This is a genomic window from Thermonema rossianum DSM 10300 (genome assembly GCF_000426825.1).
GTDB lineage: Bacteria > Bacteroidota > Bacteroidia > Cytophagales > Thermonemataceae > Thermonema > Thermonema rossianum.
This window is the reverse complement of the sequence record NZ_AUGC01000004.1, coordinates 115,343-312,718: the sequence shown is the minus strand read 5'-3', so window position 1 is coordinate 312,718 and position 197,376 is coordinate 115,343. Positions and strand designations below refer to the sequence as shown.

172 protein-coding genes and 2 tRNA genes (2 of these 174 only partly in view) are annotated in these 197,376 nt (G+C 49.0%); 77 read left to right on the top strand and 97 right to left on the bottom strand.

The window, feature by feature from the left end; genetic code table 11:
* The 3 genes from K384_RS03630 to K384_RS13805 all read right to left on the bottom strand — a co-directional run.
* A partial coding sequence (locus K384_RS03630) for a choice-of-anchor J domain-containing protein (protein WP_038029419.1) occupies positions 1-512 on the bottom strand: 512 nt, incomplete at its 3' end.
* A 20-nt stretch (positions 513-532) separates the two neighbouring features.
* Positions 533-955: a T9SS type A sorting domain-containing protein gene (locus tag K384_RS03625; RefSeq protein ID WP_038029418.1), complete on the bottom strand. Its 423-nt coding sequence runs from the start codon at positions 953-955 to the stop codon at positions 533-535.
* Positions 952-2,310: an endonuclease gene (locus K384_RS13805; protein WP_051633092.1), complete on the bottom strand. Its 1,359-nt coding sequence runs from the start codon at positions 2,308-2,310 to the stop codon at positions 952-954. The genes K384_RS03625 and K384_RS13805 overlap by 4 nt, the downstream gene beginning before the upstream one ends.
* Before the next feature lie 214 nt (positions 2,311-2,524).
* Between K384_RS13805 and K384_RS03615 the strand changes: the two genes are divergently transcribed.
* Positions 2,525-5,830 (top strand): TonB-dependent receptor, encoded by a 3,306-nt coding sequence (locus K384_RS03615; RefSeq protein WP_038029417.1) that lies wholly within the window; start codon positions 2,525-2,527, stop codon positions 5,828-5,830.
* A gap of 147 nt (positions 5,831-5,977) precedes the next feature.
* Here the strand turns inward: K384_RS03615 and K384_RS03610 are convergent, their stop codons facing one another.
* The 9 genes from K384_RS03610 to rsfS form a co-directional block, all read right to left on the bottom strand.
* Positions 5,978-6,850, bottom strand: coding sequence for a nucleoside phosphorylase (locus K384_RS03610; protein WP_038029415.1), 873 nt, complete (start codon positions 6,848-6,850; stop codon positions 5,978-5,980).
* Positions 6,851-6,914: 64 nt separating this feature from the next.
* Positions 6,915-8,045 carry an aminotransferase class I/II-fold pyridoxal phosphate-dependent enzyme gene (locus K384_RS03605; RefSeq protein WP_038029414.1) on the bottom strand — a complete coding sequence of 377 codons (1,131 nt, stop codon included), beginning with the start codon at positions 8,043-8,045 and terminating at the stop codon, positions 6,915-6,917.
* Entirely contained in the window at positions 8,032-8,607 is a 576-nt protein-coding gene (locus tag K384_RS03600) for a sugar transferase (protein WP_038029412.1), read from the bottom strand. The genes K384_RS03605 and K384_RS03600 overlap by 14 nt, the downstream gene beginning before the upstream one ends.
* A gap of 7 nt (positions 8,608-8,614) precedes the next feature.
* Positions 8,615-9,013: a T9SS type A sorting domain-containing protein gene (locus K384_RS03595; RefSeq protein WP_038029410.1), complete on the bottom strand. Its 399-nt coding sequence runs from the start codon at positions 9,011-9,013 to the stop codon at positions 8,615-8,617.
* 55 nt (positions 9,014-9,068) lie between these two features.
* Positions 9,069-9,881: a hypothetical protein gene (locus K384_RS03590; protein ID WP_038029408.1), complete on the bottom strand. Its 813-nt coding sequence runs from the start codon at positions 9,879-9,881 to the stop codon at positions 9,069-9,071.
* A complete protein-coding gene (locus tag K384_RS03585) occupies positions 9,859-10,644 on the bottom strand; it encodes a UDP-2,3-diacylglucosamine diphosphatase (RefSeq protein WP_051633091.1) in 786 nt (261 codons plus the stop codon). Before K384_RS03585 ends, K384_RS03590 begins: the two co-directional genes overlap by 23 nt.
* Positions 10,641-11,273 carry a LutC/YkgG family protein gene (locus K384_RS03580; RefSeq protein WP_038029406.1) on the bottom strand — a complete coding sequence of 211 codons (633 nt, stop codon included), beginning with the start codon at positions 11,271-11,273 and terminating at the stop codon, positions 10,641-10,643. The genes K384_RS03585 and K384_RS03580 overlap by 4 nt, the downstream gene beginning before the upstream one ends.
* Positions 11,274-11,285: 12 nt before the next feature.
* Positions 11,286-13,355 carry an ATP-dependent zinc metalloprotease FtsH gene (ftsH, locus tag K384_RS03575; RefSeq protein WP_038029403.1) on the bottom strand — a complete coding sequence of 690 codons (2,070 nt, stop codon included), beginning with the start codon at positions 13,353-13,355 and terminating at the stop codon, positions 11,286-11,288.
* Between the two features lie 68 nt (positions 13,356-13,423).
* The gene (gene rsfS, locus K384_RS03570; protein ID WP_051633090.1) at positions 13,424-13,795 is read right to left on the bottom strand and encodes a ribosome silencing factor; all 372 of its coding nucleotides are present in this window, start codon (positions 13,793-13,795) and stop codon (positions 13,424-13,426) included.
* Between the two features lie 98 nt (positions 13,796-13,893).
* On the opposite strand from rsfS, the gene K384_RS03565 reads away from it, so the two are divergent.
* The 4 genes from K384_RS03565 to K384_RS13255 all read left to right on the top strand — a co-directional run bounded on the left by K384_RS03565 (position 13,894) and on the right by K384_RS13255 (position 18,797).
* Positions 13,894-14,619 (top strand): biotin--[acetyl-CoA-carboxylase] ligase, encoded by a 726-nt coding sequence (locus tag K384_RS03565; protein WP_051633089.1) that lies wholly within the window; start codon positions 13,894-13,896, stop codon positions 14,617-14,619.
* A 71-nt stretch (positions 14,620-14,690) separates the two neighbouring features.
* A complete protein-coding gene (locus K384_RS03560; RefSeq protein WP_038029399.1) occupies positions 14,691-16,955 on the top strand; it encodes an OmpA family protein in 2,265 nt (754 codons plus the stop codon).
* A gap of 114 nt (positions 16,956-17,069) precedes the next feature.
* Positions 17,070-17,882, top strand: coding sequence for a crotonase/enoyl-CoA hydratase family protein (locus tag K384_RS03555; protein WP_038029397.1), 813 nt, complete (start codon positions 17,070-17,072; stop codon positions 17,880-17,882).
* A 204-nt stretch (positions 17,883-18,086) separates the two neighbouring features.
* Complete coding sequence (locus tag K384_RS13255) at positions 18,087-18,797, top strand: DUF92 domain-containing protein (protein WP_051633088.1); 711 nt, start codon at positions 18,087-18,089, stop codon at positions 18,795-18,797.
* On the opposite strand, the gene K384_RS03545 is transcribed toward K384_RS13255, so the two are convergent.
* Positions 18,747-19,550: an MBL fold metallo-hydrolase gene (locus tag K384_RS03545; protein WP_051633094.1), complete on the bottom strand. Its 804-nt coding sequence runs from the start codon at positions 19,548-19,550 to the stop codon at positions 18,747-18,749. The genes K384_RS13255 and K384_RS03545 overlap by 51 nt on opposite strands.
* Positions 19,551-19,645: 95 nt before the next feature.
* Between K384_RS03545 and K384_RS03540 the strand changes: the two genes are divergently transcribed.
* The 4 genes from K384_RS03540 to K384_RS03525 are packed head-to-tail and all read left to right on the top strand — an operon-like array spanning position 19,646 to position 25,178.
* Positions 19,646-21,385, top strand: a complete 1,740-nt coding sequence (locus tag K384_RS03540; RefSeq protein WP_038029395.1) for a DUF1800 domain-containing protein — start codon at positions 19,646-19,648, stop codon at positions 21,383-21,385.
* An 18-nt stretch (positions 21,386-21,403) separates the two neighbouring features.
* Positions 21,404-23,128 (top strand): DUF1501 domain-containing protein, encoded by a 1,725-nt coding sequence (locus K384_RS03535; protein ID WP_038029530.1) that lies wholly within the window; start codon positions 21,404-21,406, stop codon positions 23,126-23,128.
* A 12-nt stretch (positions 23,129-23,140) separates the two neighbouring features.
* The gene (locus tag K384_RS03530) at positions 23,141-23,971 is read left to right on the top strand and encodes a porin family protein (protein WP_084147104.1); all 831 of its coding nucleotides are present in this window, start codon (positions 23,141-23,143) and stop codon (positions 23,969-23,971) included.
* A 25-nt stretch (positions 23,972-23,996) separates the two neighbouring features.
* Complete coding sequence (locus tag K384_RS03525) at positions 23,997-25,178, top strand: hypothetical protein (RefSeq protein ID WP_038029392.1); 1,182 nt, start codon at positions 23,997-23,999, stop codon at positions 25,176-25,178.
* Positions 25,179-25,272: 94 nt separating this feature from the next.
* Here K384_RS03525 and K384_RS03520 read toward each other — a convergent pair whose 3' ends face one another.
* Complete coding sequence (locus K384_RS03520) at positions 25,273-26,688, bottom strand: SDR family oxidoreductase (protein ID WP_038029391.1); 1,416 nt, start codon at positions 26,686-26,688, stop codon at positions 25,273-25,275.
* Between the two features lie 9 nt (positions 26,689-26,697).
* Positions 26,698-27,396: an SDR family NAD(P)-dependent oxidoreductase gene (locus K384_RS03515; RefSeq protein ID WP_038029390.1), complete on the bottom strand. Its 699-nt coding sequence runs from the start codon at positions 27,394-27,396 to the stop codon at positions 26,698-26,700.
* Positions 27,397-27,620: 224 nt separating this feature from the next.
* On the opposite strand from K384_RS03515, the gene K384_RS03505 reads away from it, so the two are divergent.
* The gene (locus K384_RS03505; protein ID WP_038029527.1) at positions 27,621-28,058 is read left to right on the top strand and encodes a BLUF domain-containing protein; all 438 of its coding nucleotides are present in this window, start codon (positions 27,621-27,623) and stop codon (positions 28,056-28,058) included.
* On the opposite strand, the gene K384_RS03500 is transcribed toward K384_RS03505, so the two are convergent.
* From K384_RS03500 to K384_RS03445, 13 genes are all read right to left on the bottom strand, one after another.
* Complete coding sequence (locus K384_RS03500) at positions 28,055-28,780, bottom strand: DUF429 domain-containing protein (RefSeq protein ID WP_071837428.1); 726 nt, start codon at positions 28,778-28,780, stop codon at positions 28,055-28,057. The two genes, K384_RS03505 and K384_RS03500, sit on opposite strands and share 4 nt — an antisense overlap.
* Entirely contained in the window at positions 28,773-30,089 is a 1,317-nt protein-coding gene (locus K384_RS03495) for a DASH family cryptochrome (protein WP_038029386.1), read from the bottom strand. Before K384_RS03495 ends, K384_RS03500 begins: the two co-directional genes overlap by 8 nt.
* Positions 30,035-30,199, bottom strand: a complete 165-nt coding sequence (locus K384_RS13555; RefSeq protein ID WP_071837427.1) for a DUF2256 domain-containing protein — start codon at positions 30,197-30,199, stop codon at positions 30,035-30,037. The genes K384_RS03495 and K384_RS13555 overlap by 55 nt, the downstream gene beginning before the upstream one ends.
* Positions 30,200-30,578: 379 nt before the next feature.
* Entirely contained in the window at positions 30,579-31,934 is a 1,356-nt protein-coding gene (locus tag K384_RS03490) for a hypothetical protein (RefSeq protein ID WP_038029384.1), read from the bottom strand.
* Between the two features lie 141 nt (positions 31,935-32,075).
* On the bottom strand, positions 32,076-33,281 hold the full coding sequence (gene trpB, locus K384_RS03485) for a tryptophan synthase subunit beta (RefSeq protein WP_038029382.1): 1,206 nt from the start codon (positions 33,279-33,281) through the stop codon (positions 32,076-32,078).
* On the bottom strand, positions 33,278-33,928 hold the full coding sequence (locus K384_RS03480) for a phosphoribosylanthranilate isomerase (protein ID WP_038029380.1): 651 nt from the start codon (positions 33,926-33,928) through the stop codon (positions 33,278-33,280). The genes trpB and K384_RS03480 overlap by 4 nt, the downstream gene beginning before the upstream one ends.
* A complete protein-coding gene (trpC, locus tag K384_RS03475) occupies positions 33,925-34,740 on the bottom strand; it encodes an indole-3-glycerol phosphate synthase TrpC (protein ID WP_051633086.1) in 816 nt (271 codons plus the stop codon). The genes K384_RS03480 and trpC overlap by 4 nt, the downstream gene beginning before the upstream one ends.
* The gene (gene trpD / locus K384_RS03470; RefSeq protein ID WP_038029378.1) at positions 34,737-35,756 is read right to left on the bottom strand and encodes an anthranilate phosphoribosyltransferase; all 1,020 of its coding nucleotides are present in this window, start codon (positions 35,754-35,756) and stop codon (positions 34,737-34,739) included. Before trpD ends, trpC begins: the two co-directional genes overlap by 4 nt.
* 65 nt (positions 35,757-35,821) lie before the next feature.
* Entirely contained in the window at positions 35,822-36,445 is a 624-nt protein-coding gene (locus K384_RS03465) for an anthranilate synthase component II (protein WP_051633085.1), read from the bottom strand.
* Positions 36,446-36,451: 6 nt separating this feature from the next.
* Positions 36,452-37,894, bottom strand: coding sequence for an anthranilate synthase component I family protein (locus tag K384_RS03460; protein ID WP_038029377.1), 1,443 nt, complete (start codon positions 37,892-37,894; stop codon positions 36,452-36,454).
* Positions 37,895-38,246: 352 nt separating this feature from the next.
* Entirely contained in the window at positions 38,247-39,206 is a 960-nt protein-coding gene (locus tag K384_RS03455; RefSeq protein ID WP_038029375.1) for a GNAT family N-acetyltransferase, read from the bottom strand.
* A complete protein-coding gene (locus tag K384_RS03450) occupies positions 39,196-39,786 on the bottom strand; it encodes a phosphatase PAP2 family protein (protein WP_038029373.1) in 591 nt (196 codons plus the stop codon). The genes K384_RS03455 and K384_RS03450 overlap by 11 nt, the downstream gene beginning before the upstream one ends.
* Entirely contained in the window at positions 39,787-40,146 is a 360-nt protein-coding gene (locus tag K384_RS03445; protein WP_038029371.1) for a YraN family protein, read from the bottom strand.
* Positions 40,147-40,192: 46 nt separating this feature from the next.
* On the opposite strand from K384_RS03445, the gene K384_RS03440 reads away from it, so the two are divergent.
* The 9 genes from K384_RS03440 (at position 40,193) to K384_RS03400 (ending at position 45,892) form a co-directional block, all read left to right on the top strand.
* A complete protein-coding gene (locus K384_RS03440) occupies positions 40,193-41,215 on the top strand; it encodes a bifunctional phosphoglucose/phosphomannose isomerase (protein WP_038029368.1) in 1,023 nt (340 codons plus the stop codon).
* Complete coding sequence (gene lipB / locus K384_RS03435; protein ID WP_038029365.1) at positions 41,196-41,933, top strand: lipoyl(octanoyl) transferase LipB; 738 nt, start codon at positions 41,196-41,198, stop codon at positions 41,931-41,933. The genes K384_RS03440 and lipB overlap by 20 nt, the downstream gene beginning before the upstream one ends.
* Before the next feature lie 54 nt (positions 41,934-41,987).
* Entirely contained in the window at positions 41,988-42,392 is a 405-nt protein-coding gene (locus K384_RS03430) for a hypothetical protein (protein WP_038029364.1), read from the top strand.
* 139 nt (positions 42,393-42,531) lie between these two features.
* The gene (locus K384_RS03425; RefSeq protein ID WP_051633083.1) at positions 42,532-43,446 is read left to right on the top strand and encodes a hypothetical protein; all 915 of its coding nucleotides are present in this window, start codon (positions 42,532-42,534) and stop codon (positions 43,444-43,446) included.
* Positions 43,447-43,563: 117 nt separating this feature from the next.
* The gene (gene rpsF / locus K384_RS03420; protein WP_038029363.1) at positions 43,564-43,932 is read left to right on the top strand and encodes a 30S ribosomal protein S6; all 369 of its coding nucleotides are present in this window, start codon (positions 43,564-43,566) and stop codon (positions 43,930-43,932) included.
* A 3-nt stretch (positions 43,933-43,935) separates the two neighbouring features.
* Positions 43,936-44,193, top strand: coding sequence for a 30S ribosomal protein S18 (gene rpsR, locus K384_RS03415; RefSeq protein WP_038029361.1), 258 nt, complete (start codon positions 43,936-43,938; stop codon positions 44,191-44,193).
* Positions 44,194-44,210: 17 nt separating this feature from the next.
* On the top strand, positions 44,211-44,654 hold the full coding sequence (rplI, locus tag K384_RS03410) for a 50S ribosomal protein L9 (RefSeq protein WP_038029360.1): 444 nt from the start codon (positions 44,211-44,213) through the stop codon (positions 44,652-44,654).
* A 167-nt stretch (positions 44,655-44,821) separates the two neighbouring features.
* Positions 44,822-45,370: an EF-hand domain-containing protein gene (locus K384_RS03405; RefSeq protein WP_038029359.1), complete on the top strand. Its 549-nt coding sequence runs from the start codon at positions 44,822-44,824 to the stop codon at positions 45,368-45,370.
* 102 nt (positions 45,371-45,472) lie between these two features.
* Positions 45,473-45,892: a hypothetical protein gene (locus K384_RS03400; RefSeq protein ID WP_157630038.1), complete on the top strand. Its 420-nt coding sequence runs from the start codon at positions 45,473-45,475 to the stop codon at positions 45,890-45,892.
* Here the strand turns inward: K384_RS03400 and K384_RS03395 are convergent.
* Genes K384_RS03395 through tilS form a run of 4 tightly spaced genes read right to left on the bottom strand, consistent with a single transcriptional unit; the run spans position 45,828 to position 49,925 of the window.
* Complete coding sequence (locus K384_RS03395; RefSeq protein WP_051633082.1) at positions 45,828-46,475, bottom strand: 5-formyltetrahydrofolate cyclo-ligase; 648 nt, start codon at positions 46,473-46,475, stop codon at positions 45,828-45,830. The two genes, K384_RS03400 and K384_RS03395, sit on opposite strands and share 65 nt — an antisense overlap.
* Before the next feature lie 4 nt (positions 46,476-46,479).
* Positions 46,480-48,108: a bacillithiol biosynthesis cysteine-adding enzyme BshC gene (gene bshC, locus K384_RS03390; RefSeq protein ID WP_084147099.1), complete on the bottom strand. Its 1,629-nt coding sequence runs from the start codon at positions 48,106-48,108 to the stop codon at positions 46,480-46,482.
* A complete protein-coding gene (locus tag K384_RS03385; protein WP_051633081.1) occupies positions 48,086-48,655 on the bottom strand; it encodes a Crp/Fnr family transcriptional regulator in 570 nt (189 codons plus the stop codon). Before K384_RS03385 ends, bshC begins: the two co-directional genes overlap by 23 nt.
* Positions 48,656-48,662: 7 nt before the next feature.
* The gene (gene tilS, locus K384_RS03380; protein WP_169737606.1) at positions 48,663-49,925 is read right to left on the bottom strand and encodes a tRNA lysidine(34) synthetase TilS; all 1,263 of its coding nucleotides are present in this window, start codon (positions 49,923-49,925) and stop codon (positions 48,663-48,665) included.
* Positions 49,926-50,035: 110 nt separating this feature from the next.
* Here tilS and K384_RS03375 point away from each other — a divergent pair, with 110 nt between their 5' ends.
* Complete coding sequence (locus K384_RS03375) at positions 50,036-50,473, top strand: acyl-CoA thioesterase (protein ID WP_038029351.1); 438 nt, start codon at positions 50,036-50,038, stop codon at positions 50,471-50,473.
* Between the two features lie 416 nt (positions 50,474-50,889).
* Here the strand turns inward: K384_RS03375 and K384_RS03370 are convergent, their stop codons facing one another.
* A complete protein-coding gene (locus K384_RS03370) occupies positions 50,890-53,598 on the bottom strand; it encodes a T9SS-dependent choice-of-anchor J family protein (protein ID WP_038029350.1) in 2,709 nt (902 codons plus the stop codon).
* A gap of 198 nt (positions 53,599-53,796) precedes the next feature.
* Here K384_RS03370 and K384_RS03365 point away from each other — a divergent pair, with 198 nt between their 5' ends.
* The 6 genes from K384_RS03365 (at position 53,797) to K384_RS03340 (ending at position 62,512) form a co-directional block, all read left to right on the top strand.
* A complete protein-coding gene (locus K384_RS03365; RefSeq protein WP_038029348.1) occupies positions 53,797-54,786 on the top strand; it encodes an isopenicillin N synthase family dioxygenase in 990 nt (329 codons plus the stop codon).
* Between the two features lie 85 nt (positions 54,787-54,871).
* Complete coding sequence (chrA, locus tag K384_RS03360) at positions 54,872-56,074, top strand: chromate efflux transporter (RefSeq protein WP_038029347.1); 1,203 nt, start codon at positions 54,872-54,874, stop codon at positions 56,072-56,074.
* A gap of 73 nt (positions 56,075-56,147) precedes the next feature.
* Positions 56,148-57,359, top strand: coding sequence for an acyl-CoA dehydrogenase family protein (locus tag K384_RS03355; protein WP_051633080.1), 1,212 nt, complete (start codon positions 56,148-56,150; stop codon positions 57,357-57,359).
* Positions 57,360-57,476: 117 nt separating this feature from the next.
* Positions 57,477-59,072, top strand: a complete 1,596-nt coding sequence (locus tag K384_RS03350; protein ID WP_084147098.1) for a glycoside hydrolase family 10 protein — start codon at positions 57,477-57,479, stop codon at positions 59,070-59,072.
* Between the two features lie 116 nt (positions 59,073-59,188).
* Positions 59,189-62,050 carry a CHAT domain-containing tetratricopeptide repeat protein gene (locus K384_RS03345; protein ID WP_038029345.1) on the top strand — a complete coding sequence of 954 codons (2,862 nt, stop codon included), beginning with the start codon at positions 59,189-59,191 and terminating at the stop codon, positions 62,048-62,050.
* 72 nt (positions 62,051-62,122) lie between these two features.
* A complete protein-coding gene (locus tag K384_RS03340) occupies positions 62,123-62,512 on the top strand; it encodes a hypothetical protein (RefSeq protein WP_157630037.1) in 390 nt (129 codons plus the stop codon).
* Positions 62,513-62,525: 13 nt separating this feature from the next.
* Here K384_RS03340 and K384_RS03335 read toward each other — a convergent pair whose 3' ends face one another.
* Both K384_RS03335 and porX read right to left on the bottom strand, forming a co-directional pair.
* Entirely contained in the window at positions 62,526-63,287 is a 762-nt protein-coding gene (locus K384_RS03335; RefSeq protein ID WP_038029512.1) for a lysophospholipid acyltransferase family protein, read from the bottom strand.
* A 144-nt stretch (positions 63,288-63,431) separates the two neighbouring features.
* Complete coding sequence (porX, locus tag K384_RS03330) at positions 63,432-65,000, bottom strand: T9SS response regulator signal transducer PorX (protein ID WP_038029340.1); 1,569 nt, start codon at positions 64,998-65,000, stop codon at positions 63,432-63,434.
* 60 nt (positions 65,001-65,060) lie between these two features.
* Here porX and K384_RS03325 point away from each other — a divergent pair, with 60 nt between their 5' ends.
* The 5 genes from K384_RS03325 to K384_RS03305 all read left to right on the top strand — a co-directional run bounded on the left by K384_RS03325 (position 65,061) and on the right by K384_RS03305 (position 70,214).
* Positions 65,061-66,287, top strand: coding sequence for an HD domain-containing protein (locus K384_RS03325; protein ID WP_038029338.1), 1,227 nt, complete (start codon positions 65,061-65,063; stop codon positions 66,285-66,287).
* Positions 66,288-66,302: 15 nt separating this feature from the next.
* Positions 66,303-67,319 carry a UDP-3-O-(3-hydroxymyristoyl)glucosamine N-acyltransferase gene (gene lpxD / locus K384_RS03320; RefSeq protein WP_038029335.1) on the top strand — a complete coding sequence of 339 codons (1,017 nt, stop codon included), beginning with the start codon at positions 66,303-66,305 and terminating at the stop codon, positions 67,317-67,319.
* 62 nt (positions 67,320-67,381) lie between these two features.
* Positions 67,382-68,785, top strand: a complete 1,404-nt coding sequence (locus tag K384_RS03315) for a bifunctional UDP-3-O-[3-hydroxymyristoyl] N-acetylglucosamine deacetylase/3-hydroxyacyl-ACP dehydratase (protein ID WP_038029510.1) — start codon at positions 67,382-67,384, stop codon at positions 68,783-68,785.
* Complete coding sequence (gene lpxA / locus K384_RS03310; RefSeq protein WP_038029332.1) at positions 68,785-69,588, top strand: acyl-ACP--UDP-N-acetylglucosamine O-acyltransferase; 804 nt, start codon at positions 68,785-68,787, stop codon at positions 69,586-69,588. Before K384_RS03315 ends, lpxA begins: the two co-directional genes overlap by 1 nt.
* 8 nt (positions 69,589-69,596) lie before the next feature.
* On the top strand, positions 69,597-70,214 hold the full coding sequence (locus K384_RS03305; RefSeq protein WP_038029330.1) for an ABC transporter ATP-binding protein: 618 nt from the start codon (positions 69,597-69,599) through the stop codon (positions 70,212-70,214).
* 7 nt (positions 70,215-70,221) lie between these two features.
* On the opposite strand, the gene K384_RS03300 is transcribed toward K384_RS03305, so the two are convergent.
* Positions 70,222-71,382, bottom strand: coding sequence for a homogentisate 1,2-dioxygenase (locus K384_RS03300; protein WP_038029327.1), 1,161 nt, complete (start codon positions 71,380-71,382; stop codon positions 70,222-70,224).
* 188 nt (positions 71,383-71,570) lie between these two features.
* Between K384_RS03300 and pyrF the strand changes: the two genes are divergently transcribed.
* On the top strand, positions 71,571-72,380 hold the full coding sequence (pyrF, locus tag K384_RS03295) for an orotidine-5'-phosphate decarboxylase (RefSeq protein ID WP_038029325.1): 810 nt from the start codon (positions 71,571-71,573) through the stop codon (positions 72,378-72,380).
* Positions 72,381-72,403: 23 nt separating this feature from the next.
* Positions 72,404-73,111, top strand: a complete 708-nt coding sequence (locus K384_RS03290; RefSeq protein WP_169737605.1) for a DUF2927 domain-containing protein — start codon at positions 72,404-72,406, stop codon at positions 73,109-73,111.
* Between the two features lie 38 nt (positions 73,112-73,149).
* Here the strand turns inward: K384_RS03290 and rnc are convergent, their stop codons facing one another.
* Genes rnc through K384_RS03275 form a run of 3 tightly spaced genes read right to left on the bottom strand, consistent with a single transcriptional unit; the run spans position 73,150 to position 75,406 of the window.
* The gene (gene rnc, locus K384_RS03285; protein ID WP_038029324.1) at positions 73,150-73,890 is read right to left on the bottom strand and encodes a ribonuclease III; all 741 of its coding nucleotides are present in this window, start codon (positions 73,888-73,890) and stop codon (positions 73,150-73,152) included.
* Entirely contained in the window at positions 73,891-75,144 is a 1,254-nt protein-coding gene (gene fabF, locus K384_RS03280) for a beta-ketoacyl-ACP synthase II (protein ID WP_038029321.1), read from the bottom strand.
* 22 nt (positions 75,145-75,166) lie between these two features.
* Positions 75,167-75,406 carry an acyl carrier protein gene (locus K384_RS03275; RefSeq protein WP_038029320.1) on the bottom strand — a complete coding sequence of 80 codons (240 nt, stop codon included), beginning with the start codon at positions 75,404-75,406 and terminating at the stop codon, positions 75,167-75,169.
* Positions 75,407-75,615: 209 nt separating this feature from the next.
* On the opposite strand from K384_RS03275, the gene K384_RS03270 reads away from it, so the two are divergent.
* Positions 75,616-77,148 carry a GH3 auxin-responsive promoter family protein gene (locus K384_RS03270; RefSeq protein WP_038029508.1) on the top strand — a complete coding sequence of 511 codons (1,533 nt, stop codon included), beginning with the start codon at positions 75,616-75,618 and terminating at the stop codon, positions 77,146-77,148.
* Here K384_RS03270 and K384_RS03265 read toward each other — a convergent pair.
* The 5 genes from K384_RS03265 to K384_RS03245 form a co-directional block, all read right to left on the bottom strand.
* Positions 77,140-77,457: a hypothetical protein gene (locus tag K384_RS03265; RefSeq protein WP_157630035.1), complete on the bottom strand. Its 318-nt coding sequence runs from the start codon at positions 77,455-77,457 to the stop codon at positions 77,140-77,142. The two genes, K384_RS03270 and K384_RS03265, sit on opposite strands and share 9 nt — an antisense overlap.
* Before the next feature lie 7 nt (positions 77,458-77,464).
* The gene (locus K384_RS03260) at positions 77,465-78,325 is read right to left on the bottom strand and encodes a universal stress protein (protein WP_038029318.1); all 861 of its coding nucleotides are present in this window, start codon (positions 78,323-78,325) and stop codon (positions 77,465-77,467) included.
* A 48-nt stretch (positions 78,326-78,373) separates the two neighbouring features.
* The gene (locus K384_RS03255; protein WP_038029317.1) at positions 78,374-79,186 is read right to left on the bottom strand and encodes a universal stress protein; all 813 of its coding nucleotides are present in this window, start codon (positions 79,184-79,186) and stop codon (positions 78,374-78,376) included.
* A 59-nt stretch (positions 79,187-79,245) separates the two neighbouring features.
* Positions 79,246-79,623: a hypothetical protein gene (locus K384_RS03250; protein ID WP_038029316.1), complete on the bottom strand. Its 378-nt coding sequence runs from the start codon at positions 79,621-79,623 to the stop codon at positions 79,246-79,248.
* A 116-nt stretch (positions 79,624-79,739) separates the two neighbouring features.
* Positions 79,740-80,219 (bottom strand): SixA phosphatase family protein, encoded by a 480-nt coding sequence (locus tag K384_RS03245; RefSeq protein WP_038029315.1) that lies wholly within the window; start codon positions 80,217-80,219, stop codon positions 79,740-79,742.
* A 211-nt stretch (positions 80,220-80,430) separates the two neighbouring features.
* On the opposite strand from K384_RS03245, the gene topA reads away from it, so the two are divergent.
* The 4 genes from topA (at position 80,431) to lptB (ending at position 86,555) form a co-directional block, all read left to right on the top strand.
* Positions 80,431-82,782: a type I DNA topoisomerase gene (topA, locus tag K384_RS03240; RefSeq protein WP_038029314.1), complete on the top strand. Its 2,352-nt coding sequence runs from the start codon at positions 80,431-80,433 to the stop codon at positions 82,780-82,782.
* Positions 82,782-84,479, top strand: coding sequence for a 2-succinyl-5-enolpyruvyl-6-hydroxy-3-cyclohexene-1-carboxylic-acid synthase (gene menD / locus K384_RS03235; RefSeq protein ID WP_051633077.1), 1,698 nt, complete (start codon positions 82,782-82,784; stop codon positions 84,477-84,479). The genes topA and menD overlap by 1 nt, the downstream gene beginning before the upstream one ends.
* Positions 84,440-85,744 (top strand): type IX secretion system plug protein, encoded by a 1,305-nt coding sequence (locus tag K384_RS03230; RefSeq protein WP_038029311.1) that lies wholly within the window; start codon positions 84,440-84,442, stop codon positions 85,742-85,744. The genes menD and K384_RS03230 overlap by 40 nt, the downstream gene beginning before the upstream one ends.
* A 64-nt stretch (positions 85,745-85,808) precedes the next feature.
* The gene (gene lptB, locus K384_RS03225) at positions 85,809-86,555 is read left to right on the top strand and encodes an LPS export ABC transporter ATP-binding protein (protein ID WP_038029309.1); all 747 of its coding nucleotides are present in this window, start codon (positions 85,809-85,811) and stop codon (positions 86,553-86,555) included.
* Between the two features lie 79 nt (positions 86,556-86,634).
* Here lptB and K384_RS03220 read toward each other — a convergent pair whose 3' ends face one another.
* The 4 genes from K384_RS03220 to K384_RS03205 all read right to left on the bottom strand — a co-directional run bounded on the left by K384_RS03220 (position 86,635) and on the right by K384_RS03205 (position 94,482).
* A complete protein-coding gene (locus K384_RS03220) occupies positions 86,635-89,145 on the bottom strand; it encodes a WG repeat-containing protein (RefSeq protein WP_038029307.1) in 2,511 nt (836 codons plus the stop codon).
* A gap of 121 nt (positions 89,146-89,266) precedes the next feature.
* Entirely contained in the window at positions 89,267-91,285 is a 2,019-nt protein-coding gene (locus K384_RS03215; RefSeq protein ID WP_038029305.1) for a urocanate hydratase, read from the bottom strand.
* A gap of 117 nt (positions 91,286-91,402) precedes the next feature.
* Complete coding sequence (locus K384_RS03210) at positions 91,403-92,950, bottom strand: hydroxymethylglutaryl-CoA reductase (protein ID WP_038029303.1); 1,548 nt, start codon at positions 92,948-92,950, stop codon at positions 91,403-91,405.
* A 128-nt stretch (positions 92,951-93,078) separates the two neighbouring features.
* On the bottom strand, positions 93,079-94,482 hold the full coding sequence (locus K384_RS03205; RefSeq protein WP_038029300.1) for an MBL fold metallo-hydrolase RNA specificity domain-containing protein: 1,404 nt from the start codon (positions 94,480-94,482) through the stop codon (positions 93,079-93,081).
* Positions 94,483-94,546: 64 nt separating this feature from the next.
* Between K384_RS03205 and K384_RS03200 the strand changes: the two genes are divergently transcribed.
* Together K384_RS03200 and K384_RS03195 are read left to right on the top strand one after the other, a co-directional pair.
* Positions 94,547-95,680, top strand: coding sequence for an NAD(P)/FAD-dependent oxidoreductase (locus K384_RS03200; protein ID WP_071837435.1), 1,134 nt, complete (start codon positions 94,547-94,549; stop codon positions 95,678-95,680).
* A complete protein-coding gene (locus tag K384_RS03195; protein WP_038029297.1) occupies positions 95,677-96,345 on the top strand; it encodes a GNAT family N-acetyltransferase in 669 nt (222 codons plus the stop codon). Before K384_RS03200 ends, K384_RS03195 begins: the two co-directional genes overlap by 4 nt.
* Before the next feature lie 21 nt (positions 96,346-96,366).
* Here K384_RS03195 and K384_RS03190 read toward each other — a convergent pair whose 3' ends face one another.
* From K384_RS03190 to K384_RS03180, 3 genes are all read right to left on the bottom strand, one after another.
* The gene (locus tag K384_RS03190) at positions 96,367-96,822 is read right to left on the bottom strand and encodes a YbjN domain-containing protein (RefSeq protein WP_038029294.1); all 456 of its coding nucleotides are present in this window, start codon (positions 96,820-96,822) and stop codon (positions 96,367-96,369) included.
* Positions 96,823-97,038: 216 nt separating this feature from the next.
* A complete protein-coding gene (locus K384_RS03185) occupies positions 97,039-98,019 on the bottom strand; it encodes a DUF6976 family protein (protein WP_038029292.1) in 981 nt (326 codons plus the stop codon).
* A 4-nt stretch (positions 98,020-98,023) separates the two neighbouring features.
* On the bottom strand, positions 98,024-98,212 hold the full coding sequence (locus K384_RS03180; protein WP_038029290.1) for a hypothetical protein: 189 nt from the start codon (positions 98,210-98,212) through the stop codon (positions 98,024-98,026).
* Between the two features lie 231 nt (positions 98,213-98,443).
* Here K384_RS03180 and K384_RS03175 point away from each other — a divergent pair, with 231 nt between their 5' ends.
* Complete coding sequence (locus tag K384_RS03175) at positions 98,444-99,142, top strand: PepSY domain-containing protein (RefSeq protein ID WP_051633075.1); 699 nt, start codon at positions 98,444-98,446, stop codon at positions 99,140-99,142.
* Positions 99,143-99,390: 248 nt separating this feature from the next.
* Here the strand turns inward: K384_RS03175 and K384_RS03170 are convergent, their stop codons facing one another.
* From K384_RS03170 to K384_RS03155, 4 genes are all read right to left on the bottom strand, one after another.
* Complete coding sequence (locus tag K384_RS03170) at positions 99,391-99,699, bottom strand: antibiotic biosynthesis monooxygenase family protein (protein ID WP_038029288.1); 309 nt, start codon at positions 99,697-99,699, stop codon at positions 99,391-99,393.
* Between the two features lie 16 nt (positions 99,700-99,715).
* A complete protein-coding gene (locus K384_RS03165; protein ID WP_038029501.1) occupies positions 99,716-100,084 on the bottom strand; it encodes a DMT family protein in 369 nt (122 codons plus the stop codon).
* Between the two features lie 91 nt (positions 100,085-100,175).
* Positions 100,176-103,001, bottom strand: a complete 2,826-nt coding sequence (locus tag K384_RS03160) for a TonB-dependent receptor (RefSeq protein ID WP_038029287.1) — start codon at positions 102,999-103,001, stop codon at positions 100,176-100,178.
* Positions 103,002-103,101: 100 nt separating this feature from the next.
* Positions 103,102-104,544 (bottom strand): hypothetical protein, encoded by a 1,443-nt coding sequence (locus tag K384_RS03155; protein WP_051633074.1) that lies wholly within the window; start codon positions 104,542-104,544, stop codon positions 103,102-103,104.
* 213 nt (positions 104,545-104,757) lie between these two features.
* Between K384_RS03155 and K384_RS03150 the strand changes: the two genes are divergently transcribed.
* Positions 104,758-105,474 (top strand): hypothetical protein, encoded by a 717-nt coding sequence (locus tag K384_RS03150; protein ID WP_157630034.1) that lies wholly within the window; start codon positions 104,758-104,760, stop codon positions 105,472-105,474.
* A gap of 147 nt (positions 105,475-105,621) precedes the next feature.
* On the opposite strand, the gene K384_RS13250 is transcribed toward K384_RS03150, so the two are convergent.
* Positions 105,622-106,068, bottom strand: coding sequence for a hypothetical protein (locus K384_RS13250; protein ID WP_051633073.1), 447 nt, complete (start codon positions 106,066-106,068; stop codon positions 105,622-105,624).
* 117 nt (positions 106,069-106,185) lie between these two features.
* On the opposite strand from K384_RS13250, the gene K384_RS03140 reads away from it, so the two are divergent.
* The 8 genes from K384_RS03140 to K384_RS13715 all read left to right on the top strand — a co-directional run bounded on the left by K384_RS03140 (position 106,186) and on the right by K384_RS13715 (position 114,230).
* On the top strand, positions 106,186-108,045 hold the full coding sequence (locus tag K384_RS03140) for a M1 family metallopeptidase (RefSeq protein ID WP_038029282.1): 1,860 nt from the start codon (positions 106,186-106,188) through the stop codon (positions 108,043-108,045).
* Between the two features lie 102 nt (positions 108,046-108,147).
* Positions 108,148-108,993, top strand: a complete 846-nt coding sequence (locus K384_RS03135) for a transketolase (protein WP_038029280.1) — start codon at positions 108,148-108,150, stop codon at positions 108,991-108,993.
* Between the two features lie 188 nt (positions 108,994-109,181).
* The gene (locus K384_RS03130; protein WP_038029277.1) at positions 109,182-110,024 is read left to right on the top strand and encodes an alpha/beta hydrolase; all 843 of its coding nucleotides are present in this window, start codon (positions 109,182-109,184) and stop codon (positions 110,022-110,024) included.
* A 3-nt stretch (positions 110,025-110,027) separates the two neighbouring features.
* Positions 110,028-111,176, top strand: a complete 1,149-nt coding sequence (locus K384_RS03125) for a glycosyltransferase (protein WP_084147095.1) — start codon at positions 110,028-110,030, stop codon at positions 111,174-111,176.
* Positions 111,173-111,424, top strand: a complete 252-nt coding sequence (locus K384_RS03120; protein ID WP_038029272.1) for a hypothetical protein — start codon at positions 111,173-111,175, stop codon at positions 111,422-111,424. Before K384_RS03125 ends, K384_RS03120 begins: the two co-directional genes overlap by 4 nt.
* 8 nt (positions 111,425-111,432) lie before the next feature.
* Positions 111,433-112,767: an ABC transporter permease gene (locus K384_RS03115; RefSeq protein ID WP_084147109.1), complete on the top strand. Its 1,335-nt coding sequence runs from the start codon at positions 111,433-111,435 to the stop codon at positions 112,765-112,767.
* 8 nt (positions 112,768-112,775) lie between these two features.
* Positions 112,776-113,972 carry a GAF domain-containing SpoIIE family protein phosphatase gene (locus K384_RS03110; RefSeq protein ID WP_051633072.1) on the top strand — a complete coding sequence of 399 codons (1,197 nt, stop codon included), beginning with the start codon at positions 112,776-112,778 and terminating at the stop codon, positions 113,970-113,972.
* An 81-nt stretch (positions 113,973-114,053) separates the two neighbouring features.
* Positions 114,054-114,230, top strand: a complete 177-nt coding sequence (locus tag K384_RS13715; protein WP_157630033.1) for a hypothetical protein — start codon at positions 114,054-114,056, stop codon at positions 114,228-114,230.
* 102 nt (positions 114,231-114,332) lie between these two features.
* Here K384_RS13715 and gcvP read toward each other — a convergent pair whose 3' ends face one another.
* Both gcvP and K384_RS03100 read right to left on the bottom strand, forming a co-directional pair.
* The gene (gene gcvP / locus K384_RS03105; protein WP_038029267.1) at positions 114,333-117,218 is read right to left on the bottom strand and encodes an aminomethyl-transferring glycine dehydrogenase; all 2,886 of its coding nucleotides are present in this window, start codon (positions 117,216-117,218) and stop codon (positions 114,333-114,335) included.
* A 144-nt stretch (positions 117,219-117,362) separates the two neighbouring features.
* Positions 117,363-118,037: a hypothetical protein gene (locus tag K384_RS03100; RefSeq protein WP_038029265.1), complete on the bottom strand. Its 675-nt coding sequence runs from the start codon at positions 118,035-118,037 to the stop codon at positions 117,363-117,365.
* A 155-nt stretch (positions 118,038-118,192) separates the two neighbouring features.
* Between K384_RS03100 and uvrA the strand changes: the two genes are divergently transcribed.
* Together uvrA and K384_RS03090 are read left to right on the top strand one after the other, a co-directional pair.
* Positions 118,193-121,006, top strand: coding sequence for an excinuclease ABC subunit UvrA (gene uvrA, locus K384_RS03095; protein ID WP_038029262.1), 2,814 nt, complete (start codon positions 118,193-118,195; stop codon positions 121,004-121,006).
* Positions 121,003-122,064, top strand: coding sequence for a type III polyketide synthase (locus K384_RS03090; RefSeq protein WP_038029260.1), 1,062 nt, complete (start codon positions 121,003-121,005; stop codon positions 122,062-122,064). Before uvrA ends, K384_RS03090 begins: the two co-directional genes overlap by 4 nt.
* 210 nt (positions 122,065-122,274) lie before the next feature.
* On the opposite strand, the gene K384_RS03085 is transcribed toward K384_RS03090, so the two are convergent.
* The gene (locus K384_RS03085; RefSeq protein ID WP_038029258.1) at positions 122,275-123,159 is read right to left on the bottom strand and encodes a cell division protein FtsX; all 885 of its coding nucleotides are present in this window, start codon (positions 123,157-123,159) and stop codon (positions 122,275-122,277) included.
* A gap of 198 nt (positions 123,160-123,357) precedes the next feature.
* On the opposite strand from K384_RS03085, the gene K384_RS03075 reads away from it, so the two are divergent.
* From K384_RS03075 to K384_RS03060, 4 genes are all read left to right on the top strand, one after another.
* A tRNA-Asp gene (locus tag K384_RS03075) sits at positions 123,358-123,431 on the top strand.
* A gap of 119 nt (positions 123,432-123,550) precedes the next feature.
* On the top strand, positions 123,551-124,486 hold the full coding sequence (locus K384_RS03070; protein WP_038029256.1) for a hypothetical protein: 936 nt from the start codon (positions 123,551-123,553) through the stop codon (positions 124,484-124,486).
* A gap of 175 nt (positions 124,487-124,661) precedes the next feature.
* Positions 124,662-125,030 (top strand): DoxX family protein, encoded by a 369-nt coding sequence (locus tag K384_RS03065; protein WP_038029253.1) that lies wholly within the window; start codon positions 124,662-124,664, stop codon positions 125,028-125,030.
* A gap of 143 nt (positions 125,031-125,173) precedes the next feature.
* A tRNA-Asp gene (locus tag K384_RS03060) sits at positions 125,174-125,250 on the top strand.
* Between the two features lie 47 nt (positions 125,251-125,297).
* Here K384_RS03060 and K384_RS03055 read toward each other — a convergent pair.
* The 4 genes from K384_RS03055 to K384_RS03040 all read right to left on the bottom strand — a co-directional run bounded on the left by K384_RS03055 (position 125,298) and on the right by K384_RS03040 (position 130,145).
* Positions 125,298-125,744: a DUF2214 family protein gene (locus K384_RS03055; protein ID WP_038029252.1), complete on the bottom strand. Its 447-nt coding sequence runs from the start codon at positions 125,742-125,744 to the stop codon at positions 125,298-125,300.
* Between the two features lie 342 nt (positions 125,745-126,086).
* On the bottom strand, positions 126,087-128,516 hold the full coding sequence (locus tag K384_RS03050; RefSeq protein ID WP_038029249.1) for a hypothetical protein: 2,430 nt from the start codon (positions 128,514-128,516) through the stop codon (positions 126,087-126,089).
* A 46-nt stretch (positions 128,517-128,562) separates the two neighbouring features.
* On the bottom strand, positions 128,563-129,321 hold the full coding sequence (locus K384_RS03045; protein WP_038029246.1) for an SDR family NAD(P)-dependent oxidoreductase: 759 nt from the start codon (positions 129,319-129,321) through the stop codon (positions 128,563-128,565).
* Positions 129,322-129,371: 50 nt separating this feature from the next.
* Positions 129,372-130,145 carry a hypothetical protein gene (locus tag K384_RS03040; RefSeq protein WP_157630032.1) on the bottom strand — a complete coding sequence of 258 codons (774 nt, stop codon included), beginning with the start codon at positions 130,143-130,145 and terminating at the stop codon, positions 129,372-129,374.
* Positions 130,146-130,194: 49 nt separating this feature from the next.
* Here K384_RS03040 and murI point away from each other — a divergent pair, with 49 nt between their 5' ends.
* Positions 130,195-131,004 (top strand): glutamate racemase, encoded by an 810-nt coding sequence (murI, locus tag K384_RS03035; protein ID WP_038029243.1) that lies wholly within the window; start codon positions 130,195-130,197, stop codon positions 131,002-131,004.
* A gap of 71 nt (positions 131,005-131,075) precedes the next feature.
* On the opposite strand, the gene K384_RS03030 is transcribed toward murI, so the two are convergent.
* From K384_RS03030 to K384_RS03020, 3 genes are all read right to left on the bottom strand, one after another.
* Positions 131,076-131,888, bottom strand: coding sequence for a hypothetical protein (locus K384_RS03030; protein ID WP_071837433.1), 813 nt, complete (start codon positions 131,886-131,888; stop codon positions 131,076-131,078).
* A 36-nt stretch (positions 131,889-131,924) separates the two neighbouring features.
* Positions 131,925-133,922 carry a hypothetical protein gene (locus tag K384_RS13245; RefSeq protein ID WP_051633069.1) on the bottom strand — a complete coding sequence of 666 codons (1,998 nt, stop codon included), beginning with the start codon at positions 133,920-133,922 and terminating at the stop codon, positions 131,925-131,927.
* Between the two features lie 65 nt (positions 133,923-133,987).
* Positions 133,988-137,392: a PD-(D/E)XK nuclease family protein gene (locus tag K384_RS03020; RefSeq protein ID WP_038029240.1), complete on the bottom strand. Its 3,405-nt coding sequence runs from the start codon at positions 137,390-137,392 to the stop codon at positions 133,988-133,990.
* 92 nt (positions 137,393-137,484) lie between these two features.
* Between K384_RS03020 and K384_RS03015 the strand changes: the two genes are divergently transcribed.
* The 3 genes from K384_RS03015 (at position 137,485) to K384_RS03005 (ending at position 142,526) form a co-directional block, all read left to right on the top strand.
* The gene (locus K384_RS03015; RefSeq protein ID WP_038029239.1) at positions 137,485-138,546 is read left to right on the top strand and encodes an NAD(P)/FAD-dependent oxidoreductase; all 1,062 of its coding nucleotides are present in this window, start codon (positions 137,485-137,487) and stop codon (positions 138,544-138,546) included.
* Entirely contained in the window at positions 138,543-141,794 is a 3,252-nt protein-coding gene (locus K384_RS03010) for a hypothetical protein (RefSeq protein WP_038029238.1), read from the top strand. The genes K384_RS03015 and K384_RS03010 overlap by 4 nt, the downstream gene beginning before the upstream one ends.
* A gap of 162 nt (positions 141,795-141,956) precedes the next feature.
* Complete coding sequence (locus tag K384_RS03005; protein ID WP_038029236.1) at positions 141,957-142,526, top strand: hypothetical protein; 570 nt, start codon at positions 141,957-141,959, stop codon at positions 142,524-142,526.
* Here the strand turns inward: K384_RS03005 and yidD are convergent.
* The 4 genes from yidD to K384_RS02985 form a co-directional block, all read right to left on the bottom strand.
* Positions 142,523-142,762 (bottom strand): membrane protein insertion efficiency factor YidD, encoded by a 240-nt coding sequence (gene yidD / locus K384_RS03000; RefSeq protein ID WP_038029235.1) that lies wholly within the window; start codon positions 142,760-142,762, stop codon positions 142,523-142,525. The genes K384_RS03005 and yidD overlap by 4 nt on opposite strands.
* Before the next feature lie 230 nt (positions 142,763-142,992).
* A complete protein-coding gene (locus K384_RS02995) occupies positions 142,993-143,631 on the bottom strand; it encodes an HmuY family protein (RefSeq protein ID WP_051633068.1) in 639 nt (212 codons plus the stop codon).
* Positions 143,632-143,680: 49 nt separating this feature from the next.
* Positions 143,681-144,169, bottom strand: coding sequence for a DoxX family membrane protein (locus K384_RS02990; protein WP_051633067.1), 489 nt, complete (start codon positions 144,167-144,169; stop codon positions 143,681-143,683).
* A gap of 6 nt (positions 144,170-144,175) precedes the next feature.
* The gene (locus K384_RS02985) at positions 144,176-146,254 is read right to left on the bottom strand and encodes a TonB-dependent receptor plug domain-containing protein (protein ID WP_038029234.1); all 2,079 of its coding nucleotides are present in this window, start codon (positions 146,252-146,254) and stop codon (positions 144,176-144,178) included.
* A gap of 158 nt (positions 146,255-146,412) precedes the next feature.
* Between K384_RS02985 and K384_RS02980 the strand changes: the two genes are divergently transcribed.
* Positions 146,413-147,330 carry a DUF6607 family protein gene (locus K384_RS02980; protein ID WP_051633066.1) on the top strand — a complete coding sequence of 306 codons (918 nt, stop codon included), beginning with the start codon at positions 146,413-146,415 and terminating at the stop codon, positions 147,328-147,330.
* 111 nt (positions 147,331-147,441) lie between these two features.
* On the opposite strand, the gene K384_RS02975 is transcribed toward K384_RS02980, so the two are convergent.
* Positions 147,442-148,578 (bottom strand): hypothetical protein, encoded by a 1,137-nt coding sequence (locus K384_RS02975; RefSeq protein ID WP_038029232.1) that lies wholly within the window; start codon positions 148,576-148,578, stop codon positions 147,442-147,444.
* A gap of 49 nt (positions 148,579-148,627) precedes the next feature.
* Here K384_RS02975 and K384_RS02970 point away from each other — a divergent pair, with 49 nt between their 5' ends.
* The 3 genes from K384_RS02970 (at position 148,628) to K384_RS02960 (ending at position 150,050) form a co-directional block, all read left to right on the top strand.
* Positions 148,628-148,957: a 2Fe-2S iron-sulfur cluster-binding protein gene (locus K384_RS02970; protein WP_038029231.1), complete on the top strand. Its 330-nt coding sequence runs from the start codon at positions 148,628-148,630 to the stop codon at positions 148,955-148,957.
* A gap of 123 nt (positions 148,958-149,080) precedes the next feature.
* Positions 149,081-149,614: a SiaB family protein kinase gene (locus K384_RS02965; RefSeq protein WP_157630031.1), complete on the top strand. Its 534-nt coding sequence runs from the start codon at positions 149,081-149,083 to the stop codon at positions 149,612-149,614.
* A gap of 43 nt (positions 149,615-149,657) precedes the next feature.
* On the top strand, positions 149,658-150,050 hold the full coding sequence (locus tag K384_RS02960; RefSeq protein WP_038029228.1) for a DUF1987 domain-containing protein: 393 nt from the start codon (positions 149,658-149,660) through the stop codon (positions 150,048-150,050).
* Here K384_RS02960 and K384_RS02955 read toward each other — a convergent pair.
* Genes K384_RS02955 through tsaD form a run of 3 tightly spaced genes read right to left on the bottom strand, consistent with a single transcriptional unit; the run spans position 150,040 to position 152,930 of the window.
* Positions 150,040-150,906 (bottom strand): MBL fold metallo-hydrolase, encoded by an 867-nt coding sequence (locus K384_RS02955; protein WP_084147094.1) that lies wholly within the window; start codon positions 150,904-150,906, stop codon positions 150,040-150,042. The genes K384_RS02960 and K384_RS02955 overlap by 11 nt on opposite strands.
* 23 nt (positions 150,907-150,929) lie before the next feature.
* Complete coding sequence (locus K384_RS02950) at positions 150,930-151,892, bottom strand: AAA family ATPase (RefSeq protein WP_038029225.1); 963 nt, start codon at positions 151,890-151,892, stop codon at positions 150,930-150,932.
* Between the two features lie 30 nt (positions 151,893-151,922).
* Entirely contained in the window at positions 151,923-152,930 is a 1,008-nt protein-coding gene (gene tsaD / locus K384_RS02945) for a tRNA (adenosine(37)-N6)-threonylcarbamoyltransferase complex transferase subunit TsaD (RefSeq protein ID WP_038029223.1), read from the bottom strand.
* A 5-nt stretch (positions 152,931-152,935) separates the two neighbouring features.
* Between tsaD and K384_RS02940 the strand changes: the two genes are divergently transcribed.
* Entirely contained in the window at positions 152,936-157,585 is a 4,650-nt protein-coding gene (locus tag K384_RS02940; protein ID WP_038029221.1) for a translocation/assembly module TamB domain-containing protein, read from the top strand.
* Between the two features lie 135 nt (positions 157,586-157,720).
* On the opposite strand, the gene fahA is transcribed toward K384_RS02940, so the two are convergent.
* On the bottom strand, positions 157,721-158,995 hold the full coding sequence (fahA, locus tag K384_RS02935; RefSeq protein ID WP_038029219.1) for a fumarylacetoacetase: 1,275 nt from the start codon (positions 158,993-158,995) through the stop codon (positions 157,721-157,723).
* Between the two features lie 146 nt (positions 158,996-159,141).
* Here fahA and K384_RS02930 point away from each other — a divergent pair, with 146 nt between their 5' ends.
* Both K384_RS02930 and K384_RS02925 read left to right on the top strand, forming a co-directional pair.
* Positions 159,142-160,287 (top strand): FtsW/RodA/SpoVE family cell cycle protein, encoded by a 1,146-nt coding sequence (locus tag K384_RS02930; protein WP_051633064.1) that lies wholly within the window; start codon positions 159,142-159,144, stop codon positions 160,285-160,287.
* A gap of 35 nt (positions 160,288-160,322) precedes the next feature.
* Positions 160,323-160,979: a YceI family protein gene (locus tag K384_RS02925; protein WP_051633063.1), complete on the top strand. Its 657-nt coding sequence runs from the start codon at positions 160,323-160,325 to the stop codon at positions 160,977-160,979.
* 94 nt (positions 160,980-161,073) lie between these two features.
* Here the strand turns inward: K384_RS02925 and K384_RS02920 are convergent, their stop codons facing one another.
* Both K384_RS02920 and K384_RS02915 read right to left on the bottom strand, forming a co-directional pair.
* Positions 161,074-161,835 (bottom strand): 5'-nucleotidase C-terminal domain-containing protein, encoded by a 762-nt coding sequence (locus K384_RS02920; protein ID WP_051633062.1) that lies wholly within the window; start codon positions 161,833-161,835, stop codon positions 161,074-161,076.
* Positions 161,836-161,912: 77 nt separating this feature from the next.
* Complete coding sequence (locus K384_RS02915; RefSeq protein ID WP_038029216.1) at positions 161,913-162,362, bottom strand: SpoIIAA family protein; 450 nt, start codon at positions 162,360-162,362, stop codon at positions 161,913-161,915.
* 153 nt (positions 162,363-162,515) lie between these two features.
* Between K384_RS02915 and K384_RS02910 the strand changes: the two genes are divergently transcribed.
* The gene (locus K384_RS02910) at positions 162,516-162,854 is read left to right on the top strand and encodes a hypothetical protein (protein WP_038029214.1); all 339 of its coding nucleotides are present in this window, start codon (positions 162,516-162,518) and stop codon (positions 162,852-162,854) included.
* Between the two features lie 9 nt (positions 162,855-162,863).
* Here K384_RS02910 and K384_RS02905 read toward each other — a convergent pair whose 3' ends face one another.
* The 5 genes from K384_RS02905 to K384_RS02885 all read right to left on the bottom strand — a co-directional run bounded on the left by K384_RS02905 (position 162,864) and on the right by K384_RS02885 (position 171,011).
* On the bottom strand, positions 162,864-164,534 hold the full coding sequence (locus K384_RS02905) for an amidohydrolase (protein WP_038029212.1): 1,671 nt from the start codon (positions 164,532-164,534) through the stop codon (positions 162,864-162,866).
* A gap of 140 nt (positions 164,535-164,674) precedes the next feature.
* Entirely contained in the window at positions 164,675-166,108 is a 1,434-nt protein-coding gene (locus K384_RS02900) for an MATE family efflux transporter (protein ID WP_051633061.1), read from the bottom strand.
* Positions 166,105-166,608 carry a hypothetical protein gene (locus K384_RS02895; RefSeq protein WP_038029210.1) on the bottom strand — a complete coding sequence of 168 codons (504 nt, stop codon included), beginning with the start codon at positions 166,606-166,608 and terminating at the stop codon, positions 166,105-166,107. The genes K384_RS02900 and K384_RS02895 overlap by 4 nt, the downstream gene beginning before the upstream one ends.
* A 15-nt stretch (positions 166,609-166,623) precedes the next feature.
* A complete protein-coding gene (locus tag K384_RS02890) occupies positions 166,624-168,825 on the bottom strand; it encodes a reprolysin-like metallopeptidase (protein ID WP_051633060.1) in 2,202 nt (733 codons plus the stop codon).
* Positions 168,826-168,881: 56 nt separating this feature from the next.
* Positions 168,882-171,011 (bottom strand): OmpA family protein, encoded by a 2,130-nt coding sequence (locus K384_RS02885; RefSeq protein WP_051633059.1) that lies wholly within the window; start codon positions 171,009-171,011, stop codon positions 168,882-168,884.
* Between the two features lie 89 nt (positions 171,012-171,100).
* Here K384_RS02885 and aat point away from each other — a divergent pair, with 89 nt between their 5' ends.
* Together aat and K384_RS02875 are read left to right on the top strand one after the other, a co-directional pair.
* A complete protein-coding gene (aat, locus tag K384_RS02880) occupies positions 171,101-171,802 on the top strand; it encodes a leucyl/phenylalanyl-tRNA--protein transferase (RefSeq protein WP_038029208.1) in 702 nt (233 codons plus the stop codon).
* 91 nt (positions 171,803-171,893) lie between these two features.
* Positions 171,894-173,270: a PD40 domain-containing protein gene (locus K384_RS02875; RefSeq protein WP_084147093.1), complete on the top strand. Its 1,377-nt coding sequence runs from the start codon at positions 171,894-171,896 to the stop codon at positions 173,268-173,270.
* Here the strand turns inward: K384_RS02875 and K384_RS02870 are convergent.
* The 12 genes from K384_RS02870 to K384_RS02815 all read right to left on the bottom strand — a co-directional run bounded on the left by K384_RS02870 (position 173,263) and on the right by K384_RS02815 (position 186,194).
* Entirely contained in the window at positions 173,263-176,184 is a 2,922-nt protein-coding gene (locus tag K384_RS02870) for a DEAD/DEAH box helicase (RefSeq protein WP_038029204.1), read from the bottom strand. The two genes, K384_RS02875 and K384_RS02870, sit on opposite strands and share 8 nt — an antisense overlap.
* 125 nt (positions 176,185-176,309) lie before the next feature.
* Positions 176,310-177,203, bottom strand: a complete 894-nt coding sequence (locus tag K384_RS02865; protein WP_051633058.1) for a glycosyltransferase family 2 protein — start codon at positions 177,201-177,203, stop codon at positions 176,310-176,312.
* 7 nt (positions 177,204-177,210) lie between these two features.
* Complete coding sequence (locus K384_RS02860; RefSeq protein ID WP_084147092.1) at positions 177,211-177,921, bottom strand: class I SAM-dependent methyltransferase; 711 nt, start codon at positions 177,919-177,921, stop codon at positions 177,211-177,213.
* The gene (locus tag K384_RS02855; protein WP_051633057.1) at positions 177,918-178,805 is read right to left on the bottom strand and encodes a hypothetical protein; all 888 of its coding nucleotides are present in this window, start codon (positions 178,803-178,805) and stop codon (positions 177,918-177,920) included. The genes K384_RS02860 and K384_RS02855 overlap by 4 nt, the downstream gene beginning before the upstream one ends.
* The gene (locus K384_RS02850; RefSeq protein ID WP_038029203.1) at positions 178,802-179,803 is read right to left on the bottom strand and encodes a hypothetical protein; all 1,002 of its coding nucleotides are present in this window, start codon (positions 179,801-179,803) and stop codon (positions 178,802-178,804) included. The genes K384_RS02855 and K384_RS02850 overlap by 4 nt, the downstream gene beginning before the upstream one ends.
* A 15-nt stretch (positions 179,804-179,818) precedes the next feature.
* Positions 179,819-180,724 (bottom strand): FkbM family methyltransferase, encoded by a 906-nt coding sequence (locus tag K384_RS02845; protein ID WP_038029201.1) that lies wholly within the window; start codon positions 180,722-180,724, stop codon positions 179,819-179,821.
* Positions 180,721-181,626, bottom strand: a complete 906-nt coding sequence (locus K384_RS02840; protein ID WP_038029199.1) for a glycosyltransferase family 8 protein — start codon at positions 181,624-181,626, stop codon at positions 180,721-180,723. Before K384_RS02840 ends, K384_RS02845 begins: the two co-directional genes overlap by 4 nt.
* Position 181,627: 1 nt before the next feature.
* Positions 181,628-182,515 carry a glycosyltransferase family 2 protein gene (locus K384_RS13240; protein WP_051633056.1) on the bottom strand — a complete coding sequence of 296 codons (888 nt, stop codon included), beginning with the start codon at positions 182,513-182,515 and terminating at the stop codon, positions 181,628-181,630.
* Positions 182,512-183,789 (bottom strand): glycosyltransferase, encoded by a 1,278-nt coding sequence (locus tag K384_RS02830; protein ID WP_038029198.1) that lies wholly within the window; start codon positions 183,787-183,789, stop codon positions 182,512-182,514. The genes K384_RS13240 and K384_RS02830 overlap by 4 nt, the downstream gene beginning before the upstream one ends.
* A 2-nt stretch (positions 183,790-183,791) precedes the next feature.
* Positions 183,792-184,649 (bottom strand): class I SAM-dependent methyltransferase, encoded by an 858-nt coding sequence (locus tag K384_RS02825; RefSeq protein ID WP_038029196.1) that lies wholly within the window; start codon positions 184,647-184,649, stop codon positions 183,792-183,794.
* Between the two features lie 50 nt (positions 184,650-184,699).
* On the bottom strand, positions 184,700-185,464 hold the full coding sequence (locus K384_RS02820; RefSeq protein WP_051633055.1) for a TylF/MycF/NovP-related O-methyltransferase: 765 nt from the start codon (positions 185,462-185,464) through the stop codon (positions 184,700-184,702).
* 37 nt (positions 185,465-185,501) lie between these two features.
* A complete protein-coding gene (locus K384_RS02815; RefSeq protein ID WP_038029192.1) occupies positions 185,502-186,194 on the bottom strand; it encodes a hypothetical protein in 693 nt (230 codons plus the stop codon).
* A gap of 77 nt (positions 186,195-186,271) precedes the next feature.
* Between K384_RS02815 and K384_RS02810 the strand changes: the two genes are divergently transcribed.
* The 4 genes from K384_RS02810 to hpf all read left to right on the top strand — a co-directional run bounded on the left by K384_RS02810 (position 186,272) and on the right by hpf (position 188,357).
* Positions 186,272-186,745, top strand: coding sequence for a DUF4293 domain-containing protein (locus tag K384_RS02810; RefSeq protein ID WP_038029190.1), 474 nt, complete (start codon positions 186,272-186,274; stop codon positions 186,743-186,745).
* Between the two features lie 105 nt (positions 186,746-186,850).
* Positions 186,851-187,048: a 30S ribosomal protein S21 gene (gene rpsU / locus K384_RS02805; protein ID WP_038029188.1), complete on the top strand. Its 198-nt coding sequence runs from the start codon at positions 186,851-186,853 to the stop codon at positions 187,046-187,048.
* Positions 187,049-187,127: 79 nt separating this feature from the next.
* Positions 187,128-188,012 carry a site-specific tyrosine recombinase/integron integrase gene (xerA, locus tag K384_RS02800; RefSeq protein WP_316928911.1) on the top strand — a complete coding sequence of 295 codons (885 nt, stop codon included), beginning with the start codon at positions 187,128-187,130 and terminating at the stop codon, positions 188,010-188,012.
* 42 nt (positions 188,013-188,054) lie between these two features.
* Positions 188,055-188,357 carry a ribosome hibernation-promoting factor, HPF/YfiA family gene (gene hpf, locus K384_RS02795; protein ID WP_038029186.1) on the top strand — a complete coding sequence of 101 codons (303 nt, stop codon included), beginning with the start codon at positions 188,055-188,057 and terminating at the stop codon, positions 188,355-188,357.
* A 63-nt stretch (positions 188,358-188,420) separates the two neighbouring features.
* Here the strand turns inward: hpf and K384_RS02790 are convergent, their stop codons facing one another.
* The 3 genes from K384_RS02790 to K384_RS02780 form a co-directional block, all read right to left on the bottom strand.
* Complete coding sequence (locus K384_RS02790) at positions 188,421-189,884, bottom strand: UDP-N-acetylmuramoyl-L-alanyl-D-glutamate--2,6-diaminopimelate ligase (protein WP_038029184.1); 1,464 nt, start codon at positions 189,882-189,884, stop codon at positions 188,421-188,423.
* Between the two features lie 109 nt (positions 189,885-189,993).
* Positions 189,994-192,957, bottom strand: coding sequence for a T9SS-dependent M36 family metallopeptidase (locus tag K384_RS02785; protein ID WP_051633054.1), 2,964 nt, complete (start codon positions 192,955-192,957; stop codon positions 189,994-189,996).
* Positions 192,958-193,028: 71 nt separating this feature from the next.
* On the bottom strand, positions 193,029-195,377 hold the full coding sequence (locus tag K384_RS02780) for an ADOP family protein (RefSeq protein ID WP_038029182.1): 2,349 nt from the start codon (positions 195,375-195,377) through the stop codon (positions 193,029-193,031).
* 107 nt (positions 195,378-195,484) lie between these two features.
* On the opposite strand from K384_RS02780, the gene K384_RS02775 reads away from it, so the two are divergent.
* Positions 195,485-196,771 (top strand): M16 family metallopeptidase, encoded by a 1,287-nt coding sequence (locus K384_RS02775; RefSeq protein WP_038029180.1) that lies wholly within the window; start codon positions 195,485-195,487, stop codon positions 196,769-196,771.
* Positions 196,758-197,376 carry the 5' portion of a class I SAM-dependent methyltransferase gene (locus tag K384_RS02770; protein ID WP_038029178.1) on the top strand. It continues 5 nt past the right edge of the window, so the window shows 619 of its 624 coding nt (coding positions 1-619); its start codon is at positions 196,758-196,760; its stop codon lies off the right edge, out of view. Before K384_RS02775 ends, K384_RS02770 begins: the two co-directional genes overlap by 14 nt.
* Positions 197,332-197,376, top strand: partial view of a transglycosylase SLT domain-containing protein gene (locus tag K384_RS02765; protein ID WP_169737603.1) — the start only. Its footprint extends 1,266 nt past the window's final position; the window shows 45 of its 1,311 coding nt (coding positions 1-45); the start codon lies at positions 197,332-197,334; its stop codon lies off the right edge, out of view. Before K384_RS02770 ends, K384_RS02765 begins: the two co-directional genes overlap by 50 nt.

Below are 197,376 nucleotides of genomic sequence, written 5' to 3'. Positions count from 1 at the left end.
GTCCAGCGAGCTGAGCCTCCCGAAGTAGAAGAGGTATATACAAAGGCAATAACTGTGTTGCTGCCGGCGTAGGCGCTTATGTCAATGGGTGTTTGGGTTTTCCAAGTATCAGATTCGTCAGATGTAAGCGTTACCAAGTCTGTCCAGGTCGCCAACGAAGGATCCCCTCCACTATAATTTGTAGATACCTTCACTACTAAATCGGGTCCGGGAAACTTCGTTCTGTAAGCAAATGAAAGTGTAGATGTATTAGCGGTAGTCAAAGCAGGTGAAATCAGCCAGTCTTCATTGTCTTGGGGGCCTCCCGAGAAACCACTCATCTGAGCAGCATCCCCGGTTTGTCCAAAGGGGGTACACTGCCACGTCTGTGCACCCAATACATCATACACCGTGAAGGTGTTCAAGGCAGAGCAGTTATCAAAACTCTCGGTAAAGTTTTGCGCATGGCTTTGCCCTCCCCACAGCAGGGCAAGGAGCAGTAGCCAAAGTGAGTGTAAAAGTTGTCGTTTCATAAGAACATTTTTTTGGTGAATTACTCAACAAAGATTTTTTGTGTATAGAAGCGGCTCTCGTGCATATAGCGTATAAAATACAAGCCTTTGGCACGGTTCAGGGCATGCGGGCGGCTGCCATGATGCTGCCAGCTTTCGACTATCTGCCCGCGGGCATCGATCAGCTGCAGGTCTGCGCCTTCGGGCAGCCCTTCTACATAAAGGTAGCGCCCGGCCGGGTTGGGATAAAAGCGCACCCCGGCAGCCCCGGTAGTGGTTCCTGTAATGTATTCGCTGTTTTCAATAATGGTAAGCGTCGAAGCGGTCTGCGTGCCGGCCTGCAAGGCAGCGGGCAGCTGCGCCAGGCGGAAAGTGACAGTTTCGCCGTCGTCGGGCAGGTTGTCTTTTTTCAGCCGCACGGTAAGGCTATAGGTCTGCACCCCTGCGGGCAGGGTCAGCGTCAAGCTGTTGCCATCGGCAGCGGGCAGCGTTTCGTAGTCTTCGCCATAAACAGCACTGCCCTCAATGCTAAGCGTAACGGAACGGGGCTCGGTAAGGGGCGGCTCAGGCTTAGCAGCAAAGGATAGTCAAAACCTTCCTTAAAGCTGTCGGCGGTTTTGGCAAACTGAAGCGCGGGGCGTGCCGTCACGTCTTTGAGCGTAAGGGTGAAGGTAGCCGGCTGGCTCAGGTTCAGTCCATTGGTAGGGTTGGTCAGGGTCAAGACGATGGTCTCATCGCCTTCGGTAATGGCATCGTCAAGCAGGGTAATGGTCAGCGTTTGGCTTGTTTGGTTGCCCGAGAAAGTGAGTTGTGTGGTGCTGAGGGTATAATCGATGCCAAGGGTGGCGGTGCCTGCGGTCTGAATGTCCACGCTGCAGCTGTTTGCCAGGTCGTTGTTGAGCAAGACATCCACGGTGTAGGTAGCCGGCGTGCCGCTCCCTTCGTAGGCAATGGCTGCCGCTTCTGCCCAATACACACGCGTGGGCTGGGTAAGCCCCCATACGGCTGACACCCATTCGGGGTGGTCTATGTAGGGGTTGCGGTTGCCTTGTATGGCATACACGGCATTGTTGCGGTCTATTTCTTTCTGCGAAACGGGGTCTTGCACATGCCAGCTGTACAGCAGGTTCAATACCCAGTCTTCAAATACTTTGTCGGAAGAACCATCCAAAACGGCATCGCCTTCACTTGAGTAATGCTCCCATGAGGCTATAACATCTTGATAGCGGGTAGCCATATAAAAATAGGTGCGGGCAAAGTCGCCTTTGTATTCATCGATGGGTTCGAACACAGTGCCCGAATAGCCGGGATAGCTGCACGGACCACGTTTAGAGCCATTGGTGGATACTTTTTCCGGATTGGCTACTTCACCAAAGGGGTAATTCCATCGCATACCATTCACATAGCCATCGGTGGGGTACAGATGAAAGAGGTCGGAGTACATGGGTGAGGCTTCGCTGAACCAGCTTTTGGGGAAAGAGTGCTCGCGGTTGTAGCAGTCGCCTTCATTGGAATAATTGCCGCATTGGTTGCTGCCGCCGAAGCTGTATTCATAGGCAGGCGTGCCGCCGGGTACGTCGGAGTACATATCCCACACTTTGCCATTGGGCTTTTTGTCGGTGCTTTGAAAGTGGCCCCACAACGAGCCGTAGCTCTGTACGTTGTGGTTTTTAATGATGTTGTGCAGGGCGGTTTTCAAATCGTAGCCCGTTTTTCCTTCTGCCGTACTATAGTAGTTGGCAGGTTGTGCCACAGAAACGATGCCTGCCCACAAGCAAGCTGCGATGACAAGAAATAAAGAACGATAAAAATGCTTCATAAAGTAATGCGCATGTAATAAAACCATCAGAAAAGGGCTACAAATATAAGGACATTCCCGCAAAAGGGAAACGATTGCCCATATTATCTTTGTGTTAAGCGTTTCTTTAACAGTTTTTTAATACAAAGCAGCTTGGCATTACGGCAAGTATATTGTAGCTTTGCAAGCTATTTGGTAGATTCGTTCAATTGCCATAACTAAAAATCAAATACTTATGAAAGTAACGTTTACTTACTTATGCACGCTGTGCCTCTTGCTTCTGGCAGGCATTGCAGCACAAGCACAGGTAACCACTGCTTCGATGAGCGGGGTGGTGGTCGATGACCAACAACAACCACTTCCGGGCGCCATGGTGTTAGCCGTGCACCTGCCCACCGGCGCCGAATACGGAGCCGTCACCGAAGAAAACGGTGCCTTTCGCTTGGTAAACCTGCCGGCAGGGGGTCCCTACCGCGTGGAGGTAAGTTTTATCGGCTACCGGACACAACGCCTCGAAGATATTTATTTGAAGCTGGGGCAAGACCTGAAGGTGAACATTAAGCTGGTGCCCGAAGACATGCAGCTGGAAGCCGTGGAAATCACTGCCGAACGCGATCTGGTATTCGATGCTTCCCGCACCGGCGCTTCTACCAACATCACCCGCGAGCAGGTGGAGAACATGCCTACGCTTTCGCGTGGTTTGCAGGACTTTGTGCGTCTGACGCCCCAGTTTGCACCCCAAGACAACGGCGGGCTTTCGTTTGCCGGGCAAAACAACCGATACAACAACGTGATGATTGACGGTGCGGTAAACAACGACGTCTTTGGTTTGAACGCCCAAGGCACGCCCGGCGGGCGCACCGGCTCACAACCCATCAGCCTGGATGCCATCCAAGAAATTCAGGTGTTGATTGCACCTTTCGACGTACGCCAAGGCAATTTCGTAGGGGGCGGCGTGAATGCCATCACCCGCAGCGGCAGCAACAAAGTGGAAGGCTCTGCCTATTTCTACGGGCAAAACAGTGACATGGTAGGACGCAAAGTAGGCGACAATGAAGTAGATGTTACCAAGTTTACCTACAACCAAATGGGCTTCCGTGTAGGTGGTCCGGTCATCAAAAACAAACTGTTTTTCTTCGTAAACGGCGAGATAGGACGCCGCACCCAGCCCTACAGCTACGACTTGGGCAGCTACGTAAATAATGACCCCACCCAATTGCAGCAACTCACCGACGAGCTGAACCAGCTGCGCCAGTTGGTAATCAATAAGTTTGGTTATGACCCCGGCGACCCTGCCCAGCCTTACGACAACATTCAAAACAACAACAAAGCGTTTATCCGCTTCGATTATATTCTCAACAAAAAACACCGCCTGACGCTGCGCCATAACTTCATCCATGCCTATTCGCAAGAGATTTTCCGCAGCAGCAGCAACTTCTCTTTCCCCAATTCGGGCTATGACATCACCAACTACACCAACACCACCGTATTGGAATTGCAAAGCCGCTTCAACAACCGCATGAGCAATGAGTTCCGCGTAGGATACAACAACATTTACGACGTACGCGACAACAAAGCACGTCCGTTCCCCCAATTGCGTGTACCCAACAGCAGCATCGGCACGGTCATCATAGGCACCGACCGATTCGCCGGCTTGAACAGCCTCAAGCAAGACCTCATTGAAATCACCGACAATTTCACCTATGTGCGTGGCAAGCACACCTTCCTTGCCGGTACCAAAACAGAGATTTATTTCTTTGATAACAAGTTCATTCCTTCATTTACCGGCGAGTGGAGCTTCAACAGCGTATTTGCCCCCACCGACCCGCAGGCTCCCGACTACAGCCTCGAGTCGGGCATCCCTACCGGCTATGTAAAAGAATACTCGCGTACCGGCGACCCCAAACAAGGCGCCAAGTGGGGGGCTATCAACCCGGCTATTTACATTCAAGACACCTATGAACCCACTGCCAACCTGCGCCTGACGCTGGGCTTGCGTGCCGACATTCCTTTCATGGTCAACGACATAGACTACAACCCCACCTTTGAGGAAGTATTCGGATTCCCCAATAACGAAAAACCCAAAACAAGGGTGTTGTGGTCACCGCGCTTCGGCGTGAACTGGGACGTAGCCGGCAAAGGCAAAACCCAAGTGCGCGGTGGTGTGGGTATATTCACCGGGCGTCCGCCGTTTGTGTGGTTGTCGAACCAATACAGCAACACAGGCGTTACTTTCGGTGCCATACAGCTGGCACAAGCCGACTTGAACGCCATCTTCGAAGGCTTGAGCCCGCAAGAACGCGATGCCATCATTTCCGACCCCAACTATTTGCCACCCAATGCCGGCGGCACCCAAGGCACTTCACTCATCAACATCAGCAACCCCGATTTGCGCCTGCCGCAAGTGGCACGCTTCAATGCCGCCGTTGACCAAGAGCTGCCTTATGGCATTGTGGCTACGGCCGAATTCATCTACTCCAAAACGCTGAACGACCTGTATGTGCGCAATCTGAACTTGGCAGGCAAGCAAGGCGTACTCAACAATGAAGGGCGTCCGGTTTACGGCATCCCCGGACAAGGTCCCGTATTGGTGGCGCCCAATCAATTCACCGGCGTGTATTCGCTCGAAAACACCGATGGCGGCTATCAGTACAGCCTCACCGGTCAGCTGCAGAAAAACGGCAAGAACTACTTCGCCAACGTGGCTTATACCTACTCTATTGCCAAAACCATCGCCAGTGGGGGCGCTTCGCGTGCGCAATCGAACTTCTCCAACACCCCCATTTCGGGCGACCCCAACAACCCCACCTTGGGCTTTAGCGACTACAACCTGAAACACCGCTTGATTGCTGCCGGCGGCTATACCTTCAACTACAGCAAGCATGCCTCTACCCAAATCGCCCTGTTCTATTCGGCACAATCGGGACGCCCCTACTCTTTCACCGTAGGCAACGGCGGCTTGCAAGACATCAACGCCGACGGTGTCATTGGCAACGAGCTGATTTACATACCGCGCAATGCCAACGAAATAGAATTTACCGACTACACCACCACCGTTACCGATGCCAACGGGCAGGAAGTAAGCTATACGGTCACCGCAGCCGAGCAATGGGAAGCATTCAATGCGTTCATAGAAAATGAACCTTCATTGAAGAACCGTCGTGGTCAGTTTGCCGAGCGCAACAGCGCCGATGCCCCGTGGAACCACAGCTTGGATGTGCGCATCACCCAAAACCTGAACACCGAGGCATGGGGCATCAACCACCGCCTGCAGCTGACGCTTGACATCTTCAACGTATTCAATCTGTTGAACCCGGCATGGGGACAAATACGCTTCGGGCGTGGCAATGTGTTGCTTGCCGATTCGTATAACACCACCACCGGCAACGTGCGCTACCGCTTCAACCAAAGCCGCGCCGTACCCGTGGAATACGACGACCAAGGCAATGTAACCAAAGTGCGTTTAGAATTTGACAAATACGGCACTTCGAGCTTCAGCTCGCTGTGGCGTATGCAGGTAGGGGTTCGCTACACCTTCTAACTCCCCTCTCTGCCAAAAATATCAAGCGGCTGTTCCGTAAAGGACAGCCGCTTTTCTTTTTTGAGTTGTCTCGATAAACAGAGTACCGGCAGGCAGGAAATTGCCCTCAACAAAAAGGCTTTCAGCCTTGCCGCTGCCGGGCAAAATTTAGCTCGCCAGCTTGTCGAGCGTATAAACAATCAGCTCCTCCACCACTTCTTTGGGCTTTTCTGCGAATATGCCGTTTGTACGGTCTGCTAAGATGGCATTGAGTGAAATCATGTCGTGCCCCAACAGTTGCGCCATGGCATAATAGCCGGCTGTTTCCATTTCGAGGTTGGTCAGGCGCAAGCCTTCATATTCAAAAGATTGCAGGCGCTGCACCCAGTTTTTCAAGCGCGCCGGCGCACGCAGTTCCCGCCCTTGGGGCGCATAAAAACCGGGACAGGTAAGCGTAACGCCCTGTGTCAAACCGGAAAAAAGTTCAAGTAAAGCGGGCGAAGCAGGAGCGGCATAAGGCTCAAAAGGCAGTGCCAAGTGTTGCTGCAACTGCTGCATGGCTGCTTTTAGCTGTTGTTCTTTTGGGGTGTCGTAGTCGTAAAAACACATGAGCGTATCGATACCCACGCCCACTGCCGATGCCAGCAAACTGCCCACCGGCACCCCGGCTTGTATGCTTCCCGAAGTACCCACACGCACAATGCGCAGGCGCTGCGGGTTTGACTTAGGCAGCCGTTTCTCCAAATCTATATTTGCCAGGGCATCCAGTTCAGTCATCAGAATCTCGACATTGTCGGTGCCCATGCCCGAAGAAATCACGGTCATGCGAACGCCCCGGTAGCTGCCTGTATGTGTCACAAATTCGCGCTTGTGTAAGCGGTACTCTATTTTTTCAAAGTGGCGGGAAATCATGGGCACCCGCTCGGGGTCGCCTACCACAATCACGGTATCGGCCAGTTGCTCAGGGCGCAGCCCCAAGTGATAAATGCTTCCATCGGGATTGACTATCAGCTCTGAAGCCGGATAAGTTGAAATATTCATGTGCTTTTTGCTGCCAAGATACGCAAGAAAAGAAGTTCATTCAATGAGCAAAAGCAGGCAGCAGCTATAAAGCTTGTTGAATCAGCTCTGCTATGCGCGCTTGTTGGGCTTCGGTCAAGGCATGCCCCGAAGGCAGGCACAAGCCATGGGCATAGAGGCGGGTGGCGGTGTCATCTTCTGTAAAAAACAGACATTGACGGGCAAGGGGCTGCCGGTGTAAGGGATTCCAGAGGCGACGGCACTCCACCCCCGCTTCCCGGAGACGACGCATGGCTGCTTCCCGCATGGCGGGCTTGGCAAACAGCAGGCAGTTGAGCCAATAAGTAGGCTGCACTTGGGGCAACACCGGCTGCCAGACAATATGCTCTTTTTGCTCGCTTTCCTTCAACAGACGGCGGTAATGCCCGGCAATTTCGCGCTTGCGTTCAATAAAATGCGGCAAATACTCCATTTGGGCACACCCCACCGCTGCCAACAGGTTGCTCATACGGTAATTGTAGCCCACTTCTTCGTGGCACCAGTCGCCGTTTGTTGCCTGTTTGGCCTGTGTAGCCCAATAAAGCACTTTTTTTGCCACTTCTTCATCTGCCGACAAAAAAGCGCCGCCGCCCGAAGTAGTAATGATTTTATTGCCGTTGAAAGAAAGGGCTGCCGTGACACCGAAAGTGCCCGCCGGCTGTTGTCCCCATCTTACGCCCAAAGCTTCGGCGGCGTCTTCTACCAGCGGCACCCCATAGGCTTGTGCCAGGTTGCACAAAGCATCTACCGGCGCCATGGCGCCATAAAGGTGTACCGGCAACAGTGCCCCTATGCGCCGGCCCTGCTTTTTTAAGCTTACGATAGCCCGCTCGGTAGCCTGCACGCTCATATGCCAATGGGTGGCGTCGCTATCGACCAATACGGGCTCTGCCCCCAAATAGCGAACAGCATTGTAGGTGGCCACGAAAGTGAAAGCAGGCAGAATAACCACATCACCGGCGCGCACCCCTGCCGCCTTCAACGCCAAATGTAAGGCAGCCGTGCCGGTGTTGAGCGCCACTGCTGCCACGCCGTGATAAGCACGCAAGAGTGCCTCAAAGCGGTTAAGAAAAGGACCGGCAGGCGCCATCCATCCGCTGTCTATGGCTTCTTGCACATAGCGCTTGGTATTGGGGGCAGGGAACGGAGGCGACAAATAAATTTCATATGTGCTCATGACGGTTCATCCATTGGCGCAACACAAAGAAGGGCGTCCGCCATAAAATATACAAATCGAAGCAGAAGCTTTGGCGCTGCACATACTCTATGTCGTAGTGCATCTTTTCATTCCAAGCCAGGGCTTTGCCGCCTTGTATTTGCGCCCAGCCCGTAATGCCGGGCTTGACAGCATGGCGCTGCCTTTCGGCGGGGCTGTAACGAGGCAAATACTCGGGCAACAGGGGACGTGGTCCTACAAAAGACATGTCGCCCCGCAAAATATTCCACAGCTGCGGCAGCTCATCCAAGCCGCTGTCACGCAAAAGGCGCCCTACGGCCGTTGCCCTGTTTTCATCGTGGGGGTCTTCACCCGCTCGTGCGGGGCGCATGGTTTTGAATTTGAGAAGATAAAAAGGGCGCTCATTCCTGCCTATCCGCAATTGGCAAAAGAAAGGGTTGCCCCGCCAATAGACGGTCAGGCACAACGTAAGCAAAAAAAATAAGGGCATCAGCAGAATTGCCAATGCCAAAGCTGCGGTGTAGTCAAAGAAAGGTTTGACCCAACGAGCATAAAGCCCCATAGGCGCGTTACTTCAAAAACACACGCTTCGTCGTGCTGTATTTGGTATTGCCCACCTCGACAATATACACATCGGAACGCGCATGCGACATGTCAAACTCTTTGACGTAATTGCCTTTTTTGGTTACGCGCTCTTGATACACCAAGTTGCCAATCACATCATACACGCGCAAAAACACACCGTCCGTGTCGTTATAAAAACGCACGATAAAACGGCGGTTGCCGATGGCCTGTACTTCGAAGTCTATAGGGTTGAATATGTCGATGGCTTCTTCCGGGCTTTCTTCCACCCATATGTTGGTTAAAGTCGGAGGTAAATGCTCGATGTGCTTGCGCACAATGGCTCCCCCCTGTGCTACGCCGGCCAAGCCAATCACCAATAAAAGATATGTAGAAAATTTTCCCATAAGCGACGTTTACCTCCTTTTCTATTTTTATAGTATATCAAATTTCTTGCCACATTTATTTTTTAAACTGCCAAAATTGCAAGTGCGTTCCATTCCATGATAAGAACGCAGGGTAAAGGCACAATATTTTTCCAATCCTGCCTTTTTCATTTTCATGGAAGCGCACGTCGAAGACCGCCTGCCGGTCGGGCAGCCGCCACCCCCGCAAACGACTCCCCTCTTGCAAACAATATCCTTCCTGCCACAAGAGCACGCGGTCTATTGATTCACGAAAATAAATTTTGTCTATATAATTTCCAAGTAAATCAAAGAATAAGACATATGTTTTTTCGTCGGTAAGCAAGAGATAATTTTGCACAAAACGCATGTGTGTCACCGCCGGAAACTCTTCTTGGGCACGATACAGCTCTTGCGGCTCCGGGGCGCTCATATCCCATGCCAAAAGCCGGCGGCTTTGGCTATCCCACAGGCGCACGCTTCCGTCGGGTGCCCAAGCCAAAGCAGTGATGTTGCCAAAGGTAAAAGGAATTTGTAATTGGCGCGTAAGGCGCAAAAAACGGTCGATAAAAAACAACTGTTGGGTATCGAGCGAAAAGAGCAAGGTTTGCACGCCTCCCCTGCTGTGCACCTCATTCAAGGCAAGACGCACCGGCAGGCTCTGTTCATCCAAGCGCTGCCCCTGCAGGTCATACAGGTATAAGTTGGCCCGTTCGTCAACCAGAAGCAACTGCCCCGGGCGTGTTTCCCCCCATGCACTCAAAGAAACAAAAGGCAGTTTGCCGGTGCGCACCAAGGTATCTTGCGCAGCTGCCCGGCAGGCAAGCAGGCAACAAAGCCAAAGCAAGTTATAAAACCGGCGCGGGCTCATAGGTTTGTAAACTTAAAGTATCGCCATCGAAAACCGCAAAGGTGTAATCGCTCAACCATTCGCCTGTGTTTACATAACGCGCTCCTTGGTTGCCTACCGGCAGGTCGAGGGGCAAGTGGCGGTGCCCAAAAAGGTAATAGTCGTGGTGTGTATGCTGCTCTATGGATTGCGCATATTGCCACAACCACTCATCTTCTCCCAGAAAGCGCTTGTCTTCGGCTGCATGCCGTGCCCGGCTACGCGAAGAGAAATAGTAAGCCAGCGCAATGCCCGTGTCCGGGTGTATTTGGCGGAAAAGCCAACGCCCCCAACGGCTTTCGAATATTTTTTTCAGCTTTTTGTAGGTTTTATCGCCGGGTCCCAAGCCGTCGCCATGGGCAATATAGAAACGTTTGCCGGCTATTTGCAACGAAAGGGGGCGGCGGCGGATATGCATTCCCAATTCCAGGCGAAAATAATCATCTACCCACATATCGTGATTGCCGGGAAAAAACCAAAGCTCTACGCCGCTGTCACTCAGCTCGGCCAGTTTGCCCAACAAACGGACAAAGCCTTTGGGCACTGCCCGCCGATACTCGAACCAGAAATCGAAAAGGTCGCCAAGCAAAAAAAGGTAGTGTGCTTCGGGTGCCACTACTTCATCGAGCCATTGCACGATGCACTGCTCCCGTTTCCGGCTTTCGGCGTAGGAAGGGGCTCCCAAATGAAAGTCAGAAACAAAAAAAGCTTTTTTCCCGGGCTCGAGCATCAGTTGCGTATTCATACAGGACTTTCAATCAAGAAGACATACAAAGCCATGGGACCATGCGCCCCCAGCACCAAGGTTTTTTCTATGTCGGCCGTGCGACTGGGGCCGGTAATCAAAGAAAGCATGGAAGGCAGCTGCTGATTGTAACGGTTGCGCATGAGTGCAAAGGCATCTTTCAAATCATACACCAGCTGCGAGGTAAAAGCCACCACTATGTGCACCTCGGGGAACACAGAGAGTGCCCGCCCGCCTGCTTGCCGGGAAGACACCAGCACGCTGCCGGTGCGGGCCACCAAAGCCTCGCAGGTAGTGATACCCACTTTGGCATCCATGAGGGCACGGCGCCCACTACTGAAGGGCAAGTCTGCCACCTTCAATACTTCCTGCAGGTGTATGTCTTCCACACACACTTCCCCCGCAAAGTATTTTTCCAATAAGGGGCTTAACTCCCTGATAAACTCTTTTTCATCGATACAAAAGCTGAACTTAGCCCCTGCTTTTACCAAATTTTGTGCAAACAGCACCGCCAAGTCGTTTTCTTCATTGGGATGATAAACAGACGCAGAGAAGTCTGGTTTGCGTGTGGACTTCTCTGCGGGCTGTTTTAAAGCTTGGCGTATCTTCGCTAAGATTTTGTCTCGCATGCCATGCTTCGCTTATGAAGATGATTCATCTTTTTTGTCTATGGATGAAGAGCTGTGCTCTGTGGTCGCTATATCTTCTTTTTGGTTGCCGTTGAGGGCATCTTGTTGCGCCTCAGGCGTAGCACTCTCTTCTTTTTCCTTGCCTTGTTCCAGATAGCTTTGATAAGTCGTCGGTTTATTGAAAGGACGCTTGCCTATCAGCTCTTCCAGGTCGGTCTGGAACAATATCTCGCGCTTGAGCAACTCCTTGGCTACCGTTTCCAGTTCTTTTCTCCGCTCTTGCAGCAAGTTTTTCACCCGCTCGTAAGCTTCTCTTACTATTTTTTGCACCTCTTGGTCTATGAGTTGTGCCGTGGCCTCCGAATAGGGCTTGGTAGCCATAATTTCGGATGGCTTCGAGTCGTAATAAGAGATGTGTCCCAAGGTGGGGTTCATCCCGTAGATGGTCACCATGCCATAAGCCATCTTGGTCACGCGCTCCAAGTCGCTCAGGGCGCCGGTCGATATCTTACCAAAGACTATTTCTTCGGCGGCACGCCCCCCCAAAGCCATACACATTTCATCCAACAGTTGGTCTGTTTGGTAGAGGTATTGTTCTTTGGGCAGGTACTGCGCATATCCCAAGGCAGCCACTCCACGTGGCACAATGCTCACTTTCACCAAAGGATCGGCATGTTCCAGGAACCAGCCGGCTATGGCGTGCCCTGCTTCGTGATAAGCCACGATTTGTTTTTCTTCGGGCGAAATAATTTTGTTTTTCTTCTCCAAGCCGCCGATCACGCGGTCGATGGCGTCTTGGAAGTCTTGCATGTCGATGCGGTCTTTGTTTTTGCGCGCGGCTATCAAAGCAGCCTCGTTACATACGTTGGCAATTTCAGCACCGGCAAAACCGGGGGTTTGGGCTGCCAACTTTTTGGGGTCCACGTCTTCTGCCAGGCGCAAAGGACGCAAGTGTACTTTAAAAATGGCTTCACGCCCCACGATGTCGGGTTTGTCGATGGCTATTTGACGGTCAAAGCGGCCGGGACGCAGCAAAGCCGGGTCCAAAATATCGGGACGGTTGGTAGCCGCCAAAATAATTACCCCCGAGTTGGTGGTGAAGCCGTCCATTTCTACCAACAAAGAGTTGAGTGTGTTTTCGCGCTCGTCGTTGGCACCGGGCATGGATGTACGGCTGCGCGAGCGTCCGATGGCGTCAATTTCATCTATAAATATGATACAGGGTGCTTTTTCTTTTGCTTGCTTGAACAGGTCGCGCACACGGGCAGCCCCTACCCCTACGAACATCTCTACGAAGTCAGATCCGGACAGCGAGAAGAAAGGTACGCCTGCTTCGCCGGCAACCGCTTTTGCCAAAAGGGTTTTTCCTGTGCCGGGAGGGCCTACCAGCAAGGCGCCTTTGGGTATCTTACCGCCCAAGCGGGTGAATTTGGCAGGGTTTTTCAAAAACTCTACTATTTCTTTTACCTCTTCTTTGGCTTCATCGAGCCCTGCCACGTCGTCGAAAGTAACGTTCACGCGGTTATCGGCATCGAAGAGTGCGGCACGCGAGCGCCCGATGTTGAAGATTTGTCCGCCGCCGCCTACGCCACCCGACATGCGGCGCATCAGGAACCAGAAGCCAAAAATCATCAGGAAGAGGAACAGCCAGTTGAGCAGCGTGCTCACCCAGTCGGAACGCTCTTCCACGCGGTAGTCGATGCGCTTATCCGGGGGGAGCTCATTTTGCAACTGCTCATAGCGCTCAAGGAAGTTGTCGATGGAAGCCACGCGTAAGCGTATGTGCGGGCCACCATAAGACAAAGCCGAGCGTTGCTTAAGCAATTTGGCATACTTGCCGCTTTCAATGGCTTCCTTGCTCAATGTAGCCTCTACTACTTTTTCGTTCGATATCACCACTACTTCCACGAGGTCGCCCTCGCGAAGCATTTGTTCAAATTTGGAATAGGTTACTTCTACGGTAGCCGGTCCTTGCGACAGATAGGTAATGAGTAAAATGCCAAGGATGAAGGACATGACCCACCAGAACTGCATGCCTCCATTCGGACGACCGGGTTTGTTTTTTCTTTGATTGTCTTGCATCGATTTTCAATTGTTTACTTAAAAAACCACTTATAAACGGAAATGGTTGTAAAATCCGTGGTAAAAGCTTAGTCTTCTACAAAAGTAGTGGGTGCATCGGCCCATAGCTCTTCGAGGGCATAATACTCACGGGTCTGACGTTGGAAGAGATGCACAACCACATCTACATAGTCCATCAGTACCCATAATTTACGCTCCCGCCCCTCAATGTGCCAAGGGCTTTGTCCGGCTTCTTGTGCTACTGTTTTTTCTACCGAATCCATCAGCGCCTGCAGGTGCGTGTCGGAAGAGCCTGTGGCAATCACAAAAAAATCGGCTACTGCTTGCGCAATGCCCCGGAGGTCTAAAATCACAATGTCCTCGCCTTTTTTGTCCTGAAGTGCTTTTACTACGAGTTGAGAGAGTGTTTGAGAATTTACATCCACAGGTTTTATGCTCATGCGCCTTTCCTATTTATAATACTTCTTTACTTTTGTAAACACAAAAGTATAAAAAAGCATTTCACAAACCTAATGCCATAAAGCCTGCATACGCCCATATGTCATACATCTACCTGCCAGAATGTCGTTCTACCAACAGCGAAGCCCTGCGACTCATTGAACAGCAGGAAGCTAAAGAAGGGACTTACATTTACACCGATTGTCAGACCGCCGGGCGGGGACAGATGAACACGCATTGGGAGGCTGCCCCCGGCTTAAACATTACGGCCTCTTTGATATTACACCCCTCTTTTTTGCCCCCTGCCCGCCAGTTTATGTTGAGCATAGTGGCTGCCCTGGGAGTATATGACTTTGCAGCCCTTTATCTGCCTGCCGAAACGCTTGCCATCAAATGGGCAAATGACCTGCTGTATCGAGAGCGCAAGCTAAGTGGCATTTTGGTGCAATGCGTGTTGCAACAGGGTATTAAGGCGGCCGTGGTTGGTGTGGGTTTCAATGTAAACCAGGCACACTTTGAAACGCCCCGCGCCGTGTCTTTGCATCAAATCACGGGGCGCTTTTACCGGCTGGAAGACCTGCACTCACAACTACGCCGGTGCTTGCTCAACCGCTACGAGCAATTGCAGAATGGCGAAAGCGAACAGCTCGTGCAGTCTTATCTGCGGCGTTTATGGCGCTTGCACCAACCGGCGCCCTACCGCGACAAACAAGGCATTTTCGAGGGGGTTATCCGGGGCATTGACCCTTACGGCAGACTGATTGTAGAGCACAAAGAAAAGGCTCAATCCCGCTTATATGACATCAAAGAGATAGAGTTTTTATAACAGCGGCATATTTCATTTTTTTATTAGATTTGTTAAAAGCGGTTTTATTTTTATTTAAAAGCACCCATTCTATGAGCCGACTCACCCCTATACTCAGCCTTCTGCTGCTTTGCTTCTTTGGTTTTCAGGCATTGGCACAATACGAAGAAGGCGATCGCTTGCTTTCGCAAGGCCTCACGGATGATGCGCTGAAAAGCTACTTCCGGCAGTACAGAGGCAACAATAAAAATGATGTACAACTCCTGCTGCGTATAGGTAAGGCTTTTTTGATGCAACACGAAGGCGAGAAACAACAAAAAGCCCTTGAATACCTTGAACAAGCCCACCGCCTTGACCCACAAGAAGCCACTGTAGCTTACTACTATGCCGAAGCCCTGATGAAGCACCGGCGCTTCGACGAGGCTGCCGAAGTAGCCCAAAAAGCCATTGCTCATGCCCGGGAAGCACGCCTGCGTGAGCAGCTGGAAAAAAGACGGCAAGGGGCGCTGTTGGCAAAAAAGTATTACGAAACACCCCTGGAGCTCTTCATAGAAAATGCGGGCAAGCCCATCAACTCGAAAGAGAATGACCTGGCACCTGTGGTAGCCACCGATGACAACCGCCTCATTTACAGCCGGCAGGTTTTCAATAACCGCCTGCGTATATGGGAAGAGCAAGTATGGATGGCCGTCAAAGAAGATTACGTCTGGAAGCAGTCCATGCCGCTTGCGTTTCCCGGCATCAGTGGCAGCGCAGGCACGGCAGCCCTCTCCCCCGATGGGCAGTACCTTTATCTTTACATCTATGACCCGGAACGCAAAGGCGAGTTGTATGAATGCCGCTTCGATGGCACTGCCTTCACCGCACCTGTTCCCCTGCCCGAGCCCATCAACTCGCCCTATGAAGAAAGCAGCATGAGCATCACTGCCGACGGCAATTGGCTTTTCTTTTCCAGCGACCGCCCCAATGGCTACGGTGGAAAAGACATTTACGTATGCTACAAAAAGCCGGATGGCAGCTGGAGCGAGCCTGAAAACTTGGGTCCCAACATCAATACCCCTTTCGATGAGGAAGCCCCCTTCATACACCCCGACAAACGCAACTTGTATTTTACCAGCAACGGGCATCCTACCCTGGGCGGAAGAGACATTTTCCGTGCCGAACGTTCGGGCAATGTGTGGGGCAATGTGCAAAACATGGGCTATCCGGTCAACACACCTTTTGATGATGGTTATTTTGTATTGTCTGCCGACGGCAAAAAAGGCTACTTTTCATCTAACCGCCCGGGCGGCATCGGGCAAAGCGACCTGTATGTAGTAGGCATTCCGGATGAAAGCACACAGGTGATTCCCCTGACCATGATACGCGGGCGTATTCTGGCAGGCGACCCGCCCCGTCCGGTGAAGGCACAAATCAAAGTCATAGACAAAGAGAAGAATGAGTATCTGCCTTGGGTTTACAACCCCAACCCCAGCACGGGCTACTATCTGATGGTGTTTCCTCCGGGGAAAGATTATGACATGGTCATTGAAGCAGAGGGTTACTTGCCCTATCTGGTCAATATAAGCGTGCCCAACCAAAAATATTTTTACGAGTTATATCAAGAGATACGCCTCTCGAAGAAAGTAGTAGATGACAAGGAGGTAGCCGAGCAAATCTCTATTACCAACGTATTTGAAGACGTTCCGGAAGAAAAACAAAACCCCGACGAATTTGGCGAACAGAAACTGGACCTCTACGACCTGATGGAAGACGTCATTGCGTCGGAAGACAGCGTAGCCATGAACTATTTGTTGTCCATTATGTACGAAGATGCGCCTTTGATGGAGCCGGTAAGCGATGAAAAGCTTGCCAAACAGCCTGTGGAAGTAGTCTTTTTTTATGAAGACGCCAAAGGGCAAATGCAAGAACTAAAGGTGGGCGATGAGACCATTAAGACGCTGCCGCGCATACGCACCGATGCCGCTTCGCTTGAAGAGGACTATTCCGGCAACCAAGGCAAGGTAGAGTTGAAAAAGAAATATGTGGCTTACTTCCCGGTGGGAGAAGCCCAGCTGGATAACCGGGCTAAAGCCGAGTTGCTCAAATTTATTGATTATGCCAAGAAACACCCTGAAGTAGGCGTATGGATAGAAGGCTATGCCTCGCCGGAAGGCGAAGCCGAAAAGAACCAAGCTTTGTCGGAAGAGCGCGCCAAAGCCGTTTATGACTTCTTTGTAGAGTTTGGAGTGGAGCCTGCACGCATCCGCTACAAGGGCATGGGCAGCCAAAGCAAAGACGATACAGTGGCCCACCGCCTCATGCGCCGTGCCGATGTGATACTGGTGCCTCTGAACGAACTAAAAAGCTATGAGTAAAGAAGCAGCTTGCCACGCTTTGGTATCGCCCCCATTCTCTTAGTTTTTTTATTTTCCGGGCTTGTTATCATTGCAACTAAAAGAGAAAATAACCCACAGATAAACCATCCAATTATGCAAAAAGCTGTAAACCTGCTTATTGAAGACCATATCGGCCATATTATCATCCAACGCGCCGACAAAGCCAATGCTTTTGATTTGGCTACCTGGCACGCCCTGCGCGATGCCTTTCACGAAGCCGACCGGTCGCCGGAAGTGCGTTGCGTGTTGCTACGTGCCGAAGGCAAGCATTTTTCTGCGGGCATAGACTTGAGTCTGCTCATGCAAATCAAACAAGAAATTGATGGCATTGACTGCCCGGGGCGGGCACGAGAGCGCCTGCTGGCTTTCATCAAAGAACTACAGAGCTGTATCCAAGCCATTGAAGACTGCCGCAAGCCGGTCATAGCCCTTGTACAAGGAGGCTGCATCGGTGGCGGCGTCGATATCATCACAGCCTGCGACATACGCCTGTGCAGCGCACAAGCTTACTTTTCGGTCAAAGAGGTGGATTTGGGCATTGTGGCCGACTTGGGTACTCTCCAGCGCCTGCGCCACCTGGTAGGTGAAGGCATTGCCCGCGAATGGGCATTCACTGCACGCAACATCACCGCGCAAGAAGCCTATGAACACAAGCTGGTCAACCGCGTGGAGCCAGATGCCGAACACCTGCTGCAAGCCGGCATGGAGATGGCCCGCACCATTGCCGCCAAGTCGCCCTTGGCTGTGCGTGGCACCAAACAAGTAATGAATTACAGCCGTGACCACAGCGTAGCCGAAGGTTTGGAGTATGTGGCACTGTGGAATGCCGCCCAACTGATTTCCAAAGACATAGAAGCAGCTATGATGGCTGCCTTCCAAAAACAAACGCCCTCTTTCCAAGACTAATTTCAAGTTTCAAGAATTAAAAGAGTCAGTAACCGGAGCCTTACCCTTTTGGGTAGGGCTTCTTGCTTGTATAGAATGCCTGCCGCAATCAAAGCACGCTTATTATCTCTTCTAAGTCTAAGGAGGGCGCACGGCTTTGTCTGCTTCAGTTGTATTCCCCCTATTCGCGTTTTATATTGCCACACTCACCAAAGCGCACAGTGTATGCACGAATGGGCAATTTACTTATTGCTGGCAGCAGCTGCCATGGCAGCTTATATGCTGAAAAAACTAAGCATTGCCGGCAGCATAGCCGGATGGCTTACGGCATCCATGCTGCTTTATAGTAATGGCCGGGTTGCACTTGGTTGTATGGCGCTGTTCTTTGTGGCAGGCACGGCAGCCACCACCCTGCACGACAAGCACAAGAGCGGACGACAGCCACACGCCACCCGTAGCATAGCCAATGTATTGAGCAACACCACCGGTGTATGGGTGGCAAGCCTGCTCAGGCTGCTTCTGCCCGAAAACCATTTTTCGCCGGAAATGGGACTTTTAGCCGTGGCCGTATCGCAAGCAACTGCCTTGAGCGACACACTGTCGTCTGAACTCGGACAGCTCTACGGAAAGCAATGCTATTCTATTCTTGGCTTTCGAAGAGTAATACCGGGCGAAGACGGCGGCATCAGTCGTGCCGGCCTGCTTGCCGGCTTAGGCGGCAGTTTGTTGATGGCTGTTTACATGTCTTTCTTCATTTCACAGTACCGGCTGCTTTTGTTGCTTGTAGCAGTCAGCTGGGCGGGCAACCTGCTGGACTCACTGCTGGGTGCTACCTGGCAAAAACAAGGGCTGCTCAATAACCACGGCGTGAACGCTCTCAGCAATTTATTGACTACTTTGGCTTTCCTCTTCATGCTCCGGCTCATAGGCTACTGACACACACAAACCATCATAAGCCAAGCGCACGTGCCCGGGTAATTCTGCCTCAACCTCGCGATGCAAGCCCAACTGGTGGCTGATGTGGGTCAGATATGCCCGGCGTGGCTGCAGCTCCTCTATCAATGCCAATGCCTCCTCCAGCGTGAAATGCGAAATGTGTTCTTTCCGGCGCAGTGCATTCAGCACCAGCACATCCAAACCGCGCAGTTTTTCTTTTTCTTCCGGTGCTATGTAGTTGGCATCGGTGATATAAGCGAAGTTACCAATGCGGTAGCCCAATACCGGCAGCTTATAATGCATGACTTCAACGGGTATAATCCTTACACCTTCGATGAAGAAAGGGGCGTGGTCAATGGGGTGTACTTTTAGCTGCGGCACCCCCGGGTATTTATGCTCTGCAAAAGCATAGGCAAACTCTCTTTTCAACTGCTCAATCACATGAGGACGCGCATACAGAGGCATATCTTTTCCCTGTTTGAAATTGAAAGGGCGCACGTCGTCTAAGCCGGCCGTATGGTCTTTGTGCTCGTGAGTAAACAAAACGGCATCCAGATGACGCACGTTGGCGCGCAACATCTGTTGTCTGAAATCCGGTCCGGTATCTATGACCAAGCTCAGACCGCCTACTTGCAGGTGCACCGACGAACGTAATCTTTTATCCCGGAAATCCAACGAACGACACACCGCACAATCGCACCCAATGACCGGGACCCCTTGGGAAGTGCCCGTGCCCAGAAATGTTACTTTTATTTCCATAGCTATATATAATCTTACATGTTTTAAGTGAGGTTCATTAAACATGTGGTCGATAATAACGTATTTTTTTAAAAAAACGATTGTTCACTATGCCTTATTTGGACCCTATTACAGGAAATTTAGGCGAACGGCGGGCACGCCATTTGTTACGTCGCCTGACCTATGGCGCCAATCAAGCTCAAATTGATGCTTTTGCCGGCATGACTGCCCCCGCCGCGCTCAATCAGCTGTTTAATTTTGCGGTACCCCCACCCCCGCTTGACGAAAGCGGCACCTCTTGGGTCAATCAGCCCCCACAAAATGACGAAGACGAAGACCGTCAGCGCCATCTGATAAAATTATGGTGGTTGGGGCGCATGTATGAAGAAGACACCGCCTTGGAACGCCTTACTTTTTTCTTACATACGGTACTTACCACCAAAGACGAAACCGTGCGCAGCAGCCGGGCCATTTATTACCAGCTGCAGTTGTTCCGCACTTACCTTTATAATGACTTCAACAACGTCAACCCCAACTTTAACCGCTACACGCAGCTCATCAAAAAAATATGCATAGACAATGCCATGCTCGTGTTTTTGGACGGGCGGCTGAATGAAAAAGGCAATCCGAATGAAAACTTTGCCCGGGAGTTGCTCGAGCTGTTCACCATAGGCAAAGGCGACACCATAGCCCCGGGCAACTATACCAATTACACCGAGGACGACATACGCGCAGCTGCCAAAGCCCTGACCGGATGGACCAATGACGACACTTTTTCCAACATAGACCCCGATACCGGCTTACCCATTGGCATGGTCAAAGAATACAACGGCGTTGCCATACGACACGACAACAACATCAAGACCTTCAGCAGTGCCTTGGCAAGCCCCACTTACCCTGCCCCACAGATAGTGCCCAATCCGGCACTGCTTACTGCCGGCGGTGAGCCTACTGCCGCCAGTGCCTACGACGAAATCAGTCAGCTCATAGATATCATCTACGCCAAGGAAGAAGCCGCCCGCTACCTGTGCCGCAAGATTTACCGCTATTTTGTTTATCATGAAATCACTCCCGACATAGAAAGCAACATCATAGCCCCATTGGCACAAGACCTCATGAGCAACGGCTACCGTCTGCGCCCCGTGCTGGAACGTCTTTTCAGCAGTCAACACTTCTTTGAAGAGATGGCAGGCGTTGAAGACGATAAATTTGGTGCCATTATCAAGTCCCCCTTGGAAATCAGCATAGGTACCTTGCGGGCACTGCGCTATCCGGGCTTTCAACTCACACCGATGAGCGCTGACCCTGCCGCGCATTACATGCAAATGGAAGCCATATGGGCAGCGGTGAAACGCATGGGGCTCGATTTCCTGGAACCCTATGACGTGGCAGGCTATGACCCTTACCATCAGGCACCCGGCTATCACCGCAACTGGATAACAACCAACAACCTGGCACAGCGCTATGCTTTCATTCAAAAACTGCTGGATGAAAACAACGGCTGGGGCTTTTGGTTCGACAGCCTTGCGTGGGCAAATGACCCGGCCGCCGGCATCACCGATGCCATGGCTACCACCCCCACCAATGTGGATGGCATGGACCTTGCCCTCGACTTGGTGCGCCACGTGGTGCATCGTTTTCTGCCTTTAACCGACACCGCCACGGAGTTCACCCCGGAGCGCATTCACTATTTCGGCGTGTTCCACCTGGGCGGGCTCTCTTTTGCCAACTGGGTGTTCAATTGGAACAACCGCAACAGCGGCAATCCCGACATCAGCAGCGATACGCGTGCCCGCTTAAATAACCTGTTGAATGCCGTCTTGCAGTCGCCGGAGTATCAATTACACTAAAACAGCAAAGCCATGAAAATGAAAAGAAGAACATTTTTAAAACAAATGACCCGTGGGGTAGCGCTGCCTATAGTTATCAATGGCATTCCCTTTCGCCAATTGATGGGCTTGCCACGCCTGCAGCGTTGGGCACGCATGAGCACCAACGACAAGGTGCTTGTCATTGTGCAGCTGCATGGTGGAAACGACGGCCTCAATACGGTCATCCCTGTCAATCAATATAGCGACTACTACAACCTGCGCCCCAACCTGGCCATTCCGGATACCGGCTCGCGCCGTTTCATCACCTTGGACCCGCTGCTACCCGATGAGCAACAGGCCGGCCTGCACCCCGATATGGTGGGACTCAAGGCTTTATATGACGAAGGCAAGCTCAGCATCATTCAGAATGTGGGGTACGAGCATATGAACGGCTCGCACTTCAAAGGGCGCGACATATGGTTTGGCGGTGTAGGCTACGACGACCCCATCTCTTCGGGATGGATAGGGCGCTACTTGGAGCTGGAATATGAGCAGGACGGCGCCGCCTATCCGGAAGATTTTCCCAACAGCAGCATGCCTGACCCGCTGGGCTTGGAGTTTGGCAGCGATGTATCTCTGGGCTTTCATACCGAAGACACCATACCCGCCGCCATTGCCATTCCCAATCCTGCCGGCTTTTTCGATTTGGTCAATAACCTGGAAGGTTATTACGAAGAAATCAACGTGGACCCGCGCGGTATCCCGCCCACTACCTTGCAAAACTCGCCTTATGGCAAAGAGCTGGCATGGATTTTAGGTATAGAAGACTCTACCGACGACTATGCCCAACGCCTGCAGGAACTCTATCAAATAGGCAATGCCTTTCAGTCGGGCGTGGTGTACCCTACTACCTACCCTCTGCAAGCACCTGCCGGCAAGCTGCATAACCCACTTTCTTTGCAACTGCAAATCATTGCCAAACTACTGCACGGGGGCTGCAAAACCAAAGTCTTTTTGGTGCGTATCGGGGGGTTCGACACCCACGTGCAGCAGGTAGAGAGCTACAACAATACTTTGGGGGCTCATGCTGCTCTGCTCTATCACGTGGCCTCGGCAATGAAAGCGTTTCAAGACGACCTGCGGGCGCGTGGCTTGGAAGACCGCGTGCTGTCGGTCACCATTTCGGAGTTTGGACGCCGTGCCCGGTCCAACGGCAGCTATGGCAGCGATCACGGCACCGTAGCGCCCATGTTTGTATTTGGCAAGCAGGTAAACCCCGGCATGATAGGCAAGAATCCCGACTTGAGCAAGGTGCCTCAGAAGGGCGGTAACCTTTCCGATGACAAAGAAGACATCGTGGATTACCGTTTGGTCTTTAGCACCATTCTGCAAGACTGGTTCGAAGTAAGCAGCGATAAAATCCCGCTTATCTTCCCTTCGCTGATAGACGACGGTTACCAAGCCACGGACAAGCTGCCGCTCATAGGCAGCCGCGTGACTTCTTTGGACAACTTCCTGAAGGTGCGTTACCGTCTGGAAAGCTGCTACCCCAACCCGGCCACTGACCACACCACCATTTCCTTTTACATCAACTCGCCGCAACATGTAGAGCTCTCTATAGTGAGCCTGCAAGGTGAGCGGCTGCGCACGCTGGTACATCAGCCCATGGCTGCCGGCACCCACCATTACACCGTAGATTTGAGCGGCTGGAGCCCCGGCACTTATCTGTGCCGCCTGCGTACACCTTTCTGGACCGACACCAAAAAAATCATCAAACTGTAAAGCAGATATTCTATGAGATACTTTTTATTGCTATTTATGTCTTGCGTGCCCTTGTATTTACCGGCACAAGGCGACCCGTTTTTTAACTCGCAATGGTGGATGGGCATCAAAGGGGGCGTAAACCTGAGCCGCTTTGAAGTGCTCGAAAGCCACGGCGTATATACTTTACTCACACCCGACTTGCAGGTAAACTATGAAAAGAACTATGAATCATTTGAACGCTATGGCTCTCAAATAGGGCTTCCTGTCATGTTCAATCACAAAAGTGGACTTTCGGTAGCCATAGAGCCCACTCTCATTATCATGAATATGGGATACAAAACGCAATATGCATGGCAGGAAAGCGGGCAGGAGCTTTTGTTGGACTACACCCACCGGGTCAACTTCCGGTATCTGGAAACCTCTTTATTGATTCGCTACATGCCCATCGCCACACGCCTGCGTCCCTATGTGATGGCGGGTGCTTACTATGGCATGCTGTTGCAAGCAGATAAATATGCTGAAGTAAACAGCTACGATGCCGCTTCCGGAGCGGTCAATAGCGTGCAAAACAATGCCCCCGTCATCGGAGCGAAGGATTTGTTTATTCGTTCAAACTGGGGCTTCACCGGGGGGCTGGGAGTCAGTTTCGATGCCGGCAATGTGCGCCTGGCATTACAGGCTTTGTATAAGTACGGCATGAACAACATTACCAACGTGCGTAACCGCTATGCCGACAACCGCCTAATTGGGCAGGGTGAAGCCTTCGATGACCTGCGCACCGAAAATATCGAGATTTCTTTTTCCTGCCTCTTCCCCATGAAGTTTTTAGAAACGGGCAGCTACCGTCGTGTGAAGTATTAAACATTTCAAAAACATTTTTTTCGCTATGATACGAATCAAACTATGGCTTTTGCTGTGCGCCGGCCTGTGTGGGCTCACTGCTTGTGACATTCAAGACAACCGCATAGAACCGGGTGAGCGCTTCAGCCGCATTTATGATACCGGTGAGTATGAACGTGCATACTATGCCGTGGACGTGGCGCCTACTGCCGACAGTGGTTTTATTGTGCTGGGCGCCGCCGAAGTCGATTTTAGTGATTTTTATGGCTTGTATTTGTTAAAGATAGACAAGGAAGGGTTTCCCGAATGGCAATATCTGGCAAGCAGCGATTATGTGCATCCTCTGGGCTTTTTGAGCGACGGTGCCAATAATCTACAGGTAGTTTGTATGGATGCAACGGGGCTTTATCCGCTTGTGCTGACCGTAGCCCCCGAACCTGCACTCGTTGCTGCTTATCCTTCGGTAGAATATCCTTTGGCTTTTAGCCGCCTCAACGATGGGCGTCTGGCATTTCTTGCTTATGACCGTGTAGGGCGAAACAGCGTGGTGGCATTCAGCGACGACACCCGGCAAACCTTCCCTATTTACGAAGATGTGGAAGCCCTCATCTTTCAGCACATCAGCCGGCGCGGTCAGCAATTCCCCTTCTTTATTGGGCAAACACCCACAGGGCAAATCTTCTTCAACGGTTTCAATAACTACACCCTTGCACTCACTTTTTTGGACGCAGGTGGCTCACAAACGGGGGTTGTCAATGGCACACGTTATGAAGCAGGCATGAGCGCCTGTGTCGCACTCCCGCAAAGCAACCGCTTTTCGATAGCCCGCTTCAGCGAAGACGGCCGCACCTACTTTGCTCCCTCGGTCAGCATAGATCCCAATGCCGTGAGCAGCAGCAGTAACCTAAAAGGGTATCTTATCCAGGAATTAAGCCCCAAGGCGGGGGTGCGTTTACTTCATACCGAAGCAGGTGGCTTGCCGGTGGTTTTATATTTAAGCAGCACACAAAACGGACAAATCGCTTTGTATGCATATGACGCGGAGGGAGGGCAGTTGTTGGGCACCCGCTATTTTGGGCACGGCAATCGTTTTGAAGCCGGAGCCATGTGCCGCACCCCGGACGGCGGCTTGCTTATTACGGGGCGTGTATGGATGGCGGGGCGCTTTGCGCGCTTGTGTGTATTCAAATTGAACGAAGAAGACATACGCCAACTGCTTCAACCTTAATCACTTAAAGCGCAACCGGCGCCGCGTGCCGAAGCAAACGAAAAGGGAGCAGCCTGCGCTGCCCCTTTTTTTAATACCGTCCGGATAAGACACACTACTGTGTCAAACGATGAATCAAACCTCGAAAAACAATTTCATGCATGGGCAGCACAGCGTACCAATACAAGCGTCCCCACAACCCCTTGGGACGAAAAGTAGCCACTTGCCACAAATAACCATCTTTTATACGAAACTCCAGCCAAGCTTCACCGGGCAGCTTCATTTCAGCAAAAAGCAACAACCGTCCTTCCTCTTTGTTGGCATAAAGCACACGCCAAAAATCCACACTGTCGCCTGCTTCGATGTGGTCCCGGTGTGTGCGCCCACGGCGTAGCCCCACACCGCCTACGGCTTGGTCGAGCAAACCACGCAGCCGCCACAGCCACTGAGCATAATACCACCCTTTATCCCCTCCTATCTGCCATATACGCTCGATGGTTCGTTGCCGGTCGCGTATCTTTTTCTTTCGAACGTCTTTGAAGCAGCCGTAAGTAGGCACCTCTATAAAGTCCGATATTTTGATAGGGCGCTTGCTACTACTCATGGCATCGTGCCAACTCGATGCCACTTCGTTGTTTTGTATTTTATCCAATGCGCGCCGGATTGCTTCTTCATAAGAAATGGCTCTGAAAGGCACATGCGCCTTGATGCGCTCATCGCGGCAAACCACCTCGACACTCATGCTGTCAACCAGGGCACGTGCCAAACGGTAAGGCACCGAAGTAACAAAGTGCAACCAGTAAGAAGACAAGCGAGGGGTCATCACGGGCACGGTAAAAATCAAACGCTTCAACCCACGCACGCGCGCATAGCCCAAAAGCATCTCCTTGTAAGAAAGCACATCGGGTCCGCCAATATCGAACGATTGCCCGTAACAGGCTTCATTGCCCAGCACCCCCGTCAGTATTTCCAACACATTGGCAATGGCTATGGGTTGGCAGCGTGTCTTCACCCACTTGGGCGCCACCATCAGCGGCAGCTTTTCTACCAGGTCACGAATAATTTCAAAGGAAGCGCTGCCTGAACCGATAATGATGCCTGCCCGCAAGGTAGTAAGGGCAAAAGTCCCTTGCCGCAGCGTTTGTTCTACGCGCAGGCGCGAACTCAAATGCTCCGACAAGTCTTCATCATTGACAATGCCACTGAGATAAATCACCTGCCGGGCTGCCGTGCCACTCAAGGCTTCCACAAAATTCTGTGCCGACTGTTGTTCCACGTCCGCATAATCGTGGTGCGAAGCCATTGAGTGCACCAGATAATAAGCCGCCTCTATGTCTTTTGGAATGGCTTTGAGAGAATCGACATTTAATAAATCGGCCTCTATCACCTCCAAATAAGGGCGCAAAGAGGCAGCCGGGTGAAAGCGGGCCCGGTCACGCACCAGACAAACCACCTGATGCCCCAGCCCCACCAGCAAAGGCAACAGACGCTGTCCTATGTAGCCGGTGGCTCCTGTCAATAAAATTTTCATGTGTTCCCCCTATATCTTTAACGATGACATGCCACCATCGATATGAAACACCTGCCCGGTGATCCAGGAAGCCGCATCGGACAATAAGAAGGCAGCTGCCTGTGCTATTTCTTCAGCATTGCCCAAGCGTTTGAGCGGATGGCGTTGGGCATTGGCTTTCTTCTTTTCTTCGTTGGAAAGCAGCGCAGCCGCCAGGGGCGTATCGGTCAATGAAGGGGCAATGGCATTGACCCGCACCGTAGGTGCCCATTCGGCAGCCAGAGCGCGTGTCAGCCCTTCGATGGCTCCCTTCGAAGCAGCCACTACGGCATGAAAAGGAAAGCCCGTTTGAACGGCCACGGTAGAAAACAGCACCACCGCTGCACTTTCCGCTTTTTTCAAAGCCGCCTGAGCTGCCCGCAGCGCCTTGACAGCACCTACTACTTGCAGCTGATAATCGTTTATAAAATCTTGGGGAGTAAAGCGCTGAAAAGGCTTCAGAGCAATACTGCCCGGACAATAAACTACTGCATGCAGGGTATCGGGCAAAAAACCGTCAGGAAATGCTTCGTTTACGGCATCCCAGCGTACCCATTGCGTGTTTGCTTGGGTGCTTGGTTCGTGGCGGTGGTAAGTAGCCCATAGGGCGTGCCCTTCATCGGTGAGCACAGACGCCAAAGCTTTTCCTATGCCACTTGAAGCACCAATGATTAAAATGTTTTTTCTCATAAAAATGACATTAAGGCTTTTGTTGGTTGAATATACAACTGCCCGGCATCTGCTTTTGTTTGCCCGAATGACGATGATTTTCAGTCAGCAAGCAAATCTTAAAAAAGGACTTGTGCAATGCAAATGTTTAAACAAAGTGCCAAAAATATTGAGCATAAAGCGCCGGTCTTTCAAACAAAAAAAGATTAAAGGAGTTTTGATATTGTAACCAAAAAAAAATGACCATGCTAACACAACTTATCTATGTAAGCAAGCGGAGCCTGAATTGCACCGAGAAAGATATTGAACAGATATTGGTTGCCAGTCAACGCAACAACCACGCATTAGATGTAACCGGCGTGCTGCTGTATTCGAAAGACCGCTTTCTGCAGGTATTGGAAGGTGATTTTTTAACAGTAAAAAAACTGTATGACAAGATAAAAAAGGACCCACGACACTACGAAGCCTTCCTCATAGGCTTGCGTCCCATAGAAAAACGTGAGTTTCCCAACTGGAGCATGGCAGGTAAGACCATGAACCTGCAAGGGGTAGAGTTCAAGAACTACCTGAGTCCCGAAGAAGAAACCCAGTTTCAAAAAGTGCTGAATGCACAAAGCACCGATGCCTCGCAAGCCAGCCGTTTGATTCAGACCTTCTTTATGCAAAGAGAGGCTGTCAGCTAAAAAACCAGGCGAAAACGCAAGCCGTCTTTATCGCAGGGTGGCTCTTGGGTGATGCTGCGTGCGTTGCCCATAGCCGCCCTCAATGCTAAAATGGAAGCATCGGTTAAATCGTCTTTTTTGTAGAGCTTTTTGGGCACCCGCTGCATAAAATCTTCTATTGCAGCTTCTGCTGCCGGACATAGCTGCTGAAGCACTTCCACGCGCTGTACATAGCCCAAATGGCTACTTTTGGGTGCCATGGGCATTTCTTTATGCCAAAAAGACTGAAAGATTAGTTCCGGATGTGATTCTCTGAATCGTGTCTTCAAAGCGGGATAGCTCAGCAACAAATCATGCACTTCTTGAATTTTGTTGCGTAAGTTCCAGGCTTGTTTGCTCAATCCTTTGTCGTACAGCTTCTTCTGTATGCGGTTGGCTTCTTCGTAAGTATCTTTTCTCAGCGCTTCATAAGAAGGCGGCACAAATACGGAAGCCTTACGCCAGCGGAGCTGCTGCCGCATGTGGTGGTCTATATAGCGCTCAATGCCTTCGCCACTCAACCCAATGGGGATATCAATCCATACACTTTGTGCGGCATACCAGCTTTCCAGTGCCTGTTCCAACTGTTTCACGAACGCTAAACTAAGCCTGCCGGTAGCGGGGACATAAAAGGCGGCAATCCATCCTCCGCGACAACCATCTATACCTGCGTAAAGCGTTCTGTCGTCTCGTAACTTATGCATAGAAAAGCCCTCCTTGCAGCCATAGTCTTTGGAAGTCGCCCTGCGGGTCGTAGCGTTGTGCTTGGGTGTCGGGATTAAACAAACGGTCGCGCGGGTCATTGCCTACTCCCGCCACATATTGCCAATTGCCGTAGTTGCTGTGCACGTCGTAGTCGATAAGCTGCGACTCAAACCAGGCGGCACCCATACGCCAATCGATATGCCAGTGCTTGGCAAGAAAAGACGCTACATTTTGACGCCCGCGGTTGCTCATCCAGCCGGTATGCAACAGCTCCCGCATGTTGGCATCGATAAAAGGATGCCCCGTCTTTCCTTGCCGCCAGCGCTCAAAGCGTTCCATATCCTGCGCCCAGGTGTAGTTGCGTTGTTTAAATCCTTTTCTGTGAAAAAGCAAATGACGGTACTTCATTGCCATATATTTGAAGTATTCGCGCCACAAAAGCTCAAAAAATAGCCAGTAGGTGGAATCGTTGGCTTGCACCTCTGCTTCATACCGCTTGATTTCGGCATACAGCAAGCGCACCGACAAAGAACCGTTCGCAAGAAAAGGCGAGAGCTTCGAGCTGTAGTTCAAGCCAATCAGCCCGTTGCGTGTCTGCTTATATCGCGCAATACCATGTTGCTCCCACAAATAATTTTGCATGCGCTTCAAAGCATGGGTTTCACCCCCCGGAAGGGAAAAAGCTGCCTGCGGATGAATCTTCACATGGCAAGCATTCAACCAGTGGGGCAACTCCCTGCTCAGCGATAAAGCCGGCACAGTTGCTTGTGGCCGGGGCAAAGGCAATGGCGGCATCACTTGTGCTTTCTGTTCTACGGTTTTACGAAACCGGGTGAACACATCGGGTATGGCAGAAAACAAAGGATTGATTTGCGCCGGCATATAAAGCAATTGGTCATAAAAGCCCTGCCACCTTGCCTGTGGGCAAGCAGTGCGCGCCGCCTTGACAATATCTTCTTCTTCCTGCGTCCATTCATTTTGAAAAAATACAGCTTCAAAAGGATATTGCGCTTGGATATGCCGGAAAGCTTTATCGGCACTGCCTTCGTAAAAATACAAGGGCACACGCAAGGCTTCCATCAAGCGCTGTTTCAGGTCCATCAGGCTTTCTTTTAAGAAATGCGCACGGAACTGCCCCGTTTTTGGGAAGCCCCAGCGGTCTTCCTGCCAGTCTTTTGGGTGAAAAACATAAAGCCCTATTACCTCTTCACTCTCTTTCAGAGCATGGTAAAGGGCTTGGTTGTCGTGCACTCTCAGGTTGTTCCAGAACCAAACGACGGCTTTTTTGTATTTTTTTGTCTTCTGCATCTTTCACTGCAATATTTTACTTCTGCCCAACAGTTTGCCCACTTTTTACGCCAGCTGAAAGGGCGCCCACAGACTGTGCAGACTTTTTTGGGCAGGTGAGTTTTGCGCATGTGGTCTGTTTTGAAGGAAAAACTACATACTCAACAGCATTGTTTGCTAAAAAAGAAAGAAACCCTATATCCTCTCCATAGTAGTTTGGGGATAGACCAGCGCGCCCACTTCGGGAGCGGCTTCAATAACTACACACTTGCCCTTGCCTTTCTCAATGGCAGCGTGGGCAAATGGGGGTTGTCAACGGCACACGTTATGAAGCAGACATGAGCGCCTGTGTGTATTCAAATTGAACGAAGAAGGCATACGCCAACTGCGTTAACCCTAATTACTTAAAACGCAGCCGAAGCCTCGTGCCGAAACAAACGAAAAGGGAGCAGCCTGCGCTGCCCCCTTTTTTTGATACCGTCCGGATAAGACACCTTATTTCTTCTCTCTTTATCTTTTTCGAGCATAGAAGAACCCCTCGCCATCCTCGCTAATTGCCATCCAGTGGAATTCATTCCATCTTATGGAAAGAAATTCTACCGGCACAATCTCTTCGCCTTGTAGCGAATAAACACCCTTTTTACCATTTATGCTCACGATGACCCCTTCATTTAACACCTCTACCGAATCGAACTTAGCGGGCCAATAGCGCTTTTGGTTAAAAGAATACAATTTTAAGTACCCGTTTTGATTGATACGCAACAAATCCTCTGTCAAGAGCGAAATGTCCCATGACGGTTCCACCGGAAGCGCATCCTGCGGGTGAGTGAAGATGCGCACCCACCGTTGTCCTTGATTCCATGTAAATAGAAACATCTTATCCACCGATACAGAATCGGCGATAATACGCGATACTGCTTCTTCTTTTTTCAGCGAATAGAGTTCGTAAGTTTTTTGCCCGGTTTTCAGCACCAATGTATCGCCTTTTATATCTATACACTCGCCGTGGGGCACACGCAGCAACAACTTGTCAAGCAACACCTCTTTTACAATCAATACACTATCCTGTTGTTCTGTCATATAGACACAATCATCGATAGGCCATAATTTTTTCTGTTCCTCACCGGCTTGTTTCTTCACTACCCACCTTTCTTGCTTTAAATCAAAAATGCCCGCCCCTTCATCCCTCCAACTCACGAGCACATAACGCAACGGCTTCCGGCTTTCTCCCTCACGCCCGGGCTCCCGGAAAAAACGATTGATATATACTGAAGGCAGCGTATCTATTTGAGTAAAAAAACGCTTCTCTTTCACAGAAAACAGACAATGCCCATCTTCCATTTTCACCAATACGATAAAATCACCATTCCAAGAGGGAGGCGGTGATGCCTTCCAGCGTGGCACTTGCCCCATGGTATCAGGAAAGCGAATGTCGGAACACCAAAAAAACAACTCACGGTCCAGCTCTTCTATGCTTAAAGGGGAATAATAGTCCAAAAGCTTATGGTCTTTGCTCTTGATATCTGTATTAAGCAGCACATCCCCTATTATCTTATAGCTGGAGTGCGGTTGCTTCCAGCTGAGATAGCACAATCTCCAAATGGTACTATCAGCTGACAAGGGGTTGGCAATGAGTATTCCACACTTAGAGAGCCGCCATACCTTGGGACCTATTCTGTGCACAATTTCCTTACGATTATTCTCACAATCAACTATCCGTAAATAATGACGTTGCTGCCAAGGCCAGGGAATGCCCGATGACTCGCTTGTAAGATAAGACACCGCCGCCACAAGCCACGCTACCAGCAGCAACCTTTGCATGCCTGCAATAACCAAAGGGCTGACCTTTCTCTTTTTTGGCGACATAATGAGGTTTTTAAATTTCTACCCAAAATAAACTTACATAGAACAACAAGCAAAAGCAAAGCAAAAAGTATGCACAAAGAAAAAATCCGGCCGGCCGCACCTTGTGCGCTGCCGGCCGGTGTATTCAATAAGTGTCCACACTCAAGAACGCCTGCCAAAGTAATCGATATAAGTCGCCAAGTCTTTGTCGCCCCGCCCCGAGAGGCTCACGACCATCACCTCATCGTTTTCGAAGCTCATCTTTTTGAGGGCAGCCAAGGCATGCGCCGACTCTATGGCTGGAATGATACCTTCCGTCTGGCTGAGCTCCAGGGCAGCTTCCATCGCTTCGTCGTCTGTGACAGCAAGGAAACGGGCGCGCCCCGTATCGTGCAGGTGCGCATGCAAAGGACCAATCCCGGGGTAATCCAAGCCCGCCGAGATGGAATAAGGCTCTACCACTTGCCCGTCGGGGGTTTGCATCAGCAGTGTTTTGCAGCCATGTAAGATACCTATGCGCCCGCGGGCGATGGTTGCCGCCGTCTTGCCGGTATCGATGCCCTTGCCTGCCGCCTCCACTGCCACCAGTTGCACTTGCGGCTCGTCGAGGAAGTGAAAGAAAGCACCGGCTGCATTGCTTCCGCCCCCTACGCACGCCACAACGTAATCGGGGCACGCCCGCCCCTCTTTCTCTTTCAGCTGCTTGCGTATTTCCTCACTGATGATGGCTTGCAGGCGCGCCACCATATCGGGATAGGGATGCGGACCTACCACCGAACCAATAATATAATGGGTATCGGCAGGGTTGTTTATCCAATCGCGAATAGCCTCGTTGGTGGCATCCTTCAAGGTGCGGCTGCCACTCAATGCCGGACGCACCTCCGCGCCCAACATGCGCATGCGCTCTACATTGGGCTTTTGGCGTTCCATATCCACCGCGCCCATATATACCACACACTGCATGCCCATCAAAGCACAAACCGTGGCAGTAGCCACTCCGTGCTGCCCGGCACCGGTCTCGGCAATGATGCGCTTTTTGCCCAAACGCTGTGCCAATAAGATTTGCCCCACCGTGTTGTTGATTTTGTGCGCTCCGGTATGGTTCAGGTCCTCACGCTTCAAATAAATCTTGGCACCATAGCGCTCCGACAGGCGACGGGCAAAATACAAAGGTGTGGGGCGTCCCACATAATCGCGCAGCAAAGCCCGCCATTCTTCCTGAAAGTCTGCCTGTTCAATGATTTTTAAATAATTTTTCTGCAACTCCTCTACGTTCGGATACAGCAACTCCGGAATGTAAGCCCCCCCGAAGCGCCCGTAAAAGCCTCGCTCATCAACGGCGTAGGGGCTTTTTGTTTGTGTTGTCATATTTTTTCACTTTTAAACTCAAAGTATTTTAACAATTCTTGTACTTTTTGTAAATCTTTATTGGCCGGTGCTATTTCAAGCCGGCTGTTAAAATCCAAACCTGCCACAGGCAAATAATCATGATTTTCTAAAAAAGACAGCAGAGCGGCTACATTGTGCAATCCTAAGCCACCGCTCAACCAGATAGGGGTACTAAGCTCATAAGAAGCGAGCAGCTGCCAACGAAACGCTTGCCCGTTGCCCCCACGCTTTGCGCCGGCTGTGTCGAAAAGAAAAGCATCTACATGGGGGGCATAGGCTTTCAGCAGCTGCACCGATGGCAGGGCATCGCCCACGGAAAACACTTTCCAAACCTGTACCGGCAAGTGCTCGCGCACAGCCGCACAATCATTGGGGGTTTCGTCGCCATGCAACTGCACAACCGTCAGGGCATCGCGCCGCACATAGTAACTTATCTGTTCAAGCGTGGCATTGACCATCACGCCTACCTTCTTTGCCCTGACAAGGGCAGGCATAACAAAATCTTCGCCCACGAAGCGTGCCGAAGCGGGATAGTAAATAAAGCCCATGTAAGGCACGCCCAAGCGCTCACACTCTAAGATTTGCGCTGTTTGGCGCATGCCGCATATTTTCAAGGCTATATTCATAAAGCATTCACCTCCTTTATCCGGCATCGTGTAGCTTCTATCAAGCGGCGGCAGCTTTCGCCCGGTTCCGGGCTTGTCATAAAGGTTTCGCCTATCAGGAAACCACGATAACCATGCTGCATCAAAGCCACCAGGTCATCGGCTGTGCGCAAGCCACTTTCCGAAATCCGCACGGTGTCTTCGGGAATGTATGCTGCCAGCTGTTTCGAATGTTCAAGGCTCACTTCAAAAGTCTTCAAGTTGCGGTTGTTGACACCTATCATATCTACAGGTGCTTCCATGGCTTTGTCCAGGTCTTCGATACTGTGTATTTCACACAACACCTCCAACCCCAAATCATGTGCCCGTTGGGTTAAAAAGCGGATTTCTTTGGCACTCAGAATGTGCGCAATCAGCAGTACCACATCGGCACCGTAAGCTTTGGCTTCATAGAGCTGATACTCATCTATGACGAAGTCCTTGCGCAAAACAGGCAAAGCAGTAGCACTTCTGCCCACCTGCAAATCGAGCAGGTCGCCATCAAAGAAAGGCTTGTCGGTCAAAATAGAGATGCCGGCAGCTCCCGCACGCTCGTAATCAAAGGCTATTTCTTGCGGCTTGGCATGGGCTCGCAAAGCCCCTTTTGAAGGCGAACTTCTTTTAAACTCGGCAATAATGCCAAAAGGCGCCGACAACAGTTTCTTTTTCAACGAGAGAGTGGCTCTCCCAAAAAGAGGCTTACGGCTAAGCTGCTCTATTGTCTGCGTTTTACGGCGTGCCTGCACTTCGGCACGTTTATTCATTACAATCAAATCCAAGATGGTCGAGGTCATAGCTGAACGGTTTTAGGATTGCTTTTACTTAAAGACTGAATGATTTGAAGGCGGCGCAAAGCTTCTCCGCTTTTGAGGGCTTCGGTGGCTGCTTCGCGGCATGCGTCGAGCGAGGCATACAAACCTGCCACATGAAGCGCTACCGCAGCATTGGCAATGACAGCCGCCTCTTGCGCTTGGCTGCCCTGCCCTTGCAAAACTTTCAAAAACAAAGCGGCGGCTTCATCTATGGTCTGTCCCCCGTGCAGCTCTTCGGCTCGCAAACGTGGCAAGCCCAGCTCTTCGGGTTCCATGATACTTTCAGCCTCGTGGGTCATGATTTTAAAGGCAGAAGTCAAAGACACCTCGTCATAGCCCGCAAGACTGTGCACGATAGCAAATCGCTTGTCGCTACGCTGATACAGGTAGGCATACAGTCGCAGCAGCTCCATGCTGAACACGCCTACCATCTGCTTGGCGGGGAAGGCGGGGTTTACCATCGGTCCCAGCATGTTGAAAAAGGTTTTCACGCCCAGTTCGCGCCTTACGGGCGCCACATTCTTCATAGCCGGGTGAAACAAGGGGGCATGCAAAAAGCAGATGCCGGCTTCTTCTATCTGGCGGCGCAGCTGAGCCTCGTCGTTGGTAAACTGAACGCCCAAAGCCTCCAGCACGTTCGAAGAGCCGCACACCGACGACACGCCATAGTTGCCGTGCTTGGCTACGGGCTGCCCGGCTGCTGCCACCACCAACGATGCCAAGGTGGATATGTTAAAAGTGTTTTTGCCGTCACCACCTGTGCCGCACAGGTCTATGACATCGTATGCCGACAAATCGACCGGCACGCACAGCTCCAACATGGCATCCCGGAAGCCTTCCAGCTCTTCTACCGTAATGCTGCGCATCATGTAAATGGTCATGAAAGCAGCCACCTGTGCCGGTTGGTATTGTCCCCGCGCTATATTTTTCAGTATTTCTTTGGCTTCCGCTTTGGTAAGGGTCTTATAATCGAGCAAATAAGAAATTACTTCTTTCATATTTTTCACAGATTGGTCAAAAGGATATTCAATTCAAGGTCATAGCCGGTTACACAACTGCGGCTTTAAGCCATCAGTTTGCTTGTATTTTCATTCATAGCTTGTGTAGGTGAAGGATTGAGAGACAACCAGTTTTGCAGCATTTGTTTTCCGTATTCCGTAAGCACAGATTCAGGATGGAATTGCACGCCCCGCACATCATAGAAACGGTGTCGCACCGCCATGATGCGCCCTTGCCCGTCTTCGGCAATTACCTCAAGGGTTTCATGGGGAAAGCCCTTGTGGTCAATAATCCAAGAGTGATAGTGGGCTGCTTGAAAAGAAGGAGGCAGGCCTTCAAACAGACGGTCTGCCACCAAAGGGCGCATAGGCGACGCAACGCCATGCAACACTTCGGCCAGGTTCGACAAGCACGCGCCGAAGGCTTCGCCAATGGCTTGATGCCCCAGACAAACGCCCAAAATGGACTTATGCGGGGCATAACGCCGGATGAGTGCCGGCATGATGCCTGCTTCGGAAGGCAAGCCCGGACCCGGCGACAACAATATTTTGTCGTAGGCTTCTACGGCATCCAATGAAATTTCATCATTGCGAAACACCTCCACGGCTTCTTCCAAGCCCAACTCATAGAGCAGATGCACCAGGTTGTAGGTGAAAGAATCATAATTGTCCAATACAAGGATTTTCATAGCTGTTTATTTTTTAAAAATATCTTCTGCATACTGAATGGCCTGTTTCAAGGCAGCCAGCTTGTTATTTACTTCCTGCAATTCATTTTCTACCGATGACTTCGCCACAATGCCTGCTCCCGCTTGTGAATAAAGGCGATAGTTTTTGCTTAGAAATGAGCGAATCATGATGGCTTGATTGAAGTCACCATTGAAGCCCAAATAGCCGATGCAGCCACCGTAATATCCCCGGGCACCTTTTTCATAAGTATCGATCAGCTCCATTGCCCGGTATTTGGGGGCACCACTCAAGGTGCCGGCCGGGAAGGTGTCGGCCACCAGCTGCAAAGAAGGCACGCCGGGTTTCAAACGGGCACTTACCTTCGACACCAGATGAATGACATGTGAATAGTATTGTATTTCCTTGAACACCTCCACTTTCACGCCGGTGCCGTGCCGGCTCAGGTCGTTGCGTGCCAAATCTACCAACATTACATGCTCGGCATTTTCTTTAGGGTCGGCAAACAAGCGCTTGGCCTGCTCATAGTCGGCTTGGTCGTTGCCCGTACGGCGAAAAGTGCCGGCTATCGGGTAAATGGTTGCCTGCCCGTCTTTAATTACTATCTGTGCCTCCGGCGAAGAGCCAAACAGCTTGAAAGAACCGTAATCAAAGAAAAAGAGATAGGGCGAAGGGTTGATGGAACGTAAGGTGCGGTACACATTGAACTCATCGCCCCGGAAAGGCTGCTCGAAACGGCGCGAAAGTACCAGCTGAAACACGTCGCCTTTTTGGCAGTGGTCTTTGGCTGCCTGTATGGCTGCCCGGAATTCGTCATCTGTGAAGTTCGAAGTCTCCTGTCCTACTGTATAAAAAGGATAATGCGGCACGTTACGGTTTTCGATAATATCCAAGAACCGCTCCAGGTCACTTTCTTCGCCCTCCGGGCAGTGCTCAAGCACATACATTTCATCTTTAAAGTGATTGATCACAATCATAAAGCGAAAGCTCTGATACAACATCAAGGGAATACGCCGCTCTTCTTCCAGCACCTGCCCGAAGCGAATGTTTTCAAAAAACTGAACCGCATCGTAAGCCATGTAACCAAACAGCCCGTCGGTCACAAAGGGCAGGTTTTGACTTTCAACTTCAAAGCTATTTAAAAAATCTAACAAAGACTGCAACACTTGCTCACGCTGCTCCACGGGCTGTTGATGGGTGCTGCCATCAGGATAGGTGGTTTGTATTTCGTAATTGTGTACGGCAAAGCGGGCAATAGGTGCCACGCATATGTAGGAATAAGAGTTTTCGCCGCCGTGATAGTCCGAACTTTCCAACAACAGGGTGTTTACAAACTTATCGCGCAACTTCATGTATAAATTCACCGGGGTGTGGGTGTCTGCCAAGCGGCGATGCACGCGTGTGCGCAGGCGATATTTTTTCTTCGTATTGGGGGGTGAAAGATGTATCATGATTTTTGTTTTTTGGTTTCCGGAAGTGAACAAACAAAAACGGCTCGCTGCTGTGAGCAACGAGCCGTTTTTTATACGCTAAACTATTATCATTTATGCGTCAGCTGTTCCATAAACATAGCACGTCGTTGCCCACAGCTTTTTTATTGCTGTGCCACCACCAACGTGCTACGATATGAACCAACTGCTTTTGCATACTAACTTTCAGCGTAAAGGTTTTAATGTAAAAGTGCCGTAGTAGAGTTGTTTAATTGTTACCGAAACAATATTTTTTCTCTTGACTTGATGCAATGCTAAGAAATAAATTTCTTACATGCAAAGAAATGTGCGTATTTTTTTACAAAATTAGCATTTACAAACTGATTATCAAGGTATTTTTGCATCCACGCTTTGCGGACAACCTTTCTTTAAACGCGCTCAACCCCTGATTCACAATACCTTTTACCGAAGAGATGCCCAAATCCAAAAAAGAGATTCCTTCTTGCCGGGCGTATTCATATATGGCATTCAAGAGCGGCACCATAGGGCTAAAAACATAATATTGAGGATGGCAAACGGGCAAAAAGTAATAAATCACTTGCGGATGCACCCGCAAAGCAAGCGTAGCCGCCAGCAGCCGGTCGTCTGTGTCGCGCAACTCAAACAATTGCATTGCTTCTTTTGCTATAGCTGCCGAACGAATCAAACGCTCATAAGTGATACTCAAAGGGATATTACGTGCTTGCCTGTTCAGCTCCAATAAAGAATAGAACTCATTCCACCGGGTAATATCAAGCGCGCTTGCCGGATACCTGCGAAGGTGCCAGTGATAACGCCGGGGCATGTTCAAATAGCGGCGCTGCCCGCGGCTCATCAGTGCCCGTAATGGCCGGTCTTCCACGCGTAAGTAATGGCAAAGGTCTTCTACTATCTGCACGCGCCTGCTTAGCGCCTGCCATGCCCCGGCGGGGGGCGTGTGCAAGGGGTAAAAGTCCGGGGGACAAGCCACCTGCCAAACCGCTGCTCCTTGCCCTTCCAAAAAGGTCAAGGTTCGTTGTAACAGCTGCTGCCAGTCCGCAAGAGAGAGCCGGGCGCTTCCCTCCCATCCGCCAAAGGTCAAAAAGCGGGGACTAAAAAAACATTTCCGGGGACCTTCATATAAATATACGAGGGCATGCAGCCTGTTTCCGTCATGCGCCATGCCTGCAAACACTTCGCCCCCGGTGTAGGCAAGCGGGTATTCTTCTTTGCAAAAAAGTGAGGGCGAAAAAGCGATGGGCATGGCACGCAACAGGTGGCAAGCTTCATTTATCCTCACAAATTCAACTTGCATGGCCCGCATCCTTTTTCTTCAAAAACACGAAAAGAAGATAATACACGACAAAGGCAGCCAGACCTCCGACCAAGCCCCCCACGACCACATCGCTCAAATAATGCTTTCCCAGGTACACGCGGCTAAAAGCAACTACCGATGCCCACAACCACAGGCCATGCACCCATTTGCTTTGTTTTCGCCATAGCAAAACAAAGAAGGCAGCGACTCCGAAGGTATTGGCCGCATGCGAAGAGGCAAAGCCGAAACGCCCGCCACAACCATCGGGAAGCAGCAGATAGGGCTGCAGAAGCGGGTTGTGACAAGGGCGCAAGCGCTCAAAAAACGGCTTCATCACAGCCGAAGTCAGTTGATCGGCCAAGAGCACCACCAAGGCTACTGCCACCAGATGCCAAAGCAATTGTGCCGTGGCACGGTGCTGCTTCCATAGCCCCCAAAGCAACAGAGCATAGAGCGGCAACCATGTCCATGTTTCAGATACGGCGGTCATCACTCCGTCTGCCCAGGGGCGATGGTGCCGGTGCACCCAGAGGATGAAATCATAATCCCACTGTTCTATTGGCTGTAAAAAGGTGTTCATTTACGAAAAAGCGTCTTCAAAGTGTTCAATCAAATGCTGCCCCGAAGATACAAGCTTTATGGCAATAATATCGAAGCGTATGTTTCCATGCCACGCCCGTTCGAAGATATAGGCTTCTGCCGCTTCCATGATGCGCCCTGCCTGTGCTTCACTCACAAACTGCTCAGGGAAGCCAAAAGCCAGATGGCGCCGGCTTTTCACTTCCACAAACACCAGCAATTCGTCTTTTCGCGCAATCAGGTCTATTTCAAAACGCCCGTGGCGCCAGTTGCGTGCTTCTATATGATATCCTTTTTGTTGCAGGAAGTGTACAGCCAACTCTTCGCCTTTGTCCCCCTTCTGACGGCTTGTTTTTTTCATTTTTCCCGTATATTTGGCACAAGTTGAATTTAAAAATTATATAGCAATGGCTACGAACTCTATGAAAGAATTGATTGAAGGCTTTTCCTCCCAGTTGCAGAAAGCTTTGGAGATAGCCCGAACGGCACGCTTTTCATTTAAGGCGGAATCTATCCGGCAAATAGTGGTTACAGGGCTGGGGGGCTCGGGTATCGGCGGTAACTTACTGCAGTTCTTCGCACAGGACATGCTTCCTGTGCCTGTGGTGGTCAATAAAACTTACAGCCTGCCGGCGTTTGTCGGCCCTCATACCTTGGTAATTGCCAGCTCTTTCTCAGGGAATACAGAAGAAACTTTGTATGCTTTGCAAGAGGCTATTGAGCGCAAGGCACAAGTGCTTTGCATCACTTCGGGTGGTCAATTGCTGGAAATAGCCAAAGCCAAGGGCTTTGATTACATACAAATACCACAGGAAGCGCCCTGCCCGCGTGCCTTTTTGGGGTATTCTTTGGTGCAGCTCATGGCAGTGCTTAAACACTTTGTGCCGGCTTTCGACCTCGAGCATGAAGTGCTTCATGTATGCCAGCAGCTGGAAAACTACCGCACGCAAATACAAGCAGAAGCTCACCGGTTGGCTAAGCTCTTTCATAAGCGCTTGCCCGTTGTGTATGCCGACGAACGCTGGTACCCCGCCATCCTGCGACTGCAACAGCAAATCAACGAAAATGCCAAGCAATTATGCCATGTCAACGTATTTCCGGAAATGAACCACAACGAACTGGTGGGCTGGGGACTGGACAAAGCCCACTACCAGAACATAGCCGTGCTCTTGCTGCGCAGCAACCTTGACCATCCGCGTGTCAAGATTCGCATGGATATATGCAAGCCCATTTTTGCAGAGAAAGCAGCACAAGTGTATGAGCTGAGCACACACGGGCAAAGCTACTTCGAACAGATGCTGTATGTTATACACCTCTTCGACTGGGCATCTTTCTATCTGGCCGGTTTGAACGGCGTGGATGCCTTCCCTGTTGATATAATCAATCACTTGAAAAGCAGTTTGGCCAACTATGAAAACCAAGCAAAATAGAGAAGTAGAGTTTCGTCATTTGGGTAATATAGACTATCAGGAAGCCTGGGATTATCAAAGCCGCCTCTTCGACGGCATCGTGGAACAGAAGCGGGCCAACTACGCCTTGCCTGCCGAAGAGCAGCGGCTCTGCCCCAACTATTTGCTTTTTTGCTCACACCCTCATGTCTTTACGCTGGGCAAAACGGGTAGCCTCCAACATTTGCTACTCAACGAGCAGCAAATGCGGGAAAAAGGCATCAGTTTTTATAAAATAAACCGGGGGGGCGATATCACCTACCATGGCCCCGGACAGATTGTAGGCTACCCCATCCTTGACCTTGATAACTTTTTCACGGACATAGGGCGCTATATCCGCAGCATCGAGGAAGTGATCATACGCACCCTTGCCGAATATGGCTTGGACGCCGGGCGTATCGAAGGGCTCACGGGCGTATGGCTGGGCTATAAGCCCGGCGAGGTGCCGCGTAAAATATGTGCCATTGGGGTGCGCACCAGCCGGTGGGTGACCATGCACGGCTTTGCTTTCAACATCAATACCGACCTGCAGTACTTCAACTACATTGTGCCCTGCGGCATCAGCGACAAAGCAGTTACCTCTCTTGCCAAAGAGTTGGGGCATGAGGTAAACATTCAGGAGGTGGAAGAAAAGCTCAAGCGCCATTTCGAAGCAGTCTTCGAATGCCGGCTGTTCGAAAAGCACACTGCCACACGCTAAGCATAGAAAACTTTTGTACCGGTTCAGCCTGTTTTCTATAAAAAAGAAGTATCTATGAAAAAAGACATTGAATTCCCGAATGTTGAAGGAGTAAAGGTTGCCATTGTAAAAAAAGAGAACATTGCCTCACAAGACGAGTGGTATGTGTATATACTGAACACCAACCCCTACCCTATTCACACCATATTGATTACTGCCAAAGGATATGGCGAAATAGACGGAGAAAAAAGAAAAACCTCTACCTTACGCTATCATATAGAAGAGCTGCCGCCTGAAAGTTATGCCATGATAGAGCCCATTCATCCGGATGTTTTCTCTCTTTATAGCGAATACTGGGTAAGCTACTACGTTGACAAGCAAATATTTGACAAGAAGTATATTTTTCCGCCCGACTCCATTCAGGATGCACACCTTACGCTTATCAAACCGCTGAATATGCCGGGCATTTTACACGAATAACCAAAAAAGCACACTACTTATCTTGCCTTCCCGGTATTTTTTTGTATCATTTTTGTTGGCATTACGTATAACCTTTGTGTTTTTGACCTAAGCAACAATTAAACGCTTTCAATTAAAAAAAAAAATCAATTGCCGTACTATGGAACAGAATAACAAATCACAAGAGAAACGCCAAGCGTGGCTCATCGGCATTATAGTTGTGCTTACCCTCACCAACTTAATTTTGCTCTATTTGTTCATTCAGCGCAATCAGGAGGTAAACCAGCAAGCTGTTGCCATCGAAGAATACCAGGAAGAGATAGACCAAACCTCTGCCAAGCTCGATTCCATCTCGCAAGAGCTCGACAAACGCATAGAAGAAGCCCGCGCCCTGAATCAAGATTACGAAGCCCTGCTGAAAGTAAAAGAGCAGCTGGAGCGCGACAAAGAGCAGCTTAAAAATGCCAATGCACGCATGCTGCGCGAATATGAAGAAAAGATAAAAGCCTACGAAGAGCTGCTCATTGCCAAAGACAAAGAGCTGGAAAAATGGCGCGAAATAGCCAATGAACTCAATGAAGAGGTAGTAGAAACGAAAAAAGAAAAAATGAAGCTGGTGGACTCCATCAGCAGTGTGCAAAAAGAAAAGCAGAAACTTGAACAAACCCTTGCACAGGCTGCCATACTGAAAGCTGAAGGCATTCGCATCCTGGCAGTCAACTCACGTGGGCGCGAACGCGAAGACGATGCTTACCGGGCACGCCAAATCGACAAAATAAAGATAGCATTCAACCTGGCAGAAAACAAAGCTGCCAAAGCCGGACCCCGCCAAATCTATTTGCGACTGATAGAGCCTTCCGGGGCGGTGCTGGTAGGACCCGACGGGGGGCGCTTCCAAGATGCGCAAGGCCAAAACTTGAACTACACCACCATGAAGCAGGTGATGTATGACCAAAGCAGTCAAGAAGTAAGCATCATTTACGACAAAGGGGGCGAGTACCGCGAGGGCACCCACGTTATTGAACTCTACTGCGAAGGACATTTGATTGGGCGCGGCTCTTTCGTAGTGAAATAAGTCCGTTGCTTTCTGTAAACTTATAAAGAGGGGCAAAAGCTCCTCTTTTTTATTTGTTTTAATAAAACAGAAAGCTTAAATTTGCACCTTGTTAAAACCAAAAAGGATTTTCAATCTATGGAATTCAAAAATCAGTACGAAACGGTATTCATTTTAACTCCCGTCTTGTCTGAAGATCAGATGAGGGATGCCGTTGACAAGTTCAGAAAAATCCTGACTGAAAACGGTGCGGAGTTAGTGCATGAAGAGAATTGGGGGCTGCGCAAGCTGGCTTATCCCATTCAGAAGAAAAAAACAGGCTTTTATCAGCTGTTCGAGTTCAAAGCAGGTCCTGAAATTGTCAATATTCTGGAAACAGAATATCGCCGCGATGAGCGTGTAATGCGTTATCTGACCGTAAAACTTGACAAATACGGTGTAGAATACAACGAAAAACGCAGAAAAGGCGAACTGAAACGAGTAGAAGAACCCCAAAACGAAGAATAAGCCATGACACTTATAAACGAACCTATTCATCAGGAGAAACGCAAGAAGGTAAAGAAGTACTGCCGTTTCCGCAAGTACGGCATCAAGTATGTAGACTACAAAGACCCTGACTTCTTGCTGAAGTTTGTGAACGAACAAGGTAAAATTTTACCTCGTCGCCTCACCGGCAACAGCCTTAAATATCAGAAGAAAGTGGCACAAGCCATCAAGCGTGCCCGTCACTTGGCTCTGTTGCCGTTTGTAGCAGATAACTTGAAATAAAAAAACCGTAAAGCGTCATGGAAATTATTTTAAAAGAAGATATTGCCGGATTGGGCTATAAAAACGACGTGGTGAAGGTAAAAGATGGTTATGCCCGCAATTACCTTATTCCCAAAGGATATGCTGTCATTGCCAACAAATCGAACCTTCGCCAACTGGAAGAAGAGCTGAAACAAGCTGCTCACAAAGCTGAAAAAATCAAAGCCGATGCCCAAGCTATAGCCGACAAAATCGGCAACTTGGTGCTTGAAATCAAGGCTAAGGCAGGCGAAAATGGTCGTATCTTTGGTTCTGTAACCACCGGCCATATAGCCGAAGCGCTCAAAGAAAAAGGATTTGACATCGACCGCAAGAAAATCTTAATTGTAGGCGAAGCCAAAACTTTGGGCGAATACAAAGCCATCATCGACCTGCACAGAGAAATAAAACACGAAATCACCTTCAAGGTAGTAGCCGAATAAAAAAAGCATAGTGGCTGCTGTTTGAAAAGAGGAGGCTATCTGTTGTCAGATAGCCTCCTTCGTTTTATTGCTTTATATGCCACAATAAAAAGAAAAAACAGCAAAGGTAGTTGCATAGTTTTTGCCCATTCCCTATTTTACTCATATGTCCCACCAACATAAAAACTATGTTAAGCGCATTTCAAAGACAAAAAATAGAGCACCTGTTCCGCTTTTACGACCAAGACAAAAGCGGATTTATTGAAGCAAAAGACATCGACACAATTGCCAACCGCTTTGCCGAAGAGTTCAGGTGGCGTATTGGTGAAGAACAAGACAAAAAGTTTCGCTCGCTGTTTCGTCAAGTATGGCGCAAACTGGTGCTTCGTTTCGACGAAAACGCCGATGAAAAGGTAAGCCCCGAAGAATTTTTGCAAGCCTACACGCAAAACCTGAGCAGCGAAGAAGCGTATCAAAAAAACGTTTTTCCTTTCATAGAAAAGCTTTTCCCTATACTTGACGGTGACAAAGACAACGCATGGACTCAAAAAGAGTTTCGCCGCTTCTACCGCTGCTTCGGGCAAAGCAACGAAGAGGCCGATGCTGCTTTCGAAGCCATGGACTTAAACGGTGACGGTCTCTTGCAGCAAGAGGAGGTATTTACTCACTTCCGTGCGTTTCACCTGAGTGAGTCAGCCGAAGACATAGGTAATCACTTCTTTGGAAAACTAAGCTAAACTGCTTCTGCTTACACACCGTCCAAAGAGATAAACATAGCTTAAGCAGGCATGTTTATCTCTTTTTTCTTATCATTGTATCATAACGGAACGTATTTTTTTATGATTATAGACGCCAATCAGTCTGCCGTAAAACACAGATACGACGAAGTCATCGGTGCCGTTATCATCGAAATCAAGGAACGGGCCAATAGTCCGGAACTCAAAAAAGCCATACGCACCATAGTTACTTTGTATCTGCCCAACGACCCTTTCCGGTGGCTGGTTGATGTGCGTTATGCCCAAAACTTACCCAATGATTTTTTTTACTGGCTGCCCGACTGGTGGCAAGAAGAGCTTCCCGAGATGCTTCCCCACCGGCATTATGTTGCCTATGTGCTTAATCCGAAAGTATTTAGCGACGCCGGTTTGCAAAGAGTCAATGCCAAGCTGGAACAAAGCCAAGGCACCAAGATAGCTAAGGAACGTTACTTTGCTTCTTTATTAAGTGCCCGTGCATGGCTTTTTCAGCAAGAAATCTAAAGTCGTATGTCCGCGCGGGCGTAACCACCAAATGCAAAGGCATATCGTGCTCCTCCAAGTCGGCGATGGCTTTTAGCGGTGGCAGTAAAGAAACACCGACACGCAAAGCATGAGGCAAGTGGCGCAAAAAGGCATCGTAATAGCCTTTGCCATACCCTACCCGCCCCCCACGCAAATCAAAAGCCAAGAGGGGGACAAGTACAACATCTATGTTTTCAAAGTCGGAAGGCGCAAGCGCAGGCGCTGAATCCGGAGGTTCCGGCACCCCCCAACTGCTCAGCTGCAATTGTGCGTGAGGCAACAAGCGGTAATGCTCCAAACGCCCCCCCTTCACTTTAGGCACTGCTATTTGCACATTGGGAAACGTCTGCTCCAAAAAGTGCAAGAGCGGCCGCATGTCGGGCTCACGTTGCCGTTCAATAGGCAGGAAGGTATGCAGATAGCGCACTACCTGCCAATGGATAAGCGCTTGCAAGTGCTCAATCAAGGCTGCATTGAGGCGCCGGTACTCTGCTTCAGGCAATGCTTGCCGCTGCTGTTTTGCCCATGCCCGCGCTTCTTGCTTCGAAAGTACTTCATTCATCCTGTCAACTGTTTTCTTTGAGAAGCAATACATCAGTCCGGAAAGGAATGAGCTTTTGCAATAACTGCTTCCAATACTCATTTTCCTGGTGGTAAATGAAAAAAGTAAACAAGGAATCATGGCGCTCCTGTGGTACACCACCGGGAAACAAACGTTCATGCACCGACTGTATTTGGCGCACGGCCGTTTCTTCACGTTGCTTCACTGCTTTATAAAAGCGTTTCTCCAAGTCGTCTATTTGTTTCAAAGCTTGTACTTCATATGCCTTTACTTTTTTGTGAAGCGAGGCATCAACTGCATCAATTTCCGGCAACAACAAAGCATGCGCTTCCGTTATTTTGGCTCTGGCGCTGTCGAACACATCTGTTTCATGGACATGTGCTGCCAGCCATTCTTTTATCAGGGCATCTACCGTCCGGAAGAAATCCTGCGGCTGCAGAGCATTCTTTTCTATTTTACGCCAATCAGAGGGCGTAAGTACAAACAAAGAGTGCCGCAACCCCACCACAGGCATTTGTATGTGGGCATCCACTTGGCGCCAATAAGAAAACACCTTGCGTAATTGAAGCCAATAGGCAAGCTCGCCGGGACCACCTATATAAACTGCATTCGGTAATATGGCCTGCTGATAAACCGGCCGCAGCATCACATTCGGGCTCCATGCTTCAGGCTCTTGTGTCACGGACTTCCGCAGCGCTTCGAGCGACCAAGCATATTGCCCCCCTACCGTTTGCCAACGTCCATCGCCGGTGCGTTTTACCCGCAAGCGCTCCCGGCCGGTCATATAAAACAAATTGATGTCGCGCACATGGGCTTGTATGGTTCCCCCTAAGCGCTCAATCAGCTCGTTTTGCCGGGCAACAGCCTCCTTGGTAGGCGCCTGCGTGAGCTCCTGCCAGACAATATCTTTCCATAACGACTTCAAGTCCCGATCGTCGCCATCCACAACAACTACGCCCAAATCGCCAAATAAGCGGTGTATGAGGCGGCGCGTAGCCGTTGCCCAACCGTCTCCTGCCCGGTACACCTGCGCCCAGCTTTGCAACTCTTGGGGCAGTTGCTCTATAAAATGTCCCATATCGGGCAGTATATAGCGCCCTACCGCACCGCTGTAGTCAGTTTGCCATTCGTAACGCTTTGCGTGAAAATAAAAATGATTGACTTCATCCCAATCGTGGTCCTCGCTGGCCATCCAAAAAACCGGCACAAACTCATATTGCGGCAAAGTAGCGGTCAAGAATTCAGCCATTCGCACCACTGATAAAATTTTATATGCCACAAACAAAGGACCACCCATCAAGCCCAGTTGGTGCCCGGTAGTGACAGTGAAAGTATTCGCTTGGCTTAATTTTTCTATATTTTGCTTCACCTTAGTGGGCAGCGGCATGGTGCCATACTGCCGCTCTATAGCCTGGCGAAGGATTTGCCGTCGTTGGTCGGAAAAATGACTATTTTCTATAAACGCCTTTACGCCTTCGATGGAATATTCATGCTCATAGAGGGGCCGCAAAGCGGCATCTTTTTCAATATATCGCAACACCCAGTCGCTATATAAAGCAGACTGCCTTGCGGGCAAGTATTGACAATCATAAAGTTGTGTCTCTTCTTGACTAATATCCATAATCTTCGTCATCTTTTTGCGTTCTTTTCTGAAATGAATACATATAGGCTTTTCCTAAATCGAAAAAGCCAAACACATTGCGGTAGGCTTTGAATATATGGGCCGTGTTATCGGCATACATGGAAGCGAGCGCCTCCATCAGCTTGGCTTTGATAGCGGTTTCTTTTTTAAACACATCCATAATATTCACCTGGGGCAGCACCAATATATCAGCCTGTTCCGACGACACAATGGCATTATAAAGGCGGCGCTTTCCCGGTAAGAAAGCCTCACTGCCCAGCGTAACGCCCTCTTCTGCATAAGCCAATACTTCAAAAGTATCCTGTATGTCTATATTTAACTCTACACGCCCTTCTCTGATGAGGTACACGGCTTGTGCGGGGTCTTCCCGGAAAAAAATCACTTCATTTTTTTTAAAACTACGGGGGTAGAAATAAGGATAAAACTCCGCCAACTCGTGCTCATCCAAGCAGGCGAACAACTGCGAGCGGCTTAAAAAACGAAACATGGCACGCTGTGCAGGCGAATAAGTCTTTTTGAAGGGGTTGCGGAGCTTCATAGTATCTTTATGCTTTGGGTGTCCAGCTTAAAAATAATACATTTTGTGTAGATGGCTTCAAGGCAAAACGCTCATCGAGACGCTGCCCTACCAACCAGACGATGCGTCCTTGGGCATCTTCTATCACATACTGACGTTCTTTTTCAAAAAGCGAAAGTTTTTTATTTATCAAAAAGTCGCTTACTTTTTGTTTTTTTCCCTTCATTCCCAAAGGGCAAAAGCGGTCGCCCGGCTGCCATAAACGCAGCTTTAAAGGGAAGGATAAAGCATCCATATCTACATGGGCAGTATGTGGGTCATGAGGAATGGTTGCGGGCAGCGCCGGCAAAGGCTCCCATCTTAGCACCCCAAAGGCAGTCGTGATGCTGCCGCGTAGCGCTTCGATAAGCAAGCCGTCAGCATGCACCTGCGCCTTGCGGGGACGTATGAGCACTTCCTTGCGGTTAAGCAACAGTTCATGCGTGGGCGTGTGAAAGACCGCCCCGCTCTGTCCCTCATTGCAAACGGAAAGCAGTTGCTCCACCAGGTCGAAAGAAACGCCATAAGACGCCAGCAATGCCTGCCACAAAGTCACTTTTCGTGGTACCTCTTCATAGCAGAAGCGAATGGTTCCATCGTCTTTTTCATAAATTGCCTGCCGGCGCCACCGGACTACATAGGCCTCCCACACTTCTTCTATTTCCTGAATGCGGCAGGTAGTTGCCCATACAGCCTCTTCCACTTTGGGATTCAGCTTCCGCAGGTGCGGCACCACATGATGACGTATATAATTACGCCGGTACTTGTCTGTAGCATTGGAGCTGTCTTCCCGCCAAGTGAGTCTCCGGCGTTTGGCATAATCGATGATTTGCGCCCGCCCGGCAAACAGCAGCGGCCGCACCAAAGGTGCTTGCTTGGGCAGAATACCGTGCACGGCTGCAATCCCTCCTCCGCGGCTTAAACGAAACAAAACGGTCTCCAGCACGTCACCGGCATGGTGGGCAGTAGCTATGTAATCATAGCCCTCTTCTTTTAACAGCTTTTCAAACCAGGCATAGCGCAGCTCGCGTGCCCATAGTTGTATGTTTCCCTCCGCCGCCTCGTTTGCTTCATACAAGAAAAAAGGCACTGCCAGCTGCTCTGCCCAGCGGGCTACCCAAGCTGCATCTTGGTCCGATTCTTCGCCACGCAGCCGGTAGTTTACATGCGCGATGGCAAAGGTAAAGCCTGCTTCTGCAAACAGATGACTCATCACAACCGAATCCACGCCCCCGCTCACGGCAAGCAGCATTTTATCCTTTGGTGTGAAGAGTTTATTTTTGTCGATGAAGCGCAAAAAATTGTCAAGCAGCATAGCGCAATAAAAAGGATACGGTTTTTTTAACACCAAAGGTAAAAAATATGTTCACTCACGATACAAAGTTGCGGGTTCGTTATGCTGAAACAGACCGGATGGGCTACGCCTACTATGGCAATTATCTTGAATATTACGAAGTAGCACGTGTGGAAACGCTGCGTGCCTTGGGCTACCGGTATCGCCATTTGGAAGAAGAAGAGGGCATTATGATGCCGGTATTGGAAGCACATGTGCGCTACCGCAAGCCTGCTTTTTACGATGAAATGCTGACCATACGTACACACATCAAAGAAATGCCGGCGAGCCGTTTCCGTTTCGATTACGAGGTATTCAACGAGCAGGGCGAACTGATTAATGAAGGCTATACGGTGTTGGTCTTTGCCAAAAAAGAAAATGGGCGTCCGGTACGTTGCCCCTCTGTACTGCAAGAGTTACTCCTGCCCTATTTTCAAAACCAAGTCGGTATAGAAAATAAAAGATAACGGGCGTATGAACTAAAAACAGAGAAAACTTTATCCTTGCAAGCTTTTCTTCTCTGTCATTAAGCTTTTTTGTCATTTTGAATGTCTCTTTATGTCATTTCGAGCGCAAGCAAGAAATCGCTTTGTTTCTTGCAGCTTGCTTTGATGAAATCTCTCACTCGCTTTACTCGTTCGATATGACAAGCTACGTGAGGTTCGAAAATGACATGCTACCTTCCCCCCTCGACAACTGAAAGAACAGAGAAACAGAATCGATATAATTTGGGAAAGAAAGCTATCTTTGAGTAACAATCCCAAAATAACAGCCGGTATTGATGTTATTTTTACCCGGCATCTATGAGTAGCACTCTCAAGGTAACCACACAAGCAAAAAAGGGGCTTAAGCCCCTTTTTTGCCTTTTTAAATAACCGGGAATTTATTCTATCACTACCCGCTGCGGAATAACACCCTCACTGCTTTCCAGCTGAATCCAATACAAGCCGCTGCCATAGGCAGACAGGTCGATACTCATCTTTTTGGCTTTCACCGGAATGGAAGTAAGCGTTTTGCCACTTACATCCAGCACACGCACGCGGTACACGTCGGCTTTGAGCATGGTCATATCCAGCATAAAAGCTCCTTGCGACGGGTTCGGGTAGAGCTTCACCTCTGCCGAAAGAGGCGACTCCAGAGCGGTTACTTCGGCTATGGTGGTAAAGCTTTTTTTCACCGGAGACGCTTGCAGAACATTGGCATCACTTTCGGCTACAAAATAAACATCGTAGGTAGTGCCGGGGCTCAATCCGCTCACGCTCATCACGGCATCCTGGTTGGCAGTCATGGCTACGGAAGCTGCTTTCAGGGCTGCACTTCCTCCGGCCCCTTGTCCGGCTTTCACTTCTGCCGCCGAAGGTGCAGTTGCTCCCGCTTCCAAAACCACCAAATAAGCAGTACCTGACTTGTCGGCTTTTACCACGCCATCAAATGCTTCATAAGTCACATTGGTAATGACGGGATAGCCATTGGCAAAGGCGGGCGGTTGTGGTGCCAGCGTGGTAAAGTCCACTTTCACCGGAGACGCTTGCAAAGTACCACTGCTGCTCTCTGCCACCACATACACATCATAGGCAGTGCTGTTGCTAAGACCGCTGAAGGCGATGCTCCCTTCTACATTTTGCGTTAAGGAAGTGTTGCTTCCTGCTGCTACAGGCGCAGCTCCCCCGGCTGCTTTTCCGGACTTCACTTCTGCCGCCGTCGGGGCAGTGGCACCATCGGGCACTACCACGGCAAAGGCTTTGCCGTCACGATCTATTTTAACCAACAAAGTAGCTGCTTCATCGCCAATTGTTCCCATTTTGGGATAGCCGGTTGCCCAGTTGGGGGTGTCAGGCGCCTGGGTGGTTACATCCAGCTTGGTAGGAGCACTTTGCAGCCCACCGCCGGTAGCCTGTATGACCACATACACATCATAAGCTGTGGAGTTGCTCAATCCGGTAATGTCTATGAACGCCTCCGTATTGGCAGTAATCGAGACATTTCCTGAAGCTGCGGGTGCTCCGCCCCCGCTTGCTTGTCCATTTATCACTTCTTGTGAAGTAGGCGCTGCTGCTCCGTCAGGCACTACCACGGCATAGGCAGTACCATCGGTATCGGCTTTCACATTGATACGGAAGAAGGTCTTGCTAATATTGGAGATGTTCGGATAGCCGGCTGCAAACTGTGGTTCAGGCAGTGCCCGCACTACGATATCGTCGATGGTAAAGTTAGAACCGGCTCCTACTCCTGTATGCCGGATGGCTATATAAATATTTTGTCCGGCATAAGCTGCCAAGTCAACGGAAAATTTTTGAAACTTGCCGGTACCGGTGATATCTGTCGAATCAAGCAAGGGAGCAGAGCTAAAGTCTGCCACCGTATTGCCCGTAGTGGAAACGTACACTCTAATATCATTATCTGAATTGCCTGTACCTACGGGCATTCCCCAGAACAGCAGCTCAGCACCCGTAGAAGGAATAGTGATTTGAGGTGTAATGAGCCAGTTATCACTTGCTGCCGACCCGCTTTCTGTTACCCCTACAATAGTAATTGTGTCACGCCAGTTGATACTACTACCTTCTATTCCATTAATCTTATAATTGCCACGATAAACTTCCCAGGGGGTATTGTCTGTGTCAGCAGTATCGTTGTCTATATTACCCCAATCTTTAATACTTAATGCCCCGGTTTGGCTGTAATATGCCTCGAAGTTTTCACGCAACACAAAAGCTTGCCCGTTGTTATATACATCGGTCAATACCCGGATAATATCTGTTCTATCTACTTCGGTGCCACTGCCATTATAAGCAATCACGCGATAATAATACTCAGTAGCTTCCTGCAGGTTGTTGTCGGTATAGTTGCCGGCAGCCGTGGCATTGTGCACCTCTGTCGAGTCGCTGCCCAGCAGGTCATCCGAGGGGTCGTCGGGGGTGCCGCCGTCATTTATGGAAGTGGCACGGTACACTTTGTAAGTAGCCGCTCCGGCGGCATCGTTCCATGCGATGTCCACGCTGTTGTGGGTGATGTTGGAGGCAGATATTTTGAAAGGAATGGTTACACGAAAATATACCCCCACATTATGAGAAGTGTTGAATTCATCCAACTCATTGGTCCATACAATGTAATAGGTGTTGCCGGCTTGTGCCGTAAATTTCAAATAAGCACGGTTAGGTGGACCTGACTCATAAGCAGTGTTAGCCTCCCCATTTGGATTTTGTATAAAATTACCGGTCGCCGGTGTGTTTTCGTAAACGTAAAATATATTATACTCCTGATTATCAGTACTCACAGGAGTCGAGCCGTCTTTCTCTTTGTCTGATATTTCTACTTCTACCGTAGATGAAGGAGTAAACTTAAACCAGCGCCCACAGTCAGCTCCTCCGGAGTAAGCATAGCCGGTTGCATTATTATCCGGGGGAGCTTGGCAGCCGGCACCTGAAAAATCTCCGGAGAAATACACGCCGGGTCCTGTAATTTCCACCGCACTACTTTGATCAAACCCTCCTTGTGCCCAGGCACCTGTGGCAGCGGCAAATAACCAGAAGACACTCCACAACAATGGAGGCAAAGTGTGTTTCTTTACATTTAAAGCGGTTGTTCGTTTCATAACTTCACTGTTTTGGTTTAGTTGTCAGTAGATACTTATCTCTTACCAAAAAGTAAGCAAATTTTATGCTGAAATCAAAAGATTCTTTGGCTGGAAAGTGTAATATTTTCCGGGAGAATTTTCCATGATTAAGGTCCTTTGCCAGCTTGCCTGTCTTTTTGTAAATTGCCATGCTATTCATCCATAAACCCAAAACCTATGGCACATAAAGCTGAAATACTTTATGATTCTATTCCTGTGGTGGACTTGGCAGATTTCACCTCAGGTGATGCCGCCCGAAAAGCCAAGTTTGTAGAAGAGCTGGGCAAGGCTTTTCAAAATATCGGATTCGTGGCGGTGAAAAATCATGGCTTTACTGCCGACCGTCGCGAGCGCCTTTACGAAGCCGTAAAACGCTTCTTTGCCCTGCCTGACGAAGTGAAAATGAAGTACCACAAACCGGAATTGGCCGGGCAACGTGGTTACACCCCTCGCAACCAAGAGCACGCCAAAGACCACCCCGTGCCGGACTTAAAAGAGTTTTATCAAATCGGGCAAGAAGACATCCGGCCGGAAGACAACCTCCCGGCCGAGGACTACCCGCCCAACATATGGCCCGAAGAGCTGCCGGAATTCAAAGAAGAGACCTTGCATGCCTTCCGTACGCTCGAGAAAGCCGGGCGCCAACTGCTGCGTGCCATTGCCCTTTACTTGGGCTTGGAAGAAGACTACTTCGAAGACAAAGTGGAAAAGGGCAACAGTATTTTGCGTACCATTCACTACTACCCCATTGAAAACCCGGATGCCCTGCCCCCCGACTCGGTGCGTGCAGCCGCTCATGGCGATATCAACCTGATTACCCTGTTGATGGGCGCCAGTGCCGAAGGCTTGGAGGTGCTCCGCCACGATGGCAAGTGGATTCCTGCCATTCCCAAAGAAGACGAAGTAGTGATAAACGTAGGCGACATGCTTTCGCGCCTGACCAATAACAAATTGAAATCGACCATTCACCGGGTGGTGAACCCGCCGCGTGAAAAGATGCATGAACCCCGCTATTCGATACCTTTCTTCTTGCATCCGCGCTCCGAAATGAGTCTCGCTTGCTTGGAGAGCTGCATTGATGAGCAAAACCCCAAGCAATATCCTGACATCACCGCCGGTGAGTTTTTGCGTCAGCGTCTGATTGAAATCGGCCTGCTGAAGAAATAGTGTTCATCTTGCGCGGGGGCGTTTTCTCGTACAGAAGCGCCTCCCGCTTTTTTTGCTACTTGCTTAGTTTGCCCGTTCAAGAGTCATGCGCCACCTACGCTACTTCATCTTTTTACGCGACACCCTATGGATAGCCCTTACCTCCTTCGGAGGCCCACAAGCGCATATCTCACTTTTTTTCACCCAGTTTGTTGACAAACGCCGCTATATCAGCGAAGAAGAGCTCATAGAGCTGAACGCCTTGTGTCAAATACTGCCCGGCCCTACTTCCACGCAAACCATTACGGCCATTGGCTACCGCATTGGGGGCCTGCCTCTGGCACTGCTTACGCTTTTTGTATGGACAGTGCCCACCGTGTCTATGATGATAGCAGCAGCACTTTTGCTCAATCGTCTGCAAGAACAAAATATTTCCCTGAGTTTTACCCGTTTTATTCAGCCCATGGCTGTGGGCTTCATAGCTCATGCCGCTTTGCGCATCAGCAAGAAAATTATCAAAACCAAAACGGCTCTTTTTTTGATGGTGGCTTCGGCAGCCATCTCTACTTGGGCATACCAGCCGTGGGTCTTTCCGCTCATCATCCTTGCCGGAGGGGTGGTTACGGCTTTCAAATTCGAAAAACAACCCAAAGAAGCGCATCGCCCGCTGCGTATCCGCTGGCGTTACTTTACGCTCTATGCCGGGCTTTTTGCAGGCTTGGCACTGGCTGCCGACATTAGCAACTCTTTCAGCCTGCGCATATTGACCAACTTTTATCGCTTGGGCTCGCTCATTTTTGGTGGTGGGCAGGTGCTGGTGCCTATGATGTACGGTGAGTTTGTAAAATTCAAACATTTGCTTAACGGCAATGAATTTCTTACGGGCTATGCCATTGCCCAAGCCATGCCCGGGCCTACCTTCTCTTTCGCCTCGTATGTGGGGGCGCTGGCTATGCGCAGCTACGGACCTACGGGCAGTATCTGGGGCGGAATCTTGGCGGCAACAGGTGTTTTTCTGCCCGGCACCTTTCTTATCTTTTTTGTCATACAGTTTTGGGATGAATTGAAAAAATACCGTCCCGTGCGGGCTTCGCTCGAGGGCATCAATGCCACCAGTGCCGGATTGGTGATTGCAGCGGCCATTCTGCTCTTCTTCCCCCTTATAGAAAGCCCGAACCTGCGCCTTTTTTGGAATATATTCTTTGTGGCAGGCACTTTTCTGCTCTTGCAATACACTCGCATTCCCGCCCCGCTGATTGTGGTGCTGGGGCTTATTTTGGGCTTCATCATCAAGAGTTCGGGCGTGTAAGATGCCCGCTTTTTTGTACCTTTGCCCAAACATAGCCCTATCCCTTTCAGTTTGAATCATAAACACAAAAATTATGGCACAAGAAACCATGCAATTTCAAAAAAAGGTAAAAGCGGACCTCTTCGAGTCGCCGGACTTTTACAACATAGACGACCTGCTCACCGAAGAGCATAAAATGATACGCCAGGCGGTGCGTGACTTCGTAAAGCGGGAAATCTCGCCTTATATCGAAGATTGGTATGAAAAGGCGCATTTCCCCTATGAAATCGTGCGCAAATTTGGCGAGCTGGGGGTGTTTGGTCCCACCATTCCGCAGGAATACGGCGGCGGCGGGCTTGACTACATCGCCTATGGTTTGATGATGCAGGAAATCGAACGCGGCGACTCAGGTATGCGCTCCACTGCCTCGGTGCAAGGCTCATTGGTAATGTACCCTATTTATAAGTTTGGTTCAGAAGAGCAACGCCGAAAATACTTGCCCAAGCTGGCATCGGGTGAGTGGCTCGGTTGCTTTGGCTTGACAGAACCCGACTTCGGCTCGAACCCCAGTGGCATGAAGTCACACTTCAAAGACATGGGCGATTATTATCTGCTCAATGGTTCAAAGATGTGGATTTCGAATGCCCCCATGGCTGACGTAGCGGTAGTATGGGCTAAGAACGAAGCCGGACGCATCAAAGGTTTGATTGTGGAAAAAGGAATGGAAGGCTTCAGCGCCCCGGAAATCCATGGTAAATGGTCGTTGCGTGCCAGCACCACCGGCGAACTGGTCTTCGACAACGTGAAAGTACCCAAAGAGAACCTGTTGCCCGGTGCCGATGGCTTGTCGGGTCCCTTGCAATGTCTCGATTCAGCCCGTTACGGTATCTCTTGGGGTGCCTTGGGCGCTGCCATGGACTGCTACGACACCGCCCTGCGTTATGCCAAAGAGCGCATTCAATTTGACAAGCCTATTGCCGCCTTCCAGCTTACACAAAAGAAACTGGCCGAGATGCTTACCGAAATTACCAAAGCACAGCTCGTTTGCCTGCGTCTCGGACAGCTGATGAACGAAGGCAAAGCCACTTCGGCGCAAATATCGCTTGCCAAGCGTAACAATGTGGAAATTGCCCTGCGTGTAGCCCGCGAAGCACGTCAGATATTGGGCGGTATGGGCATTACCAACGAATACCCCATCATGCGCCATATGATGAACCTCGAATCGGTAGTAACCTATGAAGGCACCCACGATATCCACCTGTTGATACTGGGCGCCGCCATCACAGGCATTCCGGCTTTCAAATAACAGGCTTTTCCTTTTCTTTATTGTTGTAGGGGCACCTGTCCATACTTTTGGCAGGTGCTTCTTTTTTTCGGACAAAATGCTTTTCTTTAAAAAAGAAAATGCAAACAATTGCTGCCTATGCTTATTGAGAGGTTTACTTTTTGGCTTTTTTTATGGTTTACGGGCGCCTTTTTCAGTGCCGGCAAAGCACAACACTACTTCCCGCAGAAATACGAGTTCCGGGCAGTGTGGGTAGCTACCCTCAACAACATCGACTGGCCCTCGCGGCGGGGGCTTCCGCCCGAAGAGCAGAGAAAAGAATTTATAGCCTTGCTCGATACACTGCAGAAGTATCATTTCAATGCGGTGATAGTGCAAGTACGCCCCACGGCCGATGCTTTTTATCCGAGTCAATACGAACCTTGGTCTGCTTACCTGACAGGCACCCAAGGCGAAGCCCCTTATCCCTACTATGATCCTTTGGCCTTCATGATAGAAGAAGCCCACAAACGCAACATAGAGTTCCACGCCTGGTTCAATCCCTATCGTGCCGTGTCGAACCTGCAAGCCGCCCAAGTCCACGACGAGCACATATCAAACAAGCGTCCCGCCTGGTTTTTCGACTACAACGGAAAGAAATACTTCAACCCGGGCATTCCTGCCGTGCGCGACTACATCGTGCGCCTTATTCAGGAAGTAGTCGAAAACTACGATATCGACGGCGTTCATTTCGATGACTACTTCTATCCCTATCAGGTCCCCAAAGAGAAAATAGATGATTATGCCACTTATCTGCGCTATGGCAAGAAGCAGTTCAACAGCATTCACGACTGGCGCCGCCACAATGTCGATTTGCTGATTCAAGCCATTCACGACAGCCTGCAGCGCAAAAAACCACATGTTAAATTTGGCATCAGTCCTATCGGCGTGTGGCGCAATGCCTCGCAAGACAGCCTCGGCTCTGCTACCAAGATATGGTACGCCTCTTATGATGCTCTCTATGCCGACAGCCGGAAATGGCTTCGCGAAGGCTGGATTGACTACATAGCGCCACAGCTTTACTGGAGCACCCGTTCGCGCTACGGCAATTATAACGTATTGGTGCCTTGGTGGCACAAAAATTCTTTTGGCAGACACGTTTACATAGGGCATGCGCTCTATAAGGTAGATGGCGAAGACGGAGGCGATAGCACCTGGCACGACCCGCAAGAGCTGCCACGCCAATTGCGCAAAAAAATGGCTTACGATGCCATCAAAGGCAGTATTTTCTTTTCTGCCAAACACCTTTACCGCAACCCCTTCCATATTTTGGATTCCCTGGCACAATATTACTACCGTTATCCCGCTCTGCCGCCTCCCATGCCTTGGAAAGACAGCATTCCTGCCCTGCCGCCGCCAAAGCTGAATGTGCACATGACCTCGCAAGGTGTGAAACTGCAGTGGCAAACGCCCCCGCTTGCACCCGACGGCGACCCGGCCGCTTACTATGTTTTGTATCGTTTTCCGCTTACAGAAACCGTTGATCTGAGCCGCCCGGACCGCATCGTATATATAGGGAAAGAAGAACATTTTACCGATACGGACACCCGGCATTTGCCTGCCGTATATGTTGTGACCGCCTGTGACCGCCTGCACAACGAAAGCCGTCGTTATGCTTCGGCAATAGCCGAGCCGCTCACCATCTATGGCAGCCCTCGCCCCGAACAGCTGCCCATTCCTTACCGCAAGTATTAAGCTAAGTGCCCGGCAAGCCATATAAGACACAAAAAGTGGCTTGAAGCAGATGCTATCTTTGGCATCTGCTTTCTTTTTTGTTAACTTTCAATATATCAACAAATCATACATGTGTTATGAAAGCCAAACTAACTGCCTTCTTCCTTGCTTTGTTGCTTCCTTGGTTATCGCCTGCCCAAATAGACTGGCGGAAAGCGAAAGAGAAGGTAAAGAAAGGCGTAGAGCAGGTAACAGACAAGGGCATAGAAGGGGCGCTGGCAGAAGGTTTGTTCGGGAAAAAACGCGCCCAATACGATTCACTCAATTTCAGCTTTGCCATTGCCGTTGCCGACCAAACAGGTTTTTACGAAGAAAAAAATCTGTTTTACGACTTAGGCATAGACAAGCTGGCAGTAAGCACACTCTTGGGCCACGAAATCGATTCCGGCGAATACACCCCCGGAGAAGAGTTTGAAGAAAGCTTAAACTTGGCAGAAATACTTTTCGCATCGAATAAATACAAGTGGGCGGAAGATGAGTTTCTCTATGCAGAGCAAAAGATGCCACTGAATGCCAAGCCTGCAAACAAAGCCCGTCTTTACAATGATCTGGGCTTGCTCTATACCACCCTGGGCAACTATAAGACTGCCGAAAGCTATTTCGACAAAGCCCTCACTGTCATATCACAAGAGCTGGGCGAAGACCATTACCTGTATTATGCCACCCAAAACAACTATGCCATCTTGCGCTTTCATCAAGCCTATTACCCCGAAGCGATACAGCTCATCGAAAACATAGAAAACAAACTATTACAAAGCCAAAAGCAAGGCATGCCGCAAGCCATTGTCCTCAACAATCATGCTTACATGCTTTACACCTTGGGGCTCTATGAAGAAGCCGAATTGCTTTACCAAAAGGCGTTGCGTATAGCCGATGAGAACATACGGGAAAAAAACACCAACTATCAACGAATGCTTATCAATTTGGCAATGCTTTATCAAGAAAACAACCGCTTGGATGAAGCAGCTGCCCTTTACCAAAAGGCTATAGAAATAAAAAAGAAGCAAGGCAAGAAGCGCCATCCCGATTACGCCCACCTGCTCACTTTGTATGCTGCCCTTCAGCTGCAAAGCGGCAAGACCGAAAACGTCGAAGCGTTGCTTCAAGAAGCACTTGAAATCTATGAAAAAAAGTTCGACAAGCAACACCCTGCCTATGCTTCTGCGCTCGAACAACTGGGGCGTTTCCGGCTATTTTACGGCGATAAGCGGCAAGCCATTGCTTCTTTAAAGGAAGTGTTGGACATCAGGGCGCAAACGCAGGGCACCCGCCACCCTGCCTACAACCAAACCAAAGAGTGGCTGGCAATTGCCTATTGGAAGAATGGCATGGTAGAAGATGCCGCCGCCCTCTATGAAGAAGTGATAAAACAAAACGACGAATTCATCCGTTCGTTCTTTGTTTCTATGAGCACCAACGAACGGGAACACTATTGGCAGCAAATGCGCCCGGCTTACTTGCGTTTCTTCAACTTTGCCTTCGAACAGCAAACACCTGTCTTGCTACGCAAAGCCTACGAAGCATGGATCGCCACCAAGGGTATTCTACTACGGACCGATGAAAACATACGCATGCGCATTGCCCAAGCTCAAGACCCGGCACTTTTAAGCCTGTTTGACAAGTGGACACAAAAGAAAGAGCGGCTTGCTTATTACTATACGCTCAGCAAAGCCGAACTGGAAGAGCAGAAAATAGATTTAGACGCACTGGAAAAAGAAGTAAATACCATTGAAAGAGAGTTATCTGCCCGTTCACAAGCCTTTGACGATGTGCAAGAAAAGCAGTATCAATATGAGCAAATAGCAGCTGCCCTGCCCGCAGGCAGTGCTTTGATAGAGTTTGTGCGCTTACCCCGCTTCACCCGGCAACTTACAAACGAAGCGCAATACTACGCTTTTGTGGTTATGCCTTCATCGCAAGCCCCCGTACTCGTTTCCATTGGTGAAAGCAGCTTACTTGAAAGAAGAGGAATCGGCTATTACCGAAGCAACATACGGCTCAAGCGTACGGATGTCCGCTCATACGATACTTTCTTTGCCCCACTGGAAAAGACCTTGCAAAGCCACGGTGTCCGGCAGCTATACATTAGCGCTGACGGCGTATATCATCAACTTAGCTTGGCAAGTCTTTGGGCAGCCGACAAAGAGAAGTACCTCATAGACCTGTACGAGCTCACCTACCTGTCTCATCCCACAGAAATAGTAAAAGAAGCCGGCAATGCGCCCCCATTACGCCAAGCCCTGCTGGTGGGCTACCCTATCTATGGCACCCAAGCCGTAAGCCTGCTGCCCGGCACCCTGCAGGAAGTGCTTTCGCTTAATCAATTGTTAAAGCAAAAGGGAATAAAAACGACCCTGCTTAGCAAAGAAAGCGCCACCGAAGGCAAATTAAAACAGCTGTTAAAAGAACAGCAACCGCAAATCCTTCATATAGCTACCCACGGTTATTTTTTGAAAGATATCGATGAAGCGAGTGGGCAGGTATTGGGCATACAGAGCGAAAAGGCAGGACGCAACCCCTTGCTGCGTGCGGGCCTGCTGCTCAGCAACTGCGCACAAGCTTTTGAACAAGACAGTCTTGCACTCTCGGCACGGGGCGAAGAAAATGGCATCTTGACTGCTTATGAAGTAACCACGCTTCCTTTGCATAATACGCGCCTGGTGGCACTCAGCGCCTGCGAAACAGCGCTGGGCGAAGTGCAAGCCGGCGAAGGTGTATATGGCTTCCAGCGGGCTTTCCGGGAAGCCGGCGCCGAAAGCGTTGCCATGAGCCTGTGGAAAGTGGATGATGAAGCAACCAAAGAGCTGTTTGTTCAATTTTACAACTTCCTGCTGCAAGGGCTAAATCCCCATGTTGCCTTCCGTAAGGCACAAGGTGTCATACGAAAACAGCACCCCCATCCTTATTACTGGGCTGCTTTTGTGCTCATTGGGCACTAATGTCAGAAAGATGACCCGGCAGTTTCAAAACAAATGCAATATTTACACATAATCATAAAAACCGGAAGAAATATGAAACGAGTCTTTGCAGCACTCATACTTGGTCTTGGTCTATGGCTCGGGGCAAATGGCACACAAACAGCCCGGGCGCAGGTATTCAACGATTGCTATATCAACATTGAAGTGGCACCGGACCGCTATATGCGCGGAAAAGCTTATGAAATAGGACAAGCGAGCCGGAAGATAAGAGTAGAGTTTACCAAGAGCTTTGTAAAAGTGGTGTTGCCCAAGGGGGACCGGAGCATCTTTCTGGCAATTGAAAATACCGATTGCAAAGCCTATTGTCCAAAAGCCAAACGGATACGCCAACTCAAGCCGGGCGACGAGCGGCTTTTGATTCATTTATTGCGTGCACAAGAAAAACAGCTCATCGCCCAACTGGAAAATTGCGGTATCAAATAGCAGCAACGGCGTCTTATGCGGCTGCCGGCTGCCCCAGGCAACGCCGGATGTCTTCTTCGCAACGCCGCAGCAAAGCCTGGGGCGATTCAAAATCACCGATTTCGTATTTTCCCAACAAATGCAAACGCACGGTAATGCCTATAGGCATGTAAAGCAGCTTATGATACGTGAGCTTCCAGAAGTTTTCCAAAGCAATAGGCACCACCACGGCTTCGGGCATGCAAGTCACCAACTGCTCAAATCCGGCCGTTTTGAAAGGCTTCAGCTTGCCATCGCGCGCGCGCGTACCTTCTGCAAAAATACAAGCCGCAAGCTTTTCGCGGCGTATGACTTCCGCAAATGCTTTGATGGCTTTTAGTGCGCCCTCTTTGTCTTTTCTGTCGATGCACACATGCTTGCCATGACGCAAATGCCATGATACGCTCGGTATGTTGTACATCAAGCTTTTTTTGGAAATAAACTTTGGATGGTGCTTCTTGCGAAAGACCCACCCGATAGCCGGAATATCGAAAACACTCTGATGGTTGCTCACCAAAATCAGCGGACGGTCATCAGGTAAGCGGTCAAGCAGCTCCTTGCCTTCCACTTTGAAGCGAATGCCCAGTATGAGCAACGAGTTCATCAAACTCCACATCATGGCATGAATGGCACGCATCTGCATGCGGTAGCCCATGTAGGTTGTCAGCATATTGATGGGATGAAAAAGCACCAATATCAAACCCATCAATGGCGCATAAATCAAGCCGGCAATCAAGTTCAAAGGTGTTTTTTTCATAGGTATTTTGAAATGATTGAACCGCAAAAATACACGCTTTTCAACGGTCATCAAACAGCACCTTGTCTCAAGATAGTAATATTTTACCTTAGTAATGCAATATTTTCACCTTTCCTGCCGGACCTTTTTAAAGGTAAGTTCCTGTTACTTAGGCTCCAAATACACAAAAGGCACAATCATTTCCTCCAAGGAAATACCGCCGTGTTGGAAGGTATCTTTAAAGAAATTGACGTAATAGTTGTAGTTGTTAGGATAAACGAAGAAGTAATCTTCTGTAGCAAACACATAACTGGTAGATACGTGCTGCTTGGGCAAGTGGAAACGCTCGGGCTTGCGGGCTTCCAATACCTTTCCTTCATCTTTAAAACTGAGGTTTTTTCCGTGTTTATACCGTAAGTTGGTATTTACTTCCCGGTCGCCTACAATACGGAAAGGGCGCCGCACCCGTATGGTGCCATGATCGGTAGTAATGATGCAAGGCAGCTTATGTTCGGCAATTTTTTTGAGCAAGTCGAAAAGTGGCGAATGGATAAACCAAGTATGTGTGAGCGCACGATAAGCCGCTTCATCAGGGGCCAACTCGCGAATCATCTCCACATCGGTGCGTGCATGCGAAAGCATATCCACGAAATTATACACAATAGCATTCAAATGATTGTTCTTCAATTGAGCAAACTGCTCATTCACCGTGCGCCCCTGCGCATTGGTCAGTATCTTATGGTAAGCCATGCGTATATGACGGAAGCCAAACTTATCCAGCTGGTTGCGTAAAAACTCCTCTTCGTGCAAGTTCTTTCCTTCCTCTTCGGTGTCTTCTACCCACCATTTTGTGTAAAATTTTGCCATGTCATCGGGCAGCATACCCGAAAAAATGGCATTGCGGGCATAAGCCGTAGTAGTTGGCAAAATGGAATAGTAGGTACTTTCCTCCACTATATAAAAATAGCGGCTAATCTCTTGTGCCAACACACGCCATTGGTCATAGCGCAGGTTGTCTATCAATATAAAAAAGAGCGTATCGTTTTCCCCCATCTTTTTTAGCAGGGGAAATACTTTTTTCTGCATGAGCTGATGCGACAGAATGGGGCGGTCAATATTGGGCTCGTTGAGCCAGTCTTCATAATTCTCCTTGATAAACTTCACAAAATTGGTATTGGCTTCTGACTTTTGGCTTTCGAGCACCTCCTCCATGCTTTGCTCCTCGGTATTTTCTATTTCTATCTCCCAGTACACCAGTTTTTTGTAGATTTCTGCCCATTCATCGTGGCTCAAGCGGTCCATATATGCCATGCTGATGTTCCGGAAGTCCTGCTGATATGCCAGGTTGACCTTTTCGCTGACAATGCGGCGGTTTTCGAGTATTTTTTTTACCGACAAAAGGATTTGGCTGGAATTCAAAGGCTTAATCAAGTAATCGGCTATTTTGGCGCCTATGGCTTCTTCCATAATAGACTCTTCTTCGGCTTTGGTAATCATCACCACCGGCAAATCAGGCTTATGTTCTTTTATCTCTACCAAGGTTTCCAAGCCTGTTAAGCCGGGCATGTTTTCATCCAAAAACACAATATCGAAAGGCTCTTCACGAATACGTTCCAGCGCATCCGTGCCACTGTTCACGGCTACTACCTCATAGCCTTTTTGTTTTAAAAACAATATGTGTGGTTTCAGCAAGTCAATTTCATCGTCTGCCCATAGAATTCTGTATTGTTGCATAAGCTTTGCTTGTTTTATTTTCCTTAATTTAACATTCAACTGCGAAAAACGACCGTTTTTATGCCACAAAAGTCATACAAAATTATCAACGACCCGGTACATGGTTTTATACGCATCAGCCACCCCTTGGTCTTCAGCATCATAGAACACCCTTATTTTCAACGGCTCAGGCGCATCAAGCAACTGGGCTTGACCGAATATGTTTATCCGGGTGCACTGCATACCCGCTTTCATCATGCCTTGGGCGCCTATCATTTGATGGGCATCGCTTTGGACACCCTCCGCTCAAAAGGCATTGACATTAGCGACGAAGAAGCACTTGCCTGCCAAATAGCCATACTCCTGCACGACGTAGGACATGGTCCCTTTTCGCATGCCCTTGAATACACCATTCTGGAAGGCGTTCATCACGAGCAACTGTCCTTGCTCATCATGCAAAAACTCAACGAGCAATTTAATAACGCCCTCCACCTGGCTATTCGTATTTTTTGCAACGAATACGAACGCCCCTTCTTTCACCAACTGGTAAGTAGCCAGCTGGATATGGACCGCCTCGATTACCTCCAACGTGACTGTTACTTCACAGGTGTGCAAGAAGGCACCATCGGGGCTGCCCGCCTGCTGAAAATGATTGACGTGGTCAATGATGAATTGGTGATAGAAGAAAAAGGCATTTACAGCATTGAAAACTTCCTGACTGCACGGCGTGTCATGTACTGGCAAGTATATCTTCACAAAACCACCATCGCCACCGAGCAAATGATTGTTCAAATCATGCGGCGCGCCAAAGAATTGGCACAGGCAGGCGTTTCGCTGCCGGCCACCCCGGCCCTCAGCTTTTTCTTGCTTAATCGCATCCGGCAAAACAACTTCCATGAAAGCGAAGAAACCCTCAAAGCATTCACCTCGCTGGACGATTACGACATTTGGGCTGCCATCAAACAATGGACAGACCACCCGGACTACGTGCTGTCGGAACTCAGCCGCCGGCTGCTCGAGCGCCGGCTATTTAAAGTAAGGCTCAGCCCTGCCCCTTTGCCTGCTGCCTGGATAGAAGAAAGGAAGCAAGAAATATTGGCAAAGCTGCCTGCCGCCGGCTACCTGCCTTATTTCCTCATACAAGGGTCCACCGAAAACACTGCCTATCAGACCAAAGGCAGCTCTATACAGGTGCTTCGCAAAGACGGCAAACTTATTGATATAGCCGAAGCCTCGGACCTGCCCAATATAAAAGCACTCAAAAAAATGGTAAAAAAGTATTATGTTTGTTGGGCAAAATACAACTAAGAAATCAGCCGTATCATGCTAAAATTCACCTTGGAACAAGTTGCCCAAATGTTGGGCGGTACTGTAGAAGGCAACCCCCATGCTGAAGTATTTACCATAGCCAAAATACAAGAAGCGCAGGAAGGAAGCATTGCTTTTTTAGCCAACCCCAAGTATGAGCCCTTCATTTATACTACCCAAGCGACGGCCGTCATCGTGAATCAGGACTTCGAGCCCAAGCAGGCGCTTCATACAAATCTCATCCGTGTCAAAGATGCTTATCTGGCATTTACCCGCCTGCTCGAACAATACCAACAGCTGAAACAAGACGCCCAACAGGGCATTGCCGCCAACGCTCACATAGAGGAAGGAAGCCGGTTGGGTGAAGGTGTTTATGTTGCCCCATTCGTGTACATAGGTAAAAATGTGCGCATTGGTAAACACGTAAAGATATACCCCCACACCTTTATTGGCGACAACGTAAGCATCGATGACCATACAGTAATTCATGCCGGTGTAAAGATTTACGAAGGCTGTGTCATAGGCAAGCACTGTGTGATTCATGCCGGGGCTGTCATCGGAAGCGAAGGTTTCGGCTTTGCCCCCCAAGAAGACGGCAGCTACCACCCCATTCCGCAGGTAGGCATCGTGGAACTGGAAGACTACGTGCGTGTAGGTGCCAACACCACCATCGACCGTGCCACCCTCGGCAAAACCCTGGTGAAGCAAGGTGCCAAGCTCGACAACCTCATACAGGTAGCACACAATGTAATCATCGGCAAGCACACCGTCATTGCTGCTCAAACAGGCATTGCCGGCTCTACCGAAATAGGCAATCATTGCATGATTGGCGGCCAGGTAGGATTTGTAGGACACATCAAAGTAGCCGACAAAACCATTATTGGGGCGCAGTCGGGTATTCTGGACACCATCAGCGAAGAGGGCGGCAAGTGGCAAGGCTCACCGGCCATGCCCATGTCGAAATATTACAGAGTGCAAGCCGTCTTGCGAAAACTGCCCGAATTGTGGCGCAAGCTTAACCAATTAAGTTGAAGAAGTAGAAAAAAGTAGTAAATTTGCGGGCAGTGCCATTTTGGTTTCAAGAAGACAACAGCATGAATTTAAAGCAACATACCATAAAACAAAGCATCAGCTTCGAGGGGGTAGGTCTTCACACCGGCAAAACAGCAGTGATGACCTTTCATCCCGCACCTCCTCACTACGGCATCCGCTTCATACGTACCGACCTCGAAGGCAAGCCCGAAGTGCGTGCCCATGTGGACAACGTAGTGGCCACGGAGCGCGGTACTGTCTTAGCAGAAAACGGCGCACAGGTGCACACCGTCGAGCATGTGCTTTCTGCGCTCATGGGTATGCAAATAGACAATGTGCGCATTGAATTGAGCGGACCTGAGCCCCCCATTGCCGACGGCAGCTCGGCGCCTTTTGTAGAGCTCTTGCAGCAAGCAGGCAAAGAAGAGCAAAATGCGCTCCGTCAATATATTTGCATCGATGAGCCCATTTACTACCGCGATGAAGACCGCCAAATAGAAATTGTGGCGCTGCCGGCCGATGAGTACCGCCTCACGGTCATGGTGGATTACAACTCATCGGTCATGGGCAGTCAGCACGCCATGCTCTTCGACTGGAACGACTACCCCAAGCAAATAGCGCCTTGCCGCACCTTTTGCTTTTTACACGAAGTAGAATACCTCTACAGCAAAGGGCTCATACAGGGCGGCAGCTTGCAAAATGCCATTGTCATTGTGGAAAAGCCCGTAGAAGCTGCCCAACTGGAACGCTTGGCAGCCCTCTTTGACAAGGAAGAAGTAGCCGTACAAAGCAACGGCATATTGAACAACCTGGAGCTGCGCTTCCACAACGAGCCGGCACGCCACAAATTGCTCGACCTCATAGGCGATTTGGCTTTGCTTGGGCGCCCACTCAAAGCCCATGTGATAGCAACCCGCCCCGGTCATCATGCCAACGTGCAGTTTGCCAAGAAAATAAAAGCATATATGGAAAAAAATCCATCAAACGACATTAAGCAATTTCATCCGGGGATGCCTGCCGTACTCACTGCCACGCAGATGTACGAGATGCTCCCCCATCGCTATCCCTTCTGCCTCGTCGATAAGATCATTTATTTGGACGACGAGCAGGTAGTAGGTGTAAAAAACGTGAGCATAGGTGAGCCTTACTTTCAAGGACATTTCCCCGGCAACCCTGTCATGCCCGGTGTTTTTCAAATAGAAGGAATGGCGCAAACCGGCGGTATTTTGGTGCTCAATACAGTACCCGACCCTTCGAACTACTGGACTTACCTGCTGCGAGTCGATAACTGCCGTTTCCGGAAAATGGTGCACCCGGGCGATACCATCATTTATCATTGCCGCATCACAGCCCCCATCAAGCGTGGCATCATTAAAATGCACTCAGATGCTTACGTAAACAATGAGCTTGTTTGCGAAGCAGATATGACTGCAAGTATTGTAAGGAAAGACGAAGAAAAAAAATGATGAATAAAGACTTAGTTTGGATACACCCCGACGCCAAAATAGGTGAAAACGTAACCATTGAGCCCTTCACGGTCATTCACGGCGACGTGGAAATTGGCGACAATACCTGGATTGGTCCTCATGTTACTATCTTAGACGGTGCCCGCATTGGTAAAAACTGCCGCATATTCCCCGGTGCTGTTATTTCGGCCATCCCCCAAGACCTGAAATTCGGTGGTGAGATGACCTACGCCATCATTGGCGACAACACCACCATTCGCGAGTGCGTCACGGTGAATCGCGGCACGTCGGCCAGTGGAAAAACCGTAGTAGGCAACAATTGCTTACTGATGGCTTATGCCCATATAGCCCACGATTGCATGGTGGGCAACAACTGCGTGATAGTGAATGCCGTGCAGATGGCCGGGCATGTAGAAGTAGGTGATTACGCTATCATAGGGGGCACTTCTGCCATTCATCAGTTTTCGCGTATTGGCGCCCATGCCATCATTGCCGGTGGGTCACTGGTGCGCAAAGACATACCGCCCTATGTGAAAGCCGGCCGCGAGCCGGTCGTTTACCTGGGCGTGAACCGGGTAGGCCTGCGCCGTCGTGGCTTTACCAACGAACAGATTTACCAAATACATGAAATTTATCGCACCCTTTACCTGAAAGGCTACAACACCACCGAGGCGCTGAATATCATTGAAAGCACCTTTGAGCCTACCCCCGAACGGGACGCCATCCTTGACTTCATCCGCAAATCAGAACGTGGCATCATCCGCACCGGGCATCATACAGCCAATCATGCCACCGAAGAATAGAATAAGGTATGCAATTAAGCAAGGTAGAGCTTGTTGACATAGGAAAAAAATTTGAAAGAGAGTGGCTTTTTCGCCACTTTTCTTTTGTTTTTGAACCGGGGCAACCCACTGCCATCGTAGGCGCCAACGGCAGTGGGAAATCTACCCTTATGAAAATAATAGCTGCTGCGCTGCCCTCGAATGAAGGGAAGGTGATTTATCGTGACCCGCAAGGCAAAGCCATCGACATAGACCAATACCCTCAGTTATTGAGCTGGGCGGCGCCTTATTTGCGCATCCCGCCCGACTTCACCCTCGATGAAGTCTATCATTTTCATCATCAATTCAAGCCCCTGCGCTTTTCCCATGAAGAGTGGCTCGATGTCTTGAATCTGCGCCCCCACCGCCACAAACCCCTGCGCTTTTTTTCTTCGGGCATGCGTCAAAAAGTACAACTCAGCTTAGCGCTGTTTAGCAATACCCCCCTGCTGCTGCTGGACGAACCCACGATGAACTTAGATAAAGAAAATGCCGCTTGGTATAAGCGGCATGTATTGGAGTGCATACAAGAACGCATTGTCATCATCAGCTCAAACGAAGCGGCCGAGTATGACTTCTGCACCCGGCGCATTCGCCTGACCTCCTAACCGGCAACTACTCTTTCCAGCTCATCGGATAATTTTCATCCACATAGGGCAGCGCCTCTTCGGTAATGTACAACGGCCGGAAAGTGTCAATCATCACGGCATACTCGTGGGTTTCTTTCTTGCCTATACTTTTTTCTATCATCCCCGGATGCGGTCCATGTGGCAACCCGCCCGGATGCAAGGTAAAGGAGCCCCGATCAATGCCTTTGCGGCTCATAAACTCACCTTCGGCATAAAACAACACCTCGTCGGAGTCTATGTTGGAGTGGTTGTAAGGTGCCGGAATAGCCAAGGGGTGATAATCAAACAAACGGGGTACAAACGAGCAAACCACCAGGTTATGCGCTTGGAAGGTCTGGTGTACCGGCGGCGGCTGATGGATGCGCCCAGTGATGGGCTCAAAGTCGTAGATAGAGAAGGTGTAGGGATACAGGAAGCCGTCCCACCCTACCAAGTCGAAGGGGCTGTGTTTATACACATAGTGATGCAAAAAGCCATTTTTCTTTATCTTCACTAAATACTCGCCTTGCTCACGCTCGGTAATGAGCTCTGAAGGTGGATGGATGTCACGCTCACAGAAAGGCGAGTGTTCTAACAGCTGCCCCAGCTCGTTGCGATAGCGGCGCGGGGTTTCTATGGGTGAGAATATTTCACATACCAACAGGCGCACCTCGCCCTCATCAAAAGCCATTTTATAAATGGTAGTGCGCGGAATCACAATATAGTCGCCTTTTTGAAAGCGCAGTTTGCCAAACTGGGAATACAGCCACCCGCTGCCATCATGCACATAAATAAGCTCGTCGGCTTCGCCGTTTTTGTAGTAGTAGTCCATTTGCTTGCCGGAAGGATTGCAAATCCCTATGTGCACATCGTTGTTGACCATAAGCATCTTGCGTGCCTCGAGGTAATCTTCGCCTGTGGTGCCAACCTGCGAAGTTTTCAAGTGGGTTTGTAACAGCGGACGATCTTTTAAAGGCTTTACCCCATAAGGTACCGACTCAAGCACCTTTTCTACCCTTGTAGGTGGGTAAATGTGGTAAAGATTGGAATAGATGCCACTAAATCCTTTCGAGCTTACGAGCTCTTCTTGATAAAGGCTGCCATCGGGCTGACGGAATTGTATGTGGCGCTTCGGAGGTATTTCCCCTAACTTATAATAGTAAGTCATAACGCTTTTCTGTTTTTTGTATTTATTTTATAACAAATTTACAAATTAAAAGACTAAAGCAAATGTTGAAGCCCGCTTAAAATAGTCTTTTTGCTTCCTGCCTTCTGCTATTTACTTGTTTCCGTTTAGATTATTTCAGATTTTTGCTTCATCTTTTTCAGTCCTTTTCTCTAATCAAGCCAGTTTTTATGCTATATACCGAACTAAGTGCACTCATTCAACAAAAGAAAAGCATGCTTTGTGTGGGCTTAGATGCTGACATTCGTAAGATACCGGCCCACTTACACAGCAGCCCCGACCCCATTTTCGAATTCAATAAGCAGATTATTGATGCCACCTATCCCTATGCGGTAGCCTACAAGCCCAACTTGGCTTTCTATGAGGCTTTAGGTGCCCGTGGGTGGGACAGCCTGGCCCGCACCATGGAATATATGCCCAAAGATGTTTTTCGCATTGCCGATGCCAAACGTGGCGACATAGGCAATACGGCAGCCCTATATGCACGCACCTTCTTCGAAACACTTCAGTTCGATGCCGTCACCCTCTCGCCTTACATGGGCAAAGACAGCATTACTCCCTTTCTCGACTATCCCGGCAAGTGGGTGATTGTCTTGGCACGCACTTCCAATGCAGGTGGTGCAGATTTCCAAGAGCTTCCACTTGACGATGGGCGTAAGCTCTACGAAGCGGTGATTCAAAAAAGCAGCACCTGGGCATCTCATGAGCGTATGATGTATGTAGTCGGCGCTACTCAACCGGAAGCCATGCGCCATATTCGCCAATTGGCTCCCCGCCATTTCTTCTTGGTACCCGGCATAGGCGCCCAAGGGGGCGACCTGCGCAGTGTGCTTCAATATGGCAGCAATGCGGCCGGCGGACTGCTTATCAATTCATCGCGCGGGATTATTTATGCATCAAACAAGCATGATTTTGCAAGCGCTGCCGGTAAAGCGGCACAAGCTTTGCAGCAGGAAATAGAAAAACTCATGCAATGGTAAAGGTCGTTCACCAGTTTTGCTTTATGAAAACGTTTCTTTTTCGGTTTTGTCTTGTCTTGTTGTTGGCAGGCGCATTTCCCCCTCCCGGCTTTGCTCAAGCAAATGCTAAAAAAATCATCAACTATTTTATAGAAGTAGCCTTAGGCAGCGAATTCAACAACAGCCATCAACGAATCAAGAAATGGCGAAAAGATATCCACTATTATGTCATTGGCAAGCCCCATCCGGAATATGAAGCGGAGCTTAGGCGCGTCATCGATGAGTTACATGTGCTCACCGGGCTCACCTTTACGGAGGCAAAACGAAAACGGGATGCCAACCTGTTGATTGTTTTCGGCTCGGCAGATACCTATGTAAAAATAGAGCCACAGGCAAAAAAATACACCGACAAAAATTGGGGCCTTTTCTTTACGCGATGGAATGGATTGGGCGAAATTTATTATGCTACCATGTATGTAGATGTGTTCAGAGCCAAAGGCAATCAAGTAAAGCATCTGATAAGAGAAGAGCTCACCCAATTATTGGGACTCATGCGCGACAGTTACCGATACAAAAAAAGTATATTTTATCAAGGATGGACTACCTACACCGACTACGCCCCCATCGATAAAATACTCATACGCTTACTTTATCATCCCGATATGCCAATGAATGCCGACGAGGCTACCGCACGCAAGGCAGCCGCACATATTTTGGAAGAAATGGACTTGGAAGAAAACTTATTTGAGTAACACGGGAGCAAAACACCTCCTCCACTCAGTTCAATCTATCATACCAAATTCAGGCTTTCACAGGCTTCTTTGGCAGCATCCTGCTCTGCCTCCTTTTTGGTGAGCCCCTGTCCTTTGCCCAATATCTGCTCGCCATCGAGGGCATGCACCAAAAATTGGCGCCTGCTGCCACTTGTTTTTACGTCGATCACTTCAAAACGTATGTTCTTGCCATTGCGCTGCCCCCATTCTATAAGCATAGATTTGAAGTTGCGCGGCGTCTGCGCCAAGTGCTCTACATCGACATGCGGCTTGATGATTTTATGAATAATAATGTGACGCGTAGCAGAAAAGCCTTTATCCAGATACAAAGCCCCTACAAAAGCCTCAAAAGCATCACCTACCATCGAGCGAAAAGAGCCGGTATGACGGTTGCCTTCGTACTGTATGTAATCCATAAAGCCGAGACGCTCGCCCAGGTCGTTCAGTGTATCGCGGCTCACCATGCGCGAACGCATCTCTGTTAAAAAACCTTCGTTTTTGAAAGGATATTTACGATACAGATAGTCGGCAATGATAGCACCCAGTACGGCATCGCCCAAGTACTCCAAACGCTCATTGGAAAGCACAAACGAACGGTTGGGCAGGCGAACAGCCGCCGAGGTATGCCGGAATGCCAAATCGTAAAACTCAATATGAAAAGGCTTGCGTCCTGTAAGTCTTTTTACGAAGGAAGCAAGCCTTTTTTCCTTTTCATTACGATATATTCCAAAAAAATAGGCTAATAAGTTACGCCACACTTATTCTTCAAATTTTTTGAATATTACAGAGCAGTTGTGTCCTCCAAAACCAAATGTGTTGCTCAATGCGTAATTGATTTCACGCTTTTGAGCTTTGTTAAAGGTGAGGTTCAACTTGGGATCGATCTCCTCGTCATCGGTGAAATGGTTGATGGTGGGCGGCACGGTTTGATGCACAATCGAAAGGATGCAGGCGATGGCTTCTATTGCCCCTGCTGCCCCTAACAAGTGACCGGTCATCGACTTGGTCGAGCTGATATTTATCTTGTAGGCATGCTCACCAAAAACCTTTTGAATGGCTTTGATTTCCGCTATATCGCCCAAGGGCGTAGAAGTACCATGCACATTGATATAATCAATGGCATCGAGCGGTATTTGGGCGTCTTCCAAAGCATTCTTCATCACCGCTGCTGCTCCCAAGCCTTCCGGATGAGGCGCAGTGATATGGTAAGCATCTGCCGATAAACCGCCACCTACCATCTCACAATAGATCTTGGCGCCACGCTTCACAGCGTGCTCATAGTCTTCCAAGATAATGGCACCGGCACCTTCACCCAATACAAAACCGTCGCGGTCCTTGTCAAACGGACGTGAAGCGGTTTCGGGCGAGTCATTACGCTCTGAAAGTGCCTTCAGAGCATTAAAGCCACCCACTCCGGCCTCGGTGATGGCTGCTTCCGAGCCACCCGCCACAATCACATCGGCCTTTCCGTAGCGGATATAATTGAAGGCATCGATGAGGGCGTTCGTGGATGAAGCACAAGCAGACACCGTGCAATAGTTGGGACCGCGGAAGCCATAACGGATAGAAATATGGCCGGCGGCAATGTCGGAGATCATCTTGGGAATAAAGAAGGGGCTGAAACGAGGCTCACAACCACCTTCCACATAATTGCGCACTTCTTCCTGGAAAGAGAGAAGGCCGCCTATGCCGGAGCCCCAAATGACGCCCACACGGTCTACGTCCAGCTTTTCAGGCACGAGCCCGGCGTCTTTGATGGCTTCTTCGGCCGAAGCTATAGCATAATGCGAGAAGGCGTCCATACGGCGCACCTCTCGTTTCTCAATAAAATCCAGCGGGTCAAATCCTTTTACCTCGCAAGCGAAGCGCGTTTTAAATTTCGACGCATCGAAGCGGGTAATAGGAGCGGCGCCGCTCACCCCCTTGACAAGGTTCTCCCAATAAGCGGGAGCGGTGTTGCCGATGGGGGTCAGCGCGCCTATTCCTGTAACTACTACTCTTCTTACCTTCATTGGCAATCGCTTTGCGATGAGATTAGGAAGCCAACTGCTTTTCGATGTAGGCGATTGCTTCACCTACTGTTGAGATTTTTTCTGCATCCTCATCAGGAATAGAAACGTTGAATTCTTTTTCAAATTCCATGATGAGCTCAACAGTGTCCAAGGAGTCAGCTCCTAAGTCGTTGGTAAAGCTTGCTTCGGGAGTTACTTCTGAAGCATCTACTCCCAGCTTTTCAACGATAATGTTCTTTACTTTTTCTGCAATCTCTGACATCGTCGTTTAATTTTTAGTCAAACACGCTGCAAATAAATGTATTTATTCGGACAAAATCAAATCCAAAATACCATGTTTTCTTGTGGGAGTCCTAAACTCCCCGCCAAGAGGCTCATTTGCAAGCGGCAAGGTAAAGATATGAAAATAGTTAGCAAGACAAGCAAAAATCTTTAATTTTGCAGATATATCAACAAACTGCTTTTAGCTTCATGCTCAACATAAACCGATTGGCAAGCTGGTGGTTTCGGCCCGCTATGCGGCGCATTCGCTTCTTTATGGAGAAGCCGGCTCTGGCACAGGATTTTCAACTGCGCCATTTGCTGCATCGTGCGCAAAAAACCGAATGGGGAAAACGCTACGGCTTTAAAGAAATTAAACATTACGACACTTTCCGGGAGCGGATACCCGTTTCCTCCTATGAGCAGCTTTACCCTTTCATAGAACGCATGATGCAAGGTGAGCGGGATGTGCTGTGGCCCGGGCAAGTGCGCTGGTTTGCCAAATCGTCGGGCACTACCAATGACCGGAGCAAATACATACCCGTACCCAAGGAGTCTTTGCACTACTGTCATTTTCAGGGAGGCAAAGACCTGCTCACTCTTTATCTGGAAAACACCCCCGATACCCGTGTATTTAACGGGAAAGCCCTCTCCATTGGCGGAACACACCACCCACACGAGGGCAACTCAAGAGTGCGTGTCGGCGACGTGTCGGCAGTAATCATGCAGAACCTTCCGGCTTGGGCGCAATGGTTCCGCGCGCCTTCCCTTCAGGTGGCTCTGCTTGCCGACTGGGAAGAAAAAATACAGGCCATGATACGCGAGTTGCGCAACAGCAACATTACTGCCATCATGGGGGTGCCCACCTGGACAGTGGTGCTGCTCGAAGAGCTGCTCAAAAGCGAAGGCAAGCAATATGTACAAGAAATATGGCAACAGTTTGAAGTATTCTTTCATGGTGCAGTGGCTTTTGCGCCCTACCGCCCCCTGTTTGAGCGCATAGCGCCCGGTTTGCGTTTCATGGAAGTCTATAATGCTTCGGAAGGCTTTTTTGCCCTGCAAGATGACCTGAGCCGCGACGACATGCTGCTCATGCTCGATTATGGTGTCTTTTATGAATTCATCCCCATGGATGAACTGGGCAAAGAGCACCCTAAAGCTTATTGGATTGATGAAGTAGAAATGGGAAAAAACTATGCCATGGTCATCAGTACCAATGGCGGCTTATGGCGCTACCTCATTGGTGATACTGTGCAGTTTACTTCTTTATATCCTCATAGAATCAAAATTACGGGCCGCACCAAGCAGTTCATCAATGCTTTTGGCGAAGAAGTAATGGTCGAAAACGCAGAGCGCGCCATCGCCTTCGCTTGTGAAAAAACGGGGGCTGCCATTACAGACTACACCGTAGCCCCGGTGTATTTGGGCGACGGCAACAAAGGCGCCCACGAGTGGTTGATTGAGTTTGCCTCCATGCCCCATGACCTCCATGCCTTTGGCGAAGCACTTGACCGGCGTTTGCGGGAAATCAACTCGGATTATGATGCCAAACGGCAGCATGACCTCGCACTAACTGCACCGCTGATACGTGTACTGCCCCAAGGTACCTTTCAAGCATGGATGAAAAAGCGGGGCAAGCTCGGCGGGCAACACAAAGTGCCACGCCTTGCCAACCACCGTCAATATGTCAATGATATTTACCGCCTGTTGGGGTGGGAAATCAAAGAAACACCTTCAGCTTAGGCGCGCGTCGGGGTGACAATAGACCTGCCGCAGCAGTTCTTCATCGGGCAGGGTGAGTGTGTAAAACGTGCCCTCCCACTGCCGGCATATGTGCAGGCAATGCTCGCGTAAACGACGGTCTTTCGTTCGCCGGCGCAGGCGATGCATGTAAATCTGTTGCTGAGTGATAAAGAAATCCAGAGCCCAGGGGTTGGTCCAAGCAGACTGCAAGGCTTCGTCGAGTATTTTCAACGAAGCCTCATCGCCTTGCCGGAATGCCTCTAAGAGGCTTTTCCAGTATTCCACCACTGCAAAGTCATGCTTGGACATGGGGGCATCATTTTCCTTTTTCCACATTGAAGGTCCATACCGGCAGCTTGGCGTGCATAGCCACTTCTTCTGCAATGCTGGGGCGGGGGCTCAACAGACGACGCAGACCACGGCGCCCATGCGTACCAATGGCTATCATGTCCATCCCAAAATCTTCGGCATAGTGCAAACACCCTTCTTCTTCATCTATGTCGGCATATTCGGCAATATTGTAATTTCTGATGCCATGCTTGTCGAGCCATTCCTCGGCGCGCCGCTTGGCTTCACGATAGGGCATCACATCCCCGGGCACATTGACCCGTACCACATGCAAGCGGGCGTTGAGGGCTTCTTGCAAATGGGCTAAATGCTGAATGAGCGCATCACTCATGTCTTCTTCGTAAAGCGAGTTGAAAAGCGCGATATCATTAATATCTTCGGGTGATACTTTGTCTTTAATTACCAATACAGGCACCTTGGCATAACGAATCACCTTTTCTGTATTACTACCTACATATTCATAATCATGGTTGCTGATGCCATGTGACCCCATAATAATGGAATCTACCGGCTTGTCAGTAATTTTTTCAGCGATGCTTTGCATGAAGTTGCCAATTTGCAAGAATACTTCCAATTCCACATCACTGTACTGAGCAGCCAAAGCCTGTAGTTTTTGTTGGGCTATTTTAGTCATAAATAGCTCATAGGCCTTTTCTTCATCGGTTTGCACGATACGCACGCCGTCTATGTCGGCATATACATGCAAATAACTTTCTACTACATGGAAAAGGTCAATAACAGCCCCCTTGGCTTTCGCCAGCTGGTACGCAAAATCAAGTGCATATAAAGATTCTTGTGAAAAATCGACAGGTACGAGGATACGCTTCATAAACAAAACTATTTTGGGTTATACATTACAGAATAAAACACAATTCTATTACAGAGCATATACCGGAATGGGCAAGAACCCTATAAGAGAATCGCTGACCGATTGGGTCAATAGTTTTTGCCAAAAACCGCGCTCATGCTTTCGTGGCTTAATCGCCAGACAGTCGGTAGGCGTTGTTTCCAAATATTGCTTTATGCCGGCTTCCGGGTTGCTGCCCCGGACAAAGTCCAACTCATGTTCTACTTCCTCAAACAGGCTGTCTACCGCCAAGCTCTTCATGGCAGTGCCCAACGGCATATTGGCCGGTTGCGGGTGCACGTGTAAAATACGCACATCTGCCTGCAAAAGTTTGGCAAAAACGGCCAGTGGCTTAATTTCCTCTAAGCTTTGTATTTGCTCATAGTCACAAGCAAAGGTAATATGGCGGATGGGGGCAAAAGTTGTATGTGGCGGAATCAGTAATACAGGCGCAGGTGCGGCATGTAACATAAAAGATGCCGTACTTCCCAATAGACGCATGGTTTTTCCGGCACCACTGGTTCCCATGAGTAGCAAATCTACCGGTGCTTCTTTAAAAATAGAGAGAAGTTCGGCCTCTCTGTCTTTACCTATTTTGATATAGGTGGTTCGATAGCGCACGTCTTTGTTGTAGAGGTAGTTTTTGCGCAGACTCTCCATCTTGGCCTCTATGGCTGCCACAGCCTCCTCGCCTTTGTCCAATTTGTCAAAAGTAAGTACATGGAAAAGCGAAAGGTCGGCGCCCAGTCTGCGGCAAAGCTCAATGGCATAAAGCAAGGCACGGTCGGCATTATCGGAAAAATCGGTAGCTACCACTACATGGTCAATAGTGTTCTTATGCATATTGTTGAGTTTTGTTTGTGTGCATTTTTTAGTAAATGATAGAATCGCTTGTGTATGAATTACCACATGGACAGATACAAAACATGCTCCTGCCATACCACCTCCCGTATGCGCTTTGGCGGATGCTCAAAATCATGTCTAAACGAGCATTGTTCATGTGGCAATAAACCGGACAGTTCCATCAGTAAATGACGTCCTCTAAGGACAACCTTCAAAACAGCCCCTTTGTCTAAATATAAAATCACTTCGTTGGCACTCAATACCTCCCAAGAATCAGGATTTTGCGGCAAATAAAGCATTGCCACCGTTTCTTTGTCAAAAGACAAAAGGCGCAGCGAGGCGGCAGGCTTACCGCCCGGCAACAAGCCAGCTTCTATGCTTGGCTGCCCCGGCTGAAAGAGCTGTGTGGTTCCGGAAAGTTCATGTGTTGCGATCATGGCAAGAGGGGTTTAGTGAAGGGTTAAACATATAGCTTTGACTTATCTTAAAATTACATAGCCCCTCTTGCTTTTCCAATGATTCAACTCATTTTGTTTGCTGATTTTTATCATTTTCAATATACGGCGTCGAAGCGCCCCAGCAGTGTAGCCATCTGTCCGCTAAGCATTGTCCAGTCGTCAACGGGCAGGCTCAAAGCCACTGCCGAAGCAGGCGACAAGCTACCCAGCGGCTCACCCGTTACCCACTCGGCAAAGTAGCTTAAATAAGGATTGTGCCCAACCAAAGCCAGGCTCTCGACCGGCCCGGACATCTGCTCCAGCACTTCCACTATCTGCCGCATGGAAGCATTATAGAGGCGCTCTTCTTCTTGAAGGGCTGCTATATTCAACCGCTCAGCCAACAGCTGCGCGGTTTCGCGGCAGCGCCGGGCACTGCTGTGCACAATAAGTGCCGGTAAAAAATGCTGCTGTTGCATCCATTCACTCAGCAAATAGGCCTGCCGGATACCTCTTTGCGTAAGCGCCCGCTCTTTGTCGGACAGGGCGCCTTCTTCCGCTTCCGCATGACGAATCAAAATCAACTTTTTCTCCATCTTTGTAGTTTTAAATAAAAAATTACCTTCGTAAAGATAAAATAATCAGGTGTTTTTGAAGCCATTGAAAAACAAGCTTTATATATTTGCAATTCTTTTTGTAAAATACCTTACACACAAAAAAGAAAAAAGGCTTTCTACTGAATTGAAAGATTTATTCTTTTTTTGCAGTCTCTAAATACCGGTCTTACCAAAACAAAACCCAAGAGCAATGCCCAAGAATTTAATGATAGTAGAATCACCCGCTAAAGCCAAAACCATTGAAAAATATTTAAAAGACCAAGATTTTGTAGTGCAATCGAGCTATGGTCATATTCGCGACCTGCCCAAAGGCGAGCTGGCCGTAGATATAGAAAATGACTTTCGCCCCACCTACGAAGTAGATAAAGAGAAGAAAGATATTATCAAGAAGCTGGAAACCCTGGCCAAGCAAGCCGAGACCGTGTGGCTGGCCACTGACGACGACCGCGAAGGGGAAGCCATCTCCTGGCACCTGAAAGAAGCCCTTGGCCTGGACGAGCAAAAAGCCAAGCGTATCGTATTCCGGGAAATCACCAAAAATGCCATCTTGAATGCGATAAAAACCCCCCGTCAAATAGACATAGATTTGGTCAATGCCCAACAGGCGCGCCGCATTTTGGACCGTCTGGTGGGCTTCGAGCTGTCGCCTATTTTGTGGAAGAAAATCAAATGGGGCTTATCGGCAGGGCGCGTGCAGTCGGTGGCCCTGCGCCTCATTGTAGAGCGTGAAAGAGAAATCGAGGCTTTCCGGCCCACCGCCTCCTACAAGGTAGTAGCCCTCTTTGACTTGGGCAACGGAAAGCAGCTGCAGGCAGAGCTGAAAAAAAACCTGCCTTCGCTCGAAGAAGCGCGCCGTTTTCTGGAAGACTGCCGGCAGGCGGCTTTCACCATTTCGGCACTGGTAAAAAAACCATCGAAGCGCTCGCCTGCCCCTCCGTTCACCACTTCTACCCTGCAGCAGGAAGCTTCGCGCAAGCTGGGCTTTTCGGTAGCGCAAACCATGACCTTGGCACAACGGCTCTATGAGTCGGGGCATATTACCTACATGCGTACCGACTCCACCAACCTGTCGCAAGAAGCCATCAACATGGCAAAAGAGGTCGTTATTGAACGTTTTGGCAGCCCCTACAGTCAGCCACGCCAATATAAAACCAAAGCGAGCGGTGCCCAAGAAGCACACGAAGCCATTCGCCCTACCGACTTCAGCCGCCTGGAGGTAAGCAGCGACAGCGCCGAACAGCGCCTGTATGAACTCATTTGGCGCCGTGCCATCGCCTCTCAAATGAGCGATGCACAAATAGAGCGCACCATCGCTACCATCGACATATCGACCCGCCCCGAGCAACTCACCGCCGAAGGTGAGGTCATCTTGTTCGACGGCTTCCTTACGGTGTATATGGAATCAAGCGACGAGGAAGACGAAGAAAGCAACAAGGGCGGAAACAAAGCCCTGCCCCCGCTTAAAGAAGGGCAGCGTTTAACGCTGGCAAGCATGAAAGCCACCGAACGGTTCAGCCGCCCGCCGGCACGCTACACCGAAGCCAGCCTGGTACGCAAGCTCGAAGAGTTGGGCATCGGGCGTCCTTCTACTTATGCGCCTACGATTTCTACCATACAAAAGCGTGGTTATGTGGTGAAAGAAAGCCGCCCCGGCAAAGAGCGTACTTATCATGAGTTGGTATTGCAAGGGCAATCCATCAAAGAAGAAGAAAAGACCGAAATCTACGGAGCAGAAAAAAACAAGCTGTTCCCTACCAATACCGGCATGGTGGTTACCGACTTTCTCATGCAGCACTTTGCCGATGTGATGGACTATTCCTTTACTGCCAAAATAGAAGCTGCCTTCGACGAAATAGCACAAGGCAAGCTCAACTGGGTAAAGATGCTGCGCGAGTTTTACGACCACTTCCATCCCAAGGTGGAAGCCACCACCCTCATTGACCGCAAGGATGTGCCCAACCAACGCCTGCTGGGCACCCACCCCGAAACGGGCGAGCCGGTGTATGTGAAGCTCGGGCGCTACGGTGCCTATGTGCAAATAGGGGACGGCAGCGATGACGAAAAACCCAAGTCTGCCAGCCTGCGCAAAGGGCAGCTGATGGAAACCATCACCCTCGAAGAAGCGCTGGAACTGTTTAAGCTTCCGCACGAAGTGGGCAGCTTCGAAGGCAAGCCCATCGTTGCCAACATAGGGCGTTTCGGACCTTATTTGCTGCACGACGGCAAATTTTACAGTCTCGGAAAAGAAGATGACCCGCTCACCATAGACGAAGCCCGCGCCATCGAAATCATAGAGAACAAACGGCAAGCCGACCGCGAGCGTACCATCAAAGTATTTGACGAAGCCGGCATTCAGATACTGAAGGGGCGTTTCGGACCTTATATCAAAAAAGGCAAGCTCAATGTGTCGTTGCCCAAAGGCAAAGACCCCGAAAGTCTGAGTGTGGAAGAGTGCGAACAATTGATTGCCGAATATCAAGAAAAGAAAAAAAGCAAAGGCAAAGGAAAGAAAACAAGCAGTAAATCGAAGAAGAAAGAGTAGTGAAAGCCTATCATGCAGCATATCAAATAGTGGGATTGTTGGCCGCACGGGGCTTACGCCACGTGGTTGTCAGCCCCGGCTCACGTTCGGCACCTCTGACCCTGGCTTTTGCGCGCCACCCCCAAATCAAAACCTATGTGGTGCACGACGAGCGCAGTGCTGCCTACCAAGCCTTGGGCATGGCACAAACCCTCCGTCAGGCAGTGGCTTTGGTTTGTACCTCCGGCACGGCAGCCGTCAATTTTGCCCCGGCAGTGGTAGAAGCTTTTTACTTGGAAGTGCCCCTGCTGGTATTGACTGCCGACCGACCGCCGGAATGGATAGACCAACAAGACGGACAAGCCATCCATCAAGGACAATTGTTTGCTCCGCACGTAAAAGCCGCCTATCAACTGCCCGTCTCTTATGAACACCAAGACGCACGCTGGCATCTGCTGCGCTCAATAAACGAAGCCTACAACGAAGCCATGCGTTTCCCATGCGGGCCGGTGCATGTCAATTGCCCTTTCCGGGAACCTCTTTACCCTGCCCCACACGCCCCTCTCACTTTCGACGACGCCCCCCGCTGCATTGAAGAGCTGCCCGCCGAAACACAAACACTGAGCGAAAGCAATTGGCAACAGTTGGAGAAGCTGTGGGAAGCAGCCCGCCGCCCCCTAATCTTGGCGGGGCAGAGCCACTCCCCTATGCCTTTCTACGAACACATTGAGCAGTTTTGCAACCAACTGCATGTGCCCGTGGTACATGGGCGTCTGGCAAACTACCCCTACCACTCGGGCCTTCCCTATCCCAACATCCTGCCGCAAGACCTTGCCCCCGACTTGCTGGTTAGCGTGGGCGGCAGTGTGCTGTCGAAGCCCCTCAAACTGCTGTTGCGGGCGTGCCCACCCGCGCAGCATTGGCACATACGTCCGGCAGGCAAGGTAGCAGACCCTTTCCGTGCACTTACCCATATTCTGCGCTGCGATGAAGCCGCTTTCTTCCGGGAAGCCGCGCGCCGCTTTTCACCTAAAGCAAAAGACTACCGAAACCGCATAGAAGAGCTGACAACTGCCTACGATGCCTTTCTGCAAGACGCATTCCCTGCAAAAACAAATGAACTGCACGAGTTGTGGCTCACCCAACAACTGTTGCAGCAGCTGCCCGCCCACGCCCTGCTCTACGTAGCCAACAGCAGCCCCGTACGTTATGTAGAGATGTTGCGCAGTCGCCGTGATGTGGTCGTACGCGCCAACCGCGGCACCAGTGGTATCGACGGCTGCACCAGCACCGCCTTGGGCGCCGCACGTGTCGATGACCGCCCGGTGTTCCTGCTCACCGGCGACATTGCCTTCTTCTATGACAGCAATGCTTTTTGGGAAGCGCCACACACATTGAACCTCAAAGTTATTTTAATAAACAACCAAGGCGGCGGTATTTTCCGTTTAATCGATGGACCACGCCGGCAAGACGAAGGACCTGCTTTCTTCGAAACGCCCCATCAGCGCCGGGCCGCCTCTTTGATGGCACACTACGGCATTCCGTGCTTTCAGGTGCACAGCACCGCTGATTTTGAAAGTCAATGGGAAGCTTTCGTTTCCCGGGAGGGCATGGCAGTCATGGAAGTGATGGTTGACAGGCAACTGAATGCCCATATTTTTGAAAAGTTTCAACAATCATGGAAAGAAAAACAGCCTATGGTTTCGCGCTCGCATTGAGTCTGATAGCAGCCGCCTGCATGCCGGTAAACTACCCGGTACAAAAAGACGAAGTGCCGCTCGTATATGACGACCACCGCTACCATGCCGACATATACACTGACTTGTTGTATCCGGTACGCGGCGAACAAGAGCTACTCACCGAACCGCCGGTCATTGCTTTGGGCGGCGATGAGCACCTGCGCCTACGCTTTGATGACCTGGGCGAAGACGTGCGCGATTTCTATGTAAAAATACAGCACTGCCAACATGACTGGACTCCTTCGACACTGCCCGAAAATGAATATCTCGACAGTTACAACGAGTTCAACATTACCGACTACAGCTTTTCATTTCAAACCCGGCAGCCCTATGTGCACTACCGTTTCGATGTGCCGCCGGTAAAACACTCGGGCAATTACCTGCTGACCGTATATAGCCGCCCCGACGGGCGCCCGGTGCTGAGCCGCCGTTTTATGGTGTATGAAACCGGCGCCGCAAGCCTGCGGGGCGAAGTGCAAAGCAGTGCCCTGCCTGCCGAGTTGAGCAGCCATCAGCAAGTAAGCTGGGTGGTAGAATACACCTCCGGACAGCTGAGCATCAGCTATCCGCAAGAGCAGTTGCGCTTGTATGTGCAGCAGAACTATGAAGCAGACAGCCGCCGTTTATATACCCCCTCGCGCTTCGACGAGCTGCAGCAACGCATCGAATACCGCGATTTCACGGGCAAACAATCATGGGAAGGAGGCAATGAGTATCGCCGCTTCGACGCGGGCAGCCTGCGTTTTCTGGGTTTTCATGTGGCAGAAGTGTTCTACCCGGAAAGCGGCGACTCGCTCGTCCGTCTGCATTTGGGAAAAGACAAAAGCCGCCGCCCGGCGCCTTATTTCACACGCAACGACATGAACGGTCTGTTTTTGATAAAAAACTACGACAATGACTATCCCCATACGGGCAGCGACTACGTGAAGGTGCATTTTTATTTGGAGACCGACAGCATACCGCCCCAAGGGGTCTATGTGGTGGGGGCTTTCAACGGGCGCCACTGCCGGGAAGCGAGCCGCATGCATTACGACAGCAGCCGGCAGGCACTCACGGCTACACTCTTGCTCAAACAAGGCATTTATGATTATGCCTATGCCACCCCCGACAGCAGCGGGCAGTGCCATATCACCCCCTGGGAAGGCAACTTTCAGGAAAGCCGCAATGTGTATGAAGGCTTTTTGTATTACCGGGTAGCGCCGGGGCGCCCCGACCGCCTGGTGGCTTACCGCCGCCTCCGGTAAGTCCTGCCGTTTCCGGGGCTTTGTTGTATATTTGTATTTTCAGGCAGCAACCAAACAATTCCATATGATTTTACGTGCAGAGAACTTACTCAAACAATACGGCAAGCGCAAGGTAGTGAACCAGGTATCGGTGGAGGTCGAGCAAGGCAGTATCGTGGGGCTGTTGGGGCCCAACGGTGCGGGCAAAACCACTTCTTTTTACATGATTGTAGGGCTGATTAAGCCCAATGAAGGCAAGATTTACCTGGGTGATGAAGACATCACCCCCCTGCCCATGTACCGCCGTGCCCGGCGCGGCATCGGTTACCTGCCACAGGAGGCTTCGGTGTTTCGCAACCTGAGCGTGGAAGAGAACCTGCTGGCCGTGCTCGAGATGACGGGCATTCCCAAGAAAGAACAGAAAGAGCGTGCCGAGCAGCTGCTCGAAGAGTTCAGCCTTACGCATGTGCGCAAGAGTTTGGGTAAGGTGCTTTCCGGGGGCGAACGCCGCCGCACCGAGATAGCGCGTGCCTTGGCTTCGAACCCCAAGTTTTTGCTGCTGGATGAACCTTTTGCAGGAGTTGACCCCATTGCCGTAGAAGAAATACAAAAGATAGTATATAAGCTGAAAGCCAAAAATTTGGGCATTCTCATCACCGACCATAACGTAGATGAAACGCTTTCTATTACCGACCGGGCGTATGTCATGTCACAAGGGAAGGTATTCCGCTCGGGCGTGCCCGAAGAGCTGGTCAACGACCCGGACGTGCGCAAGTATTATCTGGGCGAGTTGTATGAGTTCAAACGAAAGATTTTTGATACAGCTTCTTAGAAAAATCTATCATTGACTAAAAAAGCAAAGCGGCAAGCACCGGAATGATGCCTGCCGCTTTTTTCTGTTCACCTTGTCTTTATTCTTTCCAATAGCGGGTACCGTTGAGGTGGATATAACCGGCGTGTCTTCTGCCGTCTTTATCCTTGTAGGTAACGCGGTATATCTTTTCGTTGTGTGTAGGGTAAATGGGGTATTCGCTGGAATATACCACCTTGCCCGTGCGGGTGTTGATGAGGTGGTAGGCTCCTTTTGTTTTGATAAAATTTAAATTGATATCAGCATATAAGGGATAATCAAAAACAGTTAAATTTTTGATAGGATCTATGATAATTCCTCTTTCAGAAACACCCCAGTGCACAGTATCTTTTCCAATACTTGCCCATACATCTTCCGGATCCCACCGATAAAGCTCCTTGACGTCATCCTGTAATGACAAAAGCTGCTCACCTTTAGCATTAATGAAAGCTTTTTTTCTTAGATACAACAAAACAGGTATTCCGTCGTGCAGAAGATTTTTTACAGGTTTATAAAATAGTTTAAAATCGTCCCGACTATATATTGAACCGATCAGAGCCGGCTCATCGGCTAAAAGCCCAAACAACTTACCCTCCCCTTTTTCAGGGAATGTAATCAAATAACCATCAGCTATTATTTCGAGCTGTTTGATTTTCGAAGCTTCTTCTTCCTTGAAAACGAGCTTCCGGCGTTTCAGGTCATATACGTTCACTTTAGATGGATAGCTATTGGTATTAGACATCTCTACAAAACGATTCGATAAGATTTTATTGGGCAGGTAAGCCGTGGAGCTATCTACCGAGTAAAGCACCTTTTTGAGACTTAAGTCTACAATATAGCCTACCGTCCATTTCATGGGGGATAGCACATAGTTGGAAGGTTCTGTAATCAAAATATTGTCTTTTACATCCTTTATACCTTTTGCCCCTAAGAGCCAAGGCAGTGCGAATTCCCCATTCCTATTGACAAAATTAATACCGTCAGTTTCATAATCTTTATATTGCTCCTCGCCATATAACCATTTAGAAACAAACAAGCCGTATTGTTTTGAAATTGCATCACAAAAAGGTGTATTGGTGAGGTCGTTTAACGGGAAGTTACTATACACAAAGAAAGAAGGAGAAGGTTTCTTTTCATTTGTGTGCCAATTCATAAAATACCATGAGAGATATTCATCCCTTTTCATCCCCGTTTTAGGCATTTTATAAGTCCATAGAAGCAAGCTATCGGAAAAGGGCATTATCAAAATAGACTCCGGAGCGCGATAAAGCTCCTTTCCAAGGCTATCAAATAGGATATTTCCTCCCCACTTTTTATGCTTCCATATATCGAAACGCTTCCAAGCCTTTGGGTCAACATAAAAATCACGAGCAGTCAAATAACCATTGCAAGGCGGTCCTACCATATCATATTCTGCAGGTAATACTTCTTTTTTTTGCCATGCACTATAAGCCCCCCATTTTTTACCTTTCCTTACCGGAACTAAAAGAGGACCGCGATAATCCCAACGGGCAGTAATCACTTCATCGTAGTTAGGTGGCACTACCCAATCGCCCTTAAGGTTAATACACCCTACCTTATCAGCTACTTTCACAGCCAATAGACCGTTATTAACCGGGCTCTTTAAGTAGGTAAGTGCTTCAAGGTCAAACTTATCTACCAAGTCGTCGAATTCGGCATTTCCTACATGTATTTCATTGGGAGAGCCTATGTCAATGTAGGCGACCCTTATCTTGGTAGCTCCTGAGGGCTCCTTCCTCTGCAAAGCAAATAGCTTATTTGAAAGAGATGAATAAAGAGGCCTTAGAGAAGGGACATATACACAAGGGGTTATTTCTTTTTTCAACGGAATGGACCAAATCCCCATCTTCCCTTGATTATACACCTTTAAAAACTGCGTAGGGAATTTATCGTCTTCAAAGGGGTCAACAGATATTTTTTCGTAATTAAAAGGCACCAATTCACCTTCTTTTATGCTCCAAAGCCCCATCTTGCCATCCTTCTTCAAAAGGACCCATCCTTGTCTTCTCAGATGCGTGACAAACTTTTCTTCTCTCTCGTCAATAATGAAGAATGTATTATAAACTACTTGAGCGTGTCTTATTATCCACTCCCGGCTTATGATATCCCAAACAGAGAGATAAAGAAAACCTGCTTGGCGTTCTAAAAACCACGCCCTGTCATTTTCTACTAAGAATACAAATTCCGTATTTTTTTTGTCTCCAGTAAAGGGATACTCCTTTCCGGTTGTTAAATCAATAAAAGATGCCTCATTGTTCACTGTAACTGTAAGTATATATTTGGGTGAAAAACGTTGCAGGAGCTCCTCTCGTCCCCTCTCTATAATTACTTTGCCTTTTTCATCAATCACCAAATAGCCCTCCGTCGTTTGTACCACTGCCTTTCCGTTTACAAACTCTCCTGCTTCAAGGTAACGGCAGGGCAGCACCAGCTTGCCTGTTTCATCGGCATAGCCCCACTTGTCGCCACAGTTGTAAGGCACAAGGGTTTGGGCATGACTCCAAAAAGTGAGAAAGGTTAAAAGAAGCAGAATTGATAATACTTTTTTCATTTTTACTTTATGTTTTGATGGTTACAACGAAATATCTTTTGTAAAAATCATGTCAAAAAATTACAGCTGCCCTTTAAGGGCAGCTGCCGGTTTTCATACATGGTGAAGGCACCCTTCGCCCCTAAAACAAGCCCTCCAGCAGCTCATCATCCACCAGGTTGGGCATGGTCACCTTCATTTTGGGCTCTTGCTGCATGGCGCGGCGTATGGTGCTCATGGCATGCGGATTGCGCGCCCAGCTGCGGCGGGCAATGCCGTTATTCACATCCCAGAAGAGCATTTGATGCAGGCGACGGTCGGCATCATCCGAGCCATCGATGACCAAACCGAAGCCGCCATTGATAACTTCGCCCCAGCCTACGCCGCCTCCGTTGTGCAGACTTACCCAGGTGGCACCACGAAAAGCATCGCCTACGAAATTGTGCACTGCCATGTCGGCAGTGAACTGCGAACCATCGTAGATATTGGAAGTTTCACGGAAGGGCGAATCTGTGCCCGACACATCGTGGTGGTCACGTCCCAGCACGATGGGGGCTTTGATGCGTCCCTCACGGATGGCACGGTTGAATGCAGCGGCAATACGCATACGCCCTTCGGCATCGGCATACAAAATGCGGGCTTGTGAACCCACTACCAGTTGATTTTCTTGTGCATGCTCTATCCACAAAATATTGTCTTTGAGCTGAGGCTTAATCTCGCCGGGCGCTTGTTCATACATGGCGCGCATCACCTCCAAAGCGATGGCATCGGTAGTGGCAAGGTCTTGCGGGTCGCCGCTGGTGCAGACCCAACGGAAGGGACCAAAGCCATAATCGAAGCAAAGCGGTCCCATGATGTCTTGCACATAAGAAGGATAGCGGAAGGTGCCGTCGGGGTTCAGCACGTCGGCACCGGCGCGCGATGCCTGCAACAAGAAAGCATTGCCATAATCGAAGAAATACATGCCGTTGGCTGCATGACGGTTGACAGCAGCTATATGACGACGCAACGAAGCATGCACCAGCTCTTTGAAACGCTCCGGCTCTTCGGCCATCATGCGGTTGGCTTCTTCATAAGAGATGCCCACGGGGTAATATCCGCCGGCATAGGGGTTGTGTAAAGAAGTTTGGTCGGAGCCTAACTCTATGCGTATGCCTGCTTCGGCAAACTGCTCCCACACATCCACCACATTGCCCAAATAAGCAATGGAAACAGCCTCTTTGTTTGCTTTGGCTTCGCGCACCCGGCGAATGAGCGTCTCCATGTCGTCGATGACTTCATCGACCCAGCCCTGCTTATGGCGCGTATGCAGGGGTTTGGGGTTCACCTCGGCAACTACCGACACAAGACCGGCAATTTTTGCGGCTTTGGGCTGCGCCCCACTCATTCCTCCCAAGCCGGCACTTACGAACAACATACCGCCAAAGTCGCCATCCGGCTTTACCATGCGGGCGGCATTCAATACAGTGATGGTGGTGCCATGCACAATACCTTGCGGGCCAATGTACATATAAGAGCCGGCAGTCATTTGCCCGTATTGAGTCACCCCCAAGGCATTGAATCGCTCCCAATCGTCAGGCTTGGAATAGTTCGGAATCATGAGGCCGTTGGTAACCACCACACGCGGTGCATCGGGGTGCGAAGGGAAAAGTCCCAGCGGATGCCCCGAATACATAACGAGGGTTTGCTCGTCGGTCATGGTGGCTAAATACTGCATGGTGAGCAGGTATTGCGCCCAGTTTTGGAATACAGCACCATTACCGCCATAGGTAATGAGCTCGTGCGGATGCTGCGCCACTTCGGGGTCCAAGTTGTTTTGAATCATGAGCATAATGGCTGCCGCCTGCTTGGAGCGGTGCGGATACTCATGAATCGGGCGCGCATACATAGGATAATCCGGGCGGAAACGGTACATATAAATACGTCCGTAGCGTTCCAGCTCTTCGGCAAACTCTTTTGCCAGCACTTCGTGCCACTTTTTGGGGAAGTAACGCAAGGCATTGCGCACTGCCAGTTTCTTTTCTTCTTTGGTGAGTATATCCTTACGTTTGGGCGCATGGTTTACATTGGGGTCATAAGGCTTAGGCGGCGGCAACTCTTCGGGAATGCCTTGCAAAATAGCTTTTTGGAAATCAGTCAATGCGGAGGTGGATGTCGTCATAATTTTGTCCTATTTTTTATACAAAATTAACTAAAAATTCAGCTTTGGAGCTTGTATTGCCATAAAAAAAAGCCGCCATAAAGGCGACTTTTTCAATAAAACAGTGTTTTTGGCAACTTAACGGTTGCGCCCGTATTCCTCGTGACTCGAGATCCAGTCGAAAGTGGAGATGGCAGAAGCCAGCGATATTTCGCCGGCAAGCACCACTCCGGCTACAATTTCGGCAAATTTATTCACTTTGCCTTTGCCATAGCAGCCCAAGAGCTCAAGGCATTCACGTTGGGTAGCCAGGCCGGTGCCCCCGCCATAAGTAGCCACTATCAAAGAAGGGATGGTAATGCTCATATACAAATCTTTTTCCGGCGTAAGCTCGCAGTAAAGCACCCCCGCCGAGGACTCCGACACATTGGCGACATCTTGACCGGTGGCAATAAACATGGCCGTGATGGCATTGGCAGAGTGCAAGCCGTTGTTGTTGGCGCCCGAGAGGATAGACCCCACATTGGCCACGTTGTAATGATAGAAGAGTTTTTCGGTATCAACACGCATGATTTGCTGTAAAACCTCCCGCTTTACGGTACACTCGGCAACCACACGTTTCCCTCTTGTTCTCATCACGTTCACCTGTGATGCTTTTTTGTCGGTGGCAAAGTTCGATTCAAGATAGAACTGCTTGATTTTGCCGGGTGTATAGTTGTCCAGTATCCAACCACAGGCAGCAAAAGTAGCGCGCCCCACCATGTTTTGCCCTGCGGCATCGCCGGTATAGTAGTTAAAACGCATGAAAGCAAACTTATTTGAAAGGTAGGTGTCTATTTCCTTCAACTTGGCAACGCTGGAGGTTGCTTCTGCTTCACGGGCTATGTTGTCGAAGTTGTCTTGTACCCATTTGGCGAAGTCGCGGGCTTCGCGGGCATTCTCGAAAATAAATACCGGTGCACGCTGCATGGCATCGCCAATAACGGTGCAGGTAACCCCTCCACTCAGGTTCAGCACCTTCATGCCGCGGTTGTAAGAAGCCACGAGGGTGCCTTCGGCAGTAGCCAGCGGAATGAGGAACTCGCCTTGTGCGTGCTCGCCGTTTACTTTCAGCGGACCGGCAATGCCCATGGGTACCTGTGCCACACCTATAAAATGCTCGCAGTTGCCTTGTGTAATATGTGGATCGAAAGAGTAGTGAGGAATGTGCTCCAGCTTTTTGCCGGTAAACTCCTCCACAAATTTCTGCCGGGCTTTGATGGCGCTTTCGCTGTAATCATCGTTGGGGTCGCGGGGTATCTTTTTCAGGTCTTGAGGTTCCTTTTTAATGGCATCGTCGGTCTTGATGGTCAAGTTACCGAAGGGCGAAGCCTTGAATTCCACTACAATGTGGTGCATGCCTTCGGGCAGCGGCTCACAAGGCACTGTAAGTTCTATTTGTTTGCGCAAAGGAAAATGAATTTTGTCTTTCATCTGCGATGCCTTAAATAGCGGACTGCCATCCAGCAGGTCCACTGTGATTTGGTCGGCATCGAAAACTTTGTCATCGATTTTCACCCGCTTGATAGCCACCAAATCGGCATCTTTCAAGCGGTTCTTGATGCGCAAAGACACGCCTCCGGCTACATTTTTGAGGCTTCCGTGGGTGTAAAGCTGCTTCAGCAGAATGCTTGGTATAAGGTTCATAATTTTCTGTTGTTTTTATGTTTGCAGGAATTAGGTAAAAGTATGCATGTAGTAATATAATTATTTTTTTAAAAAAACAAAAGGCGAGCATCAAGTTATTGGATTGGTGAAATATTTCACTCAAAAAATCATATTCCATCAAACAGGCGGAACGATTCCATAAAATTCGGAACAAACACATGCCGCCATTCAAAGCGGTTTTCTATTTGCTCTTTCATGGCTGTGGCAGCCGGTGTCTCTCCATGTATGATAAAAGTATATTTGGGTACAGCTTTAAAACCACTCAACCACTGCAGCAGCTCCTCACGGTCGGCATGTGCCGACAAGCCGGCCAACATAGCCACTTCGGCATGCACCGGCACATGCTCGCCAAATATTTTTATCATTTCTTTCCCCTCCAATAAATCGCGCCCGCGTGTACCTTCTGCCTGATAGCCCACCAACAAAACCATGTCTTCATAGCGGGGCAAGCGATGATAAAGATGGTGCAGGATACGCCCCCCGGTACACATGCCACTTGCCGAAATAATAATGGCCGGGTGGCGCAATTCATTCAGGCTCATGGAAGCCTGCTGTGTACGATAGTAGCGAATTTGCGGATGATTGAAGACGTCATGCCCGTCGTTCAGGTCCTCATCTTTCAGCTTGTGGTAGTCTTGATATTTCTTGTAAAGGTAAGTGGCACTGATGGCCATGGGGCTGTCCACATAAATAAACAAGCGAGGGATTTTTCCTTCATCCATCAAGCGGGTGAGTAAAAAAAGCAGTGTTTGGGTGCGTCCTACGCTAAAAGCCGGAATAAGTACCACGCCTTCACGACGCACCACTCTGTTTACCAAAGCAGCCAGCCGCTCCGTTACCTCTTCTTTTTCCACCTGGCGGTTGCCATAAGTAGATTCCACCAACAAAACGTCGGCGTGTTCGATATGCACGGGCGGATACATCACGGGGTCATGATAACGCCCCAAGTCGCCTGAAAAAACCAATTTCTTTTGCTGGTGGTCGCCTTGTATGAGCATTTCCACTATAGCAGCGCCCAATATGTGGCCGGCATAACGATAGCGTATTTTTACGCGCTCATGGATGCTTATCCATTCATCGAAAGGCTGTGACTGAATCAAAGGGAAAACAGCCTGTGCATCTTCTGTGGTATAGAGGGGCAAGGGCGGATTGTGCTTGGAATAGCCTTTTTTGGCGGCATAGCGTGCTTCTTCTTCTTGCAGCTGGGCGGCATCGGGCAGCAGCAACTCCAACAGGGCGGCTGTGGGTTCGGTACAATAAACCGGGTTTTGATAGCCCTGCTTGCAGAGCCGGGGCAAGTAGCCCGAGTGGTCTATGTGCGCATGTGTCAGTATTACGGCATCGATGGTATTGACCTCTACCCCTATGTCTTGCCAGTTGCGCCGGCGCAGCTCCTTTAAGCCCTGAAAGAGCCCGCAGTCCACCAATAAACGGAAGTCGCCAATATCCAAAAGGTATTTGGAACCTGTTACGCTGCGTGCCCCACCCAAAAATTTAATGTTTACATCCATAAAAACCGATTTAAAAGTCTTTTTTCTTAAATTTAAAATATTCAATCAAAGGCACGCCGTTTTTATGAATACTTTTTTCGATGTCATCATTGTGGGGGGTGGCTTGGGGGGCTTGGCCACAGGCATACAGCTGGCCATGAACGGCTTACAGGTGGCTGTTTTTGAAAAGAAAAAATATCCTTTTCACAAGGTATGCGGCGAATATCTCTCGCTGGAAGCCTACGATTTTTTATGCTCTTTAGGCGTTACCCTTTCCGCCGGGCGGTTTCCACGCATTCACCGGCTTCGCCTGACGGCGCCTTCCGGCTTTGCCATAGAAAGCCCCCTTCCTTTGGGTGCCATAGGTGTCAGCCGTTACTACCTGGATGCAGAGCTGGCACAAATTGCCCGGCGTGCAGGTGTGCACCTCATGGAAGGCAAACGGGTGTTGCAAATAGAGCAGCAAGCGCAAAAGGTGGTTGTACATACGGCTTGCGGGCACTGGCAGTCAACAGTAGCCGTTTTGGCACATGGCAAATACCCACCGGCCGGTGCAGAGCGCAAGCGGTCTGAAGGAAAAGCGCAGTATGTGGGCATAAAGTATCATGTTCCGGCCGGGGCGGTCCTGCCTCATACTATTGAATTGCACACTTTCAAGGGCGGTTACCTGGGCAGTTCACACGTCGAAGACGGCAAAGCATGTCTTTGCTATCTTGTAACACAACGACGATTGAAAAGCAACTCTTTGGCGGCTTTGGAAAGTGCTATCATGAAAGAAAATCCCCAAATTGAAAAACTGTTGAGTGCCAAAGGACCGGGAAAAGCCACCACTATTTCGCAAATAACCTTGGGGCGTAGAACACTATGGCAAAACAGACTTTTTGCTGTTGGCGACAGTGCCGGCGTTATTGCCCCGCTTTGTGGAAACGGCATGAGCATGGCATTGCATGCCTCCCTGCTGCTGGCACAAGCCCTCAACAGCTTTTTCCGTGGCGAGTACTCGTTGGCAGAAGCAGGGCTATATTATGAAAAGGAGTGGCAAAAGCTATTTGCTTTGCGCATGCGGGCAGGCAGTCTGCTTCAACCTTTGCTAAGCTTACCTGCATTGACGGAAATAGCGATACGCAGCATCGGAAAAAGCCGCCTATTGCCTGCTCTTATCCGTAAGACACACGGCCGGGCTATCCCCGCATTTGTGCCATCAACGCAAACACCATGAGTCAACAATATTTCTTTACAGACTATGTTTCAGACGATATGCTCGACCGGCTGCTGGCAGACGGCTGGCGCCACTTCGGTTGCTATTTTTTCCGTCATACTACGGAGGCCTACCGGGGCATGCACGTGCCGGTCATGCCATTGCGCATCCGGCTCAAGGATTTTGTCATGAAAAAACGACAACGAAAAATATGGCGCCGGAATCAACGCTTTGTGAGCGTTATGCGTCCGTTCCGTTTCAGCATACAGAAGCAGTTGCTCTTTGAAAAGCACAAGCAGCGGTTCCATGAACACGTACCCTCACATCTGTTCGATTTTCTTTCGGAACACCCCGAACGTCCTACCCGTGTCTTTGAGTTCTGTGTGTATGACCGGGAACACCTTATCGCTGCCAGCTTTATTGATGTAGGCCGGACGGCGACTTCCGCCATTTATGCCATGTTTGACCCGGATTATGCCACCTACAGTCCGGGCATTTACACGCTGCTGGCCGAAGCTCACTATGCCCGCCAACAAGGAAAGGCGTATCATTATCTGGGATATACCTATCCGGTGCCCTCACACTACGACTACAAAAAGCAGTTTACGGCTTTGGAATATTATGACTGGAAAAAATGGCGCTGCTTTCCCAATGCCAACCCGCATTTGAAAAGCAGCGCTCCATAAACGGTGTGTCCGGGGCATGATTTACGAACTACGAGTAGTGCGTTTGCCCATGGCATCTTCAAACTCTTTCAGCAGCATCTCTTTTACCTGATCGGCGGTGGCGCTCATATCATCCATAATGGAAGCCACTTCTACGGGGTCCAGCCCTTTCAAAAAGCGGCAAGCTGCCAAATAGACCTCCCCGGCAAATAATTCAAAGCGCTCATTGACAAAAGAATGATTGAGCTCCAAAAGACGCTGAAAGAATTGACGCTTGCGGCGACGCGGAATATCCATGATTTTACAAGTGAAAGAAATGGTGTCGCCGTTTTCATTATCTTCATCGGCAGTAGGTGTTGTGTTGAGCATAATCACCATCTTGATGCTGCCCCGCTCAAAGCTCCAGCAACCGGGATAAGCGGCACGAGCATCCTCGGGGTCTATACCCAAAATACGAAAAGCTTCATCTACATATACGGCATAATCTAAATATCCCATTGCATTTGGTTTTAAGGAAAGCAAAATGTTTTACAAAATTGCAAAATTCAGCGTAAAACGCTTACTCAAACAAGGAAGAAAACCGCTTTTTTTGGAAAATATTTTTACAACTTGCTTTTCAACAAAGCAAAAATAAAAAAATAAGGGGCAAACCCAAAGGGAATGCCTCTTATCGATTTTGCTCATTTTTAGGCTTAACACATCAGCAAAACGCTCTTACACCATATCTTCTATGACTAAATAAACAAAGGTCACATTCAACAGATGATACCCTATTTCGCCATAGGTAAACACACCGGTGAAGCCGGGCAGTGCTTTGCCTTCCAGCTGAAAGTTGAAGTAATTGTAAAGACAGCTGTAAGAATATTCTATCGGCTTGCCGTTTTCTTTACGCAGTTCTTCAAAAAAACGACTCGCATAGTCGCCCTCTACGGGCTTTGCCAAGCGATATTCCACCCCGCGAAACGTAGGCGCCGCAAAAATCATCCGGCGATTGAGATCGTCTTTTATCATACCTACATTGATTTTGGCGCCTGTATAATCGGCTACCAAGGGTAAAAAACTGTTTTGAGTAAGCATATATTCGTATAAATCGCGGCGCTCGCCATTGACCAGGCAGTGCGTATGAAAAAAGCCATCCTCCTCAAAGGTGATGATATCGCCCTCGCCCTGCTCATACACATTGATGATTTCCACCCGCCCCACTTTATGAGCCGGCAACTGTATGTGTAAAGCCACGCCTTTGTCTTCATAACGCTGCCCTTGCACATAGACTGCCGGCGCCTGCTGTCCTACCTTGTCGAAATCAACACCTGCCACCCACCCCATCAGTGGGTTGATGTATTGGTTGGGCAAAGACGGTGCCTTGAGGGCAAACTGAAAGTGCACGTCGGTGAAGAAAGGCAGGACCAACAGTATAAGTCCGTTATCATAGGCATCGGTGGCCACTTGTTCTATGGTTTGTGCATCGTAGGTTTCAAAACGGTAGGCTTCGGCCAAGCCGGTAAAGTCCTTCACATACAACAAATCCCGGCTGTGTTTGCCACCGTCAACATCCAAAAGATAGGGGTTGCTGCCACCAATCCAGTTTCCTTTGGGAAGACGCTGCAACAGGCTGTCGTCCCCGGCAATGACCAGCAAGCGCCCCTGTTCAATCAAATCAATCGTATCTGTAATATCGTATAATTTTCCTTCCATTCAACTACCAGGATTTGAATATTTCTTTACAATCTGCTTGCACTGCCAATGAATATTTTTCACATAACTGATAAAGCCTGTCTATGGCTTCCGGCATGGTAACCGTACCGAACGCCAGTTCGCGGCGCAACTGCGTCAGCACCAATTTCAATACGAAGTTCCTGTAGTGGTGCTCTATTTCACCGGTTATCATTTTTTTCCACTCTTCCCTTTCCTTGGGTGGTATACTTCTTTTTGAATAGGACTTCGACTCCATGCCGTGATGTTATCATTCAACCAACAGTGCAATATTAATAATTAACAAAAAAGTACGCAAGTGATTTTTGATAAAATTTATAATTTTTTTGAAAATTCATACTCATTGCCTGCGATTGCCTATATTTGCCTTGCCGCAGAATAAAAAAACGTACTCATTTTTTACCCAATGAAAAAGCTATTTCAAGGCAAACAAACAAGACACATACGCCGCTGGCATCGCTATTTAGGCTTGGCTACCGGCATTCAGTTCTTACTTTGGACTGTCAGCGGCCTGTACTTCAGCTGGTCAGACATAGACCATATTCATGGCGAGCACCTTAAAACAAGCTACGAGCCTCCTGCTTTTGATTCTCTTTTGTCGCCCACTCAAATCGTAATGCCGGTACGTGAGGTAAGTTTCAGAGTCATCAATGGGCAACCTTATTATTTTATTAACAATCAGCGGCTTTATCATGCCAAAAACGGCACTCCCAAAGACACACTCACCCCACAAGAAGCCATTCAGCTTGCCGGCGAACATGTAAGTTCAGATTTAAAAGTAAAGCAAGTAGAGTACCTTACCCAAGCAGGCAGCCATCATGAGTACCGCGAACGCCCTTTGCCTGCTTATGCCATTCACTATGGGGGCGCCGGCGCCCCCATAGCCTATGTTTCTGCCAAAGACGGGAAATTCCAAACCATACGGCACCGCGCATGGCGTTGGTTCGATTTTCTATGGATGACCCATACCATGGACTACCGCAGCCGCGACGATATCAATAACTGGCTGCTGCGTATTTTTTCTGTCGCCGGCTTAATAACCGTGTGTAGCGGTTTATTGCTGTGGATGGTTTCTTCGAAGCGCGTACGTAAAATGGTAAGCTAAAAGACGGGAGCGTTACCGGGGATAGGTTTCTTGTCCAAATTATATCAATTACCTTGGTTCATTTCTCGCGCAGCAAAGCGTAGCATGTCATTTCGAACGGAGCGAAGCGTAGTGAGAATTCTCAATCTCACCACACGGCAAGAAGTGAAAGAGATTTCTCGCTTACGCTCGAAATGACAAAGAAAAAAAACTAAAAAAGATGAATACATTTATTTTTAAGTTACACTCTTAAAAAACAAGGCATAGCCTCAAAAACAACGCTGGTACTCCACTTTGCATATCCGCAGGCAATAGTGCCGGTACCACTCTTTCTGTCCACGTTCTATGGCTATTTGGTGTAACGCATGCTCACGCCACCGCCGAATACTCTCTTTGTCTTGCCAGTAAGAAACGGTAATGCCCAAACCGGCAGAAGTGCGTGCACTTTCTACTCCTAAAAACCCTTCCTGCAAGGCAGCCAGCTCCACCATGCGTTGCGCCACCGCTTCATATTCGGCATGCCCCCCGTCTTTTAACAGGGAAGTAAAAATAACGGCATAGTAAGGTGTTGCAAGCATAGGCGTGGCAATGAAGTTACTTTTTAAAGATAAAATAAACTGCCAATATCAGGCAGACAAAACCGGCAATATGGTTCCATCGCAAGGGCTCTTGTTTGAAAAAGACAAGCATAAAAACGGTGAAGACAGAGAGCGTAATCACTTCCTGAAGGACCTTCAATTGCCATAGATTGAAAGGACCGCCGTGTTCGATATGCCCCAAACGGTTGGCAGGCACCTGAAGCATGTATTCAAACAAAGCTATACCCCAGCTGAGAAGAATCACGCCCCACAAAGGCAAGTTTTTCAACCAGGCCACATCTTTAAACTTCAAATGCCCATACCAAGCCAAGGTCATAAATACGTTGGAAAGCACCAACAGGCATATAGTGTAAAATCCTCTCATACAAAACTTTGTTTCCGGTTTTACCCAAGCGCGCAAAAATAAAAAACCTGCCACAATATGCAGCAGGTTTTTTGGCAAAAGTAGTTTTGATTTATTCTATGGTGTAGCTTACACCCAAAGTGAAGGTCTGCCCTACACGATATGACTGGTAGGGGTATTCTCTGCCATTATAGGTATTGACCATGCGGTATTCGGGATTCAGCAGGTTGCTGCCGCGGGCAGTAACAGCCCACTGCTTGTTGGCACCCAAACGCTGGCGCAAGGTAATGTTCAATACCGGACGAGGCTGCTCGTAAACATTGGGGGTAGCCCCTGCACTTACCACCATCAAACGGGGTCCGAACACATTTAGGCTGGCACTGGCATCGAAGCCTTTGTCTTCATTGTTGTAGTTCAATATAGCATTGACCAAATAAGGCGACTGCGCAAAGAACGGGCGCGTAGAAGGCTGCGAAGGGTCCACTGCTTTAATCAAAGCATATTCTTGTTCGGGGATATCCACCTGCGAGTAAATATAGCTGGCATTGACCGCCGCTTGGAAGTGGCGCAAAGCGGGTGAAATAAAGTCAAGGGCTTTGCGTATTTCAAGCTCTGTGCCAACAAGGAAGGCATTGTCCACATTGCGGAAGGTGAACTCGGTGTTTTGAGCCTGCGGCACCAAAGCGCGCTCAATGGCTCCGTCGAATTGCTTATAGAAAGCACTTACCGAAATCAGCTCGCCGGCACGCGGGAACATCTCCCAACGCAAGTCGAAGTTATCAATCAAGGTGCGGCGCAAATTGGGGTTACCGGTCAAGACAAAGTCCCCGATGAAGTCGAAAGAAGCAAAGGGAGCCAACTCACGGAAAGTGGGGCGTGCCAAGGTACGGCTATAGCTTGCACGCAAATTCATGTTGTCGCGTAAGCTGTAAATCACATTGACTGCCGGCAAGGGGTCCAGGTTGTCCAGCTCGGCTTTGCCCTTTGAGGGGTCCAAGCTCTCCAAAGTCATATAGGTTTTTTCGATACGCAAACCGGCATTGATTTTCCATTTGGGGCTCAGCTGAAGGTCTGTCATCACATAGGCAGCCCATACTTGTTGTTGGGCATCGTACTGGTTGCGTTTCTCGCTGTCGTCTTGAATGACCGTCTTGATGGTATAGCCGTTGCCTTCTTCAATGATGCCCAAGTTTTCATCGGCAAGGAAAATGTCTATGTCGCCCTTGAAGTCTGATATATTCTGAATGCGATAAGTCAGGCGGCGTTCGCGGAAAGAGCGGTCTTTCATCAAAGCCGAAACCCCTACCTTTAATTTGGATTCGTTGCCCCAAGCCTTATAAGGAATGCTCACATTCAGTTTATTATCGATGTTTGTCTCGTTCAAATCACGATAAAAGCGGGTGGGCTGGGCATAAACAGAGGGCGAAATAGAGTATTCGCGCACACCATTATTTTCGGTATAGTCATTGGCAAACATGCGCAAATCGGGTTGCTCCTGGTTGCTCAAGGTGTAGGCAGTGTGCCATTCGATGCGGGCTTTTGCCAAAGCGGGCAGGTAGTGTTCGCCTTTCAATTGTGCGTTGGTAAGCGAGCGTTGCATGTAGTTCAACACACGGGACTCAAATACCACCGACTCATCGAAGTTTTGCGGGTTACGGCCGGCAAAGTAAGTAGCCGACTTGGTACCGCTTTGATTACGCATCAGGTTCAGGCTCAACTTATGGTTGTCGCTCATTTTGTATGACAAGTTGGCCAAAGCGCCCCAGAGCACATTTTGCTCACCATAACGCAGGTTGTCGGCATAAAGCAACTCACGCAGTGCGCCACCGGAAAAAGAGTAGCGCCCCATTTGTGCATTTTCATAGTAGGTATTGTCTGTTTGATAGCTCAAGCCGATGATGTATCCCAAAGGACGCCCTTTCAGGTCGGTTTGGTTGCCCAAAGAGAAGCTGTGGCGCTGGTTCAAGAAGGGGGCTTGTGTAATGGGCGCCATGTTTTTATTGAAGCTGCGTGAGATGGTAGTCAGCTGCTCACGCACTTGGGCATTGTTGGCAAAAGCAACGCTGGGAATATCGCCGGCAGCCGGCGCGGGTATGGCACGGGTGCCGTCATCAAAAGCCAGCCAGTCGGTTTTTCCACCTTGGTAGGTTAAAAAGTTTTGATTAAAAGTAGCCTGCGTATTGTATCCGTAGGAAGAGCTCACACGCAGTGTGAAGTATTCGGGGAATTCTTTGGTTTTCACATTCACCAAACCACCGGAAAAATCACCGGGCAGGTCGGCAGAAAAGGTTTTGTAAACCACAAGGTTATCCAACAAGTTACTGGGGAACATATCGAACTGCACGGCATTGCGGCTGGGGTCCAAGCTGGGAATTTCTGCACTGTTCAAAGTGGCTTTAGAGTAGCGGTCGCCCAATCCACGCACATACACATAGCGTCCCCCCTCTACCGATACACCTGTAATACGGCGCAAGGCAGCCCCGGCATCACGGTCGCCGGTTTTGGCAAAAGTTTCGGCAGAAACACCATCCAATACAATCGATGCGTTTTTCTGCTGAAGCAAAATAGCCGATTCGTTGTTTTGTTCCATTTTGGCAGTGACAACAACCTCCTGCAAAGAGGTTACCTCAGCCGCCATGGGCACATTGAGTGTAACCACTCCGCCGGCTTTGATTTCTACTCCTTCAATTTTTTTGGTTTGATAAGACACATAAGAGATTTCAATGGTATAGACGCCGGCAGGTAAGGTAAGTTCAAAGTTACCGTCCAGGTCGGTGGCCGTGCCTATGGAAGTGGTAGGTTCAAATACGGTTGCCCCAATGAGTGTTTCACCTGACTCGGCATCATACACTTTACCACGCAAGGTGCCGGTCTGCTGCGCCCACACCATCAGGGTGGACAAACAGAAGGTCAGAGTCAAAAGAAATAATCGTTTCATTTTTTTAGTTGTTAGTTTTTAAAAACTACTTCTTGTTACTTTTGCTTTGTATGAAAGCGGGGGCTTGCCCCCGCTTGTGTTATTAATTTGATAGTGTATTTTATTTCAAGAATCCGTATTCATCGAGCGCTGTCCAGCCTTTCATCCAGTTGGTGCCACTCACAAAAGCACCTATCTTGTTCACGGCATCGAAGAAGCTATCCACGGTGCTCACGTCGAAAGCAGACACATTGTCAGCAGCGCCGCCCGAAGTCAAGCTTAAATCCAAGCCTTGGCTACCGGCTGCAACGTTCAGGCCATTCAAGCCGGGCGTATTGTTGTAAGCATTGTTGTTGTTTTGCAAGTGGGTGGTGATTTTGGCAGCCGTGTTGCCGGGGCTGTCGGCACCTACGCCGCTCAGGTCCGTAGCGCTGCCAATTTTTGAGAACAAGTTGTTGGCAAACACAATATCACCGGCATCCAGGCGTGCTTCGCTCTCGATGGGCTCGTCAGCCGACACGTCGTCGATGCGGATACCCGAAGCGAAGTTGTAGAAGATAGAGTTATAGAACTTGCCTCCCGAGTTCTGACGCAGCTCAACCCCCTGCTTGTCACCACTATTACGACCATGTCCAATGAAAGTACCGTTGGAAATGACAGGAATGGAAAGCGGCTCTTGGTTGTAGCTATAAGAAGCGTCGTTGACTACACCGTTTGACTCAAAACCACGCCCACCTTCTTCGGGCTTCTGAATGGTTACGATATATTGCAACTTACCACGGAAACCTTGGTCCCAGTCATAGGCATCATCGTTGCAATAAGCCGAAATCAGATACTTGGCACTTACCGTTCCGCCAAAGAACTCATAACCATCATCAAAGTTGGCAAATACTTCCAGGTGGTCCACTTTAGTGCCCGAGCCTACTGCCCCGAAGGTGATACCGTTAATTTCGTTACCGGCACCAATCTCTGCTCCACCATGGCGCACAGATATGTAGCTTAATTCTCCCGAGTCGTCGTTATCATCGTTGCCACCGTAAAGACCGCGAACCTCACTGGTAGGAATCCCTTCAATGGCACTTTCACCGGTGGGGTCATTGATGCGGGCTTTGCCCAAAATAATCAAGCCCCCCCACAATCCACGAACGTCTGTCTGCAAATCATCGGGATCATTTACATCATCCGAAAGGGTTGTGAAGATAATGGGCTCGTTGGCAGTGCCTTTGGCTATAATTTTCCCTCCACGGGCTACAATCAAAGCCGAAGCTGCTTCTCCGGTGCCCGGCTCTCCTTTAATCACCGTGCCCGGCTGGATAGTCAAGGTTTGCCCTTCGTTTACAAACACTTTGTTGTCCAAAATGTACACAGTGTCTTTGTACAGAGTGCGGGTACCGATGCCTTTCCCGTTGTCAGTAATTTTCACAGCTACATTACCTACGGGGTCAGTCGTTACTTCAAAGGTAGTAGCTGTGGGATCAACCGGTACCGGTTCGTTTTTGTCGTCTTTCTTGCAAGCCGAAAGTGCGAATGCCAATACGGCCGAAAGCATTAAAAATTTCTTCATGGCTAATGTTTGTTTTTTTGACTGATGCAAAGGTAGCAGCAAGCCGGGCTTTATCGGGCAAGGCATTATTAAAAGTGTATTAAAAAAAGGTTACGCACCGGCCGGAAATACACGAAATCATCAAAAGATTTCAACAATTCCTTAACACTTACTTAACCCGGCAAAACAAGTGTCTATGTACCTTCGCAGCACATCCAAAAAAGAATGGAAAACATGAATAAAAGAAGCGTACAATGTTTTTTTCTACTCTTGAGCATGTGCTTGTTTGCCTGCCACTCAACCACGCAAGAGCATAGCAGCAGCACTCATGCCCAACGCGCCGGCGTTGGTGTACTTGCTTTACGACATGAAGCATTTTCCGACTCCGCCACTTTTGTTTTTTTCAAAGACAAAAACCTGCAAGACACACTGCTTGTGTGTGACCTCAACTCTTTGTCACAGGCTTCACCCTATATCAACCGGCCGCAGGAAAAAACGGTATATTGGAAATGTCTGGGCTGGAACCGCCATCATTATGTGGTAGCCCTGAATGACGACGAATGGCAGAAAAAAGCTTATATCGCTTTAGACACTGCCCGCTTTCGCTTCGTTCCATGGAAAGACTTGCTGAACGTTGCCGGTGAAGTAGAGCGGCTTTCTTTCGAAAAAAATCCGGTGCGTGTATCTCCTAAAAACAGCGCGCTGCCGGTAGCGTGGGACACCCCCCGCCAAAGCACCTTTGGTGTGAAGGAAGTATATAAGCAATGGTTACGCGTAGGCGATGCTCCGAAGGAAGGATGGATTCGCTGGGTGCATCACGATACGCTTTACATACAACTTGCCGACAGCCTATGGCGTGCCCCCGAACTGCTGACACTCCCGCCCGACCCCACCACCGATCCACTCATTCACCGCCTGAATGCTGCTGAAAAGAAAATCCAAAAGCAATAAAAACACATCTTCACTTTTTGCCCTTTCTGAAACTCCAAATAAAAACAGGCTGAAGCATCAAAAAAAGAAGGAACGGTCATTCCAAAAACAAGAAGCCCGGACAGTCCGGGCTTCTTGTTTTTACCTAATTGAGTATGCTGCGCTTCATCATGCCTCCGGCATCAGCTTGATTTTCAAGATACGGAAGCGGCTCTTCTCCTTGTCGTAATAGAATTTGTTGAGCACGTCGAAAATATCGCTGCCACGAAACCAAGACACCTGCACTTTTTCGGGCAGCCGGGCATCCATCCACTCTATTTCGTAGCTCTCAAGGTTTTTCTTGTAGTTCTGAATATAATCCATCATCTGCTCGAGCAGCTCTGTTTTGCTACGTCCGCGCACCGAGTGAAACAAAAACTTCTGGTTATGCTGCGGGTTGATGGTAATCAGGTCGAGCTTTATTAAAGGATTTTTGGCATCCTCCGGATTTTGCACCAGGCTATAATCAAAATAAATGCGGGCATCTTCCAGCTGGCGCCGGATGGCTTCTTCCAGTTCTAACTCTCTGATGAGCACCTCAGTAGGTTGCTGAATGGCATTATGACGATTTTCCATATTTTTTTCTTTACCTTTAATTTAAAAAAATGTAGGTATTATTGCTACATGCACGCAAAATTAGCGGATTCAATAAATCCGGACTATTGTTCGTTGTTTATCAAAAAACAAAAATCTATGAAAAAGTATTTCTTTTTACTTCTAATCAGTAGCGTTTTACACCTGCCGGTAAGCTTTGCGCAGCGCAGCGGCTATTGGCAACAGCGCGCCGAATACGTAATGGACATTGATTTTGATGTAAACAAACACCAATTCAAAGGCAAACAAAAGCTCACTTATTACAACAACTCGCCGGATGTGCTCGACCGTGTGTTTTATCACCTTTATTTCAATGCCTTTCAGCCGGGCAGCATGATGGACGTACGCTCACGCACCATCATGGACCCCGACCCGCGGGTGCGTGACCGCATTGCCCAACTCAAAGAGGACGAAATAGGTTATCATAAGATATTGAGCCTAAAACAAAACGGCAAGCCTGTCAAATACGAAGTAGTGGGCACCGTGCTGGAAGTAGAACTTGCCGAGCCCATTGCCCCCGGCAAAAAGGCTGTTTTTGAAATGGAATTTGAAAGCCAGGTGCCGGTGCAAATCCGCCGCAGCGGACGCAACAACCGCGAAGGCATCGACTACTCCATGACACAATGGTACCCCAAAATGGCTGAATACGATGAACAGGGATGGCACGCGCACCCCTACATAGGACGTGAGTTCTATGGCGTGTGGGGCAGCTTCGACGTAACCATTCATATCGATAAGAACTACGTTGTAGCGGCTACCGGCGTATTGCAAAACCCGCAGGAAGTGGGGCACGGCTACGAAAACAAAAACAAGCCTTTAAAGCGTCCCCAAGGCGACAAGTTACACTGGCATTTCAAAGCTGAAAATGTACACGATTTTGCTTGGGCAGCCGACCCCGACTACCAACACACCACGGCACAAGTGCCGGGGGGCCCGCTCTTGCGCTTCTTCTACCAAGCCGAGGCCAACCAAAGCGGCAACTGGGACAAGCTTCCGCAATACATGGTAGAAGCATTCCAAATCATGAACCGCGAATTCGGGCAATACCCCTACCCCGAGTTCTCTTTTGTGCAAGGTGGCGACGGCGGCATGGAATACCCCATGCTTACGCTCATCGTAGGCAACGGCTCACTGGACCGCTTGGTAGGTGTTGCCACACATGAGTTCATTCACAATTGGTACTACGGCATTTTGGGCACCAACGAAGCGCTTTACCCTTGGATGGACGAAGGCTTCACTTCCTTTGCCGAAGACTATGTGTTCAATAAAATCATGGGCATCAATTCGCCCAACCCATTCAAAAGCAGCTATAACGGCTATTTCCGCTTGGTGCAGTTTGGCTTGCAAGAACCGCTAAGCACCCACGCCGATCATTACAACACCAACATGGCTTACTCCATAGCCAGCTATTCGATGGGCTCTATCTTTTTGCGTCAGCTGTCCTACATCATTGGCGAAGAAGCTTTCCGTAAGGGCATGCTTGACTACTTCAACACGTGGAAATTTAAACACCCCACGCCCACCGACTTCATTCGCATCATGGAAAAAGCCTCGGGCTTAGAGTTGGACTGGTACAAAGAGTACTGGATTTACACCACCAAACACATAGATTACGCCATAGATAAGGTCGTAAGCAAAGGCAACAAAACAGAAGTCACCCTGCGCAGAGTAAAAGAAATGCCCATGCCCATCGACTTGCATGTAACGCTCAACTCCGGCGAAGAGCATATTTTCCATATTCCTCTGCAAATCATGCGCGGGGCCAAAAAAGGTACCGGCAAAAACTATCACGTAGAAGCCGACTGGGGGTGGGTTTACCCAACCTATACTTTTGAGCTCCCCTTCTCTACCGGCGACATCCGTCAAATCGTCATTGACCCGGAAGAGTATATGGCCGATATAGACCGCAGCAACAACACATATCCGGCAGATAGCAGCCTGGACGCACGCGGCAAGTAAGCTTCCCATATTAAAACGGAAAAAGCCTTTCAATACGAAGGGCTTTTTCTATTTTTGTGACAATAAAAATCAAAACCCTCTTCTTAAACGCACCCTTTGATTATGAAAAACGATATAAAAACGCTCGAGCGCATCGCCACACAAGTACGGCGCGACATCATCCGCATGGTTCATGGCGCACAGTCGGGGCATCCGGGCGGCTCTTTGGGCTGCGCCGACCTGCTGGTTGCCCTTTATTTCGAGGTGATGGAGCACAATCCGGATTTCAATATGGAAGGAAAAAATGAAGACCTCTTTTTTCTTTCCAACGGACACATCTCGCCGGTGTGGTACAGCGTATTGGCGCGTAGCGGCTATTTCGACCTCAAAGAGCTGGCTACCTTCCGCAAGATAAACTCACGCCTGCAAGGACACCCCGCCACACACGAAGGCCTGCCGGGCATACGGGTGGCTTCCGGTTCGCTGGGGCAAGGGCTGTCGGTGGCTATTGGTGCTGCGCAAGGCAAAAAACTAAACAATGACCCGCATACAGTCTTTGTACTGATGGGCGATGGCGAACAGCAAGAAGGGCAAATATGGGAAGCTGCCATGTATGCTGCCCACCACAAAGTAGATAACCTCATTGGCATCATAGATTATAACGACAAGCAAATCGACGGTCCTGTTCACGAGGTGATGAACGTAGGCAGCCTGCGTGACAAATACGAAGCCTTCGGCTGGCAGGTGCTTGAAATGAACGGCAATGACATGCAAGAGGTAGTGGAAACGCTTTATCATGCCAAGACACTTACCGGCAAGGGGAAACCCATCTTGATTGTCATGAGCACCATCATGGGCTACGGCGTCGATTTCATGATGAACGACCACCATTGGCATGGCGTGGCACCCAACGACGAGGAAGCAGCGCGCGCCTTGGCTCAACTCGAAGAAACACTGGGCGATTATTAATTCTCCGGTAAAAAAAAAAGAACCAAACGGGCGGGATACTTTATTAGAAGTACCTCGTCCGTTTCGTGTTTTTTAGTCATTGTTGTAATAAAGACACTTTTACTTCTTTTTTCGCAACTCAAAACAAGGGCGGCATCAAGTTGCCGGCAATTTTATTTAAATTGCAGTGAAAAGACCTTCATTCCAAAATGCTTCGCTTCGCCTTCTCTACCCTGTCGCTTACTTTTTTGGCAGCTCTATTCGTGGGGCTGTATATGCATTACCGTCTGCAGGACCTGCTGTTTGCCGGGAAAGACGTTGCCCCGGTGGCACCTCCCGCCAGAATAGAGTATCAGGAAATACAATTTCTCAACCCAAAAGAAAAGCTGTACGGCTGGATAGTACCCGCACCTGTCCCCAGCCGCCGCTGGCTTCTTTACTTTGCAGATGGCAGGCATTCGTTCATGCATCCCGAGACCTACCGGCGCCTTTCGATATGGCGCAAACTGTCGTTTAATGTGCTGGTTTTTGATTATAACGGTTACGGATTAAGCGAAGGCGAGCCAAGCGAAGCTGCTTTTTATGAAGCGGCAAGGCAAGCCTATTATTTTCTGCTGAACAACACCGACGCCCAAGCACCTCAAATCGTGCTTTATGGCGAAGGAATTGGTGCAAGCGTAGCTTTGCAGTTAAGCGCTCAGGGCATGGCAGCAGGTGCCCTTATTTTAGACAACCCCATTTATTCGATCAAGCAGCTTATAGACGACCTGCACCCTTTCATGCCCACAGGGCTGTACGGAAAATTCCGGAAAGGAAGCGTGCCGTTCAATAGCGCTCATTACCTCAACCGAAGCTCTACGCCTAAACTCTTTCTGGTTTGTGAAGGACATTTGCATGTTCCGGCATGGCACGGCCTGCAACTTTATGAAGAAAACATGGGACCCGGTCACAAACTGCACCGTTTCCCGGGCGACGAAGCAAGCATGCTTGAACAACACGCTGCCACTTATCAAAGAGTTATCAGCCGTTTTTTGGACAACCTGCAACTTTAAGCAATGATGGAAGGAGTTCTTTGGGGAATTTTGATTCCCTACTGTGCGCTGTTGCTATGGATAATACAAGCATACCGCCACAACAGACGCCTTTCAAACGACCTTGCCATGGAAGCGCTTCCGCTCGATGAAACAGACAGTGTGTCGGTGGTGGTAGCCATGCGTAATGAATCAAGCAACATAGAAACACTTTTGGACTGTCTGGCACGGCAGACCCTCTCCCCACGTTATTGGGAGCTATGCCTGGTCGATGATCATTCAACCGACGGCAGCAAGGCAATAGCCGAGAACTGGGCAAGGCGACACCCCGGGCTGTCTGTGAAGGTGCTGACATTGCCCGCCTCCATGCACGGAAAAAAAGCCGCCATCACCTACGGCATTCAACACAGCCGGCACCCTTTTATTTGCTGCACCGATGCCGACTGCCGCCCTTCAGCACGCTGGTTGGAGCTAATGACAAAGCATCGAAAAAAAAACAAACTTGCTTTTATAGGCGGGCTTGTGCGGCTTCACCCTGCCAACCGGCTTGTAGAACGCTTGCAAAGCCTTGAAATGATAGCGCTGACAGGCACCGGTGCCACCCTCCTGCAACGCCGCATTCCGGGCATGTGCAACGGTGCCAATCTGGCTTTCGAGCAAGCAGCCTTTTGGCAAGTGGGCGGTTACGAAGGCAATGAACATATACCCACCGGCGACGATGAGTTTTTGTTGCAAAAGATAGCCCGCCTGCCGGGCAAGCCCGTTGGTTTTCTGAGCCACCCGGAAGCGGTGGTATATACCCATCCCTGCCATGACTGGCACAGCTGGATAGAGCAGCGCAAACGGTGGATTAGCAAATGGAAGTATCATCAAAGCGGCATGCATAAGCTGCTGGGGGCATACATAGGCTTGCTTTACCTTTCTTGGCTTGCAGCTACTGCTGCTTTGATTTTAAATGGCTATGGTATTGTTCATTTCGCGGCGCAGTGCGCTGTTAAGTTTTCTTTTGAATTTGTATTTTTGTATGCATTATCAAAACCACACCGCCAAGCGGTGCGCTTGTTAGACGTACTGCTCTTATTTTTGGTGTACCCTTTCTATGCGGCTTATTTCGTGTGGGTGGGCAGTCGCACAAGCAGTTATACATGGAAAGACAGAAGAGTGAAAGTATGACAACCATAGAATTTGACCTGCTCGACGAGCTTTATTTTCTTGTAGATTTCGAGCACTTGTTGCGCGAAACGCCTTATCAAGAGCATGAGATACGCGATGCCCTCGAGCAAATGATAATAAAAGGATGGGTACGTTGCTACCATCCTTCGCAAGAGGAAATCATCACCGAGCTAAGCCGGTTCAGGCAAGAATACCGGAAGTATCGTTATCTTGCCAGTAAAGAAGGGCTGTTGGCTCATAACCTATAATGGCTTCTATGACAACGCAAACACAGAACAATACATATCCAACGACCACGCCGCCCCAAGGTCCTTTTTCTCAGTTTTTTTCACGCCTGAAAAAAGACTTCAAGGCTGTCAGCAGCCTTGTGGTCATCGGGCTGTCGGTACTGATTGCCCTGTTGGGCTACCTTATTGCACCGGATTCCACGCCCAATGCCAATGATGGCAGCGTACAAATCAAGCTTTTACCGCCGGGGAGCAGTGTGCGCCTTATTAAGCGGCACCGGCACGTGGAAGTAGAGCAGCAGAACTGGTTCAAACGCATGCTCTTTGGGCAAGAATCGCCGTACGCCATCATCCCCGTAGATTCCTTTTACATAGAAGGCTGGTATGTGCATTACATCCCCTACCATGCGAGTAACGGGCGCAGGCACTCCATTGAAAAAATGCATCTTTTAAACGCTACTCAAGCCCTTTTTATCGGGGATAGTCCCAAATTGGATGCGTTTCTCAAATCTGACGAAGGAAAGAACTGCCAAAAGAGCGATGAAGGCAATTTTGTTATATGTGGCAACCAAGCCTATTACCTCGATAGCCACGAGCAGCTACAAACAATTACGCTGCAAGAGGTACAGCAGCTATTTGAAGCGAAGCAAGTAGAAGAGCGCTTCTTTTTATTGGGAACCGATCGCCAAGGGCGCGACGTATTGAGCCGGCTCATTATTGGATTCCGCATCTCGCTTTTCGTAGGTGCCTTCGCCGTGCTCATTGCGCTGTTGGTAGGCGTAAGCTTGGGTTCAATTGCCGGCTTCTTTGGTGGTTGGACCGACCGCGTCATCGTATGGTTTATGACCGTTGTTTGGTCTATTCCCAGCATCATGCTGGTTATTGCCATCAGTTTGGCGTTGCAGTCAAAGAGCCTGTGGGTTACCTTTTTGGCAGTGGGTCTTACCAACTGGGTAGAAGTGGCAAGGGTCGTGCGCGGGCAAATCATGGCGCTCAAAAAAGCACCATACATAGAAGCCGCGCGCGCTATAGGCGCCCCCCGCCGTCATATATTACTGCGCCACATGCTGCCCAACGTGCTGGGCGCCATCGTGGTGCAAGCCAGTGCCAACTTCGCCTATGCCATCTTGATAGAGGCGGGGCTTAGTTTCCTTGGCTTGGGCGTGCAGCCCCCTACGCCTTCTTGGGGGATGATGGTCAATGAAGGATATGAGGTCATCGGGCTTTCAGCCAGCTCCACGGGCTCGCACCTGTTATGGGCGCCCAGCTTCTGTATTTTCATTACTGTGCTGGCTTTTAACCTATTGGGCAACGCCATGCGCGATGCCATCGACCCCAAATCCAACACTCAATATCAGTGGTAAAAACGAAGGTGAAAGACAAACAAGATATTGCACTGAAAGCACTCTTGGAGGTAACACAGGCAATCAATGCCAACCTCAACGAGGAGCAATTATACCGCATTTATCAATTCACCTTACAGGGCTATCTGCACTTTTCAAAAGCAGCCCTTTATGCATGGGAAACACCAGACCAGTGCCTGCGCAAAATACCACAAAGCCAACGCAGCCAACTGCCCATGAGCATGGACGAAACATGCCGGCAGCTGTTGGCCGACATACACACTCCGGTGCGGGTAGCACAAACCCAACTGCCTTCTATCTTTAAAGTCTATGATTGGGTAGTGCCGGTCATACATCAGAACAAGGCGCTTGCACATGTATTTCTGGGTACGTACGGCGAAGAAGAAATAGATTTGGAATTCGTGCAAACGCTAAGCAACATTGTGCTGGTGGCCATTGAAAACAAGCGCTTGGTTCGCAAACAAATAGAGCAAGAAGCCCTTCAAAGGGAGCTGGCACTGGCGCAAAAGGTGCAACGCATGCTTTTACCTTCAAAAATTGCCCACCAAGACAAGTTCGACTTGGCCGTTTTTTACCAGCCACACCGCAACGTAGGAGGCGATTTTTACGATATCATAGGCATCAACGAAGAGGAGATGCTACTATGCATTGCCGATGTATCGGGCAAGGGGCTGGGTGCCGCCTTGATGATGGCCAACTTTCAAGCGTCGCTACGCGCCATTGTAAAAAACACCTACCACCTGCCCGACATCATTCATCAGCTCAATGAGTTGGTTTACGAGAACATACAAGGCGAAAACTTTATTACCGTTTTTCTGGCACACTACCACTTTGGAAAAAAGCAAATGTCCTACATCAATGCCGGCCATCATCCGCCTTTTTTGTATAGTGCCGGGCGACCGGTGCAGCGTCTGTCGCGTGGCAGTACCGTATTGGGCTGCTTTTGTCCTCTGCCTTTTTTGGAAGTATCCACCATAGAAAAAGTAGAGAAAGCGCTCTTGCTTGCCTACACCGACGGGCTGGTAGAGTTGCACAATGCGCAATCGGAGCAGTATGGCATAGAAAAGCTGGAGCAATTTATTCAGCGCCACCACCATTTGCCGGTAGATGACTTTGTCAATGCGCTCTTGGACGATGTACATAGATTCTGCAGCAACCCGCTTCCGCACGACGACTGCACCATTTTATGCTGCCGTTTTTTCTAAATAAAATTGCTTTTTATGCGCTTTTTTTCCTATCTTGACCCAAAAGAAGAAATAAACTAAGAAATCCAAAAGCTTACTCTTATGGAAAAGAAGGAAATATTGAAAACCATCAATTTGCTTACCGAAACCACCTTAGATATTTCTGAAATTACCGCATTGGTAAAAGAAGGTTGGCATTTAAAAGACATCAGTGTTAACGTGGAAGAAACCAACGGTAAAAAATTGTTATACATGACCTATATTTTGGTAAAGAAATAATCAAGTCCCCGGGCTGTATGGGGATGCCATATCAGGCAAAAAATAAAGAAAGGGGAGCACCAAAGCTCCCCTTTTTTGCTTCCTGTGGGTCATAAAAGCTTTTTAAGCATTCATATCTGCGGTTTCTTCATAGGCACTCACAGGCAGGCAGCTGCACACCAGGTTGCGGTCGCCATATGCATTATCGACACGGCGCACCGGCACCCAGAATTTGCGTTGGCGCAAATACGGCAAAGGATAGGCCGCTTTTTCACGGCTATAAGGATAGTTCCATTCCGAAGCAGTGAGCATGGCAGCAGTATGGGGTGCGTTTTTGAGCACGTTGTTGTCTTTGGGGTACTCGCCACGCTCTATTTCGGCAATCTCTTCGCGTATAGCCAAGAGAGCATCGCAGAAACGATCCAGCTCGGCTTTGCTCTCACTTTCGGTAGGTTCAATCATAAGCGTGCCGGGTACGGGGAAAGATACCGTGGGCGCATGAAAACCATAATCCATCAAACGCTTGGCAATATCTTCCACCTCGATGCCCACCTTTTTAAACGCCCGGCAGTCTATAATCATCTCGTGCGCCACTCTTCCCTTTTCGTTCGTATAGAGCACGGGATAGGCTTTTTCCAGCCGTGCCTTGATGTAGTTGGCATGCAAGATGGCGGCCTTCGTGGCTTCGGTAAGCCCTTCGGCGCCCATCATGGCAATATAAGCGTAAGAGATGGGCAAGATGCTGGCACTGCCAAAAGGCGCTGCGGCTACGGCATGGATCCCTTCGGCATGCTTTTCGCCGCCCATCACATGGTTGGGCAAGAAGGGCGCCAAGTGTTTTTTCACGGCAATGGGTCCCATACCGGGTCCACCGCCACCATGAGGAATACAGAAGGTTTTATGCAAATTCAGGTGGCATACGTCAGCCCCAATAATGGCCGGATTGGTCAGCCCTACTTGGGCATTCATGTTGGCACCGTCCATATATACCTGCCCTCCGTATTGGTGGATAATATCGCATATTTCCTGCACCGACTCTTCGAATACGCCGTGTGTGGAAGGATAAGTAATCATCAGGCAAGCCAAATCGTTGGCATATTGCCGGGCTTTGGCTTTCAGGTCTTCCACATCTATGTTGCCACGTGCATCGGTTTTGACCACCACCACTTTCATGCCTGCCAACACGGCACTGGCCGGGTTGGTACCATGCGCAGAAGCAGGAATGAGTGCTACATGACGGTGTCCTTCGCCTTTCGACTTCAAATAAGCCCGGATGACCATCAAACCGGTATATTCGCCTTGTGCACCGGAGTTGGGCTGCATGGAAATAGCATCAAAGCCGGTAATGGTGCACAACCACTGCGACAAGCGCTCTATCATCAGACGATAGCCTTCGGTTTGCGAAGCAGGCGCAAAAGGATGAATATTTGCCCATTCTGTCCAGGTAACAGGCAACATCTCGGTGGTGGCATTCAGCTTCATGGTGCAGCTGCCCAGCGAAATCATGGAATGCACCAGTGAAAGGTCTTTTTCTTCCAGAGAGCGGATATAACGCAGCATTTCATGCTCGGTGTGGTGGGTATTGAACACCGGGTGCTGCAAGTAATCTACCGGGCGCACCAGAGCAGCGGGTAAAGCGCAGGGGGCTGCTTCGGGCAAGCTTAACGCTACCGCTCCGCCATTTGCTTCATTGAAAACAGCCACCAGGTCTTCAAGGTCTTGCGGGGTGACCGTCTCATCTATCGACAAGCGCACGAAGTCCGCTCCGTAATGCAAGTTGATTTCGCGCTTCTCGGCCGCCGCACGCACGGCTTCGGGCTTGTCGCAAAGGATGGTCAAGGTATCGAAGTAGGTATTGTTGCGCAAACGGAAGCCGGCTTTTTGCAAAGCTTCTGCAAGGAGTGCGGTCATACCGTGTACGCGCTCGGCAATGCGGCGTAAGCCTTGGGGCCCATGATACACGGCATACATGCTTGCCATGACTGCCAGCAACACCTGCGACGTACAGATATTCGAAGTAGCCCGTTCACGGCGAATATGCTGCTCCCGGGTTTGAAGCGCCATACGCAAAGCAGGCTTGCCGTCGGCATCTTTCGAGACACCGATGATGCGCCCCGGTATGTTGCGCTTATATATTTCTTTAGTTGCAAAATAAGCGGCATGCGGTCCACCAAAGCCCATGGGCACACCAAAACGCTGAGTAGAGCCTACGGCCACTTCCGCCCCCATGGCAGCCGGTGATTTCAACAAACACAGACTCAAAATATCGGCAGCTACCACACAACGCGTACCATGGGCGTGCGCTTTCTCAAAAAGAGAGGTATAGTCTATCACTTCGCCTTCGGCATTGGGGTATTGCACCAGCATACCGAAATAGTCGGCGTTTTCCCAGTCAATGCCCGCTTCATCGTCGATGACCAGCTCAATGCCCAGAGGCTCGGCCCGTGTCAGCAACACATCGATGGTGTGCGGAAAACAATGCTTCGACACAAAGAAACGGTTGCGGTGCTCTTGCTCTTTGGGGCGTGTCTGATAAAGCATGTTCATGGCTTCGGCAGCGGCAGTAGCCTCGTCCAGCAAAGAAGCGTTGGCCAGCTCCATGCCGGTCAGGTCGGCTACCATGGTTTGAAAATTGAGCAGCGCTTCCAAACGCCCTTGAGCAATTTCCGCCTGATAGGGCGTGTAAGCCGTGTACCAGGCGGGATTTTCAAGTATATTTCGTAAGATAACCGAAGGAGTCACCGTGCCGTAATATCCCATGCCTATATAGGAACGATGCACTTTGTTTTTTTGCGCCAGTGCCTTGAATTCTTCCAAGAATCGGCGTTCATCTACTGCACCGGGCAACGGCATGGGCTGCTGCAAGCGTATAGACTGCGGAATGGTTTGAGCAATCAGTTCATCGACGGACGCCACACCAATGGTATGAAGCATTTCCTTTTGTTCTGTCGCGTCGGAACCTATGTGACGCTCAACAAAAGGCGTGGGACGGAACCAGGTTTGTTTCATGTTCTTTGGGATTAAAGAGACCTTTTTTGCAAAGATGACCCAAAGTTAAAGACTTTTGTTTAAAAAAATAGTATGCAATACGAAGGGCTGCCCTTTGGCAAAAAGGCAGCCACCTCGAAGAGCATCAAAGAACAAGGCGGGGCGTTAGTTAAATTGCAGTTCCTTTTGGGGCAAGTCGGCCGGAATACGGAACAAATCGGCAGGCAAGGCGCGCGGTTCTACATCTTCGGCTTCTATGATGACTCTATAATGGCGCTGCAGTACCACTATACGTAAAGGGATAGACTGTGTAATAGCAAACACACGGTCTTGTGAATTGGTATGGTGACGGGCAAAAGCAGCGGCATTGACTTTCAGCTCCGGTGCAAAAAAATACATCTTGCCCAAAACCTCGGGACTGCTTCCCACTGTTTTCACCTTCATCATCAACAGATGGCAGGTGTAGCCCAACAAATAATCTTTTTCTTCCTTGACAGGATAAACCTCCACCACTTCTTCTGTGGGCATGGTGGCGGCATGCCAATACACCGTGTCGCGCTTGATGAATTTAAAATACAAACGCGCTTGTTGCGGATCATATATTTGCCATTCGATGGAAGTACCGCGGGGCTCAATGCGATACCTGCCTTCTTTGTTTATGTAAAAATTGCCCCCTTCACCATACAAGGCGGTGACTTCCCACTCGTTGGCCAAAGTGTCTTTGATTTCTATAAAATGACGGTAACGCACCACGCCTTCAAAAAAATCGTCTTGTGCAAAAGCAGTTGAGCAGCACACGCATACCAAAAGCAAAGAAAAGAAAAGCAGCGTTCGTTTCATGATGGCTGTTATTTTTATGCATTATGTACGCAAGATACGCATTCAGGTTTACATAAGGACACACGTCCGTCGTCTGCCGCGGGCTTTGTGTTCGCTCAACATTCAATATCTTTGTTTAGTTAAACGAAAGATACCTGCCGCTTAGAAAAGAGACTATGGACGTTTTAGAAAAACACTTGCAACAAGACATTATCGTAAAAGGTGCAGCAGAGCATAATTTAAAGAAAGTAGATGTGCGCATCCCGCGCAATAGCTTCACGGTCATCAGCGGTTTGTCGGGCTCGGGAAAGTCCTCCCTTGCTTTTGACACCCTCTTTGCCGAAGGGCAGCGCATGTACGTGGAAAGCCTCAGCGCCTATGTGCGTCAGTTTTTGGGGCGCATGGAAAAACCACAAGTAGAGGCCATTCACGGGCTGTCGCCTGCCATTGCCATCGAACAGAAAACAGGCAGCCGTAACAGCCGCTCCACCGTGGGCACCGTCACCGAAATTTACGACTATTTAAAGTTGCTTTTTGCCCGTATCGGACGCACTTTTTCGCCTGTCTCGGGGCGCGAAGTGAAGCGCGATACCGTGCAAGATGTGGTGGATTTCATTTTACGCCAAGCCGAAGGCACCAAGCTATACATACTGGCGCCCATCCGCAAGCCCGAAGACAGAAGCTGGGAAGAAGAGCTGCGTATCATATTGCAAAAAGGATTTTCCCGCATTTTCTACGAAAACGAAATACAAGACATCAGCGAGCTGCTGCAAAAGCCTAAAGAAATCAAATTCAAGAAACGCAGCCCGGTATATCTGCTCATCGACCGAATAGCCTTGCGCCATCGTGAAGACGAAACCCTCTATTACCGCTTGAGCGACTCGGTGCAGACCGCCTTCTTTGAAGGGCACGACGAATGCTATGTGTTGCTGCTGCCCAACGATATGCACCACTTCTCCGATAAATTCGAGCTGGACGGCATGACTTTCGAAGAGCCGAGTGTGGCTTTGTTTAGCTTCAACAACCCCTATGGCGCATGCCCTACCTGTGAAGGCTTTGGCACCACCTTGGGCATCTCCGAAGAGCTGGTTATCCCCGACCCCGCGCTTTCTGTTTACAGCGATGCGGTAGCCCCTTGGCGCACCCCACGCATGAGCGAATGGAAACAGGCGTTTATCAAGCAGGCGCACCGCTACGGCTTCCCCATACACAAACCGTATGAAGAGCTCACCCCCCAAGAAAAAGACTTGCTGTGGTACGGCAAAGGGGAATTGCAAGGCATTTATGCTTTCTTTGATTACATAGCTTCCCAAGCACACAAGATACAGTACCGCGTATTTTTGTCGCGCTATCGTGGACGCACCATTTGCCCGGACTGCCGCGGCACCCGCATTCGCAAGGAAGCCGGCTATGTAAAAATACAAGGCACTTCTATTCAAGAGCTGGTATTGATGCCTATAGACAAGGTGGCGGACTTTTTCCGCAGCCTGCAGCTCAACACACACGAGCAGCAAATTGCCCGTCGCCTGCTGATTGAAATACAGAACCGCTTGCATTACATGCAAGCGGTAGGCTTGGGCTATTTGACCCTCAACCGGGCAGCCAACACCCTCTCGGGGGGCGAATACCAGCGCATGCGCTTGGCTACTTCGTTGGGCAGTGCGCTCGTGGGCTCTTTGTATATCCTTGACGAGCCAAGCATAGGGCTTCACCCGCGCGACACCCACCGCCTGGTAGGCGTACTAAAAAAGCTGCGCGACACAGGCAACACAGTCATTGTGGTGGAACACGAAGAAGAGGTGATTCGCGCTGCCGACTACCTCATTGACATGGGACCCGAAGCCGGCAGCGGTGGTGGCGAAGTGGTCTTTCAAGGAAAAATAGACGAAGCAGACGCCCAAGCCATACAACGCTCTTATACCCTGCGTTACTTGAACGGGCACATGCAAATCCCCACTCCTGCCCTGCGGCGCCCCTGGACCCAAAGCCTGCGCATCGTAGGGGCTGCCCAACACAATCTCAAAAAAATAGACGTAACCATTCCCCTGGGCGTGCTTACTGTCATTGCCGGCGTTTCGGGCTCGGGCAAATCCACCCTGGTGAAGCGTATTCTTTACCCTGCCTTGGCGCGTCGCCTCGATTTAAAGGTGGAAGAAGAAAGTGGCAAGTTCAAAGCCCTCGAAGGGGACCTGTCTGTAATCAAAGACGTGCAGTTTATCGATCAACGCCCCATGGGGCGCTCTTCCCGCTCCAACCCGGTTACCTACATCAAAGCCTATGATGCCATTCGTGAGCTGTATGCATCACAAGCACTTGCCAAGGCACGGGGCTACAAAGCCGGCACCTTTTCCTTCAACATAGAGGGGGGGCGCTGCGAAAACTGTCAGGGCGAAGGCGAAATATGCATTGAAATGCAGTTTATGGCTGACATACACATTACCTGCGAAGTATGTGGTGGCAAGCGTTTCAAGCAGGAAGTGCTCGAGGTAGAATACCAAGGGAAAAATATTGCCGAGGTGCTCGACATGACCGTGGAAGAAGCCCTGCACTTTTTCGCCAAAGAGAAAAAGATAGCACAAAAGCTGGAGTTGCTTCACGAGGTAGGCTTAGGCTACGTGCGCTTGGGACAGCCGGCCTCTACCCTTTCCGGCGGTGAAGCCCAGCGCCTCAAACTGGCTACCTTCCTGGACGGGGGCGGCAGCCACAAAGGGCATACGCTCTTCATCTTCGATGAGCCCACCACCGGCTTGCATATCCACGACATACAAAAACTGTTGAAAGCACTGCAGGCACTCATCGAGCAGGGCAACAGCGTGCTGATTATCGAACACAACATGGAAATCATCAAATCGGCCGACTGGCTCATAGAATTAGGTCCTGAGGGGGGCGAACAAGGCGGTTATCTTTTATACGAAGGCAAGCCCGAAGGCTTGTTGGAAATAAGCAACAGCCCTACCGCCCCATTTTTGAAAAACCATTTACAAGTATGAAAACAAGCGGCGTTTATCTTTCGGGGCTCTGCTGCGAAGAAGCCCCCTATCTTTTTGACCAAACAGACATTTTGACGTTTATGCTGCGCGAAACGCAGGCCGGCGAAGTGCTGCAACGTCATCTGAAAATACTTTACCGTGCTTCGGGCATCCGCCGGCGTGGCTCTTTCCTGCCCGACTTCGGCATGCTGCAGCCTGCTTTCTTCTCTACCCGCCCGCCCATCGACGCCCGCATGCAGCGCTATTTCGAAGCGGTCTTGCCTGTTGCCAAGCAAGCCGCCATCCGCAGCCTTGCACAAAGCGGGCTTGAACCCCAAGACATCACCCACCTCATCACCGTAAGCTGCACGGGCATGGCGGCACCGGGCTTGGATTTGCAACTGATGAAAGCCCTTGCCCTACCGGCACATACACAACGCACGGCTGTGCACTTTATGGGCTGCTATGCTGCTTTTCACGCCTGGCGCCTGGCAAAAGCCATTGCACAGCAATCGCCACGGCATCGCGTGCTCATTGTCGATGCCGAGTTTTGTACTTTGCATTTCACTCCTCCTACTGAACCGGACCACTTGCTTGCCAATGCCCTTTTTGCCGATGGTGTAGCTGCCTGTGTCGTATCGGCTTGTGCCGAGCATGCGCAAGCCGAGCTGCTCGATTTTCAAAGCTTGTATCTGCCACAGGGCGAAGACGACATGGCCTGGCACATCGGGCAAGACAGCTTTTTGATGCGCCTGAGTACTTATGTGCCCGAACTGGTTGAGTCAGGTATCCCTGCCCTGCTGCAGCTGTACGACAAGCGCTCACAAGAAAACATTGAGCATTGGGCTATCCACCCCGGCGGGAAGCGTATTCTGCAGGCAGTTGAAAAAGCGCTCGGTTTACCGCCTGCTGCCCTGGCCGTCAGCTACGAAGTGTTACGTAATTACGGGAACATGTCTTCGGTTACCATCTTCTTTGTGCTGCAACAGCTGTTGCAAAAACAAGCCCGTGGATATTGCTGGGCTGCCGGTTTTGGTCCGGGACTGACGCTCGAAAGTGCCCTTTTGCGCTTGCTTTAACGTCTGCTTTTTTATGGCAAGCAGATTGCTTTTTGTCATCTCGAATAAAGCGAAGTAAAGCCTGCCATTTCGAACAAAGTGTAAGCATGGTGAGAAATCTCATCAAAGTAGCGCCCCTTGTCATGTCGAACGAAGCGAGACATCTCGTCAAGCCAATCCTCTTTTTTGTACAATAGATTTCCCGCTTGCGCCCGAAACGGCAAACATCTATCAGTACAGTTCATCCAGTGAGCTATACAAATACTTGTTCACTGCATGATAACAGCTCATGCCGCACAAAAGCATACCAAAGAGCACCAAGCCGCCCCCCAGAAAAGCCAACAGGCGCTCATCCATGAGCATTTGCATTTCCGGTACCTGGCTTATGAAATATTGCAAAAGCCCATATACCAAAGCAGCGGCCAACACCCCACCAGTAGCCCCTATCAACATGGCATTGCGCACAAAAGGACGGCGCACAAAAGCGTCGGTTGCCCCTACCAGCTGCATGCTTCGAATCAGCAGGCGCTGGGAAAAGAGAGCCAGACGGATGGTGCTGTGTATCAATATTACCACCGTGATGGTCAAAAACAAGGCCAACGAAGACAATACAAAACTGATGGTCGCTATATTGCGATTGATGGTGCCGGTGATGGTTTGCGGATAAGACACTTCAAACACACCGCTTATCTTTTCCAAGTCGCCGGCTATTTTTTTGAGCTTTTGCTCATCATAAAACCCCGGTTTGATGCGTAACACATAAGAGTCTTTCAAGGGATTTTCGCCCAATATCTCCGTGAAGTCTTCGCCCAGCTCGCTGATAAGCTCTTTTGCCGCTTCTTGCTTGGAAATGAAGCGGATACTATTGGCATCCACATAATTTTTTGCCGCAATGATTTTTTCTATTTTTTGCCTTTCTGCCTCATCCACACTGCTGTTCAAAAAGACCTGCACTTCTATGTTTTGTGCCACCAGTTCGGCCAAACGTTTAGCTTGCAAGATGATGGCGCCCAGCAGGCCCAATACGAACAAGGCAACGGTGACGCTCAGCAGCACGTTCAAAAAAGGAAAGCTGCCCAATCGCTTCTTTTTGTATTTAATTTCTTTTACAGCCATAGGAAAACACTATCTATCCCCAAAGATAAAAATATATTGTTTTTTTACATCCATTGACAACTGCTTGCAAAAGGTGATTATCCGTCGCGTTCTTTTTTCACTAAAAATCAAGCGTTTAAACAGTTGTTTTATTTTTTTTCTCAAAAAAACATTGTGCAGTTTCAGGAAAGCTGCTATATTTGCATCACCAAAAACGGAGGAGCGGTAGTTCAGTTGGTTAGAACGCCGGCCTGTCACGCCGGAGGCCGCGGGTTCGAGTCCCGTCCGTTCCGCAAAGCATCCTAAGCAAAGCCGGGCAAAAATGCCCGGCTTTTGTTTTTAACTGCCCTCATATGCACAATATTTGATGGTCTCAAAACATATCATCACTTTTAACTTAACCCCCAATACCATGAAAAGACTTGCTTACATGCTTGGTTTCAGCCTGTGTCTTTTGGCAACTGCCTGCCAACAACAAAAGCAAGACAACTCAGAGAACAACACGCAGAAGACGGACACTACCGGCGTATTGTCGGCTTCGGAAACGGCCCCTTCCCCTTCCGTTCCTGCCCAAGAGGAAGACACCGAAGCTATCATTGCCCAAATACGCGAGCAGTTCCGTGCAGTAGAAACTGCCGGAGACAAGCTATCAAGTCTCAGCTTTGTGCTTGCCGATGCCGCCCCTGAGGAGCAGCTCATCACGGCTTACTTCAACAATGGGCAGTTAGTAAAAATTAGCGTGGAAACAGCCGCCGGACACATATGGAACGGTACACACTACTACTTAAAAGACGGCATTCCTTACTTTGTGTTTGAACAAAAAACAGAAGAAAGTGCTGTAAGGGGCCCCTTCACCGTCACTGAAAACAGATTTTATCTTCACAACCATAAAGTCATAAAGGCTTTACTCAAACAGAAAGAGTTTAAAGGCGACGGGCAGCAGGTCAATATGGACGACGCTCCGGTAAAAGACATCACGGCACGGGACGAGTCGCCGGAAGGCACTGCCGAAGCTTTTGAAAGCCGTTGCCGCCTTCTTTGCAAATACATTGAATCTATCCGTAAGCTCAAAGGCACATGGCAAAGCACCGACGATGACAAAAGTATTCTAAGAATAGACGACCAAGGATGGGTGTTCGAATACAGAGGGCAAGCCAAAGCCTCTTCAGACCGCTTTTACGCAAACTACTTCGCATATGCGGACCACACCTACCCAATAAAAATTCAGCTAAACGGCAAAGACAGCGGCGAGCTAATGGAGTATAGTATCTTGAAGCAAACCGAAGACAGCTTGTCACTCACCTATCTTGCGAGAGGTAACACCCTGACCTTTATAAGGAAGAAGTAGTAAAGCGCCCAAAATACTACCGCAGAGCAGCAGGCAAGACCACCTGCTGCTTTTTTATTTATGCTTTATTTGTTTTTCAAAAACACTTTGTCAGCTGTTTGACGTTTAAAAAGCGGGAAAAAAGCTACCTTTTACTCACGCTTAATTTTTGGTTCAACAAAAAAATTTGATGCTTATGAGTACGGAAATCAGCAAAAAACGAAAAACCATCGGCATGGTAATGGCCGGATTACTTACCGCTTTCCTCTTATTCACTGCCTTGGGCAAGCTGACCATGCCCGCCATGGCTGAAAATTTTCAAAAATGGGGACTGGGCGACTGGCGTATCATCATTGCTGCCGGTGAGATAGTGTCTGTACTGCTCTTTCTGATTCCACGCACGGGCATTGTGGGCACTTTGTTGTTAAGCTCTTATTTCGGCGGCGCCATCATGGTGCATATGATTCACGGTGAGTCCTTTTTGGTACCGGCTGCGGTATTGGTATATGTCTGGATAACGGCTTTCATCCGCTATCCGGAACTTAGCGAGCGCCTGCGCGGATAGGCTTTTGATACTGAATGGGGCGGGCTGTTCGAGGAACAAGCCCGCTCATAATCAATATTTTAAAAAAACAAAAACAAAAAAACATCATCAAACATTTGGCGGTTTTATTCAAAAGCCATTATATTTGCATCACCAAAAACAGAGGAGCGGTAGTTCAGTTGGTTAGAACGCCGGCCTGTCACGCCGGAGGCCGCGGGTTCGAGTCCCGTCCGTTCCGCCAAGCATCCTAAGCAAAGCCGGGCAAAAATGTCCGGCTTTTTCGTTTTTTTACGGGCTAACGTAGCCAATCCCCTGTGCCATCAATACGGCAAGCAGCGGGATGGCAAGCAGCAAGAGCAGCTCCAGATAAATACAGCGGCGCACTGCCACCGGCACCTGTACTACCTCCTCTTGCTTCCCCTTGCTCTGTTTCAGAAAAAAGACCGTCGGATAAATAGAAAGCACGCCCATCAAGGCAAACAGGGCTATCTTGGCAAGAAAGAGATGGTTGTTGCTGTAGTAGGCTGCCGGCTTGCCTACCTTCCACCAAAGCATCATGCCGGCAAAAAGCAACAAAACGGCGCCGGCTCCATACAGAGCATCGATGCGTGCCAAACGGCGCAGGCGGGCACGTGTCATGGATGACGATATGGCAAAGGCTTCGATGCTCAAAGCAGCCACTATGGCAAAAACCGCTATAAAATGCAGGTATTTGTAAATCAGGAAAGCATGCATAGGCTGTATAGTTTAAAATTCATGAGCAGCAATAACAATGTACGCTCATTTATGCTAAAAACACAACCCGACTTCTGTCTTTTTTATGCACCTTCCCTTTCATGCTTTTCGCCTTCTTTTTATGGCTGATGCTCTTTTTTGTTGAAAGCTCTTGCTTATGCGCCCCCGTTTGTTTCGTCTCCTTCCTTGTCATTTCGAGCGCAAGCGAGAAATCTATTTTTTGCAAAAGAGAAGCTTGGCTTGACGATATGCCTCGTTTCACCTAGCATGATAAAGGAGCTGCTTTTCTTCCCTTTCTCACGAAGCCGAGCTTCGTGAGAAAGGGAAGGCTTTAGTTTATTCTCAAGGCCTTAGAAACCCATATAAATACACCTTAGGCTGTATTTTCTCAGCCAATTTTTCAAGCTTTTCACGCAATTGCGTAATGAGCTTCATATAAGTTTTATCATTGCTTTTTTTGTTTAACTTGCCTTTTTCGTTGCGTCCTTGAAAATACTCTTTAATATCGTAAAAAGAAGCATTGATATTATTGTGTGGTTGTTGATGATAGTATTTCCAAAGGGCTTTGCCTGCTTCAAAAACTTCCTTTGCCTGAGCAGAAAACTGCAGTTTTATAGGTACATTGCCTTCTTGTTGGAACAGATCAGTAGCTTGTTCTATTTTTATTTTCCCATTTATATAATCGTTCATAAAATGACTATCAAATCTATCACGGGCTCCTACTTCTTGCTCGGTGAATGGTATCCAGTGATTAGTACCATACTTGCTTGAAATACGGTTCTGGTCATGAAAAAGCGTAAATATCAAACAATCGGTCTGAAATTCTTTGTCGTGCTTCCAGCCATCGTTCGGATATAAAAATTGATCTCGATCGTTCAGCCAAGTGGCTTTCAAACAATGGCGAACGGCAAAGTAAATAGCCACCTGAATAATATTTCCTGGTGTAACTTTCTTGCAATAGCGTGCCTGTGGTTTCGACAAAATGGAGAACTTGTTATTATTTTGGAAATCAGGCGGATAAAACGACAACAACCCTATTTCTTCTCCGTTTTTATCTTCGAACTGCACAAACCAATCGTTCAATCTTTTAGGCAAATCTCCATAGAAAGTTTTCACACCTACTTTCTCTTCATTCTCATTATATACTTGGCAAATGATATTTTTTATTTCTTCTTTGGTGCCCAAATCCCAAATAGTAAACCCAATAGGAAACTGGCCTCTGACGTTGTCAAATGTATTTGAAGGCACTACAAAGCCCCCCAAATATTTTGCTCTAAAATACTGCTTAAACTTATCAAAGTTGCTGCCTTGTACAAACTTAAGCGTTGAGAACTGTGCCAAGATACAGCCCGGCATTTTTTCATAAACCTGTGCCATAAAAAGTGCAAAAAGCTCGTTGGCTGCACTGCCAATTTTAGATTTAAAATAGTGGTTCGCCTTTTGTTCTGTGGATACACCTGCCTTGTTTTTACCTGTTCGTGTTACGGTTCTGGCTGTGGTAGCTTCGGCATAAGGCGGATTAATGTAAACAATCAACTTTTTACGTTTTTCGGCATCCGAAATTATTTTAAATAAGCTGTCGGGGATTTTGCCACCTGAAGAAACGGGCTTCCACTCGTCATTCAGAAAGTCAAACTGAAAGACGTGATCGGGCAGCAAGTTCGCACCATTGCTAATGCGGTCGTGCATGACCTCCACATCTTGACGATCCAGTGTAGAGGCATAGATATTGTATTTGTTGGTCAGTCCCGTGAGCAAGTTACCGGTACCTGCCGCACAATCCCATACAAAGTATTCGTCTTGCCAGTCTTCACCCAGCACATTGGTAAGATATTGCTGCGAGAGTGCCACCCAGTTGCGTGGTGTGAAAAAACTACCCTTTCGTTCACGGATATCTTGTGGCACGAGCAAGTCTCTGCGCTCTACAATATAGTCCCAATACTCTTCTTTTGGAGGGCGCTCATATCTGTTCCAAAATTGAGTATGAGCCTGCTGCTTGTCTTGAAAATCAGCCTCTTTCTTTTTAAAGAATCCACTTTCGTCAATTTCTCTATCGAGCTCGTAATGGTCGCTTTTTAGCAAAACAAACAGCTTATCTTTGAGTGTAACGTTATTTGCAGAAAGCAAGTCTGCAAGATAAAAATCACCATCAATGATGCCACGTGCTTTTGCTTTTTCCCAATCAACGGCAATGGTTGGTTTTACTACTTCCAACCATTTGTTGTATACAGAAATGAAGTTGTTTTTGTCTATTCTAATTTTAGTTAGCCCGCGTTTGCTTTCTTGAAAGTTGAGCCTAATAAAGCGTTGAAGGTCTCTATCGTCTCTGTCAAAATAAAACAGAAGCGTCTTGCTGTCAAGAATGTTTTTTACTGTGTCATAAATAAGTTGAAACTCCTTAGTAGTGTGATCAGACGGGGCAACATTCCAATTGAAGTCATTTAAGTAAAAAAATTCTTGAATGTCGCTATAGGGAAGAAAGGCTATTTTCTCGGCATCAAAAGCCCCCAGGAAAGCTGGCGGAAGATACTTGTCAAAAGTTCTTTCTTTACCAATAGTAAGAATCAACTGAACAAAAGATTTATGGACCTCCGAACTCCCCCTTTTGGCTTCTGCCCATAACAGAGACTCCACCTCGTCTGTTGTTTGGCTTTGGTGCATACACACACAAAAGTCTATTTTACCAATAATTTTGGTGCAGTCATACAACCAGAAATAGTCCTGTGCTACCTTATTTTTTAACTCTTCTTCCAGTATGTTCGGATATTTCATTTTCTCATGTTTTTTGTGGTACAATAAAATTACTGTCCCCTCTCTCTCAACGCACATAGCTGCCTGCATTTACATCGAAGGTGGCTCCGGTGGCGTGGTCAGCATAGCCGCTGAGCAGCCACGGCACCCATAGCGCCACGTCGCGTGGTTGCGTGATGCGTTCCAGAGCTATGTCGTTTTTCACATACTCTTCGCCATAGGCATCGATGAAGTCCTTTGCCATGTCGGTCATGGTAAAGCCGGGCGCCAACGCAAACGAACGGATGCCCTCTTTTCCGTGAAAGCGGGCAATAGAACGGCTCACGCCCAACATGGCACTCTTCGATGCCGCATAGACCCAATATTCGGGCGTGTCGCCCCGGAAGGCGGCGCGCGAGGCTATCCACACGAAACGCCCTTCTTGCTGCGCGCGGAAGTAAGGCAGCACTTCTTTTGCCAACGCCGCTGCCGCCCCCACATTCACCCGCATGCTTTGCTCCCATGCATTGAACCAGTCTTCAAAGGGCATATCGAGTGGTGCACGCAATGCAACGGCAGCGTTCAGCACCACGCCTTTGAGCGGGGGCATTGTCTGCTGCCGAAGCAGGTGCAGGCAGTCCTGCCAGAAAGAAGGGATGGCTTCCGGGCGGTTCAGGTCGAAAGCTATGCTTTGCAGGCGCGGATGTTCTATTGTCAAGGGCGTGCGGTTTCTGTGGGCAATAACCCAAGCACCGGCTTCAAGCAAAGCTTCGACAATTGCCTTGCCAATACCGCGGCTGCTTCCCGTAACCAAGACAGTTTGTCCCGAGAGATCAATATTGAGCATGCTTTTAAAAGTTTTTTAAATACTCTTTTCAACACATTTAAACCAGCTTTTTAGCGCTGTGCCTGCAGACGCAAACCAAGCACCAGCGTTTGCACTTCGGGCGCGCCGTGGTTTGCCTCAAACACAGGCTGCAAATGATAGCGTGCAAACAGCAGCCAATCGCCTTTGCCCAAGGCAGCGGTTACACCATAGCGGAAAGGCTCGGTGAAATACTCGCCCGTGCGCTTTTCTTTGCGCTTATAGCCATTGGCATCTTCATATACCACCTTGGTATAATCGGCCAAGCCATAGCCCACGAAGCCCCCCAGCACCACGGTCCAACCACGGCGGTTGTTGTCGCTGTCTATACCGTGCCATTGGTAGCTAAAAGGCAGGCTTCCCTGAAACATAGTAAATTTGCTTCGCTTGAGCGGCAGCCCCAGCGGTTGCATCGTTAAGGTTTCGTTTTGCACTTCCAAACGCGAGTCTTTTTCAAACACATGGTTGTACCAGGCGGCTTCGACGCCCAGCGAAAACATATGGTGCGAGTCTTCGCCGCCAAGACGCCAGCGGCTGTGCCATGCCAAAGCATAGAAGCCCGAATTGAAAGGTTTGATGGCAAAGTCGGCGGGCAGAGCGCCCGTCCAGCTTGTTGCGCCCACTTCAAAAGTCATATAGAACTCTTGTGCCGGAATACGAAAAGCCTCGCCGGCATACAGCTCATAACTTAGGCTGTCTTTGCTGTGTTTTTTCCATACGGTATCGGCGGGCACTTTTTGGGCAGCCACTTGCCCGGCACATACCCCCACTGTCAATAGTAAAAAACAAACTGCTGTTCTCATCATATTTTTGTTAGTTTGCGCATGGTTTTCCATAAAGGTAAGCATTAGTTATATGCAAACAAACACACCTATCGGCATTTTTGACAGCGGCATCGGCGGCCTGACGGTAACGCGTGCCATCCGCCGGCTGCTGCCCCAAGAAGACATCATTTACTTTGGCGACACCGCCCATATGCCCTATGGCGACAAATCGACAGAGGCAATACAGGCTTACTCCATCAAAATTGTGAATTTTCTGCTGAGCCAGCAGTGCAAGGCCATTGTTATTGCATGCAATTCGGCTTCGTCGGCGGCCTATAAGCTCATTCGCGAGTATGTAGGCAACCGTGCGTTGGTGGTCAACGTGATTGACCCCATGGTAGAGCATGTGGCTGAGCATTATGCAGGAAAAAAAATAGGACTGATAGGCACCAAGCAGACGGTGCGCTCAAATGTGTATAAGAAAAAAATAGACGACATGCGCCAGGGCATTCAGTTACAAGCGATGGCCACGCCCCTGTTGGCGCCCATGATTGAAGAAGGCTATGCCGGGCATCCCATCATGGCGCAGGTGATTCGCGATTATCTGAACAAAGCCGCCTTCGATGACATACAGGCGCTGATATTGGGCTGCACGCATTATCCGCTTATCAAAGACATGGTGGATGATTATTTTGGGGGTAAGGTGGATATCCTCGATTCGTCTGAGATAGTGGCCCAAGCGGTAGAAAGCAAACTATGCCGGTTCGAGCTTAAGCGGGAAGACAACAGGCAGGGCAATGCGCAGTTTTTTGTATCGGACTATACGCCCGCTTTTGAAGAGATGACCGGGCTCTTCTTTGGCGAACATGCCAAGCTGACGCTTTATCCGTTGTGGGAATAGGCATTTTATTCGTGCCGCTCCGCTTCGTCTCATTCCGGGCGCAAGTTTTTTCAGGAAAAGGCGGCTTGGTTCTATTGAAGCAGACTTTCTTCTTCAAGTTCGGCAAAGTCGGCCACATCCAAGTTCTGAAAGATGGTTTCCCAGTAGGTGATGATCCATGGGTTGTTTTGCGAAGCGGGGGTAGTAGGCGAAAAAGGCAGCACATAGAACACTTCTACACCGGCAAGTTCCAGGTCGGCAAACTGCTGCAAGTCTTCTTCGGCATATTGCACCGCTTGTTTTTGCGAATAAGGCGGTTTCTTGAAGAAGTCGCGGCGCCCGCTGCCCGGCATGCTTTCCACCATGTCGCTCAGATAACACACACGCACGTGTGCATCGAACGGCAGACGTGCACGCCGCTTGTCTATGATGTGCAAGCTTGCCCACAGGTCGGTGTACAGCTTGCTGTAGTTTTCATTGGGCATATCAAGCGCTTTCAGGCAGCGCTCCAATACTTTACGCTGCTCTTTTCGCAGCATCAAACCGTAATTGCTTTTTGCCATGGCTACATCGGTAGGATTCATGGCGGTAGTGTCGGGCATGGCAGCACGGCAGGTGTAAGAAAATACTTTTCCCCGGGCGGTATTTTCGTGCAGGAAGTAAACTTCTACTTTGTCTCCTTTTTTTTGAATACCATGCTGCACAAGCATTTCCAGTGCCTTCTCATACTTGTTTCGCACGAAGTCATCGTCTGTATTTACCGACACGGTTTTATCTATAAATATCAAGGTGTAGTTCACGGGCGGTGGCGCCGGTGGCATCTGCGGGGGCTGTTCGCTGCCGCATGACGCAATCAGCCACGGCACCAAGATAAACAAGCAATAAGCATAAAACTGTCGTTTCATAAATGAAGGTTCTTTTTTTAAAGCACTGTCGCTCAACTATTCTTCCTTTTTTGTATCACTGTCTTGCTCCGGCGCACTGTTTGTTTCAGTCTTTTTGGTTGTCCGGCGCTTGCGGGTCGTTTTCTTTTGTGCTGTTTCTTTTTCTTTCGATTCCTCTTGCGGGGCGGCGGTCTCTTCGGTGCCTGCTTGCTTTTGCACTTTGGGTTTGCGCCCACGCTTGGTTGTTTTCACGGGTGTTTCTGCTTCCTCACCGGCACGCAATTTTTCGGCATCTTCTCTTGCCTGCTCGGCAGCAGCATGGGCATAGCGTAGCTCTCTTTCCTTGTTTTCCAGCTGCTTCTTCAGGTCGGCAAGTGTTTGCTCGCGCACCTTCAAAGAGGCTTCCAGTACATGTTTTTCTTCTTCCATTTTATTTATCGCCGCTTCCAAATGCTCAATGCGTTCTTTGAGCGCCTGGGTTGCTTCTTCATGTTGCCGGGCTGTTTCTTGCCACACTTTCTCTTTTTGTTCCCATTGGCGCAGCAGCTCTTTGCTTTGCTGCAGGTGTTCCTCACGTTGATTTAGTTTTTCTTCCAGTTCGGCTATGCGGTGGTGCAGGTGCTCGACCTGCTGCCGTACACGTGCCTGTTCATGCTGCAACGATACCTGCCCTTGCTCATAGCCATGGTTCAGACGGTAGATGCGTTCTTCGAGGCGGTGACGATGCAGCTCTTCTTCTATGAGTGCCAAGCGCCCTTCTATGTCTTTTATTTCCCGTATCAACTGTTCGGGGCGCTCGGTCATTTGTAATTGCTGCTGCAGGGCATCCAGCTGCGAGCGGGTTTGGCTGACAGTCTGCTCCAGCTGCTCCACTACTGCCTGCTTTTCTTGTTTTATCTTTTGCAGTTTTTTCAGGCGCCAAGGTATTTGAAACCACAGGCGTGTGTAGGCTACCAGCACGGGAAAGCTAATGCCCAAACACACCGCGCCGGCTACGGCAAAAAGCACACCGGACAGCACAAAAGACAACAAGCCCATCCGGCTGCCTACCAGTTGGTTGTCGAGTGCGCCGGCCTGTGCCGAAAGGCTTTCAAGCTCCTGTAGTTGTTGCCCTGAGAGCTCATCGGATGCCTGCAGTTGCAAGATACGCTGAGCCAGACTCTGTTTAAGGCGGTCGGTTTTATACGCTTCATAACGGAAAAAGCCCAACACCAGCAGGGTGGCTATGGTAAAACCAACCATAAGCATCTTAAACACCACATAAATGGCTTTGGCACGCCGGCTCTTGCTTTGGTTGTAGGGGATTTCAATCAGGCGGTCATAAGCCGGTTTGAGCAAAACCGACACCATGGCCAGCCCCACGGCAAAGCTCCATGCTTCTATGTTGTTCTTGATATTGAGCGCATAGGCTACAATTTCGTGCGAAATGATAAGGTCACCGGCAATAAATACAAAGCCCGCCACAAAGAAAAGTATGCCGGCAAGCAAAGAGTATTTATGACGCAAGCCGGCGCGTTCTTCCAAATAGCTGTTTTCTTCTTCACACACACGGTCATATTCTTGCTTGCGTCGCTCGAACTGCTTTTGTTCATAGTCAAGGCGGTGCTTGATGGCATTGATTTCATTTTGCAATTGCAAGCAGGCCGCTTTGGTTTCGGGTAAAAGCTGCTGCAGGCTTTGCAAACGCTGCTCGAGCGCCTGTTGTTCTTTTTCCAATGCCGCGATGTGTGTTTGCTCGGCAAACCAGCCTTCATAGTTGCGGCGGTCGAGCCGCAGATAACCTATCCAGAAGCCTTGTTTGTATTCTTCCGTATCGGGCAAGGGCGACTGCGCCACCACATCCATGGGGGGCAGCCCCGTTGCGGGTAGTTCGTCTGCGGGCTGCTCTTCGCCGTCCGGTCCATTGGCACTTAGATCTTCTTTTTCCAGCCAAGGGTCATCATCTGCCGGGCTCGCCTCTTCGCCGGGCAAATCTATGGGCTCGTTGCTTCCCTCCACGAAAGCCTCACTTGCGGGGGCGTCTTCAAAAGGCAACTTTTCTTCTTCTTCTTTCATATCCGTCCACTCTATGGGCAAGGTAATTTATACAAAAATATAAGCATTGCGCAAAACCGTAAGTTTTATGAAGCGTGCTTCCGTTGGCATATCACTTTGTAGTCGCAATATGTACAGCGTTGCACATCTTCTACCTTCCTGATTTCCTTTTCTTTATCCAACATTTCGGCAATTACCTTTCGAATGGCTTCTTTCAGTTCTTCTTCTTTTTGGCGAATATCCCACGCTTCCCCTTTTTCTTCCTCTAACAACATCAGTTCATCTGCCAAGTTGCGGAATGAGTAAATGCCTGCATACAACCGGGGTGGTTTTTGTTGCTGCCGGCTACGCAGGTATTCCAGATAAAGGAAGGTGTAAATCAACAACTGACGCACCTTGGAATAGTCTGCATGCCTGCTTTTCAAACCGTTGCTTTTTGGATCATGGGAAAAGAGGGCATCCAAATCATCCAAACTCAATTGCAGGTCTTTAGGTCTTACTCTCCCCGACTTATAGTCAATCACATAATAGACTTCTTGCCCTGTTTGGGGGTCCATGCGTTTGTCGGCGCGGTCAATAATTCCCTTCAGGCGCGCTTCCACGCGTCCTAAGCCCTCTACCTCTACGGGCAGCACAATCCTTTTTTCTTCTTCCATGCGCAACTCAAGCCCTTCGATGCTCCACTTTTGGTTGCCCATTTCTTTTTTTTGCAGGTGCAAGAAGCGTTCTATTATGGTCTCGAGTGCCACCTTTGCCAACAAACCGCTACCTTCGTTGGTTTGCCCTCTTTTGGTGAGCTCCTGCTCTATCATTTGTTTTATCACGGGCTTTCCTTTGGGCACACCGCTTGCTTGGTCGCAGACCGCATCGCTCAACCATTTGTCCAGTTCTTCTTGTGTAATTTCTTTGCCTTCATAGTTTTTGAACAGTTTTTCAAGTACGGCATGCAACACTGTTCCGAATTCGTTGTTTTCCAACTCTTCGCTTATCTCATCTTCTTTTTTAAATTTCAACACATACGAAAAATAAAAGCGCAAGGGACAAGAAAGATAGCTATCGAGTGCCGAAGGCGAAAGCCCATTTTTTTCAAGGTATTCTCGTATTTTACCGATAACTTCCCCGTCTTTTTTAATTGCAAACGTCTCTTCGGCTTTGGATTTAGCCTGTGGCAAACGCAGCTGTATTTTTTGAAGGCTTATGTTCCGGTTATAGACACATAGCTCATCTTCTATTTGATAAAGATAGCGGCTGGGTTCGTAGTCGTCGTTTTCTACCTGCATCATCACTATTTTGCGTGCATGATGCAGCAAACGATACACATCTTGCGTGGTTTTCATCATTTGCTCTTCGGGCAAAGGCAAGCCCAGCTCTTTATGGAAGGCATAGGGCAAAAGCGAGCGGAACTCCACCTCGGCAGGCAGGTATCCTTCGTTGGCGGTTACAAATATCAGATTGTCAAAGTCAAGCAGGCGCGATTCCGACAAGCCCAACAGATGGATGCGGCTGTTTCCGGAAGAAGTGTCGGGATAAACGAAACGGTCGTGGGTCATCTGCTGAAACAAACCGCGCAAAAACCCCAAAGTGGTAGCGACTGAATTGCGCTGTGCGTCGGCAAGCAGCTGTTCTATTTCAGCAAACAGGTTCTGCATTTCTTCCAGGTAGGTCACGTCCAGCCGGGCAATGGCTTTTTTGGCTTCGCTCTCTCTTTGGGCTGCTTCGTTTTGTCCGTCTGCGTCCTCTTTTTCGGCGGCTTTCTCTTCCATGGCCTCCTTTAGTTCCTGCGTGAGGCCTTTCAATGCTCTGACTGCCGAAGTCGATACGTCTTTTCCCTGCTTCCAATAAGTGAACAGCTCTTGAATAAAAGACTGAAACAGCTGCATCAAGGCTTCGCGCGCTGCCTCCGCAACAGATGCACCTGCTTTTTCCACCGCTGCCTTTGCTATGTAGTCCACCAGTTCTTTTTTGCTGACATAAGCATGGCGGCGGGCAGTCATCTCCTTCAAAAAAGATTGAATAAGCGCCTGCGCCAATGCGTACTCGCCCAAGCCTTGCGATCTGAGTCTTCTACCCAGCAAAACGTATATGTAAGGGTGTGTCAGCACCGCATTGATATGGGCATGATAGTAGCACAGCACGCGGCTTTCTTTGGTCTCTTTTTTCGCAGCAGACGCATCCACTCTTTCTTCCGGCTCTTCTGCCACCTGCTCCGCGTCTGTGTCGCTTTCTTCTTCCTGTAAGCTGCTTTCGCGCACGCGCCATTGCTCGTCGAAGTGCAACTGAAAAATAGACTGCATGAGCTGATAAGCAGGGGTAGCGGTGAGCGCCACGCCCATGGAAACAGCCAACTCATCTTCTTTGCTTTCTTTCAAGGCGCGTATGAAGGCAGGCAGTAAAAAAGTATCGACCAAAACAATGCCTATCGAACTGCCGGGCTCAAAGTTCAGCTTGCCAGCCAATGCGCCCTTGCCCTTCACGATGTCGCGCACCACGTGGGTTTGCATGGAAGCCATGGGCACAGATACAAAATAGCATTCCTTGCTTCCCTGCGCCAAATGGTTGCTTTTTATCAAAGCGGCAGGTCCGGCGCCCGTCTTTTCACAAAATTGCTTAAGGCGCCTGCCTACGGGGTGCCAATCTTTACCGCCCGGCAGCTTCTGTTCTTCTGTGCCGTTTTTTTGATAACCTTCATGATAATAGTCGTCTGACTCCCAATAGAGCTGCACTTTTTGCGCTTTTTGCAGCTTCTTGAGCACCTCTATTTCTGCTTGGCTCAGCTGATTCAAGCCGGCTACAACCCACAAGTCGCCGGGTGCTTTTTCGAACCACTCCGGCGCATGCTTTGCCCATGCGCGCCACAGCTGCCCTTTGTGCGCCATGCGTTTCTTTTGACACATCTCTTGAAAGCGCTCGTACACTTCCGGCAAGCTGCGATAAAGCAACACCTGCCGCCGCACCGAAGGGGGCGCCTTTCTCAATTGCTCGTCGTCTTGCCAGGCGACAGATAAATATTCAAGGTCTTTAAGCTCTTTCAAATTACGCAGTATGTCTCTAACATCGACCAGGGCTTCGTCAAGAGCAATAAAGTCTTGCAACAGGCGAGCAAGAAAAGAGGCAATGCGCTCATTCAAAATGCGCTGCACCTCGCCTTCCATTGCCTCTTCGTCCACCTCTTGGGCATCATCTTCATGCCAAAGCTCGGTGACCTTTTCTTTCAGCTCTTTATGCAAGCATTCATACAGGCAAATGAGCAATTGGGGCTCCGGCGTGCTGAATTGATGCCCTGTCTGAATGCCCAACTGCCGGGCGGCTATTTTCAGCATGAAGTCTTCCCATGCGTGGGCTTGTATGGCTTCGCCTCCCAGGCGTTTGATTTCTTTTGCGGCACGTTTGGTAGGTAAAAGAAAAACCACTTCACGCCCGGCATGGGCTCCCCCTGCCTCCAAAAGCTTGTGAATAAACGTTTCTTTTAGAACAGATGAAGTAGTAGTCATGGCAAATGCACTTTGTTTTGTTTTTGAATATAGCAATAAGTGACTAAAAGACGAACAATAAATTTGTAATTTCACCAATCAAAACGGAAGCCATGAAGGATACATATGATTTTTTGATTGTAGGTCAGGGCATTGCCGGCACGGTGCTTTCTTACACGCTGCTCCGGAAAGGCAAAAGTGTGTTGGTCATCAGCAGTCCACACCACAGCGCTGCCACGCGCGTGGCAGCGGGGCTGTTCAATCCGGTCACCGGCAAACAGCTCAAAAAAACATGGTTGGCACAAGAGCTGTTTCCTTTTTTGCACCGCTTTTATCCGGAAATGGAAAAAACCTTGGGCATACGCTTCTTCTATCCTACGGTCATTTACCGCCCTTATCGCAGTGTGCAGGAACAAAACGATTGGATGGCGCGCAGCAGTGAGTTGAAAGAGTGGCTTCGTACCGACACCGACGATGCCCACTACCGGCGTTTTACACCCGCCCCCTATGGTGGGTTGGAAACGCTGCATGCCGGCTATATAGACACCAACCTGCTGCTCGACCGCTATGCCGCCTATCTCCACCAAAGGAAAGCCCTGCGCGAAGAGGTGTTTGATTATGACCGCGTGGAAATACTACCCGATAAAAAGGGGGTGCGCTACGGAGCATACCGGGCACGCTATCTTATCTTTTGCGAAGGGGCACACGGGCGCTTCAATCCTTTTTTCAAAGACCTGCCGTTCAACTGCGTAAAGGGTGAAATATTGGATATAGAATTGCCCGAAGCCCTGCCGTTCATTGTCAATCAAGGGGTGTCGGTCATTCCTTTCCGCGGGGAAGCACGTGCCAAAGTGGCTGCTACTTATCAGTGGAAGCCCCTCGATGAAGTGCCCACCCAACAAGCACGCCAAGAGCTGATTGAAAAAACACGAGATTTATTGAGTATTCCGTTTCAAGTAAAAGGGCAAAAAGCAGGCATACGCCCGGCCACACGCCCCCGCCGCCCTTTTGTAGGCTTGCATCCGCAGTATCCGGCTTTGGGCATCTTCAATGGCATGGGCAGCAAAGGAATTTCGCTTACGCCCTTTTTTGCTCAACAATTTTATGAGTATATTGAAAATCGAAAACCTTTGCACGAAGAAGTAGATATAGCTAAATATTTCAAAAAACAATGAAGCGCACAAACCTCCTGTATTTACTATTGACTTTATTTACTTTTTTCTTGCTGTGCCAACCACGGCTTGGCCGGGCACAGTTCATTGAGGGCATGACACAGCGCCCTTTTGGCAAAAACCGTGTGCAGTTCAAAGACTACGAATGGCGCTTCAAAACCTCGCCCAATCTCGAGTTTTATTACTATGAATACGGTAGCCGTCTTTCGGACTTCGCCATCCTCTATGCGGAAGAAGAATTCAACCGCATTGCCGACCTCATTGGCTACAGCCCCTCGCAAAAGATACGCCTCTTCATCTACAACTCGGTAACCGACCTCATGCAGAGCAACGTAGGGCTCAACACCGAACTGCTGGCAGTAGGCGGCCAAACCAACTTCATTCGCCCCATAGTGGAAGTGCCTTTTACCGGCAGCCTCTACGACTTCAAACTGGAAATATCGAAAGGCATTGCTCACGTGCTGCTCAACGAGATGATGTACGGCACCGGCTTCCGCGAAATGCTGCAGGCAGCTCAAATATTCAACCTGCCCGAATGGTATCTGAGTGGCATGAGCGCTTACGCAGCCTACGGCTGGAGCCAAGAGATGGACGATTACATGCGCACGGCCATCCGAAGTAACAAAATACGGCATCCCAATCGTACCATCGGTGAAGATGCTACTTTGGTGGGGCAGTCGTTTTGGAATTTTGTGGCACAGAAATATGGTACCCACCATATAGCCAGCATCCTGAACCTGACACGCATCACCCGCGACGAAGAGCTGGCATTTCAAAATACGCTGGGTAAACCTTTCCGCCAACTGGTGAAAGAGTGGCGTGATTTTTACACCGAAATCAGCCGGGAAGCGCAACAGAACTACGAAGCCGTGAAGTACGACAAAGTGCTTCATGGCAACCGTAATAACCAATTCACCTTCCACCAAGTGAAAATCAGCCCCGACGGGCGCTACATAGCCTATACACTCAACAAACGGGGGTGCTACAAGGTAGTAGTACGCGACCTGCGCCGCAAACGAAAAAAAGTCATCATGCGGGGGGGCTTTCAAGTCTATACCCAACGATTCAACAAGCAAATACCGCTCATTGCCTGGTCCGACAACCACAAGCTGGGCGTTGCCTTCATGAAAAAAGGCAAATCGCGCGTGGAAGTGTTTCATCTGGACAAGCGCCGAAAAAAGAAGCCGGTATATGCACAAACGTTCGAGTTTTTCAATCAAATTGTGGGTTTCGATATTTCTGCCGATGCCACCCACTTTGCCATCAGTGCAGACCGGCGCGGGGTGGCCAACATCGAGTCGGGGGTCAATGACGTTTATATTTATGACACCCAAGAGCAATTTTTGAAAAAAGTAACGCCCAGTGACCTCTACGACGACAAGGACCCGGTATTTGTGGGCAATTCCAACGACATCATTATTTTTTCATCGAACCGCCCCAACGACACACTGAATCTGCCCCCCGCCACCTACAAAGACCTTCACGACGACTACAACCTGTATCTCTACAACCCCAAAATATCGGAAGAACTGCTCACCCAACTCACCTTTTCCAATGCACAGGAAACGCAGCCCGAATGCCACGACTTGCAGTGGGTCTATTATCTGAGCAACGAAAACGGCATCAACAACCTGTATCGCCTCAATCTGCAGAACGGCAAGCAGGAAGTATTGACCAACAGCCTGCACGACCTGCGGGCTTTCAGCGTAGCTCAAGGCGACCTTGCCATCCGCTATTTCGGCAGCCGCAAGCTTAAAGAACGCCTGGTATTGGACCGCAATGCGGAACTCACCCCCAAACAAGTTGGTCCCGACACTTATCGTCTGCAATTGTTGCGCAGCAAGGGGTACCGTGCCGAAGAGCGTCCTTTGCCGCCGGCAGAACCGGAAGCAGCCGACAGCAGCCGGCAGGCAGAAGAAGTGCTCCCGCCCTACGATCCTGAAAACTGGTCATTCGACAACTATGTGTTCGATCCTGACATTGTCAAAGAGTTCAAGCAGAATAACCGGCAAAACAATCAAAACCAAATCAGCCGCCTGATAAAAAAGGCGCAAACTTCCAAAAAAGACATTAGCATCAAAGGGGTGTTTCCTTATGAACCACGCTTCACGGCAGAGCAAACCGTAACGGCCCCCCTCATAGACCCCTTGCGTGGATTTGGATTGTTGTTTGAAGTGCGCCTCGCCGACATGCTCGAAAACCACAACTTTCACGCAGGTATATTGGGCATCACCGACCTGAAAAGCAGCAACTACTTTGCCGAATATAACTACTTAGCCAAGCGCATCGATGTAGGCGCCCGCTACGACCGCAAAAGCATTTTTATATCGAACAGTGATTTAATTCACCGTTATTCTTCCAACAGAATTGTAGGGCGTATAGCGCTGCCTTTCACCAATGCCCTGCGCATTGAAGGATTTGCCGGCTACATGGATACCCGCTTCACCGACATAGGTGTGTTGTCTAATCCGGATATACGCGATGAGTATGTGCACTGGAAGGGGCAGCTCGTGCTGGACAACACCGTTTCCTCCGGCATGAACATGCTGCAAGGCAGCCGGGCCATTGTTAGCTATGAGCAAAACCTGGGCATGGGGGGCAACATAGACAAGAGCTTCGACAAGCTGTTTGTTGACCTGCGGCATTATCAGTCGCTTGACCGTGAGATTGTGCTGGCTACCCGCTTTGCCTACGGGCGTTTTGGTGGGAAGTCGCCCAAGCGTTTCATGCTGGGCGGCATGGATAACTGGATGGGCGCACAAACCGGCGGGGGCAGCTTGGGCGATAACCCGCTGAGTGTGGAGCCTGGCATAGGCAATTCCGATTTGCTGTTTCATGAGTTTGCCACCAACCTGCGCGGCTTCGATTATAATGCCGCTTCCGGCAGGCAGTTCTTCGTATTCAATGCCGAGCTGCGCTTGCCGCTGGTAAAATACATATTCCGCGAAACGGTCAAGTCCAAGTTCTTCCGTAACCTGCAGTTTGTAGGCTTCTACGACGCCGGCGCCACATGGAACGACAAGGGACCATGGGAACGCAACAACGACATCAACACCTATGTTGTCCGCGACGGGCAGACATTTGAAGTCATTGTACGCAATTACAAAAACCCCTACCTCATGGGCTTTGGATGGGGTGTGCGTACCTATCTGTTGGGCTATTATCTGAAGGTAGATGCTGCCTGGAGCGTAGAAGACTTCATTGTATCGGAAAAGCCACGCTACTACTTCACACTTGGCTATGATTTCTAAGCCATGCTCAATAATAAGTTCATTCATATGCGTCGGAACAACAGCAGCCGGCGCATTTTGCTTATGTACCTCATAGCGCAAAGCCGCCGGGCAGTGTGCTGTCTCGCCTCTCATTTTTTATTTTTGTAGCCGCATCGTCCTACTGTTAAAAAAAAATTGTTTATGGGCTCTTCCGTACGGTACTACCTGCTGAACCTTGCCATCTTTGTTTCAGGATATTTGTTTCTGCGCTATGGTTATGAACAGCTGCAGAGTGATTTTTTAAAAGAATTTATACTCATCGTATTAGGCACCTTGGCGACGGTTGCCATCACCGCCTTGCTTCTCAACAAGCAAACCGAACTGGAGTTGTCCAAAGAGCAGCAGGCAAAATATCTCGACTTGAAGTCGGAAGTCTATAAAGACATTATCCATACACTGGAAAGCTATTCCACCAAAGCCGAGCTTTCCACGCAGGACCTCAAGCACCTGGAGTTTATCACGCACAAGCTGGCCATTGTGGCTTCGCTGCCGGTGCTTAAAGCCTACAATGACTTTTTGCGCAATGTAGCCTCTGTTTTCGCAGACCGGAATATTGATGCGCCGGAAGCAGACAAGCTATCCAGCGAATTGGCAAAACTCACCGTAGCCATGCGCCGGGATTTGCTGGGCAATGGTCAGCACGACAGCACTACCGCCGATATCCTCTTTTATATCGATGACAACAGCCGGCGCTCTATTCAAAATTTTTAAGGCTTTGGCTTTTCAAGCTCTTCTTTTTCGGGCACAGGGTCGTAGCCGTGTCCGCCCCAAGGATGGCAGCGCCCGATGCGCTTCAAACCAAGCCACATGCCACGCCATGCGCCGTGCTTTTGAATTGCCTCTATCATATACTGTGAGCAGGTGGGGGTGTAGCGGCATGCCGCCGGGAACCAAGGCGAAATAGCCACTTGATAGAAACGGACTACTCCTATTAACAGTGTGCGCATAATTATTAAGTTGCTTGTTTGAAGGGAAACATCAAACGTTGAATATACATTGCATATTCTTTCCAAAAAAATGGCAAACAAGACGCATATTTCAGAATTCGTGTGGTATAAACGACATAAGCGGGGAAGCGAAACCAACAACACCCGGCAGAAAGTATAAGCAACAACAAAACAAAAAAGAGCAGCCCAAAGAGCTGCCCCTTTTGTATTTACTTCTTCATCATTAAGCCTTATTCAAACTGTAACCCTTCAGGCTGATACACATATCTGAACGTGTAGTAAGCCGATTCGTTTTGATAAGGGTCCGGGCTGGCAGGTGCGTCTTTGTAGTAGCTCAAAATCTCTACTTTGGCATATCCTTTACCTGCGGCATCCCGGAACAACAACACACGCCCGGGAATGGGACTAATCACATGGGTTTGGGGGTTGTAGTTGTACCAGCCATTGCCGCTTCCTTTAGGGATGGCATAGCCTTCGTCGCTGTCCTGCTTCCATTCTGTGGAAGCGGGCACTGTGCCCACCTCATCAAAGACGGCGGTCAATACAGCGGCAGCCGCTTGACCGTCTCTTGCCACTTCGTCCAAGGTGGTGCTGCCACCATTCACGATAATGGTAGTTCCCTTGAAAGCGATGTCCCATGCTTCACCGTCGGCAACGGCTTGCCCTTTGGCAAAAGAGAACTTCACAAAGGGCTTCTCCTCTACCACCTGCCCTGTTTGATAATCTATCACGTCGTTGGGGGCATGCAAATTGGTGATGGTTTTCGCCTCCGGCTTGCTCACGGGTGCCGGGTCATCGTCTTTTTTACACGCAGTTAGTACTGCGACAACTGCCACAATCCATACAATTTTGGTGATGTTTTTAATCATAGTGCTTACGTTTTTTTTTACGTTTATTTTTTTGTTGAAATTGAAAACCTTAAAGCTGCACCTCCTGCTTTTCATCTATTGATTTCCAAGGCTTTATCCAGAGCAAGTGTTTCCACTGCTTGTAATGCACCCCTATGAGCAGCAAGTTTGCCAAGAAATAAAGCCCGGACATCACCACTTCGCCCGGCTCGTCTGCCTCCAGGAACAGGTGAAACAAAAAGATGTGCAAGGTAACGGGTAAGAGCACGGCAGCCCCCAGCAAAGCGGTACCTTGCAAACAAAGCAGGATACCTCCTATTAGTTCAGCCAGCCCCAAGAGCTGCCAGGCAAAGCCGCTTGACTTCATGCCGTAGATATACAACATCAAAGAAGTTTTCTCCGGATGCTTTTGGCTTACTTCTATGATGCGTTGCAAAGCCTCGTGCGCAGCGGGTTGAGCTTCAAACTTATGTAGCCCGCCCCAAATCATCAGGGCACCGAGGGCAAACCGCACGCCCCACAGTAAGAGTGTGGGCAAATCGAAACGTTGTTTCAACATAGTGAACTACTTTTTATTGGTGGAAAAATTGAATTGAAAGCTAAGCCACAAGGTACGCGGGGGGAGAGCCGGAATAAAAGTTTCGTTGCGAAAATCTGTAAGATTGTCCACGCCGGCTTGCAGGGTGTAGTGTCGCAGGTGGCAGGCGGCGCTTACATTGCACAATAAGTAGCCATCTACATACTCCGATGCGTCATCTAAAATCAAATTTCCGTTGGCATCGCCCCATCCGTAGCGCCCGCGGTAAATCAAACGCATGGTAGCCTCCCACTTGGAATGGGTGTAGAACGCTTTGAAGTTGGCACTATGTCGCGAACGATTGAATAAACCACCATACTCTTCAAGTTTTACCCGCCGTGAAGCCAGCGTTTGGGCATCACGCTTATATATCTCGCCGGCACGAATACGCTCCTTTACCGAAGGCTCAAAGGCATCGAGATATTGATAACCCGCACTCAGGCGCCAATAAGGGCTTGGTTTATACTCAACATTGAGTTCCACGCCTTGTGTAATTACCTCGTGCAAATTGCGGTAGCTGTACACAAACTGCCCATTGTTTTTTCTTGCCACAGGCTGCGTGTCTATCATGTCTTGCAGGATGTTCCGGAAGAGGTTCACATCCACTTTCATATTTTGCAGGGGTCTCCATTCGCCTCCTATATTCAATGCCCAAGAGCGCTCGGGCTTCAGGCTTGCGACCTCTGCGGGTGGTATCAGTATTTCAGCAATCAGACCTTGTGTCAATAGTTGCTCCATTCCTTGGCGCACCTCTTCGGTGCCCAGCACCGTATAGCCCGCGGCATTATTCGTAAAGTTCAAATACAATTGCCGGAAGTCCGGTGCCTTGTAGCCCCGCCCTACAGACATGCGCAGGCTCCAGCGGTCTTGGTTGTAGCGAATCCCCCACTTGGGCGACAGCTGCGCACCGTAAATGCTGTGTTGGTCAAAGCGGGCGCCGGTATGCATATGCCAACGCTCTGCCCGGCTCCACTCGTGTTGTACATAGGCGTAGAGGTTATGCATGCGGCGGGTTCCCTCATAACGCGTGGCACTTACCAGCTCACGGTTGGTGCCCACACCACCCGAAAGAGTGTGCCCTTGCCCTAAGTCGTGTTCGGTAAACAATTCGGGACGCCAGTACAACTGCCGGAAGAAGGAATGGTCTATCTCCTCCCCGCTGTCTTTCTGCCAGTAAGAGGCGGCTGTGTGGTAAGTAGTAAAATAATTTCTTAATTGCCAGAAGGCACGCCCGGTAGGCATCCACTCTATGGCTGCATATACATTTTTATCTGCCACATATCCTTTGCCATCGAACCGCTCTCCGGCGGACTCGTAAGCGTCTTTTACAAAATCTTCGTAAAGACGTGCCCGCGCGTGCACACGCCATGCCGGCGAAGGGTCATAAGCCACTCCCCCCCTGAGGGTGTAGTTCACAAAAGGCGAAGCAGTTTGCCCATAAGTATCCGGCGTGTAGTCGTAACCTTGGCTTCCATAGTAGTTGGCAGACCATGAAGTGTGCAGCTTGCCGGATGTAGTGGTAGCTTTCAGCTGAAAATTGCTTGTATTTCGACTGCCGTAACGAGCCATGCCCGATAGTCGCCAAGGCTGCTCTTCATCTTCTTCCGTGATAATGTTAATGACACCCGCCAGTGCCTCAGAACCATAAATCGCCGATGAAGGTCCACGCATGATTTCTATGCGTTTGATATCCGTGATATTCAAGCGCGAGAGGTCAAAGGTGCCGGCAGTACGCCCAATCAAAGGCTCGCCGTCTATCATAATCAGCGTATAGTCGGCATCCAAGCCTTGCATTTGCAGCCCCGTGCCGTGGTCATAAACAAGCTGCAAGCCGGTTTGCTCTTGCAGGGCATCTTGCAAGCGCAAATAGCCCGCACGGCGGATGTCTTCTGCATCTATAGTATGTATGGGTACCGATACGGTGTGCAGTTCCCGCTGCAAGCGACTGGCAGAAACCACCACTTCTTGCAGCTCATATTCTTGCATGAGGGAATCGAGCTGCTGCGCTTGCGTAACATGCGCGACTACTGCCACGCCCGATATCCATAGTAACAATCTTTCTTTCATCTTGCAATACAGTCAATTGAGTGATGTTTGTGTCGTGATTGATGTTGCAAACATAAATCTTATTTTTATTCAGTCCAAATAAAATTTAAAAATTATTTGTATTAAGTCTAAATAAATATAAATTTGCCGATGTAAACCAACCAAAAAACGGAAAGCGTATGTTAAAATCATGGCTACAAACATCCTTGATAGCTGCCGGCATACTGTATGGCAGCCACGTGCACGCACAAGCAAAGAAAGACATCGAAGCCATCAAAAGCATGTGTGGTTGTTATGAAGTAAGTTTCAACTTTGCCGAGACCTTCTCGCCCGACAAAGACTACCGCTTCCACGACAACTATCAGAGTGGCGGGTTGGAATGGGTGCAGGTCATAGAAGAGAGCAAAGGCAAGGTAGTACTTCAGCATCTACTTATTGTCAACGACAGCATCATTGTCAAGCATTGGCGGCAAGACTGGCTCTACGAGCCTTCCTCACTCATCGCCTATGAGGGGGCACGGCGATTCCGCAAGCAAAACATAAAACCACTCAAAGGACAATGGGTGCAGCTGGTGGCACAAGTAGATGACAGCCCCCGCTACGCAGGCATTGCCAGCTGGGTGCACGCCGACGGGCGCCACTATTGGGAAAGCAGCGCTTACTCACCCCTTCCACGCCGCGAGTTCACCAAACGCAAGGATTACAACATCATGTTGCGGCGCAACCGCCACGAAATCACCCCCTACGGCTGGGTGCACGAACAAGACAATGACAAAATTTTGCGCACCGAAGCCGGTGACCGCCTCATTGCCCAAGAAAAAGGGTGGAACGAATACAAAAAAGTAGCAGATGAGCGCTGCCGCCTTGCGCAAGAGTGGTGGCAAAAGCACGAAGACTACTGGAAGATGGTGCGTCAGAGCTGGCATAAATACCTGGCTGGACAAACGGCTTTCGAAATCGCGACCACCTATCAAGAAGAGCCCTTATATAAACACTTTTTCGAGATAGAGAAAGCATACACTGTCGGTGAAATAGACTTTGACACTGCCCGTCAGCGTGTGAACAACCTCATTCTTGCAGTTGTAAAACCGCTCTAAACACTTGATGAACTCTGCCAACGTTCATTCTTAAATAGCAAAGACGGACAGGGGTTTCCTTTGTCCGTCTTTTTGTTTTATTTGAGGAACACAACTTGCCAAGGACAGTGCTCACCCAAAGACCCGTTTGATTGCCGCTTCGAGGGCATCCAGTGCTTCTGATGGTTTCCAATTTTGCTCCCTACAATAGCGTTGAAAGACCTGCATGGCCTGCTCCAAACCGTGTACTTTTTCCATCTCTTGAATAAACTGATGATAAGCATGATGACTGCCGGCAAACAGCTGCTCAACAAACATAAAACGCTCGTGCAAGCTGATGGCATCGCGCAGGCTGCGGCTTTCTGTTTGGGGCAACTTCAGACTGATATTACGCGGTACTGCCTGTTTGAAACGCTCGTTCAAGCCCCCATAATATTCCTCCTCATCATCATCCGCTATGTCTTCTGCCTGTTCCACAGGCCGGTTTGTCTCCGGAAGTAATACTTCCTCTTTGGTGCCATTCTTTTCTTCTTCCGGCTGTACCTTCGTGGCAGCTTCAAGCGGGCGCCCATTGGTTTCTGTGGAAACGGGGGGCGCCTGCATCTCCTCCGCCGGCAAATCCATTGCTTTTTCTTTCCCTTCCCGGCTATGCTGCTCAGCCGCATAGCCAATCAGAGCCAAGAAAGCTTCTATGGCTTCATTGTCCAAACTCAACTGGCTGCCCAGCTGCTCGTAAACGACTTTAAACAAACCTAAAAGCGCAATAGGCGGCAGTGCCTGCATGCGTTGTTGCTCCATGCGTTCAATGAGTGTGCGCAGCAAAAAATCATAATGTTTAATATACTTCAGCTGCTTTTTCAGCTCTTCTATGCCCAATATGGGCATGGGGTTGTGCTCAAAGAAATGTACAAAAAAATGATAGGGCGAAAACAGAAGCATGGCATACAGTTTCAAGGTGCGCCCCAGCAACTGCCGCATGGCTTCGGCGTCTATCTTTATGTGGTAAGACAAAACGTTGGCATATTCTTGCAACGCAGCTTTTACTTTCGGATGCTCGTAATCAAAATAGGGACTCTTGCTCTGCTCTATGGCTTGGCGCCATTCGTCGAACAACTGCTTAATGAGCAGCTTGTTGAGCCCTTCTATGGGCGTAAGATGCAGCAGGTCCTCACCCCGCACATACTCTTTTTGACTATAAACGTTTTGTATGAAAGACGTTGCCCATGCTTCCCAATAGGGCTGTAGTTGTTTTACACGCTCCTCACTCATAACTTTGTTCAGGTTCTAAAATAAAGTTCTTTTTAAAGATAGCAATTTCATGCCAAAGTTGGTGATTGAAAACTTACATGATTTAAGCATAGAAACGCAAAAAGAGCGCACGCTGTTGCAAAACATACAAGCAGCCTTCATCGACTGGATGCACCCTTGCGGCGGCAAAGGACGCTGTACGGGCTGCAAGATGCAGGTAGTGGAAGGTGGCGAACACCTCACCCCCCCGAGCCCACAAGAGCTGCGTTTTATGGAACAGGGGCGCCTGCGTCCACAAGAAAGGCTTGCCTGCCAAAGCAGGCTACTTGACGGCTGCTTGAAGGTGCGCGTTCCTAAAGAGTGCCGGCTTCCTCATGTACACTACTCCCTACCGAAATAGCAGTTTTATTTGGAATTTTAGATTTTTTTTTAAATTGCTTACAAACAATCAACCACCAAACAAGCTGTTACGTAAAAAAAACAGCATAAATATTTTGAATCAGGAATTATGAAGGGCGCATCCATGACAGCTACGAACCATCAGTCTCTACTTTATTTTGAGGGACAAATCAATGAAGAAACCATCGATCAAATACTGGAAGCGGTTGAAAACAAGCTTTTAGAAATTGAACCCAATAAGAAAATACGGAAACGCACCTTTTCTATTTTTGTCGAGTGTTTGCAAAATGTTTATTTGCATGCCTACCGCAACAGTCTGCATCATCTTGAGGGGGGCAAAGTAGTCCATCATAAAATCAGCCTGTCACGCACCGATGACGGTTATTTGATTGAGACGGCCAACCCCGTCAGCCGTATGAAAATAGCGCGCATCAAAGATCAGATAGAAAGAATCAACAGCTTGTCGAAAAATGACCTGGATGCACTATATTTGCAGGCGTGGCAGCGTGCCCGCTTCATGCCCGACAAAGGGGCAGGCTTAGGCTTTATAGACATTGTGCGTCGTTCGGGCTCTAAGCTGGAATGCAACTTTGAACCTTTAAACGGGAAAAGTGTTTTTTTTACATTAAAAGTGAAAGTTTTGGAGCAAGTTGCCTAATTTTGCTGTTCTTGTTTCAAAACCCTATTTATGGAAACAACCTATGGAAAACCTGAATATTGAACCTACCAACCGCACTCCTAAAGTTTATTTCGATGCGCGCACCGGCGTTTTGGAAATAGCCGGACGTTCCATCCCTGAAAACTCTGCCGACTTTTACCAGCCTATTTTGGATTGGCTGGATGAAGCTGCCCAATCTGAAATACTGACATTCAACATGGTACTCAAGCTTGAGTACTTCAACACCAGTTCTTCCAAGTTCATCCTCGATATTTTAAAGAAACTGGAAAAAATCCACAAAGATACCGGCAAAGCAGTTTTCGTAAAATGGTATTACGATGAAAAAGATGAAGACATGGAAGAGGCAGGGCACGACTTTCGCGACATTATCAACCTTGACTTTGAACTAATACCTACACAGCTCTCTACACGCTAATTCTGTTCTTTTTTTGTCGTTCGTTCCGGATCACCGAACGAATCATATAAACCAGCCCTACATCACCAAAAGTCATGAGGCGGATAAAAGTGCTTTCTTCGAGCGGCAACCGTCTCATGATTTCTTTTTCGTCCAACCCCTGATGATACCAAGCGGCCACTTTTCCGTAAAAATCTTCCAGGTATTGCAGCTTGTGCAAAACAGCTTCTTTTCCGTCTGTGAGGCGGGGGTTGTGCGCACAGAACAAAGTATCGAAGTCCAGGCGGGCGACTTTCCGTAAAGATTCTATCTGCAGGGCAATGTCTTCGCTATGTCTAAAAAATTTAATTTGTTCCGCCACAAACAGGTCACCTGAGAACAGCCATCCCCGCTCCGGCACATAGTAAGCCGTATGGTCCTCGCTGTGGCCGGGCGTATAAACCGGCACAAAAGTCAGGCGGCGCGATTGTATCTTATCAGGCAAGGGCAATATTTCTTTTTTAAAGGGCGTGGTATTGCCCAGCATCAAATATTCGTAAGGCAAAATGGAAAAGCCTTTGCGCACGATACGGGCAGTGAGCGGATGGGCATATATCGCCTGCGGACGATGCTGCTTATAAATGGCTACCAAATTGCCCGTGTGGTCTTCGTGCCAATGGGTCAGCAATACTTGTTCTATATGGTAAGGGCGCAAAGTGCGCAATACCAGACGCTCTGCGTTGCTTTGCGCTGTGTCTATGAGCACGCCATCGACATAAAACAGATGGACCGTCAGAAAAGGCGGTCCAATGAGGCTGAATCCGAACTCATAGATAGCTACTTCTTCGTGTGCTTTCTTCTTTACAAACTGCTTCCCAACCAACGATAGAACACTCATATTTTCCCTCTTTACTCTTTATGTTATGAAATAGGCACATGGCTTAAGATAGCCCGGATGACATCATAAGCGGACACACGGTCGGCCTCCGCTTCATAGTTCAAAATCAAACGGTGATTCAGCACGTCGGGTGCCACCGCCTTAATGTCATCGGGCAGCACAAAATTACGCTTTTGCAAAAAAGCATAGGCACGTGCCGCCATATTGAGTGCAATGGTAGCGCGTGGCGATGCGCCGTATTCTATATAGCGCCCCTCTTCTATCTTGTAATCTTTGGGATAGCGCGTGGCAAAAACGAGCTCAACAATATAACGCTCCAGGCTTTCGGAGAGTGTCACTTCATTCAATAACTCGCGGATGGTAAAAATATCGCCGGGAGTTAAAATACTTTGCGGCTCAGGCAAGCGGCGGAAAGAGGCCATGCGGCGCATCACTTCCAACTCTTCTTCCTTCGACAAATAGCCTACCTGCACACGCATCATGAAGCGGTCAAGCTGCGCTTCGGGCAAGGGATAAGTTCCTTCGTGCTCTATGGGGTTTTGTGTAGCCAACACAAAGAAAGGGCGCTCCAAAGGGAAAGACTCTTCGCCAATGGTCACTTGCTTCTCTTGCATGGCTTCGAGCAGAGCCGACTGCACCTTTGCCGGTGCACGGTTGATTTCATCAGCCAGAATCACATTGGCAAAAATGGGACCTTTGCGCACAAAAAATTGTGCTTCTTTTTGGTTGTACACCATCGTGCCGATGATATCAGCCGGCAGCAGGTCGGGCGTAAACTGAATACGCTGAAAACGTAAGCGCAAAGTGGCTGCCAGCACACTGACCGTTTTGGTTTTGGCAAGCCCGGGACTTCCCTCCAGCAAAATGTGCCCACCGGTAAAAATACCAATCAACAAACGGTTAATCAGCAAACGCTGCCCTACGATTACCTTTCCCACTTCTTCGTACAGCTGATCTATCTTTTCGTAATACTCCTCCGGGTTCATATGGATGTTTCTTAGGCGTTCGTACTGTCTTTAAGAAATGCTCCAGCGCGCCGTGGCATGCATTTGCAAAGAAGCAAAGTCACCTTCCAAATATTGGAAATGAGCAGCCATGGCAATCATGGCGGCGTTGTCGGTACAATACTGCATGGCCGGAATAAACACGCGCCATCCTGCCTGCTCTGCTTTTTGTTGCAAAGCAGCCCGCAAAGCGCTGTTGGCAGACACACCGCCGGCAATAGCCACCTCCGTAATACCGGTTTGCACGACTGCCTGCTCCAACTTCTGAAGCAACACTTGCACGAAAGTATGCTGCACACTGGCGCAGATGTCAGGCAGGTGCTTTTCTACAAAATGCTTGTCTGCACGCGTGTGCTTTTGAAGAAAGTTGAGAATAGAAGTCTTCAATCCGCTAAAAGAGAAATGCAGCCCTTCCACCTGTGGCATTGGAAAGGTGAAAGCATGCGGATTGCCTTCTTTGGCATAACGGTCAATCAAAGGACCACCCGGATAGGGCAAGCCCAGCAGCTTGGCTGTTTTGTCGAAGGCCTCACCCACCGCATCATCGAGCGTTTCGCCCAAAACGGTCATCTGCAAGGGGGCATCTACACGCACCAGCTGTGTGTGCCCACCGCTTACCGTCAAACACAAAAAAGGGAAAGAAGGGACCGGTGGTTCAATAAAATGTGCCAAAATATGGGCTTTCATGTGGTGCACGTCTATCAGCGGTATGTTCAGCGCCAAAGCCATGGCTTTGGCAAAAGAAACGCCCACCAACAAAGAGCCCAGCAAGCCCGGTCCACGCGTACAGGCAATGGCTGTCAGCTCTTCGGGACGCACGCCGGCTACTTTCAGCGCCTTGTCCACCACCGGTATAATATGCTGCTGATGGGCACGCGAAGCCAGCTCGGGCACCACGCCCCCATATTCTTTATGAACCTCTTGATTGGCAACTATATTTGAACGAATTTTGCTATCTTGAATCACGGCTGCCGATGTATCGTCGCAAGAAGACTCAATGGCTAAAATCGTAACCTGCATACGCCTTGGCATTAGAAAGGAAAGAAGAGGATAAAAAAGAAGATATTTTAGGCAACGAAAGTACGCCTTTTTTGAAGATTTTCAAAAGGCTGCTGCACAGGTGGGTAACCCGCCCTGTTTTTTTCGTTTTGCTTTTGTTTTTGACTCTTGCCGCCTTGTTGGCGCTGCCTGCGGTGCAAAGCTTCCTGGCCCGGCAGGCTGTGGACTATGTTTTCAAAAACAGCCATTACAATGCCGACATCGAACGCTTGCTCGTCAACCTGCCCAACCGGAGCATACACTTACGCAATGTTCACATATACGATGAGCATTTTGTGGATTTGGTGGATATAGAGGAAATACGCGTCACCTTTAGCTTGACTCAACTGCTCATAGGCAGAGTACGCATCAAAGAAGCCCGTTTGGAAAACGGACTCTTCAACATGCACTATGATATACAGCATCAAGGCTTCAATATCAATTTGTTTATCGAAGAACTGAATGAACGTTTCGGAAGCCAAAGCAGCAGCAGTCAACCGGCGCCTTTTATCATCGAAAAAGCCTATCTGAACAACATGCAGTTTCGTTATCATGACGGAAGGCAAGACAGCCTGCCCGGGGGCTTCTTCGACTACGCACACTTCAGCCTGAATAATATTTATGGTACGGTATTGGACTTCAAGGCCTTTGGCGACACCATAGCGCTCAGCACGCGGCAGCTTCAACTCCATGAGCCCCAAAGTTCTCTCTACGTCAAAAGTCTTGACACAGACTTTCATATGGATGCACAACACATGTATTTCGACAGGCTGCATCTTTATTTAAACAACTCCTACCTGGGCGACAAGGTGCGCTTCTCTTATGAAAGCATGTCTGCCATGGGGGCTTTTGTGGACTCGGTTCTGCTTGACATCCATTTCGAAGGAAGCCGCATTCACCCCGCAGATCTGGCGCCGTTTCATGAGGTGTTTGCCCAATGGCAAGATGAATGGCAAATCAATGGGCAGGTCAATGGTACCATACGGGAGTTTGTGTGGGAAGATGCCTACCTGCGTTTTGGTAACGACAGTTACCTGCAGGGCATCATCAGCACGCAGGGGCTTCCTGATATTGAAGCCGCGGTCATAGAAGCCGATATTCCCTCTCTGTCTCTTAAAATGGAAGACCTCAAACAATACCTGCCTGCTTCTCTGCATCCTTGGCTGCAAAAGATAGATTTCATAGACGGTGAGCTGCGCCTTGACGGCTATGCCAAAGATTTCAACTACACCACACAACTTTATACCGCCTTGGGTGAAATAAGCAGTGAAGGCGAAGTCTTTTACAAAGAAGAGGCGCCCGCCCTGCCCCATTACAATATAAGGCTTGACTTAACGGACTTTCGTTTAGGCTACCTCATAGACCAAAGCATGCTGGGCACACTCACGGCACACATGGAACTGGCCGGTTACGGGACCGACCTGCACCGGCATGATTTTAATCTGTCTGCCACCATAGATGAATTTGTTGTAAACGGCTATGCCTACCGGCAATTACAGTTATCGGGCAATTCAAGCAATGCACTTTTAAATGGAACACTTCATTCGGAAGACCCCAACGCCCGCCTGCATCTATTGTTGAAAGGGGCTTTTCTGAAAGATAGTTTACGCTTTGCCAAATTGCAAGGTGGCATAGACTATCTCGACCTGCAAGCAACCCATTGGTTAGACACAACGGCGCGGATTTCAACTCAAATACAAGGCGAGTACAGTGAGTTTAAAAGTGTAGATGCCCGCCTGCATTTTCAAAATGTGCAGTTTCTTTATGGCAACCATACACTTACCCCCCACCAACTCACGCTCACTTATTACCGGCGTGCATCGCAAGCAGAAGAAAAACTACAGCTTTTATCTGATTATGTAACTGTAAGTCTTGAAGGGCACTACGACAACGGGCAGCTCATTCGTTATTTGCAAGAAGTTCCCTATGAGCTATGGCTCGCCGTAAGCAAGCAGCAGCAAGTGCAAAAAGACTACTATGCCCAAAAAGCATCTGCAAGTGGTGCGCATGACGACAGCCTTCACATTCAAATGGAAGTGATATGCACCAATCTGAACCCTGTCTTGCAGCTCTTTGCCCCCAATGCCTACCTTAGCCACAACAGCCGTTTGAGTGGCGAGTTTATCCAATCGGCCGACTCTTCTATATTGAGAATAGCAACTCAAACCCCCATAGACACCCTGCAATGGGGCGCCGAACGTTTTTACGAATCTGCCTTAGATGTAGAAATGTATAAGCCCCGTTATGGCGCCGATGTGTTGGCACAGCTCGACCTGCTCTCGGCCCGGCAGGAAATAGGCGGCATCCGCACGCGCCAATTGCTATTGAATGCTTCCTGGTACAACGACGCCATTGAATTCCGGCAATATATACGAGTGGACAACGATACACTTCTGTCAGAGCTAAAACTCCAAGGCGCCTTGGAGTTGGGCGAAAGCCAACAAACGCTCTACTTCTATGACTCCCATCTTACGCTGGGAGGCGCACAGTGGGATATTGAGTCCTTCCGGAATATTCAATTCAGCACAGACAGCAGCCGCCAAGTAACTTTTGACCGCTTTACGCTTTCGCACCAAGGGCAATCCATCGTGCTCCACGGTAACATTGCCGAAGCCTCTTTCCCGCATCAGTTGCAGGTAGATTTCAACATGGTGAACCTGCGTCCTTTCAGTGCTTTGGCGAGCATTCCCGTGGATGGCACGCTCTTGGGTTCTTTCACGCTGCGCAACTTATACACCTCCACGCCCATTATTGAAGGCGAAGCCGAAGTGGAAGACCTCACTTTTCAAAATATTTATGTGGGCTACCTCAGCAGTGTTGTGGGATGGGATGCCCAAACCGGCAGTATTATTTTCAATGCCGACCTCTATAATCGTGTAGATTATGTTTTCTTTATGAGCGGTCACTACCGGCACAGTTCCGGGCAAATGCAGGTGATAGCGGAGATGAAGGAAACAGAGCTAAAAGTGCTCAATCCTTTTTTGAAGGACTATCTGTCGGAAATTGGCGGTACGGTTTCGGGCAAATTGGCGCTGCGCGGCAGCCTCGACAAGCCCTTACTTGCGGGCATCCTTGATTTCAAACAAGCAACATTCAAAGTCAACTACTTGGGCACTACTTACAGCTTCAGCGACAAGTTGTATATTACCCCGGATGCCATCCGCATGCGACGCTTGCGCATCATGGACAACCGCCAAGGCAATGCCGTCTTCACCGGTGATATTTACCACCACTACTTTCAAGACTTCTATTTGGATATACGGGGAGAATTTAAAAAGTTCTTGGTGCTGAACACCCCACCCCGCGAAGGCGAGCTCTACTATGGCGATGCCCTTGTCAGTGGCGATGCACAAATTAGCGGCACGCCTGACAACCTGTATTTGCAAGCCAACGCCCGTACCGAATACGGCACCAAGCTATATATCCCGCTTTACGGCAGCGAAAAAGTCTCTCAAAAAGACTACATTGTTTTCAAAGACTTTGAGAAAGACAAAAACAACCAAAGCGAGACCAAAGAAGTAAAGCTGCAAAACCTGCGCATGGACTTTAATCTGGATGTAACACCCGATGCTTACTTCGAAATCATCTTTGACCCGCGGGCGGGCGACATCATGCGCGGCAACGGGCAGGGCAGAATACAAATGAGTATTGACTCCCGCGGTGAGTTCACCATGTGGGGCGACTTCTACATCAAAGAAGGCAGCTATAACTTCACCATGCTTAATCTGGTAAACAAACAGTTTAAAGTGCGGGAAGGCAGTGCCATCTACTTCATTGGCGATGTGTACAGTGCCGAGCTGGATATTAAAGCCTATTACGAAACCATCACTTCCCTGCTTCCGCTGGTCAACAGCAGCAATACAGAGCTGAACTCGCCGGAATACACAAGACGTTATCCCGTGCAGGTGCTGTTGCACCTTACCGGTCCGATGCTTGCCCCCGATATACGCTTCGACATCGATTTTAGCGAAGTAGAGCGCAGCATCACCAATCCCGCCCTTCGCTCGGCGCTTTACAGTTTCAAAGGGCGCATAGAAGGCGACGAGCAAGAGCGTAACCGCCAAGTGTTCAGTTTGATTTTGTTTAAAAAGTTTTCCGGAGAGAACTCCTTTAGTGGCATCAGTGGAGCCGGGGGCAATACCGTGAGTGAGCTGCTTTCCAACCAACTGAGCCATTGGATGTCGCAAGTGGACGAAAACCTGCAAATAGATGTGGACCTGTCAGGCTGGGACAAGCAAAGCAATAATGTCTTTCATGTGCGCTTGAGTTATACCTTCATGGACGGGCGCTTGCGTATCACCCGCGATGGCTTGATAGACACCCAAAATCAAAGTGCTACTGCCAACATTGTAGGCGAATGGACGGTGGAATACATGCTCACCCCCGACGGACGCTATCGTTTGAAAATGTACAACAAGAACTTGAGCAACGGCGTGGTTACTTCCATCAGCAACAGTACCAACACAGCTGCCGGTTTCAGTATTCTTTACACACGCGACTTCAACTCTATATGGGAGTTGTTCTCACGCAAGAAAAAAGACAAATCAAATCAAAAAATATTGCCCCGCCCCGATGGATTGCTGAAAGAAGAAGAACCTTCTGAAAAGCAAGAAACCACCGGTGAAGAGGTGCAGTAGAGGTTGCCGTGCCCCGGTGTGTCCCCTTCACTTCAAATCCACTTAAAAAATATCAAGCAACCAATTCCTAAAGCAAACAGGCGGCGAAGCACACAACTGCCTCGCCGCCTGTGGCATGCTTCCTTCTGCTCCCCCTTATTTCTTTGCCGGCAACACTTGTCCGGCACACTCACCAAAGCCCACGCGGTAACCATCGCCTTGCGCATACCCGCGCATAATGACGGTGTCGTAGTCTTCGATGAACTTGCGCTCAATGCCATCCCGGAGCTTTACTACATTTTTTCCGCCCCAGCTAAGTTCCAGCATAGAACCAAAGCTATCGGGAGTAGGCCCGCTGATGGTTCCCGACGCACACATATCACCCACCCGCATGGGACACCCATTCACCGTGTGGTGTGCCAGCTGCTGGCTCATGTTCCAGTACATATACTTAAAGTTGCTGCGGCATACCAACGAAGGCGCACTGTCTTTGGGCTGAATGTATACTTCCAGGTGGATATCGAAGCTCTTCTTGCCTTCGAACTTAAGATAATCCAGCACTTCGGGGTCTTGCTTGGGCGACTCCACGCGGAAGGGCTCCAAGGCATCCAAGGTAACTATCCATGGTGAAATGGTAGAAGCAAAGTTTTTCCCTAAGAAAGGCCCCAAGGGCACATATTCCCATTTTTGAATGTCACGGGCTGACCAGTCGTTGAAAAGCACCAAACCAAAAATATAGTCTTCGGCTTCGGCAGTGGTGATGCTGTCGCCCATTTGCGTGTCTTTGCCCACAACAAAAGCCACTTCCAGCTCGAAGTCAAGGCGCTGAGTGGCAGAAAACACCGGCTTATCGGCGCCCGCAGGCAAAACTTGCCCTTTGGGACGAATGACCGGGTGCCCCGAAACCACGATGGAAGACGAGCGTCCATGATAGCCTACGGGCAGGTGTTTCCAGTTGGGCAACAGGGGGTTGTCGGGGCGAAACATCTTGCCTACATTGGTGGCATGTTCCAAGCTGGAATAAAAGTCAGTGTAGTCCCCCACCTCTACCGGCATGTGCATGTGCACTTGGCGGGCATCGAAAAGCACCTGTTCCTTATGCTCTGCCTGCTCCCGCAAGGCAGGATTATCGGCGGCGAAAAGCTCGGCAATCCGGTTACGCACCCGGCGGGTGGTTTCCTTGCCCAGACGAATGAAGTCATTCAAGGTGTCATTATAAAAAACAGACAAGTCAGGAATTTGCAAATCATCGAAGTAGCCCAATTCTGCCAAAGCGCTCAAGTCTATGACAACATCACCTATACGGCTGGCTGCGCGCTTGGTGCGCCCATCATGAGAAAAGATGCCAAAAGGTATATTTTGAATGGGGAAATCACTATCGGGTGCTACTTCTATCCACGAACGGAGCTTAGGGTCATTGGCTTGTATCATTGTTGTCAATTTTTTTTGGTTCCTGCCACGAAATTATAGGATATTTCCAAAAACACAAGCATTCAACAAAGCAAAAGGGTGCCATATTCACTTTCTTGCTTCTATGCCCAAAGGTTTTTTTATCTTTGATACAAAGAATGAGCATTATGAGTTTTTTGGATTACCAAGCGGATATAACAAAAAAGAAAGAGCATCCCATCTTCAAAGGGGACCCGGTGATTTGGTACATTGTTGCGGCACTCTCTCTCATGAGTATTTTGGTGGTATATAGCGCCACACAGTCATTGGCTTTCAAGTACTTGGAAGGAAACACCGAATATTACTTGTTTAAGCATGTTCGCCTGGTGCTGCTGGCGTTAATCGTCATGTGGATAGCCCACCGTATCGATTACCGCTATTATGCCCGCCTGTCGTTGTTTGCCTTGTGGGTCTCGGTTCCTCTGCTCATCGTAGCGCAGTTATACGGCACGACCATCAACGAAGCCAGCCGCTGGATTACCATTCCTTTCATCAATCAATCGTTTCAACCTTCTGACTTGGCAAAACTCGCCCTTATTTCACACCTGGCAGCCATGCTCTCCAAGCGTCAACACCGCATCGAGGACGTCAAAGAAGGCCTGTTGCCCATGCTTTTTTGGATTGGTCTGGTATGCGGCTTAATTGGGCTGAGTAACTTCTCCAATGCCCTGATTTTGTTCATGACCAGCCTCTTGATTATGTTTATTGGCCGGGTGCCACTTCGCTATTTCTTTGTCATACTGCTGATGGGGGCAGTGGCTCTCTTTGTGGCTTTATCGTTTGGTGAACGGGCGGCTACAGTAAAAAGCCGGATAGAAAGCTACTTGGATAAAGAAAATATACCCTTTCAAGCTGAGCAGTCTTATATAGCCATTGCCACCGGGGGACTGACCGGCAAAGGACCGGGCAACAGCACACAACGCAATATTTTACCCAACCCCTTCTCTGACTTCATCTTTGCCATCATTGTGGAAGAATATGGCCTGATAGGCGGCGCTTTTGTGGTCTTTTTATACTTGGGGCTTTTGTACCGCGGCATGATGATTCTTTCGCGCAGCCACCGGGCTTTCGGGGGACTACTGGCAGCAGGGCTTTCATTCAGCCTGGTTGTGCAAGCCATGGCAAACATGGCCGTTGCCGTAGGCTTGGTGCCTATCACAGGTTTGCCGCTGCCACTGGTCAGTATGGGAGGCACCTCCCTGCTCTTTACCGGCTTGGCAATAGGTATTATACTGAGCGTCAGCCGGGGCGATATTGTAGAACAAAGCAATTAGATAACCGTTTCAATAATAAAAAATCAAAGCAAGCCATGAAAAAAATCATCTTATCTTTCGGATTAGCCGCTCTATTATGGAGCTGTGGTTCACAAGAAACCAAACAAGAAAAAACAAATACCGACAGCACCCAAACCACACAAGCAAGCACAGAGTGCCGCTACCGCTTGGGGGAAACCACCCTTACCTGGACTGCCTACAAGTTCACCGAAAAGGCAGGCGTAAGCGGCAGCTTTAAAGAATACCAAGTGGAAAGCCCCCTGCAAGAAGCCACTTCTTTGCAAGAGCTCATCAAAGGTGCGAGCATCACCATCAAAACAGGCAGTGTGGATACCCAAAACCCCGACCGGGACGCTAAAATAGCCAAATACTTTTTTGGTTCTTTTGCCCAAAAAGAAGGCGAAGAAGTGCTTTTAAAAGCCCGCTTGGATTCTGTCATTAGCGATACGCAAGCACTTTTAAGCATAGAAATGAACGGCATCAACAAGCAAGTGCCGGTAGAACTCACCCTAAGCGAAGAAAAAGTAAGCATCAGCACCACCATCAACGTAGAAGAATGGAATGCCGGCAGTGGTATCAAAGCCCTGAATGAAGTATGTAAAGACCTGCACACCGGTCCTGATGGCAAGTCGGTATTGTGGCCCGAAGTAAAGCTGTATGCCGAAGCGGCAGTAAACAAAGATTGCCAATAAGCACCTTTTCAAGGCCTATCAAATACAAGACAAAAGGCTATCCGTCTTGGATAGCCTTTTTTGAGTTTATGCACAATGCAACCGGCTGCATGATTTATTCTACCACCTTTACCCTGCCATCCAGTTGCAGATGGATGGTCCCTTTCTTACCGGCTGCTTCTACCCCTTCTATGAATATGTCTCTAATCTTCACCCCGGTTTCTTCCCGTTGTTTGGCTTCTTTCCAAAAACTCATATCATCACCACCATTGGCCAGATAGTCGGAAATGGCTACCCGGTATGTTTGATTCGGATCCCACGGTTTGCCTCCAATCCATGCGTTGCGTACTTTACCGGCGGCCACTTCCAAACGTACCCCGCCCAAGGCAGTATTTTTTTTGCGAAGCATGTATTCAAACAGCTCTTCCAAGGTTTTACCTTCCACGGTCAAGATTACCAATTCGTTCTCGAAGGGCATCAATTCAAACATATGCCCCACGGTAACGGCGCCGGCCGGGAAACCGGTACGCAATCCCCCAAAGGTAATCACACTCAACGACGTTTGCGGCTGCAGGGCTTGCGCTTTTTGCAGCATCAAATCGGCAGTAAAATTGCCCAACGGATGTTCATACACATTCTTGGGACGCTCTACGGCCGTGTCAGAATAAGCCAGCACCCGGCTGATTTCTGCCGTTAGGCGCTGCTTATATGGGGCAATCATGCTATCTATCCGTGCATCGGCCGATATTTCGCTGTTGATGGGCAGTGACTCGACCGTGCTTTGGTATTGCAAGCGCTTTTGACAAGCCCCCAGCAAAAGAGACAGTGCCACAGCGTAAAACATGTGGCGACGTATGGATTGAAACTTTGTGAACATTGAGTAAAGCTTGTTTTGTAGGGGGCAAAAATACGAACTTTTCTACAATTGCGGACGCTCTGCCGTCATGTGCTTGCTTAGCGGGTATTTACCTTTGAGGAAGCCAACCAGGCCTTGGCCTGCTCTATGTTGTCAAACAGGCGCATTTCCAAACCGGTCAAGGCACCGCCACTTTGCTCGATGTAATCTATCAACGAACGGTTGCAAGCTATTTCAGAAGAAGCCACGAATGCCTTTTTGCGGATATTATTGGCTACATACATTTTATGAATCTTCTCATTCAACCAATCAATCACCTGCTCTGAAAACAGTTCGCCTGTCAGTTTCCGGCAATCGGCCAGCAGGTTAATGTCTATTTCGTATTTTCTGCGTGTCAGGATGATTTTATGTACAAGATTCAATATCAACAACTTAAATTTATCCTCGGAAGGATTTTGCTTCCACTCCTTCACTATACATTGAATGGAAGGGTCAAAATACATTTTCATGAAGTCATCTTCATGCAGTACTTCTACAGTGCTATTCATATCAAATTTTATTTTTGTTGAAACCTAAACGGGGACTTGTATTCTTATTGTATGTCACAAGTATGCTATTTTTTCGAAGGATAAAGCGCATATCTATGGCCACTTTCAAAAGATAAGATTTATTGTATTTTTGGGCATCAGGCTACTGCGATCATGGGATGGATTTGCATTCATTGCGAAACACATAATTTTGACAATGACCACCGTTGTATTGTATGCAACGAAGAGCGCTACTATCCACACAGTGCGTTTGTGGCAGCCGTCAAAGAAGCCACCGGGGCGCACGAGTGGGAAGCTTTGTACCGCCGAAGCGAAGCCAAGTATAAGCGCCTCAAAACCCGGCACCAAAAGCTCAAAGAACAGCATCAGTTATTGCTGCAAGAAGTAGAGCATCTACGGCAGCTTGCATCTCAAAAGACGGCAGAGAACCCATCCGCCCCCACTTCCCCCATTAAAAAGTGGTGGGCGCGCCTCCTCCATTGGCTTTCTTAGAAGCGCCTCTTACTTTTCATTTTCGGCGCTATATACCTGCTCGCCCCCTATGAAAGTTGCCAGTACCTTGGCCTCCGGAATATCGGCCGCTTCTACTTTCATCAAATCGCGGTCAATCACAATAAAATCTGCTTGCTTTCCGGCTTCAAGGCTCCCTCTTTCATTTTCCTCAAAATTGGCATAGGCCGCCCAAATGGTCATGCCTTTCAGGATATCGCGGCGGCTCAGTGCCTGTTCCGGCAAAAAGCCTTCGGGCGGGAAACCGTTCAGGTCTTTCCGGCTCAATGCCGCATAAAAGGTAAGAAAAGGACTGATGCGCTCTACGGGGAAGTCGGTACCCAGCGCCAACAAGCCGGCTGCATCAAGCAGGCTTTTATAGGCATAAGCAAAAGCCAAGCGCTCTTTTCCCAAACGACTCTCTGCCCAATACATATCGGAAGTAGCGTGGGTAGGCTGTACAGACGGAATGATGCCATATTTGCGGAAATAAGTCAGGTCTTCGGGCTGCACCACTTGCGCGTGCTCTATGCGCCAGCGTTCATTTCCTTTCAAATATTTAGCATATAAGCGCAATACCGTACGATTGGCGGCATCGCCAATGCAGTGTGTATTGGCTTGAAAGCCCATACCGGCTATTTGACTGTACAGCTTGTCGAGTGCTGCCTCGCTTTGCAGTAAAAAGCCCCGTTCGCCGGGTGCATCGTGGTAAGGCGCCAGCAAGAAAGCCCCCCGCGAGCCCAAAGCGCCATCTGCATATATTTTGAAGCTGCGGACATTGAGACGATCGGTTTTAATGCGTCCATTCTTCCGGAAGAATGCTATATTTTCGGGGGTTGCACTTGCCATCACATAAAGACGCATGCGCAAGCTTCCGCTTTGTTGCAGGCTATCGAGCAAGCGAATATGCTCTAAGGGCAAGCCTGCATCGCTCAAGGTGGTAAGCCCTACGGCAAAACAATTTTGCTGGGCTTTTAAAAGCAGTTTACTTAGCATTTCCCGGCTCATAGGTGGAATGTGGCGTTCCACCAAGTCCACGGCATTGTCTATCAAGATGCCGGAGGGGCTGCCATCGGGGCGCAACCGTATGCTTCCGCCTTCTACTTTTCTTGCCTGCAGCAAAGCCGCTTCTTGCAGCGCTTTGGTATTTACCCAAGCGGCATGTCCATCGATACGGGTCAGAAATACTGGTATGTCGGGAAAGGCTTCATCCAGCAAGCGGCGGTCGGGGAAAGACTTGTCGCTCCAGTCGTTTTGGTCCCAGCCTCTTCCCAACAACCAAGGCAGGTCGGGATTTTGCTTTCGAAAGGCTTTCAAGCGCTCTATGACTTCTTGCGGCGAAGCAGCCCCCACCAAGTCGGCCTGGGCAAGAGTTTGGGCATAACCTATGAAGTGGCAGTGGGCATCATAGAAACCCGGAAAGACAAAATGCCCCCCCGCATCGTAGATATTTTGGGCATCATAGCGTTGCTCCAGCTCTTTTCGCTCACCCGTGGCTACTATCAGGCCATTTTTAATGGCCATGGCTTCGGCTACGGTGAACGAAGAGTCCACAGTGTAAATAGAGGCATTTACTACAAGCAAGTCTATCTTTTCGCGGCGTGTATCTTGATGCTTTTTTTCACAAGACCACATAAGCGGGGAAAGTAGAAGCAGTGATACGGCAAGTAAAAGTTGTCTCATAAGCCTGTTGCTTGGTTGTTTGTTTAAGCATTAATTTTATAAAAAATTCGATAGCCGTCAACCGGAACTATCGAAGGACTATGTAAGTTTTCACACAATAGGAAAGTGTATGGTATTTGCATTGCTTACCATCCGGGCACTCAGGCTGCTTTTTTTTCTATCACCGGCAGGTGTCCCTCACGCGTAAGTAGATAAAAACGCGCCGTCAACAAGGTGGCAGAGACCCCCAAACCGGCAGTAAGACCAATCCATAGGCCCATCAAACGGTATTTGTTCACTTCGGCCGGTGGCACACTTTCGCCCCACCACGAAGCTACCGTCATCCAATCTACTTTATTGGCCAGCAAGTAGGCAATCGGCAAACAAACCACCCAATAAGCAAAGATGGTAATCAACGTAGGCACATTTACGTCAAAAACCCCCCGCAAAATACCTACCCCTACCGCCTGTATGCCGTCAAACAGCTGATAAAACATGAAAACAAAAATTACGGAAGAAGCAAACAGCACCACTTCATAGTCATGCGTGTAGAGGCGAATGACCGGCTCGGCAAATACTACCAGCAAAGTAGCACTGAACAACATCAGCACGCTTACCAGCAATATGCTGGCAAAGCCGGCAATACGCACCTTGTGGTAAGACTGTTTGCCTGCTTGAATACCCACGCGTATGGCACCGGCAAAAGAAACCCCTGCCGCCACCATGTAAGTGAAGGTAGCGATACTAAAAATCACATTATGAGCTGCCAGTGCCGTCACACCAATCCAACCTGCAAGGATGGCAGCCCCGGTGAAAGCCCCCAGTTCAAAGAAATACTGCATGCCACTGGGCAGTCCCAAGCGCAAGATGCGCCGGCTCCACACGCGTGTAGGAATCGGTTTTAATATGTTGGGGATATAGTCCCGGAAATACTTCGACTCAAGAACATACACAATCATCAAGCAAGCCATCAGCACCCGCGCAATAAGCGTGGATAAGCCTGAGCCATACAAGCCCATAGGCGAAAAGCCCAGATGTCCATAAATCAACACCCAGTTGCCGAAAACATTCACCACCAAGCCCACAATAGTAATAATCATAGCAGGCCATACAATAGAGAGCCCATCGCTAAAATGCTTGACTGCCAGAAAAAACATCATAGGCACTGCCGAGGTGGCAATTACCTGCAGATAAGGGCGCGCCTCTATTTCTACTTCCTTGCTTTGGCGGAAAATATCGAAGTTGGCAGCTATCAGCAACAAAGCGGCCGTAATGAGCAAGCCCACACCAATGGACAACTTCATGCCGGCAAATAGAATGTAACCGCATTCTTTTTTGCCGGCTGTTTCACTGTATTGCTTGGCTACCAAGGGCGAGATAGCGGAAAAAATACCGATGCCAATACTGGCAAGCAAAAAGAAAATAGGGTTGGCGACACCGGCAGCTGCCAAAGGCACCTCACCCAAGTCACCAACCATCATATTATCAATGATGCCCATAAACACACTGCCTATTTGGGCAATGATAATGGGCATGCTTAAAGAAATCATTTTTCGAAGCTCAGCAAACAGCTCCTGCCACATGGTACGGTTCAAAATGAATCCAGTTTTTTTGCATTGATTTTGTCATCTAAGGAAGGTAAAACGCAGTGGAAATCATATACAACAAAGCCTTTGTCACTCACTTTTATTTCATTGAACCCTTTACTATGCAGCTTTATCAGCCGCTCTTCGGCTTCCTCCACACTCAACGAAGTCTCCAAAGCCAACTCTGCCGGGGTAATCACGCCGCCTTTTATACGAGCAAAACGCACAATTTGTTCATCGGTGAGGGGACCTTTTTTTACGGTTTGCCCTCTTCTTTTATCCTTCCGGTGCCCAAAGCGGTAGCCTTTCTTCTTAACCCAACGGAAGCGCTTCTTAATGATACTTCCCACAATCAGCATCGACATCCACAGTCCCGGGTAGCCGGGGAACAAAAAAATGCTGCAGACCCCGGCAACCACAACGGCATTGCCTATTTCGTACTTGGTTTCGGGTGAAAGCGCCCTTACCTTTTGAAAGAAATGCTCCGTTTTTTCTATCCAACTTGCCATGGCTTTACTTTTATTTTACCGTTCTTTAATCAAGCGTTTTTGTATTTGTGCACGCTCTGTGCGAATAGTTAGCACATACACCCCTGCCGGCAGCGACTGCAGGTCGAGCTCCAAGCGCTCTTGTCCTATGATTTGGGCTGCTACTTGCTCGCCTAAGGTATTGAACACCAAGGCCCGTGCCCCCTTCAATTCAGCCGGTACTTTAATAACATAAACCCCATGACTTGGATTCGGATAAACGGCTACTTTTTCCGATAATTCCTCGTCCGGTGCTGTTACCACATTTGAAAAGATGGTAAAGTTGTTATCACTGACGTCGAAAAACACATTGTCGGCAGCCACTATCATGATGCGGGCTTGCGTGGTGGTGACAGCCGGGCAGGTGAGTGTATAGCTACCGGTGTTGGGCACGCCCGATGCCAGCTTTAAACCGGCGGGAAAGGTAGCACCTCCATCCTTCGACAAATAGATATCGACGCTTTGGCAGTTTACAGGGAAAAGGTCGGTATTGGCCACATCCCAATTGATGGTAACTTCATCGCCTTCATACCACGTTACAAAAGAAGAGTTGGGATAAGTCACACGAAATGGACCGGCCGCCGTGGTTACATTCAAACTCGCTGACTCGTAGCTCACCCCACCCCCACCGGCATGGTTGTCGCGTACGGTCAGGCGGAAGTTCATGCTGCGGTTGGTTGAAGGCAGCAGTTCCGGTTCTTCATTGGTGTTGCTTAAAATGCGGTCCCAAGAGGGAAACACACGTATGCCACTCGTTGTGGGCAGGTAGCTTCGAAACAAAGGCGGCAGCCCATCCTGCTCGAGGTCGTATTCTTCCCAGCAGTAAGTAAGCCCTTCGTCTTCGCTGTCGGTAGCAGTGCCTGCCAAAAAGAAAGGCGTGGAATGCGGGATGGTATAAGAAACAGTGCTTACACTCACAGCAGGCGCTGTATTGTTGACGGCTTCAACAGAGGCACAAGAAGAGCTTGCAATGGTTGTCTGAATCTCCTGTATGCTATGTATATGGAAGTACGGGTCGGAATGGTTTTGCAGGTTGAAGGGGGCGCAAATTCCGGCATAAGCCATAATAGTAGAACCACTCCAAGGCTCAAAGGCAGCCGAAGGCGCTTTATTTCCCGCACAAGCCCCTACTTCTGCATTGAATGTATGATTTGCCCCGAACTGATGCCCTATTTCGTGGCACACATAGTCCACATCAAAGGCGTCGCCTTCGGGGGCAGTGCTACCGGTTACGCCGCGTGCCTTCTGCCCCGATGAACAAATAACGCCCAAGCCTGCAATGCCGCCTCCCCCCGTGCTAAAGACATGCCCGATGTCGTAATTGGCACTACCGATGACAGCGTCCACATTACTTTGGTTTTCGCTCAACATGGCATAGCCATCGTTGTTGGAGTAAGGGTCTGTGGTGGGGTCGGTGTAAATAAGCAAATCAGTATTGTCTATCAAGACCAATCGCACGGCCAAATCTTGTTCGTAAATTTCGTTGACGCGGTTGATGGTCGTCACCATGGCATCCAGTGCTGCCGCCACGGTACCTCCATGGTATTGAGTGTATTCGCCTGTGGCTGCCAGTGCCAGCCGGTACACGCGCAACTCATTGCCTTCGACCAGCTGAGCGGCACGCGCCAAGACAGACTCTTGCGTAGCTTTCACGGCACCATCTACTTCACAAAAGAAGTTTTTGGTAATCAAGAGCTTGCTTCGAAAGTAGCTCATGTAATACTCCTTCTGCCCTTTGGCATAAGGGTCAATGTAAACGGTTCCTTCTTTTGAACGAATGATGGCATGGAAGCCTTTGGTGGGTGTCCAACCTAAACGGGCAGTGGCGGTGGGGTCGTCTATACCTTGTGCCACATAGGTTTTAATAGCCGGATACTTGGCAGCTAAAGCGGGCGCCATTACCGGCGACTCATACACCCGGAAGCGCTGCACACTGCCATCCGGCAAGGGCAGCTCCATCACAACCCCTTTGGATGCAGCGCGTGCTGCTTCTTGGGGTGCTTTTTGCATCTCGTTCATGAACAAAGAGGCATTTAGCCTGAAAAGGGCATACTCTTCGGGGAACAACACGCGTTGCGCAGAAGAAGGCAGCTGCACGTCTCTGGCCTGCACCGCTTGCCAATAGGCGCTTTGCTGTGCATACACGGCGCTGCTCATGAGCCCCATTGCCCAAAAAAGAATTTTTACGATTGCTTTCATAAGTTTATTTGCTTCTTTTCAATTACCATATTTTAATCCCTCAAAAATAATACCGCCTACCGGCCGGTATTGATAACGCCGGTGATAATAATTTCGGTGCGGCGATTCAACTGGTGCAGTAGTTCCCGTGTGGCTTCATCGGGAAAGCTGTAAATAAACTCATCATTCAACACATCGCCTTCTTTCAGGAAGGGATAGCGTGCCGCCAAGTCGGCATCTACCACACGCGGCTCCCGCTCGCCGTAGCCACTGGGCTTGAGGCGCTCACGGTCTATGCCTTTCGATACGATGTAATCGACGGCCGCCTGTGCACGGTTTTGCGCCAGTATTTCATTATCGGCATAAGTGCCGCGTGAGTCGGTATGTGAGCGCAACTCTACGGTTACGTTGGGGTTGTCGCGCAAGAAAGTAACGATACGGTCGAGCACAGCCGCTGCATCGGGGCGTATATTCCATTTGTTGTAGTCGTAAAGGATGTTGTACACAAAACGGGTTTTATTTACCTCAAAGGCTTTCAGCTTCACTTCAAACACCAGAACGGTATCAGTCTCCGGCTTTTCGAGCAGCTCTTGTGGTATTTTTCGCCCCGCCATGGTGAAGAACTCGCGTGCGGCCAGGTATTGCTTTTTGCCTTCGGGCAAGTCTGCCAGCACTATAAACTCGGCATTTTCGGGAACAGGAAGGGTGTCGGTCCATCCGCGGTTGTTGCTATACAGTTCTTGAATGAGTTGTTCGTTTTTGTCGAGCAGGCGTACGCGCGTGTTGGGCAACGGTTGTTCGGTGCCATTCAGTTCTATGCCCAAGGTGCGGATGGCTAAATAATAACGCACGATTTTGGTTTTGGGCGTGCGGTCAATAAAGCGGTAGATGTCGTCGCTGCCTTTGCCCTGCGGGCGGTTGGAACTGAAGTAGCCTGTGGTATCGGAATCGAAGGTCATGGCAAAGTCGTCATAAGGCGAGTTGACAGGCGCGCCCAAATTGCGGATGGTAATTTTTCCTTTTGAACGCGTGGCAACAAATATATCCAGTTGCCCGAAGCCGGGCTGCCCGTCTGAGGCAAAATAAAGTTTACCGTCGGAAGAAACCACGGGAAACATTTCATTGCCCGGCGTATTGATTTCGTCGCCTAAGTGGCGCACTTTGCCCCAGCTGCCATCGGGCAAGCGTATGGCATAAAACAGGTCGCTTCCGCCCAAGTTGCGGTTACCAAAGTCGTCGTATTCACGTGTAGATGCAAAATAAAGGCGCTCGCCATCGGGCGAAAAGGCGGGCGATGAATCCCATGCATAAGCTTTGGGCTTGGAGCCGGGCAGTTGTTTTCCGTAATACCGCTCTTCATCGTTGCTACTGACCCCTTCCAGCAGGCGCGGCGGCGTCCATTCTCCGTTCACTTTTTCCGAAATGAAAAGCTTTACATTTTTTTGCCCCTTGGCATTTTTCTTTTGCTGCGGATTGCCCCGGGCAAAAATAAGTGTTTTGCCATCAGGCGAAAGAGTAGCCGTAGCTTCATTGATGCCGTCGGTAAACAGATTGGGGCTAAACACCTGATAAGTGCCTTCGCAGGTGTCGGTAAGCACCACTTTATACAGGCCGGTGAAGGGCTGCCCATTGGCAGCGTAAATATTTTCCTTGCGTGCCGCACTTACCAACAATTCGCGCGCGGAGAGCGGCAAAACAGAAAACTCGGCGGCTGGCGAATTCAGTCCGCTACAGTTTTCCACTTCATAATAAGACTTTTCTTTTATGAGCCGCTGCAGGCGCTCTATGTTTTCAATTTCTGTTTGTGCCCGCTTCACATACTCCACCTTTTTGCCTTGGCGCACATAGCTTTCGAACTGCCGTTTTGCCTGGTCGTACTTACCGGCGTTTTTCAGAGCCAGGGCATAATAAAAAATAGCGTCGTCGGGGTGGTCGTCCGGGTCAATAAGCTTCGGTATAGGCTTGTTATATATTTTTTCATAGTAAGGCAAAGCTTCGTGCAGGCGGTTGGACTTACGGTAGGATTGCGCCATATAAAAGTTGCGCAAAACGGCTTTTTTACCGGCTGCTGCTTTGGTTTTTTGCAACTGCTCTATTGCCAGCTGATATTGCCCCTTCAAATAAAGGTTTTCGGCTTTTTTTAATGAGTTGCAGGCTGTCATCAAAAACGAAGCCAGCAGACACAGGGCTATGAAGTGTTTCATCATATGTTTTCCTTTGTATAGCGAATTTAGTATTTTCAAGGAAAAAAACCACTTATTGTAAAAGAAGGTAACAATAAAGCAGGACAAAGAAGATGGCAGGCATTCATTTTTTGGGCAAAGCCCTTTATTTCCCCCCCGTAGAAGAAGCAAGCGAGGAAGGCATTGTGGCAATAGGCGGTGATTTATCGCACGAGCGACTGCTTTTAGCCTATCGTAGCGGCATTTTTCCTTGGTATAACCCGGGCGAGCCTATTATTTGGTGGTCACCGGACCCGCGCTTTGTATTGTATCCTGCCAAGCTGAAGGTATCGAAAAGCAGCCGCCAAATACTGAAAAAAAGAATCTTTGAAGTTACTTACGATAAAGATTTCGTTTCGGTCATCACCCACTGCCAGCAAGTACCGCGCAAGGGACAGCACGGCACCTGGATTACCGAAGAAATGAAGCAGGCGTATATCCATATGCATCGGCTGGGGTATGCCCATTCGGTGGAAGTATGGCAGGCAGGGCAGCTGGTAGGCGGTTTATATGGTTTGTCGATGGGGCGTGTGTTCTTTGGTGAGTCGATGTTTTCCCTTGTGAGCAATGCTTCTAAAGTAGGGTTCATCACATTGTGCCGGACATTGGAAGCCGAAGGCTTTCACCTTATCGATTGTCAAGTATATACGCAGTATTTAGAAAGCTTGGGGGCAGAGCTTATTCCACGCCGGCAGTTCATAGAAGAGTTGCAGACAGCCCTGGCGATGCCTTCCATCACGGGCAACTGGGGGGAACTATTCCAAAAAATCAGTTAAGCGGCGATATTACAGCTCCTTTGATTGTTGAAACCATCTTTTTTTCTTAGCTTTTATCAATAATAGATTTTATACCAATTTTGCTGTTGCGATGAGACGTCTGTCATACCTATTTCAACTTTTACTGTTCTGCTTGATTTCTACCGGCATACAAGCCCAAAAGCCCGTGCGCATACTCAAACACCCGTACCAAGTGCGCATAGAGCGGCTCTACCGCCTGAACTCACCTTTTAGAGAAACCAATCCAAGCATTACCCCGGATGGGCGCTACTTGTTTTTTATGTCCACCCGCGGGGGCAAAGAGTGGTCGGAACGTCGTTACCGCCCGGATGGAACCCATGAGTACGATGGCGATATTTATTATGCCTACAAAGAAAACGGCCGGTGGAGCGAGCCTGTCTGTCTACCCCCCCCTATCAACACATGGAATGGCGAGGACGAGCCGGTAGTAACTCCGGACGGCAACAGTGTTTATTTTCAAAGCTGGGAGCGATGGAACTTCCGGCGGGGACCCTACTACAAAGCCCAAATTATAGGCGGCAAGTGGGTCAGTCCGCGCGGGCTTAATGGCGGCATCACTCAGTACTTTTTAGACCAGGAAGCCATGGGCAAAGAGTTAGCCACCGACGGCATGACCATATCGCCCGACGGTAATTTGTTCATTGTAGCTACGGGTCCTTATTACGGCAACATGGACCTGTATTATAGCCGCCGGGGGGCTGATGGCAAGTGGTCTTATCTGCGCAAATTGCCCATCAGCACGCCGGGCAATGACCGCCACCCTTTTCTGGCCGGTGACGGAAAAACCCTATTTTTTGCTTCGGATGGTTACAACGGCTTTGGCGGACTTGATATTTTCAAGGTGGTACTTCATGAAGATGGCAGTTTTGGGGAAGTGATCAACATAGGCAGTCCCTTTAATACAGCAACCGATGATGAGTGTTTTATCATCACGGCCGACGGCTCGGAAGCTTACTTTACACGTGACGGCGATTTGTATTACGCCAAAGTAGAAAATGCCAATCCGGCCTTGAAGCCTCAAGTAACCGTGCTGCTTGCCGGAAAAATCATAGATGCCAAGACACAAGCCCCGCTCGAGGGCAGTGTGGTTGTGGTCAATGCCGAGGGGAAGGTGGTTGCCCGGGGGCGCTCCTCTGCCAAAGGGGAATTCAGCTTAGCGCTGAACGACCTGTCCGGCCGGTATTTTGTATCCGGTGCAGCAACGAATTACCAGCCCAACACGGTACGCCTGCAGGTAGGCGCAATCACCGAAACCGTTCGCTTGAACGTAGTGGTTCCTCTGACTTCGAAAGCAGAGCTTGCTCGCATAGAAGAAGAGAAGCGCCGTGCCGAAGAGGAACGCCGCCGTGCCGAAGAAGAACAAGAGCGCCTGCGTCTTTGGAATATGTACCGGGAAGCCCAGGCAGCGGCTACCACCGGTATCATGGCACTTGAACGCATCAATTAAGCAACATCATAATATCTTCGGAAGAGAGCGACTTCATAAAACCTTCTTCCACGGTAATCAATTCTTCGGCAAGCTGCCGTTTCGAGCGTTGAAGCGCCAGTATCTTTTCTTCTACGGTATTTTTAGAGATAAAGCGGTAAGTAATAACGGTGTTTTTCTGACCGATACGATGGGCTCTGTCTATGGCCTGTGCCTCTACTGCGGGATTCCACCAGGGGTCCAACAGCAGGACGTATTCGGCTGCTGTCAAGTTCAGTCCCAAGCCGCCGGCTTTCAAAGAGATAAGAAACACCTTTACGTTTTCATCATTTTGAAAACGCTCTACTTCTGCTTGACGGTCTTTGGTAGCGCCATCCAAATAAGCGTAGTTCCATTCTACCAAGTCGAGGTAGTCTTTTACTATCTTCAAATGGCTAACGAACTGGCTGAACACCAACACCTTGGCACCTTCTTGCACAATCATGGCCAGCTTATCGAGCACTTCTTCCAGTTTGCCGGAATTGCCCTCATAATCGGGGAAAGCCAAACGCGGATGGTTGGCTATTTGGCGTAGCCGGGTCAGCCCTTGCAAAAGCAGAAACTGTGTTTTTCCTAAGCCGTCTTTTTCAAGACGCTGCAGTATTTCGTTTCTGTATTTCGATTTTTCTTCTTCATATACCTTTGCCTGCAGCTCGCTCATATCGCAGTAAATGGTCTGCTCTATTTTCTCGGGCAGGTCTTTGGCTACCTGTGCTTTGTTTCGCCGCAATACAAACGGCTTAATCAAATAATAGAGCTTTTCTTTTTTGGCTTCGTCGCCATCTCTTTCAATGGGGTAAAGGAAATGCCGCTTGAAATAAGCCTGGCTGCCCAGCAGACCGGGATTCACAAAATTCATTTGGGACCAGAGGTCGAGCGTGGAGTTTTCTATGGGCGTGCCGGTTAAGATAAGCCTGTGCTTGGATTTTAGCCTGTTGACTGCTTTTGATATGTTGGATGAAGGGTTTTTAATAGCCTGTGCTTCATCCAAGATGACATAATGAAAAGGAAAGTCTTTCAAAAGGTCGATATCCAAACGCACAATTCCATAAGAGGTAAGCACTATGTCGTAACCTTGGAATTGGCTGATGTCTTTGTTTCTGTAAGTACCTGTGTAAACAAAAATCTTCAAACCGGGAGTAAATTTCTCGGCTTCCAGCTGCCAGTTGTAAACCAATGAAGTGGGCACCACGACTAACGAAGGTGTGGATGCGCCCTTTTCTTTCTCGGCTTGCAACAGAGCCAACGTCTGTATGGTCTTGCCCAAGCCCATATGGTCTGCCAAACAGCCGCCCAACTGATATTCGTTCAAGAAACGCAACCAATTATAACCGGCCTTCTGATAAGGGCGCAGCTCGCCGCGGAAGCCCTCGGGCAAGGGGTAGTCCTCTATTTTTTCAAAAGAACGAAGCCGCTGCAAACGCTCCGACAGCCGCACTTCTGTCAAGCGGTGCTTATGCAGATGCTCTACCAGTTGCACATGATGAGGGCGTAAAGTAGCTGTTTGCCCGTTGGGTTGTGCATAATGGAAGAGGTCATAATAGCGCTCAAACCACTCTTCGGGGATGACGGCTATTTGCCCATTGGGTAACAGAAACTCGCGCTTGCCACTGAGGATGTATTCCCGTAGTTTGAGAAATGGGATTTCGTATTCACCAAAGAACACCTTCGCCTTGATATCGAACCAATCGTGCACTTCCTCTATAGCAATGGAAATAGAGGGCTTTCCAACGAAATAGGCCTTTCCCTCACCCACTTTCTGCTCCAATACAAAGCCTTCTGCCGTCAAGGCTTCCCGGTGGGTATCTATCCAGGTGAGGGCAGCGCCCGCATCCCAAACAGCCCTTCCTTTTTTAAGGATTAAGCCTTTCTCTTGCAGGCTTTGAATGATGGCTTGTTCTTTGGACAAAGAGCGAATGGTTTTGTAGAAAGTATAGTGGTCGTTGTCGTGCTCCACGGAAACAAGCGCCGTGCCTTCGTCGTGGGGCGCACAACGATGCCTGCCGTAGTCGAATTGCAGTTGAAAAAGTATCTGTCCGCCTTGCTCCACGGCGGCGTCTTCACCTGCCGGCACCAGCTTTTGCTGCGCTGCCACGCTGCTAAACCATAAAAGGGGGCGCGGCGCGGGTTTTTCTTTGATAATATCGAAGCCCTTGGCAAAGACTTGATAACGTGCAATAAGGGGGGCAACAAACTTTCGATAATAGGTCTCTTCCAGCTCTCTTTTAATGGCAATAAATGGGCGTTTTAAAAACGGGCTTAGCTTCTGCCCTTCCACCTCATCGGCGAAATGGTATAGTTTATTTTCTATTAAAAGCCATGCCGGCTGATGGCATATGAGAATACTTTCTTTTTTATGAAAATGCACTTTTTGCCCGGCATGCTTGATGGTCGGGAAGTAATGGGTTTCGTGTTCGTGCCTGCGGAAATGAAAAAGCACGGTGGCAGCCTCTTTCATTATTTCGACCTGTTGCCATGCCGGATTGCCGTCGTTGCCCATGATATAGAGCGGGCGGTCATGATCACGCAGCAGGGCAAGGATTTTAGCCCGGCGTTCTTCTATGTAGCGTGCAATGCTTTCTTGTAATATTTTATCGCCTTTTTCAGGATGGTATATCTTCAAAAAGAAGTCAGCCTGCGAAATTTTTTTATTGTAAAACTTACGCACAATCTGCTCCGGCTGTATGCTATCCATGAGGCGGGTCAGCTCGTAATCTACTTCTGAGGCTTCTTTGGCAAATTCATGGATATTTTTGGCAGATATGTTTTGGTACCGAAGCGTGAGCTCGCCTTTGGAGTTGAGTTGTATAGCAAAGGATTCCAGGAGGTATCCCAAGTACTCATGAGCAAAAAGAGAGTACACTATGCGGAAAGGTTGTGTAGTAGCTACCTTCATAGAGCGTGAAGCTTAAAGCAAATTGAGTAAAATAGAGCAATAATATACAGAAAACAATTTGTTTAAGGTAGCATAACAGCACGCCTATATGGCTTTATTTATGTAAGATTTCAAAAAAACGGTGCTCATTCGTCGTGGGGCAAGCCCTGCCAAAAGACGCGCCCGTACACGCGGGCTAACGCCAAGAAATGAGGCTGCCGGAGGCTAAGGTATTTCAATGCACGCACTCCCATCAAAAGACGGGCATACCACTCTCCCCGCTCTTTTTTCCAAAAAATGTATTCGTTGTTTAAACTTAACTGCAATTTGTGCATGGATACTCCGTGCTCTTTGCTGCTTGCCGACACATGGTGCACAGCCTTCACTATAGGGTTGTAAACTACCTTGTAGCCTGCTTTTTTAATATGATAACACCACTGTACATCTTCGAAGTACATAAAAAAATCATCGGGGAGGCGGCGCCGGGGAAAAGACTCGAGTACTTGCCGGCGCATCAAGAAGAAAGCACCCCATACCCAGTCGGCTTCCACAAGGCGCCGGTGGTCGAAATACCAGCCCAGCAGGGCACCGCCACCCAAAAGCTTGTGCAGGCGGAACAGCTCTATGAGTTCGTAGCGCAAACCGGGGAAGCGCCCGGCTACATGTTGCAGCTGCCCATCGGGGTAAATAAGCATGGGCGACACCACCCCCACCGACGGATTGTGCTGCATATAGTCGAGCAAAGGCACAATGGCGTCTTCAACAAGTTCTATATCGCTATTTAACAACAGTATGTATTCTCCACGGGCTTTGGCTATGCCTAAGTTGTTGCCCTTGGCAAATCCCACATTCTCCGGGCTGACAATCAATTCTATTTCAGGAAAACGCTCTTGAAACAATTGAGGTGGGCACTCAGAAGAGTCATTGTCTACCAATATGATTTCATAGTCGGACAAAGAGGTGTGTTTCAATACACTCTCTATGCACTTACACGTAAGCTCAAAGGTATTGTAATTGACTATAATAACCGACAGGCGCATATGTTTTCTACTTCTGATACAGTATGCCGATTCCTCCCCAACTCACCGACGAATCAATGATTTCTTCATGCTTATATCCGGCTTTTATTTCCTCCCAGAACCGCCCTACCTGTATCCAATTATCCGGTAAAGATGGTTTTATGTCGTGAAAGGCGATGATACCTCCGCTACGCACAAGAGGAGCATACATTTCAAAGTCCTGTTTGATGCCTTCGTAGGAATGGTCACCATCCAAAAACAAAAAGTCTATGGGTTGCTGCCGGAGGGTCTCCTCGAGTCTTTTTTTCACCAGGGGATTATGAGAGTCATCGCGCCAAAGGAGCATGTGTTGTTTTGCAGAAGCAAACGACAAATAAAACTCTTCTCTGTACCATGGGTAGCCGCCACCTCCCATGCCGCCGGGTAAGTCAATAGAGATAATCAGGGCTTCGGGGGCTGCCACTTTGGTAAAGCAAAACAAGGAACCTCCCATATTGGTGCCTATCTCCACAACGACCCGGGGTTTGAGTGCCTCTACTCTTTCTACCAAAGCCGCAAGTTCTGCTTTCACTTGCTTGGTCCAAAAAAAGCGCTCCCACTTAGGGCTGTAAATAAGTTCTACAAGTTGTGTTGCATTTAAGCCCCCGGCATCTTTGGCAAGCAAAGGGGCATATTTACGCAACTCCCGTGCCGCATTCCAATCATGGATTTTCTGTTTGATATTCTGTATGAGCTTCATAAGTTTCGCAGTTTGTGCCAAAGGTGTTTTATGCGGGCTATGTTTCTGTTGTTTTTTAGCATCAGCTGCCACGAATCCAAGGGAAAAGGCAGCGCAGCAAAGCGTGCGGCAAGCTCCTCAATACCGGACGCTTCGATGAATTCCAAGCGATGCCAAAGTGAAGGTTCTATCGGATGGAAGTCTTTTGCTGTATGGTAGTTGCTGCTGTTCAGTTCTTTCCAAAAGTTAAAATAATCCGCAGTATCAAAATCATCTTTATGCCCCCAGTTGGTGATTTTTTGCCACACCTCTTCCTCCGGTCTTGCCCACGTGTCGTGCAATATAAAGAAGGGGGCTACCTTATTAAAATAATCATTTTTTCGACCGTACTGATAACAAGGCTTGTTGGTGGCTACTTGTATGAGGTCGAGCCGCCTGGTAACGATATACAAATACCCCCCCGGAAGTTTTTTAAACAAGTTCACCAGTGAAACGCAGTAATTTACCTCTTTTTGGTTAAGGTCCTGCCTTCTCAGAAAATTGCAAAAGCCGTCAAAGTTCAAAAAATATTCATCTGCATCAAGCTGAACATGCCACCCCCCTTCTCCCATTGCTTTTGCAAGTAAGTTGCGCTCCCGCACCTCGCACTCCATGGGTGTTAAGTCCGGCACAAAAAAATCATCTTCATAAAGATGCACCTTGCCATTAACATCTATTGCTTTAAGCATGTCGTTAAAAGCCTCTTCGTCAAAAGCGAAAGGTGCCCCTGCCCAAGTAAGCCGCTTTCTGTCCAGTGCCAGGTAGATTTCGTCTGCGCCATTATAAACCAAAGGAAGTGCATGACGCAGCAGCTGCCAGTCATACGAGACCAAAAAACCGACTTTTATCTTTGGAGTGTCTTTCATTTGCCTAACAACATCCTTTTAGTATGGTAGGCTATATCTTTAAAAAAGGCAACATCTTGACGAGGCGCTGCCGCCAGGGTTTTCATTGCCAACCAATAACCTTTGACAAACTGCCTTTCTTGAAAAGCAATCATAGCACTATATCGCAACCAATAAGGGTGCTTGGGTATTTTTTTCAACAGAAAGCGGCACCACTTGCCGGCATGTTCTATTTTAAGCGGTAGTGGAAGGCGTTCAAACTCTTTAGTGAGTTTTCTTTGTAAAAACTCATCTACAATCTGCTTTTCAATGCGGTGCCAATAGTGCCGGTTGCAATGCTCGCAGGAAAGCAGCTCTGTGCGTTTCTGTAAAACATAAGAAAAAGCATACTGCTCGCAGGCGTGATTACGGGCAGATTCATACAATTGGTCTGTTAGCTCGTACACTTCCCGGAGCCAAGCGGCATTGCTATGATGCAAACCTATGATACCGGCATTCCACGAAGCGAAGTCTTCGGGGCGGATGCGCACTGCCTTGCCGGCTATGTGGAAGGTCTTGTGCCGCAGGGTTTCATATACTGCCCGGAAGTGGTCTTTGTCGTGAAGGGGATAGGTCCCCAAAAAAGTCATCTCATACTCAAACTTATGCATCACCGAGCGGTGAGGCGCTATTTTTTGTAACAAGTCGCCGATGGGTGCAAAGAAAAAGGTATCAGAGTCAATATAAAAGATGTTATTTTGAGGGTAGGTGCAGGCTGCGTCTTCAATTACCCCTATCTTCACCCGGTGAATCAGGTCATCGGGTCCCATCATCTCTTTTATCTTGGCTTCGGGCAGCAACTTATATTCAACAGGCACCCCGGACAAGAATGGTTCGTAATATGCCGGCTCATCTGTGTATATGAGCAAGCGGTCGCCGGGTGTCAAGGCGTAGTTGCCCAGCAAGCTAAGAACCGACAATATGGTTCTGTTGTGTAGTTTTGCATGTCCCGAAGAGAAGTATATAAAAGAGGTTTGCATTATCTTTTATGTTTTTCAGTTGGAGGGCTCCAATTCCGGTTTATATGCAAATACCAGCGAAGGTTGCCCATAAACAGAAGTAATAGAAGTGCAAAAACCAGCCTTTTGTAAACAGGCAGCAGCTGTGTCTTCTGCTATATGCTCTTGATGCACCTCTAAAAGAATAAAATTGGTCTTTTCTGCAAGCTTCAAAAAATGCGTCTCATCAGTTAATAAGACCTTCTCAGCCCCTTCTATATCAATTTTAAGCAGCCCAATAACATCTACTTGATAAGTATCCATCAGCTCAAGTACGGTACAGGTTTTCACTTGGTCAATGACTTCATGAGTTACCCCTTCTTCCATCACATGAAATCCATCATGTGAGTAATCTATACGGCGCAGAGGCAAATCAGTTATTTTATTCCACAAAGCCTTACGCTCACATTTTATGTAGTCCTCCAAGTGATTGATAGCTATATTTTGCTTCAGAAGGCTAAAATTGGAAATTTCCGGCTCTATACAGATAATCCGGGCGTCCGGAAAATAACTGTGCAGATAAAGTGCCGCACAGCCAATGTTGGCACCTGCATCTATAATGTACTTAACCCCTTCTTTTCCTTTTTGTATTTTTTCTATGTATGCTTGGTAATCATCTGATACAAAAAAGCCTTCAAATACCAACAGGTCGCGTGTATATTTCCGGACAAGTATATTTAAGTTGCGCTTCTTTCCTATACCCGATACATGTATAAACTCTTTTCCTTGCAACTTTAAACGATAACCTTTATCTGCACAAGCAACGACAAATATCAGCAAACGCTGCAGCTGTATATCTTTTTTATACAAAGACGCCGTGATGAAATGATGAAAAAGAATAAAATAAAACTCGTGCAAGGTAGTAACTCGCCAAAGTGTATAGATACGTTTCAGGTGTTTCATGGTTGTTTAATTGCTTTCCAAAACTTAATTAACAAAGGAGTGTTTAAATACCATTCTATAAGCCTTATACGAAGATATGCAGGAAGTTTAGATATTGAAAAGTCTGTAATTACGGGCGCTGCCTTCTTAGGGGACATTTTAAGATAGTGGCGGTATAAATGCCGGTAAGGGTGTTTACATAGATATTGCCACGGTTTTTGCAAAGTAAAGTGCAAAACAACTTGCTCTTTCAAAAACTCATTATAGAATTGCCTTGATGCATCTTGAGGAATATAACTTTGAAGCAAGTTGTATTTCTCCGGCAGGAGCAGATGCCGCCCGGCTACTGCTACATTCAAAGCATCTTGGTCTACATAGTAAATTTTACCGGGGTTTTCTCGTGCAAATGCAATTGCTTGCTCCGATATTTTAAGCTTATTCCACAATTCTACATTTATCAACATCATGCCGGAGTTAAAGTAATCCTCTCTAAGGTGTAGACTCCAAAAGGCATTCTGCGAGACGTAGTTGTCTTTCACTACGCCAACCGGGTATTCTCCCAAGTCCTGGTTGTACAAACAGCTAAGGCTGTTAACTACGAGCATGTCAACATCCAAGAAAAGTAACTTATCTACTTTTCCCTTGAGCAGCAAAGGGAAAAAAATTTTCAAATAAGGCGCTACATTCCAGTGATTCATCGTGGGGAAAGCGCTTAAAAGGCTTTTATCCAACGAATAACAATGCAATATACTTTCATTATGTGTGTGAATGTAGCTGCGTAGTTGCTCCTGTTCTTGCTCATCAATCCCTTGCAAAATGGCATGAAAAGCAAAAGAGGTTTCAGGATTGTGTTTAAAAATAGAGGCAAGCAACGCATAAGCAGGTATAAGATAATTACTATCAAAAGCGAATGCTATATGCATTTTATGTCTTGTACACATTTTTCTTTTTGAGTCTTTCACGAAGCCAATACAACGAATTCTTTATATAGAAAGTCCAATCTTTGGTTCTTGTAGCTGCACGTAGTATCCATTTTAGCCCTTCTGCCCAGTTGCCTCGATACAAAGCGTCAAAAGGATACTTGGCAAAATGCCGGTAATATGCCTTTTCATCGATAGATATCCCTAAATACTTTCTTGCCAATATAGGGAAGTCAAATCGCAGATTCATTTCTTCTTTTTGACAGCTCATCCCTTGATCACCTAAAAATGCAATTTCTTCATCTACAAAAGTAGAGCGCACATCTGTATGGTTGATAATCTTCATAAAAAAATGAACATCAGCACCAATGGGATAGCGAGGTTCATACTTCCCAAATCGTCCAAACAAGTTTTTTCTTATAAAACTGCCTTGATGATGCACAAAAAGATGGATAAAGGGGCTTATACACAAATCAGGGGTCAAGGCTTCTTTGGTAAAAGCTCTTCCGCATATAGCAGAAGGGTAGCGAACCTTACCATATATCAAATCATACTGTTGCCAATCAAGCTCATGTGTCAATTGATTGATGATACCGGGTAACAACACATCATCCGCTCCCAAAAAGTAAAGAAAATCTCCCTTAGCCAAATCGATGCCTTTATTCATGGCATCGTAAATGCCCTTGTCTTTTTCAGACACATAGCGGATATGCGGATATTGACGGGCATACTCCTCTACGATGCTCATGGTATCGTCGGTAGAAAGCCCGTCGATTATCCAGTGTTCCAGATGAGGATAATTTTGCTGTGCTACGCTTTCCAAGCATGCCCGTATGGTCTTCGATGCATTGAAGGTTGGCGTAATGACCGATATGAATGGAAGTCTGCTCATGTGGTTTTGTTTAAAAGCTCTTCATAGACCTTTATATACGCCCGGGCTTGCTTTTCCATATTGTATTTTTCGGCTGCTTCTGCAGCGATTTGCGCCCTATCCATGTTGTCTGCCTCCCTCATGGCTCGTTCTATAGTAGCAGACAAAGCCTCCACACTTATTTCGGGACAAAGCCAGCCATTGTGTCCGTCTTGTATAACCTCCGCAATTCCTCCCACAGGGAAGCCTACCACAGGGGTTCCGCAGAGCAAGGCTTCAATCATAGTATTGGGCAGATTATCTTCAAGTGAAGGAATCACGAACAAATCAGCAGCCGCATAAGCCATAGCCATGAGACGCTCGTCATAAATCGCACCCAACTCAATAATTTCTGACGAGGAAGCGCCGGCGGTCTTCTTGCCTACGGCACAAAGAATCCAGCCGTTGTAGCGCCCATTGTTCAAAGCAGCTTTCAAGAAAGCAAACCCTTTTCTCTTGTTTTCCAAGACATCAGAAACGAAAAGCAATACCTTGCCGCTCTTTGGCAGACCCAATACCTCTCTGCAAAAGCCCTTGTCAAGAGGTTTGAATATATGCGTAGGGAAGCCATAAGGAATATGCCTGTGCTCATATGCTCCCAATAGTTCGCTTTTTTGTGACTCTTTCATCAGCCATAAAGATGGACATGCTACAAGCAGCTCGCCTTTTAGCCGGGCAAGCATCTGCTGCTTGTATTTCCGCATTTTCTGCTCTTCTGCTTGTTCTTGGGGGGCATACACCCGCGGGATGGGCTTACCGTTGCTGTCCATACCCCGGAAACGCTCCGCATAATGCTCTATTCCCAAGAAAGGATTTTGATCGTGAAGCGTCCACACAACCGGCTTAGTGTTCTTTTGAAAGAAAGACTTCCAATCCAAAAAGCCGGCAACCCAATGCAGATGGACGATATCCGCTTCTTGATAGAGCTCACTTGCGGTAATATCTACATCTGAAAAAGGGTAGCTAATCATTTCCAGGCCTTCTCTGTATTGCTGCAAGGCAAGGGCACGTCGTTCATAATACGGAATCCATGGCAGCAGTTTCAACTCCCGCCCTATTCTTACCAGCTTATTTTTGACTTTATCACTCCACGAAGCTTCATCCGGATTATAGACGTAAGTATCTTCTATGTGTCTTGTCTTGTACTTTAAAAGCGCTTTTGACTCTACATCCAAGTTGCGCAAGCCCATGTGTAAGCGCAGACAGGCATTGGCTGCGCCACCCCGGTCATAGGTATTGATATGAACAATTTTCATTGTTATCTTGGCTTATATGCTTCCATAAATAAGGAGTCGGGCTTAAAAACTATTCCATCTCTTACCTCCAGTTCAAAGGTACTCCACCCCGGTATGTCGCTATCAAAGGGGCTTTTGAGTTGCACCTTACGAAAGCCACTCTGCTCCAATAGCTTTTTTAAAGAATAACGGTCATACATCCAATAATGCACTTCACCGCTCAAACGGAACTTCCCGATACGATAAGCATCATGGTTTTCGGGACTATAGATACTTTCCGTTTTAAAGAACGCATTCCTTATCAGTCGCTTCACTCCGCTCAAGAAACGCCTCCACAGGGGGGGATGCTCTTGCTCAGCTTGCTTGCTGCCCGCCCTTTCCTTTGTTTTATGGTGTGTCAAGAATGCCCGCCTGATGGCACGCCCTTCTTCACCTATGCGCTTATATACATACTCTTCATTAGGCAAGTGTTCCTGACAAAGGTACTTTGCCATTTCTCCTCCCGGTTCATTGCGCACTGTTTGATCGTACATTTCCAGCATAATCCACTCATAGTTATGCATTGCCCCTCTATCTCCCTGCCATGCAGCTTCTAAATGACGCAAATACTCACGCACTATTTGCTCCAAGTCGGGAACTGCCACACGCAAAATACCCCCGGGCTTCAACACGCGATAGCACTCCCGCAAAAAACCGGCAGCTTCTTCCTTAGGAAAATGCTCCAATACATGGGAGTGATACACTACATCAAAATGATTATCGGGAAAGGGGATGCCTTTCCGTAAATCATGTGCCAGCACACCCGGTCCCGTTGAAACGAAATCTATATTCACCCAATCAGGATGATAACGATATCCGCAGCCAAGGTTTAGATACTTCATGAGATGAGATTACATTAGCATATGCCGTAAAAAATTCCACTGAGCGCTTGTTATAGTTTCACCGCTATCCTACCTGTATAATCAATCCTGCTAAGAAAGATTTTAATGCCATTTTCTTGCAAATATTGCTCAACTGCACGCCTTGCCCCTTTCCAATGCCCATAGTCGTCAATTATAAGAATACCACCGCGCACAAGCTTAGGGTACAAATGTACAAGCTCATGATAAGTGGACTCGTACCAGTCTGTATCTAACCTAAGTAATGCTATTTTATCGGGCAAAACTGCGGGGAGTGTTTCTTCTACTTTGCCCTGAACAAAACAAAGCTGCTCCGTAGGAATTCCTGTCCTTTGCAAATTAAGCTTAACATCATCAAGAGTTGCATACGCCCAATAAGGGTCGGCCTTTGTTTTTACTCTTTGTTTAAGAATCTCTATAGCCTTTTCGCCCTGAAAACTCTCATCTACATCAGAAGGCGGTGTCATTCCTTCAAAGGTGTCATACAAATAAATTTTTCTGTCCCGGATACCGTATTCGAGCAGCTTCATGGCCATAATCATAGAGCTACCTCCACGCCACACGCCACATTCCACCAAATCCCCTTCTATATTGTTTTTAATCACATAGTCCATTGCACGGCAAAGCGAGACCATTCTTTCTTCACTCGTCATGGTATATGGCGCTGCTTTCTTGATTATTTCCTTCTCTCTATCTGTAAAATCAGGAAGATAACGAATCTCTTGCCCTTGGCTTTTTTCGTTACTACTTCTTCTTCCTAAAAAAGACTTTATTTTTTGGATATAATCATGCCACATACTCATCATTTATTCATTTATACCAAATAATTAAAAATCACCCACATTCCAAACGGCGATGCAGCCAATAGTGCTCCAATGCCAGCAAGTACTTACCCAAAAACCAGGCGCCTACTGCCGACATCAAATGCCACAAGAAGTGGGTGCCCATAGGCAGCCATTCGACGGTTATTTTATCCAGCAAACGGAAGCCTAAACTCAAAGATAGAAAGAAGCCGGCAATAGCCAAAGCACGCCATGCCATAAAACGGGTTTTTTGAAGTATGCCCCAAGCGGGCAACAACAGGAAAAGCCCCCGTATCAAATATTGCATATTCACATACCAGCTGCCATGCAGTACCCGCCCGCTTGCCAGCATAAGCAGCAAAAAGCCCCCCATGGCAAGCCACCATCTTTTTGTGTCTTGCAGATACACACGCCAAAAATAGCCCGCCAACACAAGGGTAAGCAAGAGGGCGGGCAACACATCCATCCACAGCAGCCACTCCGACACACGAAAAGCATGAAAGAGGGTGCTGCCTATGCCATTGAGCAACAACAAGACACAACAACTAAACAAAACAGGGGTTCTTCTCAGGCTTTCTTTAATACGCAGGAACCAATAAACGGCGGGTACACACAAAGCCAGTGAAGACAGGGCATTCCAAGGCTCTACCGGCAACTGACCGGCAGTAGCCATGAGGGTCTCCCGGTATACCGGTCCGCCGTCTGCCATTATCTGAAGCAACATAGGCTTTTTCTCGCTTTTAATGAAAATGTATTAATATTGCAGCATCAATTTAGTACTTGTTAAATGAATCACAAACTATGATACAACGCATTCAATCCGTATTTTTAGCATTGGCAGGCATCAGCGTCTTATTGCTTTTTTACATTCCCCTTTGGACCAAATCCAGCCCGCAAGGTGACCAAGAAGCAACGCTTTATTTATGGAAGTTTGTGCATATAAAAGGTGGGGAAGAACTAAGCCGCGAAATCATTTATTATTTTGTACCCTTGGCGCTGGCATCAGCAGCACTTTCCTTCGGCTCGCTGTTCAGCTATACCAACCGCCTCAAGCAAATCAAACTCAATGCTATCAATTCGTTGGTACTGATGGTGCTTACTCTGTGGTCTGTGTATCATGTCATCACCAACTATGAGAAGCTGTTTCTGCCCCAACAACGTGGTCATTATTACGGCTTCTTTGTAATCATTGCCGCCATGCTGTTTATCACCCTTGCCAACCGTTTCATCCGGCGCGACGAGAAGCTGGTGCGCTCCGCTGACCGGCTTCGATAAAACCACAGCAAATGCACTTGTTTTTTTATTTAACAATCCGTACCTTTGCAGCCGCATCATTCACCATGATGTAAAACCAAAAAGAAAGGGGGTGTTTAAGCAAATATGATCAGCGTAACCGTAAAAGAAAACGAATCTATCGACAAGGCGCTCAAGCGCTTCAAGAAGAAGCTTGACAAAGCAGGCGTATTGCGCGAGTTCCGTGCCCGCACTTTTTATGAAAAGCCTTCTGTAAAGAGAAAACGCGAGCTGGCACGCGCCATCTACCGTCAGAAAAAAGCACAAAGCGAAATGCAAGGCTAATGCCGGCAATCTATTGCTTTTCGCTTTAATTTTCTATATTGGGGTTATAAGCCAATCAAAGCTTGTAACCCCTTTTTTTATGCACTTGATTGATAAGTTTTTACAATATCTGGAATACGAAAAGCGCCGAAGCCCCCACACCATCGCTTCTTATGCGCACGATTTGGCGCAGTTTCAAAGCTACGTAGAAGAGATATACGAAACCGGCGACCTCAGCCAAGTGGACCATAATGCACTGCGCTCTTGGGTAGTGCACCTATCTGAACAAGGACTGAAGGCAAGTTCCATCAACAGGAAGATAGCCACGCTGAAGTCTTTTTATAAATTCCTGTTAAAACAGGGCATTATCAAGGTGAATCCGGCGCTGCGCATCAAACCCATGAAAACGCCCAAACGCACGCCCACTTTTGTGGAAGAAGGAGCTATGCAGCAACTGCTCGACGAAATAGAGTTCCCCAACACTTTTGCCGGCATGCGCGATCGCCTGGTGTTGGAGCTTCTTTACCAAACCGGCATGCGCGAATCGGAACTCATTCAACTCAAAGAACAGGACATAGACTTTCTGCAAAGTACTATAAAGGTAAAAGGTAAAGGCAACAAAGAACGCATCATACCCATAAGTACCCACTTGGTGCACCTGCTCAAACAATACTTTGTTTTTAAAAAGAAAAAGTTTGAAAATTCATCCCCATATGTTATCTTAAGCAATAAAGGCGAGCAAGCCTATCCACTGCTTTTATACAGAATCGTGCAAAGGTATTTGACTATGGTCAATCATAAAGAGAAAAAAAGCCCCCATGTTTTACGACATACTTTTGCGACCCATCTATTGAACCGGGGCGCCGAACTCAATGCCATTAAAGATATTCTGGGACATAGCAGCCTAAGTGCTACCCAGATTTACACACACAATTCTTTGGAGCGCCTCAAAGATATCTTTGAGCAGGCGCATCCCAAAGCCTAACTTTCTTTCAGTTCCATGTTTCACTCTTAAACAGTAAGACCTATGAGAGTCAACTTTCAATCCGTTCACTTCAAAGCCGACCAGAAGTTGTTGGACTTTGTGCAAGAGAAGCTCAATAAGCTGGACCGTTTTTACGACCGCATTGTGGATGGCGAAGTGATCTTTCGCTTAGACAAAGGCGAGCACGGCCGGGAAAATAAAGTAGTAGAAATAAAACTCAATGCTCCGGGGCATTCGCTCTTTTCTAAAAGCATCAATACCAGCTTTGAGGCAGCTGCCGTGGAAGTGGTAGAAAACCTGCGGCGTCAAATTCTTAAGCTAAAAGAAAAAGAGACTACTCATTAAGGAAGCAAAAAGTAAATAAAAACAGCAAAGGCGGGTTCATAAGCCCGCCTTTTTGCGTATCTGCTACTGTTGAAGCATTGCAAAAGCCGCCTGCACCTCTTGCCTGTCATCGAAAGGATGCTTTACCCCCTCTATTTCTTGATAGGGTTCGTGCCCTTTGCCCGCCACCAAAACAATATCTCCTCTTTGAGCCATTTGTATAGCCTCACGAATGGCTGCCCTGCGCTCCTCTATAACGATTACTTTCTTTCTGTCGGCCACGCCCACTCCTTCGAGCATATCCCGGATGATGTCCATAGGTTGTTCGTAGCGGGGGTTGTCGGAAGTAAAGATGGCGTAATCGCTCATTTGCGCTGCCATTGCCCCCATGAGCGGGCGCTTGCCTTTGTCTCTATTTCCGCCACACCCCACTACGGTAATAATACGCTGTCCGGGAACGCGCAACTCCCGGATGGTTTGCAACACATTGGCAAGAGCATCCGGGGTGTGGGCATAATCTACAATGGCTGTTATTCCATTGCTTTCAAACGTCTCGAAACGCCCCGGTGCACCTTTCAATCCGGAAAGTGTTTCAATAACAACATCAATGGGCTCGCCCAAAGCAACCGCCGTTCCTGCTACTGCTGTCAGGTTATAAGCATTGAAAGCGCCTGTTAAGCGAAACCAAGCCTCTATGCCGTTGATTTCCATATGAAGCCCTTCGATGGTATTTTCCAATATACGCCCTTTGAAGTCGGCCGGGCGCTTTAAGGCAAAGAACAGGCGCTGCGCACGTGTGTTTTGAAGCATATACTCGCCCCGTTTGTCATCCCGGTTGCTCAGGGCAAAAGCCCCGGCAGGCAAGTCGTTGAAAAGACGCTGCTTTGCCCGGATATAAGCTTCAAAGGTTTTGTGGTAGTCCAGATGGTCACGGCTGATGTTGGTAAAAACTCCACCGGTAAAACGTAAGCCGGCCACCCGCCTTTGGTCCAAGGCATGCGAGCTCACCTCCATGAATACGTGCGTACAGCCGGCCTGCTGCATCTTTGCCAACAAAGCCTGCACCGAAAGCGCATCGGGGGTGGTATGAGTAGCCGGCAACTCTTCTTCTCCAATACGGTTGACTACTGTTGAAATGAGCCCCACCCGGTAACCCATAGCCATAAACAAGCGGTAAAGCAGCGTAGCCGTCGTTGTTTTGCCATTGGTGCCGGTTATTCCTACCACTTTCAGCTTTTCGGAAGGGCGCCCATAAAAATTGGCAGCCAGTAGTCCCAGGGCTTCTGCCGAATCTTCCACCTGAACATAAGTTACCGACGGATGCAGCTCTGCCGGCAGTGCCTCGCACACCACCGCACGCGCACCGGCCGCCAACGCTTGCCCTATGTATTGATGCCCATCGGTTTGGGTACCGCGCACCGCCACAAAGAGGGTACCGGGCAACACCTTCCTCGAGTCAAAGGCAAGGTCAGCCACCGGCACATGCATGTCGCCCGTGGCTGATATTATCTTTATGCCAGAAAGAAGCTCACTAAGTATGTGTGTCATAATCTCTGTTCGTTCAATAACCAAACAAGGAAGGTAAAATTATAGAAAAAAAATGAGGGCAGACAGGCTGCCCTCTTCTTTTATTGTTCAAAACCAAGGCGGCATACACTTATTGCACAAGCAACTTGAGCACACTCTGCTCGCCTTTTTCATTTTCTACCTTCAACACATAAGTGCCTTGGCGGATAGATTCCGGCAATTGGATCCATTCCACTTGAGCGGCACGGCGTGTATCTTTCCACAACAACTTGCCGTCCAGGCTCCATAGTTGTAGCCGGAGCATTTGCCCTGTCGCTTGGCCCGCATTCATGCGGAGCATGTAGTCTTTCACCGGGTTGGGATAAATGGCTATTCCTAATTGATTTACTTTTTCTACTTCCAAGGGATCTTTGAGTTCCACCATTACTTCTTGTCCATTCTTATCCTTATTAGACAAGTGTGCACATATTACCGAGTTGTCAATGTCTGCTTGGATATCGCTCACATTACTCTTGCCCGACAAATACGTTTCGATGGTCTGCGTATTGCCCTTGTCGTAAGACACTCCCCAAACTGTATAACTGCCTTGGGGCAAACCTGTCCAGTTGAAGTTACCGGTAGGTTCTACTGCCAGTATTTCATAAGGTGCCTCTACTGTGGTCAGCAGGTAAGTGTAGTTGTAAGCGGTGCCGGGGTTGCTGTTGGCAGCAGTCGTACCCAAGTAGTTGTGTTGAAAAGCGGGCAAGTCGCCACCCACATATGCATTGTTGGCTCCGGCAGGCGGAATGATATAACCTGCATTGGCACGGCAAGCCGGCGGCACATCAAAAGCAGCGGTGCCATCACTACGGCTATTGCTACTGCCTTGTGAAGCGCTCCAACCCAAGCCTCTGCGGGCAAATACGTCCCATATTATTTGCTCGTGCGCTCCATTATAGAGCACTTTGTCTGCGGCTAAGATGGCATCACGCCCATCTACAAAACCGGGATTGCAAGGCTGCATTTTAAGCGCTTCCACCACCAGCTTCAATACTTTGTTGTTTCCACCATTGCCGTTTATCAAGTCCGAATCAAAACCATATAAATCGATAAACTTCCAGGTTAAATCCCAAAGCATGGTTGCCCATACAAAACCAACGCCATGCGGCACCGAAAGCCCCTGATTCGGCAAGTCGGCATAAGTGAATCCGTTCACGCTCATGTCGGTGGTATAAGGCGCCGGGCGAATGCCTACGCCTGTTGTAGGCTGCCCCGCAGCAAAGGTACCGATACCGCGCGGGTCAGTGGCTGTATCGCCGGCTTTCATGGTCAGCATCAAGGCAAACCAATCACTCCAGCCTTCTCCCATTTGCTCTTCGTTGTTGAGACAAGAAGAAACAGCAGCGCCACCGGTCAAACGTGTGGAAATACCATGCCCATACTCATGCACGATAATGCCATTGTCGAGGTCGCTATCTAAGGCACGCGCATCATACCGTATGGTGGCCGTAACCGTTTGGTTATTGCTTAGAGCTGTTTTGATGGCATCTCCATCTGATTTCTTTATCATCACAACCGGTATGTTGATAGTAGCATCTTCGCCACCCATGCTAAGCAAAGCATCTTCATAGTTGGCAACAATGACTGCCACTGCGCCCGCATTTTGCGCGTTTTTTACTTTGGTTACAAAAGTACATGCCCCACGGTCAATCAACACAATCTTACCGCTTACATTATTTACCAAAGGACTGCAGGCGTTCGTGGTGGTATCCACACCATCATCAGCCAATACGACCTCGGCTGTAATAGGTGCGGACAGCTCACTTAGCTGCTTACCAAACTGGGCGCGCGAAGTTTGTTTTTCGCCGGCAATAGAAGCCGGTGCCGTAATTTCTACATCATAAACATTACCTACCCACAAGTACATTTGCATGCGAGGTGAAGTGCCATCCGGGGGGGTGGCAAAATTGGCATTGTTGGTGCCGGAGCCGTCCTGTGCTTCTGCATTCACAGCATCGCCGGCTTGCCCGCCACGCCCGTAGTTATTTTGCTGAAAGTTACCACTCACTTCATCGAAGCCGTAGTGGTAAAAGACGTCGTGAATAATATTATTCCAATAAAACAAATTGGTAATAATGGCATCTTGAAACAAGTCGGGACGTTGCTGTCCCATATCCAGCGGAAAGTCGAAATTCAGGGAAGCACCACCATCCGGGCTGTATCCCGGAGCGTTATCTGCATTGCTATCTTCATAAGCGTACACATTGTTGCCGCGGGTGATGGTATATTCTGCCCCCGCAGCACCATCTACGTCGTGCCATCCATAAGGCGAGGCAGTGGGGTCTGCCGGGTCGGTCACCAAGGAACGGGAACCATGGTTGGGGCTTTCCAAAGGCAAAGCAAACACATTGTATTTGGCTCCATCACCTTTCTTCTTGACTGTAGCAGCCTGTTCTTGACGAACCGGTGCAGCAGAGCGCCGGTTGCTGTGTTCCAAACAGAGTTCCCAATGGTCGTGCGCCGCCCAGTCGAAACGCTGCACCATGTCGCCATTCGAAGCATCTACCAACACTTCCCACCAATGAGCATGATTTGCCGAAGGCGCCGCTCCGGCCCATACCAAGCGCAAACTGCCGTCTTCTTCTTGCCACCAGAAACGCCGCAAAACTGACCGGACGCCGGTTTTCTCTTGGCGATACACCACAAATTCGCCATTGCCACGGTGCTCTCCGGCAGTCTCCCAACCACCTGTATCAGCCTCGGCATATTGCAGTATTTTAGCAAAAGCAGCAGCGGCATCGAGGGCAGCTGCTTTGGTAGCCTGTACATTCTTCAGGTCAGTAGGAGCACCGGCAGCATGCAATAATTCCCCCTTGCGGAAAACAGCCGTTACATGCTGATTAAAAACGGGAATTCCCTGATACATACGACGAAGGTACCAATACTCCACGCCGTTCTTTTCGAAATGATGCGTCACCTCCCAGTCTTGGGCAGATGTAGAAAGCCGGAAATGCCCATTCAATTGCTCCACCCGTGTGGAAGGCAGCTGCTGTGCACTCAACGAAGCAAGCAAAGTGAGCAGCAAACCGAGTGATAGTAGTACAATTTTTCTCATGTGTCTAAATTTTTGAAAGAATATTTTGTCAGTGCAAAGGTAACCCTTCGATTCAAAAAATTAAAAACCAACTATACACGAAATTGTTCAGGTAAGTATATACGCTTCCAAAAGAAGAGAGCAAACACATAAAGCATTGCAATAGAGCATACAAACAAGCCGGCAGGAACCCACATGCTATAGTACCAAACAGGCGAAAAGTAGGCAAAATACTCTTGAATCCACCGCGTTTCCACTTCATATTGCACCCAAATCACCAACAGCAAAGCCAGGCAAGCAAGCACAAAAGGTATTTTCAGCTCCTGCCGGAGGAAATCATATACCGAAGCCCCCAATAAGCGGTAAAGCGCTGCGCTGCGCTGCCGTAATCCTATCCACTGACGGATACCAATCCATGCCGTAAGCAAGAAGCCGGGAATCATGGCTGCCCAAGCCAAAGCCAGAAGGCGCACCAGTACCCGCTCATAGTTGTACTGTTGCCGCACTAAATCATATTGTTTTTCTTCGATAAACGGCACGGCGGGAAGTGTTTGACCAAGCAGCCGGTGAATGGCTTGCAAATGTTTTTCGCTCACTTCTTCCTTCAAGCGTATCAATATGCTGCCTATGCGTCCATCGCCTTTGAGCCACACCATCGGCACAACGGGACGGTGCAGGCTCTCGAAGTGAAAGTTGCGCACTACACCTATGATTCTTGCAGGCAGTGGCTTGCCCGTGCTGTCGGTTACAAAGGCGAGGGCTGCCCCATTGAGCTGTTTGTAGCCCTCTTCATTTACCATTAAGGTGGTCCGCACATCGTCCTCCGGCTTGAAGTAGCGCCCCCGCAACAAAGTCACGCCCAAGGCGTCGGGCGCATTCTCCATGACCATCATGCGTCCCCATAATAACGATTGCCACACCCCGGGCTTTTGTCCCTGTTTATACACTATCAACTGCGGCAGCAGCAGGTCCGAAGGCACCTCCAGCACACGCCCTACCGAGCGCACGAAGGGCAATTCCAACAGTGCCTTTTGTGCCTCTTGCAATTGCCCGGCTTGCACGCCGTATTGTGGCAGGCGCACCAGCACCAAAGCACGTGTATCGTATCCCAAAGGATGCCGTTCCACATAAGCAAGCTGCTGCAGCATTAACCCCAGAATGCCCCCCGCAGAAAGAAAGAGCAGTAACTGCCCCCAAAGAGGCAGCCATAATATTCTTGCCGGCCGTAAAGAAAAAGCCGGGCGTTGCGGTTGGCGGTAAACAGATAAAAAGCGTACACGCTGCCTTGCCCCTATCCAAAAACTAAACATGCAAGCGCCGGCGCAAGCCATCCAAAGTTCAAACGGACTTTCTTTCATGAAAGAAGCCATGCGCGGCAACATAAACCAGCGCTCATAGGGTAACCACTCGTGCAATACACCGGCAAGCAGCACCACGCCCCCCCAAGCAGTAAATACATACAAGAGATAACGCCCGTACAGTAGCACCGGCATTTCGCCGGATACCCAACGCACAAACCACTCTTTCCGGTGCATCATCCAGCGCATCCTGAGCCAGAGGGCATAATAAAAAGCCGTTACTACGAAAAGAAACGAAGCCACTGCCAATACGGCTTGAGGCAATACGCGAGGCAAGCTATCGCCCATTGCCAGCTCTTCTTCGGGCATGTCCCAGGTCTTCAGATGCAAACGGTCAATAGCTGTCAATTCAAAATGCAGGGCTTTGTACTCGTTATAATGCACGCTCAGAGAATCGGTAATGCGCTTCTCCCAATATTGCTCTGCTTCGGAAGTCAAAGACGCCGGCATTTTCACATACACGTAGCGCCAAGAGAGTTGCTGACGGCGTGTCAATGGTGCCCCTAACAAAAGGGCATCTATTTGTAAATGAGTTTGAGAAGATAAAGGCAGGCGCCCTTCATATTGATACACACCGTCAAAAAAAAGCGCCGATGCAGAGCGCACCTCGAGGCTGTCTGCCGGCTTTTCTGTTTCAAGTGCCCGGGCTACGGAATCGCTTAACCAAGCCACCGCTTGATTGGCTTCAAAATGCTTATCAACGGGCAGTTGAAACACACGAAAAAAAGAAGAGTCTGATAAGAAAACATATTTAGAGAAACGGTACTTCCCTTTATGACTCAAAATTGCCCCTTCGGTAGGCAGCAGATAGGTGCACCCCTCCAGAGCATCTTCAAAGAAAAACGACAGCCATTCGTTGGTGCCGGGCGGTGCTGCTGCCAAATAGCGGCGCCCTTGTTCCGTATCGAAAGAAGCACTCAAACGGTAGATACGCTCGTATCCGGGCAACTCCCGCTCGTACTCGTGATGATATTGCCAAAACTGAATGGCTACCGTCAGCAACAAAAGATGAAAAGCAAGCAAGGTGGAAGGCAACCACCATGAGCCGGAAAACGGAAATATGAATGCAGCTATACGCATCATGTGAAAGACGGGTGTTTATAAAAATGCAGAAAATAGCATCCTGCAAATTAGTAACATCCTTGTATCTTTGCTTATTGTAAGCGAAACGGACGCAAAAGAAAAATACCATGACCACTCTTGACAGAACACAAGCACCGCCCATCTTTCAAATAGACAGCATAAACATTCTTCTTCCCGAAAAGAAGTTACTTTCCAATGGCATTCCCGTTTATTTGGTTATAGATGAAAGCAGCGAGCTTGTTTATTTCCAACTCATTGTACAAGGCGGAAACTGTGCCGGCACACACGTGGCACAAGCACAGCTGCACAGCCGTATGCTGTTGGAAGGAAGCAAGCAGTACACCGCAGAGCAAATCAACGAACTCATCGACTACCATGGTGCCAACATAGGATATAGCAGCTACACTACCTACAGCCAACTGTCGGTGAGTGCCCTTGCCGGACACCTGCCTGCTCTTATCCCCATGTTGCACGACAGCCTTGCCCATGCCACCTTTCCTTCCGACCGCTTCGAGCTTCAGAAAAAACGCTTTCAACAAAGCTTCATTACCGCTCTGGAGAAAAACAGCTACGTAGCTGCCCGTGCTTTCAAAAAAGCGGTCTTTGGTGACAACCACCCCTATGGGCGATTGACAGAATTACAAGATATCGAGCAAACCACTGAAAATGATCTGCACGACTATCACCAACGTCAGATACATGCCGGCAATATGATGGTGGTAGCAGCAGGCGCACAAGAAGCCTTCATCATGGAACAACTCGAGCGCCTTTTGGGCAGCCTGCCTGTCAAGTCGCCTTTTTCTCATCATCCAACAAGCGACACGCCGGCACCTAAAGCATGCCACCTGGAAGGTCCTCAACACTTGCAATCGAGCATTTATGCCGGCCGTGTGTTGCCTTCCCCGCAACACCCCGACTATCACAAGCTGGTAGTTACCGACACCCTTCTGGGCGGTTATTTCGGCTCACGTCTTATGCAAAACTTGCGCGAAGATAAGGGCTACACCTATGGTGTGCATAGCTATATTCAAGAGTTTCCGGATTTGTCTTTGCATACCATTGCTACCGAAGTGGGCGCCCAACACACCCGGGACGCTTTGCGTGAGATACGCCATGAACTCCTGCGTTTGAGTGAAGCGCCTCCGGCCATTGAAGAAGTGCATACTGTGCAACTGCACCTCATCAGTCAATTCATCAACAGCTTTTCCAACATGTTCCGGCGTGTCGATACATTTGCCCGCCTGCTAAAGCAAGGCAGCCCCTTCGATTCGCTCACTCAATACTTGCAGCGCATCCGGGCGGTACTGCCCGGAGAAGTGCAGCAAACTGCTGCTTCCTACTTTTTGCCGGATATGCTTCACTGGATAAGTGTAGGACCGGATGAGCAAGCATAGCCGTAGTTTTCACCGTTTGGCACCCCTCTACGACGGACTCATGCGGGTTGCTTTCCTGGGGAATATCGAACGCGCCCAACGGGCGCTCATCCCTCACCTGCCGCCTCACAGCCGCCTGGCACTGGTTGGGGGCGGTACGGGGCAAATACTGCCGGCGCTGCTGTCGCATCTACAGCACGGACACGTACACTACATAGAGTGTGCACCGGGCATGATGCAACGTGCCCGGCAACATGCCGAAGGACACTCCAATATCTCTTTTTATTTACAAGAAGCAGAAAATGTATTGCCTGCTCTTTCGGTAGATGCCGTATGGCTTCCTTTTGTTATTGACCTCTATTCCCCCGAAGAAGCCCGGCAATTCATGCAACTCATACGCCGGTGCCTTCCTGCCGGGGGGCTGCTGCTTCTCACAGACTACTGTTGTCTCAATAGCCTGCACCAAACTATGTTGCGGTGCATGTACTTTGTTTGCCGCCTGCTTTTACCTTTGCCCGGCAGTTATGTTTGGCATTATTTTGAATGCTTGGAATGGCAACCGGTTCAAATTCTTCAACAATATGATTTCTTTGGCTCCTTTATTCGTTCAGTGGTGGCGCGCCTGC

Coding starts and splice junctions, on each gene's coding strand:
- xerA (WP_316928911.1), top strand. CDS start 187,128: ATGCACTTGATTGATAAGTTTTTACAATATCTGGAATACGAAAAGCGC.
- K384_RS02920 (WP_051633062.1), bottom strand. CDS start 161,835: ATGTTCACAAAGTTTCAATCCATACGTCGCCACATGTTTTACGCTGTG.
- K384_RS02895 (WP_038029210.1), bottom strand. CDS start 166,608: ATGGCAAGTTGGATAGAAAAAACGGAGCATTTCTTTCAAAAGGTAAGG.
- K384_RS03045 (WP_038029246.1), bottom strand. CDS start 129,321: ATGCTCAATATTGATCTCTCGGGACAAACTGTCTTGGTTACGGGAAGC.
- trpB (WP_038029382.1), bottom strand. CDS start 33,281: ATGACAACACAAACAAAAAGCCCCTACGCCGTTGATGAGCGAGGCTTT.
- K384_RS03555 (WP_038029397.1), top strand. CDS start 17,070: ATGCAAAAAGCTGTAAACCTGCTTATTGAAGACCATATCGGCCATATT.
- K384_RS03245 (WP_038029315.1), bottom strand. CDS start 80,219: ATGGAGAAAAAGTTGATTTTGATTCGTCATGCGGAAGCGGAAGAAGGC.
- aat (WP_038029208.1), top strand. CDS start 171,101: ATGGCAGGCATTCATTTTTTGGGCAAAGCCCTTTATTTCCCCCCCGTA.
- K384_RS02930 (WP_051633064.1), top strand. CDS start 159,142: ATGAGTTTTTTGGATTACCAAGCGGATATAACAAAAAAGAAAGAGCAT.
- K384_RS03255 (WP_038029317.1), bottom strand. CDS start 79,186: ATGCATAAGAACACTATTGACCATGTAGTGGTAGCTACCGATTTTTCC.
- K384_RS02990 (WP_051633067.1), bottom strand. CDS start 144,169: ATGTTGAAACAACGTTTCGATTTGCCCACACTCTTACTGTGGGGCGTG.
- K384_RS03070 (WP_038029256.1), top strand. CDS start 123,551: ATGAAAAGACTTGCTTACATGCTTGGTTTCAGCCTGTGTCTTTTGGCA.
- K384_RS03375 (WP_038029351.1), top strand. CDS start 50,036: ATGTTCACTCACGATACAAAGTTGCGGGTTCGTTATGCTGAAACAGAC.
- K384_RS03305 (WP_038029330.1), top strand. CDS start 69,597: ATGCAATTAAGCAAGGTAGAGCTTGTTGACATAGGAAAAAAATTTGAA.
- K384_RS02870 (WP_038029204.1), bottom strand. CDS start 176,184: ATGAAGGTAGCTACTACACAACCTTTCCGCATAGTGTACTCTCTTTTT.
- K384_RS03040 (WP_157630032.1), bottom strand. CDS start 130,145: ATGATGAGAACAGCAGTTTGTTTTTTACTATTGACAGTGGGGGTATGT.
- lipB (WP_038029365.1), top strand. CDS start 41,196: ATGAAAACCAAGCAAAATAGAGAAGTAGAGTTTCGTCATTTGGGTAAT.
- K384_RS02885 (WP_051633059.1), bottom strand. CDS start 171,011: ATGATGAAACACTTCATAGCCCTGTGTCTGCTGGCTTCGTTTTTGATG.
- K384_RS03605 (WP_038029414.1), bottom strand. CDS start 8,045: ATGAGCACATATGAAATTTATTTGTCGCCTCCGTTCCCTGCCCCCAAT.
- K384_RS02925 (WP_051633063.1), top strand. CDS start 160,323: ATGAAAAAAATCATCTTATCTTTCGGATTAGCCGCTCTATTATGGAGC.
- rpsF (WP_038029363.1), top strand. CDS start 43,564: ATGGAATTCAAAAATCAGTACGAAACGGTATTCATTTTAACTCCCGTC.
- K384_RS02850 (WP_038029203.1), bottom strand. CDS start 179,803: ATGCAAACCTCTTTTATATACTTCTCTTCGGGACATGCAAAACTACAC.
- K384_RS03610 (WP_038029415.1), bottom strand. CDS start 6,850: ATGAATATTTCAACTTATCCGGCTTCAGAGCTGATAGTCAATCCCGAT.
- lpxD (WP_038029335.1), top strand. CDS start 66,303: ATGCTAAAATTCACCTTGGAACAAGTTGCCCAAATGTTGGGCGGTACT.
- K384_RS02890 (WP_051633060.1), bottom strand. CDS start 168,825: ATGAAAGCAATCGTAAAAATTCTTTTTTGGGCAATGGGGCTCATGAGC.
- K384_RS03600 (WP_038029412.1), bottom strand. CDS start 8,607: ATGGGGCTTTATGCTCGTTGGGTCAAACCTTTCTTTGACTACACCGCA.
- K384_RS03480 (WP_038029380.1), bottom strand. CDS start 33,928: ATGAATATAGCCTTGAAAATATGCGGCATGCGCCAAACAGCGCAAATC.
- K384_RS03230 (WP_038029311.1), top strand. CDS start 84,440: ATGGAAAGAAAAACAGCCTATGGTTTCGCGCTCGCATTGAGTCTGATA.
- rplI (WP_038029360.1), top strand. CDS start 44,211: ATGGAAATTATTTTAAAAGAAGATATTGCCGGATTGGGCTATAAAAAC.
- K384_RS03270 (WP_038029508.1), top strand. CDS start 75,616: ATGCTCAACATAAACCGATTGGCAAGCTGGTGGTTTCGGCCCGCTATG.
- K384_RS02915 (WP_038029216.1), bottom strand. CDS start 162,362: ATGAATAGCACTGTAGAAGTACTGCATGAAGATGACTTCATGAAAATG.
- K384_RS03170 (WP_038029288.1), bottom strand. CDS start 99,699: ATGCTTGCAACACCTTACTATGCCGTTATTTTTACTTCCCTGTTAAAA.
- K384_RS03445 (WP_038029371.1), bottom strand. CDS start 40,146: ATGAAAAAAACAAGCCGTCAGAAGGGGGACAAAGGCGAAGAGTTGGCT.
- K384_RS03030 (WP_071837433.1), bottom strand. CDS start 131,888: ATGAAACGACAGTTTTATGCTTATTGCTTGTTTATCTTGGTGCCGTGG.
- murI (WP_038029243.1), top strand. CDS start 130,195: ATGCAAACAAACACACCTATCGGCATTTTTGACAGCGGCATCGGCGGC.
- K384_RS02810 (WP_038029190.1), top strand. CDS start 186,272: ATGATACAACGCATTCAATCCGTATTTTTAGCATTGGCAGGCATCAGC.
- K384_RS03440 (WP_038029368.1), top strand. CDS start 40,193: ATGGCTACGAACTCTATGAAAGAATTGATTGAAGGCTTTTCCTCCCAG.
- K384_RS03265 (WP_157630035.1), bottom strand. CDS start 77,457: ATGTCCAAGCATGACTTTGCAGTGGTGGAATACTGGAAAAGCCTCTTA.
- fahA (WP_038029219.1), bottom strand. CDS start 158,995: ATGATACAAGCCAATGACCCTAAGCTCCGTTCGTGGATAGAAGTAGCA.
- K384_RS03180 (WP_038029290.1), bottom strand. CDS start 98,212: ATGATAACCGGTGAAATAGAGCACCACTACAGGAACTTCGTATTGAAA.
- K384_RS02785 (WP_051633054.1), bottom strand. CDS start 192,957: ATGAGAAAAATTGTACTACTATCACTCGGTTTGCTGCTCACTTTGCTT.
- K384_RS02820 (WP_051633055.1), bottom strand. CDS start 185,464: ATGTGGCATGATTATATCCAAAAAATAAAGTCTTTTTTAGGAAGAAGA.
- K384_RS03055 (WP_038029252.1), bottom strand. CDS start 125,744: ATGCATGCTTTCCTGATTTACAAATACCTGCATTTTATAGCGGTTTTT.
- K384_RS03020 (WP_038029240.1), bottom strand. CDS start 137,392: ATGACTACTACTTCATCTGTTCTAAAAGAAACGTTTATTCACAAGCTT.
- K384_RS03140 (WP_038029282.1), top strand. CDS start 106,186: ATGAAAAAGTATTTCTTTTTACTTCTAATCAGTAGCGTTTTACACCTG.
- fabF (WP_038029321.1), bottom strand. CDS start 75,144: ATGAAGGTAAGAAGAGTAGTAGTTACAGGAATAGGCGCGCTGACCCCC.
- porX (WP_038029340.1), bottom strand. CDS start 65,000: ATGCAACAATACAGAATTCTATGGGCAGACGATGAAATTGACTTGCTG.
- K384_RS03385 (WP_051633081.1), bottom strand. CDS start 48,655: ATGAAGCTCCGCAACCCCTTCAAAAAGACTTATTCGCCTGCACAGCGT.
- K384_RS03065 (WP_038029253.1), top strand. CDS start 124,662: ATGAGTACGGAAATCAGCAAAAAACGAAAAACCATCGGCATGGTAATG.
- K384_RS03340 (WP_157630037.1), top strand. CDS start 62,123: ATGAAACGAGTCTTTGCAGCACTCATACTTGGTCTTGGTCTATGGCTC.
- K384_RS02875 (WP_084147093.1), top strand. CDS start 171,894: ATGAGACGTCTGTCATACCTATTTCAACTTTTACTGTTCTGCTTGATT.
- ftsH (WP_038029403.1), bottom strand. CDS start 13,355: ATGCAAGACAATCAAAGAAAAAACAAACCCGGTCGTCCGAATGGAGGC.
- K384_RS03615 (WP_038029417.1), top strand. CDS start 2,525: ATGAAAGTAACGTTTACTTACTTATGCACGCTGTGCCTCTTGCTTCTG.
- K384_RS03400 (WP_157630038.1), top strand. CDS start 45,473: ATGATTATAGACGCCAATCAGTCTGCCGTAAAACACAGATACGACGAA.
- K384_RS03465 (WP_051633085.1), bottom strand. CDS start 36,445: ATGAAAATCCTTGTATTGGACAATTATGATTCTTTCACCTACAACCTG.
- K384_RS03530 (WP_084147104.1), top strand. CDS start 23,141: ATGAGATACTTTTTATTGCTATTTATGTCTTGCGTGCCCTTGTATTTA.
- yidD (WP_038029235.1), bottom strand. CDS start 142,762: ATGCGCACACTGTTAATAGGAGTAGTCCGTTTCTATCAAGTGGCTATT.
- K384_RS02815 (WP_038029192.1), bottom strand. CDS start 186,194: ATGTTGCTTCAGATAATGGCAGACGGCGGACCGGTATACCGGGAGACC.
- K384_RS13250 (WP_051633073.1), bottom strand. CDS start 106,068: ATGGAAAATCGTCATAATGCCATTCAGCAACCTACTGAGGTGCTCATC.
- K384_RS03430 (WP_038029364.1), top strand. CDS start 41,988: ATGAAAAAAGACATTGAATTCCCGAATGTTGAAGGAGTAAAGGTTGCC.
- K384_RS03585 (WP_051633091.1), bottom strand. CDS start 10,644: ATGAATACGCAACTGATGCTCGAGCCCGGGAAAAAAGCTTTTTTTGTT.
- K384_RS03155 (WP_051633074.1), bottom strand. CDS start 104,544: ATGAAGAAATTTTTAATGCTTTCGGCCGTATTGGCATTCGCACTTTCG.
- K384_RS03580 (WP_038029406.1), bottom strand. CDS start 11,273: ATGCGAGACAAAATCTTAGCGAAGATACGCCAAGCTTTAAAACAGCCC.
- K384_RS03085 (WP_038029258.1), bottom strand. CDS start 123,159: ATGGCTGTAAAAGAAATTAAATACAAAAAGAAGCGATTGGGCAGCTTT.
- K384_RS03015 (WP_038029239.1), top strand. CDS start 137,485: ATGAAGGATACATATGATTTTTTGATTGTAGGTCAGGGCATTGCCGGC.
- K384_RS03560 (WP_038029399.1), top strand. CDS start 14,691: ATGAGCCGACTCACCCCTATACTCAGCCTTCTGCTGCTTTGCTTCTTT.
- K384_RS03565 (WP_051633089.1), top strand. CDS start 13,894: ATGTCATACATCTACCTGCCAGAATGTCGTTCTACCAACAGCGAAGCC.
- K384_RS02975 (WP_038029232.1), bottom strand. CDS start 148,578: ATGAGTGAGGAGCGTGTAAAACAACTACAGCCCTATTGGGAAGCATGG.
- K384_RS03005 (WP_038029236.1), top strand. CDS start 141,957: ATGGGCTCTTCCGTACGGTACTACCTGCTGAACCTTGCCATCTTTGTT.
- K384_RS03590 (WP_038029408.1), bottom strand. CDS start 9,881: ATGAGCCCGCGCCGGTTTTATAACTTGCTTTGGCTTTGTTGCCTGCTT.
- K384_RS03300 (WP_038029327.1), bottom strand. CDS start 71,382: ATGACTTACTATTATAAGTTAGGGGAAATACCTCCGAAGCGCCACATA.
- K384_RS03090 (WP_038029260.1), top strand. CDS start 121,003: ATGAAAACAAGCGGCGTTTATCTTTCGGGGCTCTGCTGCGAAGAAGCC.
- K384_RS03260 (WP_038029318.1), bottom strand. CDS start 78,325: ATGAAGCGTATCCTCGTACCTGTCGATTTTTCACAAGAATCTTTATAT.
- trpD (WP_038029378.1), bottom strand. CDS start 35,756: ATGAAAGAAGTAATTTCTTATTTGCTCGATTATAAGACCCTTACCAAA.
- K384_RS03495 (WP_038029386.1), bottom strand. CDS start 30,089: ATGCAGAAGACAAAAAAATACAAAAAAGCCGTCGTTTGGTTCTGGAAC.
- K384_RS02780 (WP_038029182.1), bottom strand. CDS start 195,377: ATGATGCGTATAGCTGCATTCATATTTCCGTTTTCCGGCTCATGGTGG.
- K384_RS03345 (WP_038029345.1), top strand. CDS start 59,189: ATGAAAGCCAAACTAACTGCCTTCTTCCTTGCTTTGTTGCTTCCTTGG.
- K384_RS02995 (WP_051633068.1), bottom strand. CDS start 143,631: ATGATTAAAAACATCACCAAAATTGTATGGATTGTGGCAGTTGTCGCA.
- uvrA (WP_038029262.1), top strand. CDS start 118,193: ATGGACGTTTTAGAAAAACACTTGCAACAAGACATTATCGTAAAAGGT.
- K384_RS03460 (WP_038029377.1), bottom strand. CDS start 37,894: ATGATACATCTTTCACCCCCCAATACGAAGAAAAAATATCGCCTGCGC.
- K384_RS13240 (WP_051633056.1), bottom strand. CDS start 182,515: ATGAGCAGACTTCCATTCATATCGGTCATTACGCCAACCTTCAATGCA.
- K384_RS03050 (WP_038029249.1), bottom strand. CDS start 128,516: ATGAAATATCCGAACATACTGGAAGAAGAGTTAAAAAATAAGGTAGCA.
- K384_RS03010 (WP_038029238.1), top strand. CDS start 138,543: ATGAAGCGCACAAACCTCCTGTATTTACTATTGACTTTATTTACTTTT.
- K384_RS03130 (WP_038029277.1), top strand. CDS start 109,182: ATGCTTCGCTTCGCCTTCTCTACCCTGTCGCTTACTTTTTTGGCAGCT.
- K384_RS02775 (WP_038029180.1), top strand. CDS start 195,485: ATGACCACTCTTGACAGAACACAAGCACCGCCCATCTTTCAAATAGAC.
- K384_RS02825 (WP_038029196.1), bottom strand. CDS start 184,649: ATGAAGTATCTAAACCTTGGCTGCGGATATCGTTATCATCCTGATTGG.
- K384_RS13715 (WP_157630033.1), top strand. CDS start 114,054: ATGGAAAAGAAGGAAATATTGAAAACCATCAATTTGCTTACCGAAACC.
- K384_RS02865 (WP_051633058.1), bottom strand. CDS start 177,203: ATGCGCCTGTCGGTTATTATAGTCAATTACAATACCTTTGAGCTTACG.
- K384_RS03505 (WP_038029527.1), top strand. CDS start 27,621: ATGCTAACACAACTTATCTATGTAAGCAAGCGGAGCCTGAATTGCACC.
- lptB (WP_038029309.1), top strand. CDS start 85,809: ATGATTTTACGTGCAGAGAACTTACTCAAACAATACGGCAAGCGCAAG.
- K384_RS03455 (WP_038029375.1), bottom strand. CDS start 39,206: ATGCAAGTTGAATTTGTGAGGATAAATGAAGCTTGCCACCTGTTGCGT.
- trpC (WP_051633086.1), bottom strand. CDS start 34,740: ATGACCTCGACCATCTTGGATTTGATTGTAATGAATAAACGTGCCGAA.
- hpf (WP_038029186.1), top strand. CDS start 188,055: ATGAGAGTCAACTTTCAATCCGTTCACTTCAAAGCCGACCAGAAGTTG.
- K384_RS13805 (WP_051633092.1), bottom strand. CDS start 2,310: ATGAAGCATTTTTATCGTTCTTTATTTCTTGTCATCGCAGCTTGCTTG.
- K384_RS03125 (WP_084147095.1), top strand. CDS start 110,028: ATGATGGAAGGAGTTCTTTGGGGAATTTTGATTCCCTACTGTGCGCTG.
- pyrF (WP_038029325.1), top strand. CDS start 71,571: ATGCTATATACCGAACTAAGTGCACTCATTCAACAAAAGAAAAGCATG.
- chrA (WP_038029347.1), top strand. CDS start 54,872: ATGCGCCACCTACGCTACTTCATCTTTTTACGCGACACCCTATGGATA.
- K384_RS03215 (WP_038029305.1), bottom strand. CDS start 91,285: ATGACGACATCCACCTCCGCATTGACTGATTTCCAAAAAGCTATTTTG.
- K384_RS02855 (WP_051633057.1), bottom strand. CDS start 178,805: ATGAAAGACACTCCAAAGATAAAAGTCGGTTTTTTGGTCTCGTATGAC.
- K384_RS03195 (WP_038029297.1), top strand. CDS start 95,677: ATGAGTCAACAATATTTCTTTACAGACTATGTTTCAGACGATATGCTC.
- K384_RS03425 (WP_051633083.1), top strand. CDS start 42,532: ATGGAACAGAATAACAAATCACAAGAGAAACGCCAAGCGTGGCTCATC.
- K384_RS03210 (WP_038029303.1), bottom strand. CDS start 92,950: ATGAACCTTATACCAAGCATTCTGCTGAAGCAGCTTTACACCCACGGA.
- K384_RS02910 (WP_038029214.1), top strand. CDS start 162,516: ATGGGATGGATTTGCATTCATTGCGAAACACATAATTTTGACAATGAC.
- rpsU (WP_038029188.1), top strand. CDS start 186,851: ATGATCAGCGTAACCGTAAAAGAAAACGAATCTATCGACAAGGCGCTC.
- K384_RS02985 (WP_038029234.1), bottom strand. CDS start 146,254: ATGAAAGAAAGATTGTTACTATGGATATCGGGCGTGGCAGTAGTCGCG.
- K384_RS03190 (WP_038029294.1), bottom strand. CDS start 96,822: ATGGGATATTTAGATTATGCCGTATATGTAGATGAAGCTTTTCGTATT.
- tilS (WP_169737606.1), bottom strand. CDS start 49,925: ATGCTGCTTGCCGTGAGCGGGGGCGTGGATTCGGTTGTGATGAGTCAT.
- K384_RS02830 (WP_038029198.1), bottom strand. CDS start 183,789: ATGAAAATTGTTCATATCAATACCTATGACCGGGGTGGCGCAGCCAAT.
- lpxA (WP_038029332.1), top strand. CDS start 68,785: ATGAATAAAGACTTAGTTTGGATACACCCCGACGCCAAAATAGGTGAA.
- K384_RS03135 (WP_038029280.1), top strand. CDS start 108,148: ATGAAAAACGATATAAAAACGCTCGAGCGCATCGCCACACAAGTACGG.
- K384_RS02905 (WP_038029212.1), bottom strand. CDS start 164,534: ATGAGACAACTTTTACTTGCCGTATCACTGCTTCTACTTTCCCCGCTT.
- K384_RS03185 (WP_038029292.1), bottom strand. CDS start 98,019: ATGGAAGGAAAATTATACGATATTACAGATACGATTGATTTGATTGAA.
- K384_RS03490 (WP_038029384.1), bottom strand. CDS start 31,934: ATGTCGCCAAAAAAGAGAAAGGTCAGCCCTTTGGTTATTGCAGGCATG.
- K384_RS02845 (WP_038029201.1), bottom strand. CDS start 180,724: ATGAAACACCTGAAACGTATCTATACACTTTGGCGAGTTACTACCTTG.
- K384_RS02960 (WP_038029228.1), top strand. CDS start 149,658: ATGGAAAACCTGAATATTGAACCTACCAACCGCACTCCTAAAGTTTAT.
- K384_RS03275 (WP_038029320.1), bottom strand. CDS start 75,406: ATGTCAGAGATTGCAGAAAAAGTAAAGAACATTATCGTTGAAAAGCTG.
- K384_RS13255 (WP_051633088.1), top strand. CDS start 18,087: ATGCACGAATGGGCAATTTACTTATTGCTGGCAGCAGCTGCCATGGCA.
- K384_RS13555 (WP_071837427.1), bottom strand. CDS start 30,199: ATGCGCAAAACTCACCTGCCCAAAAAAGTCTGCACAGTCTGTGGGCGC.
- K384_RS03115 (WP_084147109.1), top strand. CDS start 111,433: ATGACAACGCAAACACAGAACAATACATATCCAACGACCACGCCGCCC.
- K384_RS03520 (WP_038029391.1), bottom strand. CDS start 26,688: ATGAAAATTTTATTGACAGGAGCCACCGGCTACATAGGACAGCGTCTG.
- K384_RS02955 (WP_084147094.1), bottom strand. CDS start 150,906: ATGAGTGTTCTATCGTTGGTTGGGAAGCAGTTTGTAAAGAAGAAAGCA.
- K384_RS02970 (WP_038029231.1), top strand. CDS start 148,628: ATGCCAAAGTTGGTGATTGAAAACTTACATGATTTAAGCATAGAAACG.
- bshC (WP_084147099.1), bottom strand. CDS start 48,108: ATGACGAAGATTATGGATATTAGTCAAGAAGAGACACAACTTTATGAT.
- K384_RS03150 (WP_157630034.1), top strand. CDS start 104,758: ATGAATAAAAGAAGCGTACAATGTTTTTTTCTACTCTTGAGCATGTGC.
- K384_RS02840 (WP_038029199.1), bottom strand. CDS start 181,626: ATGCATATAGCATTCGCTTTTGATAGTAATTATCTTATACCTGCTTAT.
- K384_RS03355 (WP_051633080.1), top strand. CDS start 56,148: ATGGCACAAGAAACCATGCAATTTCAAAAAAAGGTAAAAGCGGACCTC.
- K384_RS03335 (WP_038029512.1), bottom strand. CDS start 63,287: ATGAAAAAAACACCTTTGAACTTGATTGCCGGCTTGATTTATGCGCCA.
- K384_RS03200 (WP_071837435.1), top strand. CDS start 94,547: ATGAATACTTTTTTCGATGTCATCATTGTGGGGGGTGGCTTGGGGGGC.
- K384_RS03100 (WP_038029265.1), bottom strand. CDS start 118,037: ATGAAACGAACGCTGCTTTTCTTTTCTTTGCTTTTGGTATGCGTGTGC.
- K384_RS03500 (WP_071837428.1), bottom strand. CDS start 28,780: ATGCATAAGTTACGAGACGACAGAACGCTTTACGCAGGTATAGATGGT.
- K384_RS03370 (WP_038029350.1), bottom strand. CDS start 53,598: ATGAAACGAACAACCGCTTTAAATGTAAAGAAACACACTTTGCCTCCA.
- K384_RS02965 (WP_157630031.1), top strand. CDS start 149,081: ATGACAGCTACGAACCATCAGTCTCTACTTTATTTTGAGGGACAAATC.
- K384_RS03540 (WP_038029395.1), top strand. CDS start 19,646: ATGCCTTATTTGGACCCTATTACAGGAAATTTAGGCGAACGGCGGGCA.
- K384_RS03350 (WP_084147098.1), top strand. CDS start 57,477: ATGCTTATTGAGAGGTTTACTTTTTGGCTTTTTTTATGGTTTACGGGC.
- topA (WP_038029314.1), top strand. CDS start 80,431: ATGCCCAAGAATTTAATGATAGTAGAATCACCCGCTAAAGCCAAAACC.
- K384_RS13245 (WP_051633069.1), bottom strand. CDS start 133,922: ATGAAAGAAGAAGAAGAAAAGTTGCCTTTTGAAGACGCCCCCGCAAGT.
- tsaD (WP_038029223.1), bottom strand. CDS start 152,930: ATGCAGGTTACGATTTTAGCCATTGAGTCTTCTTGCGACGATACATCG.
- K384_RS03315 (WP_038029510.1), top strand. CDS start 67,382: ATGAATTTAAAGCAACATACCATAAAACAAAGCATCAGCTTCGAGGGG.
- K384_RS03450 (WP_038029373.1), bottom strand. CDS start 39,786: ATGAACACCTTTTTACAGCCAATAGAACAGTGGGATTATGATTTCATC.
- K384_RS03290 (WP_169737605.1), top strand. CDS start 72,404: ATGAAAACGTTTCTTTTTCGGTTTTGTCTTGTCTTGTTGTTGGCAGGC.
- K384_RS03595 (WP_038029410.1), bottom strand. CDS start 9,013: ATGGGAAAATTTTCTACATATCTTTTATTGGTGATTGGCTTGGCCGGC.
- K384_RS02980 (WP_051633066.1), top strand. CDS start 146,413: ATGTTAAAATCATGGCTACAAACATCCTTGATAGCTGCCGGCATACTG.
- K384_RS03405 (WP_038029359.1), top strand. CDS start 44,822: ATGTTAAGCGCATTTCAAAGACAAAAAATAGAGCACCTGTTCCGCTTT.
- K384_RS03535 (WP_038029530.1), top strand. CDS start 21,404: ATGAAAAGAAGAACATTTTTAAAACAAATGACCCGTGGGGTAGCGCTG.
- K384_RS03365 (WP_038029348.1), top strand. CDS start 53,797: ATGGCACATAAAGCTGAAATACTTTATGATTCTATTCCTGTGGTGGAC.
- K384_RS03395 (WP_051633082.1), bottom strand. CDS start 46,475: ATGAATGAAGTACTTTCGAAGCAAGAAGCGCGGGCATGGGCAAAACAG.
- K384_RS03160 (WP_038029287.1), bottom strand. CDS start 103,001: ATGAAACGATTATTTCTTTTGACTCTGACCTTCTGTTTGTCCACCCTG.
- rsfS (WP_051633090.1), bottom strand. CDS start 13,795: ATGAGCATAAAACCTGTGGATGTAAATTCTCAAACACTCTCTCAACTC.
- K384_RS03250 (WP_038029316.1), bottom strand. CDS start 79,623: ATGATCGCAACACATGAACTTTCCGGAACCACACAGCTCTTTCAGCCG.
- K384_RS03325 (WP_038029338.1), top strand. CDS start 65,061: ATGCCACAAAAGTCATACAAAATTATCAACGACCCGGTACATGGTTTT.
- gcvP (WP_038029267.1), bottom strand. CDS start 117,218: ATGAAACAAACCTGGTTCCGTCCCACGCCTTTTGTTGAGCGTCACATA.
- K384_RS03165 (WP_038029501.1), bottom strand. CDS start 100,084: ATGAGAGGATTTTACACTATATGCCTGTTGGTGCTTTCCAACGTATTT.
- rpsR (WP_038029361.1), top strand. CDS start 43,936: ATGACACTTATAAACGAACCTATTCATCAGGAGAAACGCAAGAAGGTA.
- K384_RS02790 (WP_038029184.1), bottom strand. CDS start 189,884: ATGACACACATACTTAGTGAGCTTCTTTCTGGCATAAAGATAATATCA.
- K384_RS02950 (WP_038029225.1), bottom strand. CDS start 151,892: ATGAACCCGGAGGAGTATTACGAAAAGATAGATCAGCTGTACGAAGAA.
- K384_RS03525 (WP_038029392.1), top strand. CDS start 23,997: ATGATACGAATCAAACTATGGCTTTTGCTGTGCGCCGGCCTGTGTGGG.
- K384_RS03120 (WP_038029272.1), top strand. CDS start 111,173: ATGACAACCATAGAATTTGACCTGCTCGACGAGCTTTATTTTCTTGTA.
- K384_RS03220 (WP_038029307.1), bottom strand. CDS start 89,145: ATGAAAAAAGTATTATCAATTCTGCTTCTTTTAACCTTTCTCACTTTT.
- K384_RS02860 (WP_084147092.1), bottom strand. CDS start 177,921: ATGAAGCTCATACAGAATATCAAACAGAAAATCCATGATTGGAATGCG.
- K384_RS03175 (WP_051633075.1), top strand. CDS start 98,444: ATGAAAAAGCTATTTCAAGGCAAACAAACAAGACACATACGCCGCTGG.
- K384_RS03205 (WP_038029300.1), bottom strand. CDS start 94,482: ATGGATGTAAACATTAAATTTTTGGGTGGGGCACGCAGCGTAACAGGT.
- K384_RS03515 (WP_038029390.1), bottom strand. CDS start 27,396: ATGAGAAAAAACATTTTAATCATTGGTGCTTCAAGTGGCATAGGAAAA.